At 67.1% G+C, this 226,732-nt stretch carries 219 protein-coding genes, 3 tRNA genes, 1 other RNA gene, 4 pseudogenes and 2 riboswitches (2 of these 229 cut by a window edge); of the genes and pseudogenes, 148 read left to right on the top strand and 79 right to left on the bottom strand.

Annotation, left to right across the window (positions count from 1 at the left end; all coding sequences use genetic code 11):
- The 4 genes from coaD to rpmF all read left to right on the top strand — a co-directional run.
- Positions 1-69, top strand: the 3' end of a protein-coding gene (coaD, locus tag MPARV_RS0110120) for a pantetheine-phosphate adenylyltransferase (protein WP_012227523.1). Its footprint begins 432 nt before the window's first position; only the last 69 of its 501 coding nucleotides appear in the window; its start codon lies off the left edge, out of view; the stop codon is at positions 67-69.
- Positions 66-791 carry an ATP synthase subunit B family protein gene (locus MPARV_RS24725; protein ID WP_012227524.1) on the top strand — a complete coding sequence of 242 codons (726 nt, stop codon included), beginning with the start codon at positions 66-68 and terminating at the stop codon, positions 789-791. Before coaD ends, MPARV_RS24725 begins: the two co-directional genes overlap by 4 nt.
- A 64-nt stretch (positions 792-855) precedes the next feature.
- The gene (locus MPARV_RS24720) at positions 856-1,356 is read left to right on the top strand and encodes a YceD family protein (protein ID WP_051011965.1); all 501 of its coding nucleotides are present in this window, start codon (positions 856-858) and stop codon (positions 1,354-1,356) included.
- A 117-nt stretch (positions 1,357-1,473) separates the two neighbouring features.
- Positions 1,474-1,653: a 50S ribosomal protein L32 gene (gene rpmF, locus MPARV_RS0110105; RefSeq protein ID WP_031278125.1), complete on the top strand. Its 180-nt coding sequence runs from the start codon at positions 1,474-1,476 to the stop codon at positions 1,651-1,653.
- A 238-nt stretch (positions 1,654-1,891) separates the two neighbouring features.
- On the opposite strand, the gene MPARV_RS0110095 is transcribed toward rpmF, so the two are convergent.
- Positions 1,892-4,123, bottom strand: a complete 2,232-nt coding sequence (locus tag MPARV_RS0110095; protein WP_020378147.1) for a hypothetical protein — start codon at positions 4,121-4,123, stop codon at positions 1,892-1,894.
- Between the two features lie 106 nt (positions 4,124-4,229).
- Here MPARV_RS0110095 and MPARV_RS0110090 point away from each other — a divergent pair, with 106 nt between their 5' ends.
- From MPARV_RS0110090 to smc, 5 genes are all read left to right on the top strand, one after another.
- Positions 4,230-5,036 carry a crotonase/enoyl-CoA hydratase family protein gene (locus MPARV_RS0110090; RefSeq protein ID WP_020378146.1) on the top strand — a complete coding sequence of 269 codons (807 nt, stop codon included), beginning with the start codon at positions 4,230-4,232 and terminating at the stop codon, positions 5,034-5,036.
- Positions 5,037-5,095: 59 nt separating this feature from the next.
- Positions 5,096-5,389 carry an acyl carrier protein gene (locus MPARV_RS0110085; protein ID WP_012227531.1) on the top strand — a complete coding sequence of 98 codons (294 nt, stop codon included), beginning with the start codon at positions 5,096-5,098 and terminating at the stop codon, positions 5,387-5,389.
- A 71-nt stretch (positions 5,390-5,460) separates the two neighbouring features.
- Complete coding sequence (rnc, locus tag MPARV_RS0110080) at positions 5,461-6,219, top strand: ribonuclease III (RefSeq protein ID WP_012227533.1); 759 nt, start codon at positions 5,461-5,463, stop codon at positions 6,217-6,219.
- Positions 6,220-6,321: 102 nt separating this feature from the next.
- Positions 6,322-7,188 (top strand): DNA-formamidopyrimidine glycosylase family protein, encoded by an 867-nt coding sequence (locus MPARV_RS0110075; RefSeq protein ID WP_020378143.1) that lies wholly within the window; start codon positions 6,322-6,324, stop codon positions 7,186-7,188.
- Between the two features lie 6 nt (positions 7,189-7,194).
- Positions 7,195-10,668, top strand: a complete 3,474-nt coding sequence (gene smc / locus MPARV_RS0110070) for a chromosome segregation protein SMC (RefSeq protein ID WP_020378142.1) — start codon at positions 7,195-7,197, stop codon at positions 10,666-10,668.
- A 165-nt stretch (positions 10,669-10,833) separates the two neighbouring features.
- On the opposite strand, the gene MPARV_RS0110065 is transcribed toward smc, so the two are convergent.
- A complete protein-coding gene (locus MPARV_RS0110065; RefSeq protein ID WP_020378141.1) occupies positions 10,834-11,760 on the bottom strand; it encodes a DUF559 domain-containing protein in 927 nt (308 codons plus the stop codon).
- Between the two features lie 206 nt (positions 11,761-11,966).
- On the opposite strand from MPARV_RS0110065, the gene MPARV_RS0110060 reads away from it, so the two are divergent.
- On the top strand, positions 11,967-12,560 hold the full coding sequence (locus MPARV_RS0110060; RefSeq protein ID WP_020378140.1) for a class I SAM-dependent methyltransferase: 594 nt from the start codon (positions 11,967-11,969) through the stop codon (positions 12,558-12,560).
- Here the strand turns inward: MPARV_RS0110060 and MPARV_RS0110055 are convergent.
- On the bottom strand, positions 12,557-13,519 hold the full coding sequence (locus MPARV_RS0110055) for a lysylphosphatidylglycerol synthase transmembrane domain-containing protein (protein ID WP_020378139.1): 963 nt from the start codon (positions 13,517-13,519) through the stop codon (positions 12,557-12,559). The two genes, MPARV_RS0110060 and MPARV_RS0110055, sit on opposite strands and share 4 nt — an antisense overlap.
- Positions 13,520-13,678: 159 nt before the next feature.
- On the opposite strand from MPARV_RS0110055, the gene MPARV_RS0110050 reads away from it, so the two are divergent.
- Entirely contained in the window at positions 13,679-14,653 is a 975-nt protein-coding gene (locus MPARV_RS0110050) for a glycosyltransferase family 2 protein (protein ID WP_020378138.1), read from the top strand.
- Positions 14,654-14,748: 95 nt separating this feature from the next.
- Positions 14,749-16,674 carry a DUF2339 domain-containing protein gene (locus MPARV_RS25155; RefSeq protein ID WP_155852491.1) on the top strand — a complete coding sequence of 642 codons (1,926 nt, stop codon included), beginning with the start codon at positions 14,749-14,751 and terminating at the stop codon, positions 16,672-16,674.
- 190 nt (positions 16,675-16,864) lie between these two features.
- On the opposite strand, the gene MPARV_RS0110040 is transcribed toward MPARV_RS25155, so the two are convergent.
- The 3 genes from MPARV_RS0110040 to MPARV_RS0110030 form a co-directional block, all read right to left on the bottom strand.
- Positions 16,865-17,839, bottom strand: coding sequence for a VWA domain-containing protein (locus MPARV_RS0110040; RefSeq protein WP_012227549.1), 975 nt, complete (start codon positions 17,837-17,839; stop codon positions 16,865-16,867).
- An 88-nt stretch (positions 17,840-17,927) separates the two neighbouring features.
- Positions 17,928-18,926: a DUF58 domain-containing protein gene (locus tag MPARV_RS0110035; RefSeq protein ID WP_012227551.1), complete on the bottom strand. Its 999-nt coding sequence runs from the start codon at positions 18,924-18,926 to the stop codon at positions 17,928-17,930.
- A 4-nt stretch (positions 18,927-18,930) separates the two neighbouring features.
- Complete coding sequence (locus MPARV_RS0110030) at positions 18,931-20,019, bottom strand: AAA family ATPase (protein ID WP_420886255.1); 1,089 nt, start codon at positions 20,017-20,019, stop codon at positions 18,931-18,933.
- Positions 20,020-20,237: 218 nt separating this feature from the next.
- Between MPARV_RS0110030 and ftsY the strand changes: the two genes are divergently transcribed.
- The 12 genes and pseudogenes from ftsY to MPARV_RS0109970 all read left to right on the top strand — a co-directional run bounded on the left by ftsY (position 20,238) and on the right by MPARV_RS0109970 (position 29,984).
- The gene (ftsY, locus tag MPARV_RS0110025) at positions 20,238-21,416 is read left to right on the top strand and encodes a signal recognition particle-docking protein FtsY (protein WP_012227555.1); all 1,179 of its coding nucleotides are present in this window, start codon (positions 20,238-20,240) and stop codon (positions 21,414-21,416) included.
- A 6-nt stretch (positions 21,417-21,422) separates the two neighbouring features.
- Positions 21,423-22,220: a PIG-L deacetylase family protein gene (locus MPARV_RS0110020; RefSeq protein WP_012227557.1), complete on the top strand. Its 798-nt coding sequence runs from the start codon at positions 21,423-21,425 to the stop codon at positions 22,218-22,220.
- Positions 22,221-22,269: 49 nt separating this feature from the next.
- A complete protein-coding gene (gene ffh, locus MPARV_RS0110015) occupies positions 22,270-23,772 on the top strand; it encodes a signal recognition particle protein (protein ID WP_012227559.1) in 1,503 nt (500 codons plus the stop codon).
- Between the two features lie 135 nt (positions 23,773-23,907).
- Positions 23,908-24,141, top strand: a pseudogene (gene rpsP, locus MPARV_RS25550) (30S ribosomal protein S16); the annotation flags it as partial.
- A 119-nt stretch (positions 24,142-24,260) separates the two neighbouring features.
- Positions 24,261-24,509: a KH domain-containing protein gene (locus MPARV_RS0110005; RefSeq protein WP_012227562.1), complete on the top strand. Its 249-nt coding sequence runs from the start codon at positions 24,261-24,263 to the stop codon at positions 24,507-24,509.
- A gap of 44 nt (positions 24,510-24,553) precedes the next feature.
- Positions 24,554-25,009, top strand: coding sequence for a ribosome maturation factor RimM (gene rimM / locus MPARV_RS0110000; RefSeq protein ID WP_020378136.1), 456 nt, complete (start codon positions 24,554-24,556; stop codon positions 25,007-25,009).
- Positions 24,984-25,787 carry a tRNA (guanosine(37)-N1)-methyltransferase TrmD gene (gene trmD, locus MPARV_RS0109995; RefSeq protein ID WP_100221292.1) on the top strand — a complete coding sequence of 268 codons (804 nt, stop codon included), beginning with the start codon at positions 24,984-24,986 and terminating at the stop codon, positions 25,785-25,787. Before rimM ends, trmD begins: the two co-directional genes overlap by 26 nt.
- Positions 25,788-26,229: 442 nt before the next feature.
- The gene (locus MPARV_RS0109990; RefSeq protein WP_031278102.1) at positions 26,230-27,387 is read left to right on the top strand and encodes a thiolase family protein; all 1,158 of its coding nucleotides are present in this window, start codon (positions 26,230-26,232) and stop codon (positions 27,385-27,387) included.
- Between the two features lie 153 nt (positions 27,388-27,540).
- Positions 27,541-27,885, top strand: a complete 345-nt coding sequence (gene rplS, locus MPARV_RS0109985) for a 50S ribosomal protein L19 (protein ID WP_031278101.1) — start codon at positions 27,541-27,543, stop codon at positions 27,883-27,885.
- Positions 27,886-27,972: 87 nt separating this feature from the next.
- Positions 27,973-28,389 (top strand): YraN family protein, encoded by a 417-nt coding sequence (locus tag MPARV_RS0109980; RefSeq protein WP_012227574.1) that lies wholly within the window; start codon positions 27,973-27,975, stop codon positions 28,387-28,389.
- Between the two features lie 45 nt (positions 28,390-28,434).
- The gene (locus MPARV_RS0109975) at positions 28,435-28,626 is read left to right on the top strand and encodes a hypothetical protein (protein ID WP_020378133.1); all 192 of its coding nucleotides are present in this window, start codon (positions 28,435-28,437) and stop codon (positions 28,624-28,626) included.
- 95 nt (positions 28,627-28,721) lie between these two features.
- Positions 28,722-29,984 carry a RodZ family helix-turn-helix domain-containing protein gene (locus MPARV_RS0109970; RefSeq protein WP_031278098.1) on the top strand — a complete coding sequence of 421 codons (1,263 nt, stop codon included), beginning with the start codon at positions 28,722-28,724 and terminating at the stop codon, positions 29,982-29,984.
- Between the two features lie 21 nt (positions 29,985-30,005).
- Here MPARV_RS0109970 and MPARV_RS0109965 read toward each other — a convergent pair whose 3' ends face one another.
- On the bottom strand, positions 30,006-30,233 hold the full coding sequence (locus MPARV_RS0109965; protein WP_020378131.1) for a hypothetical protein: 228 nt from the start codon (positions 30,231-30,233) through the stop codon (positions 30,006-30,008).
- Positions 30,234-30,538: 305 nt separating this feature from the next.
- Here MPARV_RS0109965 and MPARV_RS0109955 point away from each other — a divergent pair, with 305 nt between their 5' ends.
- From MPARV_RS0109955 to MPARV_RS0109890, 14 genes are all read left to right on the top strand, one after another.
- Complete coding sequence (locus tag MPARV_RS0109955; protein WP_020378129.1) at positions 30,539-32,104, top strand: YifB family Mg chelatase-like AAA ATPase; 1,566 nt, start codon at positions 30,539-30,541, stop codon at positions 32,102-32,104.
- Entirely contained in the window at positions 32,104-33,405 is a 1,302-nt protein-coding gene (locus tag MPARV_RS22650; RefSeq protein ID WP_051011964.1) for a DNA-processing protein DprA, read from the top strand. Before MPARV_RS0109955 ends, MPARV_RS22650 begins: the two co-directional genes overlap by 1 nt.
- A gap of 82 nt (positions 33,406-33,487) precedes the next feature.
- Positions 33,488-34,390, top strand: a complete 903-nt coding sequence (locus MPARV_RS0109945; RefSeq protein WP_020378127.1) for a tyrosine recombinase XerC — start codon at positions 33,488-33,490, stop codon at positions 34,388-34,390.
- A 31-nt stretch (positions 34,391-34,421) separates the two neighbouring features.
- Positions 34,422-35,174, top strand: coding sequence for a FliA/WhiG family RNA polymerase sigma factor (locus MPARV_RS0109940; protein ID WP_200865209.1), 753 nt, complete (start codon positions 34,422-34,424; stop codon positions 35,172-35,174).
- A gap of 163 nt (positions 35,175-35,337) precedes the next feature.
- Positions 35,338-35,694 carry a murein hydrolase activator EnvC family protein gene (locus MPARV_RS22645; protein ID WP_157789546.1) on the top strand — a complete coding sequence of 119 codons (357 nt, stop codon included), beginning with the start codon at positions 35,338-35,340 and terminating at the stop codon, positions 35,692-35,694.
- A gap of 177 nt (positions 35,695-35,871) precedes the next feature.
- Positions 35,872-36,831, top strand: coding sequence for a 30S ribosomal protein S2 (gene rpsB / locus MPARV_RS0109930; RefSeq protein WP_040055533.1), 960 nt, complete (start codon positions 35,872-35,874; stop codon positions 36,829-36,831).
- Positions 36,828-37,625 carry a translation elongation factor Ts gene (gene tsf, locus MPARV_RS0109925; RefSeq protein WP_012227594.1) on the top strand — a complete coding sequence of 266 codons (798 nt, stop codon included), beginning with the start codon at positions 36,828-36,830 and terminating at the stop codon, positions 37,623-37,625. The genes rpsB and tsf overlap by 4 nt, the downstream gene beginning before the upstream one ends.
- A gap of 11 nt (positions 37,626-37,636) precedes the next feature.
- On the top strand, positions 37,637-38,359 hold the full coding sequence (pyrH, locus tag MPARV_RS0109920) for a UMP kinase (RefSeq protein ID WP_020378125.1): 723 nt from the start codon (positions 37,637-37,639) through the stop codon (positions 38,357-38,359).
- Positions 38,360-38,412: 53 nt separating this feature from the next.
- Positions 38,413-38,982 carry a ribosome recycling factor gene (gene frr, locus MPARV_RS0109915; protein WP_012227603.1) on the top strand — a complete coding sequence of 190 codons (570 nt, stop codon included), beginning with the start codon at positions 38,413-38,415 and terminating at the stop codon, positions 38,980-38,982.
- Entirely contained in the window at positions 38,982-40,547 is a 1,566-nt protein-coding gene (locus MPARV_RS22640) for a phosphatidate cytidylyltransferase (protein ID WP_051011963.1), read from the top strand. The genes frr and MPARV_RS22640 overlap by 1 nt, the downstream gene beginning before the upstream one ends.
- A 16-nt stretch (positions 40,548-40,563) precedes the next feature.
- On the top strand, positions 40,564-41,715 hold the full coding sequence (gene dxr / locus MPARV_RS0109905; protein WP_031278086.1) for a 1-deoxy-D-xylulose-5-phosphate reductoisomerase: 1,152 nt from the start codon (positions 40,564-40,566) through the stop codon (positions 41,713-41,715).
- 16 nt (positions 41,716-41,731) lie between these two features.
- A complete protein-coding gene (locus tag MPARV_RS22635) occupies positions 41,732-43,423 on the top strand; it encodes a site-2 protease family protein (RefSeq protein ID WP_020378122.1) in 1,692 nt (563 codons plus the stop codon).
- Positions 43,424-43,465: 42 nt separating this feature from the next.
- A complete protein-coding gene (gene ispG / locus MPARV_RS0109895) occupies positions 43,466-44,701 on the top strand; it encodes a flavodoxin-dependent (E)-4-hydroxy-3-methylbut-2-enyl-diphosphate synthase (protein WP_051011962.1) in 1,236 nt (411 codons plus the stop codon).
- 7 nt (positions 44,702-44,708) lie between these two features.
- Entirely contained in the window at positions 44,709-45,518 is an 810-nt protein-coding gene (locus tag MPARV_RS0109890) for an MBL fold metallo-hydrolase (RefSeq protein ID WP_012227622.1), read from the top strand.
- Here the strand turns inward: MPARV_RS0109890 and MPARV_RS22630 are convergent.
- Positions 45,481-46,665: an N-acetylglucosamine-6-phosphate deacetylase gene (locus tag MPARV_RS22630; protein ID WP_020378120.1), complete on the bottom strand. Its 1,185-nt coding sequence runs from the start codon at positions 46,663-46,665 to the stop codon at positions 45,481-45,483. The genes MPARV_RS0109890 and MPARV_RS22630 overlap by 38 nt on opposite strands.
- Positions 46,662-47,885, bottom strand: a complete 1,224-nt coding sequence (locus MPARV_RS22625; protein WP_020378119.1) for a hypothetical protein — start codon at positions 47,883-47,885, stop codon at positions 46,662-46,664. Before MPARV_RS22625 ends, MPARV_RS22630 begins: the two co-directional genes overlap by 4 nt.
- A 92-nt stretch (positions 47,886-47,977) precedes the next feature.
- Here MPARV_RS22625 and proS point away from each other — a divergent pair, with 92 nt between their 5' ends.
- Positions 47,978-49,396, top strand: coding sequence for a proline--tRNA ligase (gene proS / locus MPARV_RS0109875; RefSeq protein WP_020378118.1), 1,419 nt, complete (start codon positions 47,978-47,980; stop codon positions 49,394-49,396).
- A 118-nt stretch (positions 49,397-49,514) separates the two neighbouring features.
- Positions 49,515-52,097 carry an FxSxx-COOH system tetratricopeptide repeat protein gene (gene fxsT / locus MPARV_RS0109870; RefSeq protein ID WP_020378117.1) on the top strand — a complete coding sequence of 861 codons (2,583 nt, stop codon included), beginning with the start codon at positions 49,515-49,517 and terminating at the stop codon, positions 52,095-52,097.
- A gap of 78 nt (positions 52,098-52,175) precedes the next feature.
- Here fxsT and MPARV_RS0109865 read toward each other — a convergent pair whose 3' ends face one another.
- On the bottom strand, positions 52,176-52,697 hold the full coding sequence (locus MPARV_RS0109865) for a hypothetical protein (RefSeq protein WP_157789545.1): 522 nt from the start codon (positions 52,695-52,697) through the stop codon (positions 52,176-52,178).
- A gap of 362 nt (positions 52,698-53,059) precedes the next feature.
- Between MPARV_RS0109865 and MPARV_RS0109855 the strand changes: the two genes are divergently transcribed.
- From MPARV_RS0109855 to truB, 7 genes are all read left to right on the top strand, one after another.
- Entirely contained in the window at positions 53,060-54,235 is a 1,176-nt protein-coding gene (locus MPARV_RS0109855; RefSeq protein ID WP_020378114.1) for a branched-chain amino acid aminotransferase, read from the top strand.
- Between the two features lie 110 nt (positions 54,236-54,345).
- Positions 54,346-54,963, top strand: a complete 618-nt coding sequence (locus MPARV_RS0109850) for a ribosome maturation factor RimP (protein WP_020378113.1) — start codon at positions 54,346-54,348, stop codon at positions 54,961-54,963.
- Entirely contained in the window at positions 54,960-56,255 is a 1,296-nt protein-coding gene (gene nusA, locus MPARV_RS0109845; RefSeq protein WP_020378112.1) for a transcription termination factor NusA, read from the top strand. The genes MPARV_RS0109850 and nusA overlap by 4 nt, the downstream gene beginning before the upstream one ends.
- Positions 56,256-56,505: 250 nt before the next feature.
- Positions 56,506-59,682, top strand: a complete 3,177-nt coding sequence (infB, locus tag MPARV_RS0109840) for a translation initiation factor IF-2 (protein ID WP_031278072.1) — start codon at positions 56,506-56,508, stop codon at positions 59,680-59,682.
- 19 nt (positions 59,683-59,701) lie between these two features.
- Positions 59,702-60,001 (top strand): DUF503 domain-containing protein, encoded by a 300-nt coding sequence (locus MPARV_RS0109835; protein WP_012227653.1) that lies wholly within the window; start codon positions 59,702-59,704, stop codon positions 59,999-60,001.
- 33 nt (positions 60,002-60,034) lie between these two features.
- The gene (gene rbfA / locus MPARV_RS0109830) at positions 60,035-60,439 is read left to right on the top strand and encodes a 30S ribosome-binding factor RbfA (RefSeq protein WP_020378111.1); all 405 of its coding nucleotides are present in this window, start codon (positions 60,035-60,037) and stop codon (positions 60,437-60,439) included.
- The gene (gene truB / locus MPARV_RS0109825; protein WP_020378110.1) at positions 60,436-61,413 is read left to right on the top strand and encodes a tRNA pseudouridine(55) synthase TruB; all 978 of its coding nucleotides are present in this window, start codon (positions 60,436-60,438) and stop codon (positions 61,411-61,413) included. The genes rbfA and truB overlap by 4 nt, the downstream gene beginning before the upstream one ends.
- Positions 61,414-61,660: 247 nt before the next feature.
- Here truB and MPARV_RS0109820 read toward each other — a convergent pair whose 3' ends face one another.
- The gene (locus MPARV_RS0109820) at positions 61,661-64,381 is read right to left on the bottom strand and encodes a bifunctional acetate--CoA ligase family protein/GNAT family N-acetyltransferase (RefSeq protein ID WP_020378109.1); all 2,721 of its coding nucleotides are present in this window, start codon (positions 64,379-64,381) and stop codon (positions 61,661-61,663) included.
- Between the two features lie 135 nt (positions 64,382-64,516).
- Here MPARV_RS0109820 and MPARV_RS0109815 point away from each other — a divergent pair, with 135 nt between their 5' ends.
- The 3 genes from MPARV_RS0109815 (at position 64,517) to rpsO (ending at position 67,081) form a co-directional block, all read left to right on the top strand.
- On the top strand, positions 64,517-65,545 hold the full coding sequence (locus tag MPARV_RS0109815) for a bifunctional riboflavin kinase/FAD synthetase (protein WP_020378108.1): 1,029 nt from the start codon (positions 64,517-64,519) through the stop codon (positions 65,543-65,545).
- Positions 65,535-66,668 (top strand): alpha/beta fold hydrolase, encoded by a 1,134-nt coding sequence (locus MPARV_RS22620; protein WP_012227661.1) that lies wholly within the window; start codon positions 65,535-65,537, stop codon positions 66,666-66,668. Before MPARV_RS0109815 ends, MPARV_RS22620 begins: the two co-directional genes overlap by 11 nt.
- Positions 66,669-66,799: 131 nt before the next feature.
- Entirely contained in the window at positions 66,800-67,081 is a 282-nt protein-coding gene (rpsO, locus tag MPARV_RS0109805; protein WP_012227663.1) for a 30S ribosomal protein S15, read from the top strand.
- A gap of 6 nt (positions 67,082-67,087) precedes the next feature.
- On the opposite strand, the gene MPARV_RS0109800 is transcribed toward rpsO, so the two are convergent.
- Positions 67,088-67,429, bottom strand: a complete 342-nt coding sequence (locus MPARV_RS0109800; RefSeq protein WP_012227665.1) for a hypothetical protein — start codon at positions 67,427-67,429, stop codon at positions 67,088-67,090.
- 277 nt (positions 67,430-67,706) lie between these two features.
- Here MPARV_RS0109800 and MPARV_RS0109795 point away from each other — a divergent pair, with 277 nt between their 5' ends.
- Genes MPARV_RS0109795 through MPARV_RS0109770 form a run of 6 tightly spaced genes read left to right on the top strand, consistent with a single transcriptional unit; the run spans position 67,707 to position 75,291 of the window.
- On the top strand, positions 67,707-70,271 hold the full coding sequence (locus MPARV_RS0109795; RefSeq protein ID WP_100221304.1) for a polyribonucleotide nucleotidyltransferase: 2,565 nt from the start codon (positions 67,707-67,709) through the stop codon (positions 70,269-70,271).
- A gap of 19 nt (positions 70,272-70,290) precedes the next feature.
- On the top strand, positions 70,291-71,004 hold the full coding sequence (locus MPARV_RS0109790) for a hypothetical protein (RefSeq protein ID WP_155852500.1): 714 nt from the start codon (positions 70,291-70,293) through the stop codon (positions 71,002-71,004).
- On the top strand, positions 70,994-72,475 hold the full coding sequence (locus tag MPARV_RS0109785; RefSeq protein ID WP_020378104.1) for a hypothetical protein: 1,482 nt from the start codon (positions 70,994-70,996) through the stop codon (positions 72,473-72,475). Before MPARV_RS0109790 ends, MPARV_RS0109785 begins: the two co-directional genes overlap by 11 nt.
- On the top strand, positions 72,472-73,662 hold the full coding sequence (gene serB / locus MPARV_RS0109780; RefSeq protein ID WP_020378103.1) for a phosphoserine phosphatase SerB: 1,191 nt from the start codon (positions 72,472-72,474) through the stop codon (positions 73,660-73,662). The genes MPARV_RS0109785 and serB overlap by 4 nt, the downstream gene beginning before the upstream one ends.
- A gap of 50 nt (positions 73,663-73,712) precedes the next feature.
- A complete protein-coding gene (locus MPARV_RS0109775; RefSeq protein ID WP_012227682.1) occupies positions 73,713-74,315 on the top strand; it encodes an SIS domain-containing protein in 603 nt (200 codons plus the stop codon).
- Positions 74,305-75,291 (top strand): NAD-dependent epimerase/dehydratase family protein, encoded by a 987-nt coding sequence (locus tag MPARV_RS0109770; protein WP_012227684.1) that lies wholly within the window; start codon positions 74,305-74,307, stop codon positions 75,289-75,291. Before MPARV_RS0109775 ends, MPARV_RS0109770 begins: the two co-directional genes overlap by 11 nt.
- A 49-nt stretch (positions 75,292-75,340) precedes the next feature.
- Here the strand turns inward: MPARV_RS0109770 and MPARV_RS0109765 are convergent, their stop codons facing one another.
- Positions 75,341-76,999 carry an ArnT family glycosyltransferase gene (locus tag MPARV_RS0109765; protein ID WP_020378101.1) on the bottom strand — a complete coding sequence of 553 codons (1,659 nt, stop codon included), beginning with the start codon at positions 76,997-76,999 and terminating at the stop codon, positions 75,341-75,343.
- A 145-nt stretch (positions 77,000-77,144) separates the two neighbouring features.
- On the opposite strand from MPARV_RS0109765, the gene MPARV_RS0109760 reads away from it, so the two are divergent.
- The 3 genes from MPARV_RS0109760 to MPARV_RS0109750 all read left to right on the top strand — a co-directional run bounded on the left by MPARV_RS0109760 (position 77,145) and on the right by MPARV_RS0109750 (position 79,631).
- On the top strand, positions 77,145-77,885 hold the full coding sequence (locus tag MPARV_RS0109760; RefSeq protein ID WP_051011990.1) for a transaldolase: 741 nt from the start codon (positions 77,145-77,147) through the stop codon (positions 77,883-77,885).
- Positions 77,886-77,961: 76 nt separating this feature from the next.
- Entirely contained in the window at positions 77,962-78,780 is an 819-nt protein-coding gene (locus MPARV_RS0109755) for a hypothetical protein (RefSeq protein ID WP_020378099.1), read from the top strand.
- The gene (locus MPARV_RS0109750) at positions 78,780-79,631 is read left to right on the top strand and encodes a TylF/MycF/NovP-related O-methyltransferase (protein ID WP_081582216.1); all 852 of its coding nucleotides are present in this window, start codon (positions 78,780-78,782) and stop codon (positions 79,629-79,631) included. Before MPARV_RS0109755 ends, MPARV_RS0109750 begins: the two co-directional genes overlap by 1 nt.
- A 50-nt stretch (positions 79,632-79,681) precedes the next feature.
- Here the strand turns inward: MPARV_RS0109750 and MPARV_RS0109745 are convergent, their stop codons facing one another.
- The 3 genes from MPARV_RS0109745 to MPARV_RS0109735 are packed head-to-tail and all read right to left on the bottom strand — an operon-like array spanning position 79,682 to position 82,752.
- On the bottom strand, positions 79,682-80,929 hold the full coding sequence (locus MPARV_RS0109745; protein ID WP_012227694.1) for a glycosyltransferase family 2 protein: 1,248 nt from the start codon (positions 80,927-80,929) through the stop codon (positions 79,682-79,684).
- A 22-nt stretch (positions 80,930-80,951) separates the two neighbouring features.
- A complete protein-coding gene (locus MPARV_RS0109740) occupies positions 80,952-81,749 on the bottom strand; it encodes a sugar phosphate nucleotidyltransferase (protein ID WP_012227696.1) in 798 nt (265 codons plus the stop codon).
- A 22-nt stretch (positions 81,750-81,771) separates the two neighbouring features.
- Entirely contained in the window at positions 81,772-82,752 is a 981-nt protein-coding gene (locus MPARV_RS0109735; protein WP_020378097.1) for a GHMP family kinase ATP-binding protein, read from the bottom strand.
- Positions 82,753-82,798: 46 nt separating this feature from the next.
- Here MPARV_RS0109735 and dapB point away from each other — a divergent pair, with 46 nt between their 5' ends.
- Positions 82,799-83,590, top strand: a complete 792-nt coding sequence (gene dapB / locus MPARV_RS0109730) for a 4-hydroxy-tetrahydrodipicolinate reductase (protein ID WP_031278049.1) — start codon at positions 82,799-82,801, stop codon at positions 83,588-83,590.
- Positions 83,591-83,616: 26 nt separating this feature from the next.
- Here dapB and MPARV_RS0109725 read toward each other — a convergent pair whose 3' ends face one another.
- Together MPARV_RS0109725 and MPARV_RS0109720 are read right to left on the bottom strand one after the other, a co-directional pair.
- Positions 83,617-84,240, bottom strand: coding sequence for a hypothetical protein (locus MPARV_RS0109725; protein ID WP_020378095.1), 624 nt, complete (start codon positions 84,238-84,240; stop codon positions 83,617-83,619).
- A 173-nt stretch (positions 84,241-84,413) separates the two neighbouring features.
- Positions 84,414-84,980: a hypothetical protein gene (locus MPARV_RS0109720; RefSeq protein WP_020378094.1), complete on the bottom strand. Its 567-nt coding sequence runs from the start codon at positions 84,978-84,980 to the stop codon at positions 84,414-84,416.
- A gap of 195 nt (positions 84,981-85,175) precedes the next feature.
- On the opposite strand from MPARV_RS0109720, the gene MPARV_RS0109715 reads away from it, so the two are divergent.
- The 5 genes from MPARV_RS0109715 to MPARV_RS0109695 all read left to right on the top strand — a co-directional run bounded on the left by MPARV_RS0109715 (position 85,176) and on the right by MPARV_RS0109695 (position 89,677).
- On the top strand, positions 85,176-86,261 hold the full coding sequence (locus tag MPARV_RS0109715) for a PhoH family protein (RefSeq protein WP_012227705.1): 1,086 nt from the start codon (positions 85,176-85,178) through the stop codon (positions 86,259-86,261).
- Positions 86,245-86,850, top strand: a complete 606-nt coding sequence (ybeY, locus tag MPARV_RS0109710; protein WP_020378093.1) for an rRNA maturation RNase YbeY — start codon at positions 86,245-86,247, stop codon at positions 86,848-86,850. The genes MPARV_RS0109715 and ybeY overlap by 17 nt, the downstream gene beginning before the upstream one ends.
- Positions 86,850-88,193 (top strand): hemolysin family protein, encoded by a 1,344-nt coding sequence (locus MPARV_RS0109705; RefSeq protein WP_238538853.1) that lies wholly within the window; start codon positions 86,850-86,852, stop codon positions 88,191-88,193. Before ybeY ends, MPARV_RS0109705 begins: the two co-directional genes overlap by 1 nt.
- Positions 88,168-89,076, top strand: coding sequence for a GTPase Era (gene era / locus MPARV_RS0109700; protein WP_238538852.1), 909 nt, complete (start codon positions 88,168-88,170; stop codon positions 89,074-89,076). The genes MPARV_RS0109705 and era overlap by 26 nt, the downstream gene beginning before the upstream one ends.
- A gap of 142 nt (positions 89,077-89,218) precedes the next feature.
- On the top strand, positions 89,219-89,677 hold the full coding sequence (locus MPARV_RS0109695; RefSeq protein ID WP_020378091.1) for an SRPBCC domain-containing protein: 459 nt from the start codon (positions 89,219-89,221) through the stop codon (positions 89,675-89,677).
- A gap of 263 nt (positions 89,678-89,940) precedes the next feature.
- Here MPARV_RS0109695 and MPARV_RS0109690 read toward each other — a convergent pair whose 3' ends face one another.
- The 4 genes from MPARV_RS0109690 to MPARV_RS0109675 form a co-directional block, all read right to left on the bottom strand.
- On the bottom strand, positions 89,941-91,983 hold the full coding sequence (locus MPARV_RS0109690; RefSeq protein WP_020378090.1) for an ATP-dependent DNA helicase: 2,043 nt from the start codon (positions 91,981-91,983) through the stop codon (positions 89,941-89,943).
- A 65-nt stretch (positions 91,984-92,048) separates the two neighbouring features.
- Entirely contained in the window at positions 92,049-92,426 is a 378-nt protein-coding gene (locus MPARV_RS0109685; RefSeq protein WP_020378089.1) for a hypothetical protein, read from the bottom strand.
- Complete coding sequence (locus MPARV_RS0109680; protein WP_157789541.1) at positions 92,423-92,704, bottom strand: ribbon-helix-helix domain-containing protein; 282 nt, start codon at positions 92,702-92,704, stop codon at positions 92,423-92,425. Before MPARV_RS0109680 ends, MPARV_RS0109685 begins: the two co-directional genes overlap by 4 nt.
- Positions 92,705-92,793: 89 nt before the next feature.
- A complete protein-coding gene (locus tag MPARV_RS0109675; protein WP_020378087.1) occupies positions 92,794-93,072 on the bottom strand; it encodes a hypothetical protein in 279 nt (92 codons plus the stop codon).
- Positions 93,073-93,404: 332 nt separating this feature from the next.
- Here MPARV_RS0109675 and recO point away from each other — a divergent pair.
- Positions 93,405-94,082: pseudogene (gene recO, locus MPARV_RS0109665) on the top strand (DNA repair protein RecO); the annotation flags it as partial.
- A gap of 93 nt (positions 94,083-94,175) precedes the next feature.
- Here recO and MPARV_RS0109660 read toward each other — a convergent pair.
- Both MPARV_RS0109660 and MPARV_RS0109655 read right to left on the bottom strand, forming a co-directional pair.
- Positions 94,176-94,808, bottom strand: a complete 633-nt coding sequence (locus MPARV_RS0109660) for a hypothetical protein (protein ID WP_031278040.1) — start codon at positions 94,806-94,808, stop codon at positions 94,176-94,178.
- Positions 94,809-95,144: 336 nt separating this feature from the next.
- On the bottom strand, positions 95,145-95,519 hold the full coding sequence (locus MPARV_RS0109655) for a tRNA-binding protein (RefSeq protein WP_031278038.1): 375 nt from the start codon (positions 95,517-95,519) through the stop codon (positions 95,145-95,147).
- A 91-nt stretch (positions 95,520-95,610) separates the two neighbouring features.
- On the opposite strand from MPARV_RS0109655, the gene MPARV_RS0109650 reads away from it, so the two are divergent.
- The 4 genes from MPARV_RS0109650 (at position 95,611) to MPARV_RS0109635 (ending at position 100,395) form a co-directional block, all read left to right on the top strand.
- Positions 95,611-96,975 carry a glycine--tRNA ligase gene (locus tag MPARV_RS0109650; protein ID WP_012227726.1) on the top strand — a complete coding sequence of 455 codons (1,365 nt, stop codon included), beginning with the start codon at positions 95,611-95,613 and terminating at the stop codon, positions 96,973-96,975.
- 43 nt (positions 96,976-97,018) lie between these two features.
- Positions 97,019-98,980 carry a DNA primase gene (dnaG, locus tag MPARV_RS22615; RefSeq protein ID WP_020378084.1) on the top strand — a complete coding sequence of 654 codons (1,962 nt, stop codon included), beginning with the start codon at positions 97,019-97,021 and terminating at the stop codon, positions 98,978-98,980.
- Positions 98,955-100,259 (top strand): RNA polymerase sigma factor RpoD, encoded by a 1,305-nt coding sequence (gene rpoD, locus MPARV_RS0109640; RefSeq protein ID WP_020378083.1) that lies wholly within the window; start codon positions 98,955-98,957, stop codon positions 100,257-100,259. Before dnaG ends, rpoD begins: the two co-directional genes overlap by 26 nt.
- A 63-nt stretch (positions 100,260-100,322) precedes the next feature.
- A tRNA-Asn gene (locus MPARV_RS0109635) sits at positions 100,323-100,395 on the top strand.
- A gap of 118 nt (positions 100,396-100,513) precedes the next feature.
- Here the strand turns inward: MPARV_RS0109635 and MPARV_RS0109630 are convergent.
- The 4 genes from MPARV_RS0109630 to MPARV_RS25545 are packed head-to-tail and all read right to left on the bottom strand — an operon-like array spanning position 100,514 to position 105,429.
- Entirely contained in the window at positions 100,514-101,350 is an 837-nt protein-coding gene (locus MPARV_RS0109630; protein WP_012227730.1) for an ECF transporter S component, read from the bottom strand.
- Positions 101,347-102,963, bottom strand: a complete 1,617-nt coding sequence (locus MPARV_RS0109625) for an ABC transporter ATP-binding protein (RefSeq protein ID WP_020378082.1) — start codon at positions 102,961-102,963, stop codon at positions 101,347-101,349. The genes MPARV_RS0109630 and MPARV_RS0109625 overlap by 4 nt, the downstream gene beginning before the upstream one ends.
- A complete protein-coding gene (locus MPARV_RS0109620; protein WP_081582213.1) occupies positions 102,960-104,120 on the bottom strand; it encodes an energy-coupling factor transporter transmembrane component T in 1,161 nt (386 codons plus the stop codon). The genes MPARV_RS0109625 and MPARV_RS0109620 overlap by 4 nt, the downstream gene beginning before the upstream one ends.
- A gap of 16 nt (positions 104,121-104,136) precedes the next feature.
- Positions 104,137-105,429 carry a hypothetical protein gene (locus tag MPARV_RS25545; RefSeq protein ID WP_238538851.1) on the bottom strand — a complete coding sequence of 431 codons (1,293 nt, stop codon included), beginning with the start codon at positions 105,427-105,429 and terminating at the stop codon, positions 104,137-104,139.
- On the opposite strand from MPARV_RS25545, the gene MPARV_RS24710 reads away from it, so the two are divergent.
- The 3 genes from MPARV_RS24710 (at position 105,416) to MPARV_RS0109590 (ending at position 106,349) form a co-directional block, all read left to right on the top strand.
- On the top strand, positions 105,416-105,553 hold the full coding sequence (locus MPARV_RS24710) for a hypothetical protein (protein WP_020378079.1): 138 nt from the start codon (positions 105,416-105,418) through the stop codon (positions 105,551-105,553). The genes MPARV_RS25545 and MPARV_RS24710 overlap by 14 nt on opposite strands.
- 149 nt (positions 105,554-105,702) lie before the next feature.
- Positions 105,703-105,833: riboswitch (cobalamin riboswitch) on the bottom strand.
- 58 nt (positions 105,834-105,891) lie between these two features.
- Positions 105,892-105,964: transfer RNA gene (locus tag MPARV_RS0109595), tRNA-Ile, on the top strand.
- Positions 105,965-106,094: 130 nt separating this feature from the next.
- Positions 106,095-106,349: a hypothetical protein gene (locus MPARV_RS0109590; RefSeq protein ID WP_155852506.1), complete on the top strand. Its 255-nt coding sequence runs from the start codon at positions 106,095-106,097 to the stop codon at positions 106,347-106,349.
- Positions 106,350-106,374: 25 nt separating this feature from the next.
- Here MPARV_RS0109590 and aqpZ read toward each other — a convergent pair whose 3' ends face one another.
- The 3 genes from aqpZ to MPARV_RS0109575 form a co-directional block, all read right to left on the bottom strand.
- Positions 106,375-107,142 (bottom strand): aquaporin Z, encoded by a 768-nt coding sequence (gene aqpZ / locus MPARV_RS0109585; protein WP_051011989.1) that lies wholly within the window; start codon positions 107,140-107,142, stop codon positions 106,375-106,377.
- Positions 107,143-107,237: 95 nt separating this feature from the next.
- Entirely contained in the window at positions 107,238-107,978 is a 741-nt protein-coding gene (locus tag MPARV_RS0109580; RefSeq protein ID WP_012227745.1) for a DUF2510 domain-containing protein, read from the bottom strand.
- 5 nt (positions 107,979-107,983) lie between these two features.
- A complete protein-coding gene (locus MPARV_RS0109575) occupies positions 107,984-108,544 on the bottom strand; it encodes a hypothetical protein (RefSeq protein WP_012227747.1) in 561 nt (186 codons plus the stop codon).
- Between the two features lie 196 nt (positions 108,545-108,740).
- Here MPARV_RS0109575 and MPARV_RS0109570 point away from each other — a divergent pair, with 196 nt between their 5' ends.
- The 3 genes from MPARV_RS0109570 (at position 108,741) to MPARV_RS0109560 (ending at position 110,170) form a co-directional block, all read left to right on the top strand.
- Positions 108,741-109,523: an inositol monophosphatase family protein gene (locus tag MPARV_RS0109570; protein WP_020378075.1), complete on the top strand. Its 783-nt coding sequence runs from the start codon at positions 108,741-108,743 to the stop codon at positions 109,521-109,523.
- A 9-nt stretch (positions 109,524-109,532) separates the two neighbouring features.
- Positions 109,533-110,072, top strand: coding sequence for an NUDIX hydrolase (locus tag MPARV_RS22610; protein WP_012227751.1), 540 nt, complete (start codon positions 109,533-109,535; stop codon positions 110,070-110,072).
- Between the two features lie 24 nt (positions 110,073-110,096).
- Positions 110,097-110,170 (top strand) — tRNA-Val (locus tag MPARV_RS0109560).
- 114 nt (positions 110,171-110,284) lie between these two features.
- Here the strand turns inward: MPARV_RS0109560 and MPARV_RS0109555 are convergent.
- A complete protein-coding gene (locus tag MPARV_RS0109555) occupies positions 110,285-110,902 on the bottom strand; it encodes a class I SAM-dependent methyltransferase (RefSeq protein WP_012227753.1) in 618 nt (205 codons plus the stop codon).
- Positions 110,903-111,000: 98 nt separating this feature from the next.
- Between MPARV_RS0109555 and MPARV_RS0109550 the strand changes: the two genes are divergently transcribed.
- On the top strand, positions 111,001-112,095 hold the full coding sequence (locus tag MPARV_RS0109550; RefSeq protein WP_012227755.1) for a site-2 protease family protein: 1,095 nt from the start codon (positions 111,001-111,003) through the stop codon (positions 112,093-112,095).
- A 38-nt stretch (positions 112,096-112,133) separates the two neighbouring features.
- On the opposite strand, the gene MPARV_RS0109545 is transcribed toward MPARV_RS0109550, so the two are convergent.
- Both MPARV_RS0109545 and ileS read right to left on the bottom strand, forming a co-directional pair.
- A complete protein-coding gene (locus MPARV_RS0109545) occupies positions 112,134-112,844 on the bottom strand; it encodes a DUF4230 domain-containing protein (RefSeq protein ID WP_157789540.1) in 711 nt (236 codons plus the stop codon).
- Between the two features lie 259 nt (positions 112,845-113,103).
- Positions 113,104-116,406 (bottom strand): isoleucine--tRNA ligase, encoded by a 3,303-nt coding sequence (gene ileS, locus MPARV_RS0109540; protein ID WP_012225262.1) that lies wholly within the window; start codon positions 116,404-116,406, stop codon positions 113,104-113,106.
- Between the two features lie 200 nt (positions 116,407-116,606).
- Here ileS and MPARV_RS0109535 point away from each other — a divergent pair, with 200 nt between their 5' ends.
- The 5 genes from MPARV_RS0109535 (at position 116,607) to MPARV_RS0109515 (ending at position 123,543) form a co-directional block, all read left to right on the top strand.
- Positions 116,607-119,030: a ribonucleoside-diphosphate reductase subunit alpha gene (locus tag MPARV_RS0109535; RefSeq protein WP_012225260.1), complete on the top strand. Its 2,424-nt coding sequence runs from the start codon at positions 116,607-116,609 to the stop codon at positions 119,028-119,030.
- A 72-nt stretch (positions 119,031-119,102) separates the two neighbouring features.
- Entirely contained in the window at positions 119,103-120,239 is a 1,137-nt protein-coding gene (locus MPARV_RS0109530) for a ribonucleotide-diphosphate reductase subunit beta (protein WP_012225258.1), read from the top strand.
- Positions 120,240-120,329: 90 nt separating this feature from the next.
- A complete protein-coding gene (locus tag MPARV_RS0109525) occupies positions 120,330-122,261 on the top strand; it encodes a transglycosylase domain-containing protein (protein ID WP_012225257.1) in 1,932 nt (643 codons plus the stop codon).
- Complete coding sequence (locus tag MPARV_RS0109520) at positions 122,262-123,020, top strand: zinc ribbon domain-containing protein (RefSeq protein ID WP_155852375.1); 759 nt, start codon at positions 122,262-122,264, stop codon at positions 123,018-123,020.
- Positions 123,021-123,042: 22 nt separating this feature from the next.
- Positions 123,043-123,543, top strand: a complete 501-nt coding sequence (locus tag MPARV_RS0109515; protein WP_020378073.1) for a hypothetical protein — start codon at positions 123,043-123,045, stop codon at positions 123,541-123,543.
- A gap of 19 nt (positions 123,544-123,562) precedes the next feature.
- Here the strand turns inward: MPARV_RS0109515 and MPARV_RS0109510 are convergent, their stop codons facing one another.
- The 4 genes from MPARV_RS0109510 to MPARV_RS0109495 form a co-directional block, all read right to left on the bottom strand.
- Positions 123,563-125,002, bottom strand: coding sequence for an FGGY family carbohydrate kinase (locus tag MPARV_RS0109510; protein ID WP_012225250.1), 1,440 nt, complete (start codon positions 125,000-125,002; stop codon positions 123,563-123,565).
- Positions 124,999-125,463: a hypothetical protein gene (locus MPARV_RS0109505; RefSeq protein WP_020378072.1), complete on the bottom strand. Its 465-nt coding sequence runs from the start codon at positions 125,461-125,463 to the stop codon at positions 124,999-125,001. The genes MPARV_RS0109510 and MPARV_RS0109505 overlap by 4 nt, the downstream gene beginning before the upstream one ends.
- Complete coding sequence (locus MPARV_RS0109500; RefSeq protein ID WP_051011959.1) at positions 125,460-127,022, bottom strand: FAD-binding oxidoreductase; 1,563 nt, start codon at positions 127,020-127,022, stop codon at positions 125,460-125,462. Before MPARV_RS0109500 ends, MPARV_RS0109505 begins: the two co-directional genes overlap by 4 nt.
- 73 nt (positions 127,023-127,095) lie before the next feature.
- Positions 127,096-128,805 (bottom strand): glycerol-3-phosphate dehydrogenase/oxidase, encoded by a 1,710-nt coding sequence (locus MPARV_RS0109495; RefSeq protein WP_020378070.1) that lies wholly within the window; start codon positions 128,803-128,805, stop codon positions 127,096-127,098.
- A gap of 181 nt (positions 128,806-128,986) precedes the next feature.
- Between MPARV_RS0109495 and MPARV_RS0109490 the strand changes: the two genes are divergently transcribed.
- The 3 genes from MPARV_RS0109490 to MPARV_RS22605 all read left to right on the top strand — a co-directional run bounded on the left by MPARV_RS0109490 (position 128,987) and on the right by MPARV_RS22605 (position 132,796).
- Complete coding sequence (locus MPARV_RS0109490) at positions 128,987-130,861, top strand: outer membrane protein assembly factor BamB family protein (protein WP_031278013.1); 1,875 nt, start codon at positions 128,987-128,989, stop codon at positions 130,859-130,861.
- Between the two features lie 24 nt (positions 130,862-130,885).
- A complete protein-coding gene (gene udp, locus MPARV_RS0109485; protein ID WP_012225244.1) occupies positions 130,886-131,647 on the top strand; it encodes a uridine phosphorylase in 762 nt (253 codons plus the stop codon).
- A gap of 162 nt (positions 131,648-131,809) precedes the next feature.
- Positions 131,810-132,796: an OmpA family protein gene (locus MPARV_RS22605; protein WP_081582210.1), complete on the top strand. Its 987-nt coding sequence runs from the start codon at positions 131,810-131,812 to the stop codon at positions 132,794-132,796.
- Between the two features lie 560 nt (positions 132,797-133,356).
- On the opposite strand, the gene MPARV_RS0109475 is transcribed toward MPARV_RS22605, so the two are convergent.
- On the bottom strand, positions 133,357-134,649 hold the full coding sequence (locus MPARV_RS0109475) for an HNH endonuclease signature motif containing protein (protein ID WP_238538850.1): 1,293 nt from the start codon (positions 134,647-134,649) through the stop codon (positions 133,357-133,359).
- Positions 134,650-134,887: 238 nt separating this feature from the next.
- Here MPARV_RS0109475 and MPARV_RS24700 point away from each other — a divergent pair, with 238 nt between their 5' ends.
- Both MPARV_RS24700 and MPARV_RS0109470 read left to right on the top strand, forming a co-directional pair.
- A complete protein-coding gene (locus tag MPARV_RS24700; protein ID WP_157789539.1) occupies positions 134,888-135,115 on the top strand; it encodes a hypothetical protein in 228 nt (75 codons plus the stop codon).
- A 110-nt stretch (positions 135,116-135,225) separates the two neighbouring features.
- Entirely contained in the window at positions 135,226-136,803 is a 1,578-nt protein-coding gene (locus tag MPARV_RS0109470; RefSeq protein WP_157789538.1) for an alkaline phosphatase family protein, read from the top strand.
- Between the two features lie 124 nt (positions 136,804-136,927).
- Here the strand turns inward: MPARV_RS0109470 and MPARV_RS25355 are convergent, their stop codons facing one another.
- The gene (locus MPARV_RS25355) at positions 136,928-137,152 is read right to left on the bottom strand and encodes a hypothetical protein (RefSeq protein ID WP_202948827.1); all 225 of its coding nucleotides are present in this window, start codon (positions 137,150-137,152) and stop codon (positions 136,928-136,930) included.
- On the opposite strand from MPARV_RS25355, the gene MPARV_RS21175 reads away from it, so the two are divergent.
- Positions 137,133-137,789 (top strand): MIP/aquaporin family protein, encoded by a 657-nt coding sequence (locus MPARV_RS21175; protein ID WP_202948826.1) that lies wholly within the window; start codon positions 137,133-137,135, stop codon positions 137,787-137,789. The genes MPARV_RS25355 and MPARV_RS21175 overlap by 20 nt on opposite strands.
- A 229-nt stretch (positions 137,790-138,018) precedes the next feature.
- Here MPARV_RS21175 and rnpB read toward each other — a convergent pair.
- The 4 genes from rnpB to MPARV_RS0109450 form a co-directional block, all read right to left on the bottom strand.
- Positions 138,019-138,406: RNase P RNA component class A (rnpB, locus tag MPARV_RS22850), an RNA gene on the bottom strand.
- Between the two features lie 65 nt (positions 138,407-138,471).
- On the bottom strand, positions 138,472-139,275 hold the full coding sequence (locus tag MPARV_RS0109460) for an SDR family NAD(P)-dependent oxidoreductase (RefSeq protein ID WP_020378062.1): 804 nt from the start codon (positions 139,273-139,275) through the stop codon (positions 138,472-138,474).
- A gap of 29 nt (positions 139,276-139,304) precedes the next feature.
- Complete coding sequence (locus tag MPARV_RS0109455) at positions 139,305-140,777, bottom strand: aldehyde dehydrogenase family protein (protein ID WP_020378061.1); 1,473 nt, start codon at positions 140,775-140,777, stop codon at positions 139,305-139,307.
- 52 nt (positions 140,778-140,829) lie between these two features.
- Positions 140,830-141,603, bottom strand: a complete 774-nt coding sequence (locus MPARV_RS0109450; protein WP_020378060.1) for an SDR family oxidoreductase — start codon at positions 141,601-141,603, stop codon at positions 140,830-140,832.
- Positions 141,604-141,663: 60 nt separating this feature from the next.
- On the opposite strand from MPARV_RS0109450, the gene MPARV_RS0109445 reads away from it, so the two are divergent.
- From MPARV_RS0109445 to MPARV_RS0109405, 10 genes and pseudogenes are all read left to right on the top strand, one after another.
- The gene (locus tag MPARV_RS0109445) at positions 141,664-142,293 is read left to right on the top strand and encodes a TetR/AcrR family transcriptional regulator (RefSeq protein WP_081582290.1); all 630 of its coding nucleotides are present in this window, start codon (positions 141,664-141,666) and stop codon (positions 142,291-142,293) included.
- A 16-nt stretch (positions 142,294-142,309) separates the two neighbouring features.
- On the top strand, positions 142,310-143,530 hold the full coding sequence (locus tag MPARV_RS0109440) for a cytochrome P450 (protein WP_020378058.1): 1,221 nt from the start codon (positions 142,310-142,312) through the stop codon (positions 143,528-143,530).
- A 51-nt stretch (positions 143,531-143,581) separates the two neighbouring features.
- Positions 143,582-144,373 carry an SDR family oxidoreductase gene (locus MPARV_RS0109435; RefSeq protein ID WP_012225223.1) on the top strand — a complete coding sequence of 264 codons (792 nt, stop codon included), beginning with the start codon at positions 143,582-143,584 and terminating at the stop codon, positions 144,371-144,373.
- Positions 144,374-144,383: 10 nt separating this feature from the next.
- Positions 144,384-145,763, top strand: a pseudogene (locus MPARV_RS0109430) (cytochrome P450); the annotation flags it as partial.
- A gap of 51 nt (positions 145,764-145,814) precedes the next feature.
- Positions 145,815-146,081 (top strand): ferredoxin, encoded by a 267-nt coding sequence (locus MPARV_RS26045; protein ID WP_420886254.1) that lies wholly within the window; start codon positions 145,815-145,817, stop codon positions 146,079-146,081.
- A complete protein-coding gene (locus tag MPARV_RS0109425; protein WP_012225219.1) occupies positions 146,078-146,641 on the top strand; it encodes a YybH family protein in 564 nt (187 codons plus the stop codon). The genes MPARV_RS26045 and MPARV_RS0109425 overlap by 4 nt, the downstream gene beginning before the upstream one ends.
- Positions 146,638-147,534: an NAD(P)-dependent oxidoreductase gene (locus MPARV_RS0109420; RefSeq protein WP_040055563.1), complete on the top strand. Its 897-nt coding sequence runs from the start codon at positions 146,638-146,640 to the stop codon at positions 147,532-147,534. The genes MPARV_RS0109425 and MPARV_RS0109420 overlap by 4 nt, the downstream gene beginning before the upstream one ends.
- The gene (locus MPARV_RS0109415; protein ID WP_012225215.1) at positions 147,531-147,905 is read left to right on the top strand and encodes a carboxymuconolactone decarboxylase family protein; all 375 of its coding nucleotides are present in this window, start codon (positions 147,531-147,533) and stop codon (positions 147,903-147,905) included. The genes MPARV_RS0109420 and MPARV_RS0109415 overlap by 4 nt, the downstream gene beginning before the upstream one ends.
- A gap of 50 nt (positions 147,906-147,955) precedes the next feature.
- Positions 147,956-149,146 (top strand): amidohydrolase family protein, encoded by a 1,191-nt coding sequence (locus MPARV_RS0109410; RefSeq protein WP_020378055.1) that lies wholly within the window; start codon positions 147,956-147,958, stop codon positions 149,144-149,146.
- A gap of 11 nt (positions 149,147-149,157) precedes the next feature.
- Positions 149,158-150,498 (top strand): hypothetical protein, encoded by a 1,341-nt coding sequence (locus tag MPARV_RS0109405; RefSeq protein ID WP_020378054.1) that lies wholly within the window; start codon positions 149,158-149,160, stop codon positions 150,496-150,498.
- A gap of 17 nt (positions 150,499-150,515) precedes the next feature.
- Here MPARV_RS0109405 and ric read toward each other — a convergent pair whose 3' ends face one another.
- Positions 150,516-151,547: an iron-sulfur cluster repair di-iron protein gene (gene ric / locus MPARV_RS22600; protein ID WP_157789537.1), complete on the bottom strand. Its 1,032-nt coding sequence runs from the start codon at positions 151,545-151,547 to the stop codon at positions 150,516-150,518.
- Between the two features lie 239 nt (positions 151,548-151,786).
- On the opposite strand from ric, the gene MPARV_RS0109390 reads away from it, so the two are divergent.
- Positions 151,787-152,434, top strand: a complete 648-nt coding sequence (locus tag MPARV_RS0109390; protein ID WP_155852374.1) for a hypothetical protein — start codon at positions 151,787-151,789, stop codon at positions 152,432-152,434.
- Between the two features lie 38 nt (positions 152,435-152,472).
- On the opposite strand, the gene MPARV_RS24695 is transcribed toward MPARV_RS0109390, so the two are convergent.
- The gene (locus tag MPARV_RS24695) at positions 152,473-152,790 is read right to left on the bottom strand and encodes a lipopolysaccharide assembly protein LapA domain-containing protein (RefSeq protein WP_157789536.1); all 318 of its coding nucleotides are present in this window, start codon (positions 152,788-152,790) and stop codon (positions 152,473-152,475) included.
- A gap of 213 nt (positions 152,791-153,003) precedes the next feature.
- On the opposite strand from MPARV_RS24695, the gene MPARV_RS0109380 reads away from it, so the two are divergent.
- The 4 genes from MPARV_RS0109380 (at position 153,004) to MPARV_RS0109365 (ending at position 154,968) form a co-directional block, all read left to right on the top strand.
- The gene (locus MPARV_RS0109380) at positions 153,004-153,438 is read left to right on the top strand and encodes a Fur family transcriptional regulator (RefSeq protein WP_012225201.1); all 435 of its coding nucleotides are present in this window, start codon (positions 153,004-153,006) and stop codon (positions 153,436-153,438) included.
- A gap of 10 nt (positions 153,439-153,448) precedes the next feature.
- On the top strand, positions 153,449-153,868 hold the full coding sequence (locus tag MPARV_RS0109375; RefSeq protein ID WP_020378051.1) for a rubrerythrin family protein: 420 nt from the start codon (positions 153,449-153,451) through the stop codon (positions 153,866-153,868).
- Positions 153,869-153,987: 119 nt separating this feature from the next.
- Positions 153,988-154,584 (top strand): DUF3501 family protein, encoded by a 597-nt coding sequence (locus MPARV_RS0109370; protein WP_020378050.1) that lies wholly within the window; start codon positions 153,988-153,990, stop codon positions 154,582-154,584.
- Positions 154,585-154,716: 132 nt separating this feature from the next.
- Positions 154,717-154,968: a WhiB family transcriptional regulator gene (locus MPARV_RS0109365; RefSeq protein WP_012225194.1), complete on the top strand. Its 252-nt coding sequence runs from the start codon at positions 154,717-154,719 to the stop codon at positions 154,966-154,968.
- 13 nt (positions 154,969-154,981) lie between these two features.
- On the opposite strand, the gene MPARV_RS0109360 is transcribed toward MPARV_RS0109365, so the two are convergent.
- Positions 154,982-155,287: a winged helix-turn-helix transcriptional regulator gene (locus MPARV_RS0109360; RefSeq protein ID WP_012225192.1), complete on the bottom strand. Its 306-nt coding sequence runs from the start codon at positions 155,285-155,287 to the stop codon at positions 154,982-154,984.
- 338 nt (positions 155,288-155,625) lie between these two features.
- On the opposite strand from MPARV_RS0109360, the gene MPARV_RS23580 reads away from it, so the two are divergent.
- Entirely contained in the window at positions 155,626-155,931 is a 306-nt protein-coding gene (locus MPARV_RS23580; RefSeq protein WP_081582208.1) for a WhiB family transcriptional regulator, read from the top strand.
- Here the strand turns inward: MPARV_RS23580 and qcrB are convergent.
- Genes qcrB through MPARV_RS24690 form a run of 3 tightly spaced genes read right to left on the bottom strand, consistent with a single transcriptional unit; the run spans position 155,843 to position 158,516 of the window.
- Complete coding sequence (qcrB, locus tag MPARV_RS0109355; protein ID WP_012225187.1) at positions 155,843-157,192, bottom strand: cytochrome bc1 complex cytochrome b subunit; 1,350 nt, start codon at positions 157,190-157,192, stop codon at positions 155,843-155,845. The genes MPARV_RS23580 and qcrB overlap by 89 nt on opposite strands.
- Complete coding sequence (locus MPARV_RS0109350) at positions 157,189-158,145, bottom strand: ubiquinol-cytochrome c reductase iron-sulfur subunit (RefSeq protein ID WP_020378048.1); 957 nt, start codon at positions 158,143-158,145, stop codon at positions 157,189-157,191. Before MPARV_RS0109350 ends, qcrB begins: the two co-directional genes overlap by 4 nt.
- Entirely contained in the window at positions 158,142-158,516 is a 375-nt protein-coding gene (locus MPARV_RS24690) for a c-type cytochrome (protein ID WP_157789535.1), read from the bottom strand. Before MPARV_RS24690 ends, MPARV_RS0109350 begins: the two co-directional genes overlap by 4 nt.
- Between MPARV_RS24690 and ctaF the strand changes: the two genes are divergently transcribed.
- From ctaF to MPARV_RS0109295, 10 genes are all read left to right on the top strand, one after another.
- A complete protein-coding gene (ctaF, locus tag MPARV_RS24685) occupies positions 158,487-158,828 on the top strand; it encodes an aa3-type cytochrome oxidase subunit IV (RefSeq protein WP_020378046.1) in 342 nt (113 codons plus the stop codon). The two genes, MPARV_RS24690 and ctaF, sit on opposite strands and share 30 nt — an antisense overlap.
- A 157-nt stretch (positions 158,829-158,985) precedes the next feature.
- Positions 158,986-159,273: a type II toxin-antitoxin system VapC family toxin gene (locus MPARV_RS0109335; RefSeq protein WP_020378045.1), complete on the top strand. Its 288-nt coding sequence runs from the start codon at positions 158,986-158,988 to the stop codon at positions 159,271-159,273.
- 449 nt (positions 159,274-159,722) lie between these two features.
- Complete coding sequence (locus MPARV_RS0109330) at positions 159,723-160,841, top strand: CE1 family esterase (RefSeq protein ID WP_081582206.1); 1,119 nt, start codon at positions 159,723-159,725, stop codon at positions 160,839-160,841.
- A 138-nt stretch (positions 160,842-160,979) separates the two neighbouring features.
- Complete coding sequence (locus MPARV_RS0109325) at positions 160,980-161,999, top strand: linear amide C-N hydrolase (protein WP_020378043.1); 1,020 nt, start codon at positions 160,980-160,982, stop codon at positions 161,997-161,999.
- 17 nt (positions 162,000-162,016) lie between these two features.
- Positions 162,017-162,736: a hypothetical protein gene (locus MPARV_RS21170; RefSeq protein ID WP_051011957.1), complete on the top strand. Its 720-nt coding sequence runs from the start codon at positions 162,017-162,019 to the stop codon at positions 162,734-162,736.
- Positions 162,737-162,942: 206 nt separating this feature from the next.
- On the top strand, positions 162,943-163,587 hold the full coding sequence (locus MPARV_RS25350; RefSeq protein ID WP_031277993.1) for a YhgE/Pip domain-containing protein: 645 nt from the start codon (positions 162,943-162,945) through the stop codon (positions 163,585-163,587).
- Positions 163,584-164,123, top strand: coding sequence for a YhgE/Pip family protein (locus MPARV_RS25345; protein WP_031277992.1), 540 nt, complete (start codon positions 163,584-163,586; stop codon positions 164,121-164,123). Before MPARV_RS25350 ends, MPARV_RS25345 begins: the two co-directional genes overlap by 4 nt.
- 56 nt (positions 164,124-164,179) lie before the next feature.
- Positions 164,180-165,565 carry a glutamate decarboxylase gene (gad, locus tag MPARV_RS0109305; protein WP_020378042.1) on the top strand — a complete coding sequence of 462 codons (1,386 nt, stop codon included), beginning with the start codon at positions 164,180-164,182 and terminating at the stop codon, positions 165,563-165,565.
- Between the two features lie 97 nt (positions 165,566-165,662).
- Positions 165,663-166,151 (top strand): hypothetical protein, encoded by a 489-nt coding sequence (locus MPARV_RS22585; RefSeq protein WP_020378041.1) that lies wholly within the window; start codon positions 165,663-165,665, stop codon positions 166,149-166,151.
- A gap of 12 nt (positions 166,152-166,163) precedes the next feature.
- Positions 166,164-166,931: a glycoside hydrolase family 43 protein gene (locus MPARV_RS0109295; RefSeq protein ID WP_020378040.1), complete on the top strand. Its 768-nt coding sequence runs from the start codon at positions 166,164-166,166 to the stop codon at positions 166,929-166,931.
- A gap of 21 nt (positions 166,932-166,952) precedes the next feature.
- On the opposite strand, the gene MPARV_RS0109290 is transcribed toward MPARV_RS0109295, so the two are convergent.
- The 5 genes from MPARV_RS0109290 to MPARV_RS22575 all read right to left on the bottom strand — a co-directional run bounded on the left by MPARV_RS0109290 (position 166,953) and on the right by MPARV_RS22575 (position 172,855).
- Positions 166,953-168,161, bottom strand: coding sequence for a diaminopropionate ammonia-lyase (locus MPARV_RS0109290; RefSeq protein WP_020378039.1), 1,209 nt, complete (start codon positions 168,159-168,161; stop codon positions 166,953-166,955).
- A gap of 11 nt (positions 168,162-168,172) precedes the next feature.
- Positions 168,173-169,528 (bottom strand): sulfatase-like hydrolase/transferase, encoded by a 1,356-nt coding sequence (locus tag MPARV_RS0109285; RefSeq protein WP_020378038.1) that lies wholly within the window; start codon positions 169,526-169,528, stop codon positions 168,173-168,175.
- A gap of 51 nt (positions 169,529-169,579) precedes the next feature.
- Positions 169,580-170,404, bottom strand: a complete 825-nt coding sequence (locus MPARV_RS0109280; protein WP_157789534.1) for an alpha/beta hydrolase — start codon at positions 170,402-170,404, stop codon at positions 169,580-169,582.
- A 76-nt stretch (positions 170,405-170,480) separates the two neighbouring features.
- Entirely contained in the window at positions 170,481-171,884 is a 1,404-nt protein-coding gene (locus tag MPARV_RS22580; RefSeq protein WP_020378036.1) for a phosphodiester glycosidase family protein, read from the bottom strand.
- Positions 171,884-172,855 carry a UbiA family prenyltransferase gene (locus MPARV_RS22575; RefSeq protein ID WP_020378035.1) on the bottom strand — a complete coding sequence of 324 codons (972 nt, stop codon included), beginning with the start codon at positions 172,853-172,855 and terminating at the stop codon, positions 171,884-171,886. The genes MPARV_RS22580 and MPARV_RS22575 overlap by 1 nt, the downstream gene beginning before the upstream one ends.
- A gap of 232 nt (positions 172,856-173,087) precedes the next feature.
- On the opposite strand from MPARV_RS22575, the gene MPARV_RS0109265 reads away from it, so the two are divergent.
- Together MPARV_RS0109265 and MPARV_RS0109260 are read left to right on the top strand one after the other, a co-directional pair.
- A complete protein-coding gene (locus tag MPARV_RS0109265) occupies positions 173,088-173,765 on the top strand; it encodes a response regulator transcription factor (RefSeq protein WP_020378034.1) in 678 nt (225 codons plus the stop codon).
- 47 nt (positions 173,766-173,812) lie between these two features.
- Entirely contained in the window at positions 173,813-175,117 is a 1,305-nt protein-coding gene (locus tag MPARV_RS0109260) for a sensor histidine kinase (protein ID WP_020378033.1), read from the top strand.
- On the opposite strand, the gene MPARV_RS0109255 is transcribed toward MPARV_RS0109260, so the two are convergent.
- Positions 175,114-175,497, bottom strand: coding sequence for a response regulator transcription factor (locus MPARV_RS0109255; protein WP_157789533.1), 384 nt, complete (start codon positions 175,495-175,497; stop codon positions 175,114-175,116). The two genes, MPARV_RS0109260 and MPARV_RS0109255, sit on opposite strands and share 4 nt — an antisense overlap.
- Before the next feature lie 128 nt (positions 175,498-175,625).
- Positions 175,626-176,405, bottom strand: a complete 780-nt coding sequence (locus MPARV_RS22570) for a PepSY domain-containing protein (RefSeq protein ID WP_172636572.1) — start codon at positions 176,403-176,405, stop codon at positions 175,626-175,628.
- Between the two features lie 226 nt (positions 176,406-176,631).
- On the opposite strand from MPARV_RS22570, the gene MPARV_RS0109245 reads away from it, so the two are divergent.
- Both MPARV_RS0109245 and MPARV_RS0109240 read left to right on the top strand, forming a co-directional pair.
- Complete coding sequence (locus MPARV_RS0109245) at positions 176,632-177,303, top strand: response regulator transcription factor (RefSeq protein WP_012226092.1); 672 nt, start codon at positions 176,632-176,634, stop codon at positions 177,301-177,303.
- Positions 177,300-178,679, top strand: coding sequence for a sensor histidine kinase (locus MPARV_RS0109240; protein ID WP_020378030.1), 1,380 nt, complete (start codon positions 177,300-177,302; stop codon positions 178,677-178,679). The genes MPARV_RS0109245 and MPARV_RS0109240 overlap by 4 nt, the downstream gene beginning before the upstream one ends.
- Positions 178,680-178,915: 236 nt before the next feature.
- Here MPARV_RS0109240 and MPARV_RS0109235 read toward each other — a convergent pair whose 3' ends face one another.
- On the bottom strand, positions 178,916-179,467 hold the full coding sequence (locus MPARV_RS0109235) for a hypothetical protein (protein ID WP_020378029.1): 552 nt from the start codon (positions 179,465-179,467) through the stop codon (positions 178,916-178,918).
- A gap of 248 nt (positions 179,468-179,715) precedes the next feature.
- On the opposite strand from MPARV_RS0109235, the gene MPARV_RS0109230 reads away from it, so the two are divergent.
- The 6 genes from MPARV_RS0109230 (at position 179,716) to MPARV_RS0109205 (ending at position 184,255) form a co-directional block, all read left to right on the top strand.
- Entirely contained in the window at positions 179,716-179,958 is a 243-nt protein-coding gene (locus MPARV_RS0109230) for a DUF2630 family protein (protein ID WP_012226085.1), read from the top strand.
- 80 nt (positions 179,959-180,038) lie between these two features.
- Positions 180,039-181,133, top strand: a complete 1,095-nt coding sequence (locus tag MPARV_RS0109225) for an aminotransferase class V-fold PLP-dependent enzyme (protein ID WP_031277975.1) — start codon at positions 180,039-180,041, stop codon at positions 181,131-181,133.
- Positions 181,121-181,369, top strand: coding sequence for a type II toxin-antitoxin system Phd/YefM family antitoxin (locus MPARV_RS0109220; RefSeq protein WP_031277972.1), 249 nt, complete (start codon positions 181,121-181,123; stop codon positions 181,367-181,369). Before MPARV_RS0109225 ends, MPARV_RS0109220 begins: the two co-directional genes overlap by 13 nt.
- Positions 181,366-181,623 carry a type II toxin-antitoxin system RelE family toxin gene (locus MPARV_RS0109215; protein WP_020378027.1) on the top strand — a complete coding sequence of 86 codons (258 nt, stop codon included), beginning with the start codon at positions 181,366-181,368 and terminating at the stop codon, positions 181,621-181,623. Before MPARV_RS0109220 ends, MPARV_RS0109215 begins: the two co-directional genes overlap by 4 nt.
- A gap of 28 nt (positions 181,624-181,651) precedes the next feature.
- On the top strand, positions 181,652-182,707 hold the full coding sequence (gene trpD, locus MPARV_RS0109210) for an anthranilate phosphoribosyltransferase (RefSeq protein ID WP_020378026.1): 1,056 nt from the start codon (positions 181,652-181,654) through the stop codon (positions 182,705-182,707).
- Between the two features lie 318 nt (positions 182,708-183,025).
- Positions 183,026-184,255, top strand: a complete 1,230-nt coding sequence (locus MPARV_RS0109205; RefSeq protein WP_020378025.1) for an exonuclease/endonuclease/phosphatase family protein — start codon at positions 183,026-183,028, stop codon at positions 184,253-184,255.
- 39 nt (positions 184,256-184,294) lie between these two features.
- On the opposite strand, the gene MPARV_RS0109200 is transcribed toward MPARV_RS0109205, so the two are convergent.
- The gene (locus MPARV_RS0109200) at positions 184,295-184,708 is read right to left on the bottom strand and encodes a hypothetical protein (protein ID WP_012229444.1); all 414 of its coding nucleotides are present in this window, start codon (positions 184,706-184,708) and stop codon (positions 184,295-184,297) included.
- 74 nt (positions 184,709-184,782) lie between these two features.
- Positions 184,783-184,849: riboswitch (Fluoride riboswitch) on the top strand.
- Positions 184,850-184,866: 17 nt separating this feature from the next.
- Between MPARV_RS0109200 and MPARV_RS0109195 the strand changes: the two genes are divergently transcribed.
- The 4 genes from MPARV_RS0109195 to MPARV_RS26040 all read left to right on the top strand — a co-directional run bounded on the left by MPARV_RS0109195 (position 184,867) and on the right by MPARV_RS26040 (position 188,405).
- Positions 184,867-186,444 carry a dynamin family protein gene (locus tag MPARV_RS0109195; protein ID WP_020378024.1) on the top strand — a complete coding sequence of 526 codons (1,578 nt, stop codon included), beginning with the start codon at positions 184,867-184,869 and terminating at the stop codon, positions 186,442-186,444.
- 37 nt (positions 186,445-186,481) lie between these two features.
- A complete protein-coding gene (gene eno, locus MPARV_RS0109190) occupies positions 186,482-187,756 on the top strand; it encodes a phosphopyruvate hydratase (protein ID WP_031277965.1) in 1,275 nt (424 codons plus the stop codon).
- A 99-nt stretch (positions 187,757-187,855) separates the two neighbouring features.
- Positions 187,856-188,104 (top strand): addiction module protein, encoded by a 249-nt coding sequence (locus MPARV_RS0109185; protein WP_012229449.1) that lies wholly within the window; start codon positions 187,856-187,858, stop codon positions 188,102-188,104.
- Positions 188,064-188,405 (top strand): type II toxin-antitoxin system RelE/ParE family toxin, encoded by a 342-nt coding sequence (locus MPARV_RS26040; protein WP_012229450.1) that lies wholly within the window; start codon positions 188,064-188,066, stop codon positions 188,403-188,405. The genes MPARV_RS0109185 and MPARV_RS26040 overlap by 41 nt, the downstream gene beginning before the upstream one ends.
- Positions 188,406-188,475: 70 nt before the next feature.
- Here the strand turns inward: MPARV_RS26040 and MPARV_RS0109180 are convergent, their stop codons facing one another.
- Positions 188,476-189,690 (bottom strand): cytochrome P450, encoded by a 1,215-nt coding sequence (locus tag MPARV_RS0109180; RefSeq protein ID WP_031277963.1) that lies wholly within the window; start codon positions 189,688-189,690, stop codon positions 188,476-188,478.
- A gap of 44 nt (positions 189,691-189,734) precedes the next feature.
- On the opposite strand from MPARV_RS0109180, the gene MPARV_RS22565 reads away from it, so the two are divergent.
- Positions 189,735-190,343, top strand: coding sequence for a TetR/AcrR family transcriptional regulator (locus MPARV_RS22565; protein WP_012229453.1), 609 nt, complete (start codon positions 189,735-189,737; stop codon positions 190,341-190,343).
- A gap of 43 nt (positions 190,344-190,386) precedes the next feature.
- Here MPARV_RS22565 and MPARV_RS21155 read toward each other — a convergent pair.
- Positions 190,387-190,796 (bottom strand): annotated as a pseudogene (locus MPARV_RS21155) (VOC family protein).
- A 524-nt stretch (positions 190,797-191,320) separates the two neighbouring features.
- Entirely contained in the window at positions 191,321-191,722 is a 402-nt protein-coding gene (locus MPARV_RS0109165) for a heavy metal-responsive transcriptional regulator (protein ID WP_012229459.1), read from the bottom strand.
- Between the two features lie 54 nt (positions 191,723-191,776).
- Between MPARV_RS0109165 and MPARV_RS0109160 the strand changes: the two genes are divergently transcribed.
- Genes MPARV_RS0109160 through MPARV_RS0109150 form a run of 3 tightly spaced genes read left to right on the top strand, consistent with a single transcriptional unit; the run spans position 191,777 to position 193,839 of the window.
- Positions 191,777-192,076 (top strand): hypothetical protein, encoded by a 300-nt coding sequence (locus tag MPARV_RS0109160; RefSeq protein WP_020378021.1) that lies wholly within the window; start codon positions 191,777-191,779, stop codon positions 192,074-192,076.
- A complete protein-coding gene (locus MPARV_RS24680) occupies positions 192,069-192,392 on the top strand; it encodes a hypothetical protein (RefSeq protein WP_012229462.1) in 324 nt (107 codons plus the stop codon). Before MPARV_RS0109160 ends, MPARV_RS24680 begins: the two co-directional genes overlap by 8 nt.
- Positions 192,385-193,839 (top strand): dihydrolipoyl dehydrogenase family protein, encoded by a 1,455-nt coding sequence (locus MPARV_RS0109150; protein ID WP_020378019.1) that lies wholly within the window; start codon positions 192,385-192,387, stop codon positions 193,837-193,839. The genes MPARV_RS24680 and MPARV_RS0109150 overlap by 8 nt, the downstream gene beginning before the upstream one ends.
- 428 nt (positions 193,840-194,267) lie before the next feature.
- Here MPARV_RS0109150 and MPARV_RS0109145 read toward each other — a convergent pair whose 3' ends face one another.
- The 4 genes from MPARV_RS0109145 to MPARV_RS0109130 are packed head-to-tail and all read right to left on the bottom strand — an operon-like array spanning position 194,268 to position 197,941.
- The gene (locus tag MPARV_RS0109145) at positions 194,268-194,867 is read right to left on the bottom strand and encodes a class I SAM-dependent methyltransferase (RefSeq protein WP_172636571.1); all 600 of its coding nucleotides are present in this window, start codon (positions 194,865-194,867) and stop codon (positions 194,268-194,270) included.
- Entirely contained in the window at positions 194,761-195,552 is a 792-nt protein-coding gene (locus tag MPARV_RS23560) for an adenylate/guanylate cyclase domain-containing protein (RefSeq protein ID WP_012229465.1), read from the bottom strand. Before MPARV_RS23560 ends, MPARV_RS0109145 begins: the two co-directional genes overlap by 107 nt.
- Positions 195,549-196,025: a signal peptidase II gene (gene lspA / locus MPARV_RS0109135; protein ID WP_012229467.1), complete on the bottom strand. Its 477-nt coding sequence runs from the start codon at positions 196,023-196,025 to the stop codon at positions 195,549-195,551. Before lspA ends, MPARV_RS23560 begins: the two co-directional genes overlap by 4 nt.
- Positions 196,025-197,941, bottom strand: a complete 1,917-nt coding sequence (locus MPARV_RS0109130; RefSeq protein WP_012229468.1) for a heavy metal translocating P-type ATPase — start codon at positions 197,939-197,941, stop codon at positions 196,025-196,027. The genes lspA and MPARV_RS0109130 overlap by 1 nt, the downstream gene beginning before the upstream one ends.
- A gap of 470 nt (positions 197,942-198,411) precedes the next feature.
- Here MPARV_RS0109130 and MPARV_RS0109120 point away from each other — a divergent pair, with 470 nt between their 5' ends.
- Both MPARV_RS0109120 and MPARV_RS22550 read left to right on the top strand, forming a co-directional pair.
- Complete coding sequence (locus tag MPARV_RS0109120; RefSeq protein WP_012229469.1) at positions 198,412-198,747, top strand: ArsR/SmtB family transcription factor; 336 nt, start codon at positions 198,412-198,414, stop codon at positions 198,745-198,747.
- A 28-nt stretch (positions 198,748-198,775) separates the two neighbouring features.
- Entirely contained in the window at positions 198,776-199,870 is a 1,095-nt protein-coding gene (locus tag MPARV_RS22550; RefSeq protein ID WP_012229470.1) for a cytochrome c biogenesis CcdA family protein, read from the top strand.
- Between the two features lie 589 nt (positions 199,871-200,459).
- Here MPARV_RS22550 and istB read toward each other — a convergent pair.
- The 6 genes from istB to MPARV_RS0109085 form a co-directional block, all read right to left on the bottom strand.
- Positions 200,460-201,242, bottom strand: coding sequence for an IS21-like element helper ATPase IstB (istB, locus tag MPARV_RS0109110; RefSeq protein WP_020378017.1), 783 nt, complete (start codon positions 201,240-201,242; stop codon positions 200,460-200,462).
- Entirely contained in the window at positions 201,233-201,520 is a 288-nt protein-coding gene (locus MPARV_RS24675) for a hypothetical protein (protein ID WP_012229475.1), read from the bottom strand. Before MPARV_RS24675 ends, istB begins: the two co-directional genes overlap by 10 nt.
- Positions 201,517-202,590 (bottom strand): Mu transposase domain-containing protein, encoded by a 1,074-nt coding sequence (locus MPARV_RS0109100; protein ID WP_238538849.1) that lies wholly within the window; start codon positions 202,588-202,590, stop codon positions 201,517-201,519. Before MPARV_RS0109100 ends, MPARV_RS24675 begins: the two co-directional genes overlap by 4 nt.
- A 176-nt stretch (positions 202,591-202,766) precedes the next feature.
- Positions 202,767-203,756: a tyrosine-type recombinase/integrase gene (locus MPARV_RS0109095; protein WP_012228932.1), complete on the bottom strand. Its 990-nt coding sequence runs from the start codon at positions 203,754-203,756 to the stop codon at positions 202,767-202,769.
- Complete coding sequence (locus MPARV_RS0109090) at positions 203,753-204,688, bottom strand: tyrosine-type recombinase/integrase (RefSeq protein ID WP_031277946.1); 936 nt, start codon at positions 204,686-204,688, stop codon at positions 203,753-203,755. The genes MPARV_RS0109095 and MPARV_RS0109090 overlap by 4 nt, the downstream gene beginning before the upstream one ends.
- The gene (locus tag MPARV_RS0109085; protein WP_031277945.1) at positions 204,688-205,899 is read right to left on the bottom strand and encodes a tyrosine-type recombinase/integrase; all 1,212 of its coding nucleotides are present in this window, start codon (positions 205,897-205,899) and stop codon (positions 204,688-204,690) included. The genes MPARV_RS0109090 and MPARV_RS0109085 overlap by 1 nt, the downstream gene beginning before the upstream one ends.
- A gap of 541 nt (positions 205,900-206,440) precedes the next feature.
- On the opposite strand from MPARV_RS0109085, the gene MPARV_RS24670 reads away from it, so the two are divergent.
- The 5 genes from MPARV_RS24670 (at position 206,441) to MPARV_RS0109060 (ending at position 212,497) form a co-directional block, all read left to right on the top strand.
- Positions 206,441-206,593 carry a hypothetical protein gene (locus tag MPARV_RS24670; RefSeq protein WP_155852557.1) on the top strand — a complete coding sequence of 51 codons (153 nt, stop codon included), beginning with the start codon at positions 206,441-206,443 and terminating at the stop codon, positions 206,591-206,593.
- Between the two features lie 91 nt (positions 206,594-206,684).
- Positions 206,685-207,860 carry a tyrosine-type recombinase/integrase gene (locus MPARV_RS0109075; RefSeq protein WP_012229887.1) on the top strand — a complete coding sequence of 392 codons (1,176 nt, stop codon included), beginning with the start codon at positions 206,685-206,687 and terminating at the stop codon, positions 207,858-207,860.
- A 210-nt stretch (positions 207,861-208,070) separates the two neighbouring features.
- Positions 208,071-208,721 (top strand): hypothetical protein, encoded by a 651-nt coding sequence (locus MPARV_RS0109070; protein ID WP_012229885.1) that lies wholly within the window; start codon positions 208,071-208,073, stop codon positions 208,719-208,721.
- Positions 208,718-210,586 (top strand): hypothetical protein, encoded by a 1,869-nt coding sequence (locus MPARV_RS0109065; protein ID WP_012229883.1) that lies wholly within the window; start codon positions 208,718-208,720, stop codon positions 210,584-210,586. Before MPARV_RS0109070 ends, MPARV_RS0109065 begins: the two co-directional genes overlap by 4 nt.
- 15 nt (positions 210,587-210,601) lie before the next feature.
- Positions 210,602-212,497 (top strand): hypothetical protein, encoded by a 1,896-nt coding sequence (locus MPARV_RS0109060; RefSeq protein WP_012229882.1) that lies wholly within the window; start codon positions 210,602-210,604, stop codon positions 212,495-212,497.
- A gap of 439 nt (positions 212,498-212,936) precedes the next feature.
- On the opposite strand, the gene MPARV_RS0109050 is transcribed toward MPARV_RS0109060, so the two are convergent.
- The 7 genes from MPARV_RS0109050 to MPARV_RS0109020 form a co-directional block, all read right to left on the bottom strand.
- Positions 212,937-213,752, bottom strand: a complete 816-nt coding sequence (locus MPARV_RS0109050) for an LURP-one-related family protein (protein ID WP_031277942.1) — start codon at positions 213,750-213,752, stop codon at positions 212,937-212,939.
- Between the two features lie 161 nt (positions 213,753-213,913).
- Positions 213,914-214,147 (bottom strand): hypothetical protein, encoded by a 234-nt coding sequence (locus tag MPARV_RS0109045; protein ID WP_012224734.1) that lies wholly within the window; start codon positions 214,145-214,147, stop codon positions 213,914-213,916.
- Positions 214,148-214,202: 55 nt separating this feature from the next.
- A complete protein-coding gene (locus MPARV_RS0109040) occupies positions 214,203-215,198 on the bottom strand; it encodes an FUSC family protein (protein WP_012224733.1) in 996 nt (331 codons plus the stop codon).
- A gap of 88 nt (positions 215,199-215,286) precedes the next feature.
- Positions 215,287-215,811, bottom strand: coding sequence for a phytanoyl-CoA dioxygenase family protein (locus MPARV_RS25335; protein WP_020378010.1), 525 nt, complete (start codon positions 215,809-215,811; stop codon positions 215,287-215,289).
- 436 nt (positions 215,812-216,247) lie between these two features.
- Entirely contained in the window at positions 216,248-216,637 is a 390-nt protein-coding gene (locus MPARV_RS0109030) for an ectoine synthase (protein WP_020378009.1), read from the bottom strand.
- Positions 216,638-216,681: 44 nt separating this feature from the next.
- The gene (locus tag MPARV_RS0109025) at positions 216,682-217,233 is read right to left on the bottom strand and encodes a hypothetical protein (RefSeq protein WP_020378008.1); all 552 of its coding nucleotides are present in this window, start codon (positions 217,231-217,233) and stop codon (positions 216,682-216,684) included.
- Positions 217,234-217,282: 49 nt separating this feature from the next.
- Positions 217,283-219,043 carry a DEDD exonuclease domain-containing protein gene (locus MPARV_RS0109020; RefSeq protein ID WP_020378007.1) on the bottom strand — a complete coding sequence of 587 codons (1,761 nt, stop codon included), beginning with the start codon at positions 219,041-219,043 and terminating at the stop codon, positions 217,283-217,285.
- Positions 219,044-219,187: 144 nt separating this feature from the next.
- On the opposite strand from MPARV_RS0109020, the gene MPARV_RS0109015 reads away from it, so the two are divergent.
- The 9 genes from MPARV_RS0109015 to MPARV_RS0108975 all read left to right on the top strand — a co-directional run.
- On the top strand, positions 219,188-219,409 hold the full coding sequence (locus tag MPARV_RS0109015) for a hypothetical protein (RefSeq protein WP_020378006.1): 222 nt from the start codon (positions 219,188-219,190) through the stop codon (positions 219,407-219,409).
- Positions 219,410-219,444: 35 nt separating this feature from the next.
- The gene (locus MPARV_RS0109010) at positions 219,445-220,860 is read left to right on the top strand and encodes an NYN domain-containing protein (RefSeq protein WP_020378005.1); all 1,416 of its coding nucleotides are present in this window, start codon (positions 219,445-219,447) and stop codon (positions 220,858-220,860) included.
- A complete protein-coding gene (gene queG, locus MPARV_RS0109005) occupies positions 220,857-222,071 on the top strand; it encodes a tRNA epoxyqueuosine(34) reductase QueG (RefSeq protein WP_020378004.1) in 1,215 nt (404 codons plus the stop codon). The genes MPARV_RS0109010 and queG overlap by 4 nt, the downstream gene beginning before the upstream one ends.
- Positions 222,068-223,222, top strand: coding sequence for a glycosyltransferase family 4 protein (locus tag MPARV_RS0109000; protein WP_012224719.1), 1,155 nt, complete (start codon positions 222,068-222,070; stop codon positions 223,220-223,222). The genes queG and MPARV_RS0109000 overlap by 4 nt, the downstream gene beginning before the upstream one ends.
- A 25-nt stretch (positions 223,223-223,247) precedes the next feature.
- Positions 223,248-223,802: a hypothetical protein gene (locus MPARV_RS0108995; protein ID WP_020378003.1), complete on the top strand. Its 555-nt coding sequence runs from the start codon at positions 223,248-223,250 to the stop codon at positions 223,800-223,802.
- Positions 223,799-224,968, top strand: coding sequence for an ArsA family ATPase (locus MPARV_RS0108990; protein WP_012224715.1), 1,170 nt, complete (start codon positions 223,799-223,801; stop codon positions 224,966-224,968). Before MPARV_RS0108995 ends, MPARV_RS0108990 begins: the two co-directional genes overlap by 4 nt.
- Before the next feature lie 34 nt (positions 224,969-225,002).
- Complete coding sequence (locus tag MPARV_RS0108985) at positions 225,003-225,329, top strand: hypothetical protein (RefSeq protein ID WP_020378002.1); 327 nt, start codon at positions 225,003-225,005, stop codon at positions 225,327-225,329.
- Positions 225,330-225,389: 60 nt separating this feature from the next.
- Complete coding sequence (locus MPARV_RS0108980; protein WP_157789532.1) at positions 225,390-226,361, top strand: ROK family protein; 972 nt, start codon at positions 225,390-225,392, stop codon at positions 226,359-226,361.
- Between the two features lie 96 nt (positions 226,362-226,457).
- On the top strand, positions 226,458-226,732 hold the 5' end (the start) of the coding sequence (locus MPARV_RS0108975) for an ABC transporter permease (RefSeq protein WP_012224702.1). The gene runs 844 nt beyond the window's last position; the window shows 275 of its 1,119 coding nt (coding positions 1-275); its start codon is at positions 226,458-226,460; its stop codon lies off the right edge, out of view.

The raw sequence follows: 226,732 nt of genomic DNA, 5'->3' as shown, positions 1-226,732 counted from the left end.
GTGCCCCCGGCGGTTGCCGAGGCGCTCCAGCACAAATTCGCCGATTCGAACGAGGAGAACCCCACATGACCGACGGCGTGAGTTTTGACGACGATTATCGGGATGACGACGGCTATGACACCAGGCCACTGGCCTCCGGCGAGTACCAGGCGTACTCGGCCGGCGACTACGTGGAGGAGGCCCCGGTCGAGGACCTCAACGTCGACTTCGCCGACGAGCCCCTGGACACCGCGGGGTACACAATGCCGCGCACCGAACAGTTGCTGCGCCGGGTTGTCGACCTGATCGAAGGGGCCCCCGGCCTGCCGATGTCGGCCTCGGTTCGCATCAACAAGGAAGAGATTCTGGAGCTGTTGGACGATGCCGTTGCCCGACTGCCAGACGAACTGCGTGCCGCCCGCTGGCTGCTGAAGGAACGCGACGAGTTCCTGGCGAAGACCCGGCGTGATGGCGAGGAGATCATCTCGGATGCCAAGGCCCGAGTGGCCCACATGGTGCAGCGCACCGAGGTGGTGAAGACCGCTGAGAGCCGTGCACGCAAGGTCACCGAGGACGCTGAGGCCGAGGCCCGGCGTATGCATCACGAGGTGGAGGACTATTGCGACCAGAAGCTGGCCAGCTTCGAGATCGTGCTGGAGCGAATCACGCGAGCGGTTGGCGCCGGGCGCCAGAAGCTGTCGGCCACTTCGCTGGCCGAGGCGGCGCTGGCGCCTGACGAGGAGGATTCGCTGTCGGAGGCGCTGTTCTTCGACCAGGACGCGATGGACGCTGAGCGTGAGCAGCAGCAGTAGCAGTAGCAGCACTGGCCACTGTGGTGCCTCCGGCCCGCGCGGAGGTGCTCCCCGCCGACTGCTGGTGCCCGTCGCCGAGCTGCGACGCCGGGTGGGGAATGTGGACGAGGTGGATGCCGAGGTGGCACTGGCCGGCGCCGAGGTCATCGGCACCCGGCTGGTGGACGGCACCGAGGCACGCGTCAAGCTTCGGTTGGAGGCGCTGTCCGATGGTGTGGTGATCGGCGGGTCGGCGGAGGCGGAGTGGACGGGGGAGTGCCGCCGTTGCCTGGAGCCGGTATCGGGGGTGACCAATGGTGAGATCGACGAGGTGGCGCGGCCCTACCCACTGGACGGCGAGTTGGGGATCGAGGACGATCGAATCGACGTCACCGAGGCGGTCCGAGCGGCCGTGGTTCTCGGGTTGCCGCTGGCACCGCTGTGTCGCGAGGACTGTGCCGGACCCGATCCAGAGGGGCACCCGGTGACCGTCGCCGACGATGCAGATGACGGGCCCGCCGAGACCGAGGAGCGCCCTCCCGACCCTCGATGGGCGGCGTTGGCAGAGGTTCACCCCGACCGCTGAATCGCCACCGTCGGCGCCCGAGGTGCATCCGGTGGGCTCTGGGCGGTATCGTTGTCGGCTGCCCGACGCTCACACCCATGCAATGGTGTGGGGTACCCCTCGATCAAGGTGTTTCTCATGGCTGTTCCCAAGCGCAAGACCTCCAAGGCGAAGAGCCGCAGCCGTCGGGCCTCCAACTGGCGCCTCGAGTCGGCACCCCGGTCGCTGTGCGATCGCTGCAACACCCCGAAGCGCCCCCACGCCGTGTGTAGTAACTGCGGTTGGTACCACGGCCGTCAGGCCATCGAGGTCAGCTAGACCCGCTTGGGTCGACCATCGCAGGGGATTTCGCTCCTGATCGAGTGAATGAACCTGATGGCGCTGGTTCTTAGAAATTGAACGAATGGGTGTGGGTCGGCCTCATTGGGCTCTCCTTCTTGGCGCTGGTCGCGGGCGTGGTGGTCGCGATCGTGGCCTTGGCCAAGAGGCAAGGAACAACGACGTCGACGGCGGAGAGCAGCCGCGGTGACATGGCTTCGATCGAGAGCGGTCCGGCCTACACGAGGCCGACCGCACGTGTTTTCGCCTCGAAGTTGAGCTTGAGCTTGGCTGATTCGGTGGTGAATTCCATCGTTGTGTCCAGGTGGTCGACCGTGCCGAACGCCGAATCGTGGCGTGGGAAGTCGCCGAGGTCCACCTCTAACCCGTCCAACGTGAGGGGCCCGGTTGACCCGAAGGTCATCGTCCCCGCCGAAGCGGAGTCGTAGCTGACGACGAAGCCGCTGTCGGTGCGCTCCACCTGCGGTTCAACCTTCAAGACCGATGCCTTCCAGGCCGCGAAGCCGCCGTCGGCGGCCTCGCCGACCTCGACGATCCAGACGTTGTCGGGGCCGCCCTCGGCCACCAGGTCGAAGGGTTGCTCCATGCCATCGGTGGCGAACCTGGTGGGGTCGTAGTCGCGCCAGGTGGGGGTGCGCCACGACCACAGCGCGATCCAACCTTCGCCCTTTCGTGCGAAGGTCCAGCGGCCTTCCTGAGCCACCTCGTCGAAGCGGTCCTGCGGCACGTACGCGTGTGTGAAGGGCTGGTAGCCGAACACGCCCCACAACAGTTCGTCGGTGGTCTCGTCCCACGCCGGTTGGTAGATGTGGATGGCCGCCCGCTCGTGTTGGGCCGAACGGGGCATGGACGCCTCGCCGGTCCAGTAGCCGGGCCGCCCGTCTTCGGCCCAGTCGGTGCTCTCATCTCGGTCGGTCACCGGGTGATTGGTGAAGACGAGGGCGTCGGCGTCGATGGCCGCCTGCCAGCTGTGGGCCTGATCGCGCATCTGGCCAAATCGGTGATCCTGCACCGATGCCAGCGACACGGCGTCGCCTCGCCAGGCGTAGGTGTTGGCCTCGCCGAGAAACCCGAAGTTGACGATGGCGTGGTTCTTTTGGAGCCAGGGTCGGATGCGGTCGATGTCGCCGCCGTTGAGGTCGACCAGCGCCTTCACCTGGGCCAACAGGGGTACCTCGAACAGGTCGTACCTTTTGGCCTCGGACAGGCCAATACCCGCCACCTGCCAGGTGCCCACCGCTCCAAGACTCCACCAGAACGACAGGTTGGCCGGGTCATCGAAGTGGTATCCGAACGGGGCCTTGGGGTACTCGGCCACCGGCGCAGCGTCGTCGACGAAGATGCCGTGACGCTCGCGAACCACGCCGGGCGCCTTGGCCAAGGCCATGTCGACGACCGCCTGGGGCGGACGGTATGCGCCGGCTGCGCACAGGTAGGTGACACCGGTGTCGGTGTGGCTCTGGTAGTCGAAGGTGGTGTCGTCGAAAAGTAGCTTGGCGGTGCCAAAGGTGGCCTCGTCACGCGAGGTCATCTTGTCCTTTTTGTAGGTGCGACCCCGGGGTGCGGTGTAGCACCCGGCGTGGGTGTGGGCGGCCAGGTCGACGAGGCAAAGGTCGAGGGCCATGGCCGCAGGCACCGTGAGTTCGGGGTCGTCGCCCAGCTCGATCAAGGTGATCAACGGGGTGATGTTTTTCAGCATGTACACGTTGGAGTGCCACTCGAAGAAGCCAAACCGGGCGCGCTCGCTGATCCACTGGAGAATCTCGGGCTTGGAGCGCTCCATGTGCTCGGCGCCGGTCAGGCCGGTGACCGTGAAGGTCTGCTCGCTGAGGTGCTGCCCGGCGAGAAACTCGATGACCCGCCCGATGACGATGTGGTTCTCCGACCAGTACCAAAGGTTGTCCAGGCGTCCGTCGGGGTTGGGGTCGTTGTACCGGTAACGGTTGTCGACCAGCCGCTGCTCGATGGCCTGAAGCAGCTTGGGGCTGAGCGTGGTCATGTTGTTGCCGACGGTGGCCCCACTCGACTCGGACCCGGCACCCAGTTTGAGCAGCCACAGCAGGTACATCAGGTCGAAGTCGCGGGTGTCCTCCCACGAATCGATCTTGTCCCAGGTGTCGGCGAAGGCGTCGACGGTGACCTCGTCGACGGCCCAGCGGTAGTCGGGGTCTCGACCTGCCCGAATGAGATGACCGGCCACGCCGGGAGCGCTGCCGGGGATGAACTCGGCGGTTGCGAACCTCAGGTACTCGTCGATGCGCCGCTGGTACACCGCCTCGTCGATCAGCCCATCGCTTCCAGGCTGGGAGAGCGCGGTGGCACAGCCGGCACCATCGATGCACTCGGGCTGGTCGTCGGCCCGCCGGCCGTTGCTGGTGCACGAGGTCAGGGCCAACGCCCCCGCCAAGCCGGCCGAACCCGTCAGGAATCCGCGTCGATCGAACTTCATGGTTGACCCTCCCCATTCCCCCGGACACATGGCCCTCAGCGGCCTTGCGCCAATGCGCCCGATGGTACGCGTCGCCGGCGCGGCGACGCTCTGGCAGCCTGGGCACATGAACCTGGGTATCCGCACCGTCGACCGCACGCTGGTGGTCACCATCAACCGGCCCGAGCGCCGCAACGCCATCGATGGCCCGACGGCGGACGATTTGCATCGGACGTTCGTCGGCTTCGATGCCGACGACACACTCGATGTGGCGGTGTTGGCCGGTGCGAACGGAACGTTCTGCGCAGGCGCCGACCTGCACGCCATCGCCGAGGGCAACGGCAACCGGGTCGCCGGAGACCTGTCGGAACCGGCTCCGCTGGGCTGCACCCGGCTGGAGCTGAACAAGCCGGTGATCGCGGCGGTGGAGGGCTTTGCCGTCGCCGGAGGGTTGGAGCTGGCCCTGTGGTGCGACCTGCGGGTGGCGGCGAGCGACGCCACCTTCGGGGTGTACTGCCGACGCTTCGGCGTGCCGCTGATCGATGGCGGGACGGTTCGCCTTCCCCGGCTGGTCGGGCACAGCCGCGCCATGGACATGATTCTCACCGGTCGGAGCGTGTCCGGCAGCGAGGCCGGCGCGTGGGGTCTCGCCAACCGGGTCTGCGAGCCGGGTGAGGCGTTGGACGAGGCGATCGAGCTGGCCACGTCGTTGTCGGCGTTGCCTCAGACATGTCTGAGGAACGACCGAAGGTCGTGCAACGAACAATGGGGCCTCGGGCTTGGAGCTGCCCTGGCCAACGAGACTCGGCTGGGGTTGGACACGTTGCGCAGCGGCGAGTCGTTGGCGGGTGCCGGTCGCTTCGCCGCCGGCGCCGGCCGAGGAGGGACTCCCGCCGGGGCAGCCGAACGAGGTGAGGCCCAACCCAAGCGGTAGTAGTGTCCTTGGCTCCGTGCGCCCTCTTACTGCGCCCGAACCACACCCTGGAGGTAGCGGTGCCCGCCGAGACACACATGGAACGCCAGTCGCTTGATCGTGATGCCGTGCTGCAACTCGTCAGGGAGCAACTGGCCGACATCCTGGAGGGCGACGCCGACACCATCGCTGAGGACGACCGGTTCGCCGAGGACCTGAGGGCCGACAGCCTGGCCCTGGTGGAACTGGTTGAGCTGATCGAGGACGAGCTCGCCGAACGATCCTGCGCAGTGCTCTTCGACGATGAAGACCTGGTGGACCTGCTGACCGTTCGTGATGCAGTCGACTACGTCATGGCCCGGATGGACTCCTGAGTTCCGGGTTCGACTTCGATCGCCCGTCCTCACCGCCATGGCGTCGGTGACCGCGAGGAGTCTTCTCAGCTATGGGAAAACGACGCAAGGTGCCAACCATCGACCACTCGTCGGAGGACCGCGCCCTGTCCGAACGCCTGGGCTACGTGTTCACCGATCCTGTGCTGCTGGCGCTGGCGCTGACACACCGTTCGGTTCTCGGTCAACAAGGCTTTGCCCAGTCCAACGAACGGTTGGAATTTCTCGGTGATTCGGTCCTGGGCTTCGTCGTGTCCGACGCGCTCTTCCGTCGCAGAAGTGATCATTCCGAGGGCCGACTCACCAGGGCCCGGTCCACGCTCGTCAACGAGGCCACGCTGACGGATCTGGCCCGCACGCTGGAACTTGGGAGGGCGCTGAGGCTGTCCAAGGGGGCCGATTTGCAAGGGGAGCGCAACAACGGTGCAGTTCTGGCCGACGCCATGGAGGCGGTGCTGGGGGCGGTCTATCTCGACGGTGGAATCATCGAGGCCCGCAGGGTGGTGATGGACCTGCTGAGCGACGTCTTTGATGAACGTCTGGGAGCCTTCGATCCCAAGTCAAGGCTGCAGGAACTGGCCGCACGGCTGGTTGTCGACCTGGGTGAACGTGACGGAACCGACGGGGCGGATTTCATGCCCGACTACACCACCGTCATGTCGGGTCTTGAACATCGGAGGGAATTCAGCACTACCGTCAAGGTGCTCGGTCAACAGTTCGGACCTTGCACCGGCACATCGAAACAACAGTCCGAACAGGCGGTGGCGGAGACCGCCCTCAGGACGCTGGAGTCCCCTGAGCGAACCCTCTAGTGGCGCCCGGCGCCAATGCCCGCGAGTATCAGCACCAGAGAAGCGATCGCAACACCGGGGTCCGGCACCATCCCGGCACCGAGCAGTATCGAACGGAGACCCATGGAACTTCCCGAGTACGAAGTGATTCGCAGAGACCTCGAGCGGGAGGCGGGCGGCAAGAAGATCGTCTCGATCGAGGTGCACAAGAAGAAGTTGTTGGTGGACACCACGGCCGCTGCACTCACCGAGGGAACCGATGGGGTCAAGGTGTCCAACGTGGAGCGGCTGGGCCCCTACCTGGTCTTTCGTCTTGCCACCGGCAATGCGATGGTGATCCGTTTGGGTAACGGCGCGTGGGTTCGCAAGAACATTCCGGAGAAGGCCAAGTCGAAAAGCCGCAAGACCGACTCGTCGCCGCCTCGACCCGAACCGGAACCGGACATGGTGATCTCGTTCAGCCAGGGAAAGCCGATCCGCCTGAACGATCCCGAGAACACCTCCGAGGTTCGCCTGCTGGCCCAGGACGATCTGTTGGGGTTGCCCGACGCCGGGAACCTGGGGATGGATGTGGTGGCGACGCCGGTGTCCTGGGTGGCCTTTGGCGACGCACTGCTGCGTCGCAGCGGCAAACTGAAATCGATCATGATGGACCAGAGCTTCTTGGTCGGCATCGGCCCGATCTACTCCGACGAGATCCTCTACACGGCGGGGCTTCGCTTCGACCGCAACCCGGCCTCGCTGTCGGCCCAAGAGGTGCGGCGGCTCTACCGGGCGGTGGTGGAGACGATGCACGACGCCATCAAGTACGGCGGCACGGCGGTTGACGACCCGCCGTTCGAGGATCTGTCGGGCAAAACCGGCGGATACGGCGAGTACCTGGCCGTGTACCGCAAGGACGGCCTGATGAGCCCCCGCGCCCGTGGGCCGGTCGTGAAGCGACGTTACGGTCACGGCTGGACCTATTACTGCGAGCAGACCCAGGTCTGACCCAGCGTGTTCCTGAAGAGCCTGCAACTGAAGGGGTTCAAGTCGTTCGCCGACTCGACCACCCTGAGGATGGAGCCGGGCGTGACCGTGGTGGTCGGACCCAACGGTTCCGGCAAGTCCAATGTGGTCGATGCCATCGGTTGGGTTCTTGGCGCGCAGGCGCCCTCCGCGGTGCGGTCGGCCAAGATGGACGACGTCATCTTCGCCGGCGCCGACAATCGGTCGGCATTGGGCCGTGCCGAGGTATCGCTCACGATTGACAACTCGGCGGGCATGTTGCCGATCGAGTTCGCCGAGGTGACGATCAAACGGGTGCTGTTTCGCTCCGGGGACAGCGAGTACTCGATCAACGGCGCTCGGTGCCGGTTGCTGGACGTGCAGGACCTGCTCTCGGACAGCGGCGTGGGGCGCACCCAGCACGTCATCATCAGCCAGGGGCAGATCGACGCGGTACTCAACGCCAAAGCGGAGGACCGGAGGGCGATCATCGAGGAGGCCGCCGGCATCCTCAAGCATCGCAAGCGCAAGGAACGGGCCGAACGTCGACTCAACTCCACCGAGGCCAACCTGACCCGGGTGGGTGACCTGCTGCGCGAGGTGCGGCGTCAGTTGCGGCCACTGGGGCGTCAGGCCGAGGCGGCCCGACGACATGGAGACCTGACCGCCGAGCTGTCGGCCCTGCGCATCCATCTGCTGGGCAAGCGCCTGGCCGGGCTGCGACGCCAGTTGAACGAGCGCGCCGCTGACGGCGAAACAATGCGGACCGAAGACCAGCGACTGCGGGCGGCACTGGCCGACCTGGATGCACGGGTGGTTGTCGCGGAGACCAACCTGGCCGCACTGGGCGAGGTGGATCACTCGGGGCTTCTGACCCGCTACGAGGCGCTGCGCGAGCGGGCCCGTGGCCAGGGCGCGCTGCTGGCCGAGCGGCGCCGCAACCTGGCGCGCGAACGCGAGTCGTTTATCGATGAAGGCGTCATCGCTGCGCTGGAGGCGGAGGGCGCCCAGCTGGACCTCGACCTGGCAGGCGTCGACAACGACACCGACACGTTGGGATCCTCCGAGTCCGAGTGGCGCCGAGCGGAGGAGGGGCTGGCCACGGCCCGCGCCGACTTCGAGGCCACCTGGGGCGGGGGGGTGCCCAAGCCCAGCGGTGATGCTGCGGCGACCCGGGCCGAGCTGGGTGCGCTGCGGCGCGGCATCGACCAGCAGGAGCGGGACACCCTGCGCCTCAACCAGCGCCGCGATCAGCTGGGACAGCGTCTGACCGGATTGGCCGAGGAGCTGGAACTGGCCCAGGCGGAGCTGGCGCAGGGCGATGAGGACCACGATGCGCTGGTGGCGGCGTTGGATTCGAGGGTGCAAGCAGCCGGCACCGCGCTGAGCGCCGCCGATACCGAGGCCAGGGGGGCGGCCGATGACCGGGCGAGCTGGGCGGCGCGTGCCAAGGCGCTGGGCCAGGCGCTCGATGCTGCCCGGAGTCGCGCCGGAGCGGCGGCACTGGCCGAGGTGGACGGCTACCTGGGCACCCTGCTGGACCTGGTGGAGGTCGACGCGGGCTGGGAGGCCGCCTTCCAGGCGGCCGCCGGTGACTCCTTGGCATCGGTCGTGATGGCCGACCCCACCTCGGCTCGCCGGGCCCTCGAGACCCTCAGCGTCGACGGCGCGGCGGGTGCGGTCCTGGCACTCGGTGCGTCGAGAGGTGCACCGACGGAAGGGCCGATCCCCGGAACGTCGATGGTTGGCGCCCACGTGCGCGCCAAGGCGGCACCGGAGAGCGCTGCGGTCGATCGCCTGCTGGGTGCCCTGCTGGGCGGGACCGTGTGCGTCGACGGCGGTTGGGCGGAGGCCGTCGACGTGGCGCTGGCCAACCAGGGGCGGGTGGTGGTGACCCGCGACGGCGACCGCTTTGGGTTGACCGGTTGGCGGGTGGGCACCTCCACCACCGAGGCCACGGGCGCTGCGCTCGAAGAAGCCGAGGCGCGGGCGCAGGAGGCCCAGGCGGCCCACGACCTGGCCGCTACCGGACTGAACATTGCGAAGGCGACCGTTCGGGAAGCCGAGGGTGAGCTTCGTCAGGCCGAGCGGGCCCGTGACTCGGCCCAGGCGACGCGGCGTTCGGCCCGCGAGCGCATCGAACGGTCGACCAGGTCCATCGCTGAAGCGGAGGGGGAGGCGGTGCGCCTCGACGCCGATGTCGCCGAATTGGCCGAGCGACACCGGGCCGACGGCGACCACCGACTGGAGCTGGAGCGCCGCCTGCCCGCTCTGGAGGCCGAGGAGGCTGACCTCGCCGAGCGGGAGCGGGCGCTTGGTGAGGCTCGGGCCCGACTGGACGAACGGGCGGCGGCCACTGCAGCGCTGCGTCGCGACCTGGAGGTGCGGGCCGCCGGAGTTGAAGAGCGCCGCCGCCTGCTGACCAACCGCCGGGTCTCGGTGCGCGACCGGTTGGAGCGCAACCGGGCCGAGGCGGAGGCCGCCGCCGAGCGTCGGGTGGAGCTGGACGCCCGAGCAGAGGCCACCGAACGCCTTGCAACCTTTGTGGCCAAGCGCCTTGGAGTCGTCGAATCCGATCTGGTGGGGGTCCGGGAGGCCAGACGGGCGCAGAGCGAGCAGGCCCGAGCCCTCACCGGCGAGTTGGAGACCCTCCGCTCGGAGCGCGTCGCGAGCGAGCGTTCGCTCGGCGAGCTGTCCGAGCGCCGGCATCAGGCCGAGGTGGCCGACGCAGAACTCAAGCTGCGTCTGGAGACCCTTACCGAGCAGGTCCGGACCGAGCTCGAAGTGGAGCCCGAGGTTGCCGAGGCCGCCCCGGCCCCCGAGTTGCCCGAGGGCATTGGAGCGGCTGAACACCTCCGAGTGCTCGAGCGGGAATTGCGGCTGATGGGACCGATCAACCCGCTGGCACTGGCCGAGTTCGCCGAACTGTCCGAGCGTCACGAGTTTCTTGGGGCGCAGTTGGAGGACGTGCGCTCCTCACGGCGGGAGTTGTCCAAGATCATCAAGGCGGTCGACGACGAGATTGTCTCGGTCTTCGCCGCCGCATATGCCGATGTGGCCGGGCACTTCGAGGCGTTGTTCTCCACCCTGTTTCCGGGCGGGGAGGGGTCGCTCAGCCTCACCGACCCCAACGACCTGCTGAACACCGGGATCGAGCTCAAGGCCAGACCCTCGGGCAAGAACGTGCGGAAGCTGTCGTTGCTGTCCGGTGGCGAGCGGTCGTTGACCGCCTTGGCCTACCTTTTCGCAGTGTTTCGCAGCCGCCCCTCCCCGTTCTATGTGATGGACGAGGTGGAGGCCGCCCTCGATGACGTCAACCTGCATCGCTTCCTCGACCTGGTCGCAGAATTCCGCGACGCCGCGCAGCTGATCATCGTGAGCCACCAGAAACGAACCATGGAGGCCGCCGACGTGCTCTATGGCGTCACCATGGAACCTGGCGGCTCCTCCAAGGTGCTGTCCGAAAAGCGAGTGGCGGGTTAGCGCCTGGCCATCCAAGGGCACCCGGAGTGGAGAGACAGAGACCATCATGTCGCGTCGCCACCTTGCCCGGCGCCCGGCACGCGTTGGCAACACGCCTCGCTTCGAGCGGCCGACCCAACCGGTTGGCCCGTCGACCGCCGTGCCCGCCGTGGCGTTCCCGCGCCGTCAGACGGTGCGCCGCTCCATCGTGGATGCCAGGAGGCTGATCGTGCGCTCAACCTCGTCGGTGATCATCTCCCAGGTCATGCGAAAGGTGGCGAATCCCCGACTGAGGGCCTCGGCATCCCGGCGGGCATCGCGCTCCCGGTCCCGCTGTCGCTCGTGCCAGGAGCGGCTGTCCAGCTCGCCGATCAACCGCCAGGCGACCCAGAACAGGTCAACGGTGGCGCCCCACGGCATCTGAACCTGTCGCTCTGGAATGGCGAGACCCGACGGACGGATGCGCTCCCAGAACAGGCGCTCCATGACGCTCATCGATCCGCCCGGCAGGTGACGGGAGGTGACGATCCGGTGCACTGCTGCCCGTCCGGCAACGCCTTGACCTGGGGACTCGTCGAGCAGCCGCTCCAGCGCCTCCAACGGGCAGCGGTTGGCGGCCACGGTCATGTCGATCACACGATCGAGGAGTCGCGGCTCAAGCGCGGCGCCCAGATCGATCAGCGTCTGGGGCACCGTAGTCACCCGAATGCCGTGCAGGTACAGCGACCGGGGCATCGTGGTTCGCTCGTGGATTAGGAGATCGAATGGGCGAACCCGGCTGCGTCCGGTGGTGGACAGCTCCACTGGCCCCCGCAGCAACCGCCGCTGCTCGGGTCGGCTGATGTAGAGGCCCGGCAGCTCGTGCAGGAGTCCGGCCGTGCGGTGGCTGGCCACGCTGTTTGGCACGGCCAGCAGCGCCGCCATGGTGCGAGCCCGGAGTTCGTGTGGAGCGGGGCCAAACGACACGACGCTGCGACCGAGCGGGGTCCAACGCCCCGACCGGAAACGTTGGTTGAGCATGCCCCTCGTGAAGCCAAGCTCCAGCAGTTGTGTCCGGGTTGCGAGGCCGTGCTGTTGGGCTGCAAGCGCTGCGGCAGCGGCCTCGTCGAACATGGAGCCACGGTACGACGGTAGGCGTGGGCCGTCACCGGGTGTCGCGTCCCGGGGACTTGGGCTCATGGAGTGGCGGGTCGAATCGAGGTTCCCCCCTTCTGCATCCGGAGAAGCACGATAGGGGGGAACCTCGATTCTCAGGGCGCGGCGGAGGCTGCCGGTAGAGTTCGGACATCGAAACCCGAAGCATCGGCTTGGCGCCCGGGGTGGACCCTGAGGCGGCCGGCCAGGACGAGCAGAAGTACACGACCTCCAACCCGGTGGTCCGACGGTTGATCGGGCGATTGCTGGGCCGGGTGACAGCCGAGATCGGGTCGACGCCGGGTCGGCTTGCCGATATTGGCACCGGCGAGGGACTGGCTCTGGCACGTGTGGTGCCCGAGGGCGTCGTGCCCATCGGGGTGGAGTATCGCCGTGCCAAGGTTGCGCTTGCCGCTGTGGCCGTGCCGGGACTGGCGGCGTCGGTGGGTGACATCGGCACCCTGCCGTTCCCAGATCGCTCGATCGACACGGTGGTGTGCCAGGAGGTGCTGGAACACCTCCCGAGCGTGGACCGTGCAGTGGCCGAACTGGCTCGGATCACCCGAGGCCGATGCATCCTCACGGTGCCCCATGAGCCGTTCTTTCGTGGCGGCAACTTTGTGCGCGGTAAGAACCTGGCCCGCTGGGGCAACGATGTGGAACACCTCCAGCAGTTCACGCCGAGACGGCTACGAGCGGTGCTCGAGCCGCATTTCGAATCGGTCGAGGTCACCCGTGTGACCCCGTGGTTGCTGGCTGTGGCCAAACCGCGTCGTTAGTCCCGCCCGTTCCGATCGGTTGCCTGCGACCTTCGGTCGGCCGACTTGGTGAGGTGACGCACCGATGGTGCGCAGATGCCGAAGCCGGCGAGATCCACAACAACGAAGATGACGCGGGCGGCGACGGCGATGGCGGCGGCCTCGGCCCGTGGCAGTCCACACAGCAGCACGAAGGTGGCTTCTCGAACCCCGGCTCCGCCGGGTACCGGGATCGCCAGAAAGCCGGCAAGCCATGCCGCCACCGTGGCGCCGACGATGCCCACCGGAGAGATGTCAAAGCCCAACGCCACGGCCAGGGCCCAACTGACCGAGCCGATTCCCAACCACGCCGGGACGTAGGCCACCACCAATCTCAGCGCCCGTCCCCACGGTGGCGAGGCGATCTTCAGCTGCCGTCCGGACAAGGATTCGATCTTGCCCAGCACCCACGCGCCGATGGTGGGGTGCAGACAGATGATGACCGTGGCACCACCGACGATCACGGTGACGCGGGCCCATGGCGGTAGCCGGTCCAGCCATGGGGCGCCGCCAGCAACGGTGAGCACGGCGGCGCCATAGAGGTAGAGCAACGAGATGATGGTGGAGCCGTACGCGGTTCCTGCGGGCGCTCCCGAACGGCGCGCCAACTCACCTCGACCGAGTACCGGCCAAATCCCGCCCGGCAGGTACTTCCCAAGCTCGCCCACGTAGTACCAACGAACCGCCGTCCAGGGTGGCGTCGGGGCACCCCGCTCGGTGAGGACCAGCCCCCACAGCATCCCGATGAGGGTCATGGACGCGGTCGCCAACGCTGCTGCGAACAGCGCCGGTGCGATCGCCATGGTGGAGAACGCGTCGGAGATGCGGTCCCAATCGCGACTCAGCGAGCGAATCACGAAGATGATCGCCAAAACTGCGATGGCACCGCCCAGCGCCGGCACCGACCAACGGGGCAGACGTCGTGGGTCGGGGGCGGACACGCCTCCAGCGTGGTGCCGATCAAGCCCCAGCACAAGCTCAACCCGGGCACCCGCATCAAGATGGACGCACCGCTGTGGATCTGCCCCTCCAGAACGTGGGAGCCCATGGGGCAAAGGATCCGCCGAAGGGGACGGCCACCCTTGGGTAGTCTCTTGGTCATGAACGTGCCGGCACTTTCCGTGGTCATGCCGGCGTACAACGAAGCCGACAACCTTCCCGACGTACTGTCCGAGTTGCGCGGCGTCCTCGACTCGCTGGGGCTGTCCTGGGAGATCCTGGTGGTCGACGATGGTTCAACGGACGGCACCCGCGACGTGCTGGACCGATTGGGCGAAGAGCTGGCGGGCCTACGTCAGGTGCGGCTGGGCTCCAACCTGGGTAAGTCGGCGGCGCTGGACTCCGGGCTGGCCCGTGCCCGAGGCGAGGTGGTGGTGCTGATGGACGCCGACGGACAGGACGATCCCGCCGAGTTGCCGACCATGCTGGCGGCGGTCGACGGTGGTCTCGACATGGTGACCGGCAGCCGTTCGGCCAACCGAAGGGATCGGCTGGTGAAGCGGTCGACCTCCCGGGTGTACAACCGGGTTACCCGGGCCGCGACGGGCATCGATGCCGCAGACATGAACAGCGGGTTCAAAATGATGCGTTCTGAAGTGGCCACGGCACTTACGGTGCACGGTGAGTTGCACCGGTACCTGCCGGTGCTGGCGGCCTGGTCGGGCTTCGCGGTCGGAGAGGTGCCGGTGACACACCGGAGCCGGTTGCACGGCACCACCAAGTTCGGCCTCAACCGCTTTTGGCGAGGCATGATGGACCTGCTCACCGTGAAGTTCCTCACCCAGTACACCGGTCGGCCCTTCCACCTGTTCGGTGGCCTGGGGTTGCTGTCGGGCATGTTGGGCGGGGGGCTGCTGACCTGGATGCTGATCGAGCGACTCTCTGGAGCCACCATCGGCACCCGCCCGGCCCTGGTCACCGGCGTGTTGTTGTGTGTTGTGGCGGTGCAGTTGTTGTCGTTCGGGTTGCTCGGTGAACTGATCTCCTACGGGAACGCACGGCGGAAGCGCCCGCCTCCAGGCCGTGAGGTTCCGGTTGGTGGAGACCGTCGTCTCGCCCAGCTCGAGGACGAATGACCGTTACATCACCGGCGTCGGCAGCACCGATGCCCAGCGCCCCATCGCAACGGCCGCCCTACCGCCTCAGGGATCTGAAGGCTCGGGAGCGGTGGGTGGCCGGCGTCCTCGTGTTGGTGATGATGGCGCCTTTTGTGCTCAGCGTCGGTCGCGCAATTCGGGCGGATTGGTACCCGCTCGGGGACGACGCACTGATCAGCCTGCGCGCGCAGGAGGCCTCCCGAGGGGATTTTCCGTTGGTGGGCCAGCCGTCCACCAGCCACCTGTACGGGGCGAAGGTGATCGCTCATCCCGGGCCGATCGAGTTTTATTGGTTGGCGGTGCCCCAACGGGTGCTCGGTCCCGCGCTGGGCACCATCCTGGCGATGTCGGCGCTGTATTTCTCGGCCGTGCTGGTGACCGCCTGGATGGTTTTTCGGCGTGCAGGCCCGATGCCAGGTGCAATCGGTGCGATGGCACTCGCCGGGGTGTTGTCGGTTTCGGGGGGTGCCCTGCTGATCGACCCGCTTTCGTCCAATGCGGGGGGCCTACCCCTGCTGGTGCTCTTTGCCGGTGCGGCAGCGGTGGCACAAGGCGATTTCCGGCTGTTGCCGGTGACCGTCGCGTACGGGTCGTGGGTGGCCCAACAACATCTGGCGATCGTGTTACCTGCGGCGGTGTTGGTGGCGATTGCGCTGGGCGGGGTGCTTGCTGCGGTGCTTCGCGCCCCGGATCGCTCGACGCGCTGGTCGATCGCCCGGTGGAGCGGTGGTGCGGCGGTGCTTGGAGTGGTGCTGTGGCTGCCTGTGCTCCTCGACCAGTTCTTTGGCACGGGCAACCTCACCGCCATGATGGGCTACTCGGGTGGCGGTGGACCGCGGGTTCCGGCCGACGTGGCCGCAGGGGTGGCACTGCGGGCGGTGACGGCGCCCACGCTGTTGGTGCGCACCGAGTTGGAACAATCCGGGCTGGTGGCCCCGCCGTCGACCTTGGTGATCGCTGGAGCCATAGTCACCGTCGTGGTGTTGCTGGCAGGGGCACTCCGGGCAGGCCCCCGGTCACGCGGGGCCCGCGTGTGGTTGGGTGTCACGTTGGGGTTGGCGTTTGCCGGGTTCGTCAACACGATGAACGTGCCCGACTCGCTGGAGCAGTTTCGGATCAACTTCTACCGCTGGACCCCGGTGGTGGGGCTCGGCCTCGTCGTGGTGGCCGGATGGCTGGCCACCGATGTGGCGGGCAGATGGACACGGCGGCGGGCACCGCAGCGGCTTGCGTTGTTCCGAGGCCTTGGGGCGTTCGGGCTGGTGGTGCTGGCCGTGGTCCCGGTGGTGGCGGCCAAGGTCAACCCAGGTCAGGACGACAGATTTCGCGAGCAGTCGATCTTCGGCGATCTGGCCGAGATGCGCGCCCTGATGCTCAAAGCAGCCGACGGTGATGGCAAGGTCACGTTGACGGAGTCGGGCATCGGCGCGGTCCTGGTGGTGTCGCCAATGCTCGATCTGGCGCTCACAGTCGATGGTCACGAGGTGCAGTCGGCGTTCCTCGTGAAGAACTTTGGTGACTCCGATGTGCTCTCGGACATCGACCCCGGCGCCACCTACGCGATCGAGTCGTCGAACAATCCAGAGCAGCGCGCAGGACGTCTGCTGAAGCGATGGGATGTCGATCGTGTCGCCGCCGCGCTGCGAGAAGAACTACTCGCTCAGTTTCGGGCCGACCCGAACCTGGTGGTGGCCGAGGATGGCCGAGACCGGCTGATCGCTCGCTACGGGGAGGGGTTCGCGGACGCGATCATTGAGAACGTGCCTGAAGGCGACGAGACTCGGGAGGCACCGATCGACGACCGGTCGTTCCTGGCCGCTGTCGCCGCGGGCTACTACAGCTCAGATCCGTTTGACCCCGAACTGCTGGCGGCCTACGAGCTTGCATCGGGCAAGCCGCCACTTGCCGGCGAGCGGTACCTCAAGATTCTGAAGATCGACGAGACCGAGTATCAGCGGCTGATCGATCGGCCGGTCGTGGTCCCCAAGCCAGAGGGCTGAGTGGTCCCAGCAGGCAGAGTGGTCCCAGCAGGCAGAGTGGTCCCCAAGCCAGAGGGCTGAGTGGTCCCAGCAGGCAGAGTGGTCCCAGCAGGCAGAGTGGTCCCAGCAGGCAGAGTGGTCCCAGCAGGCAGAGTGGGCAGCGTCTGCTGCACCTGTTGGGTTCGCCACGGCGGCACCGGCCGCCGAAGGGTCAGATCATGCGACGGAACCACCAGGTGGACAGGCCGCCCGCCACGAGCAGAAGAGCGAAGCCACCGAGCGTCCAGCGCCAACCGATCTCCGCCAGCTCGGTGTCCTGGCCAATGGCCGAACCGAGCTCCTCGTACACCTTGTTGAGCTGACCGGCCGACTCGGCGGTGAAGGCCTTCCCACCGGTGCCCTCGGCCAGGGCCTTGAGCGGCTCCGGCGCCACCGGCACGGGGATCGACTGCTCACCGCCGAACTCGCCGGGAATGGTGATGACACCCTCGGGCGTGCCGAATGAGATGGTCCAGACCGGCACCCCGGCCTCCTTGGCCACGGGGATGGCCTCCAGAGTGGGCCGACCGACGGTCGTCTCACCGTCGGAGAGCACGATCACCGCAGCGGGCGCCGCATCGCCGGAGGTCTCTGCATCGGCGGTGAAGTCGTTGATCGACTTCAGGCTGACGTCAACGGCGTCACCGATGGCGGTGCCTTCGTCCAGCTTCAGCTTGCCGATGGAGCGTTGCACCCTGGAGTGATCGGTGGTGGGGGGCACCAGGACCTGGGCCGATCCGGAGAACTCCACCAGGCCCACATTGAACTTGTCGGGCAGGTTGTCGATGAAGCTCACCGCGGCGGCCTGGGCCGCCTTGAGGCGGTTTGGGTCGACGTCGGTCGCCTCCATCGACAGGGACGTGTCGATCGCCAGCATCAACGTGGCCTTCTCGGTGGGGACGGTCACGTCGGTTTGGGGGCGCGCCAGGGCGACCACCATCAATGCGAGCGCCACCAGGAACAGCCCAGACACCACGTGGCGTCGCCAGCCCGCACGCTTCGGGGCCACCTTGTCCAAGAGTTCCACGTTGGAGTAGCGAACCGCGAAGCGCTGTTTGCCCACCAGCGACCAGGCCACGTAGGCGACGGCGAGTGCCAGCACGATCAGCTCGGCGAAAAGCCACCCGGGGCTTAGAAAGTTGCTCACAGCTGGAAACTCCTCAGTACGGAAATGACATCACCGGCGAATGTGTTCGAGTGCGCCGTGCGGCTGGCAGGGGCGGGGGTGTCGCGACTCACGGCGCCACCCGTGCGGCGCCGAGGTTGGCCGCCCGGTGGCGTCGCTTGGCCACGAACCGCACCAGCTCGAGCAGCCAGTCACCGTCGGTGCGCACCACCATGTGGTCGGCACCGGTGGACCTGATGGCGGCGCCGATGCCGGCCCGCTGCTCGATGGCAGCCTCGGCAAAGCGGGCCTGCACGGCCTTGGTGACGTGCACCTCACGGGTGCGGCCGGTCTCCGGGTCGGTCAGCTCGACGTAACCCAGCGGCGGCAGGTCAACCTCTCGGGGGTCGAGCACCTCGGCAGCCAATACCTGATGGCGGAGGCCGACGGTGGCCAGCGGCTGTCGCCAGGAGTCGATCGGGTCGAGGAAGTCCGAGATGATCGCGGCCAGGCCGCGGCGGCGGGCCACCCGGCCGAGCCGGTCGAGGGTCTCACCGAGGCCGACGTCGCCCCTGGTGGCTCGGGGAGCGGTCTGAATGCGACCCAAGATGGCCTGAAGATGACGTCGGCCTTGTTTGGCCGGTACCACGGCCAGTTCGGAGCCCAGGTTGAGGACGGCGCCCACCCTGTTGCCCGACCGTGCTGAGAGAAACCCGATGCCGGCGGCGGTGGCCAGTGCCAGGTCGCGTTTCTCCCAGGTGTGCGTGCCGAAGTCCAGGCTGGGGGAGAGGTCGACGCAGAGCCAGGCCTCCAACTCCCGATCGGCGACGGCCTCACGAATGTGGGGTGTCTGCATACGGGCGGTGACGTTCCAGTCGATGCGCCGGGTGTCGTCGCCGGGGGCATAGATGCGCGTCTCGCCGGGCTCCGACCCGTGGCCGGGCACCAGGCCTCGATACTCGCCGTGCAGGATGCCGTCGAGACGGCGGTTGACGTTCAGCTCCAGCCGACGCAACACCTCCTGCGTGCTGGCCACCGGCGCGCCGCCACCTGCGGTGGTCATGCGTTCGGCGCCGGCGGTCGCACCCCCCTCAGGGGGCGAGCCGGGCTGGGATCGACGGAGGGCCATCGGGTCAGGACGGCCAGGCGACTGCGTCGGTGACCGCGCCGTGGTAGGCATCGGCTGCGCCGTTGGACTGCGACGGTGTCACCCGAGGTGCCGGCACGGTGGAGAGGATGCGGGTGACCACGGCCTCGGTGTCGATGTCCTGGGCCAGTGCCTCGTACGTCAGCACCAGGCGGTGACGCAGAATCTCTGGGGCCACATCGAACACGTCCTGGGGCAACACGTAGGCCCGGCCTCGAAGCAGTGCCAGCGATCGGCCCGCCTTCACCAGGGCCAGGCTGGCGCGGGGGCTGGCGCCGTATTCGATCAGGGCCCGAAGGTCGCCCAGCCCGAAGTTCTCGGGTGCACGGGTGGCCAGCACCAGGTTGACCGCATACTCGACCACGCTGCGGTCGATGTAGCGCTCGCGGGCCGCGGCCTGGAGCCCCAGCACGTCGGTCGGGGAGATCACCTGGGTGGCCTTTGGCGGCACCTTGCCCATGCGGTCGACGATCGCCACCTCTTCGGCGGGGCTCGGGTAACCCATCAGCACCTTCATCATGAACCGGTCCCGCTGAGCCTCGGGCAGCGGGTAGACGCCCTCGGACTCGATGGGGTTCTGAGTGGCCAGCACCAGGAACGGGTCGGGCAGGATGTGGGTCTTGCCGCCCAGGCTCACCTGGTGTTCGCCCATCACCTCCAACAGCGCCGACTGCACCTTGGCGGGCGCCCTGTTGATCTCGTCCGCCAGCAGAAAGTTGGCGAACACCGGACCCAACTCCACGTCGAAGGTCTCGGAGCTGGCCCGGTAGATGCGGGTTCCGGTGATGTCCGACGGCAACAGGTCGGGCGTGAACTGGATGCGGCTGAACGTGCCGCCGACGGCCTTGGCCATCGTCTCCACCGACAGGGTCTTTGCCAACCCCGGCACCGACTCCAGCAGGCAGTGGCCACCTGAAATGAGGCACACCAGCATGCGTTCGATGGCCCGGTCCTGGCCCACGATCACCTTCTTGATCTCGAACAGCACCCGCTCCAGCGTCTCCGCCTCGCCGGAGAGGGCGGCGGGCGTGGGGGCCGCCTGCGGCGGTGGCTCGGGCGAGATCGCCCCGACCAGCGGGGGTCCCGACGGGGCGGTCCAGTCGTTGGGGTTGTGTTGATCCACCGGTTCTCCTGTGTGTCGGGCGGGCGGCGCCGAGTGGACGGCGCCGCAGCGGGGGGTTGCCAGGGTCGGACCGTGGCGGCGTGCTGGTCAAGGGTACGAGGCCCGCCGCCTCCGGATGTGCAGCCCCGCGGCATGCTGGGCCGGCTCTCAGCCCCGGACCGGAGTCGCGGGTGGCGCCCTTGGCCGTGCATCTCGGCGTCGGCGGTAGGGTCCCCGCCGTGGACCTCCAATGGATACTGCTGATTGTTGGCGTCGCTGTGGTGGCAGCAGCCGCTGGATTCTTTCTGGTGGGCCGGGGTCCCTCGGCGGACGAGCCGACGGCTCCCGGAGATGTGCTCACCGAGCCGCGCCCCGACCTGCCCGACCGTGGCGACACGTTGGTGGCGGTCCCCCCGGACGAAGAGGCGCCGCCGGTACTGGAGGCCCTACCCGTCGTCGAGGCGCCGCCGCTCAAGCCATCGTTCCGGGACCGGTTGACGCGTGCCAGATCGACGTTTTCGGGCTACGTGGGCTCGATCCTGTCCCGCTCGGCGATCGACGCCGAGTCCTGGGAGGAGCTGGAGGAGGCGCTCATTCGGGCCGACGTGGGTGTGGGGCCCGCCACCGAACTGCTCGACTCGGTGAGAGCCACCGTCAAGGAGCAGGGCCTGACGCAGCCTGCGGAGCTGATCGAGGCGGTCAAGAACGAAATGAAGTCCCGGCTGGCTGGTTCGGTGGAGCTGAAGCGGTCGAACTCGCCGCCGAGCATCTGGTTGTTCGTCGGTGTCAACGGTGTGGGTAAGACCACCACGATCGGCAAGGTGGGGCGCCGCCTCACCGACGAGGGCACCTCGGTGCTGATGGCCGCGGGCGACACCTTCCGTGCCGCTGCTGCGGAGCAGTTGGGTACCTGGGCGGAGCGCTGCGGCGCCGAACTGGTGCGGGGCGCCGAAGGGGCCGACCCGTCCTCGGTGATCTTCGACGGCGTTGCCAAGGCCGCGGCCCAGAATTTGGACGTCGTCCTGGCTGACACCGCCGGGCGGCTGCACACCAAGTCCAACCTGATGGACGAGCTGTCGAAGGTGAGGCGGGTCGCCGACAAGGGCGAGGGTTCGGTGGTCGAGGTGTTGCTGGTGCTCGATGCCACCACCGGCCAAAACGGCCTGACCCAGGCCCGACAGTTCACCCAGGCGGTCGAGGTCACCGGTGTGGTGCTGACCAAGCTGGACGGCTCGGCCAAGGGAGGCATCGTGTTTGCCATCGCGTCCGACCTGGGCATCCCGGTGAAGTTGGTGGGTCTGGGCGAGGGTGCCGATGACCTGATCGAGTTCGACGCCGGTGCATTCGTTGACGCCCTCTTCGAGGAGTAAGCGCCCTTGACCGTCGACACGGCAGTGTTTTTTCACGCCCATCCAGACGACGAGGCAATTTTTACCGGTGGCACCATGATGGCCCTGGCCGAGGCGGGCGTTGGCGTGACCCTGGTGTTCGCCACCGGTGGGGAGTTGGGCGGCGACGACCCTCAGATGGCCTCGATCCGCCGAACCGAGACCGAGTGGTCGGCCGGGGTGCTCGGGGTGACCGACGTGCGCTGGCTGGGGTTTCGAGACAGCGGCATGACGCTGCCTCCCCGCGCCGGTTCGCCCCAGGAGGGGACGGATCAGAGCGCCGAGGGCTTTGCCAACCAGAACGTGGCCTCCGCGGCGGCGGCCCTGGGCAGGGTGCTCGACGACGTGGGTGCCGGCTGCGTGGTCGGCTACGACGAGGTGGGCATTTATGGCCATCCCGATCACGTGGCGGTGCATCGGGTGGCCCACGCGGCCGCAACGCTGGTGGGGTGCCCCACCGTGTACGAGGCCACCGTCGACCGTGAGTACCTTCACTTCGTGGAGAGCCACCTGGTGGAGGAGGCCCACCGCAGCGTCGACCTGGGTCTGGTCAACTCGATGTTGGGCACACCCAGCGTCGAGATCGACCTGACGGTCGAGGTGGCGGCGCAACTGGCCCGCAAGCGGGCGGCGATGGCGGCCCATTCCAGCCAGGTTCCGGCCCACAGCTCTGCGATGCGTCTGGCTCGGGCCGACTTTGGCGATGTCTACGGGCTGGAGTGGTATCGCCGCTCGGGCCCACGCTCGCTGTTGGACGGTCTTTCGTCGGCCCGGGCGGGCTGGTAGGCACGGGGCCGGTGGTCGGGTGCGGCACGGGCGGTAGGATCGCAGGCCCATGTTCGAATCACTGACCGACCGTTTTGAAGGCATCTTCACCAAGCTGCGCGGCAAGGGAAAGCTCTCCGAGGCCGATGTTGATGAGGTGCTCCGAGAGATCCGCCTCGCCCTCCTCGAGGCCGACGTCAACCTGTCGGTCGTCAAGACGCTGCAGGGCCGCATCCGCGAGCGCGCGGTGGGGGAGGAACTCTCCGGAGCGCTGAACCCCGCCCAGCAGGTGGTGAAGATCGTCAACGAGGAACTCACCGCCACCCTCGGCGGCGAGGCCATCCGTATCGCCTTCGCATCAAAGCCACCCACCGTGGTGCTCATGGCGGGGCTTCAAGGTTCAGGTAAGACCACCAACTCGGCCAAGCTGGCCCGCTGGTTCAAGGCCCAGGGCCGGCAACCGATGTTGGTGGGTGCCGACCTGCAGCGTCCCGCCGCCGTGGCGCAGCTGCGCACGCTGGCCGCCCAGGTGGACGTGCCGGTGTACTCGGCACCGGACGACGTGGTTGCCTCCGGCACCGGCGACCCGGTGGAGGTCGCGGCCGGTGCGCTCGCCGAGGCCCGCCGAACCGGGCGCGACGTGATGATCGTCGACACGGCGGGCCGCCTGGCGATCGACGAAGAGCTGATGGACCAGGTGCGGCGTATCTCTGCCGAGGTCAACCCGAACTACACCTTCCTCGTCGTCGATGCGATGACCGGCCAGGATGCCGTCGGCGTCGCCGAGTCGTTTCACCAGACCCTCGAGCTTGATGGTGTGATTCTCACCAAGCTGGATGGCGACGCACGCGGCGGCGCCGCCCTGTCGGTCAAGGAGGTGGTGGGTCGCCCCATCGCCTTTGCGTCAACCGGCGAGAAGCTCGACGAGTTCGAGTTGTTCCATCCCGACCGGCTGGCAGGTCGCATCCTGGGCATGGGCGACATGCTCACCCTCATCGAGAAGGCCGAATCGGTCTACGAGGAGGCCGAGGCCGAGGTCGCCGCCGAGCGGCTGATGTCGGGCACGTTCACACTGGACGACTTCCTCGATCAGTTGGCCGCCATCAAGAAGATGGGTCCGATCAAGAACCTGGTCGGAATGATGCCCGGCATGCCCAAAGAGATCCGTGACGTCGAGCTGGAGGACTCCCACCTGGCGCGGGTGGAGGCGATCATCCACTCGATGAACCGGGCCGAGCGCACCGAGCCCGACATCGTCGACGGCTCTCGCAGAGCCCGCATCGCCAAAGGGTCGGGCACCTCACCGGGAGAGGTGAGCCAGTTGCTCGACCAGTTCGGCGAGATGCGCAAGATGATGCAGTCGATGGGCGGCGGTTTCGCCAAGCAGAAGGCTCGCAAGATGAAGAAGCAGAAGAAGAAGGGCAAGGGGGGTAAGGGCGGCGGTCGAACGACGCCGAAGGGTTCCAACCGTCCAAAGGTGCCTGCCGGTGGCTTCCAATTGCCCCAGTTGGACGAGCAGGGCAACCCCCTGGGCGGCCTGGGCCTGCCCGAGGGCTTCCCCGGCCTGGGCTGATTCACCGGTCATGGCCGGCCCTCGAACTTTGCGGCGTTCGACCCGCTGAGTTGTCCGAGGATCGTCCAGCGGCAAGAATGGACGGCCGCTCCGCGTCAACAACACCCCCTCCACTCAACGTCAGGAAGTTTCACTGTGGCCGTACGCCTCCGCCTCACCCGGGTGGGAAAGAAGAAGCAGCCGACCTATCGCATCGTCGCTGCTGATCAACGTTCCCCCCGTGATGGGCGCTTCATCGAGATCATCGGCACCTACAACCCCCGGGCTGAGCCGTCCGCCATCAAGGTGAACAACACCGCCGCGGTCAAATGGCTCAGCCAGGGCGCGCAGCCCTCCGAGCGAGTGCGCAAACTGCTCGAGCTCAGTGGCGCCTGGGCCGCCCACACCACCGGTGCAGATGCGCCCGAGGTGTTTCAGGTGCCCGAGCCGGAGGCCGCCCCCGAGCCCACCTCCGAGCCGGTGAGCGCCGTGGCCTCCGGGAGCGACGCATGAGCGACCTCTCCAAGGCCACCGAGGTGGCCGAGTATCTGGCCAAGGCACTGGCCGATGAGCCCGATGCGGTGTCGGTCGCCGTCAACACCGAGGGCGACACCCCCCAGATCGACGTCACCGTCGCCCAGGGCGACCTCGGGCGGGTCATCGGCAAGCGTGGCCGGGTGGCCAACGCCTTCCGTACCGTCGTGCGGGCCGCCGCCCACCAGGACGGTTCGTCGGTGGACGTGGAGTTCGACTCCTGACCGATCCCGGCACTGCCTCCAGCACAGGGGAGGAGTTGTTGGAGGTGGGTCGCCTCCTGAAGCCCCACGGGCTTGCGGGCGAGGTCGTGGTGCAGTTGGTCACCGACCGGCTCGAACGGGTGAAGCCCGGTTCGGTCCTGCACCACGAAGGTGGCACGCTGACCGTTCGATCCTCGCGCCCTCACCAGGACCGTCATCTCGTGCGCTTCGCCGAGGTGTCCACCCGCGAGCAGGGTGATGCGTTGCGAGGCGTCGTACTGTCCGCGCCACCGTTGGACGATGCTGACGGGTTCTGGGTGCACGAACTGGTCGGCGCAACCGTGGTGTCCTCCGATGGCATCGGGCGCGGCGTCGTCGAGTCGGTGCAGGCCAACCCCGCACACGATCTGTTGGTGTTGGAGGGTGGTGCGCTGGTGCCGGTGACGTTCATCGTCGATGGCCCCGTTGATGGCCGCATCACCGTTGAGGTTCCCGATGGGCTCTTCGACCTCTACGCCTGACGCCACGCCGGTGGACGGGCCGGCAGTCGTGTCGCCATCCCCCGATGCGCCACGGCTCGACATCGCGGTGTTCACGATCTTTCCGCAACTGATCGACGCCTTCGCGGGTGAGTCGTTGTTGGGCAAGGCGCAACGCAGGCATCTGGTGCGGGTCAGGACCCACGACCTGCGGGACTACACCACCGGCGTGCACCGCAGCGTCGACGACGCCCCGTTCGGGGGAGGCGCGGGCATGGTGATGACCCCGGAGCCCATCTTCAGCGCCGTCGAGGCCATCGAGCCGCCGCGTCCATTGCTGATGCTGGGACCCGCCGGTCGGCCGTTCAGCCAGGCGATGGCGGCCGAACTGGCGGCGGGCGGTGGCTTTTCGCTGCTGTGCGGACGTTACGAGGCCATCGATGCCCGGGTGCGCGACCACCTGGTGGACGGTGAGGTGTCGCTGGGCGACTTCGTGCTCGCCGGTGGCGAGGTGGCAGCCCTTGCCCTCATCGAGGCCACTGCACGCCTGGTTCCCGGCGTGATGGGCAACGCCACCTCCGCCTTGGAGGAGTCGCACTCCGAGAACCTGCTCGAGTACCCGCACTACACCCGCCCGGCCGAGTTTCGGGGCTGGGAGGTGCCCGACGTGTTGACATCCGGCGACCACGCTCGGGTGGCCCGTTGGCGCCGGGCTCAGGCCCTGGCCCGCACGCTGGCCGACCGTCCGGACCTCATCGAGGCCCGAGGTGGCCTGACGGCGGCCGACCGAAAGCTGCTCGCCGAGTTCCACCTGGGCTGAGCGGTCGTGCGGCGATTGCATGCCGATGCCAGGGCCGTGGCTGCCGAGGTTGCGGAGCTCGCCGACGAAATCGACACTGTCGAAACGCTGAAGTGTCGAAACGAAGGCTCTCGGCCGATTCCTTCCCAGCTGGTCATCCATCTCAAGCTCGCAGGCTTGGGGAATCCGGCCGAGTTCCGTGCCGGTGTCGTGCAGGCGTTGGCTGCCCGAGGATTCAGGGACCGAAGGCACGGGACCGGCGATCTGGTTGCAGCGCAACGGGATCTGGACGGGGGACGAGTGGGGTCGATCAGCCTGCGAAATTCAGACGCCTGCGAAATTCAGAGGCCTCTGAGGTGGAATACCACCTCAGCACGTGGATTGAACCGACCATCAAGTGCAGAGGCGCGTTGGCTGAAACGAGAACGTGTTCTCGTTTTAGCCCGGCGGGTAGGATGAGTCGATGGCTGACGTAGTGATCGCAAGCGCTGTTCGTACCCCCATCGGCACCTCCTACAAGGGCACCCTGGCGGCGACGACCGCCCAGCAGCTCTCCGAGGTGGCCGTCGGGGCCGCCCTTGAGCGCTCCGGTGTGCCCGCCGAGGCGATCGAAGACCTCGTGATGGGCGAGTCGATGCAGGGTGGCGGCAACATCGCCCGCTACACGGCCATCGAGTTGGGTCTCGACAGCGTGCCCGGTGCGGCGATTCAGCGCTGGTGCGCCTCGGGCATGTCGGCGGTCAACTACCTGGCCGCCAACATCGCCTCGGGCATGGTCGAGTGCGGTATCGCGGGTGGTACCGAGTCGATGTCGACGGCACCGGCCACCATGAAGCCGGGTCCCGATGGGTCACAGCAGAGTTGGCTGCCCGCCGCCCACCCCGAGACCGACATCACGCCGGCCTTCAATATGGCGATGACGGTGGGGGAGAACACCGCCCGTATCGCCGGCGTCACTCGTGAGCAGGCTGACGAGTGGGCATTTCACTCCCATCAGCGGGCAATCGCAGCCATCGACAACGGCTACTTCGACGCCGAGTTGGTGCCCGTTCCGCTCGGCGACGGCAACAACTTCAGCGTCGACGAACACCCGCGTCGCACCTCGTCGCTCGAGAAACTGGCGTCTCTGCCGGTGATCAACCCGATGTTGGAGGGTGCCATCGTCACCCCCGGCAACAGCTCGGGCCTCAACGACGGCGCTGCCGCCATGGTGCTGTGCAGCCGCGAGTTCGCCACCAGTCATGGTCTGACCCCGCTGGCGACGATCCGCTCCTGGGCATCGGCGGCCGACATGGTGGAGCGAAACGGTCTGGCCCCCACGCTGGCGATCCCAAAGGCGCTCAAGCTGGCCGGTATCGGTATCGACGACGTCGATGCGGTGGAGATCAATGAGGCGTTCTCGTCGATGGCTGTGGCATCGTCCCGCGAGCTGGGCCTTGACCACGCGATCACCAACCAGGTGGGCTCGGGCTGTTCGCTGGGCCACCCCATCGCCTGCACCGGCGCGCGCATGCTCGTCACGATGGCCCATCAGTTGGCTCGCACCGACACCCAGTGGGGCGTTGCCGCCATGTGCGCCGCCGGTGGCATGGGCGCCGCGACGGTGATCGAGCGGCTCTGACGGCGGTTCTGTAACTGCCACCTGCGAGCGGCCCCGGTTGGTGGGCGGTGCCCGTTGCCGCTACCATCACCCGGTTCCCCGTTCGTCCACACGCGGCCCCACAGTTCGGCTCAGGTGATCAACCTGAGCGCCGCAATCCTCCCGGAGCACATCATGAAGGCCACCGATCTCATCGACGCCGGTACCGTCCGCGACGACATTCCGGACTTCGCCATCGGCGACACCGTCAAGGTGCACGTCAAGGTGGTGGAGGGCTCCAAGGAGCGCATCCAGGTGTTCCAGGGTGCTGTCATCCGTCGTGAGCACGGCGGCGTGCACGAGACCTTCACCGTTCGTAAGGTGTCCTACGGCGTGGGCGTCGAGCGCATCTGGCCGGTGCACTGCCCCACGATCGACCGCCTCGAGGTGGTCAGCCGCGGCGACGTCCGACGGGCGAAGCTGTACTACCTGCGCGATCGCGTCGGCAAGCGAGCCAAGATCCGCGAACTGCGCGACTGAGACCCGGCGCCGCGGCGCCGAACGGGTCGCACCCCCCGGGGTGCGGTCCCCCTTCCGTGCCTGCTTGGGTCCGTCCATGCTGGTCGGATGACCTCCAGTCGACTGCCCGCTTCCACTCGCACATCCGACACCCGGTCCTCCTTCGCGGAAACCCCGCCGATCGACCGGTCGCGGCAGGCGCTTGGCGCCTGGGGTGAGGCCAAGGTGGCCCGCTGGTACGAGTCGCGGGGCTACGAGGTGCTCGATCGCAACTGGCGGTGCGCCCGCGGTGAGATCGACCTGGTGGTCCGGCGAAAAGGGGTGGTGGCCATCGTCGAGGTGAAGACCCGCACCAGCGACCGGTTTGGCGTGCCGGCTCTTGCGGTTGGCCACGCCAAGCAAGCCAGGCTTCGGCGCCTTGGGGCTGCGTGGCTGGCCGAATGTGGTGGCGGCGTTGGACAGGTTCGCTTCGACGTGGCGTCGGTGCTTGCGGGCAAGGTCTCCGTGATCGAGGGTGCCTTCTGATGGCTCTGCCACGAGGGGGAGGCGACGTGCTGGGGTAGTAGGCGCATGCCACGCATCCAGCTGTGCCTCCCCAAAGATCTGTACCAGCAGGTCAAGGAGCACGGCCTGCCGGCATCGAAGATCTTTCAAGAGGCAGTGCGGGAAGATCTGTACCGCAGGGGCAAGGTGGCCGCGCTCGATGACTTCGACCAACCAGTTCCTGAATCGTGCCGGATCGAGCCGCTCGTCGCCGAGTAGCCGGCCCGCCGGGCAGGCTGGTGTGGGCCGTTGGGCCGAGATGTTCAAAGAAGGCAATGACCTTTCCTTACTTTCCAAGCGGCTACCGTCTTTGTATGGGACGGCGCCGGCGGTTTGGGACCCGTACGGCCGCTGCGGTGGGGCTGATGACGGCGATCGCGCTCGTTGCGACTGGATGCAGCGGAGGGCTCGACGACTCGACCAGCGCCCGGCCGATCTCGGTGAAGCCCAATGAGGGGCCCGTGGTGGCCGGAGCATCGGAGTTTCTGGTGGCTACCGGCGAGCCGGGTCGGCCGACACACCTGGTGAAGGTGGGCGCCGACGGGCAGGTCGACTGGCCTGCCGACGGTGGGATGATCGCCGGTACCCAGTTGTCCGATGGGAGTTGGTTCATCCTCAATTCGTCGTGTCAGGGTACCTCCGGGGTGTGCGGGGGTGTCGGAGGTATCGGGCTGAGCGTCGACGGCGAGGTGAAGGGGTCCGGCGATCTGTGGGACGACCCTGGTACCTATGAGGTGGTGGGGTCGAGCGGGTCGTTGGTGTTGGTGTCGGTCCGAACCGACACCGAGGTGACCGCCTACTGGGTGGATGCCCGCACGATCAAGGAGGCCGGTCAGGCATTCCGGTCGGCGCCGTACGACAACGCGGCCCTCCGGGACGCTGCGGAGGCCTCGCAAGGCGGAGAGGAGTTTGACAGCCCCCGCTCTCGGTTCTGCGCCGGTGACGATGCCGCATTCGTGCTGTCATCGCCGGAACACCGCGGTGTGTTGGAGCCCCCATCGCGCACCGTGGAGGTGATTCCCACGCCGGCGGCGAAGCGGCAGGGTGAGGCGCCCCGGCTCTTCGAGGTGGACATCGATGGCTTCGATGCCCGACTGGCGGGTGCGCTGATGTGCGGAGCGGGAATCCTGACGGACATCACGGTGGGCCCCAGCAGGGACGGAGGCAGCGAGGTGACGGTCAGCAGGTTGGATGTCGGCACCGGTGACGCGACCGAACGCTCGGTAGCCACCTACGAGACTCCGCTGGTCGAGCTGTATGGCGGGGGTGCAAATCGGGCGCTCCTGGGCGTGGCGCAATTGGGCGACCTGAGCGACGACGATGCCGGCGACGTGACGAGCGAGGGTTCGGCCACCAGCGTGGTTTCCGGGACCACTTCGCCATCGCGCGGCTCCGCTCCTGCGGATACCTCGGGGCCGCCTGCCGAGCCGCCGTCGGAGTTGGTGGTGGTGACCGAAGCGGGCAAGGTGATCGAGGTGGGGCCACAGGCGCCGACCGGACCGGCCGTGATCAGCCTGGACGGCACCGCCGTGCTGCAGCCCGCCGGGGACACGCTCCAGGTCGATGCCATCGGCTGACAGCAACGCGTCCTGGCCGGATCACCCGGCCCTGACCCGCTTCTCCCAGCAACCGTGGTGCCAATGGCGGCGAAGGTCGGCGGCGCCGTCGGGCACGACCACCACATGGCCAAGACCCCGAGGGAGCTCCCGGTTGCACCAGGGGCAGGTGTAGGTCTTGTTGGCCTGGTAGGGCTGGATGCGGCGAACCTCGACCGAGCCGGGATCGAACGGGTCGGTTGGAGCCTGGCGCCGGCGAGGTCGGCTCACCCGAAAATGCCCCAGACCACCAGGCCGGCGCACACCACCAGGGCGGCGATCACGATCAGGAAGTCGGCGGGTGTCTTGTCGGTCTTCTGATGAGGGTTGAAGCCCATGGCACCAGTGTGCCCGACCGACCGGGCCCACGACACACCAACCCTGCGAATCCGCGCCCGAATGAGCCGCGGGATCGAGGCGCGGGTCGCGCTACCCGCGTTTCGGGGTTCTCGCGGCCGGGGAGCCACCGTAAGGTCGAACCATGGCTCGCAGGTGGCCCACACCTTGCCTCCCCGCTCACAGGACACGAGGCAAACATGTTGGCCACCATTGCGTCTGCAACGCTGCTCGGCGTCGAGGGCCGAGGCGTTTGGGTGGAGGTGCACGTCGCCAAGACCGGGCTACCCCGATTTGTGATGGTGGGTCTGCCCGATGCGGCCTGCCGTGAATCGCGCGACCGAATCCGAGCCGCGGTCATCAACGCGGGCCTGAGGTTCAGCGGCAGCGAGGTGGTGACGGTGAACCTGGCGCCGTCGGGACTGCGCAAGAGTGGCTCGGCGCTGGACCTGCCCATCGCCGTCGCCTACCTGGTGGCATCGGGCCAGCTGAAGGCCTCAGCGGTGGAGAGCGTCGGGCTGCTTGGCGAACTGGGTCTGGACGGCACGGTCCGCGGCGTGCGGGGTGCTTTGCCGTTGGTGGAGGCGACCCAGGCCATGCGGGTGGTCGTTCCGGCCGAGAACGCCGCCGAGGCACAGCTGTCCAACCGTGAGGTGCTGGTGGGCACCAACCTGGCGGACGTGGTGTCGTCGCTTTCGGGGGATCGGTTCTGGCCGGACCCGCCCGACCTGGTGGTGTCACCGGTGGCGCCGGGTCCCGACCTGTCGGAGGTGCGCGGCCATCGCCTGGCTCGCAAGGCCCTTGAGGTTGCGGCCGGTGGCGGCCATCACCTGCTGATGCTGGGGCCGCCTGGTTCGGGCAAGACGATGCTGGCGCAGCGCAGCGTGGGGTTGCTGCCGCCGTTGGACGACGTGCGCGGGGCTGAGGTGATCCGGGTGCACTCGGCTGCCGGGTCGCTGTTTGGCCTTGGGGCGGCGGACAGCGGCCCCGCGGGTGTTGGCCCGTTGCGGTGCGATGCAGCGGGAGAACTGGTGGTGACCGCCCCTTTTCGTGCCCCGCACCACACCGCCACGGTGGTGTCGCTCGTCGGCGGGGGAAGCTCGCAGATGCGGCCCGGCGAGGTCAGCCTGGCTCACGGGGGCGTGTTGTTTCTGGATGAACTGGCCGAGTTCCCCGCCCACGCGCTCGACGCGTTGCGCCAGCCGTTGGAAGACGGATCGATCAGGGTCAGCCGGGCCCACGCGTCGGTGTCGTTTCCCGCCCGTTGCCTGCTGATTGCGGCGATGAACCCGTGCCCCTGCGGTGCGGGTACGCCCGAACGCTGCCGGTGCAGCGAGCCGGCCCTGCGTCGTTATGCGCGGCGGATCTCGGGGCCGCTCCTCGACAGGTTTGATCTTCGAGTGCGTGTGGAGGCCATGGCACCCGAGGACTTGGTGGACGCTCCGCCCGGCGAGACTTCGGCAGCGGTGGCGGAACGTGTCGCCCAGGCACGCGGTGCGGCCCGACGTCGTGGGGTGGCGGCCAACCGGGAACTCAGCCTGGCGGAGTTGGAGGACCATACCCGGCTGACGCCCGAGGCCAGAGCGGTCTTGGACTCGGCATTGCGCAGCGGTCGGCTGAGCGGCCGCGGCATGGCCAGGGTGCGCGCTGTGGCGTTGACGCTGCGCGACCTTGACGGTGCCGACGGCACGCTGGACGCCCCCACAATGCAGGTGGCGTTGGGTCTTCGGGCCGAGGTTGGCGTGGCCCTGGCGGCGGTGGCGTGATGGGCGGTGGCGTGATGGGCGGCGGCGCGGTGGGCGCTGCCGAGATGGACGGTGGCGCGGAGACCCAACAAGGGCCTGGCGTCGGCTCGGATGCTGCGGTCTCGGCGGCAACCCTCGCCGGTTTGGAAGGCATGGGTATGGGGTTGCTCGCTCGTTGGTGTGGCGACCCAGGCCCCCGGACGGCACTGGCACTCGTTCAGTCCGCAGACGCTCCGGTGTGTGCCGAGGTGACGTCCGAGCGGTGGCGGGTGTGGAAGCAACAGGTGGCGGTCGGCGACGTGGTGGCCCGCACCGCCCGGGCCCTCGCAAGCGCCGACGCCCGGGCGCTTCTTCCGTGCGATGTGGGCTACCCCGACCGTCTGGCGGATGATCCGCGTGCTCCGGCGGTCCTGATTCGCCGTGGTCGGGGTGCGGGCCCCGGCCACGGGGAGGCAACCGTGGCCATCATCGGTACCCGCCGGGCCTCTCAGGTGGGTAAGGAGGTGGCTGCCGAACTGGGCGCCGAACTGGCTGGACGCGGCATCACGGTGCTCTCGGGTATGGCCCGGGGTATCGACGCCGCCGCTCATCGCGGCGCGTTGGGCGTCGCGCCGACCTTGACGATCGGAGTGATCGGGTGTGGGCCTGATCAGGTGTACCCGCCGGAGCACCGGGTGCTGTGGGGCCAGGTCTCCGCCGGTGGCGGGTTGTTGGGGGAGTGGCCTCCGGGGGTGGCGCCCAACGCATGGCGTTTCCCGGCGCGCAACCGCCTGCTGGCGACGCTCGCAGACGTGGTGGTCGTGGTTGAGTCGGCGCGTTCGGGTGGCTCGATGCACACGGTGCGCGAGGCCATCGACCGGTCGCGGCCGGTGTTGGCGGTGCCGGGCTCGGTGCGGTCACGGGTGGCGGAGGGCACCAACCTGCTGATCTCGGAAGGCTGCGACCCCTGCGTCGACGTGACGGACGTGCTGTGCGCCCTCTCCCGTCAGGCGAGCAGTTGTGAACCGGTCCGGCCCGCCGCGCGCCGTCGCCCACATGCTGATGCTCGCCAGAATTCGCTTCCCGGTGTTGCCGAGATCACCGATCGTGCCTCAACGGATGGATCAACCGTGGAGGACACGCCAACAGATCCGGTTGAGGCGGCCGTATTGGCGGCGGCCGGCTGGCAGAGCGTCAGCCTGGAACGAATCGCCGATGCGCTCGAGCGGTCGGAGGTACAGGCGACGTTGCTGGAGGTGGCCGGTGCTGTCGGCCGCCTGTGCGAGCGGGGTGCCCTGGTGGAACGGGCAGGCTGGTACGAGCAGACGGGGCGGGGCCAATGAGTGGTGAGTGCGCGCCCGCGGGCCGCTGTGCCCGGTTGCCAATGGAATTGCGGAATGGTCCGATAGCCTCAAACACATCTGTATGGATGTTGCTTCCAGAGAATCCTGGCGCCTCGACGATGTGGTTGGGGGCGCCGCCCTGGCCTCCTCGACGCGTTCGGCCTACCGCCGGGACCTGGTGGGGTTCATCGCCTTCTGTGCTGCCGCAGACGTCCCCGATCCATCATCCCTGCAACGTGACGATGTTCGGGCCTGGTTGCGTTCGCGGGCGGCCGCCGGCCTTGCGCCCGCCACGTTGGCCCGATCCCTTGCCTCGGTTCGACACCTCGTCCGTTGGCATCTTCGAGAAGGCACCATCGTCACCGACCCCACCGCCGGCCTCAGCACCCCCCGAGGTGCCCAGCGGTTACCTCGGGTGCTTCGCGCCGACGAGTTGGCGCAGTTACTCGATGAGGATGCCCAGCCGGATCGGCCCACCGCTCGGCGCGACGACGCCGTGTTGGAACTGTTGTACGGGTCGGGGCTGCGGGTCTCGGAGCTGTGCGGCACCGACATCGGGGACCTCGACCTTGATCGGGGCGTTGTTCGGGTGCTCGGCAAGGGTTCGAAGGAACGCCTGGTGCCGATGGGCGACGCCGCGGTGGCTGCGGTGCGGGATCACCTCGCTCGGGCCGATTCGCAGTTGGGTGCACCCGGACCCGGCAACCCTGCGGTGGGGTGCGGGCCCGAGCTGTTTCGAAACTCCCGCGGAAAGCGGCTTGCCCCACGGGACGTGCGTCGAATCGTCGACCGTCGTTCGCCCGTGCCCACCCACCCTCATGCGTTGCGGCACAGCTTCGCCACCCACTTGCTCGACGGTGGCGCGGACCTTCGTTCGGTGCAGGAACTGCTGGGCCACTCGGACCTTGCGACCACTCAGATCTACACCCACGTCAGCCGGGAGCGCATGCGAACGGCTGTGCACTCGGCGCATCCCAGGGCCTGACGTGTCCATCGCCGGACCCGATGGTCGGCCGGTGTCGGAATCCGAACTCGGTGACCTGTGGCGGCAGTATCGGGACGAGGGCATCAGGTGGCAGCGAGACCGGTTGATCGAGCACTACGCCGCCGTGGTGAAGTATGTGGCAGGCCGCCTGGCGGCGGGGCTGCCCCGCAATGTGGAGGTGGGCGACCTGGTGTCGGCGGGCATGTTCGGGCTGATCGAGGCAGTCGAGCGATTCGAACCAGAACGTGGGTTCAAGTTTGAGACCTTTGCCATCCCCCGCATCCGCGGAGCGATGACCGATGAGCTGCGATCGATGGACTGGGTGCCCCGCTCGGTGCGCACCAAGGCCCGCAAGATCGAGGAGAGATCCGGCCATCTGCAGGCCAAGATGGGCAGGGCACCCAGCGACGAGGAGTTGGCTGAGGCCTTGAGCTGGACCGAGGGGCAGTTGAACCATGCGCAGTCCCAAATCAGCACGGCGGGCCTGGTCGCGCTCGATGAGCTGACAGGTCCGGGGGGTGATGAGCTCGAGATGACGGATGACTCACGCTCCCCGTTGGTGTACATGGATCTGGTGTCGGAACGACAGCTGTTGGTTGAGGCCTTTGCGGCGGCGGGAGAGCGGGAGCGCGAGGTGATGGGCATGTATTACATCGAGGGGTTGACGATGGCGCAGGTCGGTGGCGTGCTTGGAGTGACCGAATCGCGGGTGTGTCAAATTCACGCCAAGGCCGTGGTTGGGTTGCGAAGTCGGTTCCACACCCTCGGCAACGCGCACCTGTAGACCGATGTCGACGTTCCGTTCGCTGGCCGCCTCGTTGGCGATCGTGCTGTTGGGCCCGTTAACACCGCTCCCGGGGGCGGAGCCGAAGGCCCCGGTGACCCCAACGGCCCGGCCAGGGGACCGACCCACCTGGAACGGGTCCCGGCCCAGGTTCGTCCCTCCCGTGGACGCGCCGATAGCAGACCCGTTTCGGGCTCCGTCGGGCCCATTCGGCCCGGGCAACCGGGGTATCGAGTACGCCACAGCCCCGGGCACGCCGGTGCGGGCCATTGGCGATGGCGTCGTGGCCTTTGCGGGCCAAGTAGCCGGCCGGGGTGTCGTCTCGATCGATCACCCGTCCGGGCTGCGCAGCACCTACACCGGTCTGGGAGACATCTTCGTGAGGTCGGGCCAGTCGGTGGCTCAGGGGGGACCGGTGGGTCGCACGGTCACCCGCCTGCACCTGGGCCTTCTTGACGGACGTCGCTACCTGGACCCCGCCGCCTTCTTTGGCGGGTCTCCCGCCGTGCTCGTGGAGTGAGTGGGACGGCGGAGCGGTGATTGAAACCAACTGTGATCAGCGGTCGATCAGGCGTTAGCATCGCCGGTCGGCCCAAACGGGTCGGTACTGCCAAGACATCATCACCCGGGCGCACCTTCGGTCGCCTTGCGCGCATCGCCCCCGGGAATCGTCGAACCGAAGGAAGGAACCACCACCATGGCCCCAGTCGTCACCATGAAGGAACTCCTCGATGCGGGTGTCCACTTTGGACACCAGACGCGTCGTTGGAACCCCAAGATGCAGCGCTTCATCTACGGCGAGCGCAACGGCATCTACCTGATCGATCTGCGTCAAACCCTCGAGCGGGTGCGCGACAGCTACATCTTTGTGCGTGACCTGGTTGCCGACGGTGGTTCGGTGATGTTCATCGGCACCAAAAAGCAGGCTCAGGATTCGGTGCAGAGCTACGCCGAGCGCTGCGGCATGCCGTATGTCAACGAGCGCTGGTTGGGTGGCATGCTCACCAACTTCGAGACGATCTCCAAGCGGATCAAGAAGATGAAGGAGTACCAGCGCATGCGGGACTCCGGCGAGTTTGAGGCAATGCCCAAAAAGGAGGCGTTGCTGCTCACCCGTGAGCTGGCCAAGCTGGAGCGCTATTTGGGCGGCATCCGCGATCTCGAGTCGTTGCCTGACGCCGTGTTCATTCTGGACACGAAGAAGGAAGATATCGCCGTCACCGAGGCCAACAAGCTGGGCCTGCCCATCGTGGCCGTGGTGGACACCAACTGCGACCCGGACATCATCACCTACGTCATCCCCGGTAACGACGACGCCATCCGCTCGGGCAGCCTGATGAGCCGCGTGATCTCCGACGCGGTCAACGAGGGTCGTCAGATCCGCAACAAGCGAGGCCACGGCGACCCCTCACCCGCCTCCGCCCCTGAGGCGCCCAAGCCCATCGAGCGCACTCCCGAGGAGAAGGCCGCCCATCAGGCTGCTCAGGACCAGGCCCGCAATGAGGCAGCCGCCCAGGCCGCCGAGCGCGAGCGTCGCCTGAGCGAGCCCAAGGCCACCCCAGCAGCGGCAGAGCAGAGCGCCGAGCCCGCAGCCGCCGAAGAGCCCGCGCCCACCGCTGTGGTCGCCGACTCGACGAGCAGCACGGAGGAAGCATGAGCGAGGTCACCGCAAAGGACGTCAAGGCGCTGCGTGACGCCACGGGCGCAGGCATGATGGACTGCAAGAAGGCCCTGCTTGCGGCTGAGGGCGACCGGGACAAGGCGGCACGCATCCTGCGTGAAAAGGGCCTGACCAAGGTCGCGGCGCTCGAAGATCGCGAAAACAACGAGGGCGCCGTGGCCATGGCCACGGCGGGCTCTGTTGCCGCCATGGTGCAGCTGAAGTCGGAGACCGACTTCTCGGCCAAGGCCGAGGACTTCATCGCACTTGCGCAGAAGCTGGCCGATGCCGTTCTCGCCGGTGGGCCCGAAGCCGTGTCCGAGGTGGCCGAGGATCTCGACAACCTGAAGATCGCCAAGCGTGAGAACATCGAGATCGGTTCGGCAGTGCGCTTTGAGGCGGCCGAGGGCAACGTGTTGGACGCCTACCTCCACATCCAGGACGGGCGCGGGGTGAACGGCGTGCTGGTCGAGGTGACCGGCACCGACGACGCCGACCTGGTGCACGAGGTGGCGCTGCACATTGCGTTCGCCAAGCCCACGGCCATGAGCCGGGACGAGGTATCGGATGAGCTGGCCGCCAAGGCCCGCCTGAGCTTCGAGGACCTCACCCGCAAGGAGGGCAAGCCCGAGCAGGCGGTGCCCAAAATCGTCGAGGGCCGCATGGGTGCCTGGTACGCCGAGCGCGTCCTGCCCGAGCAGGGAATGTTTGGCGAGAAGCAGACGGTGGACGATCGTCTCGGCGACGCATCGGTGGTCCGCTTCGCCCAGGCGATCATCGGCGAGTCGTAACCTCTCCCCCCATGACAACTCCACGTTGGTCCCGGGTCCTTCTCAAGCTCTCGGGCGAAGCGTTTGCCGGTAATGCCGGCAGCGGTATCGATGGCGAGGTGGTCACCCGGCTGGCCAACGACATCGTCGAGGTGAAGCGGCGCTTTGACGTGGCCCTCGCCGTCGTGGTCGGCGGCGGCAACATCTGGCGTGGCCTCACCGGCGCCGGCGCGGGCATGGACCGGACTCAGGCCGACTACATGGGCATGTTGGCCACGGCCATCAATGCGCTGGCGTTGCAGGAGACGCTGGAACGGCTGGGCCAGGAAACCCGGGTCCAATCGGCGATCCACATGCAACAGGTGGCCGAGCCGTACATCCGGCGGCGGGCCATGCGGCACCTTGAGAAGGGCCGCGTGGTCATCTTTGCCGCCGGTACCGGCAACCCCTTCTTCACCACCGACACGGCGGCTGCCCTGCGGGCGGTTGAAATCGAAGCCGAAGTGATGTTGAAGGGAACCCACTCGGGCACCGAGGGCGTGTATTCGGCCGATCCCAAGGTCGACCCGGATGCGGAATTGCTGACCGAGGTGAGTTACCTCGACGTTCTGTCGCAGGGCTTGAAGGTGATGGACTCCACGGCCACCAGCCTGTGCATGGACAACGAGCTGCCCATCGTTGTGTTCGATTTGATGGGGCCGGGCAACCTGGCCGGTCTTCTTGCAGGCGAACGCATCGGCACCCTGGTCAGTTAGGGAGTGCGACCCTCCCCGCCTTGGGGGTGCGGCATCGGTAGGGTGGGTCAACCATGAGCGAAGAACTGGTCTCCCTCATCTGTGACGATGCCGCCGATCGCATGGAGCGTGCTGTCGCCCACACACGTTCCGATCTGGCCTCCATCCGCACGGGCCGGGCAAATCCCGCGCTCGTCGAGAAGCTCATGGTCGAGTACTACGGCGCGATGGCCCCGCTCCAGCAGCTGGCCTCGTTCTCGGTACCCGACGCCCGCATGCTGGTGGTGACACCGTTTGACAAGGGCGCCATGTCGGCGATCGAGCGAGCGATCCAGGAATCGAACCTGGGCCTCAACCCCAGCAACGACGGCGTCAACATCCGTCTGGCGTTTCCGCAGCTCACCGAGGAGCGACGACGAGACTTTGTGCGGCTGGCCCGGCAGAAGGCCGAGGATGGGAAGAACTCGCTGCGGGGCACGCGGCGCGACGCCCGTAAAGACGTGGAGGCCTTGGAGAAGGATTCGGAGATCTCCGAAGACGACGCGCGTCGGGCGATCGAGAAGATCGATCGGTTGGCCAAGACCTATGAGGCACAGGTTGACGAGGCCATCGAGACCAAGACCGCTGATTTGATGGAGGTGTGATGGCTGGGCCAGAGGACGACGACCCATTCGCATCGTGGTTTGATGAGGGTGATACCGGAGCGTTGGTGCGTTCCGAGGACGCAGCCGATCCCGACGACGGCTTCGAACTGCCCGACTGGTCGGCGCCACCCACCGGCCAAGTGCCGGCGGTGGTGAGCACCGGCCAACACGGGCCGGTGACGGGCCCCGTGTACCGGGGTGAAAGCCAAACCCGTGGCGACGAGGCGCCGATGGCCTTCGACGACCTGGCCGACACCCACCTGCGGGTTGGCGCGCTTGACGATGCAGGCATCGGCCCCGAGGACGACCCGTACCTCTCCGACAACTACTCGATCGATCCGGCCGATCAACCAACCTCCGTTGCTGAGCGCCCAGGATCTGGCACCGGCCCATCCACGGAGGCGACCCCGTCGGTTCCGCCTTCAGCAGGGGCTCCGCCCGCCCCCCGGCCCCGTGCCCAAAGCGAAGCACCCCGTCCGGGAGTACCGGCAGGTAGGTCCCAGGGTGCTCCCGGACCGGGCCGTCGGCCACCAGGTGGGGGTGTGGCCGCTCCGCCGGCGCCCCCTCAGCAGGGTACCGATGCACGGCGACCGCAGGGTCGCCAGCCCGCCGAGCCCAGCGGCGACCTGCAGCGTCCCCGCACCCGGCCGCCCGAGGCGAACGCAGACGGTGGGCGACCGTCACCGATGCCCAGACGGCGTGCGCCCGAGCCGGCGAGCGGCGAGCGCAACCTGCCTCAGGCGATCATGGTTGGCCTCGGACTGGTGGCCGTCGGGGTGGCGGCGTTTGCGCTGGGCCAGATCCCGGCGATGATCCTGATCGTTGTGGTGCTCGGCCTGGCAGGCACCGAGATGATGGGAGCGTTGCACCGCGGCGGGTACACCCCGGCCGGTCTGGTCGGCCTGGCGGGCATCGTCGGGCTGGTCATCGGCGCCTATCAGGCTGGATCGGCTGCCTACCCCATCGTGCTGGGTCTCACGATCTTGGCCGGGTTGCTGTGGTACCTGTTCGTGTCGCCGGGTGATCAGCCGGTACAGAACCTGGGCGCCACGATGTTGGGCATGCTCTACGTCGGCGGTCTCGGAAGCTTCGCGTCGCTCCTTATCGGCCTGGGTCGCATTTCTCCGGATGGTAAGGGCGGAGCGTGGCTGCTCTTCGGGGCCGTGGTGGCTGCGGTCACCTACGACACGGCCGGGTATTTCATCGGCAAAACGATGGGGGCCTCGCCGTTGGGCGGCTCGCTGCGGGCGATCAGTCCAAACAAGACCCAGGAGGGCCTGTTGGGCGGCGTGGTCGTTTCGATCCTCGTCACGTTCGTGTACCTCACCGTCACCTCGCCGGCGCTCCTGGGGAGCGAGGGATTCTCGACCCGCACGGCGCTGTTCGCGGTGCTGTGCCCGTTGGCGGCGCCGCTGGGCGATCTGAGCGAGTCGTTGCTCAAGCGCGATCTGCAGATCAAGGACATGGGAACGCTGTTGCCCGCACACGGTGGCATTCTCGATCGTTTCGATGCGCTGCTGTTCGTGTTGCCGGTGGCGTACTTCGTCACCGTCACGGGCTGGTAGAACAGCAAGGTTGACCATGATCGACGTGGCGGTACTCGGCTCGACCGGTTCGATTGGCACCCAGACGCTGGAGGTCATCGCCACCGAACCTGAGCGGTTTCGGGTCTCGGCGCTGAGCGCGCATGGTTCGGTTGAACTCATCGCCCAACAGGCTGCCGAGGTTCACCCCGATGTGGTGGTGATCACCGACGAGTCGCGGGCGGCCGACCTGGCCGGCCAACTTCCCGTCGGCACAACCCTCGACGTGGGTCCGGCGGCGCTCGAGGCCGCCGCGGCTTCGGCGGACGTGGTGATCAACGGTGTGGTGGGCTTTGCCGGGCTTGGCGTCACCCTGGCCACCCTGAACGCCGGCAAGCGGTTGGGCCTGGCCAACAAGGAGAGCCTGATCGCCGGAGGGCCCGTGGTGCAACGGGCCCGAGCCACGCATGGAGCCGAACTGGTGCCGGTGGACTCCGAGCACTGCGCCATCCACCAGTGCCTCAGGGCCAACGACCATCCGGATCGTCTGGCCCGGGTGGTGTTGACGGCCTCCGGGGGTCCCTTCCGTGGGCGAACCGCGGCCGAGCTGGCAGACGTCACCGTTGAGCAGGCGCTCGACCACCCCACCTGGTCGATGGGACCCAAGATCACCATTGACTCGTCCACGCTGATGAACAAGGGCCTGGAGGTCATCGAGGCCCACGAGCTGTTCGGGGTCGACTACGACGACATCGACGTCGTGGTGCACCCGCAGTCCATCGTGCACTCGATGGCCGAGTTCTCCGATGGCACCACGATGGCCCAGGTGTCGATGCCTGACATGCGCCTGCCGATTGGTTACGCCCTGACCTACCCCGACCGCATGGGCTCCGCGTTTGGGGCCATGGACTGGACCCGCGCGGTCACGCTCAACTTCGAGCCGCCAGATCGGACCACCTTCCGATGCCTCGATCTGGCCTATGCGGCCGGACGGCTGGGCCAGACGGCGCCGGCGTGGCTGTCGGCGGCCAACGAGGTGGTGGTTGAGGCGTTTCTCAGCGGGGGGCTGCGCTGGACGGCCATTGGTGAGCTGACCGATGAGGCACTCGGCCAATGGGATGGCACACTGGCCGACAGCGTTGGTTCCGTTTTACACGCCGATCGACGCGCACGCGAGGTGACCCGCCACATCATTTCGGGCCGCCGTTGAGGAGTACACCCCCGACATGACCGACGTGAGTGACACGCCGAGCACCATCCCCGATGAGCCAAACGTCGTCGGCCCCACGGAGCCCGCGACACACGCTCAGAACGAAGTTGATTCGTCAGAGCGCGGGTCATCCGAGAAGCCGCAGACTTCCACCGCAACCACCAATGTCGTTCCCGACGGATCGCTCCCGGAACCCGAGATCGAGCGGGCGGGTGCCTGGCGACTCTTGTTGGTTGTCGCCGCGCTTGTTGGGCTGTGGTGGTGGCAGGGCCTGGCCCTCCTGGTCGTGATCCTGTCGCTGGTGTTCATGATCACCATGCACGAGTTTGGGCATTACCTCACCGCCAAACGGGCGGGCATGAAGGTCACCCAGTTCTTCGTCGGGTTCGGCCCACGGATCTGGTCGATTCGCAGGGGCGAGACCGAATACGGCATTCGAGCAATCCCGGCCGGTGCGTTCGTGAAGGTTCCCGGCATGTTGCGCGATGAAGAGGTGTCGGCCTCCGACGAGCCCCGAAGCTACCGGGAGGCCTCCTTCAAACACCGGGTGACCATGGCCTCGGCCGGATCGGCCATGCACTTCCTGATGGCGCTCATCCTGTTGTTCTGCCAGTTCGCCTTCTTCGGTCAGGCCGACCCAGCGCAGTGGTCGGTCGAGACGGTGGTACCGGGTTCGGCAGCCGAGGCCGCCGGTATGTTGCCGGGGGATCGGGTGCTGTCGGTCGACGGCGACCCCGTGCGCGATCTTGGCGACCTTGGGGCCGAGGTCGCCTCGCGTCCCGGGGAAACGGTGCCGCTCGTCGTCGAGCGGGACGGCCGGGAGTTGGTTCTCACGGCCACGCTGGGCAGCCGTGCCGCCATCATCGGCACGGTTGGCGAGGACTTCGGCCTGTTCTTCACCGATAATGGTCCGGTCGTGAAGGCGTTTGGCCAGCGCGCGCTGGACGCAGGCCTGTCGGAGAACGACCTGGTGACCGAAATCAACGACGTACCCATCACCACGCCCGCCGACCTGAAGGCAGCGGCCGCCGACTCTGCCGGTGGAGTCCTTGAGATCGCGTTCACGCCGGCGGATGGAGGGGCGACCCAGACCGCCGACCTGGACCTGGGCACGGCCGTTGCAGCCACCAGGCCGCAGGGCATGATCGGCACCACCTCCGAGGCCGGCGAGGTGCGCATGAGCCCAGTGCAGGCGTTGGCCGCAACACCCGGGGCGTTTTGGGAGATGGCGGCCGGTTCGGTCACCGGATTGGTCAAGGTGATGAACCCCGCCAATCTGGTTGGCTTCTTCGGCCGGGCGGCCACGACGGGTCCCGGCGGCGAGGAGGCCTCCAACGTGCCCACCCCGGCGGCGGCCGCCCAGGAGGCCAACTTCGACAAGAACGCAACACGTCCCATCTCGATGGTGGGGGCGGCGTCGATGGCCGCCGGTTTTGCCGAGGCCAATTGGGGCGCTCTCCTGGGACTGCTGGCGCTGCTGAACATCTTTATCGGCCTCTTCAACCTGGTGCCGCTGTTGCCCTTCGACGGCGGGCACATCGCCATCGCCTGCTACGAGAAGGTTCGCGAGAAGATGAGGGGCGACAACCGTCGCTACTTCATCGACCCGGCCAAGATGTACCCGGTGGCGGTGGTGGTGGTCGGCGTGTTGGGGTTGCTGTTCCTCAGTACGGTGTACCTGGACGTAGTGGACCCGTTCAAGATGTAGCACCGCTTCCCCAGCGGAGGACGGCCCCAAAAAAAGGACGGCATGGACCCAGGAGCTTCCAGCAGCATCGAGCGACGGCCGACCCGCCGGATCATGGTTGGTGACGTTCCCGTGGGTGGTGGTTCGCCGGTGACCGTTCAGTCGATGACGATCACCAAGACCGCCGACGTGGACGGCACGCTGGCCCAGATCTACGCGCTTGCTGCTGCGGGCGCCGACATCGTGCGCTGCACGTGCAACGAGACCGAGGCGGCCGAGGGTCTGGCCCGTATCGTGCCGCGAAGCCCGGTGCCGATCGTCGCCGATATCCACCATCAGTACAAGATGGCGCTGGCGGCGCTCGAGGCGGGGGTGGCCTGCCTGCGGCTCAACCCGGGCAACATCCGTCGTCCGGAGCACATCAAGACCGTGGCCATGGAGGCCAAGGATCGGGGTGTGCCCATCCGCATCGGTGTGAACGGCGGTTCGCTCGACCCCAAGCTGTACGAGAAGTACGGCGGCAAGGTCACCCCGGAGGCCATGGTTGAGTCGGCACAGATGGAGCTGGCCTACTTCGAGGAGGTCGACTTCACCGATGTGAAGATCTCGGTCAAGGCCTCCAACGTGCCGCTGATGATCGAGGCCTACCGGCAACTGGCCGACGTCACCGACTTTCCGCTGCACCTGGGTGTCACCGAGGCCGGTCCGCTGCCGGGCGGCTACATCAAGGCAACCGCCGGCATCGCCACGCTGCTGGCCGAGGGCATTGGCGACACCATCCGCTACTCGCTCACCGCCGACCCGGTGGAGGAGGCCCGCGCCGGCCGGCAGTTGCTCGAGGCGATGGGCCTGCGGGAGCGCAAGGGTGTGGACCTGATCGCCTGTCCGTCGTGTGGCCGGGCCGAGGTTGACGTGATCGGCGTGGCCGAAGCCGCACAGAAGGCCTTCGGGGAACGGCAGATCCCGCTGCAGGTTGCCGTGATGGGTTGTGTGGTCAACGGCCCGGGTGAGGCCCGTGATGCCGACCTTGGCATTGCAGCCGGCAACAAACGGGGCCACCTGTTCGTCAAGGGCGAGAACGTGGCGGTCGTGCCCGAGGACGAGATGGTGGACACCCTCGTCGAGTGGGCCGACTACATCGTCGAGCACGGCACCGAGGCGGCCCTGGAACGCGCCCGCCACACCAAGGCGGAGGCCAAGAAGGCCGCAGCCGAGGATCGGGCCCGCAACCTTGGCGACCGGGGCGACGACGCCAACGACTCCGAGGCCATCGTCGAGCTGATCCGCAAGACCATCTGATGCGGAGATGACCGACGGCAGCGTGTTCGACCTGCCGGTGCTGGCGGCGTCCCGCTGGATGTTCACGTGCTACGCCATCTTGGGCGACGACGGGTCGGTCGTGATGGTGGACGCCGGGCTGCCGTCATCGGCCCAGGGTGCCCTCAACTCCCTCCGGGGTGCCGGTCGTCAGCCGGAGGACGTCACTGCGGTGCTGGCCACGCACGGTCACAGTGACCACGTCGGCGGCATGTCGACGGTGTTGGACCAGACGGCGGCTCGGGCGCTGCTGCCTGAGCGGTGTCGCCACTACCTGGAGGGCGAAACGCCACGAAACTTCGGGGTCGACGCCAACGTGCGGTTTCTTCCGATGATGGGGCAGCACCCGTTCAAGCCGGCCGCGTTGCGCGAGCTTGCCCAAGTGGGCCGCACCGATGGTTACGGTCGGCGCCCCACGTTTGCCCTGCCGTTCATTCCGTCCGGGTACCTTGCCGATGGCGACCCGGTGCCCGGCGCGCCCGGCTGGACCGTGATCGCCACCCCGGGGCACACCGACGACTCGATCTCTCTGTATCACGCAGATTCGGCCACGCTGATGTCCGGGGACGAGGTGTTGACACACGATGGTCGCGCCTGGTTCAACCCCGAGTGGGTGGATCGACGGGCGCACTCCGCCACCGAGGAGCGACTGCGGGCGTTGGATGTTCGTTACCTGCTGCCCGGTCATGGGCGTCCCGTCGAGGGCGATGTGTGGGGCCGTGCCCGGTCGGCGGGGGAGTGCCCGCCGGGTCGGGGCATCCTCACCCGGTGTGCGCGTCGCTTCGGTCGCTGGGGCTGACCCCCGTCCGATTGGCCGTGCGCTCACCTGCGATCCAGGTTGACTCGACGGCCCAGTCCGAAGTCCAGCGCACCAGATCGGCCCATCTGCCCACCTCGAGGGTGCCCAGTTGATCGCACCCGATCGTGCGGGCCGGCACTCGAGTGAACGAGTCCACGACCCAGCCGGGGTCAAACCCGGCGCTGATCAGTCCCGCCACCACCATCGCCCCGGTGTGGATGCCGCCCGCCAGCACGGGGGCGTCGTCGGCGCCTGACGGGTGGGTGCTCACGGTCGGGGCGACCTTGCTCACCCCGGCGTCGGCCACCGCGTCGGTGACGAGCACGCACCGGTCCGGTGCCGCCCGTCGGGCCAGTTCGATCACCCCGGGGTGCACGTGTGTCAGGTCGCCGATCAGCCCCAACGCCAGCCGGTCGTCGATCAGTGCGGCACCGAGCACGCCGGGTTCGCGTTGGTGGAGGCCACGCTGGGCGTTGCCGAGGTGGGTCACCATCGACGCGCCCAGTTCTGCAGCCCGGTGCACCTGGTTCGACGTCGCATTTGAGTGTCCGACCGACGCCACCGCACCGGTGCCCAGCACGGCGGCGATCAACGCGTCGGCGCCGGGCAGCTCGGGCGCCAGCGTGACAATGCCCAGTGCTCCGGGGGTCACGCCAGCGAGGGCGACAAGATGCTTGGAGTCGGGATCGCGCCGCCATTGGGCCCGATGGGCTCCCAGCCGATCGGGTGAGATGAACGGGCCTTCCAGGTGAGCACCCAACAGCCGGGCGCCTGCCTGAGCGGAGCCTGGTGAGGCCCCAGCGTGGCGGTGGGCGTCCTCCACCTGCGCCAGCATCTTGTCGAGGGGCCCGGTGATGAACGTCGGTGCCACCGACGTGACGCCGTTGGCGGCCAACCAGCGACGCCACGGCGCCCACGCCACCGGATCGGTCGAGCCGAGGTCGATGCCAAGCCCGCCGTTGCACTGCAGGTCGATCAGCCCCGGGGAGAGCGTGCCGGGGACCGGGTCGGAACCGTCCGGTGGGGGCTCGCCCCAGCGCACGTCGGCGATCCGTCCGTCCCGCACGGCCACCCGGACCGGCCCATCGAGGGCGCCGCATGGGGTGAGGCCCTGCGCCGCGGAGACCCAGCCGGATCGGCCGGTCACGAGGTGCCTCCGACCCCCAGAGCCGTCGCGGCGGCCTCAAATGCCGCTCGTACCTCGGACGACCACGCGTCGCCGCCGTCCAGGGGCGGGCGCCCGGGCCGCTCCGCCGCCTGGTCCCAGATGTGGTCCTCGGTTGGGTCGAGCGCGGCGCGCACCTCGGCGAGGGCACCCGGCTCGGCCTCGACAGCGTCGGCGATGGCCGCCACCGTTGCCCATGCCGTCGAATCGCCCAAAACGTCGGGCACCCAGCCGGTGCCACACGGTACGAAGATCGAGCAGCAGGGTGAGCCCAGCGCAGCGACGGTGAGAGGTCGTTCCTCACGGTCGACCGGCATCCAGGTGGCCAGCGAGGCGGTGGTGCGCTGGTAGCCGCGCACGTGCATGCACACGCTGACACCCGAGAAGTCGTCGCGCACGTCCTCCGGTGGAGGCACGATCCGGCCCTCGTTGTGGGCGCGCGCGACCGGATCCCCCCATGGGGCGGTGCCGTGGCTGCGCAACACCGCGACGGCGTCGGCGACCGACGGCGAATCATGGCGGTTGGCGACGAACGCCGACGTGCATGCCAGGCGATGGTCGGCCAGTTCGGTGGGTACGTCCGGGTGGCGCCGCGTGCCCCAAACCTCCGGGTCGGCCCCGCCGCCCGATCGGTCCCAGGCGACGTCGTCGGTCAACCGATTGGAGATCGCACCGCCCAGAGGCAGTTCGCGCGCCACCCAGGCTGCGCCGCTGGTCTCCATCTGCCACACCGTGGACGGATCACCGATGAGAAACGACGACCAGTAAGGCTCGGTTCCGGTGCTTGGGTCGTCGCCCCGCTCGCCGCCGCCCCCCTGGCGGTAACGACGGAGGTAGCGGCCGATGAGCAACACGGCGTGGGCGGCGTCCGTTGCCCGTTCGGCGGCGAGGCGCACCAGGTCCATGCCGATCAGACCCGGCGCCACCGCCGCCGGGTCGTCGGTGGTCCACACCTTCTCATTGCCGATCGCCACCCGCTGGGTGGACAGCGCCGTCTCGGCGCCCCACAGCCAGTCGGGCTGGGTCATCAACGAGCCGACCGACCCCGGGTCCTCACCCAGCTTCAGGTATTGGGTGGCCAGCCGGTTGCTCGCCGGCCGTGGACCCTCGTAGTTGATCAGTTGTGGCTCGGCGACCGGTCGATCGGAATTCTTGGCGAACAGCGTGCCGGTGCGGGTGGTCACGGCGAAGGTGTCGCACATGGAGCTTCTCCCTCAATCTGGAGGCCCCAGTGTCGCACGAGCGGCGAACCGAAAGGCCTGACCCACCGGCAGCCTGGCTACCATCGACCCCCGTGGCACCCAAGCGAGTACTCACCCCCCAGGCCGACGACTTTCCCCGCTGGTATCAGGACGTCATCAATCGGGCCGAGCTGGCCGAGAACGGCCCGGTGCGCGGCACCATGGTCATCCGCCCGTACGCGTATGCCATCTGGGAGCACATGCAGGCCGAGGTCGACGCCCGCCTGAAGGCCACCGGCGCTGAGAATGCCTATTTTCCGTTGTTCATCCCCGAGGAGTACCTCACCCGGGAGGCCGAACACGTGGAGGGTTTCAGCCCCGAGCTGGCCGTGGTGACCCACGCCGGGGGCAATGAACTGGAGCATCCCGTGGTGGTTCGCCCCACCTCCGAGACGGTGATCGGCGAGTTCATGTCCAAGTGGATTCAGAGCCACCGCGACCTGCCCATGCTTTTGAACCAGTGGAGCAACGTGGTGCGTTGGGAAAAGCGCCCCCGTATTTTTCTGCGTACCAGCGAGTTTCTCTGGCAGGAGGGCCACACGGCGCACGCGTCGGAGGAGGAGGCCAACCGCTACGCCGTGCGCATCCTTCACGAGGTGTACGCCGACTTCATGGAGGAGTACCTGGCCATCCCGGTGATCCGTGGTCGCAAGATCCCCCAGGAGCGCTTCCCCGGCGCCACCAACACGCTCACCTGTGAGTCGATGATGCGCGACGGCAAGGCGCTGCAGATGGGTACCAGTCACGAGCTGGGCCAGAACTTCGCCAAGGCGTTCGACATCGGCTATCAGGGGGCGGACGGCCGGCGCTCGTTGGCGTGGACCACCTCGTGGGGTGTGTCGACCCGAATGATGGGCGGGCTGATCATGGCCCACGGCGACGACGCCGGTCTGCGGGTGCCGCCCAAGGTGGCCGGTACCCAGGCGGTGGTCATGGTGGTGCGTGACGACGATCACGATCGGGTGGGCAAGGCCGCGCGCTACCTGGCCGGCGACCTGGTGGGTCGGGGTATCCGAGCCAAGGTGGACGACAACGTCGACTCCGGCTTTGGCCGTCGGGCCACCGCATGGGAGCTGAAGGGTGTGCCCGTGCGCATCGAGATGGGGCCGCGCGACCTGGACGAGGGCGTGGCCGTGATCGTGCGTCGCGACAGCGGCGAGAAGACCCCCGTCCCCACCGTCGAGGTGGCCGGACGGGTGGCCGAGTTGCTCGACGAGATCCAGCAGGCGCTGTTCGACGAGGCGCTTTCCTTCCAGCAGAGCCGCACGGCCGATGTCGCCACGGTGGCCGACGCAATCGAGGCCGGTGCCACCGGGTTTGCCCGCCTGCCGTGGAGCGCCGTCGGCGACGCCGGGGTCGACGAATTAGGCAAGCACGCCATCACGGTGCGCTGCCTGCTGTCGGCCGATGGGGGAGTGGCCGAGAGCGACGACGGCGACGACCTGATCGCTGTGGTGGGCCGCAGCTACTGACCGGGCCCGTCATCGGCCTGAAGCTGCACGGAGTTCGGGTATCGTCGTGACGATTGGCGCGAGCTAGGGGGCAGGGCAGATCAGCACATCCGGTACCTCCGCCACCAAGCCGACCGTCATGATCTCCTATGCACACGAGGCAGGGGAAGGCCCGGCGTGGGCCGAACAAGCCCTTTCCGTGGCCGACCTGCTGGACGACCACGGATTCGCCACCGAGATCGACCAGCGTCATGCCCACGAGTCGATCGACTGGGCCGTGTACGGTCCCGCCCGATGCACTGACAGCGACTTCGTCGTCTGCATGGCCTCGCCCGAGTACGTGACGGCCTGGACCACCGAACAGCTGGGTACCGACAGCGGCCAGGGCAACTTCGGTGCGCGGGAGGAGACCCGCGCCATCATCGATCGCAAGAAGCGAACGGGCAATGGCTTCCTGGTGTGGGCGGTGTTGGATGGGCGGACTCAGGGGGACATGCCTCCGGCCGAACGGTCGGTCAACTGGGTGGCGGTTCCGGCCGTTACCGCCCTCGGTGTCAGCGGGTTGCTGGCGCGGCTGCGAGGCCGACCGCTTGATTCGATCGGCCAACCAGCTCGTGTCGTCGCGGATCCACCTCCGTCGTCTGCACACATCGTCGGGCCGCTGCCCCCACGCTTCCCTTACTTCACCGGCCGCCGGGATCTGCTGAGGAAGCTGGCCGAATCGTCCCAGCGACAGGGCACCACGGTTGTGAGGGACTCCTTGGCCGGCGGCGGGGGAGTGGGAAAGACCGAACTGGCGGTGGAACACGCCTACGAGTTGCTGGAACACCAACGCGTCGATTGGGTGGGGTTCGTCGTGGCCGACCAGACGCCAAGGTTGATCACCGACCTGACAAAGGTCGCCGAACGGCTGGGAGCGCCGCCGCTTCAAGACGACGAACCGGCGGAGTCGTTCTTTGTTCGGATTCGGGAAGCGCTCGAGGGTGGTCGTGGGGGCTCGTTTCTGCTGATTGTCGACAACGCTGAGCCCGAGGTGCCGCTCGCCGACCTGCTCCCCCGGCAAGGGAATGGGCAGTTGGTGATCACCACCCGGGATCGCCAGTTGGGCGAAACACTGGCCGCGGAACCGCTGGTCGTCGATGTTTTCGACCCACAGACTGCCCTCGAACTGTTACGCCGGCGCGTCCCGGATTTGTCGATCGACGATCAGAAGCTCGCCACGTTGGCCGAGCGAGTCGGGTTTCTGCCGATTGCGGTCGACATGGTGGGGTACCAACTGGCGAATGGCTACGGCCCGGCCGAGGTGTTGGCTGGTCTCCCCGAGTTCAACGCGGCGCGACGCGATGTCACCATCGGGGCGCTCTGGCAGAACACCCTGCCGCGCCTCAACCTGCCCGCCCAGCGGTTGCTCGAACTCTTCTCGGTTCTGGCGCCGGACCGTATCCCGGTTGGGCATCTCGACAGCGTTGAGTTTGACCCACCGATGGACTCCCCCCGCCATGCGTTGGCGACGCTGCAGCGTTGGGGTCTCATCGAGCGCATTCCAACCGGCAGCGGTCCCACCGTTTCGATTCACCGCGTGCTGCAGGATGTGGTGCGCAGGGGGACGGCGGAGTTGGCCGGTGGGTACACGGACGCAGCGAGCCTGCTGAGGTCGGCGTTGCCTGCTGATGTCACCCATCCCGATGGCTGGCCGTCGGCTGCCGTTCTCGATCCGCATGTCCGCGTGCTGTTGGAGGGCGTAGATCAGGCTGAGTCCCCAAGCGTCGAGCTTGCCATGGCGGTTCGCCTACTCGCCGATCGGGTGGCAACGGCTCGTCAGTACGGTGGCGACAATCGCAGCGCGGTGCCGTTGTTTGAAGTCGTCGAGAGATTTGCGCACAAGTCTCTCGGTGTCGATCACCCGGACACGTTGACCGCCCGAGCAAACCTCGCCAGCTCCTACTGGCAGGCGGGACGCACCAACGACGCCATCACCATTGAGGAGCGGGTGGTCGAGGACAGTGAACGGCTGATCGGTGTCGATCACCCGGACACGTTGACCGCCCGAGCGAACCTCGCCAGCTCCTATCGGCAGGCGGGACGCACCAACGACGCCATCACCATTGAGGAGCGGGTAGTCGAGGACAGTGAACGACTGATCGGTGTCGATCACCCGTCCACGTTGACCGCCCGAGCGAACCTCGCCGCCTCCTATCGGCAGGCGGGACGCACCAACGACGCCATCACCATTGAGGAGCGGGTGGTCGAGGACCGTGAACGGCTGATCGGTGTCGATCACCCGGACACGTTGACCGCCCGAGCGAACCTCGCCAGCTCCTACTGGCAGGCGGGACGCACCAACGACGCCATCACCATTGAGGAGCGGGTAGTCGAGGACCGTGAACGGCTGATCGGTGTCGATCACCCGTCCACGTTGACCGCCCGAGCGAACCTCGCCGCCTCCTATCGGCAGGCGGGACGCACCAACGACGCCATCACCATTCTGGAGCGGGTGGTCGAGGACCGTGAACGGCTGATCGGTGTCGATCACCCGTCCACGTTGACCGCCCGAGCAAACCTCGCCAGCTCCTATCGGCAGGCGGGACGCACCAACGACGCCATCACACTGCTCCAGGAGGTGGTCGATCGACAGGACGGCGTCATCGGACCTGATCACCCCGATGCCGTGGCGCATCGGGAAGCGTTGGTTGGCTGGAGGCGGGAGGCTGACGAGCGGTGATCGGATGCGGCCGCTGCGACCGCAGCTACTGAGACCTGCGGAGCCGGAACGCGTCAGAGTCCCCCCATGGGGAAGAGGTCAACCGGTCTGAGCCTGTCGGTACCGTTCGGCGAACGCTGCGTTGAAATCGAAGAGGTACACACCAGCGCTGAGGTGTTCGGCCGATTGAACGATCGGAGCGAACTCCGAGATGGCGGTGACCGCCCGCTTGCCCTCCGCGCAACCGAGGCTGAGGACGGCGACGCGGCTGATGTCGCCCAGGGGGCCGGATTGACGCAACCCGTAGACCAGGCCGGCCAGCGTGGCCACGGCCAACATGATCTGGGGCCACATGAACCCGTCGAGCGGCGTGAACCTCAGGGGCGGACCGTCGGCTTGTACGCCCAGCCGCACCAGTCGCACCGCCCGCGACCAGTACCACCCGTACTCCCGGAAGGAGAGCGGCGCCATGCCGTCGACCCAGTAGGTTCCGAGCACGTCGCGGCCCGATGTCGTGGTCACCGGCCACAGGGCGGCCAACGCCGTCGAGACGCCCCAGGTGGCACCGAGGACGGCGAGCCGTCGGTAGCGCTGCCTGCGCAGCGCCTCCAGCCCGAGCACCACCCCGATGGAAGCCAGCGTGAACGCTGCCGGAAGTGCCCGAGATCAACGGGACCATCCGCAGCGCCTGACCGGACGATCCCAGCACTCAGCTGAGGGACTTGACCGCCCCGAGAAATCCCGCTGGCGCCGACTGGTAACCGTCGAGTTGGTTGCTCAGCAGTCAACCGAGGTTGTGGTCGACAAAGTTGTTGGCAAAAGTGGCCTCATCGAGCCACAACGATCGTCCGGACGCATACTGGCGAAGCCGCACGAGCACTCCGACCGCCGCCAACACGAGCAGCTCCGGGTTCGTGGACAGAGTGAATACAGAGGTGCATGACGCCACCGGCCGAGCCCGGGGGTGTCGTCGGCGCGATGATGTGGGGGTGCATCCCCTCGTTCGCGTTGGCCGGCCCACCCCCCTCCCCGATGCCGAGCGTCAAGCGATACTCGACGCGCCGGTCTTCGGTGAGTCGTTCAGCGACCACATGGTGCTGATGCGGTGGGCCGATGGTGCGTGGGGGCCGATCGAGGTGCATCCGTTCGGTCCGCTGTCGCTGAGCCCGGCGACGCTGGCGCTGCACTACGGGCAGTCGATCTTCGAGGCGTTCAAGGCATATGCCCAGGCCGACGGGTCGGTGGCGGTGTTCCGCATCGAGGCCAATGCCACCCGCATGAACCGCAGTGCCGAGCGCCTCGCCATGCCGCCCCTGCCCGAAGGAGCCTTTGAGCAATCGTGCGTGGCACTCGTGGATGCCGACAGAGCCTGGGTGCCAACGTCGGATGGGTCGGCGCTGTACGTGCGGCCGTTCCTCTTTGGGGTGGAGGCCCACCTGTCGGTTCGCCCGGCCAACGAATACCTGTATGCGGTGATCGCGTCGCCGGTGGCCTCGTACTTCGGGCCCGTGCTGGGGGCCATCAGCGTGGCGGTGGAACCCGTCGACGTCCGGGCCACGCCGGGGGGCACCGGCGCCGTGAAGTTTGCGGGCAACTACGCCGCGGGGTTCAGGGCCCACGGCCGGGCGGACGCGGCTGGAGGTGACCAGGTGTTGTGGCTCGATGCGGTGGAGCACCGTTGGGTGGAGGAACTCAACGCCATGAACGTGATGTTCTTGTGGGAGCGCGACGGGCACACGGTGCTGACCACGCCACCGCTCAGCGGCACGATCCTGGAGGGTGTCACCCGTGCATCGCTACTGGAGGTCGCCCGGGATTCCGGCGGTGAGTTGCGCATCGATGCGGTGGTGGAGGAGCCGACCTCCATCGAGGATGTTCGCGACGGCATCGAGGACGGAACGCTGTTGGAGATGTTCGCCTGCGGCACCGCTGCGGTGATCGTGCCCATCGGACGGTTGATCGACGCCGGAGTCACCCGTGTGGTGGGAACTGGGGATCCGGGTGGGTTGACCATGGCCCTGCGGTCCGCGCTGCTCGACATCCAGTACGGGCGGACGGCCGACACCAGGGGCTGGATGCGTACCGTCGACCCGGCGGACCAGCGCCGCCACGTGGGGAGGATGTCGGGTGGCAATGGAGGCAGGAGTGCGGCCGACTAGCATGGGTGAAGCTTGAGTCGCCTGAGTGGGGCGTGGGTCGCCGGCCCACGCCACTTCTTTGTCTGGCGCAGGCTCACAACCGATGCAAGAACAACCACAGGGAGGTGCCGATGCTCGACGATGCGAAGTTGATCGACATCATCGAACCTGTGGTGAGCGCCGCAGGATTCACCCTGTACGACGCCGAATTTCGGGGTGCATCGCTGCTGGTGATGGTGGATGGCCCTGATGGGATCAACCTCGACCAGGTGGCCTCGATCAGCCGCACGATCAGCCGGCACCTCGACGAGGACGACCCAATCCCCGGCAAGTACACCCTGGAGGTGTCGACCCCGGGGTTGGAGCGGCGACTCCGCCGAAGTGACCACTTTCTTGGCGCCATCGGCGAGTCGGTGAAGGTGAAACTCAACCCGGGAACTGCCGGAGAGCGGCGCGCCGACGGCGAGCTGATCGCCGCCGACGAGACCTCCGCCACCATCCGCACCGCAACCGGAGACGAGCGCACCGTGGCGTTGGCCGACATCGACCGGGCCCGTACCCACTTCGAGTGGGGTCCGGCGCCTAAACCGGGCAAGGGGTCGAAGCCCGGCAAGGGTTCCAAGCCCGGGAAGCAGAAGGCCAGCGCGAAAAAAGCGCAGCCGGGGGCCGACGTGAACGAATCCCAGACCGAAACTCCGAACAACCCGGGTGAATCCACCCCGACCGACCGAGGACAGAGCCAGCCATGAACCCGAACATGATGGAAGCGCTGCACGAACTGGCCGCCCACAAGGGCATCTCCACCGAGACCTTGCTGACGGTGTTGGCCGACGCCATCGACGCCGCCTACAAGAAGATGCCCGGGGCCGAGGAGTTCGCCTGGACCGAGATCGACGCCGAGACCGGCGAGATTCGGGTATGGGCCCAGGAGCTGGGCGAGGACTACGAGCTGCTCGGCGAGCCCTACGACGTGACCCCCAACGACATGGGGCGCATCGCCGCTCAGGCCGCCAAGCAGGTGATGAACCAGCGCATCCGTGAGACCGAGCGCGAAATGAAGTACGAGGAGTATGCGGGCCGCGAGGGCGGCATCGTCACCGGCATCGTGCAGCAGACCGACAGCCGGTACACGTTGCTCGACCTGGGCCGTGTCGAAGCGCTCATGCCCCAGAGCGAGCAGGTGCCTCACGAGCGGGCGCATGCGGGCGACCGCGTGAAGGCCTACATCGTCGAGGTGCGCATGACGGCGAAGGGCCCCCAGATCGTGGTCAGCCGCACACACCCGGGTCTGATCCGCCGCCTGTTCGAGATGGAGGTGCCGGAAATTGAAGACGGCATCGTCGAAATCAAGGCGTGCGCCCGCGAACCAGGCCAGCGCACCAAGATCGCCGTGTGGTCCAACGACCCCAACATCGACCCGGTCGGTGCCTGCGTCGGCGCCCGGGGCGCACGGGTGCGCCAGGTGGTCAACGAACTGCGGGGCGAGAAGATCGACATCGTGCCGTTCTCCGATGACGAGATCGAGTTTGTTGCCAAGGCGCTTCAACCGGCACGGGTGCGCGAGGTGCGCATCCACCGTGACCTGGGCACCGCCGAGGTGATCGTTCCCGACTTCCAGCTGAGCCTGGCCATCGGTAAGGAGGGTCAGAATGCCCGCCTGGCCCACCGCCTCACCGGCCTGCGCATCGACATCCGATCCGAGACCGAGGATGCACAGAGCGAGTACCAGCCCTATGGGGAGTCCGCTGACTACGCCGACGGCGAATGGGTCGTGGACGAGGCGACCGGCGATCAGATGTGGCAGCCGGCCGACGGCAGCGACCCGATCAGCCTGGACGAGTGGAACAAGATGAACGCCGAAGGCGAGGCTGCCGCTGAGCCTGAAGGCGAGACGGCCGCTGAGCCGGAAGCCGACGGTGGCGCCGACTCCGAGGATGCTCCAGACGGCGACGCGCCTGCCGACACCGATGATGGTGACATCGACGAGGCTGCGATCGACCAACCCGGCGATGAGGCGGCCGAAGCCGACGAGACCACCTAGTGGGTGGTGAGCGTTCGGCGCGATAGGGCCGCACGCGCGAGACTGGATCGTCCGCCCAAAAGCGGACGCGTTCATTGCTCAGTCACGAATCGCCCCCCGACGAGGCACCAGCATGGCCAAGTCGTGGGAATCAGCGTTTCGATCTGCGCCCCACACCTCTTGAACATCGGGCCACGATTGGTCTCGGTGGGCACAGCATCACTCCAGCGTTCAGCACAGCAACCACATCACGCGAAGTACAGGGATCATCTTGGCAGCAAAGAAAATTCGGGTCTTCGAACTGGCCCGTGAGCTCGGTATGACCAATAAAGAGGTCTTGGAGCTCTCCGAAAATCTGGGCGTCGGCGTCAAGAGCCACAGCTCCGGCATGATCGAGGCGCAGGCAGACCGCGTCCGTCGCAAGGCCGAGCGTGAGGGCCTGACCCGTGACGAGCAGCCGGAGGAACCTGTCAAGAAGGCGCCGGCCAAGGCAGCGGCCAAGAAGGCACCTGCAAAGACACAGGCAGCCGGCGCCAAGCCGATGCGCGCCACCGGCAAAGCGACCACCGAGGACGCCAAGCCGATGCGCGCCACCGGCAGGGCGATGGAGGCCCCCGACGAATCGGCGGAGGTGAAGCCGGCCAGCCCGCCGGTGCCCGCGCCCGATCCGGTCGCCCCGTTTGACTCGGGCCCGAAGACCGCGCCTGCGGGCGCCGCCTCGCCTGGGACCAAGCCACGCCCCAAGATGCCGCCGCCCCCTCCCGGGTCTCGCCGCACCGTGTCATCCCGGGATCGCGCCCGGGCCATGCACGTTGAGGCTCAGTCGGTGTCCGCCGCCACCCCCGACACCACCAAGCCCCCCCAGCCTCGATCCGCCGATCGACCGATGCGGGCCACCGGCAAGGTGGTGGCGCCCCCCGCCGGCCACCAACTGGCCAGAGAGGCCCAGGCAAAGGAGGCCGAGGCTCAGGCCGCGCGAGACGCCGAGGCCAGAGATGCTCAGGCTCGGGTCGACGCCGAGGCCGCCCAGGCGGAGCAGGCTGCGGCCGCGGCTGCTCCAGAGGCGCCTGCAGCCGAAACTCCTCCGGAAGCGCCAGTGGTCGAGACCGCTGCGCCAGAGGCCGCTGCACCGGTTGTAGAGGCTGCAACCGGTTCCGAATCCGCTGACGTGGTGACCGAGGCGGTGGCCGCCGGTGAGTCCGGCGACACGGTCGCCGCGTCGACCACCACCGAAGGCACAGCCGAGGCCGCCGCCGATGCTCCTGCCGAGTCGGCCGCAGCCGGCCCGACCAGTGCGTCCGGCAAGGCGATCCCCCCGCCTCCAGGCCCTCCGACCTCCTCCAGCGGCAAGGTGATCCCCCCGCCCCCGGGCATGGGTGGCCGCATGCCCGCTCCGACGCGTGCCGGTCGTCCCGGCGCGGGCCCCCGAGCGGGTCGCCCGGCGGGCGGCCCAGCCGGCCGCCCCGGCGGTGGCGGTGGCGGTCCCATGCCTCCCGGTGGCGGCTTCCCGCCGCGTCCCGGTGGCGGCCCACCCGGTCGCGGTCGTCCAGGTGGCGGCCCAGGCGGGCCACCACGGCGCCGTAAGAGCCGTCGTCGTCGCAACCGTGACGAGCTGCAGCCCATGGACGCCCCCAGCTACACGCCCGACGATGCGGCGGTGCCCGAGGGCGTGATCGTGGTGGAGCGGCTTTCGCCGCCCCAGGACCTGGGCCCCAAGCTGAACCGCACCGCCGCCGACGTGGTGCGCTTCCTCATGCAACAGGGCGAGATGGTCACGGCCACCCAATCGCTCACCGACGACATGATCGAGCTGTTCGCCGCCGAGATCGGCGCCGAGGTGCGTCTGGTCGACCCGGGCGAGGAGCAGGAGGTCGAGCTGGTTCGTCAGCTCGACGTGCCCGAGGACGAGCGGGACTACGACGATCTGCCCGAGCGTCCCCCGGTGATCACGGTGATGGGCCACGTCGACCACGGTAAAACCAAGCTGCTCGACCGCATTCGCAACGCGAACGTGGTCGCCGGTGAGGCCGGCGGCATCACCCAGCACATCGGTGCCTATCAGGCCGTTCACGACGGTCGTGTCTTGACCTTCCTCGACACCCCGGGCCACGAGGCCTTCACCACGATGCGGATGCGTGGCGCGGATGCCACCGACGTGGTGGTGCTGGTGGTGGCCGCCGACGACGGCGTCATGCCCCAGACGATCGAGGCGATCGCACACGCCAGGGCGGCCGAGGTGCCGATCGTGGTGGCGGTCAACAAGATCGACCGGGAGGCGGCGGACCCCAATCGGGTCCTCCAGCAACTCTCCGAGCATGGTCTGGTGCCCGAGGCATGGGGTGGCGACACCGTGTGCGTCGAGGTGTCGGCCCTGCAGGGTCTGGGCATCGACGACCTGTTGGAGCACCTGCTGGTGGTCGCCGACGTGGAGGACCTGCGGGCGACGCCCGAGGGCCGCGCCACAGGCGTCGTACTCGAGGCCAACCTGGATATCGGCCGGGGCCCCGTCGCCACCGTGCTGGTGCAGCGAGGCACCCTCAAGGTGGGCGATCCCATGGTGGCCGGTCCGGCGTTCGGCAAGGTTCGTGCGCTGATCAACGACCAAGGTGAACAGGTCAACGAGGCCGGGCCGTCGTCGCCGGTTCAGGTGCTGGGCCTGTCCGACGTGGCCCAGTCGGGCGACAACTTTGTGGTTGCCCCCGATGAGCGCAAGGCCAAGGCGGTCGGCGCAACCCGCGAGCGCTGGCAGCGAGAAATACAGCGCAGCCGCGACGCTTCGGCCCTGGCCGGCGGCGCCAAGCTGGAAGACATCTTCAAGGAGATTCAGGCCGGCGAGACCGCCACCCTCAACGTCATCGTCAAGGCCGATGTGCACGGTTCGTTGGAGGCCGTCACCGAAAGCCTTCAGAAGCTGGAACGCGACGAGGTGAAGGTCGCCGTGCTGTTGCGCAGCGTCGGCGGTATCACCAAGAGCGACGTGCAGCTCGCAGGCGCATCCAACGCCCTCATTCTGGGCTTCAACGTCCGTCCGGATCGCAAGATCCGGGAGATGGCCGACGAGGCCGGCGTTGAGATCCGCACCTACGAGATCATCTACAAGCTGCTCGAGGACATCGAAGCGGCCATGGTGGGAATGCTCGCACCCGAATTCGAGGAGGTCGTCACCGGCGACGCCGAGGTTCGAGAGGTGTTCCGGGTGCCCAAGGCCGGCATGGTTGCCGGTTGTCAGGTGCTCAACGGGGCCATTAAGCGTGGATCGCTGGTGCGATTCCTGCGTGAGGGCACCATCATCTGGACCGGCGAGATCTCATCGTTGCGTCGTTTCAAGGAGGACGTGCGAGAGGTGGCGTCCGGGTTTGAGTGCGGCATCGGCCTGTCGGACTTCCAAGACCTGAAGAACGGCGACATCATCGAAACCTACGAGCTGCGGGAGATCCCCCGCACCTGATCGGGTGGGTGCGGCGCACATGGCTGAGCTGAACGTCCTGGCGGCGCGTGTGGACCTTCGGGTCGGCGCTGCCGGATCGTTGAAGGCCAAGCGCGCCGCACTGCGGCCCCTCCTTGACCGTTTAGCCAACCGCAAGGAACTGTCGGTCGCCGAGATCGACCATCAGGACTCGTGGCAGCTGGCCTGCCTGGGCCTGGCGGTCGTCGCCACCACGCCCGGACGATGTCAGGAACTGATGGACTCCGCCGAGCGCATGGTGTGGTCCCGTCCCGAGATCGAGGTGCTGGGCTTTACCACCTGGTGGTTGGAAACCGACTGAGAGTTCAGGGATTCACAGCGCGAGAATGGAACGATGAGCAGACGACGATCGACTCGACAGCAGGCGACGGGTCCCGGCCGGCCGTTTCAGCGCAACGACCGCATTGGTGAGACCATCCGCGAGCTGGTGGCCGGAGAACTGGAACGCATCGGCGACGAGCGGCTGGACCTGGTGACGATCACCAGCGCCGACGTGGACGGCGACCTGGCTCGGGCGCGGGTGTACTACTCGGCGATGCTCGCCGGTGCGGAGGGCCGGCTCGACGAGGTGATCGAAGCGCTCGACGAGCTGCGTTGGCCGCTGCAGAAGGTGATCAACCGCAACATTCGGGCTCGTAAGACCCCGCAGATCAGCTTCGAGCGAGATACCTCCATCGAGGCCGGGCTGCGTATCGAAGAGGTGCTGGCCGGTCTCAAGGCGACCGACGAGGAAGAGTGAGCCGACGCTCCCGCAAGCTTGCTGGTCCCACCGGGCTTCTTCTGGTGGACAAGGAGGCCGGGCTCACCTCCCACGACGTGGTCGGACGGCTAAGGCGGCGGTTGGACACGCCGGCGGTCGGTCACGCCGGTACCCTCGACCCCGATGCCACCGGGTTGCTGCTCGTCGGGGTCGGCCGGGCCACAAAACTGCTCACCTTCCTGGTGGGGCTCCCGAAGACCTATGAGGCCATCATCACCTTTGGCGCGGCGACCTCCACCCAGGATGCAGGCGGAGAGACAACCGGTACGTTCGACATGTCCGGACTCACCGCCGACGACGTGGTCCAGGCCGCTCGGGCGATGGAGGGGGAGAGCGAACAGATCCCACCGATGGTGTCGGCCATTCGGGTCGATGGCAAGCGGCTGCACGAACTGGCCCGTGAAGGCAAGGAGGTGGAGCGCAAGCCCCGTCCCATCCGTGTCGACCGCTTCGAGGTCACGCCCACCTTCGAGGCCGAGTGGGCCGGCCAGACGTGGATTGGCGGAGCGGCGCCGGACCCATCATCGGCCCCCGGCGGGATGCCGCTGGTGTTTCGAGCGACCGTGGAATGCAGCACTGGCACCTACGTCCGAACCCTCGCCCACGACCTTGGCATCGCTCTGGGCGGTGGCGCCCACCTGGCGGCGCTGCGTCGCACCCGGGTGGGGGTGTACTCCGTCGCCGACGCCTTCGGTTGGGAGGAGTCACCGGTGCTGAGCGCCGCCGCCGCGGTCGTACATCTGAACGACTTGCACCCAGGTCCCGAGGTGCTGTCCAAGGTGCGACATGGCCAGGTGCTGGAACGTCTGACCTTGGGGGCGGGCCCCGACGAGCCGGGCCCCTGGGCGGTGTTCGAACAGCCCGATGATCGTGGTGAGGCTCAGGTGCTCGCGATATATCAGGCACACAAGGGCTCGACGCTGAAGCCGGGCGTGGTGCTCGTCGGTTCCTGAGAATCGACCCGAGACGCCGTTGGTGAGCTTGACGGAACTGCCGCGTTGAAACAGCCTTTTGTCATCGACACCCCCCCGTCCGGTGTCGTCACGAACGCTCCTGAACGGCTCGGGCGTACCCCGCGAGCGCTCTACTTCGGCACGGCGTCCTACGGCATCCACCTGCTGCACCACCCGATCCTGTTGTTCCTCGACTTCCGAACCGGGCTGGGTGTTGCGGCGCGGTTGTGGGGATCGCGTCTGGTGCTCAACCCTCGGGGTCAAGGTCGAGACGGCGGGCGGCGAGGTCTTCCTGAGGCGGTTCGGACAGCTCGATCACCACGTCCGACAGGGACACTCCGTGGCGCCCGGCAATGATGGGGTTGGCCACCAGCGCGGTGACCTCCGGGGCGGCCTCCATCAGTGCGGCCAGGGAGGCCACCACCTCGACCAGATACTCGGTGCCGGCCACGCGACCGAGTTGTCGACCCACCTCGGTGGCGCCCACAAGCATGGACAGGTCGGTCGTTGAGGCGGGCAGCACCCCCAGGAGCGCGTCGTCCTCGTCGGCAAAGACACCACCCATACCGACGGTGAGCGTGGTGACGCCGGTGCGCCGTCGGAAGGTGACGGCGACATCGACCCCCCGGTCGATCATGCGCTGCACCACCAGTGGGGTGGCGCCGGCCCCGAACCGCTCAACGAGTCGCACGGCGGCATCCTCGACGGCGCTGGGGTCGTGCAGGTCGAGCGACACACCGCCCGCCTCCGAGCGCAGCACCCGATCACGGGTGGCCCCCTTGACGGCAACGGGATACCCCAGCGCGTCGGCGGCTGCGGCCGCCTGATCGGGATCATCAACCACCACCCGCGGGGAGATGGGCACGCCGGCAGCTTCCAGCAGGGCATCTTCAGCACCGATGGGCAGGTCGCCGGGCCCGTGCTTCGCCAACAGCGCGCGTGCGAGGCGGCCGACAAGTTCGGACCGCGACTCGATGCCTTCCACTTGCCCCTGCGCGGTGGCTTCGGCGATTGGGTCCTCGTTCGGACCCTCGCTCGTGGCCCGGGCGAGGGTCCACGCCCAGTAACCGGCCAACCGTCCCATGGCCCGTGCGGCATGCTCGGGAAACTCGTAGACCGGCACCGTCAGGTCCCCCCGGTGCAGGCCGAACACGTCGGCGGCATCAAAATTGCAGGCTGCGATGACCTTGTCCGGGTGGCGAACAGCGGCATCGAGGATCACGTCGTTGACCGCCGGGTTGGGGCGCAATTCTGGTGGTGCATGCACCACCAGGACCGATGCGGAGCCGTCGTTGGTCAAAGCCTGATCCAGCGCTTCGGCGTAAGCATCTGCGTCGGCCCGCCACGACAGGCGTCGGGCGGCCACAACGCTGAGCCCGGCGGCGGCGCACTCGCCGATCGCCAGGTCCAATGCTCCGCCGGAATTGCCCAGCACCGTCACCCCGATGCCCTGGGGGATGCCCTGAGTGGCCAGCAGACGACCAACGTCCAGCAGTTGATGGAGGGTTCCCACCCGGATGATGCCCGTCTGGCGGAAGACCGCCCCGGCGATCCGTTGACGAAGGCGCGCCCCGGCGTCGGGTCCCGCGTCGAGGCCGGAGTCGGCCTCCGCCTTGGTCAGGGGCGACGCACTCAGGTAGGAACCGGCCGCAACCGCCACCACCGGCTTGGTCGCCGTCAGCGCCCGGGCGGCGCGCACGAATCGCTCGATGCGTCCGAAGCTCTCCAGGTACAGCATCACGCCGGAGGTCTGGGGTTCGTCGCACCAGTACCGCATCAGGTCGGATGCGCCGATGTCGGCGCGGTTGCCGGCTGCAACGAACGAGCTGACCCCCAGACCGACTCGTCGGGTGCGATCGATGATGGCTGCGCCCAGGGTGCCCGACTGGGCGAGGATGCCGACGTTGCCGGGAAGGGGAGCGGTGGGGGCAAAGCTTGCATGCAGGCGCACCGACGGATCGGTGTTGACCAGGCCGAGGCAGTTGGGGCCCAGCACCCGCACGCCGCCGCGCCGGGCGGTGGCCACCACCTCTGCCTCGAGATCGGCGCCCTCCGGGCCGGTCTCGGAGAACCCGGCGGTCAGGATCACCACCGCCTTGACGTGCTTGCGGACGCACAGTTCCACCGAGTCGGCCACCCGTTCGGCCGGAGTGGCGATGACCGCCAGGTCCACGTCGGAGGGAATGTCGAGGATGGTGCGATACGCGGGCAGACCGCCGATGACGTCCGTTCGCTCGTTGACCGCCCAGACGGTGCCGGTGAAGCGTTGGGCCAGCAGGTTGTACAACACCTCGTGTCCCAGGGATCCCGGCGTCGAGCCCGCCCCGATCACCGCCACGCTCGTGGGGGTGAAGAGGCGCCGCACCGAAGCCGCGGCGGCCGTGGCCTCGCGTCGCTCGCGTGCGGCTTCGGCGTCCGGTGTGGGATGGAGGTCGAAGGACACCTCGATGACCCCGTCGGCGAACGTCCGGCTGACCTCAAAGCCCGCGGTGGAGAACACGGTGAGCATTTTGGAGTTGTCGGGCAGCACCGATGCGGTGAACGTTGCGAGGCCCCGCTCCCGCGCCGCTGCCACGAGGTATTCCAGAAAGACGCTGGCCAGGCCCCGTTGGGCGTGCGCGTCGTCGATGAAGAACGCCACCTCGGCGGACGGGCGGTCTCCCCAGCGCTCGTACCGTCCGACGCCCACCAGTTCGTCGCCGAGGAGCGCCACGAAGGCCACGCGGTCCACGTAGTCGATGTGGGTCAGGTGCACGAGGTCCTTTTGGGTCAAACGCGGCCGGGCCGAGAAGTAGCGGTAGTAGATGCTCTCGGCCGACTGGCGCTGATGGAAGGCGGTGAGCCGGTCGGCGTCCGCCGGAATGATCGGCCGGATGTGCACCGTGCCGCCGTCGCGAAGCACCACGTCCGCCTCCCATCCCGATGGATACGGAGTGGGTTGCGGTTCGGTGCCTTGGTGGTCGCTCACGGTGCCGATCGTAGGACGGCCTGGCCCCATGATGGCTGACCTGCGGGTGTTTCGAGTCGCCGGGGTGAGCCCTTCAGGGTTCGCCGCTTTGGTCCCTACTCGTCGGATGGTCGTCGCACACCGTACGGTGGTGGAGTGCTGATCCTCGGTGATGGCGCCCCCCGCCCTGCAGATCCGGCCGCGCGGGGTTCCAGCGCGGACGTGCCCTGGGACGGTGCAGCGGTGACCATCGGCGCCTACGACGGTGTTCACCTCGGCCATCGGGCCGTGATCGGCCGTCTCGCAGATGCCGCAAGGGAGCGAGGCCTGGCCTCGGTGGTCGTCACCTTCGAGCCCCATCCGGCAAGGGTGCTGCGGCCCGACTCGGCCCCACGGCTGCTGTGCGACACCGCCACCAAGCTGGAGCTGTTGGCCGAAACCGGGGTGGACGCCACCTACGTGATGGCCTTCGACGCCGATCGTGCGCTGGAGGAGCCGGAGCACTTCATCAAGCGGTTGCTGGTGGACGAACTGCGCAGCCGAATGGTGATGGTGGGCGCCGATTTTCGATTTGGGCATCGTCGGGGCGGGGACGTGACCATGCTGGAGGATGCCGGTGCTGACGTGGGATTCAAGGTTGAGGGTCTGCCGCTGGTAGGCGCCGACGGGCAGGCGGCCCGGGTGGAGGAGCAGGTCAGTTCCACGGCGATCCGTCGGGCCCTCACCGAAGGCCGCCTCGATGCGGCCAACGTCATGCTGGGTCGACCTCACGAGCTGCGTGGCGTCGTGGTGGAGGGTGATCGGCGAGGCCGCACCTGGGGTTTTCCCACGGCCAACGTGGCGGTGGCTCCCGAGATGCTGCGCCCGGAACCCGGGATCTGTGCCGGTTGGCTGGTGCGAGACGATGGCACCGAGCTACCGGCCGCCATCTACCTGGGCAACCGGCCAACGGTGTACGGGGAGGGTGGCGACGTCGTGCTGGAGGTACACGTGCTCGACTGGCAGGGCGACTTGTATGGCGAGACCGTGGCCGTGCGCTTCACCCATCGCATTCGTGGCGACGCGGCCTTCGATACTTTTGAGGGATTGACCCAGCAGATCGGTCGAGACTGTGACCAGGCTCGTCGCCTCCTTGGAGTTGCGACCGGCAGCGGTAGTACACGGGAGGTAGGCCATGGCTTCTAGGCAACTGATCAAGGATCGTCCCGACGGAGAGGTGACGGACCCGCTGGTCGGCCCTATCACCGATGCACCGCAGGGCGTGGGGCTCAGCCGACCGCCGCGCCTGGCTCGACACCGAATCCACTTGGACGACGGCCACCCAGTGGGCATCACGATGGCGGGCAGCGGCATACCTCTGGTGGTCATTCATGGCTTCACCGCCGAGGGGTTCCTCTATGCACAGACCCTGTCGCGTCTCTGCGGCATGGGGTTTCGGGTGATCGCCATCGACATCGCAGGCCACGGCGGTACCGCAGGCCTGCCGGAGGACGGCGCCAACATCGCCGCCTACTCGGCGTTGGTGAAGCGGGTGCTCGACGAACTGGGGATCCGCCACGCACTGTTGGCAGGCCACTCGATGGGCGGTCGACTGGTGACCCAGTTGGCGGCCAACCACCCCGAGCGGGTGTTGGGGGTGGTGTTGATCGATGCCATCGTTGGCGACACCTGGGACCGCATGGTCTATCTGTTTCGGGTGTGGCCCCCGCTGCTCGGGGCCGTCGGCGTGGCGCTGATGGTGGACTCGATTCTGGTGCCGCCCCTCTCCCGCGATCCTCGGCAGGCGGTCAAGTTTCTGCGACTGTTCACGCCGACCCTGCTGGGTCACGTGGCCAAGCCCTGGAGGTTGTTGGGTCCGGCGGTGTCGATCCTGCGGACCCGGTCGAGTCGCTATGCACTGGATGCGGCCGCGGCGGAAGGCGTGCCGTTCTACATCCTGCACGGCGACCGCGACGTGGCGGTACCACACCGCACCAGCGAGGATGCCGCCCGGCGCGTTGGTGCCGACCTCATCACGGTGGAAAAGGCTGGACACTCGTGGTTGTTGTCGGATCCGGAGACACTGCCGGCGATCATGGCCGAGCTGTTGGAGGGAAGGCTGGGCGACGACCTGCGGGCCGCCTTCGTTGAGCTGGGAGTGGGGGAGGATCCCGACCTGCCCGCCATCCATTCGGCGTGTTACGAGCCGGGCGCTGCGGTATTTGACCTGGCGCTCCCCGAACCGCAGGAATACACCGACACGGCGGTCAAGCGTGCCGGTCCGGCGTTCGCCTGGCATCGCCACGTACCGGACGTCACCGCAGCCTGATTCGTACCCCGGGCCGCCCGGCGGTAGCGTTGTCGGTTCGCCGGAACCTTCCGGCGCCCGCGTTCGGTGCGGAGGACGGCTGAGGCCGACCACCCACATGAAGGCCGGGCCCAACGCCCACTCGGAGCACCATGTCCAATCACGTTCCCACCAATATGCCGCCCAAGGCCGACATCATTGCCAAGCACCGGCGTGACGAGTCCGACACCGGGTCACCCGAGGTTCAGATCGCGCTGTTGAGCGCTCGCATCACGCACCTCACCGAGCATCTCCGGTCTCACAAGAAGGACCACCACACCCGTCGTGGCCTCCTCCAGATGGTGGGACGTCGCCGTCGGTTGCTCAACTACCTGAAGAACACCGACATCGAGAGCTACCGCTCGCTGATCGCCGATCTCGGGCTTCGTCGCTAGGCCGCTTCAGTCGCCGGCGTTCAGCTTGTCTGAGCAGGCCGCCAAGGCCTCGGCCTCGGGCCCGACCGGCCGATAGTCACCATCCTCGAGGTGCTCGACGAGCACCTCGACACGCCCGTCGGTCTCCCGGTAGAGGCACCGGGCATAGGACTTCGCCACGTCCGCACCCACCTGGGACCCCGCGGTGGATTCCACGACGGTCCGTTCGAAGTCGTCGGCCGAGGGTTGGCCCGTGCCCCCGCATCCTGTGGTGGGCGCTCCAAGGCTGAGCACCACCGCCACGCCGAGAGCCGCCCGCCCGCAGCCGCTTTTCGTTGCGCGATGCCGGCTGTGTCGGGCTGAGAACATGACGATTCAGCGTATCGGGTGCGGCCGTTGTGGCAGCGGTGCCGGCGGGCGCAGCGGCGAGCGGGGATTGTCGGCTACGATGGGGGGTTCACGAATGCGGTTGAGTCCAGCCGCCAGTTGCCGCCCCCCGAAGCGCCGCCCGAGTCACCGAGCGACTTCGTTCCTCGCTGACCCTGGGGACGTTCGGAGGCCGACAACTGTCTGCTGGCCTCTCCGCTCCACAGAGGTGTGAGCCGTCGCACGAAATGCGCGGATGCACCACATCAAGGAGAACCACATGGCCACACAGCCAATCGAAGGCGCACTGAGAGTGCGCGCAACCGTCGCGGAAGAGACCGATCTCGTCGACGGCAAGGAAATCACCATGGAGGCCGGACGGCTGGCCTCCCTCGCCGACGGCTCCGTCCTGGTCGGCATGGGGGACACCAGGGTGCTCGTCACCGCCACGGCATCCCGCCGGGTGCGCGAGGGCGCCGACTTCTTCCCGCTCACGGTCGACATCGAGGAGCGTTCGTACGCCGCCGGCAAGATCCCGGGCTCGTTCTTTCGCCGTGAGGGGCGTGCCTCAGAGGCCGCAATCCTCACCTGCCGACTGATCGACCGGCCGCTTCGTCCGTCGTTCCCCAGCAGCTTCCGCAACGAGGTGCACGTGGTGGGCCTCGTGCTGGGTGCCGATCAGGAAAACCCCTATGACGTGCTGGCGCTCAACGGCGCTTCGGCAGCGTTGATGCTGTCGGGCATCCCCTTCGAGGGGCCCGTCGGCGCCGTCCGCCTGAGCTACACCGCCGATGGCGAGTGGCTGGCCCATCCCACCTATGCCGAGTCCGACGCCGGAGCCTTCGACATGGTCGTTGCCGGGCGCCAACTCGAAGACGGTGATATCGCCGTGATGATGGTGGAGGCCGGTGGCACCGAGGGTGCCTGGGAGCTCTACGAAGACGGCGCCCCCAAGGTGAACGAGGAGGCCCTTGCGGCCGGTCTCGAGGCCTCCAAGGCACACATCGCAGCCATGATCGAGCTGCAGCGTCAGCTGGTGGAGGTCCATCAGGAGGCTCACGGCATCCCCGAGGCGATTGCCTGGGTCCCGCAGGTGGACTACAGCCCCGAGGTCGCCGACGCCGTCGCTGCGGCCGCCGGTGACCGCATCGTTGAGACCGCGTCGATCGCAGACAAGGCTGAGCGCACCGCTGCCGAATCCGCGTTGCGTGACGAGCTGGTCGCCACCGTGGCCGGCGCCGCAGACGAGGCCGAGCGCTCCAACGCCGAGAAGCAGGCCAAGGCAGCCTTCCGTGCCGCCACCAAGGAGGCGGTGCGCAGCCGCATCGTCAACGACGGCGCCCGCATCGACGGCCGTGGTCCGAAGGACCTGCGTCCCCTGTCGTCGGAGGTTGGCGTCGTGCCCACCGCCCACGGCACCGGCTTGTTCCAGCGTGGCGAAACCCAGGTGCTCAACATCACCACCTTGGGTATCGGCCGCATGGACCAAATGATCGACGGCATCGACCCGGTCACCAAAAAGCGCTACATGCACCACTACAACTTCCCGCCGTTCTCCACCGGCGAGCCTGGCTTCATGCGTGGCCCGAAGCGCCGCGAGATCGGCCATGGTGCGCTCGCCGAGAAGGCGCTGTTCCCACTGGTGCCCGCCATGTCGGAGTTCCCCTACACCATCCGGCTGGTGTCCGAGGTGCTGTCGTCCAACGGCTCGACCTCGATGGCGTCGGTCTGCGCATCCAGCCTCTCGCTGATGGACGCCGGTGTGCCCCTGCGGGCGCCGGTTGCCGGTATCGCGATGGGCCTGGTGTACGCCGACGGGAAGTACACCACCCTCACCGACATCCTCGGTGCGGAGGACGCCTTCGGCGACATGGACTTCAAGGTGGCCGGTACGTCCGAGTTCGTCACGGCGTTGCAACTCGACACCAAGATCGAGGGCATCCCCGCCGACGTGCTGATCGCCGCCCTCAACCAGGCCAAGGAGGCTCGTCTGGCGATCCTCGATTCGATGAACGCCGCGCTGCCCGAGCCTCGCTCAGAGGTCAACGAGACCGCGCCGAAGATCATCAGCTTCGAGATCCCCGCCGACAAGATCGGTGAGGTCATCGGCCCCAAGGGCAAGGTGATCAACTCGATCCAGGGTGAGACCGGTGCCGACATCTCGGTGGACGACGACGGCATGGTGGGCGTTGTGTCCGTCTCGGCCGTTGACGGCAACGCCGTGGCCGAGGCCGAGCGTCAGATCCGTCTGATCCTCGACCCGCCCACCCCCGAGGTGAACGCGGAGTACACCGGCAAGGTGGTCTCGATCACCAAGTTCGGCGCCTTCATCAACATCCTGCCTGGCCGTGACGGCTTGCTGCACATCTCAAAGATCGGTGGCGGCAAGCGCATCGACAAGGTTGAGGACGTGCTCGAGTTGGGCCAGGACCTCGCCGTGTACGTGGAGGACATCGACCCCAACGGCAAGGTGTCGCTGCGCATGGCCGGCGACACCGGCGGAAAGTCCGGCGGGGACACCGGCGGAGGCCGGTCTGATTCCCCAAAAGCTGACGGCCCGTCACAGGGCCGTTCCGCCGCCACGTCCGGCCGCAACGACGACCGCTCCGGTGGTCGCGACGGCGCTGCCCAGGCTTCCGGTGCGTCCGATTCGGGCAGCACCGATTCCGGTGGCAGTGGCTCGGGCGGCCCACAGCGGGCACCTGAGTTTGCTCCGGTGCTGGAGGCCAAGCTGACCGAGGCCTACGGCGATCTTGGACCCGAGCCCGCCCCCCGTAACGCGGGTGGCGGCGGCGGCGGTCGCCGTGGAGGCGGCGGGGGCCGGGGTGGCCGGCGCGGTCGCTAGGCCCACCGAGCCTTCCGGCGTGGTCTCGACCGACGCGTCGCAGCGGCGACCGCCCCTTCTGGGGCGGTCGCCGCTGCGCGTTCTGTTCCGGGTGGCGCAGGTGTCACTCCTGTTGTGGGCCGTGGTCGTGCTGGCGGAGCGCTACGACGAAACGACCTTGAGGCCCCCCGACGCCGCTACCCAGGCACCCGACCTGGTGCTCGGCCAGCAGGTCGTCGCAGATGACTTTGATGGTGCCGACGGGCCGTTGTCGGATTCGGCCGACTGGGAGGTTGTGGCGGGCGATTGGGTCACGGCCGACGGCGAGGCGAAGTTGATCGCCGACCCCGAGCTTGCGACCCCCTCGTTGGCGCTGACCAAGCTGCCACAAGCAGATCGGCTGGTCGTTCAGGCCCGCGTCTCAGGCGGCGCTGACGGCGTCGGCCTGGTCTATGGGTACCGCTCACCGCAGGACTTCACGCGGGTCAGCTTCAACCCGTCGTTCGCCGCAGCCGGTGTCGAGCGCATCGATGGAGCCGGCGCCGTTGCTTTGAATACGTTCGGCCCGGTCGACCTGGCCGGGTCGTTTGACATCACCTTGGAGTTCGGCCGGGACGAGGTCCAAGTGTGGGTGGGCAACCTGACGCTCGGCCAGGTAGCTCTGGAGGAGATGCCAACCAACGTGGGGCTGTCGTCCGCCGGCGGTGCCGCCGTGTCGTTCGACAGCGTGAAGGTTTACCGCGATGGAGGATGAGTCGGCGCTCGCACCCAAGCGGGTTGCGGTGCCCGGCCGCGTCTTGTGGGTCGTGCTCGCCATTTGGATGGTGGCCTTGGGGTTTCGGGTCGCCTACATCACCCAGATCAACCCCGATCAGCCACTGACCGGAGACGGCGGCTATTACCACGCTCTTGGCAATTCGCTGCCGAAGGAGGGCTTTCGGCGAGCGTTCGAATTCTCCATGGTCACCGAGGAAACGGCGGCCCATCCTCCCGGTTACCCGGTGCTCTTGAGCCTGGGCAGCCGAATTGGGCTGACCACGCCGGACGATCATCGAATGCTCACGGCTCTGGTTGGGTCACTTGCCGTGCCGTTGCTTGCGCTCTCCGCTGCCCGACTGGCGGGCCGCCGCCGTCGCGGCCCTCCGCCCAGCGCACGCATGGTGGGCTGGGCCGCGATCGGGGCGGCGGTGATTGCCACAGTGAACGTGAACATGTGGAGCTGGGATGCGCTGATCCTGGCTGAGCCACTGGTGATGACGGCAACTTCGCTTTGGCTGTACGCGCTGCTGGTCTACGACGACCGGCCAGGACCTGGCGCAGTGCTGACCGCAGGCCTGGCGCTTGGGGTCGCGGCCGCCACGCGATCGGAACTGATCCTGGCGGGCGTCGTGATCTTGGTGCTGCTGTGGCGTCACCGGTCGCTGCCGTGGCAGCGCCTGGCGTTGCACAGCGCAGCGTTTGGTGCAGGTGCCCTGATGGTGTTGGGCCCGTGGCTCTGGTCCAACATGCACCGCTTCGAGGAGCCGGTCTTGATGACCACCGGCGTCGGCACCACGATGCTGCAGGGCAACTGCGATTCCGCGTTCTACGGGCCGTTGACCGGCTACTCGGACTATTCGTGTTTCGACCGAAGCCGAAGCCTGATGAACCTGGACATGGACGCCAGCGAGCGGGATCTGGTCGCTCGGAACATCGCCGGTGACTACATCCAGACTCACCGGGCGAGGCTCCCGGTGGTCGCCGCGGCACGAATCGCCCGCACGTTCGGCTTTTTTCGGCCGGTACAGCAGAGCTTCTTCATCGAGGTCCTGGAGCTGCGAGGCCCGCATTGGGTGGTGTGGGGTGGACTCATCTCGTGGCAGTTGCTGTTGCCACTTGGTATCGCAGGCGTGGTGCTGGCCCGCCGGGAAGGTCAATTGATTGCCCCCGTGATCCTGGTGGCGGGCTCCGTCGTGGCCGCCGTGAGCCTCACCCAGGGGGCGGATCGCTACCGGATGGCGCTCGAACCGCTGATGATCGCGTATGCAGGCTTGGCTGCCGCCCGCTGCCTGGCAGTGGTCGGCCGATCCACTCCCGCAATGGCCGACACCGGCCTCGGTCGCTGGTTGCGGAGGTGGTCGCCGACCCCGGAGCCGCCCGTCGTGGAGCCCCTTGACTCGGAGCCCCTTGACTCGGAGGTGCCGTTGGACGCAACGCCAACGTCGGAGATGGTGGGTACAGCGTGACCAACCTGGCGGTTCGGGTCATCGGTGCGGACCGGCCGGGTATCACCGCCGATCTCATGTCCACGCTGGCAGCGCTGGAGGCCGACCTTGAGGACCTTGAACAGGTGCTGGTTCGTCAGCGGCTTATTCTGGCGGCGGTGGTGGCCACGGATCGGCCCGACTCGGTTCGTCGGGAGCTGGCGGCATTCGGCGCGCGTCACGGCTTGTCAGTTCAACTGGATGAGGTGGCCGACGCCGGTACCCAACCTGCGGAGACCCAGATCGTCACCGTGCTGGCGCCCACGATCACCGCGGCGGCGTTGGAGATCATCACCGACACGCTGGGGTCGCTCGGAGCCAATATCGATCGCATCGTTCGGCTGGCCCGATATCCGGTCTACTGCTACGAGCTTCGGGTGTCCGGCGCCGATGCCGAGGGCATTCGCTCGGCGGTGACCGCGGCAGGGGCCGCCGCCCGCGTGGACGTCGCCGTACAGCGGGAGACCCTCGGGCGTCGAGCGATGCGCCTCGTGGCCTTTGACGTTGACTCCACCCTGATCCAGGGTGAGCTGATCGACGAGGTGGCCAAGGAGGCCGGCTGCGGGGCTGAGGTCGGGGCGCTCACCGTGGCTGCAATGGCCGGTGAGTTGGACTTCGAGTCTGCGCTTCGGGCTCGTGTGGCGTTGCTGAAGGGGCTCGACGTGAGCGTGCTGATGCGGATCGCCGCCGAGGTGCCGTTCACACCGGGTGCCCGCACGCTGGTTGCGACGCTGAAGCGGCTTGGTTTCGATGTGGTGGCCTTTTCTGGTGGGTTCTCGATGATGACCAACATCGTGGGGGAGCGGCTTGGCCTTGATGCCACGCACGCCAACGATCTGGAGGTCATCGATGGTCGGCTCACCGGTCGCCTTGAGGGCCGGGTGGTCGACCGGGCCCGAAAGGGCGAACTGCTGGCCGAGTTGGCCGGCCGGGCCGGCATACCGTTGGCTCAGACGGTGGCGGTGGGCGACGGCGCCAACGACCTGGACATGCTGGGCCGGGCGGGGCTGGGAATCGCGTTCAATGCCAAAAAGGTTCTGCGAGATGTGGCCGATGCAACCATCTCGGTGCCCTATCTCGACGTGGTGCTGTTCCTGCTGGGGGTGGGCCGCAGCGATGTGGAACGCGAACAGCTCACCCGTGCCGACCCCCCGAAGGCCGTCGAATGAGCCGATGACCGGATCGGCGCCTGTACGCTGCTCCTCGACCGGGAGGGCAATTGAGTTTCGTTGACACCTATCTGAATGAAACACGGACGATCGTCGAGCGACTCGACGGGTCTGCCATCGAGGCGGTTGCAACCACCTTGGCAGCTGTTCGCGACGGCGGGGGCCGCCTGTTCATCCTTGGGGTCGGCGGCTCGGCAGGGCACGCGTCGCATGCGGTCAACGACTTCCGCAAGTTGTGCGGGTTCGAGGCCTATGCGCCAACCGACAACGTGTCCGAGCTGACCGCCCGCATCAACGACGATGGCTGGGCCGGTGTGTTTGCCGGATGGTTGGCTGGGTCCCGCCTGGGCCCGGCCGATGGATTGTTGATCTTCAGCGTGGGGGGTGGTGACCGGGAGCGGGGCGTCTCGGCCAACCTGGTCGAGGCGATCGATGCGGCGGTCGCCGTCGGCGCTTCGGTAAGCGGCATCGTCGGTCGCGACGGTGGAGAGACCGCCAGGCGAGCGGATGCCTGCGTGATCATTCCTACCGTCGAGGACGCACGCGTGACTCCACATACCGAGGGGATGGCGGCGGTGGTGTGGCACCTCCTGGTGAGTCATCCCAAACTGCAGACTCGGGCCACCAAATGGGAGTCGCTCCGTGGAAGCTGAAGGCAGCGAGGTCGGCGGCTCCTGGTGCGTGGTTGGCGGGGCCGGATTTATCGGATCCCACCTGGTGGAGCGCCTTTTGGGCGAGGGGAGGGCCCAGCGCGTCGTGGTGCTCGACAACCTCTCTTCGGGCAGCCGCGAGCAGCTCGGGGCTTCGCTCCACGACGAGCGGGTGAGCCTGGTCGTCGGCGATTGTGGCGACCCCTCGGTGACGGTCCCGGCACTCGCGGGCATCGACGTCGTCGTGCATCTGGCATCCAACCCCGACATTGCCCGGGCGGTCACCGAGCCCGAAATCGACTTCGATTCGGGTACCAGGCTGTCCAACACCGTGGTCGAGGCCTCACGTCGAAATGGAGTTGGCACGGTGGTCTACGCGTCGGGCAGCGGTGTGTACGGCGACCTGGGTGACTTCGAGATTCCGGAAGACCACGGTCCGCTCAGGCCGGTGTCCACCTATGGGGCATCCAAGCTCGCCGGTGAGGCCCTGGTGTGCTCCTATGCCCACATGTTCGGACTCCGTGGCCGGGCGTTTCGGTTTGCCAACGTGGTCGGCCCCCGCCAGACCCATGGTGTGGGCTACGACTTCCTGGCGAAGCTCGGCCGATCGCCGGGGCTGTTGGAGATCTTGGGCGATGGTCGGCAATCCAAGTGCTACATCGCAGTCGAGGACGTTCTGGATGCCATTCTGGGAGTTTTGGACGCCAACGACCACCGTCCCTACGAGGTCTACAACGTGTCGACGGATGACGCCTTAAGCGTGGACGACATCGGGCGCGCAGCGTGCCGAGCTTTGGGATTGGACCCGGCAGCGGTCACCTTTGCGCACACCGGCGGTCGAGTCGGCTGGCGGGGTGATGTGCCGGTGGTCCGCCTCGACACCTCAAGAATCCGGGGGACGGGTTGGCAACCGAAGCGGACGTCGGCCCAGGCCATGGACTGGGCCTTGGCATCGATGGGCGGCGCTCAAACGGGCTAGCGGCCGGGTCGAAGGGCAAAGCAGACGCTTGGCCAAGAACCGCACAGGGTCACGACGCCTCGTTCACCCAGTAGGTCAAAATCTCAACCCCATCGACGTTGTAGGAGTCGACGCGTGACCAGAGATCCTTCTCGCGCGCCGGGATGAGCCTTCGTCCCAGCTGACGGTCTGAGATGGTCTCGACGTACACCCGATCCTGACCTGGCTCGGTCTCAGGACAGCTGAGCTCGTCCCCCCAAAAGCTTGGTTGACATTGGACGTAGCGCGAGCTGTCGCCCTCGTAGCGCTTATCCAACCACTCCTTCGCTTCGAACGGCTCTCCGCTCCAGGTCACCAGCACCTGACCCTCGGCCTCGCTGAGTCCACCGAGCGCCTCGTTGTAGTAGATGGAGGCACGCTGCCCGCTTTGGATCGTGTGGTACACGAGCCCCGTCCCGAGCACCAGGGCGAGCGGAACGATCCAAACGATCGATGTCCGTCTGAATTTTGACCGCGCCCAGTACCCGAAGACGAGGTCGAAGGACACCCCGATGAGGAAGGCTATTCCGACGAGGAGGACGGCCGAGTAGCGATCGATCTTCTTCGCCGAGAGGCCGAGTAACAGCGACTGAGAGGCAATGAATGTGGCGATGAGCAACCACCGCCTGTCCACCCTGCGGAGAAGGAGGGGGAGTGGGATGAGGCACAAACCAAGGAACGACCAAGGCGTCATCCTGAAGCCGAGCACGTAAAACGAGAAGTACCAGGGGGGATCGGAGCTGTAGCGGCCTCGGAAGAACTGTCCGTGTCCCAACTCGGCCAGCTTGGCCGATGAGCGCAGCGCGCCAACCTGTCGGGCCGGATCCGCCACCATGCCCGGCCAAAGTGCGAAAAACGTGACCATGGCGACAGCAACGCCGATGAAAACCCGACGTGCCGTCGGCCCGCGGAGCAGGGCCACAAACCGCTTCACGAGTCTTTTTGGTGCGGTTGGGTTGCCCCACTCTTTGAACAACGCCCAGCCCACACAGACCGCAGCCGCCGGAACCAGGCCCACTGCCGTCAGTTTCGTCAGGATCGCCAGCCCGAACGCAACACCCGCCAGCCCGGCAAAACGGGAGGGCTCCTCTTCCTTGCCGAACAGGGAGAGCGACCGGCACAGGGCCACATAGGCGATCATCGACAGGTAGGCGATGAATGCGTCCGTGTGGAACATTCCGTTGAGTGCTGCAAGGAACGGCTCGCCGGCGATGAGAACAGCACCGATGCCCGCAGCCATTTCGCCAAACGGCTTCCTGCAGAGTTGCCAGAGACCGAGGAGCAGCAGGGCGTTGAGCAGCGCCATCACGATGTGGACACTTCGGCGGTCTGGGCGTTCGCGGTCCTTGACGCAGGCCTGCAACGCGTCCGGTGCAGGGTCACGAACGACACACTCGTAGAGCAGCACACCCGTGCCAACCCACATGGTCGTCACCCCCGGCATGGTGATTGATTTCCCGGTGTCGGCGTCGTTGACGGGAAACGCGGTCATCAGCCGTGGTTGGCCGGTGACCAGCCCGGTGGCGAACTGTCGAGACCGGCCCGCCCAGAGCGTCTCGTCGATCTGAGTCGACCTTGCGGCCGTCTGGAGCGACCCCAACAACGACAGGAGCACCAAAACGGCGCCACCAAAACCGACCCGCCAGCGGCGATTTCTGCAGATCTTGACAAACCGGTTTGACCGGTGCACCTGGGGGTGGTCGGTGGTCGTCGACTCAGGGGGGGCGATGCTTGCCTCGCTTGCTGGACAGGGGTGGCTCAGGGCGTCAGCTTATCGCCCCACTTCTGGTTGACAGCCTTGGGAACCGGTGGTGGCTGCCGATACGGTCTGCACCATGGCCAACGCTCTCAACCGCTTGGACGGTACCGCCCATCTGGATGCACCAGAGGTCTTTGCAGACGGTGCCGACCTTCCCACACTGATTCAGCTTGCCGGTGACCCGCGCGTCAGTGGGTTCACCACCAATCCAACCCTCCTGCGAAAGGCGGGGGTGACCGATTATGAGAGCTTTGCACGAAGCGCTCTCGAAGTGGTGGGCGGGCGACCGATCTCCTTCGAGGTGCTCGCCGACGATCTTGACGAGATAGGGCGCCAAGCTCGATTGTTGGCCGGCTGGGGTGACTCGGTCTTCGTCAAAATCCCCGTGATGACGACCGATGGCACTTCCACACACCAGGTGGTGGCCGACCTCGCGGCTGACGGTGTGCAATTGAACGTCACGGCGCTGATGAACGTCCGGCAGGTTGCTGTGGTGTCGGCGGCGCTGGCCGGTGGACCTCCCAGCTACATTTCCGTCTTCGCCGGTCGTGTGGCCGACGCGGGACGCGACCCCATGCCGATCATGTCTGCGGCAGTTGCGATGCTCGACCCGGAACCCTCCCAGCGACTGATCTGGGCGAGCCCGCGAGAGGTGTTCAACTACGTGCAGGCCGCGCAGGTTGGATGCCACGTGATCACGATGACGTCGGATCTCATCGAGAAGCTCGCGACGATTGGGAAGGATCTCGATCAGTTCTCTCTGGACACGGTGACCATGTTTCGCAACGATGCCGTGGCGTCGGGGTTCATCCTGTAACCAGGTCGGGTTCAGGTCAACTACTGTTTCGCCGGCACTCGGTTGAAGGACGGCGATGGATACACCAGAGCGAACAATGGAATCAGAAGCGAACGAGCCCAGGCCGGTCGATCCGCCGCCAGAGGGTGCCAACCAGGATGAGGCGTTGACGTCCAGCGAGAAGCGGTTGCTCCTCGGGCTCGCGGTTGCGGGTGCGGTCATTCTGCTCGTAGTCGTCCTGGTGAACTTCGTGGGCGGTGGCTCGTCCGACGATTCCAGCCCGTCCGCCGATTCCGCGCCTTCAGGCCAGCCCGACCCCAAGGCGTTCACCGGCGACGGCGCCATAGCTGCCACCCCGTCACAACTTGCACCGGCCGCAACTCCCGTGGTGGACGACCTGGATCGCGACACGCTCAAGGGCGGGCCGCTGTCCTGGTCGGTGGTGGGCGAGGGCGATTGGCAACCGGACAACGGAGAACTGGTGACCGACACCGAACCGGTGGGTGCGAGCCCGATGGCCGTCGTCGAGATGCCGACCAAATTCGGTGAGGATTGGCGATTCTCGATCGTGGTGGAAAAGCCATCCGACAATGCCGGATTGGTTTTCGGGGTGGAGGACGCCGAAAATTACTGGGAACTGACGTTCAACTCCACCTACGCCGCAGCAGCGGTGAATCACGTGAGGGATGGTGAGAGCAAAGGGGTTCAGGTGATCGGCCCGACGGAATTTGGCCGAGGTGTCTCCTGGCAGGTCCAACACGAAGGCGACACCGTCACGCTGGCCTCCGAGGGTGAGCCGTTCTTTGCGGTGTCCGATCCGTCGCTGGAGGAATCGAGAAAGGTCGGGGTCATTGCCACCTCCGGCGCCCCGGCAACGTTCTCCTCACCTCAGATTGCTGCTCTCGAAGGCTCGTGATGAGCCCAGGAGTGGCGCACGGTCACCCGGGTGGTGGCCGCGGGCTTGCCGGGCCCAAGGAGGCGGGCATTCGCTTGGCGAAGGGCTCGGTGCTCTGGTTGCGCGATCGTCGCCGGCTCGAGCGGCTCCTGGCCAAGGTGGTGGTCGATGGGTCCAGGTCCCGCTACTCCCACCGTCTGCTGGCTCCAACCGCCACGCTGTCACCGTGGTATGACGACGAGGCATTCCTCGCCGTGTACGAGGCGGTGACCGATCACACCCTCGTTGACATCTACCGGTGCTGGGATCTGTGGAGCGGCCTTGCCCAGGTGGCCGATCTCCCAGGTGATGTTCTGGAGGTGGGTGTCTGGCGCGGGGGCACCGGGGTCCTGCTGGCGGAACGCAGCCGCCAACTCGGCCTGGACGCAACCGTGATTCTGGCCGACACCTTTGAGGGAGTGGTCGGCGCCGGGGACCAGGACCCGTGGTACGAAGGGGGCGAGCACGCCGACACGTCCGTCGAGGTGGTCGAGTCGTTGAAAGCTCGGTTCCCAGGGGTCAGCGCCAGCCTGGCGGTGGGCCGGTTTCCCGATGACACCGGTGCGGCGTGGGCCGGGAGTTCCCTGCGGTTGGTTCACATCGACGTCGATGTCTACTCGTCGGCCCTGTCCACGCTGAAGTGGGCCTGGCCCCGTTTAGGGGTCGGTGGGCTGGTCATCTTTGATGATTTCGGTTCGTACGAATGCGAAGGCATCGCAACGCTTGGTATGCAGCTCATGTCGGCTGCCGGCAGCGTGTTGCGTGGAATCACGAACCTGAACGGGCACCTCACCGTGGTGAAGGTCGCCGACGAACCGCTTCCGGACCTGTAGCACCGCGGCATCGCCCGGTTTCCGTAGTGGGCGCGGCTCCAACGGACCGGTTATCGACGCCGTGTGGCAGCGAGCGCATGCAGCAGCAGGGTGAAGGCAAAGGTGGCGAAGCACGTCACACCGAGCGTGAGTCCTGCAATGGCCAGGTGAGCCACCGGCAGGTCGCCCTTGGTCAGCGTGAAGTCGCGGGTGACGTAGCGCACCAGGAGGGGCAATGTGGCCAGCGCCCCCAGCACGCCCCCGACCATCGTCGAACCGACGGTGCGCGTGTAGCGGTAACGCCTCAGCAGACGTTGGGTGGTCATGCCCCGACGGTCGTAGATCACCCGGGCCAGCAGGCCCAACTGGTAACTGAAGATGCCCAGGGTGCTGACCACGAGCCCAAAGATCATCGTCGTCGTGGTGAACGTGACGCCCGCGACGGTGAGCGGACCCGCCACCAACGGAACAGTGAGCAGCAGTCCGACGACCAACGCCGCCAGGCCGGGGCGAACCAGGAAGAAGTCGGCCCCGTGGATGAACATGGCCTTCAGGTTGATCCAGGCTGCCGCAAACGGGCTGAACCAACCGGCGCGCTTGTGGTGGCTGACCCGGCCTTCGGCGTCCTTGAGGAACCTCACCGGCACCTCCTGGGTGCGTAGCCCCAGGTGCACCGACTTGATCACCATCTCCGACGCGTACTCCCAGCTCTGGGACACCAACTGCATTCGCTCGAGCGCGTCGAGGGTGAGACCCCGCATGCCGCAATGGATATCGGAGAAGTCCGAGTTGTAGAGCAGGTTGAGAATCCAGGTGGTGAAGGGGGTACCAAAGTAGCGGTGGAGCGCGGGCATGGACCCGTCCTCGATGGTGCCCTTCCAACGGCTGCCCATGACGAACTCGCAATCGTCCTGAAATGCGTCGATGAACGGCGCCAACAGGCGGAAGTCGTAAGTGCAGTCGGCGTCGCCCATGATGACCCAAGGTGCTCTGATCACGGCGATGGAGTCCAAATAGGCCCGGCCCAGGCCGCGCTTGGGTGTGCGCAGCACCCGTGCGCCGCCGGCCACGGCGATTTGGGGGGTGTCGTCGTCGGAGCTGTCCACGATCAGGATCTCGCCGCGGACGCCGGCATCGGCAAGGCCCTGGTGGCACCAGGCGACGAAGGTCTCCATGGTGATCGCCTCGTTGAGGGCCGGAATGACGATTGACACCTGTGGTTCGACCACGTCATCGACTGGAATCCACACCTCCAGCGCTGGGTCGTCGGGATGGTGCTGCACGGTGTGAGGCGGCGCCGGGTGCGTGGAGGTGCTCATTGTGATGACGATGCTGACAGGATCAGCGGTCGCCCGCCAGTAACGCCGCCTCGAGGCGGTCGATGCCCTCGGGCGTACCCACCTCGTCGTAAGGGCGGCTGACCTCGAAGGGTGCCACCAAACCGCGTGCCGACCAGGCCGCCACAGCGTCGGCGAGGTCCAGGTGGGGCGTCGCGGTCCCGTCGTCCAGACCGGCGATCAAATGACGGCTGATCACGCTGATGCCGTAGTCGATGTGTGTTCGTTCGGGTTGGTTCTGGGCGACTCCCTGACCCTTGGCGTAGCGCAGTCGATGCTCGTCCAGCGACACATTCGAGGCCTCCCGGCCGTTGCTGTTCTCGATGATGGCCATGGTCGCCGGTGCTCCGTTCCGAGCGGCTTCATCCCACAGGCTGCCCAGGTCAAGCCGAAGCCAGCTGTCGCCGTACAGCACGCAGAACCTCTCCTGCAGCAGACCGCGACGATGCGCCAACACCAGTGCCCCGCCGGTTCCCGGCCGCGGCGAGGTCGCGCCTTGGACGCCGTCATCGCTGTAGGTGATCGAGAGGCCGAACCTTGACCCATCGCCGAGTTCGGCGCGAATCTCGTCACCCAGGTGTCCGACGCACTCCACCACGTCGGTGACGCCTTGAGTGCGCAGCCACTCCAGTTGGCGATGAGCAAAGGGTCGGCCGAGCACGTCCACCAGGTGTTTTGGGCGCGAACGCCCAAGGTCGCCGAGCCGGGTGCCCAGCCCGCCGGAGAGAATCACGCATTGTCGGCGGTTCACCCTGTTGCCACGCGTTTGGCTTGGGAGCAACGTTTCCGATCGATCGGTCATGTTCCTCCCGCCCTGCTCGGCATCAACCGGCCGTCAGGACGGTGCACCCCAGGTGATCAAACCGAAATCGGAGTTCCCCCAGACCCTCGGCCCGCATCGCCCGACGAACCCGGTTGGGCTCGGGCGCATACACCAGAAGAAATCCGCCTGCACCCGCCCCGACCACCTTGCCGCCCAGTGCGCCTGCAGCTCGAGCGGTCTCGTAGTGATGATCGATGTCGGCGTTGGACATCCCAGACGTGCGGGCCCGCTTGGCCTCCCAGTGCTCATGCATCAGCTCTCCAAAGGCGGCGGTGTTGCCGCTGAGCAGCGCCTCGGAGATCTCATCACCCAGGGCTTTGGTGTGGTCGAGATTGGCCAGCATCTTTTCGTCCGCCTCCACGGTGCGGCGGTCCTGGTCGGCCAGCATGGCCGAAGCGGCCCGTGAGTAGCCGGTGAAGAACAGCAGCAGGTGCTCCTCCAGATCGCCAAGCGTGTCGTCGCTGACCCCAAGGCGCCGGGCATCGACGCTGTCGTCGGGGTGGAAGTCAAACGAGGTGACCCCCCCGTAGGCGGCGATGTACTGGTCCTGCTTGCCGACCGGCCCCTTGAGGTGATCGATCTCGATGGCACAGGCCTGCTCGGCCAGCGCATCGGTCAACACGGCTTCGTGACGGTGCGCGTACAAGGCCCGCAACAATCCCACGGTGAACGACCCGGAAGAGCCCAGACCGGTACCGGCGGGAATGTCGGCCATCGAGACGATCTCGACACCCGGCGGAATCTGATGGAGCCCCAGCGCGGTGCGCAGGATGTCGTGGTCGATGTACGCGATGTCCTCCACCCGCTCGATGGTCGAGTACTTCAACAGGTAGTCGTCAGTGAACGTGGGATTGATCGAGATGTACACGTAACGGTTGATGGCCGCCGACACCAGCCGTCCGCCCCGCTGCCGGTAGTAGCTGGGAAGGTCGGTTCCACCGCCGCCCAAGGAGATGCGGAGGGGCGTGCGGGTGATGATCATCGGCGACGATGATACCGCCACACCGAGGGGAAGTACCGTGGGAACCATGTCGATACGTGTAGGTGTGTTCGGGGCCGGTGGCCGCATGGGGGCCACGGTGTGTCGGGCCGTGGCGGCCGACCCCGACCTGGAACTGGTCGCTGCGGTCGACCCCCTCCACGCAGGCTTGGACCTCTCCGCGGTGGCAGGTCCGGAGGCGGGCGGGTTGCAGGTGGCCCACGACGCAGATGCGCTTGCCGATGCCGGTGCCGAGGTGGCGGTCGACTTCACTCACCTGGAGGCCGCCAAGGCCAATCTGGCGTGGCTTGCCGACGCCGGCATTCATGCCGTGGTCGGCACCACCGGCTTCGACGACGACGACCTCGCCCGGTTTCGGGCCGGATTCACCCGGTCGAACTGCGTGATCGCACCCAACTTCGCCATCGGCGCCATCTTGATGATGCGCCTGGCCGCCGATGCCGCCCCGTACTTCGAGACCGCCGAGGTGATCGAGTACCACCATGACAACAAGGTGGATGCCCCGTCGGGCACGGCCATGTTGACCGCCGAGCGGATCGCCGATGCGTCGTCGGACTGGGCGGAGGATCCCACCCGCACCACGGTGGTCGAGGGCGCTCGCGGAGGCGAGGCCTACCCGGGCGTCCGCATCCACTCGGTGCGGATGCGGGGCATGGTGGCCCACCAGGAGGTGCTGTTGGGCACCACCGGCCAGACGCTCACCATCCGTCACGACAGCTACGACCGCACCAGCTTCATGCCTGGCGTGGTGCTGGCCGCCAAGGCCATCGGCGACCATCCCGGCCTCACGGTGGGCCTGGACACGCTGCTCGACCTGTAGCGGTCAACCCACCGAGCTGTGGTCGGTCAGCCCGCTGACGGGTCCGAACCCGGCTTCAGGTCCTCGGCGCTGCCGGCCAGCCGCTTCACCTGCACCACCGTGTACACCGCCAGCACCACCAACATGATGCGCGTGAACCAACTCTGATACCTGACGATTGCGTCCACCACCTTGTCGAGCTGGTCGGCGAACACGGCCGCCATGAGGCGGATCAGCGCGAGGCGGGTGAGCGTGCCGGCGATGTTGAGCGTCCAGAACAGCCTCGGCGGCATGCGGATCACCCCGGCGGCAAGGCACACCGGGTTGTTGGGGGCGATGAAGGTGAGCACCGCCAGGCTGCGATGGGCGCTTGGGTTGGCTCCGCTGGTCAGCTCGGTGAGCCAGTCTTTGGCGCCCGGGTACAGGTCGGTGCCCCAACGAACCGCCTGGTTTCGGTAGCGGGCGCCCAATGCGTAAAACAGCGGGTCGGGCGCCAACAGGCGCAACAACGGCACGGTAAAGAACAGCCATTCTGGAATCCGTCCTGCCACGGTCAGCAGGATCTTGTTGGTCGAGTTGAACGCCAGCAGCAGCACAGGCCGAGTGTCCACCCAGCGCGCCAGGTTGATCGTCCCGATGTTGTTGGCGGCGATCATCAGTCCGATGGCCACGAAGACGCCAATCAGCGCCCCTCGGCTGAACGGGGCAATTGGCGGGTGGTCCTCGAGTGGGTGATGCTCCGGCTGTTGAGGTTCGACCGGGCGATCTTCGGAAGGGTCAGCAGGGGGTGGGGTGATCTGCGCACGCTACCGGCCAACGCCGAGTCCGTGTGCCCGGCGCCGGGTCAACCCAGGTCGCTGAAGGCCACGACGTCGGCCAGGTTGACCCACTCGCTCCAGGAGCGCACCGATTCGCCGCGATCAAAACCCGGACCTCGTGTCGACGTGATGCCCACCAGGTGGTCGCTCACCGTGGTGGCGATCCCGACAAGGTCGCCGCCGTCGCTGGTCCAGAGTTGAATCGTCGCACGACTGGTCGACACCTGGGACAGCCACGCTCGCAGGGGTGAGGCATCGTCGGGGTCCTGCTGCCCGCCGGGTGGGGACTGCGCCCCCGGGCGCCCACCATCGCGTACCGCAAGGCGAACCAGGCCGGTGTATAGGACCCGGGTGTGTCGCAGCGGTCCGGCCCCGGCCGGCGATTCCAACGTCAAGGTCCAACGGTCGGCGGCCACCGCCACACCTGCGATGACGGTCCCGGCCGCCAGATGGGCACGCACCGCCAGGCGGCGCTCGGCGGCATCGCGACCCCGACCCAGCAGGTCGACCGACGAATCGAGACGCAACTGCTCCTGACGCCGTGCCCTCCGTTCGGACAAGGCTGTCTCCACCGGATCGGGGACGTCGTCCATGGGATCATGCTGCATACCGCAGCGGCCCGTGTCAACGTCCCGGCCGGGCCGGCGCCGGGATCCGACCCCGCCCCCGAGAGTTGGGTCGGGCCACGGTTTCCGCCATCGCGGTGATACTCGGTGATCCCATGTTCGAGGGCGCATCTATGCTGGCCTCACCACAAACGCAGCACCGACCACGAAGAACCTGGGTCTATGACCGAGCCGCAACCAACCACATCCCCTCAGGTCCCAGGCACGACGCTCACGACGGGCGGCTCCCTCGACGCGCCCGGCGCGACAGGCGAGGCCGTGATGCGGATACCCGCCAACCACCTGATGGGCACACTGTTGGGCCCGGCGGACGAGTTTCTCGACGTGATCGAGCAGGCATTTGCCGGGACGGCGGTGCACGTGCGGGGCAACGAGGTGTCTGCGAGGGGGCCCGAAGCCGTCAACGTGGCACGGTTGTTCGAGGAGTTGTTGGTGGTGGCCGAGGCCGGGCAGCGCATCGATACCGGGGTGGTGCGGCGCACCATCGACATGGTGCGTGCCGACGAGGCGCCGTCGAAGGTGTTGACCTCCACCGTGCTGCGCCGCAACGTGGGCGGCAATGTGCGGCCCAAGACGGCCGGCCAGAAGCGTTACGTCGACGCCATATCCAACAACCTGGTCACCTTTGGCATCGGACCGGCCGGTACGGGCAAGTCGTGGCTGGCAGTGGCCACCGCCGTGCAGGCCTTGCAGGCCAAGGTGGTGGACCGCATCGTGTTGACCCGTCCGGCGGTGGAGGCAGGGGAGCGGCTGGGCTTCCTCCCCGGTGATCTGATGGCCAAGGTCGACCCCTACCTGCGTCCCCTGTACGACGCCTTGCACGACATGGTGGGTGCCGAGGGGGCGGCCCGTCTGCTGGAGCGGGGCACGGTGGAGGTGGCGCCGCTGGCGTTCATGAGGGGCCGCACGCTGAACTCCAGCTTCATCATCCTGGACGAGGCACAGAACACCACGCCCGAGCAGATGAAGATGTTTCTGACCCGCATCGGATTTGGGTCGAAGGCGGTCATCACCGGTGACCGCACCCAGAAGGACGTGGCCACCGGGCGGTCCGGCTTGGACGGGTTGGCCGACGTGCTGACCGACATTGACGGGTTGGCGTTTGTTGAGCTCACTCGGCGGGACGTGGTTCGCCACCGCATCGTGGCCGAGATCGTCGACGCCTACGAGCGCGCCGATGCACGCGCGCAGGCTCCTTCCCCAACCCAGCAGCCCCCGGCCCAGGGGGCACGTGATCGACGCGGCTGACCGTGGTTCCGGCGCTGCGTGGTCGGCCGCCATCCGCGTCGAGATTCAGGATCAACGGGCTGATTCGACCCCGTTGCCGGTGGAAGCTCATCGCCTGGCCGAGCTGTTGGTTGCAACGCTGAACGACGCAGGCGTGCCAGGTCCAGCCCGTGTCGACCTCACCCTGGTCGATCCGGACACGATCGCGGTCCTCAACGCCGAACATCTCGGAGGTGAGGGGCCCACCGACGTGCTGAGCTTCCCGCTGGACCCGTTCCCGGACGATTCAGTGAGCGGGGACGGGTGGCCGGACACGTCGGCGGAGGCCGCAGCGGAGTCTGACACCGCGCCTCTCCGCATGGTCGGCGACGTGGTGATCGCCCCGGAGGTGGCCGCGTCGCAGGCTGACGGTCATGCCGGGAGTCCGGCGGATGAACTGGCGCTACTCGTGGTACACGCCGGGCTGCACCTGGTGGGCCACGATCACGCCGAGGCCGAGGAGGCAGCGGCCATGGTGGCAAAGGAGCGGGCGCTGCTGGCCGGGTGGTGGGGCCCGTTGGCGGCCGACCCGTGGGCCGCCGGGGCCATCGAAACCGAGCATCGCCGATGATGGCGATGTCCGTCGGTACCGGCGATTGGCTGCTCGTCACGTCGGTCGGGATGCTCATCGTGAGCATCTCGGTGCTGGCGTGGGCGGAAACGGCCATCGGCCGCACCAGTCGTGCCCGGGCGGCGGCCATGGTGGATCAGCTCGGCGGCCCCCGGGCCGAGCGCCTGCTTCGACTGGCCTCGGCGCCCGAGCGCTACGTCAACGTCATGTTGTTGCTGCTGTTGATGCTGCAGCTGATTGAGGCCACGCTCGTCGGGGTGCTTGGCGCCCGCTTGTTTGGACCCGGTGGATTGGTGGCGGCTTCGCTGCTGAACGTGGTGCTGGTGTTCGTACTGGCCGAGGCGGCACCCAAGACCTGGGCGCTCGAGCATCCCTCCTCGGCGCTGCTTGCCGCCCCGCTGGTGGAGGCGCTGGCGGGCTTTCCCCCGCTGCGATGGCTGTCCAGGTCACTGATCGGCATGAGCAACGTGGTGCTTCCGGGCAAGGGTCGGCGTGAGGGTCCGTATCTCTCCGATGAGGAGATCGTGCACTTCGCCACCGAGGCGCTGGAAGCCGACGTCATCGAGGAGCACGAACGCGACATGATCGAGTCGGTGTTGGACTTTGGTGACACCCTGGTGCGCGAGGTCATGGTGCCCCGCCCCGAGATGGTGACCGTGGCGGGCGACACCTCGCTGGATGAGGCAATCGACCTCGCGTTGCGCCGTGGGTTGACCCGCCTACCGGTCCACGACGGCGACGCCGACAACATCGCCACCGTCATGAACATCAAGGATGCGATGCGACGGGTACGCGAAGGTCGGGGCGGCGACTCGGTGTCATCGGTAGCGGCGCCGGCGCTCCTGGTTCCGGAGCTGATTGCAGGCAACCGGGTGTTACCCCAAATGCGGCAGGCCCGCACCCACATGGCGATCGTTTTTGACGAGCATGGGGGTACTTCCGGCCTGGTCACCATGGAAGACCTGTTGGAGGAACTGGTGGGTGATATCGAGGACGAGACCGACCGCCTCGAACCCCTCGCCCGCCGTCGCGATGACGGCTCGGTGATGTTGCGGGGCTCGCTCAGCATTGACGACGCCAACGAGTATTTGGAGACCTTTCTCTCGGATCATCCCGAAGAGGCTCTACCCGAGGGCGACTGGGAGTCGGTGGGCGGGCTCATCGTCGAGCAGCTGGGCCGGCCGTCCGTCGTCGGCGACGAGGTGCTCGCCGGTGAGCTTCGACTCACGGTGCAGGAAATGCGTGGACGGCGGATCATGTGGGTGTTGGCGGAGGCCCCGGACGAGACCGAAACCGACGGCAATGGACACCACAACGATGAACGGAACCAACACGATGCCTGACCACGACACCGATCAGCCTGCGGAAATGCGCTCGGGCTTCGTCGCGCTGGCGGGGCGCCCCAACGTGGGCAAGTCGTCGCTGACCAACGCGATCGTGGGTCAGAAGGTCACGATCGTGTCGCCACGGCCCCAGACCACGCGCCACGAGATTCGGGGCATGCTCACCCGGGTCGACGCCCAACTGGTGTTGGTGGACACGCCTGGTGTGCACAAGCCCAAGACCGCCATGGGGAAGCGCCTGAACCGCACCGCCACCGAGGCCAGGGAGGACACCGATGCCACCGTCTTGGTGGTGGACGCATCCAAGGGGGTTGGGGGCCCGGGTGACGCCCGGCTGATGGCGGCCATGCCCGACGACGTGATCGTGGCCATCAACAAGATCGACCGCCTGCCCCAGGAGCAGGTGTTGGCGGCCATCAAGAACGCAGCCGCGTTGGCGAAGCGCTTCGAGAAGGGGGCGGTCGAGATCTTTCCCATCTCGGCCCGAACCAACAAGGGTGTGCCCGAGCTGACCGAGTATCTCATCGGGCTCCTTCCCCCCGGTCCTCTGTGGTATCCGGAGGATCAGGTGCGCGACTCGACCGAGGGCTTCTGGGTGGCCGAGCTGGTGCGTGAGCAGCTGTTGGCCACCGCCCGTGAGGAGTTGCCGCACTCCATCGCCACCCGCTGTGTCGAGCTGAACTGGCCCTACGTCGAGGTGGAGATCCTCGTCGAGCGCATCAGCCAGAAGGGCATGGTGATCGGCCAGGGCGGAGAGAACCTCAAGCGGGCCGGCATTGGCGCCCGCAGGCTGCTGCCCGAGGGCACCCACCTGGAGCTGAAGGTGAAGGTCAACCGGGACTGGCAACGCAAGGATGCCGAGCTCGACAAGCTGGGCTATTGAGCAGGCCCGTCGCCCCGTCGCCCCGTCGCCTGTAGCGCCCTTTCCGAGTCGCGGACGACCAACGCGTCCTACCGCCCGACACCGGCGCAGCGCCAAACGCACAAGTCCAATCATCGTCATCGACAACGAAGGGGCACAGGCCATGATCACCAGGGCACAACTCGAGGAGGGCAACCTTGTCCTCCGCCGAACCTATGCCGCCGGCATGGATGACGTCTGGGCGGCGATCACGCAGTCCGATCGCCTTGCTCGGTGGTACGGAACCTGGACCGGCGACCCGGAGTCGGGGTCGGTGATGGTCACCATGAACGCCGAAGCCGAGGAGGTCGCCCCGGCCCGCTATGACATCACCGAATGCGACGCTCCCAGGAGGCTGTCGCTCACCTTCGGTGAGGCCGACGTCCGCTGGCGCTTGGACATCGAGTTGAACGGGTCGGACGGGGCGACCACCCTGACCTTTGTCCAGCAGGACATCGATCCGGACCTGGCGACGGACATGGGCGCCGGTTGGGGCTGGTATCTCGACCGCCTCGGCGCCGGTATCGACGGCACGACCCCCCCGACGCTCGATGACTTCGAATCGACCTACCTCGGCGCGTGACGAGGCCGCTTGCATGAATTCAACTTCGATCATGAACGTCACCGGGAACGGGCAGGTCTCGATTCCGGCGGCGACCCGGTCTCGGTGGAACGCGGATCGCGTGGTCGTTATCGATTTGGGCGATCGTGTCGTCATGCGACCCCTTTCAGACGATCCGGTGGGAGACCTGCGCGGCAAGTACAAGGATTGTCTGCCCACCGGCAACCCGATACGCAGCCGCAGCCCGGCCCGAACCCAACTGAATGGTGGAAATGAAACGGAGGTCAGGTGGCACCGTCGCGGATCTCACGGAGGTGGTTGATGACCTCGGCGCGGTCCTTGGTGCGTCGCATCGGCGGAAGTGCCGTAATCAGGTCCCAGCGATAGCTCCTGGCGGTGGCCAGACGCTTGTCGAACACGACGACGACGCCTCGGTCGTTGATTGAGCGAATCAGGCGGCCGGTGCCCTGGGCGAGCAGCGTCGCAGCGCGAGGCACGTCGATCGTCTTAAACGCCGATGACCCGGCCCGCTCCCGGCGGGCGTCCAGCAGCGGGTCGTCGGGGCGGGCGAACGGCAACCGATCGATCGTCACCAGCGACAGCGTGGGCCCCGGCACGTCGATGCCCTGCCAGTAGCCCATCGTGGCGAACAGGCAGGTGGGCTCGTCCTCGCTGAAGCGACGTACGAGCACCGCCTTGGAATGCTGACCCTGGCGGAGCACCGGGAACGGCAGGCCGGGTGCGAGTTCATCGTGGGCCGCGATCATCGCCCGGTGGCTGGTGAACAGCGCCAACGTACGCCCGCCGGCGGCACGGATCAGGCGGTCCAACTCCATGCGCATGGCCTCGGGGTAGCCGTCCTCTCGCACGTCGGGCAGCGAGGTCGCGCAATACAACAGCGCCTGGTGCGCGTAGTCGAACGGGCTGCCTACGTCGAGTACCTCGGTGGACCCCTCCGGCATGCCCAACACCTGTGGCAGGGTGGCCGGGATGGTGGCGGAGGTGAGGATCACGGTCGAGGGGGTGGGCGGCCACTCGTCGTCCTCACCGCCCGGACCATCGCCGAAGCCCCCGCCGAACGCGCCTTCGAAGGCTGGGCCGTTCGTGCCCTCGTCCCGCTCGGCCGGGTCGGGGTTCCAGAGCAATCGGTCCAGGGTGTCGGCGACGGCCAACGGGGCCAGGCGCATGCGGGGTGGGCCCGGGTCGTCGTTCACGAAGCGAACCAGGTCGGCGGAGGGGTCGAGCATCTGGGTGAGGTCCTCGGCCAGCGCCGAGGCCGCCGTCAGGGCGCGGGCCTTGCGGGTGGCGACGTCGGCGCTGGACTCGCCCGGCACCTTGCGCACCGCGGCCATGGCCGAGGCCAGGTGCGCCTGGGCCAGGCTCAGCGTGAGCATGACCGCATCGTCGAGCGTGTCGAGCCGCTCGCCCCGGTGATCTTCCAGATCGTCGCCCAGCCCCCGACTGACCGAATCCAGCTGGGCCACCAGGGCGGGGTCGGACACGATGGCGGCGACGTTGCGGGCAACGGCTGCGAACCGTCCGGCCGTGATCTCGATGCCACAGACCGATGAGATCACCTCCTCGGTGGTGTGAGCCTCGTCCAGGATGGCCACCTCGTGAGGGGGGAGCACCATGCCGTCGGCGGCCAGGTTGAGTCCCCAGAGGTGGGTGTTGACCACCACCACGTCGGCCGAGGCGGCGCGGGATCTGGCCGCCTCGGCGAAGCAGTCCTCGCCGCGGGCGCAGTTCGAGGCGCCGGGGCACTCGCGTGGTCCCACCGAGACGGCGCTCCACGCCGCAACGGAGGGATCGCGCTCCAGTTCGGCCTTGTCGCCCACGCTGGAGGTCTCGGCCCACTCGACCAACCGGGCCAGCTCGGCCTGGGGATCGTCCGCACCATCGTCGAGTTCGAGGGAGCCCTGCGCCAACTGCTCGGTCACCTCGTCCACCCGCTGAAGGCAGGCATAGTTGGACCTGCCCTTCAGCACGGCGAAGCGCACCTTGCGGTTGAGGGCGGTGGCCAGAAACGGCAGGTCCACCTCGGCCAGTTGGTCTTGGAGCGCCTTGGTGGCGGTCGCCACCACCGTGCGCCTGCCCGACAGCACCGCCGGCACCAGGTACGCCAGCGACTTTCCTGTACCGGTGCCCGCCTGCACCACCAGGTGGCGTTCGTCGGCGATGGCCTTGGCCACCGCCTGGGCCATCGTCACCTGGCCAGGCCGTTCCTCGCCGCCACCGGCCAGCGACCCGGTGACCGCCGCCAGCGCGCTCACCACGGGATCGGGCGGCGCCGCGGCGCCGTCGGTGGTGGGGTCAGGCGAAGTCACGGGTCACCAAGCTACCCGGCTTGGATGGAAGGACTCCGAGCCATCCCGACGTTGCGTCGGGAGTCCTACACGAGAACGATCTGGGCCCGAAGACTCTGTGCATCGAGAAGCGTCGCCAGGTCATCAGGGTCGCTGGTCAGCACCTGATCGGACTGGCGCACCTGTAGCGACAAGAGTGCATCCACGACATCGGTGGTGCGGCTGGAGGCGAGCAGCTTGCCGGCGTCCTTGGCCGCTTCCAGGTCGGTGACCTCCACGTGCATCATCGCGAGCGACCTGGCGAGTCGGGCTTGGCGAGCCCCGTCGCGCCAAGCCTGCGCTACGACGGGCGCTGTCGTCACCAGTTCGGCGCCCGAGCGTCGGCCCAGCTCGATGAGCCCGGCCACCCGACGGTCGGCCCGGTCGATCCCGATGAGCGCACCGGCGTCCAGCACCAGCCTCATGCGACGCTGGTCCTGCGAGGCGCCACGTAGGGGACACCTGCTTCATTGGCCAGCTTGACCAACTCGTCCTCGTCGAAGGCCCCAAACTCTTCCTGGTAGTCATCAAGCCAGGCGTCCACCAGCCGGGTCCGGAGCCATGCGCTCATCGCCTCGTTCACCACCGCCGAAAATGATCGTCCCGATGCTTGAGCAATCTGGGCCGCAGCCTCCCGAACATCCGACGGAAGTGACACGGTGACGCGTTCGCTACTCGTGCGCATACGCGCGATCATAATCATGTAAGCACCTCGAACGAAAGGGTTCTTCGGGTGGCAGCGTCAAGGTGTGACTTCGTAACCTGGTGACTGTGCCTACCTGGTGACTGTGCCTACCTGGTGACTGTGAGTTCGGCGTCGAAGCTGAGGTCGCCGCCCCGTCGGGTGTCGTTGTGCACTTCGACGGCGATCGAGTTGGTGCCCTCGCTCAGCAGCGCCGGGTCGATCGGAACCATGGTGGGGTCGCGCTCATCGGCGCCCCACAGGCTGACTGCCGCATAGGTGTCAGCGTTCAGCGGTCCTGGGGGCAGGTTCGATCGCCACACTTCCACGCCGTTGAGGTACACCGCGGCGCCGTCATCGCGGATCACCGACAGCTCGGCCGACGTCACTCGCCGCAGTCCCGGTCGAAGGCCGCCAGGAACGGCTGGTCGTGCCTGGTGGAGCCGGGCCGCGTCGCACCTGGGTGAAACGCCCGCCGGCGAACACCCGATCGCCCACCTCGGCGAAGGCCCACACCGGCGCCGGCCACACGACGTCGGAGCGGTCGCTGAGGCCGGTGTGTACTCCTGCCAACGAGATGTGCTGAAACTTGAGGGTATCGAGCCACTTGCCTGAAAAATGGGCCGTGAGCACCGGGGAGCACGCCCCGGGGAGCACGCCTCGGGGAGTAGGCCCCGGGACCCATCCACTGGCCATGCCGACCCGCGGGTAGGTTGCCCCGATGCCCCTGATCCGCGATTCGGCAGTGGTGGTGCGCACCCACAAGTTGGGCGAGGCCGACCGAATCATTGTTTTGCTCACCGAAGGTCGGGGCCGAATTCGTGCTGTTGCCAAGGGCGTGCGGCGCACGGGTTCCAAATTCGGGTCGCGGCTGGACCCGGGGAGCCATGTGGCCGTGCAGTTGCACGAGGGCCGCAGTGAGCTGTTGATCGTGACCCAGGCGGAACGGATCGACACGTTCTCTGCCACCCGGTCCGACCTGGATCGTCTGGCGGCCGTCGCGGCCACGCTGGAGGTGGCCGAGCAACTGGCCACCGACGGTGGGCGGGACCAGCCGCTGTACCGCAAGACGGTGGGGGTGCTCCGCACCATCGAGCAGCGCCCCGGCCCGTTGGTGGTTCCGGCGTTCTTCCTGCGACTGCTGCAGGCCGACGGGGTGGGTTTTGAGCTGACGAGGTGTGTGAGCTGCGGTGAGGCGGCCGAACTGGTGGCCATCGACCCCTCGGTCGGCGGTGCGCAATGCCGCAGCTGTGCGACCGGCATGGCGCTGTCGGCCGATGCGCTGGCGGTGCTGCGGGCCGTCTCGGAAGGGCGGGTCAACGACGTGCTCGCTGCGGCTCCGGTGGCGGTCGGTGAGGTCGGGCGGGTGGCACAGGTGGCCATGGAGACCCACCTGGAACGCCGACTGCGGGTGCCCGGCGCCACCGGTTGGTAGCTCGGACACCCGCAGTCGGGGAGTTGATTCTGTTGTCAGCCCAAGCTGGGCGACCGATCAGGGGGCGATGGGCTCGCCGCGCAGCTGCTTGTAGATGTGCACGTTGGTCATCCAGCCGATCGGCCAGGTGAAGAAGATGCCGACACAGCAGGCAACGATGCCGATCTGGCCGATGAATCCGGCCAGAATCAAACCGCCAAGTGCGGGCCCAGGATTTGCCTGGACCATCTCAACGCTCTTCTTGATGGCATCGATCGGTTCCAGCTTCTGGTCCAGCTGGACCGTGTATGAAAAGCCGGTGATCACGGCGATGATAATGCCGGGGATGTAGCACAGGAAGGTGCCGATACCGACCGCCAGGCCGAGGATGGCCGACAGGACCAGGTATGGCCCGATGTCGGTCATGTCGGTGAGGTGCTCCATGGTGGGCTTTTCGCCGCGGGTCGCAGCCAGTGCCGCCCTGATCAGGCCGCGAGCGGCAAGACCAAACAAGGCGAACCCGACGATGGTGGTGATCGCATTCAAAGCCAGCGCCAGGATGAAGCTGCTGGTGTTGGATGACACCAGCCCGAGCGCGAAGTTGATGCCGCCCGAAACCAAGATCAGCACGATCATGGGAATCACGGCCAGGATCAGCCAGATGCCGAGGTCTTCCTGGAACTTCTTGAACGCCCACGAGGGTGCAGCCATGACATCGACGGCACCCCCGCCACCCTGCATGCCGCCTGGTGGGGGAGCGAAACCGCCTCCACCGGGTGGAGGCCCGTATCCGCCGCCTGGCGGCTGGCCGGGAGGCGGGCCCTGCGGTGGCATTCCCGGGGGAGGACCCTGTGGCGGCATTCCGGGGGGTGGGCCCTGGGGCACGCCAGGAGGTGGTCCGCCGGGACCCCCTTGGCCGGGTGGTGGTGGTGCGCCGGGCGGCGGTGGAATGTTGCTCATGTGGGCTCCTCCTCGAAGAGCCCACGATACTAACCGTGAGATACCTCATCGCGCCGGATATCTCCTTCCACGTGAAGTCGAACTGCGCTACGCGATGGGTCGGCCGACGGCAGACTCGCCGTCGGGTGCCAACAGCAGTACCGATCCGTCGGCCTCCACGGCCCCGAGCACCAGAAATTCGCTGCGAAATCCCGCGATACGGCGGGTGCCCAGATTGATCACCCCGACAACCCGGCGGCCAAGCAGGGCATCGGCTGCGTAGTTGGTGATTTGCGCAGAGGTCTGGAGCACCCCGATGTCGGGGCCGAAGTCCACCCGCAGCTTCCAAGCGGGCTTTCGGGCCTCGGGAAAGGCCTCCACATCCTGCACCACACCCACCCGCATGTCGATCGAAGCGAAGACCTCGGCACTCACCGGGTGCTTGCGCTGAGGCTGGCGTGGCACTGCTGTCGGCGGACTCATCGCCACAGTCTGCCCGGCTCGACGGCCGGGACGGGGTTGGAATGCCCATCGAGTCCGACTTGGCCGATCGGTCCTTGTAGCCTCGCCGGCCATGGCAAGCACCCCCGAAACTCCCGATGCCGAGTCCTCCAGCCCAGATGCATCTGCGGCGGACTCTGCGCGCTTCGATCAGATCGTCAACCTGGCCAAGCGGCGTGGCTTCGTGTACCCGTCTGCGGAGATCTACGGCGGCTTTCGTTCCACCTGGGACTATGGGCCCGTCGGTGTGCTGCTGCTTCGCAACGTGAAGGACGCATGGTGGAAGTCCATGGTGCAACAGCGCGACGACGTGGTGGGCCTGGACGCCTCCATCCTCACGCCGCCTGCGGTGTGGGAGGCCTCGGGGCACCTGTCCAACTTCACGGACCCGTTGGTGGACTGCAAGGAGTGCGGCCAGCGTTGGCGCCTCGACAAGCTTGACGACCCGAATCAGTGCCCCAACTGCAAGAAGACGGGCAGTTTCACCGAGGCCCGCAACTTCAACCTGATGTTCTCCACCCATGCTGGTCCCGTCGCCGACGAGGGCGCCTTGGCGTATCTGCGGCCGGAGACGGCCCAGGGCATGTTCATGAACTTCAAGAACATCATCAACACCACCCGGGTGCGACCGCCGTTTGGTGTCGCCCAGGTGGGCAAGAGCTTCCGCAACGAGATCACGCCCGGCAACTTCGTGTTCCGCACACGCGAGTTCGAACAAATGGAAATGGAGTACTTCGTGCATCCCGACGATGCGCCGAAGTACTACGAGTACTGGAAGGCGGAGCGCGAGCGTTGGTACCTCGACCTGGGTATGCCCCGGGAGGCGTTGCGCCTGCGTGAACACGAGGAGGACGAACTGTCCCATTACAGCTCGGCCACCGCCGACGTGGAGTACCTGTTCCCTTGGGGCTGGGACGAGTTGGAGGGCATCGCCAACCGGGGTGACTTTGACCTGTTGGCGCACACCAAGCGCTCCGGCGAGCGCCTCGACTGGTTCGATCAGGCAGAAAACGTCCGGTATGTGCCCCACGTGATCGAGCCGGCCGCCGGTGCCACCCGCACCGCGTTCGCCTTCCTGTTGGCCGCCTACGACGTCGAGGAGGTGCGGGGTGAGGAGCGTGTGGTGCTGCGCCTGCACCCACGGCTGGCGCCCTACAAGGTGGCGGTTCTGCCACTGTCCAAGAAGTCGCCGCTGCGGGAGACCGCCCAAACGCTGGCGGCCGAGCTGCGCGACGAGTGGAGCTGCGAGTACGACGAAACCCAGGCCATCGGCCGTCGGTACCGCCGCCAGGACGAACTGGGCACTCCCTATTGCGTCACCGTTGACTTCGACACCGCCGAGGACCAGGCCGTCACCATTCGGGAGCGTGACTCAATGGAGCAGGTTCGGATTCCGCTGGCGGGCGTGGCCGACTGGCTGCGGCCGCGGCTGAAGTGATGTTGTGACCGAAGTGATGTTGTGACCGTGACAGGCTGAGCCGATGGGCATTGTCGACGAGGACATCGTTCGGGTCCGTCAGGCCACCGACATCGTCGCGCTCATCACCGAACACACCCAGCTGCGCAAGGTGGGCAGCCGCTGGACCGGGCTGTGCCCGTTTCATTCCGAGAAGTCGCCGTCGTTCTCGGTGAACCAGGCCGAAGGCCTGTACTACTGCTTTGGCTGTCGGGTTTCGGGCGACGCCATCACGTTCCTGCGGGAGCTGGAGGGCTTGGACTTCGTCGAGGCGGTCGAACGTCTGGCCGCAAAGTCCGGCATCGCCCTCACCTACACCGACCGGGCCGAGTCGGCCACCCGGCAGAAGCGCCAACGCCTGCTGGCCCGGGTGGAGGAGGCGGTGGAGTTCTACCACCAGCGGTTGAAGACCTCGCCCGACGCGTCGGCTGCACGCTCGTACCTGCGCGGTCGGGGCTTCGATACCGACGAGGTGGAGCGGTATCGCATCGGCTGGGCACCCGATGGCTGGGACGTGCTGTGCAAGGCCCTTCGCCTCGACGGCGAGACCGCAACCGCCACAGGCCTGGGTTTCACCAACAAGGCCGGACGCCTGCAGGACTTCTTTCGGGCGCGGGTGTTGTTTCCGATCTTCGACCCTGAGGGCCATGCGGTGGGTTTCGGCGGCCGCATCATGCCGGGGGAGGAGGGAGCCAAGTACAAGAACTCCCGCGAGAGCGACCTTTACCACAAGAGTCGCCTGCTGTACGGGCTGAACTGGGCCCGTCAGGATGCGGTGCGCAGCGGCCGGGTGGTGATCTGCGAGGGCTACACCGACGTGATCGGGTTTCGCCGGGCAGGGGTGACCGAGGCGGTGGCCACCTGCGGCACCAGCCTCACCGAGGAGCACCTCAAGCTGCTGTCGCGCTACGTCGACAAGGTGGTGCTGGCCTTCGATGCCGACTCGGCGGGTCAGGCGGCGGCCGAGCGCATCTATGCCTGGGAGAAGGACTTTGACCTGGCCGTCGAGGTGGTGCGGCTGCCCGAGGGGTCCGATCCCGACGAGCTGAGCCGCACCGACCCCGACGCGTTGGCGGCGGCGGTCGTCGCCGCCGAACCGATGCTGAGGTTCCGGCTTGAGCGTGTCCTCGGCGCCGAGGTGGCCACCCCCCCGGAGGCCCGGGCCCGTCGGGCCACCACGGCGCTCGCCGTGGTGGCCGAGCACCCCGACCCGATGGTGCGCGACCCCTACCTGTTGGAGGTCGCCGACCGGTCGCGCCTGGACCCGGACCTGCTCCGCAACCAGCTGGAAGAGCTACGAGGCACCGGCGCCGCCCGTGCCTCGGAAGCGCCACGCCGTGACGCGGGCGCCCCGACGGGTCCGGTGTCGCGCCGCCGGTGGGACGGCGACCCGGGCCCGCGTCCGCCGGGCGGTGATGGGGGAGACGCCGGCTACGAAGATGCAGCGCCGCAACCCGACCTGCCTCCTGGCCCCGGCCCGTCGCCTGCAGGCAAGGTGCACCCGGCGGAGATGTCGGTGTTGGTGCATCTGGCGGCCCAGCCCGACGGCGAGTTGGCGGCGCTGCCCGAGGAACTGTTCGCCCATCCCTTGGCTCGCTCGGCGCGCGTGGCGCTGGTCTCGGCCGGATCGGTGGCTCAAGCGGTCTCCGACGCCGAGGCTGACACGTGGGAGGAGCGGCTGTTGTCGCGCCTGGCGGTCAGCGAACCAGACGGTACGCCGGCGGAGGCGGTTCATCGGTTGGTGCACAAGACCGGTTCTCAGGCGATGGAGAACCTCGAGGCCGAGCTGCGCCAGGCGGCACGGGACGGCGTCGATGCCGACGTTCGAAACGATCTCCTGACCGAGCACGCGTGGCTGGCTCGGCGGGTGGATCAGCTGAACGAGCCTGAGACAGCCGAGGTTTCGGCCCGGGCCTTGGTAGCGTATCTGCGCGGGGACGACGAAGAGGAGGTCCGGCCGGGTGTCGATTCTGGATCAGGTGAATGAGACGGAATGGGGCACGCTGATCGAGGTCGGCAAGGCGCGGGGCTCCCTCACACTTGATGAGGTGCTCTCGGTTTTGGGTGTGGAGCTCACGGTGGATGTGCTCACCGATGTCGAGTCGGCGTTCCGGCCCGAGGGCATCACACTCGTGGTTGAGGTCGACCCGCACACTGCTGATGACGACGACCTGCCGGCCGGCGTCCCGGCGGCTGTGGCCGCGGTCGATCACGCCTCGACCGTCGCCCCTGGCCTGACCCGGGACGACCATGATGCCGGTGTCATCCAGCGGACCGAGCGGCCGGCCCGGCACAAGCGCCGGGCCAGATCCGGCGCTGCGTCGGGCGACTCGGGTGGTTCCGGCGATTCGGTTCGGCTGTACCTCCGGGAGATCGGCCAGGTGTCGTTGATCGACGCTGCCCAGGAGGTGGCGTTGGCCAAGCGCATCGAGGCGGGCCTACACGCAGACAACCGTTTGGCCGAGTTGGCCACCGAGGGGCGACTCGGCGAGCTTGACCGGGAACAACGGGTGGCACTCGAGCGCACTCGCCGAGACGGCGAACACGCCAAGTCCGACCTGACCCAGGCCAACCTTCGGCTGGTGGTCTCGATTGCGAAGCGCTATTCGGGTCGGGGCATGGCCCTGCTCGACCTGGTGCAGGAGGGCAACCTTGGCCTGATGCGTGCGGTCGAGAAGTTTGACTACACCAAGGGATTCAAGTTCTCCACCTACGCCACCTGGTGGATCCGTCAGGCGATCACCCGGGCCATCGCCGATCAGGCCAGAACCATCCGCATCCCGGTGCACATGGTGGAATCGATTAACAAGATCCACCGTTACCAGCGCCAGCTGATCCAGGAGTTGGAGCGGGAACCCACCATGGAGGAGTTGGCCGAGAAGGTCGACCTCACCCCCGCCCGGGTGCGGGAGATCCTGCGCATGAGCCAGGACCCACTTTCGCTTGACTCGCCGGTGGGTGACGAGGCCGACACCTCACTCGCCGACTTCATCCCAGACTCCACAGCGGACGCGCCCGCGGACCAGGCCGCCAAGCAGATGCTGGGGGAGGCGTTGGTGGAGGCGCTGGGTGAACTCAACGACCGGGAGCAGGCGGTGGTGCGGCTGCGGTTTGGGCTTGAGGACGGCACCATTCACACATTGGAGGACGTGGGCAAGACGTTTGGGGTCACCCGGGAGCGTATCCGTCAGATCGAATCCAAGACGCTGGCCAAGCTGCGCAACCCCAACCGCTCCGACCGCCTTCGCGACTACCTGGAGACGTAGCGGGTCCGGGAGGAAACCGGTTGGCCGATGCGGGCAACCCCGCTGCTAGAGTAAGTGGTCCATTCCGGGGTAGCTCAGCTGGCAGAGCGTCTGACTGTTAATCAGAATGTCGTGAGTTCGAGCCTCACCCCCGGAGCAGTATCGAAGGCCCCCACCCGCCGGTGGGGGCCTTCGTCGTGGTGGCCTCGAGCCGGCGTCGGTTGGGCGGCGAGAAGGTAGGGCCAACCGCTCGGGTGATTGCTGCCCGCAGTGGGTCAGCGGTGAACAAAGTGGGCGCGTTTGGCGGCGCGGCGCAGGGCGAGCAACACCGGAGGGCCAATTGCGATGGTCATGATCACGGTGCCGACTGAGCGGGTGAGATCCCACCCAAGTGAGGTGGCCAGATAGAACGCCCAGTAGCGGCGCAACGTCTCGGACAGACCTCCGCCGGGCTGGTAGCTGATGCGCTCTGCTCCGGCGGCGGCAAATGGCCACGACCACAGGTTGAGCAGCGCTCCGTAGAGCAGTCCGGTGAGCGCCCCGTAGGCGGCCGCCACCCACAGCTCGGCGCGGGTTCCCCGGCCGGGCAACCATCCTGCACCGGCGCCGATCCAGGCCATTCCAAACATTTGGAAGGGCAACCACGGGCCGATGCCTCCGGTGATGATCGCCGAGGCGAACATCGTGGTGGCTCCCAGAATGAAGCCGAACCCCGAGCCGAGGACCGAGCCCGCCAGGACGATGAGAAAGAACATGGGGTTGAAGCCGGTCACGCCGCCCCCGGCCATGCGCAATGCGGTTCCGGCGGCGGTCAGTACCCCGAGCAGTCCGATGGCCCGGGCGTCGAACCCTCCTTCGCCCAGCTCGATGGCGGTCACCAACACCAACAGTGGCAGCAGGAGGGCCATCACCACGACGGAGTCCTGAGCGTGGGCCATGCTCGCTGCGCCCTGCTGCGGGGACCCGACGAGAAACGGCCACAGATAGGCCACGATGCCGACCAGCGACGTCAGGGCGAGTACCGCCACGGACCGAGGCCGCAGGTTGATCGCCCGCTGTGGGCCAACCGACAGCACCGGTCGCCGTTGAACAGTGGTCTCGGCGGAGGTCATCGCTGCGCCTCCAGCGCTGCGGTCACGTCGTCGACGGTGAGGTAGGGCAGCGGGTGCAGAATGCGGGCGACCTGGGGAGCCAGCGTGGGGGAGTGGGTGACCACCTCGGTGGCGGGTCCGTCGGCAACGATCTCGCCGTCGGCCAGCACGACCGCCCGGTGGGCCACCTCGGCCACCAACTCCACGTCGTGGGTGGCCAACAGCACGGCGGTGCCGCGGCTGCTCAGTTTGGCCAGCCATGATGCCAGTGCCTCCTTTGCCCGGTAGTCCAGTCCGGTGGTGGGCTCGTCGAGCAGCACGACCCTGGGCTCGTGGGCCAGCACCAGGGCCAGTGCCAACCCCAGGCGCTGGCCCGCAGACAGGTCGCTGGGGTGGGCGCCCGGGTCGATCCCGGGCAGCAGCGCTTCGAGTGCGGCCGCGGTGACCCCGGGCGCAGTGCCGGTTTCCCGGTCGGCCTCGGCGACCTCCGCAGCCACGGTGGTGGCGGACAGCAACAGGGTGGGATCCGACGGCACCACGCCGACCAGTCGCAAAAAGTGGCGTCCACGCAACGTGAGCGGGTTTTCGCCGTCGATACGCACCCGGCCCTTGTCCGGGGCGCGCCCACCGCCGAGCGTGGAGATCAGGGTCGACTTTCCGGCGCCGTTTCTGCCCATCAGCGCCGTCACCTCGCCCGGGTGAAGTGCCAGGTTGAGGCCGCTGAGCGCCACCCGGTCGCCATAACGGACCCATACGTCCTCGGCTGTGGCGATGGGTTCGCTGCCGGCGGGGACCGACCGCCTTGTGTGGCCGGGTGGCTCGGCCGGCAACTCGTTCCGGAGGGTCGCGGCGGCCCGGCGGGCGTCACGCACCGAACGAGGCAGCGGATCCCAACCGAGACGTCGGCCCAAATGGATCACCGGTGGGGCCACTGGAGCGTTGACCAACTGGGCATCGGGTGGTCCGTGGCTGACGGCGCCCGAGCCGTCGACGATGATGATCGAGTCGGCGTACTGCACCACCCGCTCCAGACGATGCTCGGAGCACACGATGGTGAGTCCCAGGTCGCCGACCAGCCTGGTGAGGGCGGCAAGTACATCCTCGGCTGCTTGCGGGTCGAGCGCCGAGGTTGGCTCGTCCAACACCAGGACGCGTGGCTGAGCGGTCAGCACGGCGCCCAGCGCAACGCGCTGGCGCTGCCCGGAGCTCAGGGTGGCGATCGGCCGGTTGCGAAGATCGGCCAGACCCAGAAGGTCGAGTGTGTCCTCGACCCGGCGGCGCATGACGTCTGGCGCCAGGCCAAGTTGCTCCATGGTCCAGGCCAGTTCGTCCTCGACCACGTCGGTGACAAAGCTGGCGTCCACCCGCTGAGGTAGGTAGCCGACGGTTGCGGCCAGGTCGCGTGGCGGCGCCGACGAGGTGGCGATGCCGTCGACGGTGACCGAGCCCGCCAGGACGCCCCCGGAGAATCGGGGTACGAGCCCGCAGATGGCGCCGAGCAGCGTGCTTTTGCCCGAACCGGTCGGGCCGGTCACCAATGCCAGGTCGCCCTCCGGAACGGTGAGGTTGACATGATCGAGCACCACCGGAGTGTCCGTCGCATAGGCGAAGGAGACGTCGTCAAAGCAGATCATCGGTCCGCCCCGGCGTTGGGGAGGGGTACCGGCGGGGATGTGGGCGTCGGGCCACCGCCGGAGAAGGCGGCACAGCAGTAGGCGACCGCCAGTCCGGCGATGGCGATTATCGCCAGAGGTGGTGCCTCGGGCGGGTTGGTGCCGGGAGCCAGGACCACTGCGTTGAGTCGTGCCTGGACGATGCTTCCACCCAGCGCCGCAAGGCCACCGGCGACCAGTACCCAGTCGGAACCGGTCCAGGCCAGCGGCCGATATCGCGTGCGAACGCTGCGCTTGGATGCTCCCCGGAGTGCGAAGGTGATCAGGATCGCACCGGCGGCCATTGCTGCGGCACCGACCACCCGCGAACCGCCGGCATTCAACATCATGAAGGCGCCAAGTGATGCCACGACCACGGCGGCTGTGAGCAGCCATGTTGCGGTACGTCGAGCGCCCGGATCCTCCCCGGGACGTCGCCCGCCGTAGCCACGGGCCTCCATCGAGGCGGCCAGGGTGAGGGAATGGTCGAACGAGCCCTCGAGCACGGCCGTGATCGAGCCGCGCATCCCCCGGATGCCGCGGTGCGGCCGTCCCCGCAGCCGTCGCGTCTCGGCGAGTCGCCGCACATGTTCGGCTGCCGCGGGGGTCACCGTGAGGGCCACCGTGGTGATGACCCCCAGCTCGGCCACCCCATCGGGCAGGGCGCGGACGGTGCGATGGGGGCTCACCAGCGACGCCGGCACCGTGAAGGCGGCCAGCAGCGCGATCAGCCGCAGCGATTCCACGACACCGGTGAACATTGCGCCGGTGGTCACCGGCCCGCCCACAGAAACCCCCGCCATCCAGGTGGGCAGGTCGAGCGTCGGGAGGGTCAGAAGCACGGTGCCGGGGGTACGCGGGGCGAAGGCGGCCACCAGGCCCAGACGCAACACCCCCATGATGACGGCAAAACTCAGCACGTACCGCTGGATCCGAGACCATGGCGAGTCGGGGTCGGCCCGCGCGACGACCACCTGGGTCGCCACTGCGATGACCAGTGCCAAGACGATCACGTTGGTGGTTCGAAGTGACGCGCCCGCGAGCAGCAGGCTCCAAATCCACCAGGCCCCCGGATGGCCGGCATCACCGGGATCGAGAACCTGAGCAGGATCCTTCACGCCCAACGAAGAGTGCTTCACGTGTGTCGACCCGGCTTCACGACAAGCGGCGTCGCCGGAGCCACCTGGCCGAGACGAACGAGCCGCCGATGGCGCCGATCCCGATACCGGCGCCCCACCACCCGGTCGATGAGGACTGCTTGGAGCCGGGCACCGTCAAGTCGCCCGCCTGGGCCACGTTGGTGACCCGGCCAATGTCTTCGCCGTCACCTCGGGCCAGGGTGGTGGGGCCCCCTTGCGGTTTATTGACTGCGGAGGTCGTGGTGAGACTCGAAGACGCGGATGTTGGCGATGCGGATGTCGGGTTTGCCTTGGCCCCGTCGACGGTATCGCCCGCTTGGGGCAGCGTGGCGGTGCGGCCGGTAGGTTCGACTGCAAGCAATTGAGGCGTTTGGTTGACGCTGCCTTGCCGTGGACCGGTCGGCGAACCGGGTGGTTTGGCGGCGGTCGGCGAGCCTGCCGCCGGCGAACCGGGTGGTGAGGTGGCGGTCGGCGAACCGGGTGGTGAGGTGGCGGCCGGCGAACCGGGTGGTCTGGCGGCGGTCGGTGAGGTGGCTGTCGGCGGGGTGGGTGGTCTGGCGGTGGTCGGTGAGGTGGCTGTCGACGGGGTGGCGGACGGCGCGCGAGTTGTTGGCGATGCCACCGGCCCTTGCGGGGGAGCCGTCAGGCGGGTGGGAGCGGAGGTGGCAGGTTCCTTGGTCGCCTGGGTGGTTCGGGTCGCCTGGGTCGCCTGGGTGGTTTGGGTGGTTCGGGTCGCCTGGGTGGTCTGGGTCGCCTGGGTGGTTCGGGTCGCCTGGGTGGTTTGGGTGGTTTGGGTCGCCTGGGTGGTCTGGGTCGCCTGGGTGGTTTGGGTGGTCTGGGTGGTCTGGGTGGTCTGGGTGGTCTGGGTGGTCTGGGTGGTCTGGGTCGTCTGGGTGGTTTGGGTGGTCGGAGGAGGAGGTGGCGGGCAGATCCGCTCACGGTCGGCCGGAAAGCGGGGTGACGGCCCGCTGGCCGCCAGGGTTCCTTCGGTCTGGAACCGCCAGCCCTCGACCGAACTGTTGGTCATGCGCCTGCTCGCTGGGCCCGTGTTGCTGAACACCCAGCTTCCGGATCGGCCATCCCAATAAGACCAATAGGCATAACTGTTGCCCGTCTGCTCGCCACAGCCGGTTGCCGGATAGCCATCGATGGAACACAGCAGACCGGACCGGTCGTAGGTCGGCGGCGGCGTATTCAAGATTTGAGCTCGTGCGGCCAGGAACTCCGCACCGTTCCTCACGCTGGCGTTCACTTCGAAGCAGCGGGCATCGGGCACGGCCGACGTGCCGGTGTCAATGACCACCGCCACGCGGGTTCCACCGCCGGCGCTGGGCGAGCAGGGGGCACCGGGTGCCGCCCCTGCGGGGGCTGCGACCCACGCCGGCGCCACCAAGGCCGCCAGAGCGAAGACGGCTGCCCAGCGTCTCACCTGATACCCATCCGATGCCGTGCAATCAGTAGCTCAGCGCCAAGTGCAGGCCACGGGGATCGCTTGTGCGCCTCGGCGACTGCCTGCATGGTTCTCTCCCGGGCACGGCGACGGGAGGAAAGTCCCGCTCCGAACCGCGCTTCCTCGACGGTTGACTTGGGAGCGCACGGGCCCGGCATTCCGGCTTGTGAGGACTGGCCTCACCTACGGCTGCGGGTCAGCGCCGGAATCTGACCGGCTTCCCCGAGACCTCGTGTGATCGAGGCCAGTCAACCCGATGGGAGCTCCTGGCGCAAACCCAATGGGCGCCACTGGGCAGGTCGCTACCATGGCCGGGCGTTCGGGCCTGTAGCTCAGTGGTGAGAGCAGAGGACTCATAATCCTTCGGTCGTGGGTTCGATCCCCACCAGGCCCACCCGAATCGACCACACAGCCCTTACCTTGTTGGTAGGTCCTGAGCAAGACTTGGGGCTGACCGCTCGACATGGCGGCCAGGGCTCGACCCAGGTCGGATCAGTGCGTTTCGGTGGGCGTTTGTGGTGCTCGTGCCGCTCTTGCCCCTGCTGGTGGTGCTCGACCACTTGCGGATGCACGGTCGACCGGGACTTCTGGGCGCGATCAGCACACCGCTGGTCTGGGTCTTCGGCGTGTTTCGGGTTGGTTTGCTGAGCCTCGTCGCCCCTGCCCTCCCGCGGCCGGCCTCCCGACGCAACGTGTGGTGGGTGATGGCCACGGTGGTGACCGCCGCAGGGGTCACCACCGTGTTCGCACGTGTCGAGTTGGCCGGGCGCCGGCGCTGAACACCCGCTCGGCCAACGGAACGCCTTACCGGGTGGGTTCGGGCGAGGCGATGGTCGGCACGATGACGTCCTCGGGGTCGCCGACGAAGTAGCGGTGGATGAGGGCGCCGATGGCGGCCCCAAGAATTGGCGCAACCCAGAACAGCCAGAGCTGCCCCAGCTGGTCGGAACCGGCGAAGATCGCCTGCGAGGTGGAACGGGCCGGGTTGACCGAGGTGTTGGTCACTGGAATGGAGATGAGGTGGATGAGCGTCAGACACAGCCCAATCGCCAATCCGCCCATGCCGGGTGCGGCCCGCTTGGCGGTGGCCCCGAGGATCACGATGAGGAAGACGGCGGTGAGAACCACCTCGACGGTGAACGCGGCGCCCAGGGAGTACCCGCCCGGCGAGAACTCGCCGTAGCCGTTTGAGGCGAATGCGCCGGCACCCTTGCCGATCTTCCAACCCGCCTGACCCGATGCGATCAGGTAGATCACCGCTGCACCGATGGTGGCCCCGATCACCTGGGCGATGATGTAGCCGATGGCCTTGATCGGCTCGAAGCGACCGCCGACGACGAGCCCAATGGTGACCGCCGGGTTGAAGTGACCACCGGATACGTGCCCGACGGCGTACGCCCCGGTCAGTACGGTCAGCCCGAATGCAAAGGCGACTCCTGCGAAGCCGATGCCGAGGCTGGTGCCGTTGGCTCCCGTGCCAAAGTCGGCGGCCAGCACTGCGGCGCCACAACCGCCCAGCACCAACCAGAACGTTCCGATCATTTCGGCGGCGAGCGCCTTTGGGTGAAACATGGTCATCCCTCCCGTCGAGGAGGCCGGCGTCCGTCGCCGACGCTCCGACGAAGTTAACCGAGGCCTGGGTCCACAGCGGGGATGATGGGAAGTGCCTACCGCCCGAAGAACGAACTGATCGCGTCGCTGAGCGGATCGACACCCGCAGTCGATCGGGTCACGGTCGACTGGCCCGGACCGGTGATGGGATCGCGACTGCGTATGCCGTTGCGGGCGACGTGCTCGGTCCACTGCGCACCGTCCCAATAGCGATGGGTGAAGCGGTGGGTGGGATCGGGGAACCACCCCGCCGGTCCGGTTGCCGCCCTCGACGTGGCAGGGCCAGAGGACGCGGCGGGGGCTGAAGCCGGTGTTCGGCCCGTGGGACGGGTTGAGGACCAGCCGGTGGTTTCGGTGCCGGGGTGATGGGAGGGCTCGGGAATCAGGCTCTCGGCCGTTTGGAACTTCGGGGCCGCCACCCGGGAGCCAACCGTGTACCGCTCGCCGATCGTCGAGACCTCGCTGACCGGAATGGGCGCGGCGTTCAGGCTGAGCCGGTTGGCGGCCGTGTTCAGCCGGGAGGCGAAGGTGCGTGCGTCGGAGCCTTTCCTGACCGGCACGGGCACCGCCATGGTGAAGCCGTCCCCGGTGACGACGAGGAACAGGCCACTTTCACCCCGACGGGAGCGAAGCACTTCCTGAGTGGCTTCGTCCAGCGTGATGCGGCCCGCAGCGGCGTCACGGCGCAACGCAGCCGGCGTCTTGACCGACGCCCGGGCATCGGTCAGTGGATGGTCATCGGTGCCGTGCACGATCCGGTCACCGGTGACGCGTACTCCCCGAAACGTACGTTCCACCGGAGTCAGTCCTCGAGCCAGGCCGGCGCACGGTCCAGCAGAAACTCGCTGACCACACCGCACTTCTCCAGCTCGTCGGCCAGGTTTTCGGTACCCATGAACACCTGGCCGAGCGATACCTCAACCCGCGCGACGATGGTGAGGCTGCGCTCGGCGGGGTCGGTCACCGAGGCGTAGGTGTCGATGGCTGAGACCTCGATGGGCAGGTCGGTGCCGCCCACCCCTGCCAGGTCGGTGGCCAGAACCAGCAGGTCGGGGCCGGAGGGCAACGGCGGGAGCGACCATGTGAAGATCAGCGGGATCGTGAATCGATCCTCCGGCTCTTCGGCCTCCCGTAACTCCATGATGTGGTCCTCGAAGGCCAGCAGCACCCGAGGATCGAGTTCGACGGCCACGTGAAGGTCCAGCGGCCCGCCGCAAGCCGCCTCGGGGTGGAGGTCCACCTCCCAGGCCTGACGCATGGAGTAGGTCTCCACGAAGTGACGCTCATCGTGGACGTGGAAACCATGCTCCACCGCCTGGTCTTTCAAACCGGCGATGTAACCGGCAAGGTCGATGACGGCCACCAAGGGTCCTTTCAGGCTTGGGTTGGGCACAGGCAACGGAATGATCGGGTGATGCACCCGTACCTGGATGACCACAGGCTGTCACGGACGCGCCCTGCGGCGCCATGGGAGTGCGACCCGGGGAGGAGGCGCCACGCCACCGAGCACTGTTGAACCCCGGGTCGCACGTCGGTCGGCGAGCGGTCAGGATGGACCGATGCAACCCGCCGAGGCTCTCAAACTGCTCGATCGGGTGGCCGCCGACATTCTGGCCGCAGTGAACGAGGTGACCGACCGGCGCGCCCGCAGCGACCGTCCGGGTCAGTACCAACTGGATCTGGTGGCCGACGGGGGAGCGGTGGCAACGCTGACTGCTGCGGGGCTCGGCGTGCTGTCCGAAGAGTCCGGTCGGCACCACCCGGAGCGATCGCTCCAAGTGGTGCTCGACCCGGTTGACGGGTCAACCAACGCATCACGCGGGCTGCCATGGTGGGCCACCTCCGCCTGCGTTCTCGATGATGAGGGCCCATGGGTATCGCTGGTTCGGAACCAGGTTCTCGGCACCACGTACACGGCGGTGCGGGGCGGGGGCGCCCAGCGTGACGGTCAACCGATGACGCCGGTCGCAGCGCCGTTGGTGGACGACTCGATGGCGGCGATCAACGGGACACCCGTATCGCACCTGGGGTGGAAGCAGTTCCGCAGCTTCGGGGCCGCCGCACTGGACGTGTGTGCGGTCGCCGAGGGCACCCTCGACCTGTACCTAGACGCCACCACCACCGGCAACGCCCAATGGGACTTCCTGGGCGGCCTGCTGGTGCTGACCGAGATGGGCGGGGTGATGCTCGACGCACAGGACCGGCCGGTGGTCGCCGTGTCGCCCCCCGAGCGCCGTCAGCCCATCGTGGCCCGCAGCCACGAGGCCGCCGCCGAGGCGCTGCGGAGGGCGCGTGCATCAGGGTGGTGGCGAACCCCGGTGCGTTGGGACACCTCCAAGTAGCCTGAAACGATGCTGAGTGCGCTGCATCGCCTGGGTTTGGGCGCTTACCGTCTGTTGCCCACCCGGGCCCGTCGCATGGTGGTCAGGTTGCTGTCGCCCACGTTTACCGCCGGGGCCATCGCCGTGATCCTCGACGACCGCGACCGCATGCTGGTGGTGCGTCAGGCCTACCGAGGCCGGTGGGGCCTGCCAGGTGGGTTGATGAAGCGTGGAGAGCTTCCGCTGGACGCGCTCCGCCGTGAGGTACGCGAGGAGGTGGGCATCGCCATCGTGACCGATGGTGGTTCCGAGGTGGTGCTCGACCCTGAGCCACGCCGCATCGATGTCGTGTTTCTCGCACGTCCGGCTGCCGGCGCAGGCGAGCCTCGACCGTGCTCGGTGGAGATCGAAGCGGTCCAGTGGGTGACCCCCGACGGCCTTCCGCCGATCCAGATGGAGACCGCGATGGCACTTGAGCGACTGCACGTCACCGGGCATCTCCCCACGGCGTGGCACGGCGTCGCCGAAACGGCGGTCGACAACTGGCGTCAGTCGATGGGCCCCGCCTGATCAGCCGCTACGCTCGGCCGCTTCGGGCGCTTAGCTCAGCTGGTTAGAGCACCTCCCTTACAAGGAGGGGGTCGGGGGTTCGAGTCCCTCAGCGCCCACTCTCACTCCCGTTCGCCACGTAGGCGTGGGCCTTGAGGGAGTGCAGGGTGTGAGAGTCGTACCACAAGGCCCACCGAAGCCAACCTCCTCGGCCGCCCCGAGCGTGTTGGCGTTCAGGCCGGGATGGCAACCCCCTCGTACAGCGCGGTGGAGAAGCGTGGGCCCGGCATGGAGTGGTGTTCGCTCTCGACCAGATCGAAACCAGCGGCCCGCACCAGTTCGTCGGCGTCGCGGGTGAGGTGACACCCACCCGCCAGCACCTTCCACACCGGCTCGATGCGTCGCTGCCAGACGGCCACCTTGGGGTCGGGGTGCAGGCCGTGCTCGAGGTAGCGGAATTGTCCACTTGGCTTGAGAACCCGCCGGGCCTCGGCCAGCGCCGCCTCAACATCCGGGATGGTGCACAGCGTGAACGCCGCGACCACCGTGTCCACCGACGCGTCCTCCAATGGGAGGCGCTCTCCGTCGAGGGCCACCCAGCGCACGGGCCGTGCAAAGTCGCTGATGCGGGCCGCCGCGCGGTTGCGTGCGCCCGTTGCCGGGTCGACCGCCAACACCTCGGTCACCGCTTCCGGATCGTAGAATTCCAGGTTGGTGCCGGTTCCGAAGCCCAACTCGACCACGGTGCCGGACGCGCCGGGCACGACGTGGGACCGGTGCTTCTTGATGTGGCCCGTGCTGAGCACACGGTCGATGATCGGTGGAAGCACGCGGTTTGCGTAGAAGCCCATGGGGCCATCCTTGCCGGTCGGTACGCGATGTGCGAGCGGCCCCCAGAAACCGCTCCGGGTGAGGGCTCGGGAGGCCCCGCCGCCCGTAAGATGGCCTGGTGCGAGCCACGCTGCGAATCGGTCGACTCTTCGGTGTGCCCCTGTACATCCAGTGGTCGGTGCTGATCGTTGGCGGACTGATCGCATGGCTGACCTCCAACTCGCTCGTCAGCCGCGCCGGCGTCGACACCTCCACCGGCATCTCGCTGGGCCTCAGTTTCGTGGCCGGCTATCTGGTGTCGGTGCTTGTGCACGAGGTGGGGCACACGGTGGCGGCCCGTCACTTCGGCATTGGTGTGAGGCGCATCTCGCTGTTGTTCTACGGTGGCGCGGCCGAGCTGGAATCGTCGCCGCCCGACCCGGTGTCGGAGTTTTGGGTGGCGCTGGCGGGGCCGATCGCCTCGGCCGCATGCGCGGTGGTCGCAGTGGTGGGACATCGCTACGCAATTGGGGCCGAAGCCTGGCTGAGCGCCGGCATCCTGGGGGCCCTCGCCTGGGCCAATGTGGCCATGGTGGTCATCAACCTGCTGCCCGGGTTTCCGTTGGACGGTGGACGGGTGGTGATGGCACTTGTCTGGTGGGGTACCGGTGACCGCCGCCTGGCGCATCGGGTGGTCAGCTTCTCGGGGCTTGCCATGGGCGTCTCGCTGCTGGCAACCGGTGCGCTGTTCCTCTGGTGGGGTCGGCCGCTGTTGGGGTTGTCCGCCTGGTGGGCGCTGATGATTGGCTGGTTCCTGGTGATGGCCTCGAACCTGCGGTCGACACGCGTCCCGGTTGGATGCGTGAGCGACCGAATGGGCCCCATCGCCCCGGCGCAGGCGGCATGGGCCCCTTCGGGCTGGTTTCTGGCCAACGTGGTCGAACCAAATCCGGCCTACGAGTACTTCCCCTTGGCCGATGAGAACGGTCAGTTGGTGGGAATGGTGTCGGAATCGCAGGTGCGCGGCGCCGTCGCCACAGCGCCGGCCGCCACGCCCGTCGCCCGGGTCGGGTGGGCGCTTGGCGACCTGGCCTACTCCACGCCGGACGAGTCGCTGGGGGATACCGAACCTCGTCGCAGCGCAGCGGCGTCCCAGGTCACCATGGTGTTACTCGGGGGTCGCCCCGTCGGGGTGGTGTGCGACCGGACGGCACCTGAACCGGCAGGTGCATGAGCCGGTCCGGTCATGAGCTGGTCCCGTCATGATCGGGTTTAACCGGCGCCGCTGATGTCGACGGGCTGATCCGGCGCCGTCGGTGCGTCGGCGCTGAAGATCACGGTCACGTCGGAATAGCCGAGCGAGCCCATCATGGCCACCAGCATGTCCTCGGTGTTCTGCTTCGCCAGACCGGTCAGGTCGCTGGCTTGAGCGGCCGTCGACATCTCGTTTTCGGCCTGCACATAGAGCGGCTGGTCATCCACCGGCTGGTCGGCCAAAAAGTCCTCGACACGGTTCAAGAGTCCCCGTTCCCGGCTGTACACCCGTGTCTTGGAGTTGTCGATACGGGTCTTGGTCAGGGTTGGTGGTGGAACTGTGATGACGACCGACTTGTTGACCTCGTCGACGACGATGGCGTCGGCTTTGAGCCCACTGAAGTCGACCTCGGCGTCCACCTCACCGGCGGCCACCATCAAGGTGCGTTCGCCGGCCAGGATCGAGGGGAGGCCCTGGGTGTCCTTCTCGACGTCGACGAGCACCTGAAATGTGCCCGACGCAGCCTTGAACTGGTTGAGTTTGGTTAGGCGCTGGAGCACCGGGGTCTGAGTGCGGTCGACAGTTTCAGAACGGCCGAATACCGGGATGATGCCGCTGAGCATGAGCACGAGCGCACAGGCGAGCACCACCATCACCGCCATAAAGCCACCGCCTACGGCCATGCCGCCCCGTCGGGCTGCAGATGCTTGCTGACGGCGGATTCCCATAAAGCGCATGGTACCCATGCATCGCCTGTCCCAAGCACCAAGCGGGGACGAAGCAAAGAAGGCGCTGAGCGCCTCCTTTGCTGAGGCTCGTTGGAGGGAGCCATCAGTCGCTCAGTCGGGCTGTCGCACTGTTGGAGGTGGGATGACGGTCAGGCCAAGCGACCCGGGGTCGACTCTAGGCAAACCTGCCCAGCACTACAATCATTTTCAGGAGCTCTCGTGAGAGAATCGGCGCAGCGCCCTCACGAAGGCAGCGCCCTCACGAAGGCAGCGGCTCGACGTGGAGCAATAAAGGTGATCCGTCAATATCGACCGTGTTCCCCGGCGCGTCGGTGCCGTCGGCAGTGACCAGATCGAGGTGTTCGGCGAGTGTTGCTGAAGCGATGTGGTCGCTGTGGGCCTCGATGGCTGCGACGAGTTCCGGCGACGCAGCGGCGAGCGTCACCCGGATTCGATCGGTGATCATGAAGTCCGCGTCCTTGCGGGCCTGTTGGATGGCTCGCACCACGTCGCGTGCCCGGCCCTCGGCGACCAACTCGTCGGTGAGCACCACGTCCAGGCTCACCACCAGGCCCAGGTTGACCGCGTGGCCCTCGGGGTCGATCATGCGCACGGACGCTGTGGCTCGTGGCTCGGCAGCGTTGTCGTCATCTTCGCCGGCCGACTCGATGGGCGTGATGGCCAGTTCGAACTCGTTGGCCTGGAGGATCTGTCCTGCGGCCGTGACGGTTCCGTCGGTATTGGATTTCCATTCGCCCGAACGTGCTGCGGCAATCACCTGTTGGACGTCCTTGCCAAGGCGGGGGCCCAGCAGCTTCGCGTTGGGCCGGAGTACCGCGGTGGCGTAGGCATCCGGGTCCGCCTCCAGGCGCACCGCCTTCACGTTGAGTTCGTCGGTGATGAGGCCGACGAAGGGCCGAAGCGACTCGGCATCGGCGCCGGCGACCACCAGGTCTGCGAGGGGCAGCCGGGTGCGCAGGCGGCGCTCCTCCCGCAGCGACAGCACCGTGGACGCCACCGCCCGCACCCGGTCCATGGCGTCGACCAGGGCCTCATCCGCCGGCAACTCGTCCTCCGTGGGCCAGTCGGCCAGGTGCACCGACGTCTCGCCGGTGAGGCCCGTGTAGACCTCCTCGGCCACCATCGGCAGTAGCGGGGCCACCAGCCGACAGAGGGTGGTGAGTGCGGTGTACAGCGTGTCGTACGCATCGGTCTTGTCGGGCGAAAGTTCGCCGCCGGCGGTGCGGCGGGCCGGTGCCCAGAAACGATCCCTCGATCGCCGTACGTACCAGTTGGTGAGCGCATCGAGGTAGCTGGCCACCTGATTGCAGGCGCCGGGGATGTCGTAAGCGTCCATCGCCGCGGTCATCGAGGCTCGCAGTTGAGCGGTCTTGGCCAGCAGGTAGCGGTCGAGTGCTCCTTCGGCGTCGCAGCGGAACCTGGCCCGGTGACCGTCGATGTTGGCGTAGGTCGTCAGGAAGCTGAAGGTGTTCCAAATCGGGTTGAGCACCAGGCGGACGACCTCGGCAAACTCCTTGCCGTCCTCGGACACCCGGAGGTCGCCGCCACGGATGATCGGAGAACTCATCAGGTGCCAACGGAGCGCATCGGAGCCGATCGACTCCATGACCTCCTCCGGGTCGGCGTAGTTGCGGTGCCGCTTGGACAGCTTGCGGCCCTCGTGGTCCAGGACGACGCCGTGGCAGATCACGTTGGAGAACGCCGGCCGGTCGAACAGTGCACCGGCCAGGACGTGCAGTGTGTAGAACCAGCCGCGGGTCTGTGCGATGTACTCCACGATGAAGTCGGCCGGGCTGTGTTCCTCAAACCACTCGGCGTTCTCAAACGGGTAGTGCACCTGGGCGTAGGGCATCGAGCCCGACTCGAACCAGCAGTCGAACACTTCGGGGACGCGACGCATCATCGACGCTCCGGTGGGGTCGTCCGGGTTGGGACGAACCAGTTCGTCGATCCCGGGTCGATGCAGGTCTTCGGGGCGCACCCCGAAGTCGGCCTCGATGTCGTCGAGCGATCCGTACACGTCGAGGCGGGGGTACGCAGGGTCGTCGCTGCGCCAAACCGGGATCGGTGTGCCCCAGAACCGGTTGCGGGAGATCGACCAATCGCGTGCGCCCTCCAACCACTGGCCGAACTGGCCGTCCCGCACATGGCCCGGAATCCAGTTGATCTCCTGGTTGAGTTCCACCAGGCGGTCGCGGAACGCGGTGACCTCCACGAACCAGGAGGACACGGCCCGGTAGATGATGGGCGTGTCGGTGCGCCAGCAGTGCGGATAATTGTGGTCGTAGGTCTCCTGGCGCAGCACCACGCCGCGCTCCTTGAGTGCGGTGGTGATCAGCGGGTTGGCCTCCAGCACGTTGATGCCGGCCCAGTCGGTGACCTCGCTGGTGTAGCGGCCCTTCTCGTCCACCGGGGAGATCATCTCGAGGCCGGCCTCGGTGCCGAGGCGTTGGTCGTCCTCGCCGTGGCCCGGTGCGATGTGGACGATTCCGGTGCCATCGGTGGTGTCGACGAAGTCGCCGGCGAGCACCCGGAAGGCACCGTGGGCCTCGGCCTCCTCCTCGAAGTAGCTGAACAACGGGGTGTAGCTGAGGCCGACGAGTGCCTCGCCGGTGACGCTGCCCACCACGGAGCCCTCGCCCAGCTCGCGCGCGTAGTTGTCCCGCACGGCGGAACCGATGGCGTAGACGACGCCGTCTTGCTCCACCAGGTCATAGGAGATGTCGGGGCCGACCGCCAGCGCCTGGTTGGCCGGAAGCGTCCACGGGGTGGTCGTCCATGCCAACAGGACGACCGGGGTGTCGAACCCGGCCAGTCCGGCCGCCTGGCTCAGGGTCGCCGCATCGGTGGCGGTCAGGCTGAAGGCCACCGTGAGTGCCGGGTCCTGACGGGGTCGCATGGCGTCGTCGAGGCGGATCTCAAAGTTGCTCAGGGGTGTCTCTGCGCCCCACGAGTAGGGCATCACCCGCTTGGCCTCGTACACCAGCCCCTTGCGGTACAGCTCGGAGAAGGCCCAGATGACCGACTCCATGTAGGGGGCGTCCATGGTCTTGTAGTCGTCGTGGAAGTCCACCCAGCGGGCCTGGCGGGTGACGTAGCGCTCCCACTCGGAGGTGTAGCGCAGCACCGAGGTGCGGCAGGCGTCGTTGAACCGACCCACGCCGTACTCGTTGATGGCCGCGTGCCCTGCGACGCCCAACTGGCGTTCGGTCTCCATCTCGGCTGGGAGGCCGTGACAGTCCCAGCCGAAGCGCCGCTCCACCCGCCTGCCCCGCATGGTCTGGTAGCGGGGCACGACATCTTTGACGTAGCCGGTCAACAGGTGGCCGTAGTGAGGCAGGCCGTTGGCGAACGGCGGACCGTCGTAAAACACGAATTCGTCGTCGGGACTTCGTGCCTCGACCGATGCCTCGAACGTCGCTTCGTCGTCCCACCGGTCAAGGATCGCCCGCTCGATCGCCGGGTAGTCGGCGCGGGTTGGCACCGAGGGGTACGGCTTGGGTGCGTGTGCCGCGTTCGCTTGCGGGCTGAGGTGGGCCATGGGCCCCAGTCTGGCGGAGATGCCGGGTCGGGTCTCAACTCGATTCCGGCGACCGCTCAAGGGAGTCGCGAATTCCTCGGCCTTACCGTTGACAGGCTCGTAGTTTCATGACTGTAATTACATGCCTGCCACCCAAGATGTAGGGCTTCGAGCTCACTCCGGCGGCATTTCACCACAAGATGTAGGGGTAGGGGAAGCACATGGCCATCCAGGAAGATCTCCGTTCGATCGCCCCGGACGATCCGTCCGGGCTCAGCGAATTCGGTGAGGCGACCCCTCGAATGCGGGTTCGCAAGCGCGACGGCAGCCTGGACGCCATCGATCTGAACAAGATCGTCACCCGGGTGGAGCGTTTCGCCGACGGGCTCGATGCCGTGGACCCCATGCGGGTGGCGCTCCGCACCATCTCAGGCCTGGTCGACGGCTCCACCACCGAGGAACTGGATCACCTGGCGGTGCGCACGGCGGCCGCCCTCATCTCCGAGGAGCCCAACTACAGCCGTCTGGCCGCCAGGCTGCTCGGCGTCATCATCGACGAGGAGGTGGCCCGTCTCGGAATCGGGTCGTTCTCCGAGTCGGTCGGCCTCGGAGCCAACGTTGGACTCATCGGCGAGGAAACCGCCGCCTTCGTGACCGCCAACGCAGCCGAGCTTGACGCCGCCATCGCACCCGAGCGCAACTGGAACTACGAGTTCTTCGGGCTTCGCACGGTCTATGACCGCTACCTGCTGCGCCACCCCACCGAGCGCAAGGTCACCGAGAACCCGCAGTACTTCCTCATGCGCGTTGCCTGCGGTTTGGCGACCACGCCCGCCGAGGCCATCGAGTTCTACAACCTGATCTCGGCGCTGGAGTACCTGCCGTCCAGCCCGACGCTGTTCAACTCGGGCACCACCCACCCCCAGATGTCCAGCTGCTACCTGCTCGACAGCCCCGAAGACTCCCTCGACGCCATCTACGACCGCTACAAGGACGTTGCCCGACTGTCCAAGCATGCGGGTGGTATCGGCCTCAGCTTCAGCCGAATCCGCTCCCGTGGCTCGCTGATCACCGGCACCAATGGTCTGTCCAACGGCATCGTGCCGTTCCTCAAGACGCTCGACAGCTCAGTCGCCGCGGTCAACCAGGGCGGTCGTCGCAAGGGTGCCGCCTGCGTGTACCTCGAGAGCTGGCACGCGGACATCGAGGAGTTTCTCGACCTCAAGGACAACACCGGCGATGCCGCGCGGCGGGCCCACAACCTCAACGTGGCCAACTGGGTGCCCGACCTGTTCATGGAGCGTGTTGAACAGGATTGGCAGTGGTCGCTGTTCGACCCCAAGGTGGTGCCCGAACTGGTCGACCTGTACGGCGAAGACTTCCGCACCGCCTACACCGAGGCCGAGTCCGCCGGGCTGTATGTGCGTCAGGTTTCGGCGCGTGAGCTGTACGCCAAGATGATGCGGACGTTGGCGCAGACCGGCAACGGTTGGATGACCTTCAAGGACAGCTCCAACACCAAGTGCAACCAGACGGGTAACCCGGGAAACGTCGTGCACCTGTCCAACCTGTGCACCGAGATCCTCGAGGTCACCAACCAGGCCGAGACGGCGGTGTGCAACCTGGGTTCGGTCAACCTCTCGGCCATGGTTCGGCCCGACCCTGGCTCCGGTGAGCCGGCGTTCGACTTCGAGCGGCTGGGCGAGGTGGTGGCCTTGGCGCTGCCGTTCCTGGACCGGGTGGTCGACATCAACTTCTATCCCACCGACGCGGCCGGCAACTCCAACGACAAGTGGCGGCCGGTGGGGTTGGGCATCATGGGCCTCCAGGACGTGTTCTTCAAGCTGAAGCTGGCTTTCGACTCGCCCGAGGCGAGGGCTCTGTCGGCGAAGATCTCCGAAGAGATCTACTTTCACGCGTTGACCGCCTCAGCGACGTTGTCCGAGGCGTCGGGCCCACACGGGGGCTTCGATCAGACCCGAGCCGCCAGGGGCGACCTGCAGTTTGATCTGTGGGGCGTGACGCCCACCGACACCGGCCGCTGGGATGCGCTCAAGGCACGCATCGCACACGTGGGCCTTCGCAATTCGCTGATGATCGCCATCGCGCCAACCGCCACGATCGCCTCGATCGCCGGTTGCTACGAGTGCATCGAGCCTCAGGTTTCCAACCTGTTCAAGCGTGAAACCCTCTCCGGCGAGTTCCTGCAGGTCAACACCTACCTGGTACGGGAACTGCAGAGCCGGGGCTTGTGGAACGAGGACATCATCGGCGCCATCAAGCGGTCGGAGGGTTCGATCGCCCAGATCGACGAGATCCCAGCAGAGATCCGCGAACGGTTCCGTACCGCCTGGGAGCTGCCGATGCGCAGCCTGATCGACATGGCCGCCGACCGTGGCGCCTTCATCGACCAGAGCCAGTCGCTCAACCTGTTCATGGAGTCCCCGAACATCGGCAAGTTGTCCTCGATGTACCTGTATGCGTGGAAGCGGGGCTTGAAGACCACCTACTACCTGCGGTCCCGCCCGGCGACCCGCATCAACCAGACCAACACCACGAGGTCGGCACCCGCGGCGAAGGCCACCGACGGCGACGCCGTCAGCTGCTCGCTGGAGAACCCCGAGAGCTGCGATTCCTGTCAGTAGCCCGGGTTCGGGTGCCGCGGCACCTGTAACGAACGAACACCACCACCCAATTTCGAACGAGAGGCACTACCCATGTCCTTGGCAGAGGCCATTACATCAAACGATTTCTCCCCGAACGAGCGCCGGGCCCCGTACCTGAACGGCGCCGCGGCACCGTTGCTGGAGCCGGCCGCCCCGGCCCCCACCGAGGAGCGCTCGACCGACGGCGCCCCACTGTTGAACCCCGGGTTCAACCTGACGCTGCGGCCGATGCGGTACCCCGAATTCTACGACATGTACCAGAACGCCATCCGTAACACCTGGACGGTGGACGAGGTCGACTTCTCCGATGACGTCACCGACCTGAACACCCGCCTCACCCCCGCCGAGCAGCACCTGATCAGCCGATTGGTGGCGTTCTTTGCCACCGGCGACTCGATCGTGTCCAACAACCTGGTGCTCAACCTGTACAGCCACATCAATTCGCCTGAAGCTCGCATGTACCTGTCGAGGCAGCTCTACGAGGAGGCGCTGCACGTTCAGTTCTATCTGACGCTGCTCGACACCTACCTGCCCAATCCCGAGGAGCGCAATCAGGCGTTCGCTGCGATCGACAACATCCCCTCGATCAAGGCCAAAGGCGACTTCTGCTTCAAGTGGATCGGTTCGATCTCCGAGTTGGACGAACTGCGCACCAGGGACGACCGCCGGGCGTTCCTGCTGAACCTGATCTGTTTCGGCTCCTGCATTGAGGGGCTGTTCTTCTTCGCCGCCTTCGCCTACGTGTACTTCCTGCGCTCCAAGGGCCTGCTCAACGGCCTGGCCGGTGGCACCAACTGGGTGTTCCGCGACGAGTCGATGCACATGAACTTCGCCCTCGCGGTCATCGAACAGGTGCGTGAGGAGGAGCCCGATCTCTTCGACGACGAACTCGAGGCGCAGGTGCGTCAGATGATGACCGAGGCCGTCGAGTGCGAGTACGCCTTCGCCGAGGACCTGCTCAGCCAGGGCGTCACCGGGTTGAGTCTGGCCGACACCCGCGAATACCTGCAGTTCGTGGCCGACCAGCGCCTTGGCGCCCTGGGCTACGCCCCCAAGTGGGGCTCGCACAACCCGTTTGGGTTTCTTGAACTCCAGGACGTGCAGGAACTGGCCAACTTCTTCGAGCGCACCGTGGCGTCCTACCAGGTGGGGGTCGAAGGCACGGTCGGATTCGACGACGACTTCTGATGCGGCCCTCACAGGTTGCTGTCAGCAACCTGTGAGGCCTTCAGGCCTCGCGCGCCCTTCATCTCGCAGCGGAAGTAACATCGCAGGTCTGTGTGGCGTGGCATTCTCCCAAAGACCGGCATCCTTCTTCGCATCCTGGTGACCCTTGCGGTTGGTGTGGCGGGCACGGTGGTGTCCACCCGGATGTTGGCTCAGCAGGTGGCCAAGACCGCTCACCTGGCGCAGGTCCCCAAGCAGCCCGACATCGTGTTGGAGCAGCTGAACAGCCGGTCGGTCGTCTACGACGCCAACGGCAACGAGTTGGCCATTCTGCGCCGGGCCGAGGACCGCGAACTGGTGCCGTTGAAGAAGATCCCCAAGCAGCTTCAAGAGGGTGTGATCGGCATTGAGGACCGCAACTTCTACCAGCACAACGGCGTCAACGTGCGGGGCACGTTGCGGGCGTTGGTGGCCAACACCCAGGAAGGCGACATCACCCAGGGTGGCTCCACCATCACCCAGCAGTTGGTGAAGCAGTCGTTGCTGGGCACGCAGCAGACGGTGGAGCGCAAAGTGAAGGAGGCGGCCTTGGCCATCCGCCTCGAGAAGCAGATGCCCAAGGACCAGATCCTGGAGCGCTACCTGAACATCGTCTATCTGGGCAACCGGGCCTACGGCGTGCAGGCTGCGTCGCAGACGTACTTCAACAAGAGCGTGGATCAACTGCAGTGGCCCGAGATCGCCCTGCTGGTGTCGATCATTCCCAATCCCTCTCGGTACGATCCGATCGATCACCCCGATACCTCGAAGACGCGCAGGGCGCTCGTCGCAAAACGCCTTCGCAAATTGGAGGTCATCACCCCGGAGATCGAAAAGACGATCAACGCCACGCCGCTGCCCACCGAACTGACGCCAGTCCCGGTTGGAGTGACCAAAAACCAGACGGTCGGCACGAACTACTTCGTCGAAGAGGTGAAGCGAAGCCTCATCGCCAACCCTCAGATCGGTAAGGACCTGCTGTACAAGGGGGGGCTCAAGGTGTACACCACCTTCGATCCGAAGGCTCAGGCGGACGCCGAGCAGGCCGTTGAGCTGAAGACCCCCGATACCGACGGCCGCTACGTCTCGGCGTTGGCTGCGGTTGAGCCGGGCAACGGCAAGGTGAGGGCGCTGGTCGGCGGCCCGCTGGGCGGAGAGAACCAGTTCAATGCTGCGACGCGGGAACCGGGCCGCCAACCGGGTTCGTCATTCAAGCCATTCGTGCTGGCCACGGCGTTCAGCCAGGGTCGGGTGCCAAACGACACGATCTCGGGCCAGGGCCCATGTTCGTTCAACAATCCGGGTGGCTACCCCAACCCGTACGTCGTGAGCAACTACGACGGGTCGGGCGGCTCCACCACCAGCCTGAAGGAACAGACCATTCAGTCCAACAACTGCGCCTTCGTGCGTCTTGGCCAGCGCGTTGGGCAGCAGAAGGTGGTGGACTTCGCGAAGAAGCTGGGTGTTGACGGGTTGGACGCCAACATCTCGCTGCCGCTTGGCACCGAGGAGATCACACCTCTCAAGATGGCTGCCGCCTATGCGGCGTTCGCTGCCGACGGTCAGTACAACGCCCCGTACCTGGTGGAGCGGGTGGAGAATGCCCAGGGCCAGGAGATCGTCGTTCACCAAGCGGCCCCGTCCACGGCCATGACCCCGGAGGTGGCTCGCTGGGTGACCGACGTGCTGCAGAGCAACGTCGAGCGGGGCACCGGCACGAAGGCCCGCATCTGGGGTCAGCAGGTCGCCGGCAAGACCGGCACCACCCAGGATTACGGCGACGCCTGGTTTGTTGGTTATTCGCCGTACATGGCCACGGCCGTGTGGATGGGCAATCCCAAGACGAACGGCGACAAGATGCGCAGCGTCGGGGGCATCAAGGTGACCGGCGGGTCGTACCCGTCCGAAATCTGGCAGGCGTTTATGAGCCGAGTGCACGCTGATCTGCCGCAGCTCAGCTTTCCGCCGGCGCCCTCCGCGCGTTTTGGCGGCAGCCTCGGCTGATTGTCCGAACCCGTCGTGTTGTGGCCGGGCGGGCGGATGGGATTGGATGGGGTTGTGCAGGAACTCCTCGCCTTGCAGGCGCTCGACACCGAAGCCGACCAGTTGCGACACCGGTTGGCCACCCTTCCCGAGCGAACCGAGGTGGATGCAGCCAACCTGGCGGAGGCCAACGCAGCCGCCTCGCTGGCGGTGCTTGACGAACAGCGTCACGTCTTGGGACGCGACCTGAAGCGGTTCGAAGACGAGACCGCATCGATCACCTCGCACATCGAAGAGGTGGAGGCCACCCTCTACGGCGGTGCGGTGAGGGCGCCGAAGGAACTCACCGACCTCCAGAGCGAGTTGAACTCGCTGAAGCGGCATCGTCGTGACGTTGAGGATCAGGAACTCGACGTGATGGAGCAGGTGGAACCCATCGATGCAGAGCGAACCAAGGTGATGGCCGCCCAGGCACTTGCCTCCGAACAGCGGGAGGCGGCCATGGGGCGTCTTGCGGCGGCGTCGGAGGTGCTGGACGCCGAGCTGGAGGGCATCTCCCAACGTCGGGCCGAGGCGACGGCCGGGCTGGACGGCGCGCTGCTGGTCACCTACGAGCAACTGCGCACCCAGTTTGGCGGGGTGGCCATCGCCCAGCTGACCGGCGGGCGGTGCTCGGGTTGCCACCTCAGCCTGCCTGCGGTTGATCGCGATCGGATCAAGCGGGCCCCGGCTGACGCCCAGGTGACCTGCCCGGAGTGCGGGCGGTTGCTGGCCCGCTGAGGCCGGCGAACCGGAGGCCACCGTGTTCTTCTGGTACTTGGGCCTGTCGTGGGTGGCTGTTTGGTCGGTGTTTCGAAGCCCGGCGCTGGACTACCGGCTGGTGATGGCGGGGGCGGTGCTGCCGGTGGGGGAATTGCCCGTTGGCACGGGCCCACTTCACACCTTGCTGGCGCCGGTGGTCGCCCTCTTGGTCGTGATGCTGGCCACCCAGGGCAAGCGGCTGGTTCGGCGGCGCTGGTTGGGCCTTCCCATCGGCATGTTTGTGCATCTGGTGTTGGACGGCGCCGTCGCTCGGCCCGAGTTGTTTTGGTGGCCCCTTGGCGGTGGGGGCGCGTTTGGGAAGCGGCTGCCCGAACTTGGCGCAGGCATCTGGCTGCTGGTGGGCGAGCTGATCGGGCTGGGGGCGCTGCTGTGGGCGGTGGGCCGGTTTGGCCTCGATGACGCCCAACGCCGTCGGGTGTTTCTACGAACCGGACAGCTTGATCGGACGCTCACCGGCGCCGAACCCGAATCCGGTTGTTAGGGCTCGAAGCTCCAGGGCTCTAGAAATTGATGGCGGACAGCTCGGGGTGCCAGCCACCGACTCGACGCACCGCCTCGGCCCAACGATCTGCGCTGAAGGCGCCGTTGGGTTCGATCACCTCCGCCGGTTGCCAGAGGTCGGCGAGTGCCGGTACCGACTCGAACCAGCCCAGTGCCACCCCGGCGGCCAGGCCGCCACCCCGTGCGGTGGCCTCCAGCACGGGTGACACCTCAACCGGTCGTTGGATTGCGTTGGCGAGGGCTTGGATGAAGGTGCGGTTCTGGGACATGCCGCCGTCCACCCTCAATGCGTCGATGGACGCGCCCGAGTCGGCTTCGGCGGCGGCCAACAGCTCGGCGCCGCGCTGGGCGACGCCTTCCAGGACCGCCCTGGCGACGTGTGCCTTGGTACTGCCACGCGTGAGGCCGAAGAGGCCGCTGCGGGCGCCGTAGTCCCAGTGGGGCGTGCCCAGACCCAGCGGTGCCGGCACGAACACCACACCGTCGGCATCATCCACCGATGCCGCCAACTCGTCGGACTGGGCTGTGTCGTCGATGATGCCCAGGTCGTCGCGCAGCCACTCCACGTTGGTGCCCGCCGACAACATGATCGCCTCCAGCGCCCAGGTGCGTTGCCCACCGGCGGACCACCCGGCGATGGGAAAGCACCCGGCGGTGGTGCGAGGCACTGCCGGCCGGTCGCCGGGCGTGCAGACGTCGAGCATCCCACCCGTGCCGAAGGTGATCTTGGCCGCATCGGGCACGACGGCTCCCTGCCCGATCATCGAGGCCTGCTGGTCACCCAGCACGGCCAGTAGGGGAGGGGCGCCCGGGAGGAGGTCCAGCGTGCCGAGAGCTCCCAACGAGTCGCCGATGGTGGCCAGCGACTCGGGCGGGATGTTCAGCGCGTCGAGTACTGCCGCATTCCAGGCGTCGGCGGCGTTGGTTGCCAGCCCGGTCAGGGACGCGTTGGATGCATCGGTGACGAAGGTGGAGCCACCCGACAACGACCATGCCAGCCAGGTGTCGATCGTGCCGCTCAGCAGCCCCGTTGAACGGTCGGGGTCGACCTGGCCCAGGATGTTGGCCACTTTGGTGGCACTGTGGTTGGGAGCCAACCGCAACCCGTCCGCGGCCAGTACGAGACAGTCACCGACCGTGCGCAGGTCCTGCCAGCCCTGACCGGGTGCGACGGCCCGGCCGGTGGCCGGATTCCAGACGACCGTCGAAGCCCGCTGGTTGGTGATGGCCACTCCGTCAGCGGGGCCGTCGGCCTCGATGGATTGGGTGGCCAGCGCCAGTGCCGACGTCGCCAGTGCATCGGCGTCAAACTCCACCAAGCCGGGCGCCGGGGTTTGGGGCAATGCCGGCGCCCGCCGCTCTCCGCTGAGCGAACCGTCGGGATTGGCTCGGGCCACCCGGATCGAGCTGGTGCCGACGTCGATGATCAGAACGCTCATCGTGGTTCTCCTGGCGTGTGGTTGGTTGGATCCGGCGACCCGGAGGTGCGGCGGTGGGCCAGCGCCGCACCGATCATGCCGCAGGTGGCCATCAACACGGCGAGATAGGCCACGCCCACCACCGTGCCCAGGTCGATGCTGCCCGACACTCCTGCGATCACCAGGCCCAAGCCCTGGACCACCAGGTAGCCGGCGGCGGCTGCCGCAGCGCCGTTGGGGAGGGGGTGCTCGGGCGCTTTGGCCTGAGCCTTCCAACCGCCGACGCCTGCTGACACGAGGATCAGCAACGAGAACAAGGCGGCCACGCCGGCCGAGGGTTGGGTGCGGCCGGACTGGGCGGCCCAATTAGCAAGGGCCAACGGGCCGCAGAGCGCCGCCGTGACGACGGCCCCGTGCAGCACCGCTTCCCGGGCGAGTGTCGGTTCGGGGTTGCCGGGGCCGGGCCCGTGGGGCAGGCTCATCCGCGCGCGTCGCCGGTTGGGGCCACGTCGGTTTCTCGGGGCACCGGCCCCAGGCCGAGCCCACCAGGGTTCAGGAGGCCGGTTGGGTCGAGGGCCGATTTGATTGCCTGCAAGACTGCGAATCCTCCGCCGAGCGCCTGATCCATAAAGGGGGCTCGGCCGATACCCACGCCGTGGTGATGCGAGAGCGAACCGCCGCCCTCAAGCACCGTTCTGGTGGCCACCTCCCACGCACGTGCGTGGTAGGCGGTGCGCTCGGCCGGTTCCACCCCACCGGCAAAGGTGAAGTACAGGCAACCGCCGTCGAGATAGCTGTGCGATTGGTGGGTCGATGCCACCAGGGTGCCATCGACGCCCTGCAGCGCCTCCACCACGTTGCGAGCCAGGTCGCCCAGCACGCTCCAAGGGGCGGAGATCTCCATCGTGTCCACCACAAAGCCCTTGCCGACCAGGTCCTCCAACTCGGCGACGTTGTTGCGGCGCTGCATCCATCGCTCCACCAGCGCAACGTCGGCGGCTGTGGCGCCCTGTTCGATGGCCTCCTCGTCCAGCACCCCCAGCGTGGCCGCCACAATGGCAGGGTCGCCCTCGTCGAGTGCCAACAACAGGGCCACGTCGCCCGTGCCAAACCCCCGGTCGGCCTCGGTGGCATCGTAAAGACGGAGGACCGCCGGGGTGGCGCCACGTTGCACCGTTCGGCGCATGGCGGCGAGCGCAGCATCAAAGGTGGTGAAGCTGTAGGCGGCACGGCCCTCCGCGGGGGGGAGCGGACGGGCACGCAGGTGGACTCCCACGATGATGCCCAGGGTGCCCTCGGAGCCGACGAACAGTTGGGTGAGGTCCGGGCCATGCGCGGCGCGTGGCGCACCTCCGGTGTGGATCAGCGTGCCGTCGGCCAGCACGACGTCCAGACCCACGACGAGGTCTTCGATCTTGCCGTAGCGAGTGGAATATTGGCCTGCGCCGCGGCATGCCACCCAGCCGCCCACGGTGGACAGCGCCATCGACTGGGGCCAGTGGCCCACGGTGAGGTGGTGTGAGCGGCGAAGGTCATCTTCGAACACATCGCCGAAGGTGCCCGGTAGGACCGAGACGATGCCGGAGGTGGCGTCGACGGCGCTGATGCCGGCCAGGCCACACATGTCGAGTGCCACGCCGCCGAGCAACGGAACCGAGGCGCCAAGCACCCCGGATCGTCCGCCGGTGACCGTCAGCGCTACCCCGTGGGTGGCACAGGCGCGAACCACCGCCACCACACCGTCGACGTCGGTTGGGCGGGCGACCGCCCCCGCCAGCGCTGGCACCTGCCCTTCGGTGGCCCAGACCAGACCGATGGGCCACCAGTCTCGGGAGTGCTCGGCCAGCACTGCGGGCGTGACGTCCACCTCCACGCCGGTGGCGTCCAGAATCTCGACAAAGCCGTCGGGCAGCGGCGACTCCAGGCCAAAGCGCGACGCCGCCTCGGCAGGGTCGCCTGCAAGCGCGATGCCCGGGGTGGGTGCCCCCGTGCCGAGTGGGAGGGGCGCGGCGGGGGGTGTGAGTTGCAAGCGCTGGGTCATGTGACTGGTGGCGTCCTTTCGAGAGTGAGGCTTCGGTTCGTGAGCGGGAGCAGGTTGCGGGGGCGGGTTGCGGTCAGGCCCGGGTTCCGGTCGGCACACCGGCAGGTACATCGTGTCCGGATTCAGCGGTCAGTTCGGCGTCGACCACCGATTCGAAGTTGGCTACCTGGCGTGCCTGTTCTGCGTCGTCCCAGCCCAGCACGGTGGCCAGATCGGCAGCGACCATCGGTGCTGCCGCCCGTGCGGCGGCCCGGTCCAACAGCAGCGCGCGGGTGCGGCGGCTGAGTACATCGGTGAGCGTCGTGGCCATCTCGTGGCGCGCGGCGTGGCGAGCCTCGATGCGCAGGTAGGGGAGCCCGGCCACGAGCGGCTCGGCCAGCTCGGGCTCGGCGGCGAGGGCGATCAGCAGGGCGTTGGCCTCGCCGCCATAGCGCCGGGCAAGGTGTTCTCCGGTGCTTCGGTCGAGGCCGGCACCGACCGCGGCATCACCGACGGCCTCCCACCCTTCGGCGCCGCGTAGACGCAGCCGTGCGGTGGGGGAGCGGGATGGCGCCTTTGCTCCGGCGGATCCCAGCAGCGACTTCACCACCTTGTCGACGGCGTCGGCCGCCATCTGACGGTAGGTGGTGAGCTTGCCGCCCGTGACCGTCACCATGCCGCTCGGCGACCTGAGCACGCGGTGGTGACGAGACAGGTCTGCGGTGCGCCCTGCGGCCTGATCGGCCTCGACCACCAGGGGTCGAAGCCCGGCCCACGTGCCGGTGACGTCGGCGGGGGTCAGGCCCGCCCCGGTCCAGCCGTTCACCGCGTCGAGCAGGTATGCCACGTCATCGGCGGTGCAACGTGGGTTGTCGGTCGGGCCGTCGTAGGTGGTGTCGGTGGTGCCGATGTAGGTGTGGTCGCCCCAGGGCATGACGAAGATCGACCTGCGGTCGCCCTTGACCGGCAGGATCACGCCGATGTCGTTGCGGATCCGGTCCCACGGCACGGTGACGTGGATGCCCTTGGCCGGACGGATCGAGTTGGGGTGAACCGCCTCGTCCAGCGCACGGACATCGTCGGCAAACACGCCGGCTGCGTTGACGACTGCGGTGGTTGCGATGGTGAAGTGCTCGCCATCGGCCTCAACCTCCACCCCGTCGATGATGTGGCCGGGGGTTTTGTGCACCCCCAGCGCTCGAACCCGGTTGGCGGCCGTCGCGCCGTGATCGAGCACGGCGGTGCGGATCACCGTCAACACCAGGCGTGCGTCGTCGGCGGCCGCGTCGTAATAGATATACGCGCCACCCAGCTTGTCGGCGGGAAGTGTGGGCATGTGGGCCACAGCCTCGGCGGTGTCGATGCGCTGGTGGAACCTGCCGATGCGCCATCCGCCGGTTGCGTCGTAGGCCCACATGGCGGCGCCCATCGACCGGGCGAGCTTCTTGGGGATCAACCCGCCCTTGGCGAACAACGGCAGCAGGAAGGGCTGAATGTCCACCAGGTGCGGCGCGTTGGCCAAGAGCCGTCGACGCTCGTGGAGCGCCTCGTACACCAGCGAAATGTCGCCCTGCTGGAGGTAGCGCAGCCCGCCGTGCACCAACTTGGAACTCTTCGATGAGGTACCCGAGGCGAAGTCGTCCCCTTCGATCAGCGCGGTTCGCAGGCCGCGGGCGGCCGCGTCGAGCGCCACGCCCGCTCCGGTGATGCCGCCTCCGATCACCACCAGGTCGAACTGTTCGGATCGCAGCGCCTTCAGCGCTTCAGGTCGGGAGAACTGGGGGGTGGGGCTCGTTGTGGGCACGCTGGCTCCGTCGTGTGGCGCTGGTGGCGCTCAGCGTACGGCCTCGATGATCCCAACGATGACTCGTACGGCCACAGCGGTTCGGTGAAAGCAGATCAAGATGTGGGTGAGGGGTGGGGGCATGGTCCGCGTTTGGCGGGTGTGGCGCCGCTATGGTCGGCGGCGCAGCGGGGAGGGCGGCATGGACTCACGCGACCCCACCCACAGCAGCGGCACGTTGGCGGCCTACGAGACGATGGCCGATCAACCGCGCCGCGGCGGCCCGCACGACCCTCCTGCGGCATCCGGACGCAGGTGGTCACCTGTCGTCGTCGGTGGCCCGGTGGGTCCGCACCGTTGGGACGATTTCACCGAGGACGACCTGGAGGACCCGCTGAGTGGCGTCACCCCCCAGGTGTACAGCGACGATTTCATCATCGATTCGTCGGACCATGGCCGGCCTCAACCCGCGCCGTACACCGCCGGCCCCTATTTTGCCGGTCCCTACGGCGCTGATCAGCACGGCGCTGATCCCTACAGCGACGGCGCCTATGTCGACGGCTTTTACGCTGCCGAGGCCTATGGCGATGAGGCGCCCGAGCAGCCGGCCTGGTGGGACCTCCCGATTTGGGCGCCGCCCCGCCTGGTCCTGGTGATCGGGGCGCTCGTGCTCACGATCGTTGTTTGGCCGCTGTCCCACGGGTCCGAGAGCGACCAGGCGGGGGCGGCGGAATCCGACGTTGCCGGGCTCGTCCCGGTTGCCGAAGGGGGCGACGTGGTGGGTGCCTCGGCATTCGGAAGGGCGTGGTCGGCCACCGTTCCGGGTGTATTGACCCTGCTGGGCAACCCGTCCCGGTCGTTCAACGGAACGGGGCCGTTGCCGACGCGCCCGCGAGTGGTGGACCGCCGCACCCAGCCGGGTATGGGCGCCGGCCCCGCCAGCCAGGCGTTGGTGGCCGAGCGCTCGGACGGGCACACGTGGGCCATCTCCGCCGGTGCCGATGGCAAGGTGGGCTTCACCGATGCCGATTCCGGCGAGCAGTTGCTTGCGCCGCTGGAGACGTCCCGGGCCATTCGGGGCACGCCAACGCTGGATCCCGATGGCTATCCGCTGTTATACGTGGGCGGTGACGACGGCGAACTGCGTGTGGTGGCGTTGGATCGGGGATCCCAGCCCGAGGTGTTGTGGAGCCTGCGGTCATCAACGGTCAGCCCGTCGCAGTGGGGTACCGACTGGAAGGGTTCTCCGCTGGTTCGTGACGACACGCTGATCATGGGCGGCGGCAACTCCAACCTGCACGTCATCAAGTTGAACCGCTCGATCGGCGAGATGGGCAAGGTGAGGGTGGCGCCGGAGTTGGTGGCGGCGCTGCCAACCTGGGATGACGAGCTCGACAGGAACCTGGGCGATCGCGAGACCGGTATCGACGCCTCGGTCGCCTTGGATGGGCAGACGGCCTGGGTCGTGAACGGAGGGGGTCTGCTGACAGGCTGGGACCTTTCGCCGCTCGACCGGGGTGGTCAGGCCCGGAAGGTGCTCAGGTTCTGGGCGGGTGATGCGGTCGACACGGCGGTCACCCTGGACGAGACCGGGGCGATCTACCTGGCCACCAGCGGCCGCCGCAACAACGCGCGCACCGCCGAACTGGGCCGGGTGATGAAGCTCGATCCGGGCAATCCCGAAAACCCGCTGGTGTGGTCGACTGCGGGATCGCCGCTGGGGGATTCCGGGGTCGCCGGCGCGCCGGTGGTGACGGCGGGTCTGGTGGTGGTGGTCGGGAACGAAGGCAAGCTGGTCGCATTCGACCGGGACTCGGGTCGGGTTCAGTGGGCACGTCAGGTGCAGGCCCCGGCACGCGCCACGCCGGTCATGGTGGACGGCGCCATGGTCGTGGGCAGTTGCGACGGGCTGTTGCGGGCCTGGGACCTCGGCCTTGATGGTCCCGAAGAGCGCTGGTCGCTCAACGTCGGGGGCTGCATCGAGTCGCCGGTGACCGCCTGGGCCGGGCGCCTGTTCGTGCCTCAGCGCAACGGAGGGCTGGTGGTGGTCGGCTCTGCCGACGCCGCCGCCGGTTAGCGCAGCGGGGTTACCTTGCCCGCCATGGTCGACGTCTTTCACCTCGGGTTGTCTCGGCCACAGCTGATGGGCGCCACGGTGGCGATCCTGCCTGGAGATCCCGGCCGGGTCGAGCGCATCGGCTCGATGATGGAACGCCCCCGGGCGCTGGCCGGCCAGCGTGAGTTCGTCTCGTGGCTCGGCTACCTCGACGGCCGCCCGGTCGTCGTGTGTTCGACGGGCATCGGTGGTCCGTCCACGTCGATCGCGGTCGAGGAGTTGGCCCAGCTGGGCATCCGCACCTTCCTCCGGGCGGGCACCACCGGCGCCATCCAGGACAACCTCAGCATCGGCGACCTGGTCGTCAGCACGGCGTCGGTGCGCCTCGACGGCGCCAGCGAACACTTTGCGCCGATTGAGTTCCCGGCGGTGGCCAACTTCGCCTGCACCACCGCGCTCGTCGAGTCGGCCCGGGCCCTGGGCGTGGAGCCGCACGTTGGGGTCACCGTCTCGTCGGACACCTTCTACCCGGGCCAGGAGCGCTACGACACCTTCTCCGGTCGGGTGGTCGAGCGCTTCGAGGGCAGCCTGGAGGCGTGGCGGTCGATGGGGGCGCTCAACTACGAGATGGAGTCGGCCACGCTGTTCACCATGTGCGCCACCCAGGGCCTGCGGGCCGGGTGCGTCGCCGGCGTGATCGCCAACCGCCTGTCCTCCGAGGTGCCGGACGAGCACGCCGCCGAACAGGTCGAGGTCACCACCAGGCGGGTGGTCATCGAGGCGGCCCGCCGCCTGCTCGCCGCCTGAGCTCTCCGCCTGAGCGGTCACGGTGGGTAGCGAAGCCGCCACCCACAGCGAGTTGTCAACTTTCGCATGACGTTTTGCCTCCTTGCACCGTAGGCTTTCGGCCAGAAGTCGGATCGGCGAGCCGCAACGCGGCGCCGCTGTCGGACGTGGGGAGAAGCACGCATGGAGCCAGCAACTGGGGTGTCCGGCAGTGACGGCGGTGGCGCAGGCGGCCTGAGCCGATGGACTGTGTTGGGCATTGGGGTGGCCGCACTCGTCGTGCTGATCGGAGTGACCATCGTGACCGCGGGCGACGACAACACCAGCGATGGGGGCGAGGTGGTCACCCGTGCCGAAGCGGCCCTCGACAAGGCGGGCATCGCCGACGCGCAGGTGCAGGCGGGCGAGAACGGCATCCTCACGGTGTCGGGGGTTGATGCGGACGACTCCGGGCGCATCCCCGACGTGCTGGCCGGCGTCGAGGGCGTCGACGACATCGAGGTCAAAGCGGTCACGGGCAAGTCGGCATCCAACACGCCCGACTCCAAGCCCGCCGATGGCGCTCAGGACGCAGCGTCGTCCACCGACAAGTTCGTGGCCACGCCGAAGCCGCCGAAGAGCACGCCAAAGGTGCCCCTTCCCGATGGGGTCGAGCGGATGGGCGTGTACCAGGGCGGCAAGCTCTTCCTGGTCGGCAAGGTGCCCAACTACGCCGACGGCAACCGCCGCATCAACGCGGCCAAGGAGATCTTGGGTGAGGACAACGTCTTCAACCTGTACGAGGTCGACAAGTCCAGCTCGCCGAGCGACGACGGTGTCATCATCGTCGCCGAGCCGTTCGTGTTCCCGGCGGAGTCGGCCGACCTGCCCAAGTCGTTCTTCAGCCTGGCCGACCTGGGCGTGGCCATCATGAGCCGCTTCGACCAGACCCAGATGACCATCACCGGCCACACCGACAGTTCGGGCGACGCTGCCGCCAACCAGAAGCTGTCCGAGGAACGGGCGGAGGCGTTCAAGACCTATCTGGTCGACAAGGGCGTGGACGCCTCACGGGTCACCGTCGTCGGGAAGGGCTCCTCCGATCCGGCGTTCCCCAACGACACCGCCGCCAACCGGGCCAAGAACCGCCGCATCGAGGTGTCGCTGAAAGGACTGCTCCTCGGGGAGTAGACCCCGCCCACTACCCCGTTCGCTTGTGCATCGCTCCGTTGCGAGTTCATTCCTTCTGGGTGCTTACCGACGTCGTGGTGGCAGCGGGGCTGCCTGCGTTCCGTCGTTCGTCTCACTCGATGATCGTGGGGGGGGCGCAGCGTTGCCACGATCGCCACGGCTGCCCCGGCGATTGCGAGGTACAGGCCCCAGCCAACGGAGGCCCTGGCGTACCCGGCGCCGCCGGTTCCGCTCGTGGAGAGCGTGCCAAAGGCGGTCGTGACGGCAAACCACGGCATGATCGATCCGACGATCACAGCGACTGCTTCACCTGCTGCGACCTTGCGATTCTGGGACCATGATGGAGGTGGGGCGACAGCAGAAATTGGCGCCGGCTTCGGCGCCCGATTGTCGGTCCACGTGGCTCCTTCCCAGTAGTGCAGGCTGGTGGGGTCGTCGTGCCAGCCTGGCCTGGTGGCAATGGAGTGTCACTCATTGCGCACCGTTGGGACCGTGGAGGAAGAACGTTACGCGAGCGTAGTTCGACAAGTGGTGACCTGGGGTGGGTGTTCGACTTGCGTTCATTCTAGTTGGCTGCCGTCTGGGCGGGTGGTGTGCCAGGTGCCGTCGGGTAGCCGTCGGATGGTGAAACCCTTTTGCTTCCAGCGGTTGTGGCGACCACACAGGGGGGCGCCGTTTTGGGGGTTGGTTGCTCCGCCTTTGCCGTGTTCGTGGAGGTGGTCGATGTCGCAGGCGGTGGCCGGGACGGTGCAGCCGGGCCAGATGCAGCAGGTGTGGCCGGCGAGGGCGGCGGTGCGTGCTGAGCCGGTGAAGCGACGGGCTCGGCCGAGGTCGATCACGACGCCGTTGGTGTCGATGATCATGCGTCGGATGTGGGCGAAGAGGCTGTTGGTGGCGGCTTCGCATGCGTCGATGTTGTGGCCATTGGGGGTCTGGCACATGAAGTCGTCGGGGTCGAACTTCGGTGGCCGATCGGTGTCGATGGCGTCGAGCATTTCCTGGTAGGCGGAAGCTGACCAGTGGATGTTGTGCACCCACCCGGGAGGCACAGCACCGCCGGGTGCGGTGGCTGCGTTGTGGAAGATGCGGTGGAGGGCGTCGGCGCGGCGTTGGGGGGTGGTGCGTTGCAGGTCGGCGCTGGTGACGGCGTCACCGAGACGGGCTTTGGCTTCGGCCCAGTCGGCTTGGAATTCGGCGTCGATGAAGTGATCGAAGACCTCGCGCATCTCAGCGCCCTGCAACGACGCGAAGAACCCGGTGAGTTCCCACGAGCCGTCCCAGGGGTTCTGACCCAGGTGGGCGTTGCGGTTGTTGTGGGTGCGTTCGTTGGCAGGCTCTGGGCCGTCCTCATCGATCAGGCGTTCCCACTGGCGGGTCGCGGCCTCGAACTGGCGTGCCGAAAGGTTGTTGGCGTTGCTGAGGAATTCGTCTTGGCGGGCCTCCATGGCCGGTGCCACCCGCTGGTTGGCATGCACCCGGCCCAACAGGTGCATCTGATCCGTGCCGATCTCACCGTGCTGCCAGGCCGATTCGAGGTCGGGAAGGTTGCGGCAGGCGCGTGACGTCTTCTCGCGAGCCTTGGCTTCGCTGCCCGACAGCTTGGCGTGGTGCTGGGCCATCACTCTGGCCGAGGAGTGCCCATCATCGGTGTGCAGTTGGGCTACCTCGATCGCGCCGACCAGCGCCGTAGCGGACGCGTCGACACGCCGGCGGAGAACCTCGATCTCGCGGAGCCACACGATCGCATCGGGTCCGTCGACCGGCGCAATCCCACCGGCGAACAGACCGTCCAGACCGGAATTGACCACATCGATTGCGGAGGCCGCCTCCGCCAGTAGCACCATCGAACTCATGTACCCCATCATAAGAACCAGGTAGGACAAACAAGGCCCGATCCGCCGACGAACAAAAAGAAATCCGAGAAACTTTCGCCGGGATGAGACGAGCGGATCGGAGACCTGCCGGCCGGAACCACGTGGTCCCGCCGGCCCGATCAGCCGGCAACACAGCACGGCTGCGTTGGTTGGCTCGGTGAGACCGCTGGCCGCTGCGCCAGCCGCCGGATTCACGCCACGGGGGTAGAACGTTGCGATGGGTGCTACGACGAACACCGTGTCGATCCAACCGCTCAGCGGCGGAATCTTGCGTGCGCCGCGCTCGATGTTTGTGGCGGGTGCTGGCGACGAGCCAGATGGTTGGACCGTCATCAGCATGAAGTCGGACTGGAGCCAGGTGTTCGCCCCTCCGACCGACGCCACATCGAGACAGTCCTACTGCCGGCGACGGGATGCCGGGGCGTTCACCCAGAGTGGGCGATGACGGCCTACGGCTCACTCCGTAACGTCGGCGCCTAACACCCACGGCGATGCCTTTGGTTCGCAAACGTTCGGACCGGCGAGCGTCGATGAGCTGACTTGCAGGTGATGAGCGTGGCCCGACCGACAGCAGCGAACGCACTCGACCACGTCGTGGTCCTGATGTTCGAGAACCGTTCCTTCGACAACCTGCTCGGCCGGCTCTACCAGCCCGGTGAGGTCGAGTCGTTCGAGGGAGTCCTCGGCAAGGACCTGTCGAACCCGATTCCAGGGTGGGCCGAGGATGCCGGCAAGGGCTTCGTTCCCTACGGACTCGCCTCGACCATGGACACTCCGAACCCGGACCCGGGTGAAGAGCTGCCCCATGTGAACACGCAGTTGTTCAATGTGCTCGACGATGGCAATCGCGGCCTGGTGACCCCGGAAAAGACCTTCAACGTGCCGTCTGCTGGAGCCCAGCCGACCATGGACGGGTTCGTTGCGGACTACATCAGCATGCTCGAAGCCGAGCTCGGCCGAGCGCCCAAGTTCACGGAGTACTCCCAGATCATGGTGGGCTACAGCCCCGAGCAGATGCCGGTCCTGTCCGGTCTGGCGCGCGGGTTCGCCACGTTCGACCATTGGTTCTGCGAGGTGCCGTCGTGCACGTTCACCAATCGGTCGTTCTTCCATGCAGGCACCGCGTCGGGCTACGTCGTAAACACGACGCCGACCGACTCGTTCCCCGTGCACAACACCGCTGAGACGCTGTTCGACCGACTCGACGCTGCAGGACTCACATGGCGGATCTACTGCGACCCACCATCGCACTACTCCCTCACGGGCGTCATCCACGCGGCGAGGCTCCACCCTCGGTTCGCCACCAACTTCTTCTCCACGGAGCAATTCTACGCCGACGCCGAGCGCGGTGAGCTGCCCACCTACTCGTTCATCGAGCCCCAGATCATCGGGTTCAACCACAACGACATGCACCCACCGTTCAGCGGTCTGCTCTCGGCGGTGGCGAAGGCGGGCGGCATCACCGAACCCGATCAGCTGAACTTCGACAACCCGTCCTCGTTGATCGCCGGCGAGGACCTGCTGGACCGCATCTACCGGGCCGTTCGGGATGCATCCAGCACGACGGGTTCCAACTTCTTGAACACCACCCTCCTCGTGACCTTCGACGAGCACGGCGGCACTTACGACCACGTCCCCCCGCCCGCAGCCGTACCGCCCGACGGATCCGGGCCCGGCCAGTTCGGCTTCAACTTCGACCGTTCCGGTGTACGTATACCGACCGTCGCGATCTCGGCCTGGATCCCCGAGCGGACGGTCGTGACCGATGAGTACCGCTCGACGTCGCTGCTCTCCACGATGCGCGAGCGATGGGACCTCGGCGCACCGCTCACCGCACGCGATGCCGACGCCCGGAGCTTCGCTGGGGTCTCGTCGCTGACCGTGCCGCGACCGCAGGAGAACTGGCCCGACGTCGTCGCTCGCCCCGTCCCCGTGTTGCCTCCATCAGCCCAATCGCTTGACGCCCAACTCGGACTCCTCGGCATGTCCTTGGTCCAAGCTGTGCTCGGCCTCGGGGCAGGGCTCGGAGCGTCGGTTCCATCCCTCGACCCACGCGCTCCGCTGACAGGTACCGACGCCCTCGCGCTCGCCCACGACGTCCTCGGCGACGTCTTCCCGGCGATGCGTTCCTGATGGCGATCGGCGGACTCTGCAACAGCGGAACCGCCCAGACCCGGCTGCACCGCTGGGACCTGAGCTGAGCGCATCGGCGGACTCTCCTGGAGAAGGGTTGATGACTGGCCCCCACACCGATCGCTCAAAGATCGCCCAACGGTTCGAGACCGACGTCGTCGAACCGATGGACGACTTCGACGACCCGAGCCAAGAGTGGCGCCGACTCTTCTCCGAAGCGCTCGGCACCTTCTTCCTGGTGCTCGTCGCCGCCGGCGGCGGGATGATGGACGGGCCTTCCCGACACCATCGGCCGCAGCGTCGCTGTCGTCGCACCAGGGATTATGGTGATGGCGATCATCTTGTTCATGGGCAAGGTCTCTGGCTCGCACCTGAACCCCGTGGTGAGCATCGCATTCGCGCTGCGCAGCGATTTCCCCTGGTGGCGCGTCCCCGGCTACATCATCGTGCAGCTCCTCGGGGCGACGCTCGCATGCCTGTTCCTCCAACACGTCGTGGACGTGTCAGCGACGTTCGGCTCGAACTACCCGGCTGCGGGCTACTCGAACATGTCCGCGTTCTGGATGGAGTTCATCCTCACCCTCGGTCTGGTCAGTGTCATCCTCGGCACGGCGTCCGGAGCGCAGAACATCGGTATCGTCGGAGCGTTCGGTGTCGGTGGCTACATCGCTCTCGCCGGGTTGTGGGGGAGCCCGATCTCGGGCACCTCCATGAACCCGGCACGCACCTTTGGCCCCGATCTCGTGGGCGCCGACTTCTCCTCGTACTGGGTCTATGTCGCCGGACCACTCGCCGGCGCAGCAGTCGCAGCGAATCGACAAGGCGGTCGACTCCGGCGACTACGCCAAAAGCTCGACTCCCAGGTCGCTCAGCCTCGGAGCTACCGGTCTGACTGCCGTTCGCTTGTGCAAGAGTCGGCGACCGGCGCCATTTCGGCGACTCCCCCTCCTCGCTCCGCTGCTCGATCGACAGTCTCACGCTGCTAGGAGAATCCCTCCGCCGCTGTTTGTGGGGTCACGGTACGAGTCCCCCACCGACGCGAGCCCCTGCGTCCGCTGCGGGGTAGACATCGATGGAGCTGACGGAGTAGAAGGTCGCCAGTACCGATGTGCTGTTCGACCTGAGATCGCCAGCACCCGCCTGGTGCCCGACCACCACGCCGACGTGATGGTGGCGCTACCCAGGCTGCTGGAGTAACGCCGTTCCGGTTGGGTGCTGGTGAGTCGGTCTATAGGCGGAGTTCTGTCCGGGAGGTCGTCGCCGACGTCTCCCTGGGTGATCATCCATCTGAGCGGCCGACCCGTAGGTGCCGAAACCGAAGTTTCGGGGGACGGGCAGCCCCATCACCTACTGCTTGGCCTTGCACCGGATGGGGGTTGCCAGCTGCGACGGTCGCCCGCCGCACTGGTGCGCTCTTACCGCACCGTTTCACCCTTGCCTGTGCCCGGCGAGCCGGGCCATCGGCGGTCTGTTCTCTGCTGCCCTGTCCGCGAGGTCACCCCCGCCTGAGTCGCCTCAGCATCCTGCCCTGTGGAGCCCCGACCTTCCTCGACCGGGTCCCGGCCCGAAGGCCATGCCCGGCCGCGGTCACCCGACCGACTCACCAGCGACATCAGTGTGGTACCGGGTGGGGCGGCGCACAAGCCGGGGGCACCATTGCGTGGCTGCCTACACGCCGTAGCCGCCGTCGACCGCCAGGTGCTGACCGGAGATGTAGCCCGCCCGCGAGGACGCCAAAAAGCACACCGCCTCGGCGATGTCGGCGGCATCTCCAAATCGGCGAAGCGGGATGTTGGCGGTAGCGGCGGCGAAGTCGGCGTCGGCCAAGTCGCCCGAGGCGGTCAGGTCCTGGGCCATGCCGGCGGTGGTCATCCCCGGGCCCACGCAGTTGACTCGGATTCCGAAGCGGCCCTCCTCGGCGGCGAGCCCCCAGCACAGCTGCTCGACCGCGCCCTTGCCGGCGGCGGACAGCCCATCGCGGACTGGGAAGCGGCGCGTGGCGGCGGTGGTGACCGCCACGATCGAGCCCCGAGACCGTCGGAGGTGGGGAAGAGTGGGCTGGGCCACGTTGAAGAACCCCGCGATCTCCTCGGTCATCTGCGGGGTGAGTTGATCGGGGCTGATCCGGCTGAGGTGGCGCTGGGGGATGAGCGGTCCTGCGGCGTGGACCAACGTGTGCAGACCGCCACCCGCTCCGCCGTCCGAAGCGACGGTCTCGACGAGGGCGGCTGCCCCATCGGCATCGGTGGCGTCCAGCCGATGGGCCGAGCCTCGCCGGCCGGTCGCCTCGATGGCGGCGACCACCTCGGCGGCCCGGTCGGCGTTGTTGTGGTAGGTGATCGCCACGTCGGCGCCGCGCCTGGCCAGGAGCAGCGCGACCGCCGAGCCGAGCCCGCCCGAGCCGCCGGTCACCAACGCAACGCCGGGGAGGTGGGCGAAGTCCTGCGGTTCGATCGCTTCGGTCTGGCTCATCTGTCCCTCGCCGTGGTTCGTTGGGCCGGTCAGCCGACGGGCCGGGCAAACGCAGTTGTGTCGAGGTACTCCTCGAACCCGGCGACGCCCATCTCCCGACCGATGCCGGACTGCTTTACCCCGCCGAAGGGTACGTCCACCCCGTACCAGACGCCGCCGTTGATCGACATGGTGCCGGTGCGAATGCGTCGGGCGATGGCCAGCGCCCGGTACTCGTCGGCGCCGAACACGGCGCCGGACAGGCCGTAGATCGAGTCGTTGGCGATGCGCACCGCATCGTCGTCATCCTCGTAGGCGATCGCCACCAGCACCGGGCCGAAGACCTCCTCGGATGCCACCGCCATGTCGGCCGTGACGTCGGCGAGCAGCGTCATGTCGAAGAAGTGGCCGTCGGGGATCGCCGACGGCCGCCCGCCGCCGCACACCACCCGGGCGCCGTCGGCCTCGGCGCTGCGCACGTAGTCGTTGACCCGTTGCCACTGCCGGTCGCTGATCAGCGGTCCCATCATGGTGCCCGGGTCGGTTGGGTCGCCCGGGGTCATCGCCGCCATCATCTCGGCGATGGCGTCTACGCCCTCCTCGTAACGGGAGCGGGGGAGCAGCACCCGGGTGGTGAGCGCGCAGCCCTGGCCCGCCACCGTGGCGGTGCCGAACGCCGCGGTGGCGGCGGCCAGTCCGAAGTCGACGACATCGTCGAGCACGATCGAGGCCGACTTGCCGCCCAGCTCGAGAAACACCTTGGTGACGTTGGCCGACGCTGCCGCCATCACCCGGCGGCCGGTGGCGGTCGAGCCGGTGAAGCTGACCATGTCCACCCGGGGGTCGCCGGTGAGCAGCTCGCCGATGGCGGGATCGCTCGACGTGACGACGTTGAACACACCGGCCGGGATGTCGGTGTGCTCGGCGACCAACCGGCCGAGGGCCAGGCCGCACCACGGCGTCTCCGGCGCCGGCTTCAGCACCACGGTGCAGCCGGCGGCCAGCGCCGGAGCCACTTTGGCCAGGTTGATCTGGTGGGGCACGTTCCACGGGGTGATGGCGGCGACCACCCCGATGGGGTTGCGCTCGGTCCAACGCTCGGCCGGGCCGCCCAGGGTGTCGGCGACGCCGAGCGGCGTGGTCCACTCGTAGCCCTCGGCCAGATCGGCGTAGTAGGGGAGGAACTCGGTGGGGGCGGTGAGCTGCACGGTGGCGCAGGCCGAGCGGGGCGCACCCACCTCGGCGATCGTCAGCTCGGTGAGCTGGTCGGCGTGCTCGACGAGCGCCTGATGGAGCTGGCGAAGGCACCGCACCCGGAGCTCGACGTCGCCGGCCCAGCCGCTCTCGTCGAATGCACGCCGGGCGGCGGCCAGCGCCGCCTCCACGTCGGCGGGGGTGGCGTCGGCGGCCACGCCCAGTTGCCCGCCGGTCGCCGGGTTCTCCACCGGATAGGTGGCGCCGTGCTCGGCGCTGCGCAGCGCGCCGTCGATCAGCAGCCGCTCCTCGTGCCAGATGGCTGTCATAGTCCCGCCTCGGTTGTTCGGACGCGCAAGCCCAACAGGATCATCGGTCGGCTCACAGCCGGGTCACCTGTCCGCCGTCGACCGCCACGATCTGGCCGGTCATCCAGGACGCTTCGTCTGACAGCAGAAACAGCACCGGGCCGACGTGGTCGGCCGGTGTGCCCAGGCGCTTGATCGCCAGGCTGCTGACCAACGGATCCTGAAACTCCACCGGCACCTGCTTGTTCATCGCCGCCGTGTCCGTGGGGCCGGGCGCAACGGCGTTGATGCGGATGTTGCGGTGGCCCAACTCGTGGGCCAGCGACGCCGTCAGGAAGTTGAGGCCCGCCTTGGCCAGGCCGTAGAAGCCGCTGATGCCCATCCACGCCGCGGTCGACGACTGGTTGACGATCGACCCGCCCCGGACCTCGTCCGGACCCTTCGGTTTGCCCATCGGGCGCATGACCGACCGGGTGCAGTGCAGCGCACCCATCAGGTTCACCGACATGAACGTGTTGAGGTACTCGTAGTCCACGTTGGTCAGCCCGGCCAGCTCCATGTCGCCGAAGATGGCGGCGTTGTTGACCAGGTGATCGATGCGCCCGAACGCGTCGAGGGTGGCCTCGGCCATGGCGTCGGTGCCGGCCGGGTGGCCCACGTCGGTCTTCACGAACAGCGCCCGCTCGCCGAGCGAGTCGGCCACCGCCTGACCGGCGGCCTCGTTGAGCTCGGCGATGACCACGTTGGCGCCCTCTGCGTGCAGGGCCCGGGCGTAGGCCTCGCCAATGCCACCTCCGGCGCCGGTGACGATGGCGGTGCGGTCGGTGAATCGCTGTTGAACTGCCATAGGGCTCCCTTTTCTCCCGGACACTTGACGGGTGACCGCCGACACTACATGATTGGACACGTGTCCACCACGGGTGTCCAAGATGCGAAGGGTCCGGCTGCCGATCTGCCGACGTTGCCTCGGCGGCGCCTGAGCAAGCAGCGGTCGCTCACCGTCGACCGGCTCACCGCCGCCGCCGTCGACGAACTCCATGCGGTCGGATACGCGGCCCTGACCGTTCGTACCGTCGCCGCCCGGTCCGGGGTGGCCCCCGCCACGGCCTACAACTACTTCTCCTGCAAAGAGCACCTGATCGCAGAGGTGTTCTGGCGCCGCATCAGCGCGCAGAAGGAGGCGGCGGAGGTCCGGCGCGGTGCGGCGGCTCAGCGGGCGACCGAGGTGCTGGCCGACTTTGCGCTGGTCGTGTCCAACGAGACCGAGCTGGCGGCGGCCTGCACCGTGGCGCTGCTGGTGGACAACCCGGAGGTGCACGAGCTGCGCCTGAAGATCGGCCGGTTGTTGCATGCCCGGCTGGTCGCCGCACTCGCAGGACGGGACGACGGCGCCGCGGCGCCGCCCGCTGCCGTGCGGACGCTGGAGTTCGTCGTGTCCGGTGCGCTGATCGAGGTGGGTACCGGCCACCTGCCCTACGACCGGCTCCGGCACCAACTCGCCGAGGCGACGAAGGTGATTCTGGGAGATGCCCCGTGACCTTGGAGGACGCCACATGACCACGGCGGCAGCAGCGGTTGAGTACGACCCGTACGCCTACGAGATCCACGAGGATCCGTACCCCACCTATGCCCGCCTGCGCGACGAGGCGCCGGTGTACCGCAACGACGAACGTAACTTCTGGGCGTTGTCCCGCTACGACGACGTGATGGCCGGTTTCCGGGACTCGGAGCGTTTCTCCAATGCCCAGGGCGTGTCGATCGACCCGGCGGCCTCGGGCCCCAACGCCCACCGGACGATGTCGTTTCTGGCGATGGACCCGCCCGAGCACGGACGCATGCGGGGCCTGGTGTCCCGGGGGTTCACCCCTCGGCGGGTGGCGGCGATGGAGGACAACATTCGGGCGCTCACCGTTGGCCATCTGGAGTCCTGCCTGGATGCAGGTTCGTTCGACTTCGTCACCGACCTGGCCGCCAAGGTGCCGATGGATGTGATCTCCGAGATGCTCGGTGTTCCTCAGGCCGACCGGGCACGGCTGCGTCGGGCGTCGGATCTGCTGGTGCATCGTGAGGAGGGCGTGACCGACGTACCGCCGGCCGGCGTCGAGGCGGCATTTGAGCTGGCCGTGTACTACTCGGAGATGATCGCCGACCGACGGATCAACCCCGGCGACGACCTGGTGAGCGCCCTGTGCCAGGTGAAGACCGATGGCGACGCCGTGACCGACGGCGACCGGCTGACCGACGACGAGATCACCTCGTTTCTGTTTCTCATGGTCGTCGCCGGTAACGAGACCACCACCAAGCTGCTCGCCCACGCCTGGTACTGGGCGTGGGCGAACCCCGACGAGCGGGCCAAGGTGTTCGCCGACCCCGGCCGGATCCCGGACTGGGTGGAGGAGACGCTGCGCTACGACACCTCCAGCCAGATGCTGGCCCGGGTGACCACCACCGACGTCACCCTGCACGGCACGACGATCCCGGCCGGGGACCGGGTGTTGCTGCTGGCCGGATCGGCCAACCGTGATCACCGCCAGTTTCCCGATCCCGACCGCTTTGATCTCGACCGTGACACCACCGGCATTGCCAGCTTCGGTGTGGGGCGCCACTTCTGCATGGGTGCCTCCCTGGCACGGTTGGAAACCCGGGTGGTGCTCGAGGAGCTGGTCAAGCGGGTCGGGTCCTACGAGATCGATGCCGAGGGTGCCAAGCGGGTGCACTCGGTGAACGTCCGCGGGTTCGCCACCCTGCCCACCACTTTTGAGGTCACGCGATGATGCACGTGTTGGGTTCCACCGTTCGTTTCGATGTGACTGGAGTGTGAACAGGTGCCGAGATTCGTCCCCCATCCCGAGCGGCGGGTTGCCGTCGTCACCGGCGCCTCGTCCGGCATCGGCGCAGCCGCCGCCAAGTCGTTGGCCGCCGCCGGCCACCCGGTGGTGTTGGGCGCCCGCCGCACCGATCGCCTCGACGAGTTGGCCGCCGCCATCAGGTCCGTCGGGGGCGAGGCTGCCACGGCGGCGCTCGACCTGACCGACGATGCATCGATCGATGCGTTCGCCAAGACGGCCCAGGAGGCGTTCGGGCCGGTGGACGTGGTCGTTTCCAACGCCGGCGACGTGCATCCGGAGAGCGCGCTGGGCGTCGACCCGGATGACTTTGTGCGGGCGATTCAGATCAACCTCACCGGTGCCCACCGGCTGATCAGTCGGCTTGGTCGCCCCATGGTGGAGGCCGGGCATGGCGACCTGGTGTTCGTCACCTCCGATGTGGTCGTCCGTCAACGCACCCACATGGCCGGCTACGTCGCCGCCAAGTCCGGCCTGGAGGGCCTCGCCCGGGCCATGCAGATGGAGCTGGAGGGCACCGGTGTGCGGGCCACGATGGTGCGACCCGGGCCATCGAGCACCGAGCAGGGCACCACCTGGAGCGAGGACACGGTGAACGCGGTGATGCCGCACTGGTCCAACTGGGGCCACCTCCGTCACAGCGGGTCGCTACGGCCCCAGGAGATTGCCGACGTGATCGTCTTCGTGGTGGCGGTGCCCAAGGGCACGCACCTGACCTTGGTGGAGATCCAACCCGAGGCACCCGTGAACGGCGATCGGAGCTACAGATGATTGGCCACCCATGACCGTGACACCGACGACCACCTTGAACGAGCCGCCCCGCGTGTCGGGCGGCGACGAGCCCAACGGCCACCTCGAGGAGCTGCGGCGCGACCCGATTGCGCTTATGCAGCGGGTGCGCGACGAGTGCGGCGACGTGGGCGAGTTCACGCTGGCCGACAAGCAGGTCGTGCTGCTGTCGGGGGCCGAAGCCAACGAGATCTTCTTCCGAGCCAAGGATGAGGAGTTGGATCAGGCTGCCGCCTACCCGTTCATGACGCCGATCTTCGGGGAGGGCGTGGTGTTTGACGCACCGCCAGAGCGGCGCCGGGAGATGTTGCACAACCAGGCGCTGCGCGACTCGTTCATGCGCGGCCACGCCGAGACCATCCAGCGTGAGATGGACGAAATGGTCGAGCGCTGGGGCGACTCCGGCGAGATCGACCTGCTCGACTGGTTTGCCGAGCTCACCATCTACACCTCGTCGTCATGCCTCATCGGTCGCCGGTTCCGCGAAGACCTCGACGGTCGGTTTGCCGAGCTGTACCACGACCTTGAGCAGGGCACCGATGCGTTGGCCTACGTCGATGCCTACGCCGACATTCCCAGCTTCCGGGCCCGGGACGCGGCGCGCATCGCTCTGGTGGAACTGGTGCAGGGCATCATGGATGGGCGGACCACCGGGTCCGCCGCAGGCGGCGATGACTCAGATCTGCTCGACGTGCTGATGTCGATCTCGAACGACGAGGGCGATCCCCGGTTCACCGCCGACACGATCACCGGGATGTTCATCTCGATGATGTTCGCCGGTCACCACACCACCTCCGGCACGGCGGCCTGGACCCTGATCGAGCTGCTGCGCCATCCCGATGAGATGGCCAAGGTGATCGTCGAGCTTGACGAGCTGTACGCCGACGGCACGGAGGTGAGCTTTCAGGCGCTGCGCGAGATGCCGCACCTGGAGGCCGCCATCAAGGAGGCACTGCGACTGCATCCCCCGCTGATCCTGCTGCTGCGGGTGGCGAACGTTGAGGTGGAGGTGGACGGTTGTCGTATCGCGCCCGGCAAGATGGTGGCGGCCAGCCCGGCGATCTCCAACCGGATCCCCGAGGCGTTCGAGGACGCCGACAAGTTTCGTCCCGGCCGGTACCTCACCGACCCCGGGGCCGATCTGGCCAACCCGTGGAACTGGATTCCCTTTGGCGCCGGTCGGCACCGCTGCGTGGGCGCGAACTTCGCCATGATGCAGCTGAAGGCGATCTTCAGCGTGCTGTTGAAGGACTGGAGCCTCGAGGCCGCCCAGCCGTTGGACAGCTACCGCAATGATCACTCCAAGATGGTGGTGCAGTTGGCCCAACCCTGCCTGGCCACCTTCACCCGACGTGAGCCCGGTGACGGTGGGACCCGCGCTGGGTCTGAGGCAGCCTCCAAAGCTCAAGCCGAGACAGCGACCGTGCCGGGGGCCCCGAAGTCGACCCGCACCGACGGCTGGCGCATCGTGGTGGATCGGGACCTGTGTCAGGGCCACGCCGCCTGCCAGGGGGAGGCACCGCAGCTGTTCGAGGTGTCCAAGCGGGGGGAGCTGACCATCCTTGACGAGCGCCCGCCCGACGAGGCCCGCGCCGCCGCCGATGCGGCCGTGAAGTACTGCCCGACCCATGCACTGTCCATTCACGAAGACCCGACCCCCGAAGACCCGAACCCGGAGGATCCCCAATGACCAGCTATCCCCGTGCCGAGCTCGAAGCCATGGTCGAGCGTTGGCTCCAGGCCAACCGCGACGCCGAGGCGTCGGGCGACTGGCGCAGCCTGGCCGACTGCTTCACCGAGGACGCCACCTACGGTTGGAACTTCGGGCCCAAGGAGCACTTCATGGCCGTCGGCCGCGACGAGATCCGCGACATTGCCCTGGGCCAGGAGATGGGTGGCCTCTCTGGGTGGCAGTACCCGTACGAGGAGATGATCATCGACGAGACCAAGGGCCACGTCGTCGGGTTCTGGCGCCAGGTGGCCGACGCCACCCGCGAGGACGGCTCGTCCTACGAGGTGCCCGGCATCGGCGGCAGCTGGTTCGTCTACGGCGGCGACCGGCAGTGGGCCTTTCAGCGCGACTGGTTCGACTACGGCAACGCCGCCTCGCTGTTCCTGGAGATGATGGGTGACGGAACACTGTCCGACGGCATGCAGGCCCGCATGGATCGCTCCCTCAAGCCGGGCCAGCTGCCCGGCCATTACCCGATCCGCGACGTGCCGGTCGGCCTGTGGGACCGACCCTCGTGAGCGATCCGCACCTGGGGTTCATCGGGCTCGGTCAGATCGGTGCCCCGATGGCGAAGCGCTGGTGCGACCACCCGGGCGGCCTCACCGTGTTTGACGTCGTCGAGGCCGCCACAGCGCCGTTCGCCGAGAGGGGCGCGCACGTCGCAGCGTCGCCGGCCGGGGTGGCCGAGCGGGCCACCGTGATCTCGCTGATGGTGCGCGACGACGCCCAGGTGCGCGAGGTGATGTCCGGACCCGACGGCATCCTGGCGACGGCCTCGAACGGCACGGTGGTGATCATCCACTCCACGGTGGAGGCCGACACGCCGGCCGAGATCGCCGCGCTGTGCAAGCCCCACGGCGTGGCGGTGCTGGATGCGCCGGTCAGCGGGGGAGCGATGGGCGCCCACGAGGGCACCCTGGCACTCATGGTTGGCGGCGACGCCGAGGCGGTGGCGCTGGCCACCGGGGCGCTGGAACGCCTGGGCACGCTGGTGGCCCACCTGGGGCCGATCGGCGCCGGAACCCGGGCCAAACTGGCCCGCAACCTGATCACCTTCGCCTCGTTCGCTGCGGTCGGCGAGGCGTCCCGACTGGCCGAGGCCGCCGGGGTGGACCTGGCCAAACTGGGCGAGGTGGTGCGCCACTCCGATCGGGTGACCGGCGGTCCGGGGGCGATCATGCTGCGCGGCACCGCCGGGCCGCTGCCGGCGGACGACGGGCTGCGCCCGATCTTCGAACACACCCGGGGCCTGGGCGAGAAGGACCTCGCCCTGGCGATCGGGCTTGGCGCCGAGCTCGGCGTCGAGACGCCCGTGGCGCGGCAGGCGTTCGACCAGCTGGGCGCCGCCCTCGGCGTGCCCCACGGCCACAGCCTCGACACCGATAACCCAGACGAAGGAGACGACCGATGAGCAGCGAACACCTCGATGATGCAGCTCGTCGTCAGCGCGGCCTGGCGATGATGAAGGACGTCTACGGGTGGGACATCCCCCACGTGGAGGGCGCCTTTGTGGAGTCCACGGTCGACCATCTCTTCGGCGAGGTGTGGGCCGAGGGCACCCTCAGCATCAAGGAGCGCCGCATGATGCTGATCGGCATGGCGGTCGCCGGCGGCATGGAGGACGTCGCATCGCTCCAGCTGGACGCAGCGGTCCGCCTGGGCGAGCTCGACGCGGAGGACCTGCGCAGCATCGTGGTGTTCGTCGCCCATTACGCCGGCTGGCCCCGCGGTGCGAAGCTGAACACCGAGGTGGAGAAGATCATCGCCCGCATGGACGCCTGAACCGCAGCAGGTTCGAAGCCGCCGTCCGCGCCAAAAGAGTGGAGCATCACATGAGCGTCATCCCCCGCATCATCAGCGTCGACGACCACGTCATCGAACCGGCAGACGTGTGGACCAGCCGGCTGCCCGCCGCCTACGTCGAGCGGGCGCCGCGCATCCACATCGCCCCCAAGGGGAAGATGACCCTGGTCGAGGGTGCCTGGGTGGAGGCCCCGGGCGACGGTGACGAGATGGCCGCCTGGTGGCATTTCGAGGGTCGTCGCTACCAGATCAAGCGCATGGTTGCCTGCCCCGGGATGCCGCCCGAGGAGGTGACGATGGAGGGCGTCACCTACGACGACATCGCACCCGGCTGCTACGACCCGGTCGCACGCGTGGCTGACATGGAGGCCAACCATGTGGAGGCCAGCCTGTGCTTTCCCAACTATCCCCGCTTCTGCGGACAACTGTTCTCCGAGGTCGAGGACCGCACGCTGGGTCGCCTCTGCATCGAGGCCTACAACGACTTCATGATCGACGAGTGGTGCGGTGACAGCGCCGGTCGCCTCATCCCGTTGTGCGTGGTGCCACTGTGGGACCCGCAGTTGGCAGCGGCCGAGGTTCGACGCAATGCCGCCAGGGGCTGTCGAGCCGTGGCGTTCTCCGAGCTGCCGTCGTGGCTTGGCCTGCCCAGCATCCACACCCGGCACTGGGACCCGTTTTTCCAGGCCTGCGAGGAGACCAGCACCGTTCTGGCCATGCACATCGGGTCGGGCACCAAGACGGTCACCACATCCCCGGACGCGCCCACGGTGGTCGCCGCCAACCTGATCGCCTGCAACAGCGTCGCCTCCATGGTCGACTGGCTGTTCTCCGGAGTGTTCGACCGGTTCCCCGGCATTCAGCTGCTGTATGCGGAGAGCCAGATCGGCTGGATCCCCTACTTCGTCGAGCGGGCGGACGACACCTGGCAAACACACCAGTGGGCCCAGGGGGAGGAGCGCTCCCAACGGCCGCCCTCGGACTACTACCGCGAGCACATCTCGGCCTGTTTTTTCAAAGACACCGTCGGCATCGACCTGTTGGACCGCATCGGCGAGGACAACGTGCTCTTCGAGACCGACTATCCGCACCAGGACGGCACGTTTCCGCGGTCCAAACAGGTGGCCGAGGAGTTGTTCGGGCACCTGCCCCAACCGACGATCAACAAGATCGCCCGGGGTAACGCCATCAAGCTGCTCGGTCTGGACTTCGAGCCCTGAATGGCAGCGATATGACTGCGCCGGTCCCCGGGACCCCGTGGAGCGGCAGGTCTCACGGCGACCTGGCCGAACTGGTGCGGGAGTTGCTGCTGGCCGGTCACCTCATCGATCGCGCAGGCATGCCCCATGTGATCGCCCTCCTGGGTCGGGAGCCGATGGCCGAGGTGGCGATCGGGGAGTGGATGGCGGCCAGCCCGATCTACACCAAACGCATGCAGGCGCTGCTGGGTTTCGAGGGTGACACGGTCGAGACGATCTTCAAGGGCATCCAACTCGACGTCGGTGCGCCGCCCGAGTTCATGGACTTCCGGTTTGTCGTCGACGACGACCGCCACGGCAGCTTTCAGCTGGGCCACTGCGGCGCGCTGATGGACGTCGAGACGATGGGGGACGAGTACGTCACGACGATGTGCCACGACATCGAGGACCCCACCTTTGATGCAACGGCCATCGCCACCAACCCCAGGGCCCGCATGCGTCCGGTGCACCGGCCGCCTCGCGTGCCGACCGATCGCGTCCCCCACTGCGAGTGGACCGTCGTCATCGACGAGGCCAACGATGAGTTGCCCGTGCCGCCCGGTGCGCTTGCGCTTGCCGCAAGTGGCGCGGCCAAGGTGCCGTTGGCAGTGCCCGACCCGTCGCTGCCCGACGACGACGGCCGGGTCGACTATGCGGGCCCTCTCGACGTCGACCTGGTGATGGAGCGGTTCTCCTCCGCCACACTGTCGGCCATCGCCGACGAGGTGGCCCTCCAGGGCCAGCTGCTCTCCCGGGCCTTCCTCGTCGAGGTGGCCGAGCGGGTAGGACCTGCCGACGTCACCGCCATCGGCATCGCCCAGGCCTCCGGTATCGCCGGGCTCAGCACCAAGCGGCTGGCCACCGCGCTCGACGCACCGGCCACCCTTGCGGGGCTGGCCGAGGTGCTTGCGGTGCACCCGTTGTTCCTGCCCCGCAGCTACGTCGACCTCGATCTTCGCTGCTCCGGAGCGGGCGACCAGTTGCTGGTCAGGTTGCGCCCGTGTTCTGCGGTCGGCGAGGTCGATGGCCTGACCTGGGCGGCGCTGATGGCAGGCCCCGGAGGCGACGCCATCCTGAGCGCCGCCGCCGTCTGCCTGGTTCGCACTGTTCGGATCGCTCGCCTCGTCAGCGAAGTGGCCACCTGGACGATCACCGATCACCCCGACATCGAGCCGGCGCCACAGCCCGACTCGGTCACGCTGACCGAATTCTCCACGGGTTCGAAGTTCGAGTTTCGCCGCCGTCAGGTCGGTGAGCCGTCGGCATCGACGCCGGTGAGTGCACCACAGCGTCGATCTGCATCGGTCTCGTCCCGTCAGAACGACCGCGGCTGACCAGAAGATCGCTCCGGTCAATCCCGCTTGTCAATGGCGGGGAACAGCACGTTGTTTTCTTTGTGGACGTGAAGGTGGGTGTCGGATTCAAGTGCCCCCAGCGCCCGGTACGTCTCCGCGTAGGAGGCACACCCGTCGTCCGGGACCGTGTAGTCGTTTGTGATGCTCCGGAGCTCCTCAAGGAGTTCACCCACGACTTCATGTTCGTCCATCAGGGAACGGATCTCACCGGGGAGCTCAGGGGCGACAGAACCTGGCTGGTTTCCTGGAGAACCCATCAGTTCGCGCATCGCCGGGAACACGTTCTGCTCCTCGTTGGTGAGGTGCGGCTCGAAGTCGTTGCGAAGTTGGACATAGAGGCGCTGAACCTCCGCGAGCTCAGGATGCCGGCCACCGTGGACCGCGACGATCTTGTCGATGAGTGCGCCCAGACGTGGGAGTTCGTCCCACAGGTAGCGGTGATGGGTGGACTCGATGTGATCGATCAGTTCGACGGGACCGAGAAATGCCCAGGCTGCGGGAGGTTCATCCTGACGGATGGCCGACAGTTCCTCGGCCACAGTCTGTGCATCAAGATCGAGGTCTGCGGCTGCGTCCGCCAGCGGTCGGTCACCGTGGCAGCAGAAGTCGAACCCCCTCCTTTGGAGCTCTGCAGCGAGAGAAGGCCTGAGGGTCACGATCTCACCCAACGTCATCGTCGGGTCGACCCCAACCGCGTCCTCCGAACCTGTCGACGAGCCAGACGAGGCCGACGAGCCAGACGAGGCCTGAGGGGTGGCGTGGCTGTGCACGCACGATCTCGCAAGGGGCGAGAGCTCCACCGACACCATTTCGATCTCGTTGGAGAACTTCTGGACCCCATGCAGATGGCAGTGAATCAATTTGACCAGTGCATCGACGGTCACCTCGTCATCGTGATCGATCACGATGCACGATCCCCCCATCGATCCATGGACGTTGCTGACACCTTCGATGCGTGTGAGGCCGGCAAGCGTGTCCTGGAAGCAGTACGGGCAATTTGCCCCGGTGAGATCCAACGATGTCTGCATGATGCCTTCCTCTCCCACCCAATCGATGAGCATGACCTTTCGGTTTCGCCTCGCCTCGGCGGGCGAACGCCTCTCGCAAGTTACCGACCCAACCACCGTGGCCCAATGCGGTTGAAACTCCGCGATGGACGGTTCAGGTGCCTGCTCCGTGTCACCTGGCAACCGGTGACGAAGGGTCGATCCGCCGGTAGGTTGCGCCGATGACCGTGGATGACCCTCAGGAAGCGAACGATTCGCGAGTGGTTGAGCGTACGAGACCGGTCGAGCTCCCGGGTGGCGCTGCACCGCTTGCGGCGTGGCTCTTTGTGTTCCTGGTCGTGCGACTTTTTGCCATCTCCGGATACAACTGGGACACGGCGTTCCTCGTGAGCACCACCTTGGGCCTCGATGACGGATTGAGGATCCTGTTCGGGTCGTTTATGACCGGCCGGTTGGTGGTGGCGCCGCTGCTGGTGGTGATGCTGCCGCTGTTGGTCGCCGCCTTCTTATGGTCGCCAAGCGGACGCCGCCCGACGGTGGTGTTGCTCGCGGGGCTTGCGATCAGTGCATTGTTGTCGCTCACCATGAGCTTCCGCGCCTGGTGGCTGCTGCCGATCACCGCAGCTGTTTTCGGCGCGTTGGTGCTCGTCCGGCAACTTCGGCTCGACAGCTTTCCGCGCCGGGCCCTGACCGCGGCCATCGAGCGGCTGGGCTGGATCCTCGCGGCGGGAATGCTGCTCGTCGCATTGCTCACGCAGACGCCATGGGTACCTCGGGAGCGGATCGAGACCACAAACGGCACGGTCACCGGGTACGTGCTGAGCATCGACCCCGGGTATCTGAACGTGCTCACCGAGGATCATGAGTTCGTGATCATTCTCAGCGGCGACGTGCTCAGCCGCAGCTGAGGGCACCATTTTCGGATGCCGACGCGAGCTTCGTCGGCTCAGCGCCTGCGCCCGCCCTTGGCTTCCGACCTGTCACGGCGCCTGGCCTTGCGGCTCTTGCGTTGCACAAGCAGCGTCATGATCGATCCCACCGCAGCGGTGGCAACCAACACGATGATCAGTGGTATGTCGACGGAAAAGAACAGAAAGCTCACCGTGGTGGAGTCGGTGTTGCCCAACACAAATGCCAGCAGCAGCAGTCCCAGCACACCTGACGGGCCAAATCGTTTCAGCCGGTCCATGTTCTTACTGCCGGCGTTGGAACTGATGCCGTCTTCGCCAACCATGTTGTGACGGGGTCGCTCGCTCTGAACCATGGCTGCCTCCGGGGTGGCCGCCCACCGTCGGGCGGACGGGCGGGAACCGTGACCGTACCTGACGCGCCGGGCACTCTCGGTCTCCTTCAAGCCGGGACACGATCGAAGCGCGGGCCACCTGCGGCGGGCAGGGTTGAAGCTTGAGCGCTTACCAACAATCATTGTTGACAAGCAGGCTTGGCTGTTCAGCAGCGCGGTGTTATCTTGCCGTTCATGAGGACACCGGAGGAGCTCACGACGCTGTTTCGTGGCACGGGGCGCAAGGTCACCCCACAGCGCCAGCGCATCTTCCGGGCCCTCGACAACAACCTGCGCCATCCCACGGCCGAGGGCGTGTACGGCGACATCGTCGTCGACATGCCCACCGTGTCGTTGCGCACGGTGTACCAAACGCTGGCGGAGCTGACCGAGTTGGGGGAGATCAACAAGATCGACCTCGGCACTGGTTCGGCCCGTTTCGATCCCAACGTCGAGCCACACCATCACCTGGTGTGTGACGACTGCGGCGCCATTCGAGACGTCACCGCCAACACAACCGAGGTTCGAGTGCCGTCACATCAACGTGGCGGTTTTCGGGTCGAGGAAACCGAGGTGGTCTTCCGTGGCCGGTGCCGGGACTGCCTCTCCAAATCATCCACCGGGGAGTGAGGGACACACCATGGCAGAACTCAAGGGATCGCAGACCGAATCCAACCTGAAGGAGGCGTTCGCCGGCGAGTCGCAGGCCAACCGCCGCTACCTGTACTTCGCCCAGAAGGCCGACGTTGAGGGGCTGCCCGACGTGGCGGCGCTGTTCAAGTCGGTCGCCGACGGCGAGACGGGCCACGCGTTTGGTCACTTCGACTTCCTCGCCCCCACGGGTGATCCGGCAACGGGCGAGCCGGTTGGCTCGTCGGCCGACAACCTGCGTTCGGCAATCGCCGGTGAGACCTACGAGTACACCGAGATGTACCCGGGCTTCGCCAAGACCGCTCGCGACGAGGGCTTCGAAGATGTCGCCGAGTGGCTCGAGACGCTGGCGCGTGCCGAGAAGAGCCACGCTGGTCGCTTCGGCCAGGCGCTCGAGTCGATTTCCTAACGAGCCGGTCCGAGGTCGTCCACGACGGCCGCAGTCCAGAATCCTCGCGGACCGCGATCGACTCAGTCGGTCGCGGTCCGTCTTTGCAGCACTCATCGAAAGCTGACAGGAGAACCGTCATGACCAGATCGCTGACCTTGGACGACATCGTCGACAACGCCGCCTATGAGGACGAGCGCGACGAGTTCCGCACCCGCATCATTGCGTTGAAGAAGCGTCGGCGCATCGGCGTAGGCGAATTTGTCACGCTGGTGTTTGAGAATCGCGAGACGATGCGCTTTCAGATTCAGGAGATGGCGCGAGTGGAGCGGATGGACTCCGATGCGGCCATTGAGGGGGAGCTGGCGGTGTACAACAAGCTGATTCCCGAACCGGGCAGCCTCTCGGCGACGTTGTTCATCGAGTTGACCTCCGACGAGGATCTGCGGTCGTGGCTGCCCAAGCTGGTGGGGATCGAAAAGTCGATCGAGCTGCGGCTGTCCGATGGCACGGTCATTGTCGATATCCCCGAGGCCGACCACGAGGCGCAGTTGACCCGTGAGGAGATCACGGCGTCGGTGCATTACATCGGCTTTGTGCTCACCGAGTCCGAGGTGGAGGCATTCGCCGCCGGGCCGGTGGAACTGGCGGTCAACCACTCCGAATACCAGGCGTCGGTGACCCTGGGTGGCGAGACCACGGCCGACCTGTTGGCCGACCTGAGGGCTGACGGGTAGTTCGGGTGAGGGCCGCGGAATATGCGGTCGGGGTCCCGTTTGGTTGCAGAATCGTCATGCATGAGAATTCTCACAGCCGTTGCGGCGTATGGTGTTTTGAGTTGTTCGTCACGACACCGTAATATTTGATCTATGCAGACATGGCAGCGAAACGCCTCGTGCGTCGGACTCGATTCGAGCATCTTCTACCCGCCCACCGATCGAGAGGCCGGTCGGGCCAAGGCGGTCTGTGCCGAGTGTCCGGTGCGTCAGGACTGCCTGGAATTCGCCCTCACGGTGCGAGAGAAGGAAGGCGTGTGGGGTGGCCTCACGGCCGTGGAGCGGCAGCGGCTGGTGCGCCGGCGCCGTCGTCAGCGTCGTGCGGCACTCGCCTCAACCGGGTAGGTCATTGATCCGTTCACTGGCCGGGAGTTCCGCTCCACCTTGTGGTCCAGAACTCGATGGCGTCGAGTGCGGTATCGAGATCCTGGCCCGATCGGGTCAATCGGTAGTTGCCGCGAGGGGCGCGCTGCTCAACCAGGCCGGCTGCGAGCAGGTCGGCGAGGCGCGAGTGAAGCACGCTGGTGGAGATCCCTTCGCACCGGTCACGCAGCGCCGCGGCCCCCAACTCCTCGCGTCGGTGGAGCTCCCACAGGATTCGAAGGACCCAACGTCGTCCAAGGAGGTCGAGCGTCTGGTTCATCGGGTGCGAATTGGGGTCCACGTCTGGCCTCCTGGACGGCTACCACGGCAGGAGTGGGTCCGAGGCCGTGGTGGGTGTCGTAAATCGGAATCGATTCTGAATCCGAAGTATAGGTTCGATTTCCGAACAGGTTCGCGAAATCGAGCGGGTACCTTCGGAGGCATCGCACCCTTGAAGGTGGTGAGAGGTCGGACCTCGTCGGCCGGCTGGGCGGCGAGCGCCCGACGCAATTCGATGAGCCGTTGAGTTTCACCCGGTTGCCGTCGCCGTCGAAGACGTGCCCCCGGGAGGGGAGCGAGGTGGCCTCCAACGAGTCCGCAGCCAGCCAGAGATGCTCGTAGCCCCCCAACGCTGGCCAGGTGCCAACTGCCGATGTTGCCGGCCCACTAGCCAAGTGCGCCAAGGGCGGAGGCCAACGTTCGTGCGCAGGTCTCGAATCGAGCATCTTCTACCCTCCCACCGAGGAGGAGTCCGGACGGGCGAAGGCGGTGTGTGCCGAGTGTCCCGTGCGCCAGGATTGCCCGGAGTTCGCCATCTCCGTGCGCGAGAAGGAGGGCGTCTGGGGCGGCCCTCGCCTCAGCGGGCTGAGTCGCTCTCGACCGGCGCTTCGGCCCGGTCCCGTGCCTGCAGTTCCCGGCACAGCTGGACCGCGATACGCCCGGTGATCGGCGGCAGGACAAACAACAGGACCCTCAGGGTCCAGATCACGGCGTTCACCGACAGCCCGAACGTGATCGAGATGACGTCGGAGCTGCCGGCGACCAGCAGCACCCCGAGGAACGTCAGCCCTCCCACGCCGATGCCGGTGCGCAGCGGGTTGTCGCGGGGCCGCTCGAGCACGTTGTGCGTCTCGTCGTCGCCGAACTTGCGCGCCTCGATCCACGGCCACAGGTAGATCAGCGTGAACACTGCGCCAATGAGCAGCACCCCGGGGAAGAACACGTTGGCCACCGTGTAGCCGCCGAGGCGGATCTCCCAGTTGGGGAACAGCCTCAGCGCCCCGTCCGGCCAGCCCATGTACCAGTCGGGCTGGGAGGCCGACGACACGTTGGCCACCCGGAAGGGCCCGTAGTTCCAGATGGCGTTGATCTGTGCGACGCCGCCCAGCAGTGCGAGGAGGGCGGCGGTGAGGAAGAACAGCCCGATCGCCTTGGCAGCGTAGGTGGGCCATAGGCGCTGGCCGACCACGTTGTCCTCGCGCTCCCGTTTGCCCGGGAAGTGGGTGTGTTTGGACCGGATCAGCAGCGCCAGGTGCACGCCGATCAGCCCGGTGAGCAGAGCCGGCACCAACAGCACGTGGGCGACGAACAGGCGCTGCAGGGTGTCGGGTCCCGGGTAGGGGCCCCCGAACGCCAGCGACGACAGCCAGGTGCCGCCGACCGGGATGGACAGGATCATCGAGTTGGCGATGCGCAGCCCGACCGCCGACAGCTGGTCGTCGAGCAGCGAATAGCCGGCGAATCCGTTCACCATGCCCAGCAGCAGCATGGTGACGCCGACCACCCAGTTGATCTCACGGGGCTTGCGGAAGGCGCCGGTGAAGAAGATGCGGGCCATGTGCACGACGATCGCCGCCACGAAGATCAGCGCCGCCCAGTGGTGGATCTGGCGCATCACCAGGCCGGCTCGCACGTCGAAGCTGAGCGAGATCGCCGACCTGTACGCCGCCGACATCTCGACGCCCTGCAGCTTCTCGAAGCTGCCGTTGTACACGACGCTCTGAAACGACGGCTCGTAGAAGAACGACAGCCACGTTCCGGTGAGCAACAGCACGACGAAGCTGTAGAGCGCCACTTCGCCGAAGAGGAACGACCAGTGGTCGGGGAACACCTTGTCGAGCAGCTTCCTGGTGTACTTCGCCCCGCCGAGCCGCTCGTCGAACCAGGTGAGCAGCCGCACGGTGAGCACCGGCTTGGGGGCGCTCACGAGTCGCGGTCCTGGGTCCAGAAGCCGGGCCCGACCGGCCGTTCGAAATCGCCTTCGGCCACGAGATATCCGTCGTCGTCCATGCCGATCGGCAACTGGGGCAGGTCCCGGGGGGCCGGACCGAAGATCACTTTGCATCCCTTGGTGACGTCGAACGTGCTCTGGTGGCAGGGGCAGAACAGCAGGCCCTGGTTGGACTCGTACAGTCCGACCAGGCAACCGGCGTGGGTGCAGATCTTGGAGAACGCCACCAGGGTGCCCAACCCGTAGCCCTCGCGGCTGGTCTGGGGGCCGAACTGCTGGGCGGTCAGGCGGATCAGCAGGGTGGGGGAGTTGGCATCGTCGAGGTGGCCCTCGGGCATGACGGTCAGCACGCCCGACGTGGCGATGTCGCCGGGCTTCACCGGCGAACCTTCGGGCGTTACCAGGCGCACGCCCTTGCCCATCGGCGTGGTGGTCAGCCCTTGACCCGGACGCGGGCCCAGTGACCGGAGGGGAAACAGCACGGCGACGCCGAATGCGGCAGCGACGCCGCCGAGCATGCGCACCAGGATCTTGCGGCGGCCCACCTCCTCGTCGGCGAGGTCCAGGTCGTCCTCCAGGGCCTCGAGCTCCGCCGCCGGCGAGGCGAGCGGCGCCCGGTGCTCCTCGACCTCCTCGGCGGGAAGGAAGCGGTGCGCCCACGACACCAGGCCGATGCCGATGCCGGCCAACGCCAGCGCCAGGAAGATGCCCTCCGCCTGTGGTTGGCCCCCGATGGCGTACACCCAGGCCAGCGCAATCGAGGCGAGGATCGCCACCGCGAAGGCCAGGACCGGCACGGTGACCCGGCCGCCGATGATCAGGTGGGCGTCCTCGGCCCGGGGAACGAGCGCCGGATCGATCGGCCCGTCGCTGTCGGCCCCCCGGTCGTCGCCGGTCTTCGTCTCGCTGTCGTCGGAGTGGCCGCTCACCGCTTGCCCCGATCGTCGTCGGAGTTGGCGGGCTTGGGCCGGCGGGTGATCCAGCGCATGACGCCGAAGAGCACCGTGGTCAGCGCCACCCAGGCGACGAACCCCTCGGGCACCGGCCCGATCGCCCCCAGGTCGAAGCCGCCCCGGCCCTCGCGGTTGCTCAGCGTGAGGGCATAGGCGGCGATGTTGTCCGCCTCCGAGCGGGAGAGCGTGTCGGGGCCGAACACCGGCATCTGTCCGGGCCCGGTGCGCATCGCCTCGACCAGTTGGGTCGCCGTTGCGTTCCACAGCGTCGGTGCAGCCCGGCCCTGGCTGAGCGCGCCACCCGAACCGGAGGCGTTGTGGCATGCCGCACAGTTGGCCCGGTACAACTCGCCGCCCAGCGCCAGGTCCGGGTCGGCGACGTCGACCTCGGGGATCGCCGGCCCGGGACCGCCGGGCCCGACCAGGCTGCCAACGTAGGCGACGAGCGCGTCGAGGTCGGCGGCGGGGTCGGCGGCGGGGCCGAGCCCGGGGGGAGCGGGGCGGTGGAATCGTCGCTGTGGCCGTTGGTCCTCGGCGTCGGGATCATGTTGGTCGCCAACGGGTTTGTGCTCGGTCTGTGGCTGCTGGTGCCCGGCTTGGCGCTGGTTCTCCGCGGCCTGGTCGGCATGGTTACCGAGCGTCCCTCGCCGTCGCGCTGATGCCGACAGTCCGGGCTGAGCTAAGGCTTAGCTAAGCTCTGCCCATGTGGGCCCTTGTCGGAACACGCACGAGGCGAAGAGTCGCTTATCCGAGCTGACTCGCTAGGCCGAAGCAGGTAGTCGCACGCTTCGACGAGTCCGCCGAGTCTCCGTTGCTGTGAGGCTGCTGGTCGACAGCCACGTCGCCCTGTGGTGGCTCGAGAGGAACAACGAGATGGGGCCTGAGTGTCGTTCCAAGCTGGAGCAGGCCTCCGAGGTGTTCTTCTCTGCGGTCACGCCGTGGGAACTGGGAATCAAGGTTGCGCTCGGACAACTGTCGATGCACCATCGTGATCCGTTCGCGCGCATGCTCGTCGCTCAGGCGCAGTTGGACGTGCCGGCATTGGTCACCGCCGACCGGGTACTCAGTCGGTATGGCGTCGAGCTGGTCGCCGCTCGGAGCTAGCGTCGGCCGCGTCTGGGAGTGCGGTGGGTCGAGCCTGTCGGGCGAGGCGTGCTGTGGTTGTTGCGGCGGTGGCGGTCAAGCGTGGGGGTCAGGGGTGGCTGTTCGGCTCAGCCACCTGATCGCCCGGCGTTCCACGTCGTCAAGGGTTGCGCCGAGCTCCTCGCCCGAGCGCGTCCACCGGTAAGCGCCCCTCGGCGTCGGTCCCGCGTGTGTCCTTGCGCTCGTTTCCCACGTATCAGTGTGGTGGAGCGGGTCGGCGCGGAGGAGGGGAGCCATGGGGTTTCACGACCCGTTCTCATTTCGCAGGCGCTGTTCTCTCTGAGCAGTGCCTGTTCCGTCATCGAACAGGTTTCTCAGAATGAATGAGCGGGGCGGGTGGGGCCGACCAGCACCTTCGACGCCCTGGGCGCCTCTGAGAAGCTTCTGACCTGGGAGTACGGTCGTCTCTCATGACTCCCCTCGCCGGCGGCCGAATCGTTACCGGAATGGCCGCCATTGCGCTGACTCTTGCGGGCTGTGGTGGCGGCGACGGCGCAGCATCCAATCCAGCTTCCGTTCCGTCAACGAGCAGCGCAGCGAGTGCCACTTCGACCAGCGCAGCGACGACGGGTGCGGCGTCCGGCGGGTGCGAGGCCAAGCGACCCGAACCGGGCGAGTCGATGGTAACGATCACCAGCGGCGGCCGGGAGCGCTCCTACCTCCGCTACATCCCCCGTGGTGGACCGGGCGATGTAGACGGAGATGGTGGGGGGGCCGGGGATGCGGCGCCGTTGGTGCTCGACTTCCCGGCCTACTCCCCGGCCGAGATGGAAACCGAGTTCAGCGGGTTCACCAAGGCCGATGCCGACGGGTCGGTGCTCGCTGACGAAGTGGGCGCCGTCGTCGTCACTCCCGAGCCGGTCAACGGTGCCGGAGCGTTGCTCACCTGGAACTACGTCGACACCGACGGCTGGACCGACGACGTGGCCTTTGTCGCGGACGTGCTCGATGACGTGGAGGCCACCACGTGCATCGATCCCGAGCGGGTGCTGGCCACCGGCTTCGCCGTGGGCGGGGTGTTCGCGTCGATTGTCACCTGCGAGTTGTCCGACCGTATCGCCGTGTTGGCGACGGTCTCCGGGCTGTACGACCCGAAGGGATGCGCGCCGGACGTCGCCAAGCCGGTGCTGTCCTTTCACGGCACCGGCGACCGGTTCATCCCCTTCGATGGCAGCATCGGGGAGGGCCCGGCCAACCTGGGCCTGAGCCCCGAGACCACCGCCGGGCTGACGTTCATGCTCGAACGCCCTGGTGCACTCGCCTCGTCGGCCGCGTGGGCGAAGCGAGCGGGGTGCGACGCCGAGCCGATCGAGGAGTCGACCGCCGAGGAGGTGGGGCCGGGTGTCAGCCTGCAGGTCTGGCCGGGCTGCAGGGACGACATGGACGTCGAGCTGTACGTGATCGACGGCGGCGAGCACAGCTGGCCCGGCAGCGTGGGCATGGGCGCGTATGAGGGGCTGCTCGGGCCCGTTTCGACTCAGATCGACGCCACCAGGGTCATCTGGGATTTCTTCGAGGTCCGTACCTGAGTGCCGGCTTGCACCTCACCGTGAAATGAACCGACAAATGCAAAAATAACGTACAGAGTACAGTTGACTGTCGGCGGGCTTTGCTGTGGTGTCGGGCCGCGGTCGCTTGACCGCTCTCTGCCCGCAGAAGGGCAACCCATGTGCACCTCCCTTCAATACACCGACAGCACCGGCGCTCGTTACTTCGGGCGGACGCTGGAACTCGATGTCGATGAGCCCTGGGCGCTGACTTACGTTCCGGCGGGCATGGAGTTTGAAAGCGAAGCTCCCGACTCGAAGCCGCTGCATTACACCACCAGGTCCGGCTTCCTCGGCGTGACTGCCCCGGCTCGCATGCCGACCAAGGAGCAGCCGCTCACTCAGAATGACCTGAAGGTGTGCGAGGGGATGAACAGCGAAGGCGTGACGTTCAGCCTGCTGGCCTACCCGACGGTCGGCGGCAAGGAGGATGCGGTCGCCAACACGCTCGAGGCGCTCGGGGCCTGGGACCTGGGTTCGTTCGTGCTCGGCCAGTGCTCGTCGGTGCACGACCGCTCCGGCGCGTCGATCGTCATCGAGTGGCTCGACGGTGAACAGGAGATTTACGACAACCCGCTCGGCGTGATGACCAACGGGCCCACCTTCCCGTGGCACCTGACCAACCTGGGCAACTGGACGCACCTCACCAACGTCGACCAGAGCTCGGCAGCGTCCGGCTCGTTCGACGTCAAGCAGCCGGACTCCGGCATCGCCACCGCCGCCCTGCCCGGGTCGAGCACCTCGGTTGGGCGCTTCATCCGCGCGGTCTTCTACTCCAACTTCACCGAGAAGGTCGCCGACCCCGACAAGGCGATGCACAACCTGTCGCGCATCATGAACAACTTCGACCGGCCCCGCGCCCTCTCGACCAGCCCGGCGACCGGTGGCGGCGAAGGCATGAAGTCTCAAGGCATCGACAGCGGTAACGCCGGTCCCCCCACCGAGTACACCGTGTGGACCAACATGGCCGACCTGAGCCGTGGGCAGTTCTTCTTCCGCTCTTACGACGCCTTCAGCTGGACGTCGTTTGACCTGTCGGCGCTCGAGGAGGCCAATGAGCCCCGGGCGATGCTGACCAGCCAGCTGGACGCTATGGGCGGCGACGGTACCAAGGCGCTGCTCGCCGGCATGGGCATCTGAAGCGCTGCGCGCACCGCATGAACGATTCAGAGAACCCCAAGAAGGACCGTGCAGTGGACGATGACGACGCGGCGGTGGACGCGGGCCCCGCAGCGGGGGCCGGGCCCCTGGTCACCGCGGCACAGATCGCGCTGACCGAGGAACGGGGCCACATGTTTGGTCCCCTCGACCTCGACTTGGAAAGCGGCGGCGTGACGAGGCTGCTGGCGCCGGCCAGCGTGCCGCGCACGGCCTTGCTGCTGGCCCTCAGCGGACGCAGGCACCTGTCAGCAGGAACCTTGATGATCATGGGTCACACCAACGACCCACGCGCCACGTTCAAGGACTCGGCGGTGTGTTGCCTCGACGAGATCGACGGCATCGACCCGGCGGTGATGGTGCGCAGCATCGTCACCGAGTACCTGCGTTGGAACTCGCCGTTCTTCAAGTGGGTTCCCAAGGCTGACGACGCCGCCCTGAGGGCGCTGTGCTCCGGCACGTTCGGCGACGTGCCCGTGCCCCGGCTGGGCGACTTCGTCGAGAACCTGCCGGTGATTCAACAGCTGCTGTTGAAGATCTCCCTCGCCAACATCGGGCGCCCGCCCCTCCTCGTCGTCGGCCGACTCGACGATGTGACCAGCGATGACGACCAGTCCCAGGTGCTGCCCGCCTGGTGGAGTTGGGCAAGGGGCAGTCGATCATCGTCGGCTGTTCCAACCGCCCCCCGGCCGATTGGAACATCAAAGTGGTCGACTTGAGCGACATGTCGGCCGTTCCCACCTACAGCACCAGTGGCCAGGAGGCCAGCCAATGATCGCCGGTCTCTCCCTCGGAAGCGACGCCCGCCGCTACTTCCACTTCTCCCTTCCCCGCCTGGCCATCGTCACCGTCATCCAGATGCCGCTGCTGTACGGCGCCCTCTACCTGTGGACCTTCTGGAACCCGTTCGGTGGGGTGGACGAAGGTGAAGACCGAGAAGGCGGCGATGGCCGACCTCGAAAGCGGCAAGTACTACTTCGTCATCGTGATCCCGGAGGACTTCAGCGCAGCGGTTGCGTCCCTCACGGGGGGACAACCTCACCAAGCGAAGATCGCCGAAGTCACCGCAGAGCTCAACGACGCAGTGGCCAAGCTGCAGGCGGTCGACCTGCCACCGGCCCAGGAGGTGGCCACACAGCTTCAGGCGGCCTCGGGGCGGCTGAACGAGGTCAATGCAACGCTGTCCGGCCTGGTCGATCAGGGTGATGCCGATGCGATCGGTGAGGTGCGTGCTCAGGCGGACGCACTCCGCAAGGACATCGCCACCTTGGACGAGGGCGTCGACCAGCTCGCCGGCGGAAGCGACGAGCTGGTCGACGGCGCGGCCGAGTTTGCGGCGATCATCGAGGAGCTGTCGGCTGGCGCAGAGAAGCTGGACAAGGGCTTCTCCACCGTCCTGGGCAAGGTGCCCAACCGGACCGAGGCCCAGCGCGACTCGGTGGCATCGGCGCTGACCACGCCGGTGCTGTTGAAGGAGAAGACGCTCAACGAGGCGGACACCTTCGGGACCGGCTTCGCGCCGTTCTTCATGTCGCTGTCGCTGTTCGTCGCGGTATCATCGTCTGGATGATCCTCACCCCGCTTCGCTCACGCCCGGTCGAGGCGGGGGTCGGGCTGGCGCGTGCGGTGTTCACGTCGTACTGGCCCGCCTTGGTGATCGGTTTCATCCAGGCCTCGATCCTGTATGGGGTCGTCCTCGTCATCGGGCTCAGACCGACGCACCCGGTGGGCATGTGGCTCTTCGCCGTGCTCGTCTCCGCCACGTTCATCGCCATGATCCAGGCGTTCAACGCCATATTCGGTGAGGCGGTCGGCCGGGTCGTCACGCTGGCGTTCCTGATGCTGCAGCTGGTCTCCTCCGGCGGCATCTATCCGGTGCAGACCACCGCCGGGCCGATCCAGGCCCTGCACATCTTCGATCCGATGACCTACACGGTCAACGGGTACCGCCAGCTCAGCGTGGCCGTCTCGGTCGACTCGCGGCTGTGGGTGGCGATCGACGTGCTGGTGGGCATCCTGCTCGTCAGCCTGGCCGCCTCCACCCTGTCCGCCTGGCGAAACCGGGTGTACACGATGGACCGCCTGTATTCGATGGTGGTCGTCTAGGAGCCCGGCTCCGGACCTAAGGTCATCAACAACTCATTATCAAGGGAGAAGCAACAGTGAAGAGCCGTGAACCAGCAGCCGATCCGGGTCTCGTACAACCGGCGTTCACCGAACGCTTGAGCGTGCAGGCCATCCCCAGCCTGCGCATGCCCAAGGACGAGAACAACCCCGAGGTCGCGTACCGCTTCATCCACGACGAGCTGATGCTCGATGGCAACTCGCGGCTGAACCTGGCGACGTTCGTGACGACGTGGATGGACGACGAGGCCGAGCGCCTGATGTCCGAGACGTTCGACAAGAACATGATCGACAAGGATGAGTACCCCTCGACCGCCGAGATCGAGACCCGCTGCGTCAACATGGTGGCGGACCTGTTCCACGCCGAGGACCTGTCCGAGACCGATGCGACGTCCGCCACCGGCGTGTCGACGATCGGCTCCTCCGAGGCGGTCATGCTGGCTGGACTGGCGATGAAGTGGCGCTGGCGCGCCAAGCGCGAGGCCGAGGGCAAGGATGCCTCCAAGCCCAACTTCATTCTGGGCACCAACGTGCAGGTGGTGTGGGAGAAGTTCTGTAAGTACTTCGATGTCGAGGCCAAGTACCTGCCGATGGAGCCGGGCCGCTACGTGGTGACCCCCGAGCAGATCCGCGACGCGGTCGATGAGAACACGATCGGCGTGCTGGCCATTCTCGGCACGACGTTCACCGGTGAGCTCGAGCCGGTCGCCGAGATTTCGGCGATGCTCGACGAGTTGGCCAAGTCCGGCGGTCCGGACGTCCCCATGCACGTCGACGGGGCCAGCGGCGGCTTCGTCGTGCCCTTCCTTCAGCCGGACCTGGAGTGGGACTTCCGCAACCCGCGGGTGGTCTCGATCAACGTCAGCGGCCACAAGTACGGCCTCACGTACCCGGGCATCGGCTTCGTCGTGTGGCGCTCCAAGGAGTACCTGCCCGAGGACCTCGTTTTCCACGTCAACTACCTGGGCGGCGACATGCCGACGTTTACGCTCAACTTCTCCCGCCCCGGCAACCAGGTGGTGGCCCAGTACTACAACTTCATCAGGCTGGGTCGCACCGGCTACACCCGGATCATGGAGGCGTTGCGCGACACCGCCCAGATGATCTCCGCGCACATCGCCACGATCGACGGGTTGAACGTGATCACCGACGGCACCGCCATCCCGGTGCTCTCGTTCAACTGCGATGACGACCTCGGCTTCACCGTGTTCGACATCTCCCACGAGCTGCGGGCCCTCGGGTTCCAGGTGCCGGCGTACACGATGCCGGCCGATGCCGAGGACGTCGCCGTGCTGCGCGTCGTCGTGCGCGAGGGCTTCAGCCGCGACATGGCCTACAAGCTGGGCCTGGCCATCGAGCAGGTGGTCGAGCACCTCAAGGCCGGGGCACGGCCCCAGGCCTCCAAGTCGGGCTTCGCTCACTGAGGCTGACGAGCTGAGCGACGGGGCGTTGGCGGCAGCGATGCCGCCGGCCCCCCCTCGCCGTTGCGTTCACATGGCCCCCCTACCTGCGGGGACTTCCTTGAGCTCGGGCTTTCACGACGACGTCGGCTCCTCGGCCACGACCCCGCTTGTTTTTCGCCCCACACTGCACATGCAGTCGTGGACGTTCATCATCGGCGCCTCCCTGTTCGCATTGGGGTCTGCGCCCGGGCTGGGGACGTGGCTCGGCACGGGCGCCAACACCGCCTTCTTCGTCGGCGCGTGGTTTTTCACGGCGGCAGGCTTCATCCAGTTGCTGCTGAGCGCGCCCCGCATCGGGCCGCGTGGTGGCGTTCGGGCCGTGTGGCTGGCCGCCGCCGCCCAGTCCTTTGGCACCGTGTTGTTCAACGTCAGCACCGGCGCAGCGCTTCATACCCGGCAACTCTCAGCAGAGCGGATTTCGTCTGGGCGCCCAACGCCGAGGGCTCGCTGGGCCGATACCGGCACGTTCGTCGGCGCGCTGTGCTTCCTGGTTGCATCTGCGATCTATGTGGTCGGTCCACGGCCGGTGACGGGCGGCGACGCCTGAGCGCTGGGAGAGGTGGCCAAGCCGGCCGGCGACGCGATGGCCACGCTTCCCAGCTGGACCGAGCCCGGGCTGGTGTGGGCGCCGTCGGTACTGCAAACCGACGATGACGGCTTCGTCCTCTATTACACGTCGCTCGACAGCCGGTCCGGTCTGCAGTGCGTCGGCGCCGCCCGGGCGTCCTCACCGCTGGGGCCCTTCGTCGACGGTTCGGACGATCCGTTCGTCTGCCAGCGCGAGCTCGGCGGCACGATAGACGCCAGCCCGTTTGTCGACGACGACGGCACGCCGTACCTGCTGTTCAAGAACGACGGCAACTGCTGCGACATCACCACCCAGCTGTGGACCCAGCAGCTCTCAGCGGACGGCATGACGCTTGTTGGCGACGCGATTGCGTTGCTCGAGACCACCGAGGACTGGGAGGGCCCCCTGATCGAGGGACCGTCGATGACCACGCTGGGCGACTCGTACTGGCTGTTGTACTCGGCCTACGACTGGAACAGCGCCGACTACTCGGTTGGGTTGGCCCAATGCGAGTCGCCGGTTGGGCCATGCACCAAGCGAGATGGGCCCTGGCTGGCCAACCACGGCGATGCCAGCGGACCGGGCGGCGCCGAGGACTTCACCGACGCGGACGGTCGGCGATGGATGGTGTACCACGCTTGGGTCACCGACAAGATCGGATACGAGACGGGCGGTGAGCGGTCACTGTTCGCTGTGCCGCTCGACCTGCGCTCGGGCGAACCGGTGGCGCGCGGCCTGAGCGAGGACAGCGCCGACTGACCGCCCCCGGTGGGACATCGCTCAGGAGGGGGCGGAGCCCTCCGCCGACAGCACCTGCTCGGGGGTGGACCCCACCAGAGTTGTGTACAGCTCCGGATCGGTCGCCCCCTCGGTGTTGATCACCAGCACGATGGCGTGGTCGTCCAGCCCGGTTTGGCGTCGCAGCTCCGGGTCGGCGGTCAGCTGCACCAAACCGGCCAGGCCTGCCACACCGCTTTCGCCGGCGACGATCGGTGGGTCGCCGGCCGCCGGCTGAGCCAGGCGCCTCATCGCCGCCGGCGACTCGTCCTCGCCCAACGTCACAAAGCCGTCGGCGACACGTTCGAGCACCCTCCATGCCAGCGGCGACGGTTCGTAGCACTCGAGCATCGCCATCACCGTCGGCTCGGTGCCGGGCACGGTGACGATGCCGCCCGCAGCGTTGGAGGCGAACAGGCAGGCCGCCCGCTCGGGCTCGACCACGATCACGTGGGGACGGTCCGCCCCCAACACTGCGGCGAGGTGCCCGGCGACGGCCGCAGCAAACCCGCCGACCCCGGCCTGGACCAGCACGTGGGTCGGCGGCTTGGTCATGGCATCCAGCGACTCGCGCACCAGCACGGTGTAGCCCTGGGACACCAGGGCCGGGATCGCCTCGTAGCCGGGCCACGAGGTGTCGGACAGCACGGTCCAGCCCTCGGCCTCGGCCACCCGTGCCGCTTCGATGATGGAATCGTCGTAGCTGCCGTCCACCCGGATGATCCTGGCGCCGAAGCGCTCGATCGCCGCCACGCGTTCATCGCTGACGCCGCCGTGCATGAAGATCGCCGCCTCGGCGCCGACCAGTTGGGCGCCCTGGGCCACCGATCGCCCGTGGTTGCCGTCGGTGGCGCAGGCGAACGTCATCGTGGCGGCCACAGCACGGACGGCGTCGGTCTGGAGATCGCCGACGTCAACCGGGTGATCCAGACGACGGGCCGCCTCCTCGAGCACCAGGCGGGTCACGACGTAGGACCCGCCCAGCGCCTTGAAGCTGCCGAGCCCCAGCCGGTATCCCTCGTCCTTGACGAACACCGATCCCACCCCGAGCTCGTCGGCGAGGCCGTCGAGGCGGTGCAGCGGCGTGGGGTCGTTGTGCTCGCGGTGCGCCAGGTAGGCGACCGCCTGGTCGGCCCCGGCGGCACCCAACGTGGCCACATCCTCGGGCAGCGGCGCCCAGCCGTGGGTTGGCATCGAGTTGGGGGCGTACATCGGTGGTCCTGTCAGCTCGGCGCGACGTCGATGCGCGGGCGCCTGCCCTCCATGCGTTCGATCTCGTCCTCGAGCTGGGTGGCCAGCGTTCGCCTCAGTTCGGCGGTCACTGGGGTGCCGGCCAGGTTGTGGCGCTGGGCCGGGTCCTCGACGTTGTCATACAGCAGGTGTTCCTCGTAGACGTCGGCGGCCGAGTCCCGGTAACGGGCGAGGCGGCCAAGGCCCGCTCCCGTCACCGCGTACGTGTGGCGCTCGGTGCGCAGCGCCCGCCCCACCTGCGATTCGCTGATCTGCACCAGGGCCGACGTGCGGGTGGCTCGGCCGTCGAGGAACTCCTGGAGCGGGTGGCCGTCGCCGGGCACCGGCGCCGCGCCGGCGGCCGAGACCAGGGTCGGCAACAGGTCGAGGCCGCTGACCAGCGCGTCGCTGCGCTGCCCGCCCCGAAAGCCCGGGCCGCGCACCACCAGCGGCACCCGGATCGAGGCGTCATGGGGGGAGCGCTTGTACTCGGCGTTGCGGGTGCGGAAGTGGCTGCCGTGATCGGAGGAGTAGACGACGATCGTGTCGTCCAACTCGCCGGCGGCCTCCAGGGCACCGGTCAGGCGGCCGAGGTTGGCGTCGATCGACGCGCAGCAGGCGAGGTACTCCGCATAGTTCCAGCGCCAGTCGCCCAGCGTGCCTTTGAGGTCGGCGGGCACGTCGTAGTCGGCGAATCGCTTGGCCCAGCCCTTGGGGCCGATCGTGCGAAATCGATTGTTCTGATGGTGCGGTTCGAGAAACGACACGAACATGAAGAACGGGCGCTCCTCGTCGGCGCGTCCGTGCAAGGCGTCGACGGCCAGGTCGGTCAGCGCATCGACGCGGAAGCCGTTCAGCGGCACTTTGTTGCCGTCGCCGTCGAAGACGTGGCCCCGGTAGGGGAGCGAGGTCGCCTCCAGCGAGTCGGCCGCCAGCCACAGGTCCTCGTAGCCGCCGCGCCGCTCGGGCGGCACCGGCCGGGTGCCAAACCGTGTGGCGCCGGTGCCCGGCTTGGGCAGGTAGCCGCCGTCGGAGGCCAGGTGCCACTTGCCGACGTAGCCGGTCCAGTAGCCGGCCGACCCGAGCGCGGTCGCCAACGTGGTCGCATCCTGGGGGAGCGACCTGCCGTTGCGCCAGCAGCCGGTGGTGGTGGGCATCAGCCCGGTCTGTAACGCCGCCCGCGACGGTCCGCACAGCGGCTGGACGGTGAAGGAGTTGTCGAAGGCGACGCCGTCGGCGGCCAGGGCGTCCAGGTTGGGAGTGACGTCGAGGCGCTGGCCGAACACGCCACATGAGTCCGGTCGTTGCTGATCGGACAGCACCACCAGGACGTTGGGTTGCTTGGGCATCGCCCGATCATGACAGGGAGCGTGGCGCCGGTGAAGTCGGCGGTCGGCCGGTCACCAGGCCCGTGCGTAAAACCGCAGGTAGTCCTCAACATGGTCGCTCCAGTAGAGGCGGTTGTGGCCACCCGGCCAGGTCGTCGCCCTGACGCCGAGGCCGATGGAACGAAGCGACTCGGCCAGCTCGAAGGTCGACGGTCGGAGCGAGTCGTCGTCGCCAACGTCGAGCCAGATGCGGGAGTCGTGGGCTGCGAGCGATTGTTCTTGTTTCGGCGTCAGCCTCCCCGAGGGACTGTGTCCACCCGCAGCGCTGAACAGGTCCGGTCGGTCGGCGGCGATGAACAGCGCCCAGCCACCCCCTCGCGAGATGCCACCGATGCTGGTGACGTCCCGGCCCCCGAGGCTCGGGTACTCCTTGTGAAGGTAGGGGAGCAGCTCATCGGCGACGAATCGTTCCATCGCCGGCGGCGAGCCGTCCCCCCGGCCTTCAACGCGTCCTCCGTCGACTGCGACGATCACCATTGGCTTGATCTCGCCGGATCCGATCAGGCAGTCGGCGGCGCTCGCCGCCCCCACATCCAGCCATTGGGTTTCATCAGCCGATCCTCCATGGAGCAGGACGAGCAAAGGAACCGAGGGGGATGCTGCCGGCTCGAAGCCCGGCGGTGCGTAGATCCTGAGTCGCTCGGTGCCACCGGTCGCTTGGCTGGTCAGCGACTTGGATAGGACCTTTCCCTTTGGGGCGTCTGGGCACGAGGGCGGAGCGGCCGGGGCTGCCTGGGTCTGACGTGTGCTCGTCGGACGCTTCTGGTCCGATGCCGACGGGCGGCCGCCGCACGACGCCAGCAGCGAGGCCGTACCGATGAATCCTGCGACGACCACGGCACGTCTCATTCGGGTCGGCTTCGGCAGGGTTCGGCGTTCATGTTGGGGTGGGCGTTCATGTTGGGGTGGGCGTTCATTTCGTGGTGACTGCGAAGAAGTCGCGCTGGCTTGGTTGGAGGTATCGGTCTGCGGCGCTCGCCAAACCCGGCACCAGCTTCGTCCCGGTGAGCGATCCGCCGCTGCCCGGCGTGATCGCCAGGAAGTTGAAGGTCGGGTTGGTCGCGTGGATGTCCAACTCCATCGCCCGCACCGCCCCGACGTTGGCCAGCGCCTGGGCCAACGAGTCGGTCGTCAGGTTGGATCCGGCAACGTAGATGAGGGCGCCGTCGTTGGTGATGCCGAGACCCGACCGGTTGGTGTACTGAAGCTGCCACTTGGGTTTGCCCCAGTCCCTGCTCACACCCGACCGCAGTCCGGGGACGGGCCTGGAGTTGTTGACGATGAGGTCGAGGTTCTGCACCACCGAGGTCACGCCTGGGGCCATTTTGACGTCGGTTCCCCAAGCGCCCAGCTGAGGGTTGCCGTTGGCGTTCAACACCAGGGACGCCTGCCCGTCGACCAGCGGGCTGGGGTTGCGCCCTTCGGCCATGTAGCCACCTCGGATGTCCTTGAACTTGAAGCCGGCGTTGAAGGCGGCGACGGCCTTCGGGCGCTCGGTGGCCGGAATTTCGGAGTTCCAGGACCAGCCGGTTCCCTGTTTGGTACCGGGCACATACGTCACGTTGGTCACCTCGGGGTTGAGCCAGACCGCAGAGGCCACCACCGCCATGTGAGCGGGGTCGGGCCGCAGAAACGTCGTGTAGGTGACCGGCCGGCCATTGACGGTGCGGGTGCTCGGCGACCAGGTGCCTTCGCCGCGCAGCGGCGCGTCGAGCAGGCCTTTGACGGTCGCTGGGGTCGACACCGGGGCTGCGGGAGGCGACAGCGCTGGTGCGGAGTGAGGACGGCCGGGTGCAGCCATGGGGAGTTGGTTGGGGTCAACCTTGTCGTCGGTCAGCTTCGGTGGGGGGTACAGCCGCTGCTCGAGGCGGTCGACCAGCGGGCTCATGCCGTGGTCGCGCATCCAATCGCTGGTTCGGGCGGTGACGGTTGCCGACCCGGGCTCGGTGAGGTAGCTGGTGCACGACCAGCTGGTCGCCGCGAGGCCTCCGAGCAGAAGGATTGCTACGCCAACCGCCACGAGCAGGTGGGGGCGAGGCCGGCGGCGACCCGCCCAGGCCCACAGCCCAACGCTGAGCGCGACGGCGACGACCACCGCCGGGACCGCCGGCACTCCGAGCGCCTGAGCGGCACCGGCGCATCCAACGGCGATGCCAGCCGCCACGACGACCCAGGCGAGCCGGCGGATGCGGTGCTTCGAACGACGGCTGGTGACGGCACCCGGCGGCGCGTCTGTACCGTCGTCGGGCCGGGCATGCTCATCCTTGTCACCGGCTTCCGTCGGCGTGCCAGGCGAGGGTGTCATCGTGGTTGCCATCAGATGATCCCCGCCGAGAACGCAACCAGTCCGACGACCAGCAGGCCGGGCAACAGCGTGTGGTTGGCGAGGAGCTCTCGGGCTGGGTCTCCGCCGCCGCCGCCCATCAGCCGCCGCCGATAGGCGTTGAGTACCTCCCAGAACCCGGCAGCGCCGAGCAGGGCGAGGCCGGCTCCGGCGGGCCCGAACTCAAGGGCCAGCACCCACAGCCCGAACGTCACAACCGCAACCGCTTGAGTGGCGGCGAGGCCGGCATCGATCGTGCGAAGCCGGTAGGTGCCCAACGCCGAGCGATGCGACGACGCGTCGTCACCGAGCAGCACCAGCTCCGAGCGTCGCTTGCCCAGCGCGACGAACGCCGCGCCTGCGAACACCGCCGTCAGCAGCAGCAGCGGAACGGCGGCACCGACGGCGACCGCCCCGGCGACGACCCGAAGCACAAACCCGGCTGCCAACACGGTCACGTCCAACCAGGCCAGGCGCTTCAGGCCCAGGGAGTAGGAGGCGGTCAGCAGCAGGTAGGCGGCGATGATCTCAACGAGCATTGGAGAGACCAGGAACCCGAGCGCCAGCGCCGTCAGCGCGGCAGCGCCCGACGCGACGGTCGCGAGCGTCGGCGAGACAACCCCCGAGGCGATCGGACGATGGCGCTTCACCGGATGGTGACGGTCGGCCTCGCGATCCAACGTGTCGTTCAGGAGATAGACGCTGCTCGAGGCCAGGCAGAACGCCGAGCAGGCCACCAAGGTATCGACCAGGCCGGCGACACCCAGCGTGTAGAAGCCCAGCCCGGGAATCATCAAGACCGTTGCGTTCTTGATCCACTGATGTGGGCGGGCCGCTCGCAGCAGGCCACGGAGAGCGTCGGTGTGCCGATGCGCCTCGCCGTGTCGCCCCTCCGTCTCGATCACGCTGGGACGTTGCTTCGGCGGTTGCCCCGAGAGCGATGGCGGAGCGATGGTTGCTGTCATGGTGTCGGTTCTTTCCCCGAGGTCGATGTTGCGGTCATCGTGCGCCTCGGAACCTGAAGGGACGCTGATGCGAACTGAACCGCAGCTGAACGCGCCACGCTCAACGTCGGACCCGTCACCCTGCGGGTCGGACGGGAAGTTTCAGCCCGTGTTCAGGTCGCCGGTGTCATGATCTATACAGGCCCCAACCGGTGTTGGCCGGCACGGCCGAACCCACACCACGAGGCGCAATGTGAAACTGCTGGTCGTTGAGGACGAGAAGCGGCTCGCCGTTTCGCTGAAGCGCGGCTTGGAGGCCGACGGCTTCGCAGTCGATGTGGCCTTGGACGGCACCGACGGCAAGGCGATGGCGACCGAAAACACCTACGACGCCATCGTTCTCGACATCATGTTGCCGGGTATCAACGGCTTCAAGTTGTGCGGCGACCTGCGCGACGGCGGGGACTGGACGCCGATCCTGATGCTCACCGCCAAGGACGGCGAGCTTGACGAGACCGAGGCGCTCGACACCGGCGCCGACGACTTCCTCCGCAAGCCGTTCTCGCACTTGGTGCTCGTCGCGCGCATTCGTGCGTTGCTGCGACGCGGTAAAACGGAACGTGCGGTGCAGCTGAGCGCTGGCGGACTCCGGGTGAACCCGTCGCAGCGTCGGGCCTGGCGAGACGACGACGAGATCGAACTGACCGCCCGCGAGTTTGCAGTGCTCGAGTACCTGATAAGCAACGTCGGGATGGTGCGGTCAAAGGCCGAGATCCTCGACCACGTGTGGGACTACGCCTTCGACGGTGACCCGAACATCGTCGAGGTGTATGTCCGTCACCTGCGCAAGAAGATCGATATCCCCTACGGCACCGAATCGATCCAGACCGTGCGCGGCGCCGGGTACCGCCTGGTCGGCACCACGTCGTGAGGGCCCGCCTCGCTGGGCTTCGGGTCCGAGCCAGCGTTGGGGCCGTCGTGATCGTCGCGATCGCCATGACTTTGGCCGGCATCCTCCTCGTTCATCAACTGCGCACCTCGCAGACCAGGGCGATCGACACCGCCCTGGAGATAAGGGTCCAGGACATCGAATCGCTGATGGAGGACGGCACCCCTCCAAGTCAGCTGTCGGTGGAGGACGAGCAGGACGATTTCGTCCAGGTCATCGATGTGTCCAACGGCGAGGTGGTGACTGCCAGCGCAAACATGGCCGGGCGGCAGCGCGTCGTCGCAGGAGGCGATGGCACCACCGTCACCATGCTGGTGGCAGGCCTCGACCCCGAGAACTTTCGCGTCCATGTTCACCTCACCGAGGGCACCCCGAAGTATGCGATCGTCGTTGGCACCAACCTCGAGAACGTCGACCGCGTCGCCGCCACCACCGTCCGTTCGCTGGTGATCGGCCTGCCGGTGCTGCTGGCACTCATCGCAGTGGTCACCTGGCTCGTCGTCGATCGCACGCTGCGCCCCGTGGAAGCGATCCGCTCGGAGGTCGCCGACATCGGAGGCGGCGACCTGCACCGCCGGGTGCCCGAGCCCACCTCCGGCGACGAGATCGGGCGCCTCGCCAGAACGATGAACGCCATGCTCGACCGGCTGGAGTCGGCGGATGTCGCCCAGGCCCATTTCGTCTCCGACGCCTCCCACGAGCTGCGCACCCCGATCGCGGTGATCCGCCACGAACTCGAAGTTGGGCTCGGAAGCGACAACCCCGAGTTGCTGCGTGAGATCGCAGGCGAGGTCCTCGACGAGAATCTTCGCATGCAGCACCTGGTCGAGGACCTCCTGCTGCTCGCCCGACGTGACGGACGCACCGGACCCGACCCGCGGGTCGGCTGGAAGCCGATCGACCTGGACGATGTGATCCTCAGCCAGGTACAGCAGGTTGTCAGCGACACAACCGTGGGCATCGCCGGCGTCTCGGCCGGGCAGATTTGCTGCGACGAGGGCCAGGTCGTTCGGGTGGTCCGCAACCTGCTCGACAATGCCCTCCGCCACGCCAAGTCTCAGGTCGACATCTCGCTGACCAGCACCGACGACGGACATGTGGTGTTGGCGGTCGACGACGACGGCGCCGGCATCGCAAAAGACGACCGCGAACGGGTCTTCGAGCGGTTCGTTCGCCTCGACGAGTCGAGGTCACGCGACGCGGGCGGGTCCGGACTCGGCCTCGCCATCGTTGCCGAGGTTGTCGCCGATCACGACGGAACCGTCAACGCCGGGACGAGCCCGACGCTCGGAGGCGCCCGCTTTACTGCAACGTTCCCCGACGCTCGCCGCTAGCGATCGCTTCCAACCATCAGCGCCACAAAGATGGCCGACCCGAGCTCCTCCATGGGGAACGGTTTCAGCAGCACGGTCCGTGCGCCGAACGACCAGAACTGCTCGTGCACCGCCGGTTCGGTGGAGCGAGTGCAGACGACGACGGGGATCGGAGACGCGGCCATGAACGCGGCGGCGGGCTCACTCAACTCGTCGGCGTCCAACACGATGGCGTCATAGCCGGCTGTGGCTCGCTGCTCGCCATCGACAAAGGTGGTGTCCGCCACGTCCACCTGGTGGCCTGACGCCTCGAGGAACAGCGTCAACGCCGCAGCGAGGCTGGAATCGGGCTCGATGAGCAGAATCCGCGTGAGGTTGGGAGGGGGTGCATGGGGGGTCATGGGTTGATCATGCGCCTCGCAGCTGAAGGCCCCCTGAAGCGCCGCAAACGCGGGCGACCGGCCGGGCTGATGCCCGGCCGGTCGCCGTTCCTTGTCTGCCGGCTCCATGCGAGCCGATTTCTGCGGGCTTAGTCGGCCTGCTCGGCGAGGATCTTGCCGTTGGTGGCGTCGATGAGCACCTCGCTCTGGGTGCCGTCCTTGGCGGTCACGTCAACTTCGTAGACCACCTTGCCGTCTTCCTCGTCCAACTCGACCTTGTCGGCGGTGCCGGGCACCTTGTCGGTGGCGGCCTTCGAAGCAGCGTTGGCGTCGATCTTGGCCAGCTTCTCCAACTTGGCCTGCTCGGCCTTATCGGCCTTGGCCTCGTCGGCGTCCTTGTCGACCTCCTGGGCAAGGATCTTGCCGTTGCCGGCGTCGACGATCACCTCGGTCTCGGTGCCGTCCTGTGCGACGACGTCAACCTCGTAGACGACGTTGCCGCCCTCCTCGTCCAGCTCAACCTCGTCGACGGTGCCGGGCACCTTGTCGGTGGCGGCCTTCGACGCTGCGTCGGCGTCGATCTTGGCGACCTTCTCCAGCTTGGCCTGCTCGGCCGTATCGGCCTTGTCCTCGGAATCGTCGGCCTCGTCGGCGTCGCTGCCCTCAGGGCCCTCGGGGGTGACCTCGATGGTCACCGAGCTGGTGTAGTCGGGCTTCTCGTCGGCCTCGTTCTTTTCGTCGGGCTCGTTCCGCTCGTCGGTCCCGGTGTCGGCCTTGTCCTGGCTCCCGGCCGCTGCGGGCGCCTCGGCGGTGGTCGGAGGGGCCTGCTGTGTGGTTGCGGCCGAGGCGATCGTTACGCCTCCGGCGGTGAGGCCCAGCCCGAAGAGGGACGAGTAGGCGATCTTCCTGAACTTGTGGGTGGTTGCCACGTTGGGCTCCTTTGGTGTGCATCGGAGGGTTCCGATGACGCCACCCTGCAGCACCATCCTGTGGCCACGCTGAAGCTGCCCCCGAACACCCGGTCGGCTTCAGCCCAACTTCAGGTACGGTCGGATCGGCCTGCAACAGCCGTCCCGGTTCGTCTTCAGTCGAGCCTCAGGTTGAGCGGGCACACTCTCCATCGATGAGCGCCGACGACAGGAACCTGGGTAGGACATGAGAGTGCTGGTAGTCGACGACGAACCTCGGCTGGCGGCGGCGGTGCAGCGCGGGCTGGAGGCGGAGGGATTTGCCGTCGACATCGCCTCGACCGGCGATGAGGGCCTGTGGATGGCCACCGAGGTGGCCTACGACGTGATCGTGTTGGACATCATGTTGCCCGGGATGAGCGGCTACGCCGTGTGCAGCCACCTCCGGGAAGCGGGCGTGTGGACGCCGATCCTCATGCTGACCGCGAAGGACGGGGAGTGGGACGAGGCCGAGGCGCTCGACACCGGGGCCGACGGGTACCTGTCGAAGCCCTTCTCCTTCGTCGTGCTCGTCGCCCACATCCGAGCATTGTTGCGGCGCGGTGCCGTCGAACGGCCGACCAAGCTGAGCGTCGGCGACCTGGTGGTGGACCCGGCGACCCACTCGTGTGTCCGGGGGGACACCAACATCGAGCTGACGGCCAAGGAGTTCTCGGTGCTCGAGTTCCTCCTGCGATCGCAGGGGGATGTGGTGACCAAGTCCCGCATCGTCGAGCACGTATGGGATGCCGCCTACGACGGGGACCTCAACGTCGTGGAGGTGCACATCAGCGCGCTGCGCCGAAAGATCGATGCTCCTTTTGGCACCGACACCATCCGCACCATCCGCGGCGCCGGGTATCAGCTGGCCGGGCAGTGACACGGGTGCGACTGCCTGGGTCGGTTCGCAACCAAACCACGGTGGTGGCCGCCGGTGTGGTGTCGGTGGCGCTCATCCTGGCGGCGTTCGGGCTGGTCGGGTTGCTTCGACACCGGCTGATCGACGCCGAACGCGTGGCCGCCCGGGTTCGGGCCGACGATGTCGTCGCGCTCGCCCGCACGGGCACGCTGCCCAATCCGCTGTCGTTTCCGGGCGAGGACTCGGGCGCCACCCAGGTACTCGACGCCAAGGGGAAGGTGATCGCCGCCACCGAGAACATCGAGGACGACAGCCCCCTCAGCACGCTGCGGCCTGACGTCGGCGACCACGAGTCCGTGATCATGACCGGCCTCCCGATGGAGGAGGACGATCGGTACCTCATCGTGGCGACGACGGCGGTGGCCGGGGGCAAGCGGGTGACCGTCCAGGCCGCCGCATCGCTCGAATCGGCCGACGACACCCTGGCCACGCTGACGCGCACGCTGTTGTGGGGTGTTCCGGCGCTGATCCTGCTGGTGGCCGCCACCACCAGGTTGCTGGTGGGCCTGGCGCTTCGCCCGGTGGGCGCCATCACCGACGAGGTGGCCGACATCACCCAGGCCGACCTGCATCGTCGGGTGCCCGAGCCGGGAAGCTCCGACGAGATCGCCCGGCTGGCCATCACGATGAACGAGATGCTGGCCCGGCTCGAGGCGTCGTCGGCGCGTCAGCAACGCTTTGTGGCCGACGCCTCCCACGAGATGCGCAGCCCCCTGGCGTCGTCGCGTGCGGTGCTGGAGGTGGCTGCGCTGCACCCCGGCTCGGTCGACAACCTGCTCGCCGCCATCGGCGACTCGCTGATCGATCACCAGCGACTCGAGACGCTGGTCGCCGACCTGTTGACCCTCGCCCGGCTCGACGGGTCCGAGACCCACAAACGGCGTGTTCCCACCGATCTTGAAGCGCTCACCCGGACGGTGGTCGACCGCAGGGTCGAGCCCGACGTGACGTTTGCGTGCACCGGTCCGGCGATCGCCTTGGTCGACGGAGCGCAGATCGATCGGGTGCTCACCAACCTGCTCGACAACGCCGCCCGGCACCGCCGCTCGCGCACCGACGTCACCGTGGGGCGAGGCGACACGACCGTCGACATCACGGTCGACGACGACGGCCCGGGCGTCCCCGAACCAGAACGGAACCGGGTGTTCGAACCGTTCACCCGTCTCGACGCCGCCCGCACCGCCGACCAGGGCACCGGGCTGGGCCTGGCCATCGTCGCCGAGATCGTCGGTGACCTCGACGGCAAAGTCCGGCTGGTCGACAGTCCCCTCGGAGGGGCCCGCTTCGTCGTCTCACTCCCGTCTGCCGTGGTGGGCCCGGACGCCGGGATGGCCTAAGAGGCATCCGTTCGGCACAGCGCTGAACGGTTCCAGCTGCCCTGTGGCTTACGCTGCGCGGCGAACGATCCCCGGATTGAGCAGGAGGACTTCCGGCTCCTCTCCTTCGCCCAGGTCGAGTTCCACCCGGACGTGTGTTGCGGGCTCACCCCAAACGGCGACCACCCGCCCGTCCAATTCCTCCGGCCCCCAGGGAACGGTGACGCGGTCTCCGACCTTCAAAATTCTGCTTGGTCCTACCACGGCGGCACTCCTGTTCGTGTTCGTAGATGCTCCCACAAGATCGTGTCGAGGGCACGAGATAGACGATTGAGAACCGGTAGCTGGTTGCGAGCCCACGAGACGGTGTCCAGGTGACCCTGCCGTCGGTACTCGTCTACCTGGCGTTGGTACTCGTCTACCTGGCGTTGGTTGCCGTGGGCGAGCGCGTTTCGAAGCGACACCAGCGCGTCGAACTTGCCGGGATCCTTGCCTCCCGGTCTGGCCCAAGCGGCATTGATGGTTCCGAGTTTGCCTTCAAGGTTGCGCACGCCCAGGCGACCGAAATCCATGCGCAGGGCTGTCATGGTGGCGTTACCGGAATCGATGGCACGACCGCGCGTGATTGCAGCTGTCAACAGCGCGTTCAGCTCCGGCGGAGGAGCGGCGACACTCACGATGTGCTCTGCAGAGAGATCGTGCAAGTCCCGGGTGAAGCCCTGAAACTCGGCTACCAAACGCAGGATGTAGGAGTGTGCCAGTGGCCGCCCGAGCTCAAGCGGACGGCCAGGTCCGTCGACCTCTCCCATAGCCACATGTGCTTCGGCGATTCGCGCAATCGACTTTCTACGCGACGTAAGCCACGACTCCAGAGCGAGTGACTTGGAATAGCCCATCGCCGGCGAGCCTACGTCCGAGCGCCTGCGCCACGGCTTGCCAGGCACGAAGCGCTCGCAACTCCGGACGATCTGATGACAGCGTCGTCGAGGATGGCCGGGAGGTTGGACCGGCAGATCAGTAAAATCATCTGGCACCATCGACGACACGGGGGACGGTCATGGCCGAGAACACCCAGCTTGCAGCGATCAATGCACTCACCGAGGAGGAGCAGAAGCTGCGCCAGAAGGAAGCCGATGGCAGCGCCACTGACGCCGACCGGCAGCGGGTCGCCCAGATCGAGGTCGAGCTGGATCAGTGCTGGGACCTGCTCCGCCAGCGTCGCGCTCGGCGGGAGTTCGACCTGGACCCGGACTTCGCCAGCGAACGCCCGGCGCCGACGGTCGAGAACTACGAGAACTGACTTCAACCGCTGGGGGAACGACAGCGTGCTTTCCCCCGAGCGAGCGGTGCTGATGCGTTCGCCATCTGGTTATCAGGTCCTTGCCCGGTATCGTTGGCTATGACACCTTCATCGGAGAGCGACGTGCTGCTGACCGCCTGTGGCGCTGCGACGCCGACCCCGGGGTGATCGACCGGATGGTCAGCCACCTGGCACGTGAGGCCGAGGTCGGTGGCTACGACTCCGCCGCCGAGCTGGTCGTGGCGCGTCGGAGGGTGGCGTCGCTGCTCGGGCTGGAGCACGGCAACGTCTCCCTGAGCGACTCGGGCACTTCCGCCACCGTGTCGCTGTTTCAAGCGATGGCTACGGCAGGTTCGAGCCCGTCCGGCGGTTTCATCGTCACCGACCCGAGGGAGTTCGGGCCCAACCACGAGCTGTTGCGGCGGCTGGCGGCCCGATCGGGTGCGGGCATTCGGTTGCTGGGTCTGACGCCGGAGGGGCGCCTCGACATCGATCAGCTGGGGCAGCTGGTGAGCGCTGGGCGGGTGGGCCTGGTTTGGCTCAGCCTGGCCCACGCCCATGCCGGTTCGACCAATGCGGTGTCCGAACTCGTCCGTGCGTTGGATGGCCGCCCGACAGAAACGTGGGTGGTGCTCGATGCATGCCAGTCCTTCGGGCAACTGGACGACGATCTGGCTGCACTCGACCCAGACGCGGTGATCGGGACGTCGCGCAAGTGGTTGCGTGGCCCTCGAGGGGTGCGGGCCACCCACGAGGCGATCGTCGAGCGGGCGGTTTGGCTTCGTCACGAGCTCGGGGAGTTGCCGGGATGGCGCATCATCGACGACCCGGCCACGGCCTCGGGCATCGTGTCGCTGGCGCCGAGCGGAGCGATCGGCACCCACGCCGACACGGTGGGGCGTACGCAGCGGGAACTGGCCGAACGCGGGGTGCGGGTCACGGCATCCCAGCTTCACCATGCCCCGATTGCGATGGAATCGCTCGGGGTCGGAGCCGCCTGGCGCCCCAAGCCGATCAGCCCTGGAATGACCTTCGCCGTGCGGTGGAGGTGCTCGGTCAAGCGACCGACTGACCGAGCCGGCTCGATCGTTGGGCCATACCGCGATGGACTTCGGCATCGACCTCATGTACATGTCAACCAACACAGATGTACGCTCTCGGTATGTCGAACGTAGGCGTTGCGGAAGCTCGAAAGAACCTTGCAAGCGTGATCGAGCGGGCTCAGCGCGAGCCGGTGGTGATCGCCCGCCGTGGCCGGGCTCAAGCAGTGGTGGTCAGCCCCGAACACTTCGATGCCATGCGCGAAGCCTTGGAGGAAATCGAGGACGCACGCGCGTTCGACGAGGCGATGGAGGAGGAGGGCGAGAACCTGCCGTGGGAGCAGGCGAAGGTCGACCTGGGCTGGGAGTGAGCTACCGGATCGAACTGCGGCCCGCAGCGGTTCGAGCGTTGCGAAAGGCCGATCATCAAGACCGTTCTCGCATCAAGGCAGCGATCGCGCTGCTTGCACGGGGTCCTCGACCGCCACGTGCGACGGCGCTGCGGGGACGCGATGGGTTTCGTGTGCGGGTGGGCGACTATCGAATTCTCTACACGATCAACGACGACATACTGCTGGTCGTCGTGGTAACCCTCGGGCACCGTCGCGAGGTTTATGACCGGTGATCAGCGGCGTTCCTCCTAGGATTGAGCTGTGAGCAACCTCTTCATTCACGGCGGCTGGCCGACCCTGTTGAGTCGGCTGGTCGACGGCTCCGACCTGACCACCGACGAGGGCCGCGACGCGATGGCGGTCGTGCTGGCCGGCGAGGCCACCGACGCCCAGCTGGCCGGGTTCCTGCTCGGCCTGCGGGGCAAGGGTGAGGCGGCGGCCGAGATGTCGGGCATGGTCGACGCCATGTTGGATGCTGCAGCGCCGCTCGAGCTGTCCCAGCACAACGTGATCGACATCGTCGGCACCGGTGGCTCGCCCCGCCGCCGTACTCGGGCGCTCAACGTGTCGACCGCCGCCAGCTTCGTGGCCGCGGGCGCCGGGGCCAAGGTGTGCAAGCACGGCAATCGCAGGGCCAGTTCGACCAGCGGATCGTCCGATGTGCTCGACGAGTTGGGCATCGCCGTCGAGCTCGACGGTCCCCAGGTGGCGGCGTGCGTCGCCCAGGTGGGCATCGCCTTCGCATTTGCCCGCATGTTTCATCCGGCGATGCGCCATGCCGCCACTGTGCGGGCCGAGCTGGGCATTCCGACCGTGTTCAACATGTTGGGCCCGATTGCTCACCCGGCCCGGCTGAAGCGAGCGGTGATCGGGGTGAGCGACCCGGCCCGGCTGGAGCTGCTCGCCGAGGTGATGCGCCGACGAGGGGTGGACCGCGTCTGGCTGGTTCACGGTCAGGACGGGCTGGACGAGCTGAGCACGTCGGCGCCTTCCCAGATCGTCGACGTCACCGCCGATCGCGTCGAGCGGCGCACGCTGCACCCGTCCGAGGTGGGCATCACCGAAGTGCCCGGCGATGAGATCGGCGGGGGAGACCCGGTCGAGAACGCCCGCATCATCACCGAGGTCCTCGCGGGGAAGCCGGGGCCGGATGCCGAGCTGATCCTATTGAACGCTGCGGCCGGCCTGGTCGTGTCAGGGCTCCACGATGACCTGGGCGAGGCGCTGGAAGCGGCACGTACCTCGATCGCCTCCGGCGCTGCCGAGCGCACCCTGACCGAGCTGCGTGCGGTGACCGCAGAACTCATCGCCGGCTGACGTCTCACAACAGCACACCAGGCGGTCAGAGCAGCGTCGGGTTGGTAACACTGCTCTGACCCGTGAAGCCGTGTGCCCCGAAAGACGCGCAGGACGAAACGATCGACCCGATCGGCTGCCAGGACCCCGGTCTAGAGTTCTGCACAAGGCGGGCCTCCGTGCCGGACTCGCCGGTTTCTACTTGAGCCGCCAGCAACGGTTGGCCAGCATCGCAAAGGGAATGCCATCTCCACTCGTCGAGTTCTGAGCCTGACAGTTGCAGCGGTCGGCGTAGCCGGTCTGATCGGTGCGACTGGCGGGACTGCCAGTGGAAGCCAGATGCCCGCTGCACCGACCTCCGGGCAGTTCCGGTCGCTGAGCTACAACGTGGCCGGGTTGCCCGAGGTGCTGTCGAGCTCGGAGCCCGCCATCAACACCCCGTTGATCAGCCCGTTGCTCAACGCCTACGACCTCGTACTGGTCCAGGAGGACTGGGCCAACCCGGATCCGCCGCTCGAGGGGACATCGGTCTTCCACGAGATCCTCGTCTCGCAGGTGGACCATGCCTACCGGTCCAACCCTCAGCCGGTACCCCTCGGTTCCGATCCGGCCCGACCCTCTGCGCTCCTGTCTGACGGGCTGAACCGCCTGTCGCGCTTTCCGTTCGGCCCACTGGAACGGGTGATGTGGCCCGACTGCTTCGGCGGAGGCGACACGAGCGATGGCGGCGCCGCCGACTGTCTGGCGACGAAGGGGTTCTCGGTGGCAACTACGGAACTGGCCCCTGGGGTGTCCGTCGACGTGTACAACCTGCACGGAGAGGCGGGCAACACCTCAATGGATCGCCAGTACCGGGCCGAAGGCTTTGCGGTCCTGGGGGAGTACATCGCCGACCGGTCCGCTGGAAACGCCGTGATCGTCGGGGGCGACTTCAACCTGCACAGCGATGACGACGCTGACCAGCAGATCCTGGCCGACCTGCTCGCAGCCACTGGCCTGACCGACACCCGCTCGGTGGTTGACGATGATCCCGGGTCCGATCAGATCGACAAGTTCCTCTTCCGCAACGGTGGCGGGTTGACACTGCAGCCGCTGACCCACGAGTTCGAGGCCACCACGTTCGTGCGGCCCAGCGATGGCGTTCCGCTGTCGGACCACGATCCACTCAGCGTCGACTTCGCCTGGACGTTCGATGCTCCTCCGCCCAGCACGACGGTCACCACGGTCACGACGGTCACGACGGTCACGACGGAGGGTCCGGTGGCCACGACGACCCCACCAACAGCCTCCCCTCCAACCACAACCACGGTCACGACGGCGTCCCCCGCCATAGCGACGGAGCCGTCGGCGCCAGTGAGTTCGGCGTCCACTGTCCCGGCGACCGCCCCAGCGGCTCCGGTGGCCGGGCCGTCTTCTCTACCGACCGTTGCTGCCCGGAACGCGCAGCCGGCGGCGGACCTCGCCCGGACGGGCTCCTCCACCGTGGTGCTTGCACTCTTCGGCGGTGCGTTGCTGGTGGCCGGTGCCGCACTGGCGATGTTCGGACGAGGTCGCCCCCGCCACAACTAGCCCAACGGTTGGAGTGCTCCCAGCGGACGAGGTGACCGCTCAGGCGCAGGCACCCGCCGCAACGGCCTTGTCGATGTCCCCTGCGCTTTTCACGACCTTGGGGCTGAGCGTCGATGGGCCGATCAGCCCGTCCTGGGACAAGTCGACGAGGCTTGCGGTGAACTTGATGGCCGCTTCGTAGGGGCCGAGCCGGGTGTAGGCGTCCTCGTAGGTGCGGTAGGCCAAATTGATCGCCAACAATTCCAACGGCAAATCGGTCGGCTTCTTGGCGCCCCGCTCAAGGAGAGGTTCGAGGAGGAACTCCTTGGGGGCTTCCGCTTGGTCGAGCGTCGGAGCAAGCACATTGCACAGCTGTTCGTTCGGCGATGAGCCGACGTCCTCGCTCATCGAACATCCGACGGCACCGATGACGACCACAGCGGCGAGAACCCGAGCCGCCCTGAAGGCGTTCATGTTTCGCAATCAGTAGTCATAGAGTTCCACCGTAACGAGACGACGCCTCCACATGGCGCCGCCGGGTAGGTTGGGCCGTTGGTGGCGATGGGGCTCGCCCTCAACTGCCGGACACCTCCGGCTGACGGTCCCTGCGAACGATCGAAAGGACGGTCTTCGTGGCAGCCGCATGCCCCAATCCACTCGAACCCGCCGAGGATGATGCGCTCGCTTCCGGCGACCATGCGGGTTCCGGCGCCGGTGCGGTCGATCTACTGGGTGCGGTCGGGTTGCTTCGCGAAGCTGCATCCGAGCTGGATGCGGTGCTCGAACGGCGTGCCGACGAGTTGGCCGAGCGCCTGAGCGAAGGCGATTTTCGCGTTGCGGTGTGCGGCGGGTTCAGCAATGGCAAGTCGTCGCTGATCAACGCCCTGATCGGCGAGGACCTCTTGCCCGTCGGCGTGTTGCCGGTGACCTCGATCGCCACCGAGGTGCGTCACGGGGCCACGGCCGCCCTGATCGAGTTGGACGACGGCACCCGTCGCTCCGTCGCCGTCACCGAGCTGGCGGCATGGGTGAGCGAGGCCAACAATCCCGACAACGCCAAGGGGGTCGCCCGGGTTCTTGTGGAGACGCCGGCACCCTTGTTGGAGCCGGGCGTGACGTTGGTGGACACCCCCGGGCTCGAGTCGATCTTCGAGCACAACGACACCACGGCGATGGCGACGATCCGCGACGCGGAGGGTGCGCTGGTGGTGCTGTCGGCCGATGCGCCGCTGACCGCCGCCGAGCGGCGCCTGCTTGACGTGGTTGCCGAGCGTGCCTCGGCCACGTTCTTCTCGCTCAACCGTGCGGACCACCTGAGCACCGCCGAGATCGACCAGGCCGTGTCGTTCGTGAGCGATGCGGTTGAGGCGGCGACCGGATCGGACCACCAGGTGTTTGCCACCTCGGCCCGACGCGCCATCGAGGCCCGGTCGAGCAGCGATCAAGCCGCCCGGGATGCGGGCACCGACGCCCTCCACCAGGCGCTGACGAACTTCGTCGACCGCGAACTGGTGGCGGTGCGACAGCAGGCGTTTGCCTTGGCGGTGCGTCGCCTTGCCGACGAACTGGCAGACGCCGACGCACTCACCACGGCGATAGCCGGGCTTGCCGCAGACGAGCTGGCCGACCGGATCGGTCGCTTCGAACGCGCCGCCGACCTCGCCGACTGGCTCGCCCGTCAGGGCGTCGCATCGGCCGAGTTCGCCGGACGGGTCCAGGCCCGTGCCGATGCGATTCGAGCTATCGCCGAGGAGACCTTCGGTGCTCGCCTGGCGCCGTTTCCCATTCCCGCCGTCGCCGACGAACCCGACCGGTTTTGGTACCTGTTCTTCCGGCCGGAGTTGCCCGACGCCCCGTTGTGGCGTGCGCTTCGCCTGCTGCTGCCTCATGGGTGGTTGCGGCGACGCCTGATCGCCGCTGCGCATCGGCGCCTGGTCGAGGAGCTCGACAAGCACGCCGGCCGGGCCCGCTCGACGTTGAGCGAGCGGCTCGCCGGCACCCACCGCCGCTTCGTCGACGAACTCAGCGGCCACGTGGAGGCCCTGATCGCAGACATCGGGCGCGCCACGCAGGCGACGCGTCGCCAATCGACCAGCGCCGAAGCACGAGCCGCCGCCGATCGTCAACGGCAGCAACGCCTGAGCGTTGCGCTCGGCGCCGCCTATGCCGCCACGGCACACCAACAGCGCACAGAAGCTCGCCGGCAATGACACCGATAGCGACACCAACATCAACCCAGGAGCAGCCATGACCCACCAGATCGCCGCCGTCAGCGCCCAGGAAATCCTCGGCTCACGAAGCCGCCCGACGCTGTCGGTCGCCGTCGATTTGGTCGGGGGAGCGGCGGGCACCGCCGGAGTGCCGTCGGGCGCATCGACCGGATCCCGCGAAGCGGTCGAACTTCGAGACGGCGACCCCGGCCGGTTCGGCGGCGAGGGCGTGCTCGGTGCCGTGGCCAACGTCAACGGCGAGATCGCCACGGCGCTCGACGGCCGGTCGTTTGAGTGCCTGGCCGACCTCGACCGGGCGCTGTGCGACCTCGACGGCACCGACACCAAGGGTCGCCTCGGCGCCAACGCGATCGTCGGTGTGTCGATGGCAGCGGCGCGGGCGATGGCCACCGCCGACCAGGTGCCCCTGCATGAGTGGCTTGCACCGGCCGGGGTGCAACCCCGTTTGCCGGTGCCCTGCTTCAACGTGATCAACGGCGGCCGTCACGCCGCCAACGCGCTCCAACCCCAGGAGTTCATGATCTGTCCGATCGGCGTGCCCAGCTTCGCCGAGGCGCTGCGCGCCGGCGCCGAAATCTACGCTGCGCTGCGATCGAGGCTCGGTGCCTCGGGCCTGGCGATCGGCCTCGGCGACGAGGGCGGCTTCGCGCCGGAGCTGCACACCATCGAACATGCCCTCGACCTCATCGTCGACGCGATCGGCGATGCCGGCTACAGCACCGGCACCGATGGCGTCGCCATCGCCCTCGATCCCGCAGCGAGCGAGTTCTGCAACGAGAACGGCACCTACCAGCTGAGCCTGGACGATCCGGCCCTCACCGGCAGCGAGCTGATCGACCGGTGGGAGAACCTCATCGGCCGCTACCCGATCTGGTCGATCGAGGACGGCCTGGACGAGGGGGACGATGACGGCTGGAAGCTGCTCACCACACGGCTGGGCGATCGGATCCAGCTGGTCGGCGACGACAACTTCGTCACCAACCCGGCGATCATCACCGACGCCATCGCCGGCGGCATCGCCAACGCTGCGCTGATCAAGCTCAACCAGGTGGGGACCGTCACCGAGACGCTCGCCGCCATGGCCGTTTGCCGCGAGGCCGGCTACGCGCAGATGATCTCGCACCGGTCAGGGGAGACCACCGACGCCTTCATCGCCGACCTCGCCGTCGCCACCGGGTGCGGCCAGATCAAGTCCGGCGCGCCCGCCCGAGGGGAGCGCGTCGCCAAGTACAACCGGCTGCTCGCCATCGAGCGGGACAACCCGGGCCTTGGGTTCGGCCTGGCTCGGTGACGTAGGTTCGGCGCTCCGACGAAGGTCGCCCCGACATTCCTCCCGAGTCTCATCCCCGTTTGCCGGGTCATCGCAACACGGCCGGGGTACGATTGCACCATGTCGGATGCACCCGAGTTGCTCCTGGAACAAGCTTTGGAGCTCTCGCCTTCCGAGCGCGCGCAGCTCGCATCGGGGCTGTTGGCAAGCCTCGACGACTCGGTGGCGGACGGCTCGTTGGTCGAGCAGCTCTGGTCCGAGGAGACTGCACGACGCGCCTCGCAGATCGCCGCCACTAGCGTGAACCTCGCTAGCTGGGATCAAGTAGTTGAACGGGTTAACGGTCTCCGGTCGTCGTCTGCGGAGTGAGTTCCACCCGTCTGCCGAGGATGACCTCACTGAAGCCTGGTCCTGGTACGAAGAGCAGCAGCCGGGATTGGGCGACCGCTTCCTTGATGCAGTCAGGGCTGCGCTGGACAACGTGGCACAGTGGCCAAACTCCGGAACATCGGCAATCGAAGATCCTGACGGCGGCATCGTAGAGAGGCGGGTCGCCACTTGGACGTTCCCGTACGCCATCCGCTACCGGACGATCGGTGAGTCAATCGTAGTTATGGCCATCTACCACCAACGCCGGCACCCTGATTTCGGCACCGACCGGACTCCCTGATCACGCGTTGGGACCGTCGGCCACAGCTGAGGAGACCTGACGTTTGGTTATCGCTTTCAACGTCTACCGATTAGGCGGGAGCGAAGCCGTGGGCCGGAAGGCTCACGAAGCCGCGTACGAACGGCGAGCGGTGACGCTCGGCGGCAGGCACGTCGACGCTGATATCCGGGTGGAGCGCCAACAGCTCCTCGAAGGAGACCCGTGCCTGCAGGCGGGCCAGGTGGCTGCCGATGCAGAAGTGCGGTCCGCTGCTGAAGGCCAGATGCCGGGGAATGTCCCGGCGCACGTCGAGCTGGTCGGCGGCGTCGCCGAACTCGCGTGGGTCCCGGTTGGCCGAGCCGTAGAGCATCATCACCTTTTCCCCCGCAGGGATGGTGGTGCCTCTGATCGTGACGTCCTGAATCGTCGTCCGGCACAGCCCCTGCACGGATGACTCGAGCCGGAGGAACTCGATGAGCGCGTTGGAGATCAGTGCCGGGTCGTCGAGGAGCAGGGCGCGCTGGTCGGGACGGTCGGTCAAGAGGGCGATGCCGTGGGAGATGAGCGACGCGGTCGTGTCGCTGCCGCCGGCGACCACGACGAAGCAGAAGCCGAGGATGTCCCAGTCGGTAAGGCGTTCCCCTTCGATCTCGGCGGCGACCAGGGCGCCGATCAGGTCGTCGGCGGGTTCGCTTCGGCGTGCTTTGATCTGCTCGCTGAAGTAGCCGAGCATCTCGGCCACCGCACCCTTGCCGTCGAGCTGTCCGATGCGCAGGCCGTCGTTCTGGATGGAGGTGAGCGCCTGCACCCAGGGCCCGAAGCGGTGGCGGTCCTCCTCGGCGAGGCCGAAGAGCTCGGCGAGCACGTAGGTGGGGATCGTGCTGGAGAACTCCTGGTGCAGGTCGACGTCCTCGCCGTCGGCGGCGCGTTCGCCCAGCTCGGTCAGCCGGCGGCGGGCGAAGTTGCGGATGATGTCTTCGAGTTCCGTCACCCGTCGCGACGTGAACCCGCGTCCGATCAGCGCCCGGCGCTGGGTGTGCACCGGCGGGTCGAGCATCACCAGGTTGGGCGGGAGGTTCAGCTGGTCGATCTCGTCGGGGTAGAACGTCAGGCCCTGAGCCGAGGAGAAGTCCTTTTGGCTGCGCACCGCGGCCCAGATGTCGGTGAACCGTGACAGCGCCCAGAAGGACGGAACCTCATCGGTGCCGGCGTAGTGGTGCACCGGGTCCTCGTCGCGCAGATGGGCGTAGGTGGGGTAGGGGTCCTCAAGGAAGTCGAGGTCCACTGGGTCGTAGCTCAGGGTCATGTAACAGCCTTTGTTAATAACAGGGACTGTTAGTATGCGTCCCCGTGGCCCGCGACGCAACCGAAACCCGAAACAAGCTGATCCGCGCAGGCGAACAGCGCTTTGCCCGCAACGGCGTGGACGGCGCAACGCTGCGCGACATCGTGCGGGCCGCCGGCCAGGCCAACGACGCTGCGGTCGGATACCACTTCGGTTCCCGCGACGGTCTCGTTCGGGCGATCGTCGATCGGCACATGGAGGCGATGGAGGCCCAACGGAGCCAGACGCTGGAGACCCTGGGTGACGCCGACCTGGTCGATGTGGTCGAAATGGTGGTGCTGCCGATCGCCGAGCTGCTCACCTCACCCGAGGGCCGCGACTTCCTCCGCATCGCTGCGCAGCTGGCCGAGTTCTCCGGCGTCCGGGCGGCGCAACCGTCGACCGACATCGAAGACACTGCCCTCGCCGCACAGCTGGGCCGGCTCGAGACCCTGATCGCAGAACGCATCGGCCGTCAACGGGCCCGCGAGCGGGTGGCCTCGCTGGTGACGTTCCTTACTGCAAGCCTGGCCGAACGGGCCCGTGCCATCGAGCGCGCACCCGGGCCGGCCACGGACCGCCAGCGCTACGTCGGGGAGCTGGTCGCCATGCTGGCCGCAGCGATGGCGGCCTGAATCGAGTGGGGCCGTCGGATCCGCGGGAGGGCGGTCGCCGCGCTCAGCCCACCCTCGGTTTGGTCCACCACATCTCGAGCTGGATCTGGTCGGGGTCACGGAAGACGAGCGCCGAGCCCGACGCGGTGTCTTCAACCGGGGAATGCTCGACACCTAGGTCGGCGAGGCGCGCCTGCCAGGCGTCGAGCGCCTCGCGGTTGTCGACTGCGAAGCCCACATGGTCGAGGCCGGTCCGGCGCTCGTCGAAGGGTCCGTCCGGGGCCCCTGATGTTGGTTGAGCCCGATCACGAGGCCCGAGGCCTCGTGGAACAGCACGATCATCGTTCGGGTTGGCAGGTCGACACGATGCAGGCGACGAAGGTCGAGCACCCGCTCGTACCACGTGGCACTGGCATCGACGTCGGATACCGACAGGTCGAGGTGGCTGATACCGGTGAACGAGGTCGTCTCCATGGCGTTCCTTCCGCTGAGAATTCCGACCGTACAGATGGAATGAACGCCATGGAAGCCGATCCGGGCAGGATCAATGCCCCAGGCGACCAAGGCGTGATCGTGATCATTCATGAAGGCGTCCGGCTCGCACAGCCAAACCCAGCCCCCGGGCGCGCGTCCTCTTGGTGGCAGGGGCAGAATTTGAACCTGCGACCTTCGGGTTATGAGCCCTCAGATCGCCCTTCCAGCCCGTACCAACCAGTCCCGGATCGTGCCCCCACGTTGGGATCTGAGCCCTCACTGTACCTCGGCCGTGTCGTCGCGTGAACCCCCGTACCGCGTCGCACAGTAGAAGGAACAGTAGAAGAACCCGTGGTGAGTACGGGCCAGACCAGGGTTCCGACCAGGGCGCGACTGCGGGGCTCCTGACGATCGTCCAGCCGGTGCGCCGGGTGCTTTGGTCGGCGGCCAGATCGACCTTCGGGTTTGCGCTGTCCGCGCTCTCGACCGCTGGTCACTTTGCGCAATCGAACGACTGCGGGCTGTCAGCTACCGGTGTTCAGGATGTGGCAGATGTCGGTGTCGGTGCAGTCGGCAGGGTTGAGGTGGTGGCTGCGTTCGATGAGTGCCTCGATCTCTGTTTCCAGAGCGGCGAGTTGACGTCGGCGAACCTTGACTCCTTCGAGCTTGGACTCGAGTAGTTCGGTGACGTGGGTGCACGGAGCGGTTCCTTCGTCTCGAGTCGCGACGATCCCGCCGATCTCGGCCAAGGTCAGCCCTGCGGTCTGGGCCGAGCGGATGAACCGCAGTCGGGCGAGTGCCTGTTCGTCGTAGATCCGATAGCCGTTCTTCGCCCGGGCTGGTTCGGGTAGGAGTCCTCTTCGTTCGTAGAACCGAACTGTCTCGGTTGGCACATCGAGTGCGTCGGCGAGTTCTCCGATGAGCATTCCGCCATTGTAGACCTTGACCTTGATCCGTGGATCAAGGTTTACGGTGAGCGCATGGATATCACGTTGCTCTACCTCGAGGACTGCCCGAACTGGAAGATCGCGGAGGGTCACTTGAGGGTGCTGGCTCAGGAGGCGCCCGACTTGAGGATCTCGCATCATCTGGTCGACACCCCTGAAGAGGCCGAACGGGTCGGGTTCCGCGGGTCACCCAGCATTCTGCTCGAAGGGGTCGACGTCTTCGCCGATCCCGACGGCGCCGTCGGACTGTCCTGTCGCGTGTATCAGACCCCCGCCGGACCCGCAGGGTCACCGACACTCGATCAGCTCAGAGAAGCACTCGCTGATGACTGATCGCTCGTCGCCTGCCTCACTGGCCGGACTCCTCGCTGTTGGGCTCGGAGTCTGTTGCGGCATACCGGTCCTGGCGTCGCTCGGTGTGCTCGGAGCGATCGCAGGCTCGTCGACGCGAAGCTGGTTCCTCGTCGCCATCGGCGTCACCGCAGTTGCGATCGAGTCCTGGCGCTGGTGGCACCGTCGCGCACCCCGCCGGCAGAGCAACGACACGCCATCCTCGAACACCCCGGACCACCTGACCCACCTGACCCACCTGACCCTCGCGGGGATCGGTGTGCACCCCGGGAGAGCGGGTCGGCGTTCAGATGAGTGAGACCTTCGACCTGATCGTGATCGGTGCCGGCATGGCTGGTGTCGCCGCCGCCGAGAAGTGCGCCTCGCGTGGTTGGCGGGTAGCGATCGTCGACGCTTTGCCGTATGGGGGCACATGCGCGCTGCGTGGATGTGACCCCAAGAAGATCCTGCGCCGCGGCGCGGAGGTCATCGATGCCGCCCGACTGATGCGCGGCAAAGGCATCGACGACGACGGGCTGTCCATCAACTGGACCGACCTGATGACACACAAGCACGGCTTCACCGACCCGGTTCCCCAGGCCATGGAACGGGGTCTGCGCTCCAGCGGCGTGGAAACACTCCATGGAACAGCGGCGTTCACCGACCCCAACCGGATCGTCGTCGACGGCGCCGCGTACGAGTCGCAGCGATTCCTGATCGCTGCCGGGGCGAAACCACGGCCGATGGATTTCCCGGGAGCCGAGCATCTCATCGACAGCACCGAGTTCCTCAACCTCGCCGAACGGCCCCGACGTGTGCTGTTCGTGGGTGGAGGCTTCATCTCCTTCGAGTTCGCGCACATCGCAGCGCGGGCCGGTTCGGCACCAGTGATCATCGACCGCGGCGAACGACCACTCAAGGGGTTCGATCCCGACCTCGTCGCGCAACTGGTCAAACGCAGCACCGATACCGGCATCACCGTGAAGAGCAAAACCGCCATCACCTCGATCGAACCCGCCGACAGCGGATACCTCGTAACCGTCGAACAAGCCGGACACGACGAGATTCACCAGACCGATCTGGTGGTTCACGGCGCAGGCCGTGTCCCGGAGCTCTCCCGACTCGATCTCGACGCCGCCGGCATCGCGCACAGCACCAAAGGTGTCACCGTCGCCGGCCATCTGCAGAGCACAACCAACCCCGCGGTGTTCGCCGCGGGCGACTCTGCGGACACGCCCGGGTTGGCGCTCACCCCCGTAGCGGTGTTCGAAGGCAAGGTCGCCGCGTCCAACATGATCAACGACACGACGACCGTGCCCGACTACACCGGCGTGCCCACCACGGTGTTCACCATCCCCGAACTCGCCCGCGTCGGCCTCCTCGAACACGAAGCCGTAGCGAGAGACATCGACGTTGACGTCCGCTACAACGACACCAGCGGCTGGTACTCGAACTACCGGATCGGCGAAACCACCGCCGCGGCAAAGATCCTCATCGACCGCTCAACCGACCGCATCGTCGGCGCCCACCTCCTCGGCCCAGGTTACGCAGAACTGATCAACATCCTCGGGCTCGCCATGAAAGCCGACCTCACCAGCCGCCAACTGAAATCGATGACGGCCAGCTACCCCAGCGTCAGCTCCGACCTCGGCTCGATGCTGTGCGCGAGTGACCAACAACGAGTACGCACCGCTCAATCGTGCGAACGTGTCGATCGCCTTGTAGTCGAACTCCCACCGGCACCGACTCCCGATACGAAGCCCTGAAGCCGTGGGGAGAGGGCGCTGGCGTAGATTGGCCCACACTTCCGATTCACCCACCTCATACAGGGCGTGGAGGGCGATGGCCTTTTGACCACTAGCAGCCGGCCTCCTTTGCCGACTTGGCGATACGCGAAGACCATCGGCAGGTCGTGGTACCGGAGGAGACGGGAGCCAGGCCGCTCGTCTCCAACAGGGTCGTCGAGCCGCCGAATGGCCTTCTCGTCATCGAACAGCTCGATGGGGCGCTCCTCGGCCCGCCCAGCGATGACGCAGTAGCGGCCACGGTAACGCGTTGGTGTTCCAACGATCGCGTTGATCGCCGGGGGTCGTGTCCGTGAGCGACTTCGTGATCCGAACTCCAATGGTGCCAACCCGTTCGCCCGGAAGTGCGCCCCTTCCCGCCCCAGCCGATCACGTCCGGCCTGCTCGACTCAGCTGTCGTGGTTTGTGGCGACGCCGATGACGAAGTCGCCGAAGAATCGTGTGGTGGCGCGGTCGCCCACATGCAGGTGTTGGGTTTCGAGTTCGTGCACGAAGCCGAATGCTCCGAATCGGTCGTGCTCTGGGTGTTCGAGGAAGGTGCGGTAGCTCCAGCGGGCTAGCGCATGGCTGGTGACCTCTTCGAAGTAGAAGCGGCCGCTGGGGCGAATCACTCGGTGCACTTCTTCGATGGATGCGCGCCAGTTGGGGATGTGGTGGATGATCCCGAAGTCGAATACGGCGTCGAAGGAGTCGTCGGGAGCATCGATGTGTTCGGCGTCGCCGGTTCTCAGAGCCACCTTGTCGCCGTGATCGCGAAGACGCTCTCGGGCGCGATCGATCATGGCGGGGTCGAGGTCGATCGCTGTGACGTGGGCGGCGCCGAACTGTTCGAGGATGATCTGCGTGCCGACGCCCTGGCCGCACCCGATCTCGAGCACATGTTCACCGTCGACGGTCCCACCGAGACGTTTCAGGAGTGGAGCCTCGTACCTTCTCTGGATGGCTGCCCTCACCGGGTTGTTCATCAGGGCCTTCTCTATGCTGTTCATTCTCATCGGGTTCTCCTGTCTCGGGGGCGGCCAGGGGGTGAGTGGCCTGCCCGCCGTAAGTACGGTCGAACGTGTTGACGCAGGTCACCGAGCAGAAGTGGTATTCGTTCCCGCCTTGGGTGCGGGTCGCGGCGGCTAGCGTGCGTTCGACGGCCATGCGGCAGATTGGGTCGATGACTCGGTTGGGCTCGGCTGGGCAGGGAGTGACGGAGAAGACTTCGACGGGTTCGGTGATGCCGCGAAGGCGTTGAGCCCCCAGCTGCTCAACCTTCATGCCGGCTCCGGCAGCGGCCGTGACCACCGTGTCTGTGGTGAGAACGTCACCTGGCCCGGCAAGGGCAGCCAGGCGAGCTGCGATGTTGACGGTGGTGCCGAACCAGTCGTCGTGGCGCTCGACGACTGGCCCGTGGTGCAGGCCCATACGCAGGAGCGGGAACGCGGATTCATGATCGGCGCGGTCGCAGATTCGTCCTGCCAGCGCGAGTGCGTTGTGGGGCTTGTGGCACACGATCATGACGGCGTCGCCGAGTCCCTTGACGAGTTGATCGGTAGACCCGAGTGAGCTGGTGGTGAGCTCGACGAGCCGCTCCGCCAGATCGGCAGCGGTGTGGTCGCCGTGAGTGACCGTGGCAACTGTGAAGTCGACCAAGTCGATGAAGAGAACCGTTCGTTCTGACTCGCTCACGATTCCGAGGCCTGTTCCGCTGGGGCGCGAAGGGTCGTCAGCACGAGGGCAGCGGCACCGCAGACAATCGCGACGTCGGCGAGATTGAAGGTGGGCCACCAGCCGGTGTGGAGCATGTCGACGACAGTGCCCGCCTGGACGCGGTCTGCGACGTTGGCAATCGCCCCGCCGACGACGACGCCGGCTGCTACGGAGCTGGCGAACACGCCCCTCCACGCGACCGTCGCGATCACCACAGCCACACCGCCGGTGAGGGCGACGATGAGCCACGTGGGAGCGTTGTTGCCGAGCGAGAACGCCATACCGGTGTTGTACGCGAGCCGTAGGTCGAGCGGTCCGGGCAGATCGATGCCTTCAGCGGTGAGATAGGCACTGGACGCGGCTTTCGAGAGCAGGTCGATCGCAACCACTGCGCCAGCGGCAACGACGATGCGCAGACGCTGTCTTCCGAGATCGGATCCGGTGGGGTTCATCACCTGCGGGCCAGTCGGAGGCCGTTGGCGATCACGGCCAGCTCGGAGAGCTCGTGGGCCAGCACAGCAATGGGCAAGGTGAAGACGCCGATCAGGGCACCCGGGACGAGGATTGCCGGGATCACGAGGCCTAGCGCGATGTTCTGGGCGACTATGCGGCGGGTGCGTCGCCCGATCCGGACCGCTTCGGTGAGCTTGGACAGGTCGTCGGCCATGAGCGCAACGTCGGCGGTTTCGAGGGCGACGTCGCTGCCGGCGGTACCCATGGCGATACCGACCGACGCAGCGGCGAGCGCGGGTGCGTCGTTGACCCCGTCGCCGACCATGCCGACATGACCATGAGCAGCGAGCTCGGCGACAAGCCGGGACTTGTCCTCGGGCTTGAGGTGGGCTCGCACATCGTCGATCCCGACCTCCGAGGCGATGGCTTCACCGGTGCGGGCGTTGTCTCCGGTCAGCATGACGATGTGGTCGACACCGTTACGGCGCAGTTCACTGATTGCGTCACGGGCTTGAGGGCGCACCACATCAGCGATCCCGACCACACCGACGACTCGATCATCGACCGCTGCGACGATCGCGGTCCGTCCGGCTCGTTCGAGGTTCTCGATCTGGCCTCGGAGCCCGTCGAGTGCGAGCCCACGATCGTCCATCAGGGCCGGGGAGCCGACGAGGTAGAGACGGCCGTTGCTGGAGGCTCGGGCACCGGCGCCAACAAGCGTTTCGAACGTTTCGCTGGAAGGGATGGACAAGTCGAGCTCGGCGCTGCGGACCATGACGGCGCTAGCGAGCGGATGCTCGGAGCGCTGTTCGACCACTGCGGCGGCAGTGAGCACAGACCGTTCGTCGTGACCGTCAGCCGGGACCACGTCGACCACGCGAGGCTCACCTTGAGTGATGGTGCCGGTCTTGTCCATGGCCAGTGCGGTGAGCCGGGCCAGTTCCTCCAGGTAGATGCCTCCCTTGATGAGTATGCCTTTGCGGCTGGCGTTGCCGATGGCGGCGACATAACTGATCGGAATGGAGATCACCAGCGCGCACGGCGCAGCCGCCACGATCACCGTCGCCGCCCGACCCACCCACTCGGACCAGTCACCGGTCAGCATGCCGCCACCGAACGCTACAAGCACACCGACGAGCAGCACCGCCGGGGAGTAGATGCGCGCGAACCGGCTCATGAACTGCTCACCACGGCCCTTTTGCTCTTGGGCCTCGCTGACAAGGTGCACGATCTTGGCCAGCGTGTTGTCCTCGGCCGTCGCGGTCGCTTCCACCACGACCGCGCCGGTGGTGTTCAACGTTCCCGCGAACACCTTGTCGCCGACCTGCTTCTCGACCGGCACCGACTCACCCGTGATCGCCGCCTCGTTCAGAGCGCTGTAACCGTCGACGATCGTGCCGTCGGTCCCGACGCCTTCACCAGGCCGCACCAGGAACTGGTCACCGATTGCGAGGTCCCCAACGTCGATCTCTTCCTGAACACCGTCACGGACGCGGGTGACCTGCTTGGGAGCGAGGTCCATCAGCGCTCGAATGGCATTGCGAGTGCGGTCCTCAGTGAACTCCTCGAGCGCTTCGGAGATCGAATACAAGAACGCGAGGGTCGCGGCCTCGCCCCACTCACCCAGGCCGCCCGCAGCAAGGGTGCCCACCGTCATCAACAGCTCGATGCCGATCCGCCGTTCGCGCCACAGCTCTTCGATCGCTTCGAGCGCGAAGAACCGCAGCCCCGCTACCGTCGACGCCGCATAGATGCCAGTGACAACACCGGTCGGGACCTCAACGCGACCGGCGAGGAACCCCACGGCGAGCAGCAGCCCAGCGAGCGCCGACCAGCGCACCTCGCGGCTCTCCCAGGGATGCTCCACCCCGTCGTCCACATCGACATCGGCGAGATCGGCGGTAGCGCTGTTCATCGCGGACCACCAGTCTCGCGAGACAGAGAAAGACCGTCACCCGAACACGCCAGCAGATCAGTCACCCGCAACTCACCGCCGTCGAGCTGACGCGGATGGCCAGACGTATCGGACCTGCGAACCCCCGAAACAGCTTGGCGACCAGCTGCACATCCGGCGACATCCACCATCAAAGCACCTCGCTGCACTTGGAATCGGTATCTATCGGCACCAAGCGATGATAGCGGCGACTACCGAGGTGTCAACTGTGGTCTCGAGCATGTGCCCGAGCCGATGAACCCGAAAGGCGCGGTCTTGGCGCCGCCAGACCTGGCGACTACTCGAACCGTGACCGAGGCATGGCGGACGGCTGGGACCACACACATCCAGTTCGTACTTCACAAGTGCTGTTGCGAACCATACTCAACACCTGACCTAGAATCATTGGTGTACACGGATCCATCCGTCCACACCAATGAATTGGGTAGGTCATGACCACCGCCGAGAAGGCCACCGAGATTGAGCTCGCCACGAAACTGTTCCGAGGTTTCGCAGACCGCACGCGTCTTGCCATCCTGCTCGAACTAGTCCCCGGTGAGCTGCGCGTCGTCGACCTCGTAAGACGCCTCGATGGATCACAAGGCAACATCTCCGGACACCTGGCATGCCTCAAGGAGTGCGGATTGGTCGAGGACCGCCCCGAAGGACGTCAAGTGTTCTACCGGATAGCGACACCGGAGGTGCTCGTCGTCGTCCAGGCAGCAGAGCAGTTGCTAGCTGTCACCGGCAACGCCGTAGAACTGTGCCCGCGCTACGAATCCCCATGACGCAGGACGCGACGGATCGGCCCCGGCGGTGAACAGCGGGCTGGCCCTCGGCTACGTCTTCGGCCTCGGCATGGTGGCGGTGTTCAACCCGTGCGGGTTCGCCATGTTGCCTGCGTGGGTGGCCTACTTCGTTGCCTCCGATCAGGAATCCACCACGGCGCACCGCGGTGTGCTGCGTGCTCTTACCGTAGTTGCCGTATTGACCGCGGGCTTCGTCGCCGTGTTCCTCGTCGTCGGCCTCATGATCCAACTCACGGCCAGCAGCCTGGTGTCCCGGTTGCCGTGGCTGTCGATCGCGCTCGGCGCCGCAATGGTGCTGCTCTCCATCTGGCTGTTCCGCGGTCGCGAGCTGAACATGCCCAACCCATGGGCTCGCCGGGGCCCTCGATCACGAGCGCACCGAGAAGTCTTCCTGTTCGGAGTCTCGTACGCGTTCGTGTCACTGACGTGCACCATCCCGTTGTTCCTCGCGGCCGTAACCACCAGCCTGACCACGGGCAGCATCGGAGTCGGCATCCTTCACTTCGTCGCCTACGCCTGCGGCATGGGTTTGATCCTGACCGTCCTCACTCTCGCCGTCTCGCTCGCACGTGAAACAGTGGTCCGTCACATGCGTCGGGTCACCCCGCACATGAAACGCGTCGCCGCAGTCCTCCTGGGTGTCGCCGGCCTCTACGTCGCCTACTACGGCTGGTACAGCCTGCGCGTGAAGCCGTGCCTCCTGCACCGGCAGCCACCGCTCGGTCAGGTACTTCCCGAGCGTGAGCTTCTCGCTCACCACGGTCTCGCCCCGGTGGGCGCGCTTCACCAACTCCGCGAGCAGCTTCTCTGCATCGCCGCGCCGCGTGCCCGCCTGCACCCACCGGCGCCGGTACTCGCCCGTCGCCGGATTCACGCCGTCGTACACAACGGCGTACCACTTCTTGCCCTTCTTCTGGATGGTTCCGCGCATCAGCGTCCCCTTCGGATCGAACCGGATGGGGACATCGAGCAGCGAACGAGGCCGGCGATCCCGCGACGTCCGGCGGGAATCTGGCGCTGCACTTTCGACCATACGCCTCCACAACCCGAAGATCGACCCCCAAGGCTGCCGGTACTGCGATCAGGCCGCCGACACGGGTAGCTCGGCGACACCACCACGAGGGGTCGAGATCCCGTCCCGTGTCGCTGCGTACCGAGGCCGCGTTGCGGATCCCAGACCGCACAGTAGAAAAAACAGTAGAAATCTGGTCGTCTGGGCATGGAAGAGGCCCTCCTCGAAGTGTCGAAAAGGGCCTCGTTCCAAGGATTTCAGTTGGTGGCGGGGGCAGGATTTGAACCTGCGACCTTCGGGTTATGAGCCCGACGATCTACAGGGACAAGGGTGCGTCCCAGGCTTTCAGGCAACCCGTGCGGCGTCGGTCATCTGATCCGGGATCTCACGGGGGAACGACAGCATCAAGTGCCGATCGAGCGCAGTCGCAACGCGAGCGAAAGTGTCGATCCGATTCTTTGCGGCCCTTCAAGCCTGTCTCCTCCAGAGGGGCTACCCCGAAGCGTGGGGTTGGCCTGGCGTTACCCGCCCGCACCGACGGGGGAGAGCGTCTCGACTTTGTGTCAATGGCCATGAGGGTTTCCCTGTAGGTGGCCAGGTGGTTTCCCCGTGGGCGGTCGGGTGTTGTCCCCGGGGGCGGCCATGGGGATTCCCCAAGGGTGGCCGGGTGTTTCCCCGGTCATTTGGTCAGGGGCTCCACCCCCTTTCCGTTGAGTGCGTCTTCGAGTCGGATCGATTCGCCTTGGGTGACGATGACGTGGGCGTGGTGGAGGAGCCGGTCAACGAGGGGGCTGGCGATCGTTTCGTCCATGAGCTGGTCGAAGCCTGAGGGGTGAAGGTTTGAGCTGACAGCGACGCTGGTGTTCTCGTAGGCGGCGTCGATGAGCCTGTAGAGGCCTTCGGCTGCGTCGCTGGAGACCGGCAACAGGCCGATGTCATCAACAATGATCAGATCGGCCCGGAGGACCGGTTTGAGGGCTTTGGTGATGGTGTCATCGATGCGGTGTGAGCGGACGAGCGCGCCGAGGTCTTCGATGTTGAACCAGCGGACGTTGCGGCCGTGGTCGACAGCAGATTGTCCGAGTGCTTCGCAGAGGTGGGACTTGCCGGTGCCTGACGGCCCGCAGATCACGAGGTTCTCGTGACGGTCAACCCATTCCAGGCTTTGGAGGGCGTTCTGGGTTGGGACCGGAACCGAGGACCGTTCGGCCTGCCAGGCGTCGAACGTTTTCCCTGCTGGGAACCGGGCGGCTTTGCGGTGGTGCTCGATGGTTGACCGGTTCCGTCCCTCGGCTTCTGCTTGGAGGAGGACCCGGAGTGTTTCGGCTGGGTCCCAGCGTTGGGCTTTCGCGGTGAGGAGCACGTCGGGAGATTGCTCTCGGATGTAACGCAGCCGGAGACGGCGGCACAGGGCGGTGATCTCGTCGGTGACCGCTTGGGGGATCGGACCGTTCATGACCATCTCCTGTGTGTTGTTCTGACCGTCACGGCCGGCGGGTTCAGCCGCTCGACCCAGTTGTCGAGGACTCTGAAGACAGCGTCGAGGTCGCCGAGCCCTCCGGTGTAGTCGAGGTTGAGAGTCATGCTGACGTGGAAGCCCATGTTCTGGAAGCCCGCATGTCCATCCGCGATCCAGCCGGCGAGGCCGGCGAGGAGCCCGCCGAGCTCGGCGGCATCGGCCGCCTCGAGAACAACCTGATCTCCGTCGGGTGTGGACGATGTCGATGATGGTCCCCTCATGGCTGGCCCCCGTTCCCGTTGCCGTTCAGGCTGGGGTTGGGGTTGTTGGGGCGGTGGTCGCTTTGGGGTTGACCGAGTTGTGACCAGGCTCTGGTGCCGTTCTGAAGCGAGTGGGCGGGGTTGGCCCGCCGGGGTTCTCTTCTGGTGGTGGTCAGGATCGAGTTGAGGTCGTCGATCCCGAACCGGCCTGCGAGGCCGGCGAGACCGAGGGCCTCGTCAACGCGTGTGCGGTCCGTTGCTGCGCACAACTCGACTGCTTGGGCCATCGTCGGTTCGATCTGGCGTGCCCCGACAGTGGCGGCCTCAACCAGCCATGTTTTGGCGCCTTCGCCGATGGCGAGGAACGCTTCCTCGTGCCGGTTCGTCGCCTTCGGTTGCCGGTCGGTCGGGTCTTTGCGTTCCGGATAGTGAGCATCAACGATCGACGCCTGCCCGGCGTGAACGACCAGGTGTCGTGCGACCTCGGTTGGCCCGTCGTCGCCAACGTGGACGATCACCAGCACGTCGCCAGACAGGCGCACCCACACCCGGCTGTCGCAGAGGGTGTGGGGGACCGAATAGCGGGCCCCACGGAACTGGATCGTCGAGGACCACGACACGCTCCTCGATTCACCAAACGCGACCGTGTAAGGCTCCTGAGGGATCCGATGCAACTTGGCTTGTTCCTCAGCGAGCATGTCGACCGGACGGCGGCGGGTGACCGTGTGGACACGGTTGTTGACCTTGTCCATGAACGCCACACACGCCGACTCGAGGGCTTCCCACGAGTCGTATTCGTCGCGGAGGTTCGCCTCAGAGGGGACCAGGTCGGCCTTCGCGATCTTGACGGTCGCCTCCGAGCCGCCCTTCGATTCGGGGTCGAACGGGACACACGTCGCGATTGTCACCCCGTAATACACCGCGGCGGAGACGATCTTCGGGTTCCGAACAGGCAACGCCGCGATATGGCGTTCGGTCACCGTCTTTTCGTTGTCAGTCAACGCATAGGTCGGGGCGCCACCCAACAGCCGGAACGCCCGATCCAACGCCCCGATGATCGTCGGTAAACGCTTGTCACGAAGCGGGATCACCACCCGGAACCGACACCACGCCAACCAGCCACAAAACAGGACCGACTTCTCACCGCACACGACCGGCCCATCGCCGTAATCCCACTGGAACCAATATGTGGCCCCCGCGGTTATGTGGAGCGGGCCGTCTGGGTTGCTGGCGGGTGGCGGTGAACGGCTTGAGGGAGTCCACATAGTCACAGGGATTCGAGGAACGCGAGGAGCGGGTCCGGGGGCTGGTAGCGGCCGTCGGGTGTGTTCGGTGGGGTGGTGCGGTCGAGAGCTTGTTCTTTCAGGCGGAGGTCGGCGTGGAGGTAGATCTGGGTGGTGCGTATGTCTTCGTGGCCGAGCCAGAGGGCGATGACGGCAAGGTCGACGCCGGCTTGGAGGAGTCCCATGGCGCAGGTGTGACGAAGCGTGTGTGGGGTGATGTTCTTGGCTGCCAGCGACGGGCAGTTGGTGGTGGCGGTGGTGATGTGACGGTCAAGGACCCGACGGATGGCGTCACGGGTGAGCGCTTTGCCGGCCGGGCCGGTGAAGAGTGGGTCCGACGGTGTGCCGGGGTGTTCGTCGAGCCAGTGCCCGATGAGTTGTCGGGTGGGTTCGTTGAGCGGGGTGATGCGGTCTTTGCGTCCTTTGCCGTGGCAGCGAACGTGGGCTCCGGTGCCGAGTTCGATGTCACCGCGGGTGAGTCCGACGAGTTCGGAGACACGTAGCCCTGTTTGGATGTCCAGGGCGAGGACGGCGCGGTCGCGTCGGCCGAGCCGGGTGCTGGGGTCGGGGGCGTCGAGGAGGGCCTGGATCTCGTCTTTGGTGAGGAACGTGACGATGGCCCGCTCGGTCCGTTTGGGTGGGATGGACAGCACACGGCTGATGGTCGCCCCGTGTTCGGGGTGGCGGTATGAGGCGAACTGGAACAGCGACCGGATGGCGGTCAGCCGGGCGTTGCGGGTCCGGATGCCCACTCCGCGTTCGGTCTCGAGGTGGGTGAGGAACCCGCCGATGACGGTGGCGTCGAGGTCGGCGAGGTCCAGATCGCAGGGTTGGGTGCCGAGCGTGTCGTGGGTGAAGACCACCAGCAGCCGGAACGTGTCGCGGTAGGCGGCGATCGTGTTCGGGCTCACATGTCGTTGGTTGATGAGGCGGTCGGTGAAGAACTCCTCCAGCAGCGGGGCGAGCCGGGTCATGGCCGGGTCTCCTGGTTTTGGTCGCGCCGTTGGGCTGCGAGGGCCATCAGTTCGGGGGCGGCATGGAGATACCAGTAGGTGTTGGCGGGCTCGACGTGACCGAGGTAGGTGGACAGCAGCGGCAACCGGCGGTTCACATCGAGCCCGGCGCGATACCAGCCGAGCAGGGTCCGCACAGCGAAGCTGTGGCGGAGATCGTGTGCCCTCGGAGGCCGGCTGGTGCCCGTATTCCACAGACCGACCTCACGGATGAGGGACCCGATGTTGGCGCCGACCCGGCCCGGGATCAGACGGGTGCCGGTGCTGGGCACGAAGAAGCTCGGCCCTGTTGGCTTCGCCCTCGCGGCCAGCAGAACATCTCGTCGTCGGGCGTAGCCCTCGAGTGCGGTCATGGTGGTTGGGTGCAGAGGGATCTGGCGGGACTTGCCGAACTTGGTGTTACGAATGGTGAGCAGAGCGTGGTCCCAGTCGATGTCAGCCCGGTCCAGCCCGGCGGTCTCCCCGACGCGCATCCCGGAGACCGATAACAGGCCGATGAGGGTCTGGTAAGTGTCCGCCCGCAGACCGGCGGTGAGCTGCCCGGCCGCTTCGAGGAGGGCGTCGAGGTCCGCTTCGGTGAACAGATACGGGGTGATCCGACGTCGGCCAGGCGGCATGAGTCCGGTTGGGGGCACCTCGGTGGCGGGGTCAAAGGCGCTCAGGTAGCGGGTGAAACCCCGGACGATGCAGAGCCGTTCGTTCCACCAGACCGGGTTGGTATCCACGGGCAGGCGTGCCCATCTCACCGCGAGGTCGATGGTCACCCGCTCGGCTTGTTCGACAGCGAGGAACTCGACGAACTGTCCGAGCAGTCGGCCCTGCTCAACGAGCTTGTAGCCCAGTGCCCGGCGGGTTCGCAGGTAGTCGTCGGCCATGGCGGCGAAGTCGGCCATCACGCCACCACCTTCGAGGGCCAGGGCAGGGCCAGTTCCCGCAGAGCCAAATGGTCGACCTTGGCGTAGATCGCAGTGGTCGAAATGCTGTGGTGGCGCAGAACCTGGGCAACCTCGGGCAAGCTCGCACCGGCCCGCAGCAACTCGGTTGCTGCGGTGTGGCGGAGCCGGTGCGGACCGACCGGTTCGATACCGGCGCGGATGCACGCGTCACGGACCACCTGGGCGACCCCGCTCGGTTGGAGCCCGCGGATGGGAGCGTGTGCCCTCAGAAACACAGCCCGCTGGGCGCTCTGTGGGCGACCCCGCTTCAGGTAGCCGGCCACCGCGTCGCCGACATCGGAGGGTAACGGCAGACGTTCCACATGGCCGCCCTTGCCCCCGATGAGGATCTCACCGGCCCGCCACCCAAGATCATCAAGGGTCAAAGCGGCGACCTCTCCGGCTCGCAGACCGAGCCGGACCAACAACACCAAAATCGCGTGGTCCCGTCGTCCCCTGCTTCGACGGCGATCGCAACTGCCCAACAAACGTTGCACCTCCTCCGGTGACAGGCCCTTGGGCAGCGCGGTGCCGGTCAATCCCGCCGCAGACGGCACCGCACCGGCCAAACCCACCGGCACCAAACCCGCGACGTGAGCGAACCCCAAGAACGACCGCAGACCGGTCATGGTCAACTTCGCCCGCCCAACGCTGTAGGTCGGACACACCTCCGTGGCAAACGCGACAACATCGCCGGCGGTCAACCCGGCCAGCTCACAGCGACCCCGGTCCTGGAGCCAAGACAAGAACGCGGTCGACACCCACACGTAGGTGCGGATCGCGCCCGGGGTCAGACCGCGTTCGAACTCCAGGAAGTGGCCGAACGCCTTGATGGTCTCCTCGGACGCCGTCACCGGAACCGGTGGCACCTCGAACCCGACAGCACCGGCGTCCCGCAAATAGTCGAGGAACGACCCAAGGGTCGCCACCGTCGGCTGGAACCAACCGCCACCGGCCCTGAGATCGGTGAGGAACTCCTCGACGACCGCCCCGCACAGATCCCCGACATCAAGACCGCGGTGGTCCATCCAGATGCTGAGTCGCCCCACCAACCCAACCAGCACCCCCATCGACTTTGGCTTGTAGCCCAGCTCAACCAGCCAGGCCCGATATCCGTTCTCGTGTTCGGCAAGCGGACCGCTCACCGGAATCGATCGTCTCTTGGCCATCTTCGTCTCCTCTCGGGAACCAACCGAGAAAGACTCCCCCGACCCGCCGAGCCACCGCAGTCAGACCGCGACTATGTGGACTCCCTCAAGCCGTTCACCGCCACCCGCCAGCAACCCAGACGGCCCGCTCCACATAACCGCGGGGGCCACATATTGGTTCCTATGTGGAACTCCACATAGGAACCACAACCCCGGCTCCGGGAGCCACGGCCGATACGACCGATGGTTTTCGTGGCGCCAGGCCGCCTTCACACGCTTCACAACCCGCCGGGTTGTCCGCTCCGAACCCTCGTAACCCAACGCCACCAACTTGTCATGAACCACATTGCCCCGGATCTTGCCCTTCGAGCGGTCCACCCACCCCTCAACACGATCGATGAACGGATCCGCCACCGATTCCCGGGCCTGAACCGCCGGAACCGTCACGTCCAACCCGGCCTCTCTCGCTTTCACATAACGGCGCACCGTGTGGTGATCCACACCACACAACTGCCCAGCTGACCGGTATGAACCAGTCAGGTCATAGGCCTCAAGGACCTCCATGATCTTCTCCTTTGACAACATGAGCGTGTTCCTCCTGGTGCTCGGCATCGATAGGTCAGCGCCATCGATCCAAGCCCAGGAGGAACACCAACAAACGGATACCGGCCACCAACGGGCCAAACCCGTGGCCACACCCGGGGACAACCCATGACCGCCCCCGGGGAACCCCTACCGGCCACCTACGGGGAGCATCTCATGTCCGTTGACACGGCGTCTCAGCGCCGAGCACGTGAGCGGGCGTCATGCAGGGACACATCCGCAAGCGCACCCACAAGACCAAGGCGGGTAAAGAGACCGTCAACTGGTACGTCGTCGTCGAACTTGGACGAGACGCCAACGCTAAACGCCGCCAGAAATGGCACGGCGGCTACCGGACCCGCAAAGAAGCCGAGGTCGCCCGCACGAAGATCGTCGGTGACCTCCACGCAGGCACCTACACCGAACCCACGAAGCTGACCCTCCGTGAGTGGGTCGAGGACAAGTGGCTCCCGACCGTCAGAACGCAGGTCAAGCCGAGCACCTTCGACTCGTACCAACGCAACATCCACCTTCACGTGCTCCCCGCCCTGGGTGGACGCAGCCTGGTCGACATCGGACCCGGCCAGCTCAACACGCTGTACGTCGACCTTCTTGAGCACGGCCGGCGCAACGGGCCCGGCGGGCTCAGCCCCAAGACGGTGCACTACATCCACACCATGGTGCACAAGGCGCTTGCTGACGCGGTCGACGGTGGCCTGATTGCAGCAAATGCTGCTGGGCGAGCCAAGCCGCCCCGACCTCGATCGGCTGCTCCAAAGGAGCTCCTGTTCTGGGCTCCAGAGCAACTGCGCTCGTTCCTCGACCTCGTTGCCAGGCATCGGCTCGAGGCCGCTTGGAACGTCTCTGCGATGACTGGGATGCGTCGAGGCGAGGTTCTTGGCCTCCGTTGGGCCGACCTGGATCTCAACAGCAGCCGAATCCATGTTCGGCAAGCGCTCGTCTCGGTCGCTTACAAACTCATCGTGTCGACACCAAAGAACCACCTGGCCAGGGTCATCGACCTCGATCCGGCCACAGTCGAGCAGATCCGGCTTCACCGCCAGCGCCAACTCGCCGAACAGGAGGAATGGGGAGACGGCTACCGGGATGGAGACCTCCTCTTCTGCAAGGAGAACGGTGAGCCGATCCACCCGCAGACCCTTTCGCAAGCGTTCGAACGGCTTGTCGACAAGAGCGACCTTCCTCGGATTCACCTCCATTGCCTCCGCCACACCCACGCCACGATTGCGTTGCGAGCTGGTGTTCCACCGAAGGTGATCAGCGAACGCCTCGGCCACGAAAGCCCAGCGTTCACGCTCAAGCAATACGCCCACGTGATCCCCGGCATGCAGGCAGACGCGGCGCGAGCAATTGCGGATCTGGTTGCAAGCAGCAACTAACGGGCGCCTTCACCAGGAATGCCATCGGGAACCCAAAAATCAGCCATCAAGGCGTTCCGAGAGGGCTTGACGGTCTAGTCTTCGACCGTATTCGCTATCCCGACCCTCTTCGCCTCGCCGACGCAATTTGGCGAAGCAGTCGAGAGGCCCGCGCTATGATTGAGGAGTGCTCAAATCAGCCGCCCGAGTCTTCCGATCCGGGATTTCTTCGTGAGGGCGGCCGAGCGACGATCTCGGTTCTGCCAGGCTGACGCAGTACGTCTGCTACTGATCCTTAGTGAAGTCGGCCACGCCGCTACAGAATCAGACCCTGAGAACGCGACGAAGGTTATCGACTCCCAGATCGCCTTCCTCGCGCGGGACTTTTGGGTTCGATATCCGGACTATCTTGCTGATGAGCTCATCGACATGGCAATTGCAAACGGCGAGGTCGAGCACCTCGAGCAGGCGGAGCGATTGCTCGACGACCCAACCATCGACTTCGACTGGCTGCCAATGGTTCGGTGGAAGAACGGCGCCTACTGGTGGATGACGGATGCAATCGCGATCCTGGTCAGCAACCGACTCATTGAGTACCTTCCGAAGTTCTCGGCTAACGGGGTCGCGCAGCATCGCTACTGCCTGACGCAGACGGGCGAGGCCTTCATCAACTCCGAGCTCGCAGGTGTCGGCGAGTTCGACGCCATCCGAACGCGGGCGGAGCTGGCCGCCCTCATCGACCCCAGCGCCCCAGGGACCCAGCTGAAGGTGAAGCAATACGCTGTTGAGGAGTACGCCAACACGACTCAGGGGTCCACCATCCCGTCGCGTTTAGAGGATGTGCGACTCAGAGCGAAGAAGGTCCGCGAGGAATGGATATGACGCCACTCGAGCAAATTGCCAGGGAAGTGGCGATGACACCCGGCGAGATTTCGAAGTTTCTGGAGCCTTTTAACGTAGATCTTGTATCCGAGAACAAGGTGAGCCGACATCCACTCCGACTTAGGAGGATCCGCTTTTCGGGAACGAAGCAGAGCGCCGACGAGTCTGGGCCTTTCAATTTCGACCACTCCTTTTCAGACGGATGCACCTCCATTGCAAGCGACAAGAACCTGACCGGGAAGACATCCGTCATCGCGATCGCGAAGTGGGCGTTGCGAGGCGAGCCCGACAGCGACGTATCACAGAACGTCCGAAAATGGCTCGAGGCAATCACTGTCCAAGGGACCGTCGACAAGTTGCCGTTCGCCATTGAGTTTGACCCTCGAAAAAGCACTGGGCAGCTGACTATCGGCGTGCCACCAGAGGCAGCAGTCAGCCAATTTTCGAATCAAGCCGAGTTCGTCGAGACAATGGGGCAGTTCTTTTCCACCCGACTCGAACTTCCCGATATTCCGAGCTTCTCCAACAATAAGCCTGGCGGGACCGAGGTCACACACGGATGGAATGCGTACCTTGGCACTATATGGATTTCTGATGCCAAAGAGGACCTCCTGCTCGGAGAAACCACCTTTGCGAACTTACCGACGCGGCTACTGAACATGTTCGTAGCGGTACCGTTTGCCGAAGCATCGTATGCCTTGGGCCAAGCCATAAGCAGGACCGAAGCCACTGCAAAGCTGCTCGCAATCGACCCAGGCGTGGACTTAAGGGCCGAACGTGCAGCCCAGATCGAACTCGAACTTCGGAATCTGCGGGACCAAGCTGCTGCAACTCCGGATCCCATTGCAACCTCTGGGGCAGTGAAAGGAACGACCGATCGATGGCGAAAGAGCAGCCAACAGCTCGAGGAGGCAACGCTTCTATTCGCCAGCGTCAGGGAGGACCACAACGCGGCCGCTGGCGAACTGCAACTCCTGAAACGCGAGGCCGCTGCAGGCCGCGTGCTCTTCGCTCTCGAACCGTCGCGCTGCCCAAGGTGCGCGACGCCAGTGAAAAGATCAGAGGAATCTGCGGAGGATCACTGCTATGTATGCACCCACGTCGAACCAGTGGTTCCGGTCGAAGCAGACGACCCAATCGGGCCGTTGGAGCAGGAGGTAGTAGCGCTGGCGTCAACGGTGGTGGAGCTCCAGAAGGAGTTGGTGGTGGCACAGAGTAACTTGGCTGAGCACGCCGAGGCCATGGCAACGGCGCAATCGACGCTCCAGGACCTGTACAGCGGAGGTCTCTCCGACTTGGTCGAAATCGCCCGCCTTGAGGGTGAGCTCGCAAGCGTGACAAAGGACTACGGCAACCGGGCCGAGGCTGAAGAGGTCTCGGCGCAACTAGCACGCCTAAAGGCGATTAGACGAGCTGTCGAATCGGCTCGACGGGACCGAGCGGTAGAGCGGTTCGCAGAGATCGACTCCCTACTGCCTTCGTTGCTGAAGCAGCTCGGCTTTCGCGATGCTGAGAAGGCGCACCTCTTACCCAACGCTGGGCTCGAAGTCACGTACCCGAACGAGGTAGTCACGTCCTTCAAAGATCTCTCTGAAGGCGAGAAGGCTCGTGCCCGACTTGCGACCATTGTCTCCATGTTGAGCGTCGATGTCGGTCGACACCCAGGCTTGATCGTGTATGACTCGCTCGCCGATAAGGAAATGAATGACACCGACCTCGGCGAACTACTCGGTGCGCTAAAGGCACTGGCAAGCCATCACGGGGTACAAGTCCTGGTTACTCATAAGGGCTACGACATTGCAGTTGAGGCGCTCGGTATCGACTCCGTTGTGGGAGCGTCGTCTGCTGCTGGACACATTTTCTAGGGCGAGCTGATCCCATTGAGTGACGTCGCTGACAACGTACTTGCCAAGACCAATACGGCTCGGTCTCACGGTCGAAATCCCACCCTGGAAGAGCTCGGAGGCGAGGAGACCCTCCTCCGCCACGGTGCCGAGCTGGCATCTTCAGAAGTCGCCGGCACGGCCTGCCTGACCATCGCGAACGGCTGGGACCTGGTTGCCGAACAAGATATGGCACTCGCGTTCTTCGGAATGGCGTTCCGCGCCTGTGGCGATTCCGTTGTCTCAGAGGTAGTTGAGGCCATTGCCACCCTCCCAACAATGAAGGCCGCGCAAGTTGCCCCAGCGCTTTTTTCATCGCTGGAGGCGAGCAGCAACCAAGTCCGTGCGGCATATGCGGGAGAACTCCTGGTCACGCTCGCTACTGCCGAGGTGGTGGGGTGGGCCGCAGTCGCCCCGGCGCTCGTGGGTCTCATTCCACAGAACCAGACATGGCCAGCCGGTGAGGTGAACATGCGATCGGTTCTACGCATTGCCCTAACACGACCAGACTACGCCGACGCAGCAGAGGCGTTTCTTGAGGGCATGGCGGCGGAGGCGTTGTTTGCGGCGGACGCTAACTTCGCCCTCGGCCAGCTCGCGTTCAGCCGTGTCGCCGATGCGCCAACCATCGGCGTAGTCGATCAGACGATCGAGGAAGCGCTGTCGTTCTTCTCGGCGGCACTCGATTCTGACTATGAGCACGACGACGCACATTTCATGCATTGCCTCACTCATGTCATTAGATTGGTGCGAAGTCCAGAGGACAACGGCGAACTCGAGACGACCATCCACGCGCTGAAGGATGCTGCTGGACGGATCGCTCGATTCGGCTCCGACACATTAACGTCATCAGTGCTCGCTAATTCTACCCGTGTCGCGTGGGTTCAGGCCGCAGACTTGGCAGCTAGGGCCGCAGAAGCGTTGGGAAGCAGCCACGACCGAGTGTCGCCTTACGAGATTCTTGAGGCCGCTACCAAAGCTCAACGATTTGCACTAGCAGTCGAAGTTGGCGGAGAAATATGGTTCAATTCGATTGACGTTACGCTGCTCTCCAACCACGCTCTAATCGATGCTGCCCGACGGATCGTTGATGCGGATCCAGCCGGATCGCTTGCCGACGACCTTCACGCCGTAGTGGACCGGTTTGAAGAGTCTCTGGGAAAATCTTGGGCCGGCCACGAGGCGCCGGCCACTATCGACGAACTTCTGGACGAGCTCGCTGACCACTACATCAATCGCGGTATGGGGACGATGGCAGGGCTCATTGTGGACCTAAAGAACAACAAGTTGTTAGGCACGCCGGAGTTCGATGCCTCACTTGGACAAGTGCTGAAGCCACTCTCTAGCGACGACCAAGTCTCTCTTGAAACGATGACCGACGTTACTCTGTCTGCATATTTCGTCCTCAGTTATGCGAGACGCAAGACCGACGCGACACGCGCCTTCGGGGGTTTCAGAGACTTGGCGAATGTAGACGTGGGGAAACCACTCGAACATCATCTGCAAGATGACATCGGACAGGCCATGACCACAACGGCTCTCGGGAGTGGATGGACTGACGAGCGGACCAACATGTCGGGAGGGAGGGCCGACGGACAGCTGGTGGTGGGGCGCACCCACATTCCATTTGAGTTCAAAGCCGAGAAGACCAATGCTGACCAGGAATCCCTCCGCAAGTACGTCGGACAGGCTGAGCGGTACACCGGCGGCACTGCGGCCTGCGCATTTCTTATCGTTCTAGACACCACCGAGGACTCGGCGCGCTACAACGACATCGCTTCACAATCCTGGACTGTCTCGATACCGTCAATCGACGAGTCGGGGCGACCCAAATATGTGATAACGGTGGTGATTCCTGCGAATATGCCGAGCCCAAGCGAACTCAGTAAATAGGTTACGCTTACCTCTCGTATCGGTCCAGTTTCGGCCTGAACCCATCCGCCCCGTTGCTAGGTGACCGGTATATGGCGCCTGGTCACGGTGTTGCCTACGGCCTACCGGTCGGGATGTTCGCGGGCGACTCGCAGCAATTGCTGGAGTTTGACAGCTGTTTGACACAGCGGCGGTTTCGGTCGGTCGCCGGATTGGCGCACCTGACCGCTTGGCCCAGAATTCCTTGGAATCCGGGCCTCCTCGTTGGTGGCGGGGGCAGGATTCGAACCTGCCACCTTCGGGTGATGAGCCCGACGAGGGAGCCGTCGCCACCGGCGCCCACCAAATGACAGCATCATCGTTGTTGCTCAGGACCCGGACGACCGTGGCACTCGATATAGGTGCGGCCCGCGTATCGTGGTCACTGCTCGCCCCGCTCGGCACCCACGAGCGGGAGACTCTATTTCTGCCTGAAGGCTGTGTCGAAGGCAACGGCGCCGGCGATCACGAGGGAGCGCAGGGGTTCCTCGAGTGGCCGACGGAATTGCAATACGTAGTTGTCGGCCTTGGTGAACACCTCCTTCGTCATGCCCGCCCAGGACCGTGTGATCTGCGCAACCTGGTTGCCGGCTGGGTCATGGATGACACATTCCCAGCCCTCCTGGCCGTCAGAGATCATCGAACCCACCGGATCGCCGTGGGACTCAAGGGTGAATTTCGTGCTGAAGCCCCGGAATCCAGCGAGATCAAGCGTCTTCTGGGCGATCTGGCCGATGGCCTCGCCGTCTTCACCGAAAACCGACATCTTTGACCTGAGAATCTTCGCCGGACGGTTCAGACGAAAGAGCACCTTGCCGTGCGTGTCGACGACCTCGAAGGTATGCGATTGCCGGTTACGAGTGGGTCCTGATGTCTTACTCATGAACGTCCGTCCAACTTCGCGAACAGAGCCGACTTCCGTGCCGCCTTGGCTGTAGATGGTGTACTCAGCGTTGACCTCGAGGAGCTTGGCGTTTTGGTTGAAGACCAGCACCCGCTCCGTGAACAACGTGCCGCCCCCAGGTTGCCCACTGGCCGAGAGGCCCATTTTCCGCAGTTGCTTAGTAACCCTGCGGCCCTGCTTACCGACCGGGCGGGGTTGTGGTTGAACAGGAGGGTCGATCGCCTGCCGCCCACTGGTTGACACGTGCTCCGACCACTGACCGCCATTCCAGTATCGAAGTTCATGGCGCCCCAATGGGTCGGCGTGCCAGCCGGCAGGAGACTGCGCTGTCATGTTCAGACGCTACATGGCGAGCGAGGTTGCCGGTCTCGCAACCTTTGGGCCTGCGGCGCACTCTCCACGGGCCACGGAGGTGGGGCGAAGGACAGCCAGGGCGTCACGGAACCGGCACGGGTGTGGCAGAATCTCCTCCACACATGCCGGGGCAATCGGGTCTAGGGGAACATCGCTAGGTCTGTCGTTGGAAGTCCACCCAACGACAGCAAATCGGAGTGGCCGGCGACCCCGATCTTCTCGTCGTCAACGAGACCGGCAAACACGGTGTCCTCGCTGGAAGCATCCGCCAGCACCTGGTCGATGACAAAGCTCACATCGCCGGGCTGGTGCTGGACGTCGGCGCCATCGATCCCGCCCGGGGTGCCGGCATAGGGCAGCGGGAAGTGGGGCATGGCGACGACATAACCCGCCGCAACCCACGCTGCGGCTAACGGATGATGCGGCGGCTCATGATGCGACTCGGGCCTCGTCGTGAGGCCGGTTTGCAGCGACACGCCCCAGCAGTAAAAAGGCCCCGGACACCAAATACGCCACCGCCACCCCGATCACCGTGTCCACGACCCGCTCGTCGAGCTTGACCTTCACGCCGTTGCGTTCGGCTTGGCCGTAGAGCAGCGCCCACAGGATCAAAAACGACGTGAATGCCGGCGTGACGTACCAGCGGCTTGCCGACGTCGCCGCCATCGTCACGAGCACTAACCAGAGGACGATGGCGATCGCCGGAGTGGGCAGGTCCGCAAGGAGGAGGAGGGCCGCGGCCGTACCTCCTACGAGCACGGAGACCATACGACCAATGCCGCGGGCGCTCAGCAGGTCCCACGTTGGCCTGATCACCAACAGGGTCGACCCCACCAGCCAGCCGACGTAGTCGACATCGAGCGCGAAGGCGACCAGCGTCGACAGCGCCCCCGCAACCCCGAGGACGAGGCCGTAGTGCTTGGCCTCAGGCGGTGTCAGCTGTGGCGGTTGAGGCACTTCGCCTTCGTACTTGGGCAGAACCATGGCCCAGGCGTACGAACCGATCGCTCCCAGAATCATGAGGCCGGCGACCTTCGCCGAGTTTGCGATCCCGTGGTAGGTCAGTCCGATCGCCGTCAGCGGCAGGATCACGCTGAGGGCTACGACACCGGCCGGCTTGCGCGCCGCAAGCTGGGCTGCCAGGTACCCAACGACGAACATGCCGACGACGGCGAGTGGTACCCAGAGCGCCAGGATCGAGCCGAGGAGGATGGAAACTCCGAAGAGGACCCCAACGATGATGACCGGTCGTCTCGCCTTGCGTTCTGGCGCAAGCCCGACGATCGCAGCAGCAATGGAGCCGATCATCAGGTACGTGCCGGTGAGCACCTCACCGGAGAAGACCACGATGACGGCCACCAGGCCCAACGCCGCTCCATAACCGGCGAACCGCCAGTTCCACGTGACGGCGCCGCTTCGGATCACGCCGTGTCGTCCCGATCGTCCTGCGACACGTCCATGTGGTGTTCTCCCCGGCCGCGCGTACAGCGGAGATCAGGGTAGCGGTCGCGCACTACACCGCCGAGAACTCCCGAGAGGCGATGTGGTTCGGGCGGGGCTCGGTGCCGCCGAAGGGCTCGACGAGCGCGTTGTCGACGGCGTTGTAACAGAAGAACGCGTTGGTGCGCGGGGCCGGGGTGATGTTGTCCGGAGAGCCGTGCATCACGTTGCAGTCGAAGAACACGACCGAACCGGGGTCGCCCTCGAACACGTCCAGACGGCCGCGGTCGGTGAGCCATGCCAGGTCGTCGTTCTGCGGCACCCCGTACGTCTGGCGTTTCAGCGACGTGCGGTGGTTGTCGTCCGGCGTCCGTCCCGGAAACGACAGAAACCACCTGTGTGAGCCGGCGATCAGCAGCAGCGGCCCGTTCCACGCCCGGTTCTCGGTGAGGGCGACCGATGCGCTGACGGCCCGCATGGCCGGCATGCCGTCCTCGACGTGCCAGGTCTCGAAGTCGGAGTGCCAGGGGAACGTCTTGCCGCCGCCCCGCTTGAGGTTGACGCGGCTCTGGTGCAGGTAGACGTCGCCGCCGAGCAACTGGCGGGGCGCCCGTCGCCAGCCGGTCGTCGGTCGCCAGCGACGCCATGGGGCCGTTCCCCCGGTGCACGTCGAACAACGAGCGGAGGAGCCCGTCGTCCGGTTCGGTGATCGCCAGTTCTGAGGCCAGCTGGGCGGGGTCGGCCTCGAGATCGGCCAGCTCGGTCAGACAGGCGGTGACCGTGGCAGCGTCGATGGCGTCCTCGATCACGACGAATCCGTCGGTGTCGAAGCGCTGCATCTGCTCGGCGCTCAGCGGGCCGTCGCCGTGCTGCCGCTCGCCCCACAGCACGGGGTCCTCCCGGGGGACGAAGCCCCCGGCTTGTCCCACCCGGGACGGGTATCGGTCTTGTGCGGGCGCAAGCTGTGCGCTCACCTCAATCAGCTCCTTGTTCTCATGTGGCAGTGCTTGTTATGGGCAGTGCTGGTCGACCGCTCAGTCGACGGTCAGCAGGGGGTAGACGCCGTTCTCGTCGTGGGTCTCGGCGCCGGTGCACGGGGGGTTGAAGGCACACACCACCCGAAAGTCCTCGATCACCCGCACGATGTGGCGGTCGTGCTGATCGAGGGCGTACATCACCCCGGGGGTGATCTCGTGCACCTCGCCGGTGGCGTGGTTCTCGATCGTTGCCTTGCCCTCGATGCAGTACACCGCCTCGAAGTGGTTCCGGTACTCCATTGTCGTTTCGGTGCCGGCATAGAGCACCGTGTCGTGCAGCGAGAAGCCCATCTTGTCGTCGGCGAGCAACAGGCGGCGCGACCGCCAGGTCTCGGCCCGAACGTCGCGCTCGGTGTTCTCCAGGTCGGTGAGGTTGCGCACGATCATGAGCGGTCTCCAATGGTGTGGGGGTCGCCGGCAGCAGTTCGACGTCAGGAGCGTGGCGGCGCAGGCTGGGCGTTGCGGGACACGTCGTTGACCACACGTCGGGCCTCCGACAGCACCGTCAGGTCGTCGGCGACCTGCTCCAGCGGGTCGCCGCCATCACCCGGTAACGCCGGTTCGTCGGAGTAGGCCCGGGACACCTCGGCGGCAACCTCCTCGGCCCGACGAACCCGTACGTGTACAGCCACCAACTCGTTGCGCCGTTCCCGTCGGGGCAGCGTGGCCGCCAGCGCGAGCCGATCGTCGAGCGCCACCGCCTGTTCTTCGAAGCGTGCCGCCAACTCGTCGACCACGGTTGGGCCGCCGTGCCGATGTCGCATCGCCCGGGCCCGCTGTACGCCCCTGGCCGAACGGACCACTCGGCGGTGCAGGTAGGCCGACGGGGTTGGTGCGGCCAGCCACCACACCGGAGCACTGCTGCGCTGGGATGGCACAGGGCGGTTGTGGCGCACGAGCACGGTGAGCGCTGCGGCGGCCGTGCCTGCGACCAGGACAAACCACGACACCATGGCGATCAACAGAACGGCGGACGGGTTCAACCTGAACTCCTCACCAACGACGATTTCATCGGGTGCACCTCACCCTTGTTCAGCCTAGGCCCATGCGTGGCATCCGCGATGGCGCCGTCGCCGAACGGCCCCGGCGATCAGCCACACCTCGAGCCGGGTGCATGGAAGCAGTTCGGCGTGGCGCAACGGTCGGGGGCGGCGGCCACGGTGAGGCCCAGGTGCCCTCGACATGCTCGATGCGGCAGGCCGCACCGTAGCGGTCTACCCATGACGCCACCGTGACCAACTCGTCGGCCATGGCCTTGGTGAGCGGCTGGTCGGGCGAGCCGATCTCGGGGCCGGCCTCGGCGACCCGCCAGGAACCGTCGGGGTCGCACCAGCGCACCGCCACCCCGTGGTTCAGTTCGACGACGGACCCATCCGGGGTGACCAGCCGAATAAGCGCTGGTGCCCGCAGGGTGTCGCAACGCTGAGACCGGCGCAGGGCCGAGGCGTAGGCCGCGAGACGGTCGCGGGTGGCGGCCGCCTCCTCAAAGCGTTCCTCTGCGGATAGTCGTTCCATCCGTCCGGTCAGAGGGGAGGCCACCAGGCGGTGCTCGCCCGTCAATGCCGATGTGGCCTGGTTGACCGCGGCCGCATACCGAACGTCGTCGACATCGCCGGAGCAGGGGCAGGCGGTGACCCCCAACTGCGCGGCTGTGCAGGGGCCTTCTCTCCGCGGCCCGCCACGGGCGGACAGTCGAGTGGTGCACCGGCGGAGGGGTACGGCGTCGCCGACCGCCTCTGCAATGAGTTGCCCGACCTTGCGAGAGGGCAGCGGCCCGAGCGCCGCGCCGGTGGCGGGCGGGGTTCGGGCCAGCGTGAGGCGAGGGTAGGCCTCATCGGTCAGGGTCAACCAGCAGCCGCCCTTGCCGGGTCGCCCCTGGCGGTTGTAGTGGGGATCGAGTGCCTGAATCAGCCGAATCTCCAGAACTGCGGCCTCGAGTGTGGAGGGCGTTCGCCGGTGATCGATGCGGGCGCACTCCTCCAGCAGGCGACCGACCTTGCGGCGGGTGTCGGTGGAGAAGTAGCTGCGCACCCGCGAGCGCAGGTTGGTGGCCTTGCCCACGTAGATGACACGGCCCTGGGCGTTGCGCATCAGATACACGCCTGGGGAGCGGGGCAACCTTTCGGTAAACGCCAGCTTCCGGGCCTGCGGATGGCCCCCCATTTTGGGCATGGCCATGAGGTCGTCCAGGCCGGTCACCCCCCACGCCGCGGCCCGATCGAGTTCGACGTGCAACAGATCGGCGGTGGCCAGTGCATCGTCGAGCGCCCGGTGGGAGGGCTGATGGTTAAGGCGCATCGCCCTGGCCAGCGTGCCCAGCTTGCAGTCGGGCACCTCGGCGCGGAGTAGCCGACGGGCCAACGCCAGCGTGTCGACGCCACGGTTGGTCAGCGGTTCGCGCCCGCCGGCGGTCAGGGCGGCGTCGAGAAAGCTGCGGTCGAAGCGCAGGTTGTGGCCAACCAGGATCGCTTCGCCAAGGAACTCCTGGAGCGATGGCAGCACCGCCTCGATGCGGGGTGCGCGCACCACGTGCGCGTCGGTGATGCCGGTGAGCACGGTGATGTTGGTGGGAATGGCCCGACCCGGGTTCACCAGCGTCTGGAAGGTGCCCAAACAGGCTCCACCGCGCACCTTGACCGCCCCCACCTCGGTGATGAGGTCAACCCCCGGCCTTCCCCCGGTGGTCTCCAGGTCGACGACACAGAACGTGACGTCGGCCAACGGCGTGCCCAGGTCGTCCAGGGACGTTTGGACGGGCGGCCTGACGCTGGCGGTGGTGTGCGGCGACGTCATGTCGCTCAGCGTAGACGAACGTTCGTTCGTCGAACAGGAATTCGATTCCGCACGAGGTTGTTCCGGGCGTCGTGAGTCCGGGTCGGGCGGTTGGGGACGGTAGCCTGCACTGTTGTGATCGACGCTACGACGACCGATGGGCCGATGCCGCAGGCCCCACCGCGCTACCGCTGCACCACCTGCGGCAACCTCACCCGTTTCGACGTGGTGGCGACTCGCCGAACCAAGGAGTTTCACCACTATTCCGTGGGCGGTGAGCTCACCGTGGAGTCCAGCGAGTTACTCGACGAGGAGATCGAGTCGGTGACGTGCCGCTGGTGTTCGACCGGTTCGGGCGTTGTGGTCGTCGACGACCCCGAGGCCTGACCCGTCGTGCGGGTGATGCCCGATCGCAGCCGACCATGAGCCCCGGCCCGTCGTCCGAGGACCGGGTGGTGCGCCCTGCGCTGGAGGCTGCGCTGGCCGTGGCCGAGGCGGGGATGAACGAGGACCCTCAGCGACGACCGCCGCGAGGCCTTCAGGCGGTGCTGGGGTTTCACAAGCGGCCGAGCACCGCCCTGACGGCGGTGAAACGGGTCTTGGACCGCGACGACGAGTTTCGTGAGCTGGTCGCCGAACGCACCGATACCACTGCGCTGAGTTCGGCCGCCGAGGCGTTTTTGCGACGTGACGAAGGTTGGCGCGACGTGGTGACACAAGCTGCACGAGTCCTCGAGGATGCCGCTGCCGACGATCGGGAACGGGATGCCGAGCGTTCGGCGGTGGAGTTGGCGGCCGAGCTGCGGACACGGGCGGAGGTGGCGGAGGCCGCTCGCACGGCCGGCGAAGCCGAGTTGAAACGCCTGGGTGATGTGGAACGTCGGCTGGCCGACGCCATGACCCGCTCGGCGGAGTTGGCGTCGGCCAACGAGGCGTTGTTTGAGGAACGTCGGCGGGCGGTTCGGGAACTGGCCGATGAGCGTCGACGGTTGGGGGAACGCACCGCCGAGGTTCGGGAACTGAGACTCGCGCTTGCCGAGGCGGAGCGCCTGTCCGACGTCGCTTCGCAGCGTGGAAACGACCAATCCGCCGGCACGCCGCCGGACGATCCAGCGGCCGACCTGGAGCAGCAGCGAGAGCGGGCCGATCACGCCGAAGCGGTAGGCAGATCGACCGCCCAGGAGGTGCAACGGCTGGCGCTGGAGATGGCCGCGCTTGCCGAGCATCTGAATCCAGACTCGGCGGGCAAGCCGGCCGCTGCCGCTTCGGACGACGCTGCCGCCACGGACAACGCTGCCGCTTCGGACGACGCTGTTGGAAGACCGGCCGATGCCGGGGCTCGCCGGTCGCCGGGCGCATCGCCCCGTCGGCGGCCGGTACGGGTGGGACGCGGCCTGAGGGAGGGCACGACGGCCGCCACTCGTGCGTTGCTCGAAACGCCGGGACTGGTGATGTGGGTCGACGGGTACAACGTGACGATGGCGCTCTGGGGCGACCTGGCCCTTCCGGCCCAGCGAGAGGCACTCGTTCGATCGCTCAGCGGCGTGGCGACAGCATGTGGCACCCACATTCGGGTGGTTTTCGACGGTGACACCGGTGGCGCGCCGGCGGTGACCGCACCGCTTCGCGTTCGGGTGACGTTTACCGAGGCCGGCGTTGAGGCCGATGACGACATCATCGACGAGGTCGCCGCAACCGACCCGTCGATTCCGGTGGCGGTGATGAGTGCCGACCGGCGGGTCCGCGACGGCGTGTCCGCCTGCGGCGCCAACCTGCTGAGCCCCAACGACCTGCGGGACCTTCTGTCGGGTGCCCGCCCCTCCGGCGCAGGATCGTGAGCATCCCGCTCAACGTCACGGCGAGCCCGGGCCTGGACCGGCTGGCCGATCGTCTGCTCGAGGTTGGCCGTGAGGCTGGGCTGGTGTCGGTGGGCATCTGTGACACCCAGCCGTTTCTTGAAGCTCGGCAGGAGTTGTTCGACCGGCGGGAGGCGGGGCTGGCGGGCACGATGGCGTTCACCTACCGCAACCCCGAGCGCTCCACCGATCCGCAGCGGCTGCTGCGCAACGCCGCCAGCCTGGTGGTGGGCGCGGTGTCCTATCGGCAGCCGCGAACCGACGTTGGTGCGATCGGTGAGCCAACGGCGCGGGTGGCCCGGTACGCCACCGATGACTACTACACCACCCTGCGCTCGGCTCTGGAGCGGGTGGCCGAGGAGTTGCGGACCGCCGGGTATCGGGCGCGGGTCGTCGCCGACGACAACGCGCTGGTGGATCGTGCTGCCGCGGTGCGGGCCGGCTTGGGCTGGATCGGTCGCAACACCGGTCTGATCACCCCGGAGGAGGGTGGCGAGGTGGTGTTGGGGTCGGTTGTCACCGATGCTGAGCTGCCGGGGCGCGGCACGCCGGTGGAGGATGGTTGTGGCTCGTGTCGGGCCTGCGAACCGGCCTGTCCCACCGGCGCGTTGGCCAACGGCCGACTTGACGCCCGCAAGTGTCTGGCCTGGTTGGTGCAGGCACCGGGTGAGTTTCCTCGTGAGCATCGGGCTGCGCTCGGCGACCGCCTGTATGGCTGCGACGAATGCACCGTGGTGTGCCCGCCCAGCCGGGTGGCCGCACGACGCCATGGCGACGGTCCACTCGGCGACGACCCCGGGCCCACCGTGGTGGTGCTGGACCTGCTCGGCCTCGACGACGAGGAGGTGCTCGAGCGCTACGGCCGCTGGTACCTGCCCGGGCGAGACCCCGACGCGCTGCGTCGCAACGCGTTGGTGATCCTTGGTAACACCGGTCACGTCGGTCGGGACCCCCGGAACGGGGGACACTCTGTTGACTCCGAGGTGGAGGCCGCCCTGGTTCGCTATCTGGGCGGTGAGTCGGAACTTCTGGCCGGTCACGCCGCCTGGGCGGCGCTGGCGCTCGGCCGCGACGATCTGGTGCGGCCTCACCGACATCGAAGCGCCGTCGCCGCCGAACTGGCGTCATTCCAGCCATCCGAGCAGCAGCCATCCCAGCAGTCGCCGGGCATCGATCAGACTGGGGCATCGTGAAGCATTTGTTGGTCACCAACGACTACCCCCCAAAGGTGGGTGGGATCCAGAGCTACCTGTGGGAGCTGTGGCGTCGCCTTGACCCCGCCGACGTCACCGTGCTGACGACCCCGTACGACGGGGCCGACGCGTTCGATGCCACCGCACCGCACCGCATCGACCGAACCCGCGAGCCCGTGCTGATCCCCAACCCGATGCTGGTGGGCAAAATCGAGGCGCTCGCACGCGAGGTCGACGCCCGCCTGCTGGTGCTTGACCCGGCGCTGCCGCTGTCGCTGCTGGGGCCCCTTGTCTCCCGGCGGCTTGGGATCCCGTGGGTGATCGTCGTGCACGGCGCCGAGATCACCGTGCCCGGCCGGATGCCGCTCACCAAGGCCGTGCTTGGCCGCGTGCTGCGCTCGTCCGACGGCATCATCGCTGCCGGTGGCTACCCGCTGGCCGAGTCCGAGCGGGCCGCCGGGCGTGCGCTGCCCAACGTCGTGATTCCGCCTGGCGTCGACACCTCCGACATCACCCCGTTGCGCCGCGTCGAGCGGGTGGCGGTTCGGAAACGCCTCGGGATCGCACCGGAAACCACGCTGGTGTTCGGGCTGAGCCGTCTGGTGCCGCGAAAGGGTTTCGATACCCTGATTGAGGCGGCCCACGTGCTTGCCCGTCGCGGTGATGACGTGGCGGTGGCGATCGCGGGCGACGGCCGCGACAGGAAGCGCCTGGAACGGCTGGCCGCTGATGGGCCCGGAAACGTCAGGCTGCTTGGACGAGTGACCGACGCCGAGCGGGCCGAGTACTACGGTGCCGCCGACCTGTTCGCCATGCTGTGCCGCGACCGCTGGGGGGGCTTGGAGCAGGAAGGCTTCGGCATCGTGTTCCTCGAGGCTGCCGCAGCCGGCGTGCCGTCGCTGGCAGGTCGCTCCGGCGGCAGTCACGAGGCGGTCGAGCACGGGGAGACCGGCCTGGTGGTCGACACGCCCGACGATGCTGAGGCGGTGGCCGATGCGGTGGGGTCGCTCGTCGCCGATCCGGACCTGCTGGCCGAGATGGGGCGGGTGGCTCGGGAACGCGCCGAGCGGGTGTTTGACTACGACGTGTTGGCGGCCGACCTGGCGGCGGCGCTGGAACGGTTCGGCGGCGTCACGGAGCCCGCTCGATGAACAGAATTCCGATGGGTTCCGCCCAATGAGCAACAAGCGTGATCGCAACGTCGGCCGACCTTCGTTGGCCGAGGAGCGGGCTGCGGTGCAGTCGGGCGGGGACGAGCGACGGGCCGCCGAGCGCCGACGGTTGGAACAGCATTTTGGCGAAGAGACACCGGGCCGAGCGTTGATCGCCGCTTCGTGGTTCGCTGCCGGCGCGGTCACCCTCACCGGAGTGATCGGGTGGTTGGTGGGCGGACCGTTTGAGATCATTGCGTTCGTCGTGTCGCTCGTCTTGTTTTTCGCCGGTCTGTTGGCGGCAATGGTGGGCTTTGTGGTTGCCGCCGCCAGGTCCCGACGCGACCGCCTGGACCTGGGCCGTTTGGCCCTCCTCACCGGCATTGCCCCGCCCCGGGTCCGAAAGTCACTCTTCGGTGCGCTGGCCGTGCAGGTGATCGGTGGCCTGCTGCCTGCGATCGCCACCAAGGGCCTGGAACTGGACTTCGGCACGCTGGTACCCATGATGGGGGTGGGGCTGATCTTTTGGTGGGGTGCCGCGTACGGCGACTTCCCGCCGCTGGACGAGGACGGGCGATGAGCGCCACCGACACCCGGGTCATTCTCTTCATGGGTAAGGGCGGCGTGGGTAAGACCACGATCGCCGCCGGTTCGGCCCTGCTGGCCGCAGAGGCGGGGGAGCGGGTGGCGGTCACCTCCACCGACCCGGCACACTCGCTGGGCGACGCGCTCGGCCGAAGCATCGGTTCGTCACCGATGCAGATCACGCCGGGGTGTCATGCCCAGCAGCTCAGTGGGCGCGAGCGGCTGGAGGATTCGTGGAACGAGGTGGGCGGGTGGTTGCGAAGAGCGTTCGCATGGGCCGGCCTCGACGAGCTTGAGGCCCAGGAGCTGACCCTGCTGCCCGGCCTGGAGGAACTCTTTGCCCTTGCCGAGGTGGCTGCCCTGGCTGCCTCCGGCCGCTTCGACACCGTCATGGTTGACTGCGCTCCCACCGCCGAGACGCTGCGCCTGCTGACGCTGCCCGAGGTGCTGGGCTTCTACCTCGACCGATTCGATTCCCAGCGATCCCTGCGCAAGACGGCCGGGGATGCGCTGCGACGCTTGGGTGATCTGCCGATCGCAGACGCACAGCTGGCCCGTGCAACCCGCCGACTCACCGATGAACTCGCAGCTGTCAACTCGCTGCTGTCGGCTGACCAGACCTCGGTGCGGCTGGTGCTGACGCCCGATCGGGTGGTGATCGCAGAGGCTCGTAGAACACAGACGGCGCTCAGCCTGCACGGCTTCAACACCGATGCGGTGATCGTGAACCGGCTCTTGCCCGACGGCCTCACGGACCAGTTCACCAAGGACTGGCGCACCGCGCAGTTGGCTCGGCTGAGCGACGTCCGATCCGGGTTCGGTGGGGTCGACACGCTGGTGGCCGAGATGGCCGCGTCGGAGCCGATCGGCCCCGACGCACTGGTGTCGTTGTCTCGCGGACTCTATGAAGATCGGGCACCGTCGGCCGTGCTGGGACGAAGCCAGGCAATGGTGGTGCTCACCGGCGCCGAAGGCCCCGAACTACACCTTCCCCTGCCTCAGGCGGACAAGGCCCAGGTGGACCTTTGGGCGGGCGACGGGGAGGTGCACCTGACGGTTGGGGACCACCACCGCAACCTGGTGCTGCCGGGCGCGCTGGCAGCCCTGGAGGTTGCAGGGGCGTCGTTCGTCGACGACGTCCTGGTGGTCAGATTCCGCTGAGGATCGGGCCTCGTCCAACCCATACACTGAAGCCGTGGCCGATTCGCTCCAAGATGCACCTCAGGCGCTTCAACACGCTGCGCTGAAGGCGATCGACGCGATGCGGGGCCTGCTCGACGCCGCCGAGGACGTGGTGGCCGATCCGCGCAACCTCGAGGATGCCGTCTCCGGGGTGAGCGCGTGGACCGAGAAGATGGCGGCCACGTTTGGCGGAGGGCGGGGCGATGCTGAGGAAGACGGTGCTGGCCAGGGCGGAGCGGGTGAGGGCGGAGCGGGTGAGGGCGGTGGGGATGACTCCGTCGACGATGAGGCGGCGACGACCACGCGACGAGAGCGTCTGCGTCGCATCCCCCTCGACTGAGCGGGAGCGGCCCGGCATTCCCGGGGTGTCTGGCTGAGGCGGCCGGGTACCGTTGCTGTGGTGAGCGCTCGCCTGCTGACCACTCCTCCGCACCTGATCGGTCTTGATCTCGGAGGCACGAAGCTGGCGGGCGGGGTGGTCACGCTGGAGCCGGACGGAGCGGCAAGGTTGCTGATCGAGGAGCGGGTGCCAACCCCCGAGTCCAGCGAAGCGTTGGTGTCGGCAATGGTTGGAATGGTCACTCATCTCATCGGGGCCTCACCTCATCAGCCGGTCTCGGTGGGTGCTGGAATCGCCGGCCACATCGGTCTTGACGGTGTGGCGGTGCAGGCTGCCAACACCCCGATGACGGTTGGAGTCGACCTGGTGACCCCCCTGGTGGAGGCGTGCTCCCTTCCCGTACGAATCGACAACGATGCCAACGTGGTTGCCTTGGCGGCTCATCGCGAACTGGCCCCCACAGCGTCTGCGCTGGTGGCGGTCACCTTTGGCACCGGCATCGGCGGGGGACTGGTTGTGGGCGGCGAACTGTGGCGGGGTGCGGCGGGCCTGGCGGGGGAGCCGGGCCACATGATCGTTGCCGCGGGCGGACCGAAATGTCGCTGTGGTCAACGAGGGTGCTGGGAGGCGGTTGCGTCGGGCAATGCGCTGGGAGCGGCGGCGCGTCGGGCCGTGGCCGCTGGAGGCGCCCCGCTCCTGGCGGCCCGTGCAACGGCCGCGGGACGGTTGGAGGGCCGCGAGGTTACGGAGGGGGTGAAGGCGGGCGACGATGACGCCCGACGTGTGTGGCATGAGTGGACGGGGTGGGTGGCGGTCGGCTTGGCCAACTTGATTCAGGTGATCGACCCGGACGTGATCGTCTTGGGCGGCGGTGTGTCGGCCATGGGCGACCTGTTGCTCGACTCGGTGCGGGATCACCTCCAAGATATGGCGCTTGCGTTGGATGCCCGTCGGCTGAGCCTGGTGTGTGCCCCCGGCGGCCCCGCGGCCGGGGTGGTGGGTGCGGCCTTGGCCGGATGGACCGGCTGCTGATCAACCGGTTGGGGGCTTCGGCCGGCGACGTTGAACGCCCAGGTTTACCAACGTCGCAAGCTGGGTACGCACGTCCCGACTCGAAGGAGTCTGCGCGTGACCTTCATCGGACTGGTTTGGCACAACCTTGCTGCTCGAAAGCTGAGAGCGGCGCTGACCGCTTCGGCGGTGGCCATCGGCGTGATGGCGGTGGTGGCGATGGGAACGCTGACCTCCAGCTTGAAGCAGTCGGCCACCGGTTACCTGAAGACCGGCAACGCCGACTTCTCACTTGCCCAGAAACACACCGACAGTCTGTTGAACTCTCTTCTGTCAACCGACGACATCGCCAAGGTGGGGCAGCAGCCGGGGGTGGCCGAAGCCATTGGGGC

The sequence above is a fragment of the Candidatus Microthrix parvicella Bio17-1 genome (genome assembly GCF_000299415.1).
Taxonomy (GTDB): domain Bacteria; phylum Actinomycetota; class Acidimicrobiia; order Acidimicrobiales; family Microtrichaceae; genus Microthrix; species Microthrix parvicella.
This window is presented reverse-complemented; position numbering and strand designations above follow the sequence as displayed.

Excerpts from the sequence above, each read along its gene's own strand:
- MPARV_RS0109785 (WP_020378104.1), top strand. The coding sequence starts at position 70,994 with ATGGAGGATGAGTCGGCGCTCGCACCCAAGCGGGTTGCGGTGCCCGGC.
- frr (WP_012227603.1), top strand. The coding sequence starts at position 38,413 with ATGAGCGAAGAACTGGTCTCCCTCATCTGTGACGATGCCGCCGATCGC.
- MPARV_RS0109285 (WP_020378038.1), bottom strand. The coding sequence starts at position 169,528 with ATGCCCAAGCAACCCAACGTCCTGGTGGTGCTGTCCGATCAGCAACGA.
- MPARV_RS0109365 (WP_012225194.1), top strand. The coding sequence starts at position 154,717 with ATGCAGACATGGCAGCGAAACGCCTCGTGCGTCGGACTCGATTCGAGC.
- udp (WP_012225244.1), top strand. The coding sequence starts at position 130,886 with ATGGTCGACGTCTTTCACCTCGGGTTGTCTCGGCCACAGCTGATGGGC.
- lspA (WP_012229467.1), bottom strand. The coding sequence starts at position 196,025 with ATGAACCCCACCGGATCCGATCTCGGAAGACAGCGTCTGCGCATCGTC.
- MPARV_RS25355 (WP_202948827.1), bottom strand. The coding sequence starts at position 137,152 with ATGAACAAGATGATCGCCATCACCATAATCCCTGGTGCGACGACAGCG.
- MPARV_RS0109800 (WP_012227665.1), bottom strand. The coding sequence starts at position 67,429 with ATGTTCTCAGCCCGACACAGCCGGCATCGCGCAACGAAAAGCGGCTGC.
- rbfA (WP_020378111.1), top strand. The coding sequence starts at position 60,035 with ATGAGCAGACGACGATCGACTCGACAGCAGGCGACGGGTCCCGGCCGG.
- MPARV_RS0109980 (WP_012227574.1), top strand. The coding sequence starts at position 27,973 with ATGACCTCCAGTCGACTGCCCGCTTCCACTCGCACATCCGACACCCGG.
- MPARV_RS22580 (WP_020378036.1), bottom strand. The coding sequence starts at position 171,884 with ATGGCAACCACGATGACACCCTCGCCTGGCACGCCGACGGAAGCCGGT.
- MPARV_RS0109440 (WP_020378058.1), top strand. The coding sequence starts at position 142,310 with ATGACCACGGCGGCAGCAGCGGTTGAGTACGACCCGTACGCCTACGAG.
- MPARV_RS0110075 (WP_020378143.1), top strand. The coding sequence starts at position 6,322 with ATGGAACTTCCCGAGTACGAAGTGATTCGCAGAGACCTCGAGCGGGAG.
- nusA (WP_020378112.1), top strand. The coding sequence starts at position 54,960 with ATGAACCCGAACATGATGGAAGCGCTGCACGAACTGGCCGCCCACAAG.
- MPARV_RS0109200 (WP_012229444.1), bottom strand. The coding sequence starts at position 184,708 with ATGAACGCCTTCAGGGCGGCTCGGGTTCTCGCCGCTGTGGTCGTCATC.
- MPARV_RS0109160 (WP_020378021.1), top strand. The coding sequence starts at position 191,777 with ATGGATATCACGTTGCTCTACCTCGAGGACTGCCCGAACTGGAAGATC.
- MPARV_RS21175 (WP_202948826.1), top strand. The coding sequence starts at position 137,133 with ATGGCGATCATCTTGTTCATGGGCAAGGTCTCTGGCTCGCACCTGAAC.
- MPARV_RS0109990 (WP_031278102.1), top strand. The coding sequence starts at position 26,230 with ATGGCTGACGTAGTGATCGCAAGCGCTGTTCGTACCCCCATCGGCACC.
- MPARV_RS0109955 (WP_020378129.1), top strand. The coding sequence starts at position 30,539 with ATGTTGGCCACCATTGCGTCTGCAACGCTGCTCGGCGTCGAGGGCCGA.
- MPARV_RS22605 (WP_081582210.1), top strand. The coding sequence starts at position 131,810 with ATGGAGCCAGCAACTGGGGTGTCCGGCAGTGACGGCGGTGGCGCAGGC.
- ispG (WP_051011962.1), top strand. The coding sequence starts at position 43,466 with ATGGACCCAGGAGCTTCCAGCAGCATCGAGCGACGGCCGACCCGCCGG.
- MPARV_RS0109290 (WP_020378039.1), bottom strand. The coding sequence starts at position 168,161 with ATGTACGCCCCCAACTCGATGCCAACCCACGGCTGGGCGCCGCTGCCC.
- MPARV_RS0109410 (WP_020378055.1), top strand. The coding sequence starts at position 147,956 with ATGAGCGTCATCCCCCGCATCATCAGCGTCGACGACCACGTCATCGAA.
- MPARV_RS0109230 (WP_012226085.1), top strand. The coding sequence starts at position 179,716 with ATGGCCGAGAACACCCAGCTTGCAGCGATCAATGCACTCACCGAGGAG.
- MPARV_RS0109760 (WP_051011990.1), top strand. The coding sequence starts at position 77,145 with ATGGCCAACGCTCTCAACCGCTTGGACGGTACCGCCCATCTGGATGCA.
- tsf (WP_012227594.1), top strand. The coding sequence starts at position 36,828 with ATGAGCGAGGTCACCGCAAAGGACGTCAAGGCGCTGCGTGACGCCACG.
- MPARV_RS0109735 (WP_020378097.1), bottom strand. The coding sequence starts at position 82,752 with ATGATCATCACCCGCACGCCCCTCCGCATCTCCTTGGGCGGCGGTGGA.
- rplS (WP_031278101.1), top strand. The coding sequence starts at position 27,541 with ATGAAGGCCACCGATCTCATCGACGCCGGTACCGTCCGCGACGACATT.
- MPARV_RS0109460 (WP_020378062.1), bottom strand. The coding sequence starts at position 139,275 with ATGAGCCAGACCGAAGCGATCGAACCGCAGGACTTCGCCCACCTCCCC.
- MPARV_RS0109085 (WP_031277945.1), bottom strand. The coding sequence starts at position 205,899 with ATGGCCAAGAGACGATCGATTCCGGTGAGCGGTCCGCTTGCCGAACAC.
- MPARV_RS21170 (WP_051011957.1), top strand. The coding sequence starts at position 162,017 with ATGAACGATTCAGAGAACCCCAAGAAGGACCGTGCAGTGGACGATGAC.
- MPARV_RS0109715 (WP_012227705.1), top strand. The coding sequence starts at position 85,176 with ATGACCGAGCCGCAACCAACCACATCCCCTCAGGTCCCAGGCACGACG.
- rnc (WP_012227533.1), top strand. The coding sequence starts at position 5,461 with ATGGGAAAACGACGCAAGGTGCCAACCATCGACCACTCGTCGGAGGAC.
- MPARV_RS0110090 (WP_020378146.1), top strand. The coding sequence starts at position 4,230 with ATGAACCTGGGTATCCGCACCGTCGACCGCACGCTGGTGGTCACCATC.
- MPARV_RS0109065 (WP_012229883.1), top strand. The coding sequence starts at position 208,718 with ATGACGCCACTCGAGCAAATTGCCAGGGAAGTGGCGATGACACCCGGC.
- dxr (WP_031278086.1), top strand. The coding sequence starts at position 40,564 with ATGATCGACGTGGCGGTACTCGGCTCGACCGGTTCGATTGGCACCCAG.
- ileS (WP_012225262.1), bottom strand. The coding sequence starts at position 116,406 with ATGGCCCACCTCAGCCCGCAAGCGAACGCGGCACACGCACCCAAGCCG.
- MPARV_RS0109970 (WP_031278098.1), top strand. The coding sequence starts at position 28,722 with ATGGGACGGCGCCGGCGGTTTGGGACCCGTACGGCCGCTGCGGTGGGG.
- dnaG (WP_020378084.1), top strand. The coding sequence starts at position 97,019 with ATGGGCATTGTCGACGAGGACATCGTTCGGGTCCGTCAGGCCACCGAC.
- MPARV_RS0109625 (WP_020378082.1), bottom strand. The coding sequence starts at position 102,963 with ATGATCTGCTTTGACGACGTCTCCTTCGCCTATGCGACGGACACTCCG.
- MPARV_RS0109415 (WP_012225215.1), top strand. The coding sequence starts at position 147,531 with ATGAGCAGCGAACACCTCGATGATGCAGCTCGTCGTCAGCGCGGCCTG.
- MPARV_RS0109505 (WP_020378072.1), bottom strand. The coding sequence starts at position 125,463 with ATGAGCCTGCCCCACGGGCCCGGCCCCGGCAACCCCGAACCGACACTC.
- MPARV_RS0109075 (WP_012229887.1), top strand. The coding sequence starts at position 206,685 with ATGCAGGGACACATCCGCAAGCGCACCCACAAGACCAAGGCGGGTAAA.
- MPARV_RS0110065 (WP_020378141.1), bottom strand. The coding sequence starts at position 11,760 with ATGTTCGACGAGGCCGCTGCCGCAGCGCTTGCAGCCCAACAGCACGGC.
- MPARV_RS0109180 (WP_031277963.1), bottom strand. The coding sequence starts at position 189,690 with ATGACCCTGAGCTACGACCCAGTGGACCTCGACTTCCTTGAGGACCCC.
- MPARV_RS0109720 (WP_020378094.1), bottom strand. The coding sequence starts at position 84,980 with ATGGACGACGTCCCCGATCCGGTGGAGACAGCCTTGTCCGAACGGAGG.
- eno (WP_031277965.1), top strand. The coding sequence starts at position 186,482 with ATGACCCACCAGATCGCCGCCGTCAGCGCCCAGGAAATCCTCGGCTCA.
- MPARV_RS0109745 (WP_012227694.1), bottom strand. The coding sequence starts at position 80,929 with ATGAGCACCTCCACGCACCCGGCGCCGCCTCACACCGTGCAGCACCAT.
- MPARV_RS22610 (WP_012227751.1), top strand. The coding sequence starts at position 109,533 with ATGCTGAGTGCGCTGCATCGCCTGGGTTTGGGCGCTTACCGTCTGTTG.
- era (WP_238538852.1), top strand. The coding sequence starts at position 88,168 with ATGAACGGAACCAACACGATGCCTGACCACGACACCGATCAGCCTGCG.
- MPARV_RS0109185 (WP_012229449.1), top strand. The coding sequence starts at position 187,856 with ATGTCGGATGCACCCGAGTTGCTCCTGGAACAAGCTTTGGAGCTCTCG.
- MPARV_RS0109130 (WP_012229468.1), bottom strand. The coding sequence starts at position 197,941 with ATGAACAGCGCTACCGCCGATCTCGCCGATGTCGATGTGGACGACGGG.
- MPARV_RS0110095 (WP_020378147.1), bottom strand. The coding sequence starts at position 4,123 with ATGAAGTTCGATCGACGCGGATTCCTGACGGGTTCGGCCGGCTTGGCG.
- MPARV_RS0109755 (WP_020378099.1), top strand. The coding sequence starts at position 77,962 with ATGGAATCAGAAGCGAACGAGCCCAGGCCGGTCGATCCGCCGCCAGAG.
- MPARV_RS0109835 (WP_012227653.1), top strand. The coding sequence starts at position 59,702 with ATGGCTGAGCTGAACGTCCTGGCGGCGCGTGTGGACCTTCGGGTCGGC.
- MPARV_RS0109370 (WP_020378050.1), top strand. The coding sequence starts at position 153,988 with ATGACCAGATCGCTGACCTTGGACGACATCGTCGACAACGCCGCCTAT.
- MPARV_RS0109455 (WP_020378061.1), bottom strand. The coding sequence starts at position 140,777 with ATGACAGCCATCTGGCACGAGGAGCGGCTGCTGATCGACGGCGCGCTG.
- MPARV_RS0109050 (WP_031277942.1), bottom strand. The coding sequence starts at position 213,752 with ATGACAGCGCAGTCTCCTGCCGGCTGGCACGCCGACCCATTGGGGCGC.
- MPARV_RS24670 (WP_155852557.1), top strand. The coding sequence starts at position 206,441 with ATGATCTTCTCCTTTGACAACATGAGCGTGTTCCTCCTGGTGCTCGGC.
- MPARV_RS24675 (WP_012229475.1), bottom strand. The coding sequence starts at position 201,520 with ATGAGGGGACCATCATCGACATCGTCCACACCCGACGGAGATCAGGTT.
- MPARV_RS0110050 (WP_020378138.1), top strand. The coding sequence starts at position 13,679 with ATGAACGTGCCGGCACTTTCCGTGGTCATGCCGGCGTACAACGAAGCC.
- MPARV_RS0109165 (WP_012229459.1), bottom strand. The coding sequence starts at position 191,722 with ATGCTCATCGGAGAACTCGCCGACGCACTCGATGTGCCAACCGAGACA.
- MPARV_RS0109500 (WP_051011959.1), bottom strand. The coding sequence starts at position 127,022 with ATGACCCAGCGCTTGCAACTCACACCCCCCGCCGCGCCCCTCCCACTC.
- MPARV_RS0109650 (WP_012227726.1), top strand. The coding sequence starts at position 95,611 with ATGGCAAGCACCCCCGAAACTCCCGATGCCGAGTCCTCCAGCCCAGAT.
- MPARV_RS0109020 (WP_020378007.1), bottom strand. The coding sequence starts at position 219,043 with ATGACGTCGCCGCACACCACCGCCAGCGTCAGGCCGCCCGTCCAAACG.
- MPARV_RS0109380 (WP_012225201.1), top strand. The coding sequence starts at position 153,004 with ATGAGGACACCGGAGGAGCTCACGACGCTGTTTCGTGGCACGGGGCGC.
- MPARV_RS0109405 (WP_020378054.1), top strand. The coding sequence starts at position 149,158 with ATGACTGCGCCGGTCCCCGGGACCCCGTGGAGCGGCAGGTCTCACGGC.
- MPARV_RS0109975 (WP_020378133.1), top strand. The coding sequence starts at position 28,435 with ATGCCACGCATCCAGCTGTGCCTCCCCAAAGATCTGTACCAGCAGGTC.
- MPARV_RS0109545 (WP_157789540.1), bottom strand. The coding sequence starts at position 112,844 with ATGGGAATCCGCCGTCAGCAAGCATCTGCAGCCCGACGGGGCGGCATG.
- MPARV_RS0109890 (WP_012227622.1), top strand. The coding sequence starts at position 44,709 with ATGACCGACGGCAGCGTGTTCGACCTGCCGGTGCTGGCGGCGTCCCGC.
- MPARV_RS0109045 (WP_012224734.1), bottom strand. The coding sequence starts at position 214,147 with ATGCCCCACTTCCCGCTGCCCTATGCCGGCACCCCGGGCGGGATCGAT.
- MPARV_RS24700 (WP_157789539.1), top strand. The coding sequence starts at position 134,888 with ATGGGTGCTACGACGAACACCGTGTCGATCCAACCGCTCAGCGGCGGA.
- MPARV_RS0109245 (WP_012226092.1), top strand. The coding sequence starts at position 176,632 with ATGAGAGTGCTGGTAGTCGACGACGAACCTCGGCTGGCGGCGGCGGTG.
- MPARV_RS0109150 (WP_020378019.1), top strand. The coding sequence starts at position 192,385 with ATGAGTGAGACCTTCGACCTGATCGTGATCGGTGCCGGCATGGCTGGT.
- MPARV_RS24695 (WP_157789536.1), bottom strand. The coding sequence starts at position 152,790 with ATGGTTCAGAGCGAGCGACCCCGTCACAACATGGTTGGCGAAGACGGC.
- MPARV_RS24725 (WP_012227524.1), top strand. The coding sequence starts at position 66 with ATGACCGACGGCGTGAGTTTTGACGACGATTATCGGGATGACGACGGC.
- dapB (WP_031278049.1), top strand. The coding sequence starts at position 82,799 with ATGTCGATACGTGTAGGTGTGTTCGGGGCCGGTGGCCGCATGGGGGCC.
- MPARV_RS22625 (WP_020378119.1), bottom strand. The coding sequence starts at position 47,885 with ATGTGCGACACCTTCGCCGTGACCACCCGCACCGGCACGCTGTTCGCC.
- rpsO (WP_012227663.1), top strand. The coding sequence starts at position 66,800 with ATGTCCAATCACGTTCCCACCAATATGCCGCCCAAGGCCGACATCATT.
- MPARV_RS0109680 (WP_157789541.1), bottom strand. The coding sequence starts at position 92,704 with ATGATTATGATCGCGCGTATGCGCACGAGTAGCGAACGCGTCACCGTG.
- MPARV_RS0110035 (WP_012227551.1), bottom strand. The coding sequence starts at position 18,926 with ATGGCCCTCCGTCGATCCCAGCCCGGCTCGCCCCCTGAGGGGGGTGCG.
- MPARV_RS0110005 (WP_012227562.1), top strand. The coding sequence starts at position 24,261 with ATGAGCGACCTCTCCAAGGCCACCGAGGTGGCCGAGTATCTGGCCAAG.
- MPARV_RS0109740 (WP_012227696.1), bottom strand. The coding sequence starts at position 81,749 with ATGACCGATCGATCGGAAACGTTGCTCCCAAGCCAAACGCGTGGCAAC.
- ric (WP_157789537.1), bottom strand. The coding sequence starts at position 151,547 with ATGCAGACATCGTTGGATCTCACCGGGGCAAATTGCCCGTACTGCTTC.
- MPARV_RS0109095 (WP_012228932.1), bottom strand. The coding sequence starts at position 203,756 with ATGACCCGGCTCGCCCCGCTGCTGGAGGAGTTCTTCACCGACCGCCTC.
- MPARV_RS0109660 (WP_031278040.1), bottom strand. The coding sequence starts at position 94,808 with ATGGCTGCACCCTCGTGGGCGTTCAAGAAGTTCCAGGAAGACCTCGGC.
- MPARV_RS0109425 (WP_012225219.1), top strand. The coding sequence starts at position 146,078 with ATGACCAGCTATCCCCGTGCCGAGCTCGAAGCCATGGTCGAGCGTTGG.
- MPARV_RS0109695 (WP_020378091.1), top strand. The coding sequence starts at position 89,219 with ATGATCACCAGGGCACAACTCGAGGAGGGCAACCTTGTCCTCCGCCGA.
- MPARV_RS0109705 (WP_238538853.1), top strand. The coding sequence starts at position 86,850 with ATGGCGATGTCCGTCGGTACCGGCGATTGGCTGCTCGTCACGTCGGTC.
- MPARV_RS0109450 (WP_020378060.1), bottom strand. The coding sequence starts at position 141,603 with ATGGCAGTTCAACAGCGATTCACCGACCGCACCGCCATCGTCACCGGC.
- MPARV_RS0109145 (WP_172636571.1), bottom strand. The coding sequence starts at position 194,867 with ATGAACAGCATAGAGAAGGCCCTGATGAACAACCCGGTGAGGGCAGCC.
- MPARV_RS0109795 (WP_100221304.1), top strand. The coding sequence starts at position 67,707 with ATGGCCACACAGCCAATCGAAGGCGCACTGAGAGTGCGCGCAACCGTC.
- MPARV_RS0109255 (WP_157789533.1), bottom strand. The coding sequence starts at position 175,497 with ATGACCCCCCATGCACCCCCTCCCAACCTCACGCGGATTCTGCTCATC.
- MPARV_RS0109015 (WP_020378006.1), top strand. The coding sequence starts at position 219,188 with ATGCCGCAGGCCCCACCGCGCTACCGCTGCACCACCTGCGGCAACCTC.
- MPARV_RS0109750 (WP_081582216.1), top strand. The coding sequence starts at position 78,780 with ATGAGCCCAGGAGTGGCGCACGGTCACCCGGGTGGTGGCCGCGGGCTT.
- MPARV_RS0109235 (WP_020378029.1), bottom strand. The coding sequence starts at position 179,467 with ATGGGAGAGGTCGACGGACCTGGCCGTCCGCTTGAGCTCGGGCGGCCA.
- MPARV_RS0109120 (WP_012229469.1), top strand. The coding sequence starts at position 198,412 with ATGACCACCGCCGAGAAGGCCACCGAGATTGAGCTCGCCACGAAACTG.
- MPARV_RS0109375 (WP_020378051.1), top strand. The coding sequence starts at position 153,449 with ATGGCAGAACTCAAGGGATCGCAGACCGAATCCAACCTGAAGGAGGCG.
- MPARV_RS0109510 (WP_012225250.1), bottom strand. The coding sequence starts at position 125,002 with ATGAGCGTTCTGATCATCGACGTCGGCACCAGCTCGATCCGGGTGGCC.
- MPARV_RS0109630 (WP_012227730.1), bottom strand. The coding sequence starts at position 101,350 with ATGACCTCCGCCGAGACCACTGTTCAACGGCGACCGGTGCTGTCGGTT.
- rpsB (WP_040055533.1), top strand. The coding sequence starts at position 35,872 with ATGGCCCCAGTCGTCACCATGAAGGAACTCCTCGATGCGGGTGTCCAC.
- ffh (WP_012227559.1), top strand. The coding sequence starts at position 22,270 with ATGTTCGAATCACTGACCGACCGTTTTGAAGGCATCTTCACCAAGCTG.
- MPARV_RS22620 (WP_012227661.1), top strand. The coding sequence starts at position 65,535 with ATGGCTTCTAGGCAACTGATCAAGGATCGTCCCGACGGAGAGGTGACG.
- MPARV_RS0109030 (WP_020378009.1), bottom strand. The coding sequence starts at position 216,637 with ATGATCGTGCGCAACCTCACCGACCTGGAGAACACCGAGCGCGACGTT.
- MPARV_RS0109945 (WP_020378127.1), top strand. The coding sequence starts at position 33,488 with ATGGATGTTGCTTCCAGAGAATCCTGGCGCCTCGACGATGTGGTTGGG.
- MPARV_RS0109535 (WP_012225260.1), top strand. The coding sequence starts at position 116,607 with ATGGCCATCCAGGAAGATCTCCGTTCGATCGCCCCGGACGATCCGTCC.
- MPARV_RS22635 (WP_020378122.1), top strand. The coding sequence starts at position 41,732 with ATGACCGACGTGAGTGACACGCCGAGCACCATCCCCGATGAGCCAAAC.
- MPARV_RS0109475 (WP_238538850.1), bottom strand. The coding sequence starts at position 134,649 with ATGAGTTCGATGGTGCTACTGGCGGAGGCGGCCTCCGCAATCGATGTG.
- MPARV_RS0109655 (WP_031278038.1), bottom strand. The coding sequence starts at position 95,519 with ATGAGTCCGCCGACAGCAGTGCCACGCCAGCCTCAGCGCAAGCACCCG.
- MPARV_RS22640 (WP_051011963.1), top strand. The coding sequence starts at position 38,982 with ATGGCTGGGCCAGAGGACGACGACCCATTCGCATCGTGGTTTGATGAG.
- MPARV_RS0109530 (WP_012225258.1), top strand. The coding sequence starts at position 119,103 with ATGTCCTTGGCAGAGGCCATTACATCAAACGATTTCTCCCCGAACGAG.
- MPARV_RS0108995 (WP_020378003.1), top strand. The coding sequence starts at position 223,248 with ATGAGCAACAAGCGTGATCGCAACGTCGGCCGACCTTCGTTGGCCGAG.
- MPARV_RS22575 (WP_020378035.1), bottom strand. The coding sequence starts at position 172,855 with ATGACAGCAACCATCGCTCCGCCATCGCTCTCGGGGCAACCGCCGAAG.
- trmD (WP_100221292.1), top strand. The coding sequence starts at position 24,984 with ATGGGCTCTTCGACCTCTACGCCTGACGCCACGCCGGTGGACGGGCCG.
- fxsT (WP_020378117.1), top strand. The coding sequence starts at position 49,515 with ATGATCTCCTATGCACACGAGGCAGGGGAAGGCCCGGCGTGGGCCGAA.
- MPARV_RS0109325 (WP_020378043.1), top strand. The coding sequence starts at position 160,980 with ATGTGCACCTCCCTTCAATACACCGACAGCACCGGCGCTCGTTACTTC.
- MPARV_RS0109010 (WP_020378005.1), top strand. The coding sequence starts at position 219,445 with ATGAGCCCCGGCCCGTCGTCCGAGGACCGGGTGGTGCGCCCTGCGCTG.
- MPARV_RS0109205 (WP_020378025.1), top strand. The coding sequence starts at position 183,026 with ATGCCCGCTGCACCGACCTCCGGGCAGTTCCGGTCGCTGAGCTACAAC.
- MPARV_RS0109685 (WP_020378089.1), bottom strand. The coding sequence starts at position 92,426 with ATGAGGCTGGTGCTGGACGCCGGTGCGCTCATCGGGATCGACCGGGCC.
- MPARV_RS0109555 (WP_012227753.1), bottom strand. The coding sequence starts at position 110,902 with ATGGGCTTCTACGCAAACCGCGTGCTTCCACCGATCATCGACCGTGTG.
- MPARV_RS0109330 (WP_081582206.1), top strand. The coding sequence starts at position 159,723 with ATGACTCCCCTCGCCGGCGGCCGAATCGTTACCGGAATGGCCGCCATT.
- MPARV_RS0109570 (WP_020378075.1), top strand. The coding sequence starts at position 108,741 with ATGCAACCCGCCGAGGCTCTCAAACTGCTCGATCGGGTGGCCGCCGAC.
- MPARV_RS24710 (WP_020378079.1), top strand. The coding sequence starts at position 105,416 with ATGACCACCGCCACGCGGGTTCCACCGCCGGCGCTGGGCGAGCAGGGG.
- MPARV_RS0109220 (WP_031277972.1), top strand. The coding sequence starts at position 181,121 with ATGTCGAACGTAGGCGTTGCGGAAGCTCGAAAGAACCTTGCAAGCGTG.
- MPARV_RS25345 (WP_031277992.1), top strand. The coding sequence starts at position 163,584 with ATGATCCTCACCCCGCTTCGCTCACGCCCGGTCGAGGCGGGGGTCGGG.
- pyrH (WP_020378125.1), top strand. The coding sequence starts at position 37,637 with ATGACAACTCCACGTTGGTCCCGGGTCCTTCTCAAGCTCTCGGGCGAA.
- MPARV_RS22650 (WP_051011964.1), top strand. The coding sequence starts at position 32,104 with ATGGGCGGTGGCGTGATGGGCGGCGGCGCGGTGGGCGCTGCCGAGATG.
- MPARV_RS24680 (WP_012229462.1), top strand. The coding sequence starts at position 192,069 with ATGACTGATCGCTCGTCGCCTGCCTCACTGGCCGGACTCCTCGCTGTT.
- rpmF (WP_031278125.1), top strand. The coding sequence starts at position 1,474 with ATGGCTGTTCCCAAGCGCAAGACCTCCAAGGCGAAGAGCCGCAGCCGT.
- MPARV_RS0109490 (WP_031278013.1), top strand. The coding sequence starts at position 128,987 with ATGGACTCACGCGACCCCACCCACAGCAGCGGCACGTTGGCGGCCTAC.
- MPARV_RS0109090 (WP_031277946.1), bottom strand. The coding sequence starts at position 204,688 with ATGGCCGACTTCGCCGCCATGGCCGACGACTACCTGCGAACCCGCCGG.
- istB (WP_020378017.1), bottom strand. The coding sequence starts at position 201,242 with ATGGTCATGAACGGTCCGATCCCCCAAGCGGTCACCGACGAGATCACC.
- MPARV_RS0108990 (WP_012224715.1), top strand. The coding sequence starts at position 223,799 with ATGAGCGCCACCGACACCCGGGTCATTCTCTTCATGGGTAAGGGCGGC.
- MPARV_RS0109850 (WP_020378113.1), top strand. The coding sequence starts at position 54,346 with ATGCTCGACGATGCGAAGTTGATCGACATCATCGAACCTGTGGTGAGC.
- aqpZ (WP_051011989.1), bottom strand. The coding sequence starts at position 107,142 with ATGTTTCACCCAAAGGCGCTCGCCGCCGAAATGATCGGAACGTTCTGG.